This window comes from Erythrobacter sp. NE805 (genome assembly GCF_046452355.1).
In the GTDB taxonomy this organism is placed as follows: domain Bacteria; phylum Pseudomonadota; class Alphaproteobacteria; order Sphingomonadales; family Sphingomonadaceae; genus Erythrobacter.
The window spans coordinates 387,955-609,881 of sequence record NZ_JBKFDI010000002.1 but is presented as its reverse complement, the minus strand read 5'-3'; the positions used below and the strand labels follow the sequence as shown (position 1 = coordinate 609,881).

Here is a 221,927-nt window from a genome sequence, read left to right as displayed (position 1 = left end):
ACGTACTGGATCTGGTAATTGCACATCCCCCCGTTCTCGAAGACCGTGGCCGCGCCCGCGAGGTAGAAGGTCCACATCCGGAAGAAGCTCCCGTCGTAGAGCGCGACGATCGCGTCGCGGTGCGCCATGCAGTTGGCATACCAGGCGCGGATCGTCTTCGCGTAGTGGAGCCGCAGCGTCTCGACGTCGGAGGCGATGAGGCGCACCTTCTCGCTTGCCGCGAGCGTTTCGGACAGGGCGGGGATGTAGCCGCCGGGGAAGATGTATTTGCGGGTGAAGGCGTCGGTCGTCCCCGGCCCGCCGAAGCGGCCGATGGTGTGGAGCAGCATCACCCCGTCGTCGGCGAGCATCGTCGCGCAGGCGCGGAAGAAGGTCTCGAACTGCGCCCGGCCGACGTGCTCGAACATGCCGACCGAGACGATCCGGTCGAAGCGGCGGCCGCTCGCGGCGGTGTCGCGGTAGTCCTCGAGGAGGATCGTCACCCGGTCCGCCACCCCCGCATCGCGCACCCGCTGACGGGCGAGCGCGGCCTGCTCCTCGGAAAGGGTGATGCCGGTCACCCGCACATCGTGGTGCTTCGCCAGGTGGATCGCCATCCCGCCCCAGCCGCAGCCAATGTCGAGCACCTCGTTCCCCGGCTTCAGGGCAAGTTTCGCCGCGATATGCGCGAGCTTCGCGCCCTGCGCCTCGCCGAGCGTCGTCACACCCTCGGGCCAGTAGGCGCAGGAATACTGCCAGTGCTCGGGATCGAGCATCAGCGCGTAGAGGTCGTTGCCGATGTCATAGTGATGCGCGACGTTCTTCTTCGCGCCGACCCGGTTGTTGATCTGCTCGGCGGCGAAGCTCGCGCGGTTGACGAGGCGCTTGAGCGCGCTCGGCGGGCCGATGTCGCCGCCCTTGTCCCACGGGTTGTTGGCGCGCAGCAGGCTGACGAGGCCCATCACGTCGCCCTCCTCGATGACGAGGCGGCCCTCGATGAAGGCCTCCGCCGCACCGAGGCGCGGGTCGAGCACGATGTCGCGCGGGACCCGCTCGTCGGTGAAGCGGATCACGATCTCGGGGAAGCCCTCGGCCGCCTCGCCATAGGTGCGCGCGCTGCCGTCGGCGAAGACCACGCCGAGGCGGCCCTGCCGGACGCCGCGCGTGAGGAACCGGTCGAGGAGGGGTCTGCTCATGAAACGCCTTTCGTGGGGGAGCGATGAGGGATAAACTGCCGGCGCGGCTTCGCAAGGGGCAGCGAAGCGCGCGCCTCACGAGGGGAGGGCGACACATGGCCGAAGCCAAGACGACGATCACCGGGGTGTCGGTCGAGACGTTCCTCGCGGGCGTCGAACCGCCGCAGCGCCGTGCCGAGGCCGAGATCCTCGACGCGCTGTTCCGCAAGGTGACCGGCGCGGCGCCCAGGATGTGGGGGCCGAGCATCGTCGGCTACGGGGAGTATTCGACGACCTACGACAGTGGCCGCAAGGTCCACTCGCTCAAGATCGGCTTTTCCCCGCGCAAGCCCAGGCACGTGCTCTACCTCTCCTCGGGCTATGCCGACGAGGCCGAGGCGGCCGCACGCGCGGCGGCGCTGGGGCGGCTGGGAAAGCATGAGACCGGCAAGGGCTGTCTCTACGTGAAGAAGCTGGCGGATGTGGACATGGCGGTGCTCGAGGAGCTGATCGCGATCGGCTGGGGCACGATGCTGCGGGTCTTTCCCGAAGGCTAGACCCCCTGTCTCAGACCCCGGCGTACCACTGGTAGCCGGCGACATCTTCCCAGAAGCCGCCGCCGCCCTGGCCGATGTCCGCAAAGCTCGTGACCGCCTCGATCGCCTTCACGTATTTCGCCTGCTTGTAGCCGAGCTGCCGCTCGATCCGCATCCGCAGGGGCGCGCCGTTCTTCTCGGGGAGCGGCTCGCCGTTGAGGCTGTGGGCGATGATCGTCTGCGGGTGGTAGGCGTCGACCATGTCGATGCTCTCGTAATAGTCGCGCCCGTAGAGCGTGTCGGCACAGCGGAAGACGATGAACTTCGCCTCCTTCTTCACCTTCGCCGCATCGAGCAGGTGGGCGAGTTGCACCCCCTGCCATTCGCCGATCGCGCTCCAGCCCTCGACGCAGTCGTGGCGGGTGATCTGGGTGCGCTGGGGGAGGGCCTTCACCTCCGCGAGGCTGAGCGCGAGCGGCTGTTCGACCAGCCCCTTCACCTCGAGCTTCCAGTCGGGAAAGCCGCCCGCGAGCTGCTCGCGGTAGAAGGGGTCGGCGACCGTCACCGAGCCGTTGCCGCGGAAGGTCGGCGAGCGTTCGGCGCGGGTGTATTCGGGCGCGAGCCCCTGCTTGCCCGCGAGCGTGCGCTGCAACGCGCGGTGCCCGTCCTCGGCGGCGTCCCACAGGCTTTGCGAGGTCTCGCTCTCGTTGATCTTGGAGCACGCGGTCGCGCCGAGCGCGGCCATCCCGGCGAGGAGCGAGCGGCGCGGCAGGTCAACCATGGGCGGGCACTCCTTCGGGGGCGGGTTCGGGGGCCGGCGCCTCGGCGGGTGCCTCGGCGCTTTCGCGCCTCCCGCCAGTGAACATCTCGAGGATCAGCCGCCAGTCGGCGAGGGCAAGCACGATGTGGATGAGGAAGAAGCCGGCGATCGCGAAGGCGGTGATGAAGTGGAGCGAGCGCGCGCTCTGCCGCCCGCCGAGAAGCTCGAGCAGCCACGGCGCGACCGCTTGGAAGCCCGGGCTGATCGCGAGGCCGGTGAACAGCATCATCGGCAGCAGCACGCCGAACACCATGCCGTAGAGGATGCGCTGCACCGGGTTGTAGCCGTGCCCCGCAGGCACCGTGCCGCCGCTCTTCGAATGGGCCTTCAAGGAGGCGATCACCGCTCCCGGGGTCCAGTCCTTCGGCGTGGTGGTGAGGTCGCGCCGGAAGTGGCCGTTCGCCAGCATCGCCGCCCAGATGAACAGCACCCCGATCCCGAAGGGCCAGGCGGCGGTGATGTGCCAGTCGCGCGCGACGGCGAGGTTGTAGTGGCCGGGGATCGTCGCCCAGCCGGGGAAGCGGATCACGCTCAGCCAGGCGTCCTTGGAATCGAAGCCGTAGTCGCCCCAGTAGAGGTAGCGGTGGGCGTTCGAGATGTTGAGCCCGCTCATGAACAGCACGATGATCGCGACCGCGTTGATCCAGTGCCAGATCCGCGTGGTCAGAGCGTGCTTCGTCGTGGTCCCCATCCCGATCCCCTCGTCTATCCGGTGTCGCGTGCCAGCCAGATCACGTCGCGCGGCTGGTCGAGCAGGTGCTGGCCCGAATCCACGAACAGGCTCTGCCCGCTCGCCAGCGCGCCGCCCGCGAGGAACAGCGCGGCATCGGCGAGTTCGTCGGGGCCGGTCTTGCGGGCGAGCAGGTTCATGCGGTGCGAGACCTCGGTCTCCTCCTCGCGCTGGTCGTGGCTGGCGAGCACGGCGCCGGGCGCCAGGCCGTAGACCCTGACGCTCCTGTCGTCCGCGTATCCCTTGGCCAGCATTCCGATGGTCCCCGCCAGCGCGTGTTTGCTCATGGTGTAGGAGAAGAAATCGGGGTTGGTATTTTCAATTTTCATGTCCGTAACGTTGATCACGGTGCGCACCCCTGCGCCCTCGGCGGCGAGGGCGAGGAAGGTCTGGGCGAGCCGGGCCGGGGCGAGGGCGTTGACCTGCATCGCCGCCCGGTTCGTTGCCGGGTCGAGCGCGGTTACACTGTCGTAGTCGAAAATCGACGCCGAGTTGACGAGGCACCGCCAGCCCGGGAGCCGCGCGGCGAGTGCCATGACCGCCGCGACTGCCGCGTCATCGTCGGCGAGGTCGAACCGGATCGTTTCGGCGCTCGGGAGTGCGGCGGCGAGCGCCGCGGCGGCGTCGGCGGAGGCGCGGTGGTGGATCACCACGTGCCAATGGGCTTCGGCGAAGCGGCGCACGATCGCGGCGCCGATGCGCGTCGCCCCGCCGGTCACGAGAACGGCGGGGCGAGCGGTGGTGTCGGTGCTGTCGGGAGAGGGCATGACAGCACGGCTAACAGGGGGCGCGGCGCGCTTCAATCGGGGAGCGCTGTCGCGCCGCGCCCGCGCCTGTGCATGCCCTAGCGGCAGCGCAGCTCCCCGCGGTCGATCTCGCGGCCGAGGAGGCCGCCGCCGATCGCGCCGAGGATGGTGCCCGCCGAACGGTCGCCGCGGGTGTCGATGGTGCGGCCGAGCAGCGCGCCCACGCCCGCCCCGATCACGAGGCCCGTGGTCCCGTTGTCGCGGCGGCAGTAGTAGCGATCCCCGTCGCGCCAGATCCGGTCGCCGCGCGAGAGGCGGCGCGGTTCGTAGTAGCGGCCGCGCTCGTCATAGATGCGGTGCTCCTTGGCGCGCTTGCCCCAGGCCTTGGCGTGGCGCGGCGGGTCGGCCTGCACCGGCGCCGCCATCGGCAGTGTCATGGACCCTGCGGCGAGGATGAGAGCGAACTTCTTCATGGCAGGTCTCCTTTCGGTTGTGCTGCTTTCGCAATGCGTGACTGCCCGGCGGCAGTCGGCGGCAAAAGTCTGCGCGCGGTGGGGCGGGCCCGGCTCGCGCCGGATGCCCGCCCGCTCGCGCTTAGCGGCAGCGGCTGCCGCGATCGATTTCGCGGCCGAGGAGCCCGCCGCCGACGGCGCCGAGGATGGTGCCGAGGGTGCGGTCGCCGCGCTTGTCGATCTGGCGGCCGAGCAACGCGCCGGCGCCGGCACCGATCACCAAGCCCGTGGTGCCGTCCTTGCGGCGGCAATAGGTCCGGCCGTCCCGGCCGCGCCAGTAGCCGCGGTCGCCCTCGTAGTAGCGGCGGTCGTCATAGCGGCCGCGGTAGCCGTCGTAGCGGCGGTCGTCGCGCCAGCGGCGGCGGTCGTGGTTGGCTGTGTCGACGCCGTAATCGCTGGCGACGCCGTAGCTGGCGACGACCGGTGCCGGCGCAGCGTGGAATTCGAGCGCCTGCGCGGGAACGGCCGTAGCGGCGACCGATCCGGCGGCGATGAGGAGTGCGAGGTTCTTCATGGTCGTTATCCCTGATGTGGGCTCCCCGATGGAGCACGACCTCTATTTCGTTCAGATTGGAAGAACCTGAGCTGAACAATCTCGTCAGCCAGCAGCAGGATTTGTTCAGTTTGGGCGGGTTCGGGATAAACTGTGGCTCAGGCGAGCCTGGCTGCGGCCTTGGCGCGCAGATGGGGTGTGAGGGCGGGGAGTTCGGCGAGTTGGGCAAGCTCCTCGCGGCTCCCCTTGCCGGCGGTCAGCGCGCGGAACACCCGCGCGATGCTCCAGTCGGCCGAACCGATGGCGACGCGTTCGAGGCAATCGCCGGCCGCCACCTCGCCGGTCTCGATCACGCGGAAATACCAGCCGCAGCGCCCGGACTTGATGACCTGCGCGACCATGCCCTTGTGGCCGAAACGGTGCTCGATCTTCCAGCACGGGCTGCGCGGGCGGCTGACCTCGATCAGCGCCGAACCGCAGCGGAAGCGGTCGCCGATGTGAACGTGCTCCTCGGTGAGGCCGGTCACGCCAAGGTTCGAGCCGAACCCGCCCGGCTCGGCCAGCGCCGGGTGGTCGCCGATCACCCCGCGCCACCATGCATGGTGATCGAGCGGGTAAAGGTGCAGTGCCTGCTCGGGCCCGCCGTGGACGGTGCGATCGGCCTGCTCGTCGGGCGCGAGGCCCTCGGCATGGATTGGCACCGGGCCCTCCTGAGGGCGCTTGGCGAAGGCGCTGAGTTCAGCGCCGTGGAAGGGGCGGGCGGTGCCGGTGCAGACGGCCTCGATGGTCCAGCGGGTCATGCTTTCCTTGCGATCAGATCGATCCAGTCGCGCTGCGTCCCATCACTGGCCTTGCCGGCGTAGATGTCATGCGACTCGATGGTGAAATTAGCCCTCGCGTAGGCTGCCAAGAGCCATTCGGGCGAGGGAAAATTGTGCAAGCGGCCCAAGAGATCGCGGCCTTCCCCATCGCCGAGCTTGTAGCTCGAGAAGAACCACCCGCCCGGCACCAGCGCGCGGTGGATGCGGGCGAGGACATCGGGAAGCGCGGCGCGGGGGCTGTGGAGCAGGCTCGCATGGGCCCAGACCCCGGCATAGGCAGCTTCGGCCTCGAGTTCGTGGAAGGCCATCACCCGCGCACCGAGGGCGAAGGCCTCGTTGGCGCGCTTGACGAGGGCAGGCGTGCCATCGGTGGCATCAACGACAAACCCCCGCTTGCGGATGTGCTCGGCATCGCGCCCGCCGCCGCAGCCGAGTTCGAGCAAGGCGCTGCCCGGCGGCAGGCGATCGAGAAAGGCGTCGAGCTGGTGGCTGTGCGCCTCGCCCGAGTGGAACACCCAATAGGGCGCGCGCTCCTGGTAGAAGGCGATTGTTGCGGGGTCGGTGCTCAAGCGGCCCCGGCAGCGGCGGCCGCCGCCTCGCGGTCCCTTTGCGCGCGGCTCTTCTTCTCGGCCGCGGTCTTGAGCTGGCCGCAGGCCGCATCGATGTCGCGCCCGCGCGGCGTGCGCACCGGGGCCGAGAAACCGCCCTCGAAGACGATCTCGGAGAAGCGCCTGATGCGCTCAGGGCTGGAGGTCTCGTAGCCCGCGCCCGGCCAGGGGTTGAAGGGGATGAGGTTGACCTTGGCGGGAAGGTTGTAGGCCTTGAGCAGCCGGACCAGCTCGCGCGCGTCCTCGTCGCTGTCGTTCTTGTCCCGGATCATCACGTATTCGAAGGTGATGCGCCGCGCGTTCGAGGCGCCGGGGTAGTCGGCGCAGGCCTGGAGCAGGTCGTCGATCCCGTATTTCCTGTTCAGGGGCACCAGTTCGTCGCGCACCTCCTTGCGCACGCCGTGGAGCGACACCGCGAGGTTCACCCCGATCTCCTCGCCGCAGCGCTCCATCATCGGGATCACGCCGGAGGTCGAGAGCGTGATGCGCCGCTTGGAGAGGGCGAGGCCGTCGCCGTCCATCACCAGCTTCAGCGCATCGCGGACGTGGTCGAAATTGTAGAGCGGCTCGCCCATGCCCATCATCACGATGTTGGTGAGCAGGCGCCCGTCGGCGGTGTAGTGACCGGCTTCGTCGTCCTCGTCGATCGCGTCAGCGTCGCTCGCCATCGAGCCGCGCGGCCATTCGCCGAGCGCGTCGCGGGCGAGCATCACCTGCCCCACGATCTCGCCGGGGGTGAGGTTTCTCACCAGCTTCATCGTGCCGGTATGGCAGAAGGAGCAGGTGAGGGTGCAGCCGACCTGCGAGGAAACGCAGAGCGTGCCGCGCGTCTCGTCGGGGATGAACACCATCTCGAAATCGTGGCCGTCTGCGGTGCGCAGCAGCCACTTGCGGGTGCCGTCCACCGAGTGTTGCGCCTCGACCACGTCGGGGCGGCCGATCACGAAACGCTCAGCGAGCCACGGGCGCATCGGCTTGGCGATGTCGGTCATCGCTGCGAAGTCGGTGACCCCGCGGTGGTAGAGCCAGTGGAACACCTGCTTGGCGCGCAGCTTGGCCGCCTTCGCGTCGAGCCCGGCTTCCTCGAACAGCTCGCGGATGCGCGGGCGGGGGAGGCCGATCAGGTCGACGCGCCCGTCTGCGCGCGGCGTGATGTCGCGCGCGGCGGGCACCGGGTCGACGAGGCCCGGGATGGTCATGAGTGCGGTATCGGCCATGGGTGGCGGCCATATAGTGGCAGAAGGACGATTTGGCGAGTCGGCTATCGCCGCGCACACCCCACGATTGCGGCGTCGATCGCGGTCGCCGCCCCGGCGAGCGTGTAGCGGTCGGTGAAGGCGCCCTTGGGTCCCCGTCCCGAGACGCTCATCCGGGTGCCCGAGCGCAGCGCCGCAAGGATTGCGGCGTCGCCCTGCGCGTCCCGCGCCCAGGCGTTGCGGCTCTTGGCGACAAGGTCGAAGCGCTTCTCGCCCACCGCCAGCCGCACCGCGCTCTTGTCGGCGACCTCGCGGGAGAGCGCGAAATAGACCGCCCCGCGCACCTTCCTCTCGGGCCAGTTCGAGACGGTGGCATAGCCGCCTCCCGTGCCCTCCGCCCTGGCGATGGCATAGCAGCGCGGCGGCGACGCGTCCTTGAACGCGGCCCAGCTCTCATACACCCCAAGGCTCTCGCGCGCGGCCAGCGGGTGCGCGGCAAGGGCAAGGAGGGCGAGGGCGAGGAGCCTAGTCATAGTCGATCGCCAAGACTTCCCATTCGCGCGCTCCCGAGGGAAGGGCGACAACGCGCACATCCCCGATCATCGCGCCCCGCAAGGCACGGGCGAGCGGCGCGTTCCAGCCGATCCGGCCCCTTGCGGCGTCCTGCTCGTCATCGCCGACGAGCTGGACGGTCTGGTGGTTGTCGTCCTCGTCCGCGATGGTGACCCGCGCACCGAAGAACACGCGGCTGCGGTCCACCTGCGCGCCCGGATCGACCACCCGCAGCACCTTCATGCGGCGGGCGAGGTGGGCGAGCTCGCGGTCGATCTCGCGCATCTTCTTGCGGCCGTAGAGATAGTCGCCGTTCTCCGAGCGGTCGCCGTTGCCCGCCGCCCAGCTGACGATCTCGACGATCGCCGGCCGCTCGGTGCCGAGCAGGTGATCGTAGCGCGCCTTCAAGGCCGCCATCCCCTGCGGCGTGATCGGTGGCCCCTGCGGCTTCATGAGGCTCAGCGCAGGAAGCTCTCGACGGTGCGGGGGATGCCCGCCTTGTCGGGGTACATGTGCGAATAGGTCACCGCGTTGCCGATCACGCGCATGATGTAGTAGCGCGTCTCGAAGTTGGCGGGGATCTTCTCGACCCAGGTGACCCAGTCGATCGCCCCGGTGCGCGGGTCGCCGTTGAGCCTCAGCCATTCGTTCACCCGCCCCGGCCCCGCATTGTAGGCGCCGACCGCGAGCGGGTAGGAGCCGCCGTAATAGCTCATCATCCGCGCGAAATAGGCATCGCCGAGGCGGATGTTGTATTCGGGCGAAGCGGTGAGGTCGGCGGCGAGGTATTGCACCCCGATCTTGCCCGCCTGCTCGCGCGCGGTGCCGGGCATCAGCTGCATGATGCCGCGCGCCCCCGCATGGCTCTCGCGGGTGCGGTCGAACTCGCTCTCCTGCCGGGCGATGGCGTGGACCATCACCCAGTCGTTGACCACCGGCGGGGTGTTGACCGTCGGGAAGCCGATCCGCTCGAGGCCGGGAAGGCCGTTCTCGCCGGCCTTCATGCCGAGCACCACCGCCATCTCGTCGAGGCCCACTTCGCGCGCGAGCATCGCGGCCATGAGCATTTCGGTGGGCGTGTCGGCCTCGTCGCCGAGCGCCTCGAAGAAGCGGCGTTCGGTGCGCCAGTCGCGGCGGTTCTTCGCGAGCGCGCGGACCGCCTGGACGAGCGGGCGCGCCTCGAACTCGGCCCTGACACTCGCATCCATCGCCGGCTGCGGGAGCCCCGCGAAGGCCGGCATCGGGCGGCCGAGGGCCGAGAGGGCGAGCTGGCCGTAGTAGTAGTCGGGCCAGCGCGCGGCCATTTCGAAATAGCGCTGCGCCGCGGCCTGGTCGCCCGCCTGGCGCGCGGCGCGGCCCGCCCAGAAATAGCCCTTGGCCTTGGTCAGCGGGGTCTTGGCCGCATCGCCGTAGCGCTGGAACAGCGGCGCGGCGGCGCGCCCGTCGCCGAGCTCCCACAGCGCCCTCGTGCCGCCGAGCCACATCAGGTCGGTGTAGCGGTCGCGCAGGGTGAAGCTGGTCAGCGAGACGTCGGTGCCCGGAGCGAAAAGGTCGTCGGTGCGGCCCGCCACCAGCGCCGCATCGCGCGCGCCGCTTGCCCGGGCGAGGCTCAGGAGCTCGGTCACGAAACCCTCCGGATCGACGGCGGGCCGCGCGAAGGCGGGGCGATTGCCGAACACCCGCGCCGCCTCGCCGGCCTGGCCGCTCGCGCGCAGGAACTTGACGAGGTTGAAGACATAGCCCGGATCGGCCTCGGCACCTTCCGGCACCGCAAGGCCCGAGGCCTCGGGACGGCTGCCGCGCAGGAGCGAGAGGCGGGCGAGCGCGATCGGGCGCTGGTTCTCGGCGAGATACATCAGCTGGCGCGAGGCGGCGTCGGCCTTGCCCTGCCACAGCAGCGCGTCCATCCGCACCGCGTGGTCCTCGGGGGTGAGCTGGGAGCCGTAGAGCCCGGCGAGGGCGAGCTCGACCGCGTCGGCCATGGTCCCGCCGCGCCACGCCCGGCGCGCCTCGGTCAGGGCCTCGGGCCGCTGCGCGCTCGCGAGCGCAAGCGCATAGCGACCGCGCGCGGGGTTGGTCAGCGGCGGGTTGGCGTCGAAGAAGCGCAGCACGTCGGCGGGCGGCGGAGCCTCGCTGCCGAGCGTCGCCTCGGCGCGCTGGCGCAGGATGTCGCTGCGCGGAAAGCTGGGGAAAGCGAGCACGAAACCGGCGTAATCGGCGAAGGAGGCGGTGCGGCTCGCCTGGAGGTTCTCCCACCGCGCGATCGCCGCATCCATTGCCGCCGGCTGGCGGGCGACGAGGTCGCCGGCGCCGAAATCCTGTGCCGCGGCGGGCGCCGCCAGGGCCACACCCGTCCCGAGTCCCACAATCGCAGCATAAATCCGTGCGGAAATCATAAGCTTACGGACCATGCTGGACATAGTGCCAATCGGCTCCTTATCAGGCGCTGAACAGTGGAGGGGAGGCGGGGGAGTACCCGAGGACCCTTCGTCGATAACTAGCGATTCTGGCAGGACAAAGGCAATGTTCAGCGGTTCCATTCCCGCTCTTGTGACTCCTTTTCGCGGCGGGGCGTTCGACGAGGCGGCCTTCCGCCGGCTGGTCGACTGGCAGATCGAGAACGGCAGCGCCGCGCTCGTCCCCTGCGGCACGACCGGCGAGGCCTCGACGCTCTCCAATGCCGAGCATCACCGCGTGATCGAGGTGTGCATCGAGCAGGCGGCGGGCCGCGTGCCGGTGATCGCGGGCTGCGGCTCGAACGACACGAGGAACGCCGCGCTGCACATGACCTTCGCCAAGAAGGCGGGGGCGGCGGCGGGGTTGTGCGTCGCGCCCTATTACAACCGCCCGAGCCAGCGCGGGCTGATCGCGCATTTCAGCTACCTCGCCGAGAACTGCGAGCTGCCGATCGTGCTCTACAACGTGCCCGCGCGCACGGTGACCGACATCCTCGACGACACGGTGGTCGAGCTGGTGCGCAAGTATCCCGACCGGATCATCGCCATCAAGGACGCGAGCGGCGACCTCAGCCGCGTCGCCGACCACCGCATGGGGATCGGGCGCGAGTTCTGCCAGCTGTCGGGCAACGACGAGCTGTGGCTGCCCCACGCGGCGGCGGGCGGGCGCGGGTGCATCTCGGTGACGGCGAATGTCGCCCCGAAGCTGTGCGCCGAGTTCCACGAGGCGATCGCCGCGAACGAGCTCAAAAAGGCGCGGCAGCTCAATGACCGCCTCTTCCCGCTCCACTACGCGATGTTCTCCGACGCTTCCCCCGCGCCGGTGAAATATGCGCTGAGCCGCGTCCACGACTGGATCGAGCCCGAGGTGCGGTTGCCGCTTGTTGAGTGCAGCGAGGAGGCGAAGCGCGCGGTGGACGAGGCGCTGGTGAGCGCGGGGGTGCTGCCCGCCTAGACCACCTCGTCCTCGTCGAGCATCCCCTGCGCGCTCCCCTGTGGCTCGCTCGCGAGGATCGCCTCGGTGATCGAATCGATCTGCGCCCCCACGCGCTCGGGGTGGTCGATCGCGGCGATGTGGAACAGCGCGTCGCCCTGGTGGACCACCGGGAGCGTGGCGTGGCCGATGATGATGCCGTCGAGCGGGCTGACGATTTCCTCGGCCTCCTCCCCGAACAGGCCCGCGACGCAGGCGAGGACGTCGCCCTTGCGCACCGGGTCGCCCGAGGTGCGCACCATCTGCGCCACCCCGCCGCGCGGCGCGCGGACCCAGACGGTGCGGTTGGCGCGCGCCGGGATGCCGACCGAGGAGAGCCCGTCGTCGGCCTCGATCATCCCGAGATGCGCGAGCACCCGCGTCACCCCCTCGACTCCCGTCTCGATCGACAGCCGGTCGAAGCGCAGCGCCTCGCCCGCCTCCATCAGCAGCATGTCGACGCCGTGGCCCTGGGCGAGGTCGCGCAGGGAGCCGTCGCGCAAGGGGCTCTCGATGATGACCGGCGCGCCGAACGCCATCGCCAGCTCGACCAGCCGGCGATGGCCCGCGGCGATGCGGATCTGGGGAAGGTTGTAGCGGTTGATCGCCGCGGAATGGATGTCGATCCCGAGCTCGCAGCGCTTGACCACCTCCTGCGCGAAGATGTGCGCGAGCTGCCCCGCGAGCGATCCCCCGGCGCTCCCCGGGAAGCTCCGGTTGAGGTCGCGCCGGTCGGGCAGGTAGCGCGAATGGGTGATGAAGCCGAAGATGTTGGCGACCGGCACCAGCAGCACCGTTCCGCTCAGGGCCTCGGGCCGCAAGGTCTGCGCGAGGCGCTGGACGACCGCGGTGCCGATGATCTCGTCGCCGTGGATCGCCGCGCTGACGAAGACGCGGGGGCCCGGCCACGCGCCGTGGAGCACGCGCACCGCGAGCGATGAGGAGGCCCCGTTCGCCATCGTCGTGATCGGGAAGGCGACATCGGCCTGCGTGCCGGGCGCGACCGACTGTCCGGCGATCGCGAAAGGTTCGGCTGTCTCCATGGCGCTCTCCCGCTGGGCCCTCGCCACGGTAGCCGCGCCGCCGGAAAGCGCAAACCCGCGCCGCCCGCTTTCCCCCTCGCTTTTTCCTCCGCGCGCGCCTACATCGCCCCGCCTTATGGCCCGTCCCAAGCCCCTCACCTTCGACAAGCTCAAGATCGTCGCCGAGAACCGCCGGGCGCGCTTCGACTACCATGTCGAGGACACCTACGAGGCCGGGCTGATGCTCTCGGGCACCGAGGTCAAGGCGCTGCGCGCGGGCGAGGCCTCGATCGCGGAGTCCTATGCCGAGGTGAAGGATGGCGAGGTGTGGCTCGTCAACGCCAACATTCCCGAATACTCGCACGGCAACCGCCTCAACCACGAGCCGCGCCGCCCGCGCAAGCTGCTCCTCCACGAGCGCGAGATCGACAAGCTGTTCGGCGCGGTCGAGAGGAAGGGCATGACGCTCGTGCCGCTCTCGGTCTATTTCAACCGCACGGGTCGCGCGAAGGTGGAACTGGCGCTCGCCAGGGGCAAGCAGACCCACGACAAGCGCGCCAGCATCAAGGAGCGCGACTGGAAGCGCGACAAGGCGCGGGTGATGCGCGAGCGGGGATGAGCGGGCATCGACGCTCGTCGAATATCTGCTTGCGGCGCGATTCACCACCTAGTCAGCCTTGGCGTGTTACCCATATGGGCCTCGTCATGCCGACCCCCTCCCGCACCCCCGCGTCCGTCGCCGCCGCTGCGCGCATTCCTGCGCAGGGCCGCGCATGAGCGGGCCGTCTGCGACCCGGCCCGGCCTCGCCGCGCGGGCGAAGGCCTGGGCGTCGGGGGTCATCCGCAAGAACACCCCGACCCGCGAGGAGATGGCGCAGAACAAGTATCTCGCCCCCATCGCCCACCGCTTCCTAAGCCCGGAGCTGTGGCGCTTCACCCGCCGCTCGGTGCCGCGGGGGGTGGCGCTCGGGCTGTTCGCGGCCTTCATCATCCCCATCGGGCAGATCTTCCTTTCCGCCTTCCTCGCCCTGCCGACCCGCGCCAACGTCCCGCTCGCGGCGCTCGTGACCTTCGTCACCAACCCCTTCACGCTGCCCTTCTGGGCGGCGATCGCCTACAAGCTGGGCGAATTCCTGCTGCGCTGGGATGCGACCGCGCCGGCCATCGCCACCGCCAAGGCGGGGAGCGGGACCTGGGCATGGCTGGTCGAGGCCTACCAGGTCGCGGGCGCGACGGTGGTCGGCTACCTCGTGCTGTCGGTGGTCACCCCGATTCTCGGCTATGTCGTCTCGGTCTGGGTGTGGCGGGCCGTGGTGTCCCGTAAGCGCGCCAGACGGTTGAGGGCGATGGAAGCGCGGCTCGACCAGCGGCTCGCGAGCCAGTAGGAAGCGCTCTTCGTTCCGCCCCGCGCCGCACTGCGCGCGCGCCTGCCACAGGAGCCCTGCCGCTTGTCCCGCCGTTCCGGCCCGAAATCCGATACACCCGCCAGCCGCGACCTTGCCGAGGCCGGGAGCGAGGCGGCGCCGCTGCGGCTGGTGGGCGGGCTCGCCGCCGCGCTGGTGGCGAGCGCGGGGGTGCTGTGGCTTGCGACCGGGAGCGGCCTCGTCGCGCTCGCCTTCGTGCTCGCGACCGGCGTGATCCTCGGCGGGGTGGCGATGCTCGACCGGATGCGCGGCGCCCAGCCAAGCGAGGGACCGGTCGCGGCGGACTGGAGCGTCACCGTCGCCGCGATCGAGCGCGCGGGCGAGGCGATCGCGATCACCGACCGCGCCAACCGCATGGTCTGCGCCAACCACTTCTTCCTCGACAGCTTCGGCGCGGGCGCGGCCCCGCCGGCGCTGCCGCTGGGCCGCGAGGCGCTCGAGGCGGTGACCCTGCTCGCGCGCACCGCGTGGCGCGACGGGGCGGCCGCGCTCGAGGAGGTCGAGACCACCGACGAGACCCGCTGGCAGGTCAGCGCCACCCGCGCCGGGCGCGGCGAGGATCACCTGATCTGGCGCCTGCGCCCCCACGCCCGCGAGGCGGCGAGCAGCCTTTCGGCGCTCGACCTTGCCGGGGCCTTCGGCAAGATGCTGAGCCGCGCGGGGATCGAGACCGCGATCACCACCGCCGACGGCGTGATCCGCGCGGTCAGCGCCGGTTTCGCCGAGCGCGCGGCGGGAGACGAGCGGGCGAGCCTCGTCGGGCAGGACTTTGTCTCCTTCCTGCGCTCCGACGAGCGCGACCGCATCTTCTTCGCGCGCGAGGGGCGGGGCGGGACCCCGCAGACGCTCGTCGACGTGCCGCTGGTCGATCCGGCCGAGCGGGTCACCCCCGCGGGGCCCGACGAGGCGACCTCGCTGATGCTGCTGATCGATTCGGGCGTCGGCATCGGCGGCGGCTTCGAGGGCGCGGGGCAGGCGGGCGTCGCGCAATTGGACGCGCTGCTCGCCCAGCTGCCCTTGGGCCTCGCCATGACCGACCGCGACGGGCGCTTCCTGTTCGGCAACGACGCTTTCCTGCGCTCCGTCGGCCGCGAGGGGCGGGGGCTGCCTGCCTTTCCGACCGATCTCGTGGTGCGCGAGGACAAGGCCGCGCTCTCCGACGCGGTGCGCCGCCACGGGCGCGGACCCTCGACCAGCGGCGATGTCGCGGTGCGGCTGACCAACAGCCCCGAGGAGCCGGTCAGCCTCGGCCTCGCGGGCGTGCGCGGCCTCGGCGAGGCGGCGGTGCTCTTGAGCCTCGCCGACACCAGCCAGGAGAACCAGCTCCGCCGCCAGGTCGCGCAGGCGACCAAGATGCAGGCCGTGGGCCAGCTCGCCGGCGGGGTCGCGCACGATTTCAACAACGTGCTCACCGCGATCATCGGCACCTGCGATCTCATGCTGCTGCGCCATATCCCCGGCGACAGCGACTATGACGACATCCAGCAGATCCGCGCGAACTCCAACCGCGCCGCCTCGCTGACGCGCCAGCTGCTCGCCTTCTCGCGCCAGCAGACCCTGCGCCCCGAGATCATCCAGCTGCCGGATGTCGTGAGCGAGGTGAGCCCGCTCATCAAGCGGCTGCTGGGGGAGAAGATCACCTACTACGTCCAGCACGACCGCAACCTCGGCCCCGTCCGCGCCGATCCGCAGCAGCTCGAGCAGGTCATCATGAACCTTGCGGTCAACGCCCGCGACGCGATCCAGTCGCGCGGGAACGGGCAGGGCCGGATCTCGCTGTTCACGCGCTCGCTCCAGGCCAAGCAGGTGATCCAATTGGGCTCGGAGGTGCTGCCCGCGGCGGACTATACCGTGCTGATCGTGCAGGACACCGGCGGGGGCATCCCGCCCCACGTGCTGCCCAAGCTGTTCGAGCCCTTCTTCACCACCAAGGAGCAGGGCAAGGGCACCGGCCTCGGCCTCTCCACCGCCTACGGGATCGTCAAGCAGTCGGGCGGGTTCATCTTCGCCGACAACATCAAGGACAAGTCCGGGCACCCGACGGGCGCGCGTTTCACGGTCTACCTGCCGGTGCACCGCGGCGAGATGCCCAAGCGCCGCGAGCCTGCGCCGCTCGTCTCCTCGGACTGGTCGGCGGGGGGCAAGGTGCTCCTGGTCGAGGACGAGGACATGGTCCGCGCCGTCGCCGAGCGGGCGCTGACCCGCGCGGGCTACGACGTCACCGCCTGCGCCAACGGCGAGGAGGGGCTCGCCGCGATCGAGGAGGGCGGGGAGTTCGACCTCGTGGTCAGCGACGTGGTGATGCCGGGGATGGACGGCCCCGCGATGGTCCGCGCGATCCGCGCGCGCCTGCCGCACATGCCGGTGCTGTTCATGTCGGGCTATGCCGAGGAGCAGCTGCGGCGCGACATCGACATTCCCGACATGCACTTCATCGCCAAGCCCTTCAGCGTCGCGGCGATCGGCGACAAGGTCGGCGCGGTGCTCAGCGAGGCGCGCGCGGCGGCGGGGGCGTGAGGGCCGCGCCAATTCACCGGCGCAATCACTCCGTTCACCTTGGATAAAGCGGCAAAATCGTTCATCTCCTGCAAGACGAGACATCGGAGGGGACTGGAGATGATCAACCGCGCCGTGGCTGCCCGCATGGGCGCATCGCTGGCCGTGCTGCTCGCCACCGGAGCCGCCGCCCAGTCCGGCAGCGTCCCCGACCCCGACGCGAGCGCGCAGGGCGATGTCGCGCTCACCATCTACAACAACGACATCGCGCTGGTGCAGGACGTGCGCCGCCTCGACATCGCGGGCGGGCGCAGCCGCGTCGAGTTCCCCGACGTCTCGGCCGCGATCCAGCCGCAGACGCTGAGCTTCGCCGCGCCCGACACCACGATCATCGAGCAGAACTTCGACTATGACCTGCTCACCCCGGGCAAGCTGATGGAGAAGGTGGTCGGCCAGACCGTCACCCTGCTGCGCACCAACCCCGCGACCGGCGCCGAGACCCGCGAGCGCGCCAGGGTGCTCTCGGTCGCGGGCGGCGTGGTCATCCAGATCGGAGAGCGCATCGAGGTGCTGCGCGACGACGGGTTGCCGGTGCGCGTGATCTTCGACCGCGTGCCCCCGGGCCTGCGCGCGCGGCCCACCCTCTCGGTCAACCTCGATTCGAGCCGCGGCGGCGCGCGGCCGGTCAGCTTGCGCTACCTCACCGGCGGGCTCGGCTGGAGCGCGGACTATGTGGCGCTGTTCAACGAGGCGGCGGGCACCATCGACATGCAGGGCTGGGTGACGCTCACCAACAACACCGGCACCACCTTCCGCAATGCCGATACCGTGCTGGTCGCGGGCAATCCCTATGACAACAGCAGCGGCGGCGGCGGGTACAGCCAGCGCGGCATGACCCGCGCGGGCACCGAAGCGCCCGACCGCGAGCGCCTTGGCGACTTCTACCTCTACCCCATTTCCGGCCGCACCACCGTCGCCAATGCCCAGACCAAGCAGGTGAGCTTCCTCGACGTGCAGGGCGTGCCCGCGCGCAAGATCTACGCGACCAGCGTCTATTGGCAGCAGAACGACAGCGAGCCCCGCAACGTCGAGAGCCGCATCGCCTTCGCCACCGGCCGCGCGCAGGGCCTCGGCGATGCGCTCCCCGCCGGCACGGTGCGCTTCTACCAGCGCGACCGCGAGGGCACCCCGCAGTTCATCGGCGAGAAGGGCATTGATCACACCCCGATGGGCAGCGAGCTCTCGCTCCAGACCGGCGATGCCTTCGACGTCACGGTCAAGGCCGAGATCGAGAAGCGCGAGACGATCACATCGCAGGAGTGGGAGAAGTCCGCCCGCTACCGCATCACCCAGGGCGGCAAGACCACCACGGTCGAGGTCGAGCGGCCCAAGACCTTCTACCGCACCACGATGCGCTACACCCTCACCAACGCGCGCAGCACGCCGACCGAGGTTGAAGTCAGCCAGACCGGCCTCGCGCGCGGCTGGTGGGGCGACGACACCCGCGTCACCAGCGAGGACGTGCCGGGCGAGCAGCTCGACATCGACCGCCGCCGCTATAAGATCACCGTCCCCGCGAATGGCGAGCGGGTGGTGCGCGTGACCTTCGAAACCCGCTACTGAGGCGCGGGCCGATGCGACGCACGGTCCTCGATCCCCCCTCCCTTCAGGGAGGGGCCGGGGGTGGGGCGAGGCCGCGGGCCTCGCACGTGACCGCTGGTGTGGAGCCCCCACCCCCAGCCCCTCCCCGGGGGCAGGGGAGAAGGTGGGCGGCGCTCGCCGGAATCTTCGCCGCCCTTCTCGCGGCCCCGCTCGCCGCCCAGACCCTCCAGCAGACGGTCGCGCGCCCGGTGGTCGACGCCGCCGCGCCCTCGGACCTCTCGGTCACGATCTACCGCGATCCCGACCGCAGCGCCGACGCCGCGCTCAACCCGCGCTATCCGCGCGGGCTCGCGATGATCTCCGAGACGCGCCGCGTGACCCTTCCCAAAGGCGAATCGACGATCCGCTTCGAGGGCGTCGCCGAAGGCATGATCGGCGTCTCGGCGATCGTCACCGGGCTGCCCGGCGGCACGATCGAGAAGAACCGCAACGCGCAGCTCCTCAGCCCGGCCGCGCTGGTCGACGGGACGCTCGGCAACCGCGTCACCGTCACCCGCACCAATCCCGCGACCGGCGAGGCGAGTGCCGAAGAGGCGACGATCCGCACCCGCGCCGACGGCGGCCTCGTGCTCGAGACCGCGCAGGGCTTCGAGGCGGTGCGCTGCGCCGGGCTGCCGGAAAAGCTCACCTTCGCGCGCATCCCCGCCGGGCTCTCGGCACAGCCGGTGTTCTCGCTCGACACCGCCTCGCCCGAGGGCGGCACCTACGAGGTGACGCTCACCTACCTCGCCTGGGGCTTCGACTGGCAGGCGAACTATGTCGCGACGCTGGCCGAGAAGGGGGCGGGGGGCGAGGCGGCGATGCGGCTGCTCTCCTGGCTCACCCTCGTCAACGACAACGGGCAGGGGTTCGATCAGGCCAAGCTCCAGATCGTCGCGGGCAAGCTCAATGTCGAGAGCGACTACCGCCGCCTCGCCGACCCGCCGAGGGCCGCGCCGCTCAGGCTCACCTGCTACCCCTTCGGCAGCACCGCCGAGGGCTCGGAGATCCCGGCGCCGTGGTCGCCGCCCTACCCGATGGAGCCGATGATGGCGCCGCCGCCCCCGCCGCCCGCGCCGATCATGGTCACCGGCTCCCGGGTCGAGCGGATGGCGATGGACTCGGCGGTAGCGGTGATGACCGCGAGCGAGGAGAACCTCGGCGACTTGAAGCTGTTCCGCGTGCCCGGGCGGGTCGACGTCTCCGCCAAGGGGATGAAACAGGTCGCCTTCCTCGACAGGCAGGCGGTGCGCGGGCGCTATCTCTACGAGGCGTTCTGCGATCCCTACCGCCCGATCGACGCGCCGGGCGAGCCGGGCGCGGCGGCGCTGTTGCTGGTGACGAAGAACGAGGAGGCAAAGGGCCTCGGCATGGCGCTGCCGCAGGGGGCGCTGACGCTCTACGAGCCGAGTGCGCGGGGCGATCGGCTCGCCGCCCGCACCACCCTGCGCGACTATGCCAAGGGGCAGGAGATGGAGCTGCGGTTCGGCACAAGTCGCCAGGTGTTCGCGCGCTGCAATGCCGTTGGGCTGCCGGCGCAGGCGGGCTACCCGCGCGCCGGCTGGCTGGCGATGCGCGCCGAGCTCACCAACGCCAACCCGCACCCCGTGACCCTGCGGCTGGTGCTCGCCGGGCCGGGGGTGAAGGTGCGTGTGCCGGGGAGCAGGGTGTTGGTGAAGAACGGCAACCAGGTCGTCGAGGTGACGGTCCCGGCGAACCGGACGCGCACGCTCGACTGGCGGCTCGGCCCGGTCGGGCAGTAGGGCGCGCCCGCGTAGGGGTTATGCCGGATTGTGCGCCGTAAATTAATTTGCGTTCCCTACTTGTTCCCATAGAACAAAAGGTATACATAGCTCCTACAGGACAGCGGAAAACTGCTGCTGTGACCCTAGGCAAGCGAAGGAGCGCGTGCGATGGCAACCCAACTGAAACTGGTCGAAGAGGACAGGAAAGCCGTGGATCGTCAGAAGGCTCTCGAAGCCGCGCTCGCGCAGATCGACCGTGCGTTCGGCAAGGGTTCGGCGATGAAGCTGGGCTCGAAGGAGGCCATGCAGGTCGAGGCGATCTCGACCGGCTCGCTGGGTCTCGACATTGCATTGGGCATCGGCGGGTTGCCGCGCGGCCGGGTTATCGAGGTTTATGGCCCGGAAAGCTCGGGCAAGACCACGCTCGCGCTGCACGTCATTGCCGAGGCGCAGAAGATGGGCGGCACCGCCGCCTTCGTCGACGCGGAGCACGCGCTCGATCCCGTCTACGCGAAGAAGCTCGGGGTCGACATCGACGAGCTGATCGTCTCGCAGCCCGATACCGGCGAACAGGCGCTCGAGATCACCGACACGCTGGTGCGCTCGAACGCGATCGACGTGCTGGTGGTCGATTCGGTCGCGGCGCTGGTGCCGCGTGCGGAAATCGAGGGCGAGATGGGCGACAGCCACGTCGGCCTCCAGGCGCGCCTCATGTCGCAGTCGCTGCGCAAGCTGACGGGCTCGATCAGCCGCTCGCGCTGCATGGTGATCTTCATCAACCAGCTGCGCATGAAGATCGGGGTGATGTACGGCAACCCCGAGACCACCACCGGGGGCAATGCGCTCAAGTTCTACGCGAGCGTTCGCCTCGACATCCGCCGCACCGGCCAGATCAAGGAGCGCGACGAGATCACCGGCAACACCACGCGGGTGAAGGTCGTCAAGAACAAGGTCGCGCCGCCCTTCAAGCAGGTCGAGTTCGACATCATGTACGGCGAGGGCATCTCCAAGATCGGCGAGATCCTCGATCTCGGGGTCAAGGCGGGCCTCGTCGAGAAGTCGGGGAGCTGGTTCTCCTACGATTCGATCCGCATCGGGCAGGGCCGCGAGAACGCGAAGACCTACCTCAAGGAGAACCCGGAAGTTTGCGACCGGCTGGAAGCTGCGATCCGCAGCCGCACCGACCAGGTCGCCGGGGAGATGATGACCGGGCCGGACGCGGATTCGGACATGTGATTCCCAAGCGGGCGTGAGCCCGGGCCGGAGTGTCCCGCTCCTGTCCCGGCTGTCCCCACAACGCGCCCGGATACGCGGAACGCCGGCGTGTGCCTTCCCCAGGGCACGCGCCGGCCTTTCGCTTTTTGGGGGGCGGGTGCGCGCAAGGGTGCTTAACCCCCCGCCAAGTACCTGCAAGCCCCCGGTCACACCCTTGCAAGGCCCCTCCCGCACCCCGATCGGACCCGCGTTTTGCACGCTCCATTGCCTTGCGCGCCCGCATTGCCTAACTGCACGCCCATGACGTCGACCAACGAAATCCGCCGCTCCTTCCTCGACTACTTCGGTAGGAACGGGCACACGCCCACCCCGAGCGCGCCGCTCGTGCCCTACAACGATCCGACGCTGATGTTCGTCAACGCCGGGATGGTGCCCTTCAAGAACGTCTTCACCGGGCTCGAGACCCCGCCGTCCCCGCGTGCCGCTTCGGCCCAGAAATGCGTCCGCGCCGGCGGCAAGCACAACGACCTCGACAATGTCGGCTACACCGCGCGCCACCATACCTTCTTTGAAATGCTGGGGAATTTCTCCTTCGGCGACTATTTCAAGGAGCAGGCGATCGAGCACGCGTGGACGCTCCTGACCAAGGAATGGGGCATCCCGAAGGACAAGCTCACCGTCACCGTCTACCACACCGACGACGAGGCCGCGGGCCTGTGGAAGCGCATCGCGGGCCTTCCCGAAGATCGCATCATCCGCATCGCCACCAGCGACAATTTCTGGTCGATGGGTGACACCGGCCCCTGCGGGCCGTGCTCGGAGATCTTCTACGACCACGGCGAACACATCCCCGGCGGGCCCCCGGGCAGCCCCGACGAGGACGGCGACCGCTTCGTCGAGGTCTGGAACCTCGTCTTCATGCAGTACGAGCAGCAGGCGGACGGCACCCGCATCGATCTGCCCAAGCCCTCGATCGACACCGGCATGGGGCTCGAGCGCATCGCCGCGGTGCTCCAGGGCGTCCACGACAACTACGACACCGACACCTACAAGGCGCTGATCGCGGCCTCGGAAAGCCTCACCGGCGTCGCCGCAGCAGGCGACCACGCCGCCTCGCACCGGGTGATCGCCGACCACCTGCGGTCGACGAGCTTCCTGATGGCGGACGGCGTGCTCCCCTCGAACGAGGGCCGCGGCTATGTGCTGCGCCGCATCATGCGCCGCGCGATGCGCCACGCGCACCTGCTCGGAGCGAGCGAACCGCTCATGCACCGCCTCGTCCCGGCGCTCGTCGGCGAGATGGGCCAGGCCTATCCCGAGCTGACCCGCGGCCAGGCGCTGATCCAGGAAGTGCTCGAGCGCGAGGAGACCCAGTTCCGCCGCACGCTCGACAAGGGGTTGAGGCTCCTCGACGAGGCGACCGGCGACCTTTCGGCAGGCGGCGAGCTCGACGGCGAGGTCGCCTTCCGCCTCCACGACACCTACGGCTTCCCGCTCGACCTCACCGAGGACGCGCTGCGCCCGCGCGGGATCGGGGTCGACAAGGCCGGCTTCGACGCCGCGATGGCGCGCCAGAAGGCCGCCGCGCGCGCCGCGTGGAAGGGCTCGGGCGAGGCTGCCTCGGGCGAGGTGTGGTTCGACATCGCCGAGCGCGAGGGCGCGACCGAGTTCACCGGCTATGCCGCGACGAGCGGCGAGGGCCGGGTGGTCGCGATCGTCAGGGACGGCAAGGAAGTCGCCGGGGCGGGCGCGGGCGAGGCGGTGGTGATCCTCACCAACCAGACCCCCTTCTACGGCGAGAGCGGCGGTCAGACCGGCGATGCGGGCAGCATCACCAGCCTCGGCGGCCTCAAGGGTCACGTCACCGACACCTCCAAGCCATTGGGCCGCCTCCACGCGCACCACGTGCGCATCGATGAAGGCTCGGTCAGCACGGGCGACACGGTCGAGCTCAAGGTCGATGCCGAGCGCCGCGACCGCATCCGCGCCAACCACTCGGCGACGCACCTCGTCCACGCCGCGCTCAGGAACCGCCTCGGGCAGCACGTGACGCAGAAGGGCTCGCTGGTCGCCGAGGACCGGTTGCGCTTCGACTTCTCGCACCCGGTCGCCTTGACGCCGGAGGACATCGCCGCGATCGAGGCCGAGGTGAACGCCGAGATCCGCGCCAACGAGACCGTCGGCACGCGCCTCATGACCCCCGACGACGCGGTCGCGGCGGGCGCGCTCGCGCTGTTCGGCGAGAAATACGGCGACGAGGTCCGCGTGCTCGCGATGGGCCGCGCGGGCAAGGAGGGGCGCAACTACTCGGTCGAGCTGTGCGGCGGGACCCACGTCAACGCCACCGGCGACATCGGGGTATTCCGGATCGTTTCGGAAAGCGCGGTCTCCTCGGGCGTGCGCCGCATCGAGGCGATGACCGGCGAGGGCGCGCGCCAGTGGCTCGTCGCCCGCGAGGAGGCCCTGAAGGCCGCCGCGAGCGTGATCCGTGCGACGCCCGAGGAAGTGCCCGCGCGCCTCGCCGCGCTGCTCGAGGAACGCAAGCGGCTCGAGAAGGAGCTCGCCGAGGCGAAGCGCGCGCTGGCGCTCGGCGGCGGCGGCTCGGGCGGCGGCGCGGCGGCGGCCGACGAGACGGTCGCGGGCGTGACCTTCTCCGGTCAGGTGCTCGAGGGGCTCGATCCCAAGGAGCTGCGCCCGCTGCTCGATGCGGCCAAGCAGCGCATCGGATCGGGCGTGGCGGTGCTGGTCGCGGTGAACGAGGGCAAGGCGAGCATCGCCGCCGCCGTGACCGACGATCTCACGGCGCGGTTCAGCGCGGTCGACCTGGTGCGCGCGGGCGTCGAGGCCTTGGGCGGCAAGGGCGGCGGCGGGCGGCCCGACATGGCGCAGGGCGGCGGGCCCGACGGCAGCAAGGCGGGCGAAGCGCTCGCGGCGGTCAAGGCCGTGCTGGAAGCCCAGCCGGCGGTGTGATGCGGGCGGGGCGGCTCACCCGCGTCGCCCTCGCCGCGCTGCTCGCGGTCGGCGGAACGGCGAGTGCGAAGGACCGCCTCCCGCCCTTTCCGCAAGGCCTCTACGGCGACGTCGCGCTCGGCGAGGAGAGCGGCGACCTCGGCGGGTTCGAGGTGCGCTTCTTCGTCGATGAAGCCGGGCGCCGGATGGCCGAGTTCACCCTGTGCGAAGGCTGGTGCAACATCGCATACACCGCCGAGGTGACCCGCGAAGGCGAGGGCTTCGTCTTCGGCCATGTCGAGGTGCTGGAGAGCAGCAACGGCACGCGCGAGGAGCACCGGGTCGGCTACCGGGTCGTGCCCAGGGGCCGCGCGCTGCTGGTCACCTACATCTACGACGGCGAACCCTTCAACGCCGCGGCGCCGTGGCGGATCGCGCCGCGCAGGAAGCCCTTCGGCCTTACCGTGGCGCGCGGCGAGGAAGGGCAAGGGCGGCCATGACGAACGGTGAGGCCTGCGTGGTGATCGCCGGCACCCACAAGGGCAAGGCCGGGACGATCGAGGATCGCCATGTCAGCAAGGGCGGCAACGTCACCATCACCGTGCGGCAGGCCGACGGGAGTCGGTTCAAGACGCTCGAGCGCAGCGTGAGGCCGGTGAATTCCGGCTGAGGCGAGCAATCCCGGCCCATCCCGCAGGGATGGGGAGAGCCCGTCCTGAGCCTGCCGAAGGATGGCACCGCGAAGCGGTGACGGAGGATTCCCCATCCGTCAGCCGCCTTGCGGCGTCTGCCACCTCCCCATTGCTGCGCAACGGGGAGGGACTTCGCTTGCGCCTACCGCTGCCCTTGCGAGGCGCCGCGGGTCGAGGGTTCCGAGCCGCGCGGCAGGTCGGGGTCGGGGCGGCGGTTGCCTTCGCGCTGGCGGGTCCTGACGGTGCCCTCCTTCCCGTCGGTGCGGGTTTCGGGGCCGCGTTCGGCGGGGTTGTCGGGGGTCTGGGGCTTGCTCATGGGTGCGTCTCCTCCTCGGATGGAGGCCTACCCCACGCGCTCCTGCAATGTTTCGCGGCTCGTCGTGCCGGTGCGCAGCTTGGGCTTTTCGGCGAGGTTGCCGTCGCGTTCGAGCTGCTCGCGGAACTCGTCGCGCTTGGCGTGGATCGAGGCGATCACCGGGCCCATCGCGACGCCGATGTCGACCAGCACCGCCTCGGAGAGCTGGAGCGAGGCCTCGAGCGTCTCGGGGACGGCATGGCTCGCCCCGGCGCGGTACATCGCGGCGGCATGGTCGGGATCGCGCGCTCGGGCGACGATCAGGAGATCGGGGTGAGCCTGGCGCAGCTTGGCGACGAGGCGCTGGGCGAGCACCGGTTCGTCCATCGTCAGCACAACCGCCGGGGCGGTCGCGACCCCGAGCCGCGCGAGCGTGTCGCGGCGTGCGGCATCGCCGAAGGTCGCGCGGTAGCCGTCGCGCTTGGCGGCGTCGATGAGGTCGGGGTTGCTGTCGATCATCACGTAGGGCTTGGCATGGGTGCGCATCATGTCCGCGACCAGCCGCCCGACGCGCCCGCCGCCGACGATGATCGTGCGCCCCGTGTCGCCCTTGCCGTCGCCCTCGTCCTCGTGCGGGACGTGCGCCGCGCCGTCGACCCGCCGCGCGATCATCGCGCCGAGCTTCGCCAGGACGGGCGTGATGGTGAGCCCGATCGCGGTGACGGTCTGCCAGAAGCGCGCGGTCTCGGCATCGAGCACCAGCGCGCTGGTCGCGGCGGCGAGGACGATCAGGGTGGTCTCGGACGGCGAGGCCATCAGCAGCCCGGTCTCGGCCGCGGTGCTGCGCCGCGCGCCCATCAGCCGCAGCAGGATGCCGGTGACGATCGCCTTGAACACGACCACCCCGGTCACGGCGAGCGCGATGGTGCCGATCTCGCCGGCGATCTCGGCGAGGTTGATGCTCATGCCGACGGTGATGAGGAACACCCCGAGGGCGAGGCCCTTGAAGGGCTCCATGATCAGCTCGACCTCGGTGTGGTATTCGGTCTCAGCGATCAGGAGCCCCGCGATCAGCGCGCCGACGATCGGCGAGAGGCCGACCAGCGCGGTGGCAAGGCTCGCGCCGATGACGACGAGCAGCGAGGCGGAGAGGAACAGCTCGGGGCTCTTGGTGCGCGCGGCCTGCGCGAACAGGCGGGGGAGGGCGAGGCGGCCCGCCACCAGCAGCACCGCGACCACGAGCCCGCCCTGCCACAGGGTGCGGATCATCCCCGCCCAGCCGTCCTCCGCCGCATTGGGGGCGAGCGCGCCGAGGATGAAGATGATCGGCACGATCATGATGTCCTCGAACAGCAGCATCGAGAGCGCCGCGCGGCCTACCGGCGATTTGGTGCCGCTGATCGGCAACACGATCGCGGTCGATGAGAAGGCGAGCGCAAAGCCCAGCGCCAGCGCCGCGGCGGTGTTCATGCCGGCGGCCACCCCCACGAACAGCGCCAGCGCCCCGCCGCTGATAAGCACCTCGAGCGCGCCGAGGCCAAACACCAGCTTGCGCATGGCCCACAGGCGGTTGAACGACAGCTCGAGCCCGATCGCGAAGAGCAGCAGCACGATCCCGAAATCGGCGAAGGGGACCAGTCGCACCACGTTGGTGATCGTGACGTAGTAGAGCCAGGGGTGCTCATCGACCAGCGAGCCGAGACCGGAGGGGCCGACCAGCACCCCGATCAGGATGAAGCCGATGATCGGGGTGATGCGGAACCGCGCGAAGAGCGGAATGACGATGCCCGCCGAACCAAGGATCACCAGCGCGTCCGAGAGGACGGGGGAGAGGGTCATTTCGCCAGCCACGCGTCACGTGTAACGGCGCGCGGCGTGGCTGTCACGCTTGCGCCGGGCACGAAAAAGCCGGGCAGGCCGCGCAGGGCCGCCCGGCTTTCGCAGATCAGGCGTGACGCGCGATCAGGCCCAGCTGGCCATTTCCGTCTCGAGGTTCTGGACGATCGTCTCGAAGAACTGCTCGGTGGTCTGCCACGCCTGGCCCGGGCCGATCAGCAGCGCCAGATCCTTGGTCATGTAACCCTTCTCGACGGTCTGGATGCAGACCTTCTCGAGCGTCTCGGCGAAGCGGACGACGTCGGGGGTTCCGTCGAACTTGCCGCGGTACATGAGCCCGCGGGTCCAGGCGAAGATCGAGGCGATCGGGTTGGTCGAGGTCGCCTTGCCCTGCTGGTGCTGGCGGTAGTGGCGGGTGACGGTGCCGTGCGCGGCCTCGGCCTCGACGGTCTTGCCGTCCGGCGTCATCAGCACGCTGGTCATCAGGCCGAGCGAGCCGAACCCTTGCGCGACGGTGTCGGACTGCACGTCGCCGTCGTAGTTCTTGCAGGCCCACACGAACTTGCCCGACCACTTGAGCGCCGAGGCCACCATGTCGTCGATCAGGCGGTGTTCGTAGACGATGCCCTTGGCCTTGAACGCTTCCGCGAAGCCCTCGGTGTCGAACACCTCCTGGAAGAGGTCCTTGAAGCGCCCGTCATAGGCCTTCATGATCGTGTTCTTGGTCGAGAGGTAGACCGGCCAGCCGAGGTTCAAACCGTAGTTGAACGAGGCGCGGGCGAAGTCGCGGATCGAATCGTCGAGGTTGTACATCGCCATCGCGACGCCGGCGCTGGGGAAGTCGAAGACGTCGAGGTCGATTGTCGTGCCGTCCTCGCCGTCGAAGACGAGGCGCAGCTTGCCGGGGCCGGGGATGCGCGTGTCGGTCGCGCGATACTGGTCGCCGAAGGCGTGGCGGCCGACGACGATCGGATCGGTCCAGCCCGGCACGAGGCGCGGCACGTTGTCGATCACGATCGGCTCGCGGAAGACGACGCCGCCGAGGATGTTGCGGATCGTGCCGTTGGGCGACTTCCACATCTTCTTGAGGCCGAACTCCTCGACGCGCTGCTCGTCGGGGGTGATCGTCGCGCACTTCACGCCGACGCCGAATTGCTTGATCGCGTTGGCGCTGTCGACCGTCACCTGGTCGTCGGTCGCGTCGCGGTTCTCGATCGACAGGTCGTAATATTTGAGGTCGATGTCGAGATAGGGCAGGATCAGCCGCTCGCGGATCCACTGCCAGATGATGCGGGTCATCTCGTCGCCGTCGAGCTCGACGACGGGATTGGCGACTTTGATTTTCTGCATGGCCATTGCCCTATCCTTCTCGCCCCGTCGTGCGCGGGGCCGTTCATGATCGACAGGAAGCTGTTGAGGGCCCGTCCGAGGCCCGTAGATCCCGCGCGGGCTTTAGCAGAGGGCGTGGGGCTTGCAAGCGCGCGAGCCGCGAATGAAACGCAACATCGCATGCGGCGGGTGCAGGTGCGGGCGGGGGTCACAAAAAAGCCCGCCGGGGAGGGCGGGCTCGTCTGCTGTTCCGATGGTGGGCGTAGCAAGGATTGAACTTGCGACCCCTACGATGTCAACATAGTGCTCTACCACTGAGCTATACGCCCGCACCATCGGATCGGCGCCCTTTCGAGCGCGGAGCGGCCCTTTATCGCAGCACTTTCGAAGGTGCAAGCGATTCGAACCGGGCTTTGGCGGGGAGCGAGTTTGATTCACGCGGAGACGCGGAGACGCGGAGGGGAGCCGGTCGCTGCCTTGGTGTCGTCCGCCTTTCTGACGCACACAAGGACACAAGGGCACAAAGAGAGCGTGCGAGACTGCGAGAGCGCTCGCCGTGCGATCCTCTGTGTCTTTGTGGCTTAGTGTGAGACACTGCGGCGCAGCCGCGATCTCAAGCCTCCGCGTCTCCGCGTCTCCGCGTGAAACGAGGCCTGCGCGTAGAAGGAAGCGAGGCCCCGTGTCGAGCACGGGGCGACGAGCCTTTCACGAAGCGCCTGCTCTGCGCTCTCTGCGTCTCTGCGCGAAAAACCCTTAGGCCCCGGCTTCCTCGAACACCCGCTCCACCTCGAGCACGAGGTCGCGCAGGTGGAAGGGCTTGGAGAGCACCTTGGCGGTCGGCTGCTCGCGGCTCGCGCGCAGCGACACCGCGGCGAAGCCGGTGATGAACATCACCTTGGTGCGCGGCGAGATCGTCGCGCAGCGCTGGGCGAGCTCGATCCCGTCCATTTCGGGCATGACGATGTCGGAGAGCAGCAGGTCGTAGTCGCCGGTCTCGAGCAGCGGCAGGGCGTCGGTCCCGCGGTCCACCGCGCTGACCGCGTAGCCGGCATTGGTCAGCGCCCGCTCGAGATAGGCGCGCATGGCGTCCTCGTCCTCGGCGAGCAGGATGCGGGGGGTGCGGGAGGCTGTCATGCGGGCGGGTTAGCACAACCGGCTTAAGAAATCTTTGTGCCGGAGGGCGGTTTGCGCGGGGGACGGGGCGAAATGCCCCGGCGCCGGGGCGATGAGGCTTTGACAGGACTCGCCCGAGCCGTCAGCAAGGAGGGCGCATGACGCCGCCCGCCCGCCCCTCCCGGCCCGGTCCCGCCCCCGCCCGCATCTCGGTGAGCGGCGGACGCGTGCCGGGGCTCGGGCAGGCGGCGGCCTTCACCCTGACCCGTCCGCAGCGCCTGCGCCTGCCGGTGCTGATCGCGGTGCCCCACGCGGGGCGCGCCTATCCGGCGAGCGTCGCGGCGCGGATGCGCGAGCCGGAGCTGGCGCAATTGCGGCTCGAGGATCGCCATGTCGACCGGCTCGGCGTCGCGGTGGCGCGCGAGACCGGCGCGGGGCTGCTGGTCGCCCATGCGCCGCGCGCGCTGCTCGACTTGAACCGCGCCGAGGACGATGTCGACTGGGACATGGTCGAGGGCGGACGGCCCGAGGGGGTGGCGGCGGCGGAAGCGGGCCAGCGCGGCAATGCGCGGGCGAGGAGCGGCCTCGGGCTGGTGCCGCGCCGCCTGCCGGGATCGGGCGAGATCTGGAGGGGGCGGCTCGCTCCTGCGGAGCTCGCCGAGCGCGTCGAGCACATCCACCGCGCCTATCACGCGGCGCTGGCGGCGGAGCTCGCGGCGATCCGCGACGAGTGGGGGGCGGCGCTGCTCGTCGACCTGCACTCGATGCCGCCGCTGCGCGCCGCCGAGGGCGAGGCGCGCGCGCCGGTGCTGGTGCTGGGCGACCGCTTCGGCGCCTCGTGCCACCATGCGCTGATGGGGAGGGCGCTCGCCCACCTCGAGGCGCGCGGCGTTCCGGCGGCGCAGAACCGGCCCTATTCGGGCGGCTACGTGCTCGACCGCCACGGCGCGCCGCAGGGCGGGATGCACGCGTTGCAGATCGAGGTGTGCCGCGCGACCTATCTCGACCGCCAGCTCGCCGAGCCCGGGGCGGGGCTGCCCGCGGTCGCGGCGATGCTGGCGGGGCTGGTGCGCGAGCTCGGTGCGGAAGCCGCGCTGCTCGGCGGGCAGGAGGGGCTGCGGCAGGCGGCGGAGTAGCGGGAGCGAGGTGCCACGCGGCAGGGTTGGCCTTGCTGCGCGCCAGAGCCTGTCGAGCCGGCGCCAGACCCCCTCCAGACCCCTCCAGACCCCCTCCGGACCCCCCTTAGCCTCCCCCATCCGGCGTTGTTTCACGTGAAACATCGGCTCCGCCGGTCCCGGATGGCAGAACGGGCAGGCGGCCCTTCGGCCACCTGCCCGCTTGCATTTTCAGCTGTCGTCGGAACCCGGCGGCGCGATCAGTTGAGCGCCGGGGCCGGGGTCCCGTCGCTGTTCATCGGCACCTTGCCCTGGGCCATCTGGCGCTCGAAGATGTTGCGCATCAGATTGAGCGAGAAGAGGTGCGCGTAAATCAGCATGAGCATGCCGTTCTTCGCCAGTTCCTCGAGCGTGGCGGCCGGAAGCTCGCGCAGCTTGGCCTCGTCCACCATGCGGAAACCCCTGTAGACGAAGGGGGTTTCCGGCATGTCGTTGCGGGTGATGGCGATCTCGCCCTCCATCAGGATGTCGAGCTTGGCGAGTTCGTCCATGAACAGCTTGGTGCGCTGGCCGGCTTCCTCGAAGCGGCGGCAGAAGTCGAGCACGCCCTCGGTGTACTCGCTCGGCTTGCCGTCGGCGAAGAGGGGGAGGCCGTCCTTGTCCTTGCCGAGCATCCCCGCGGTCGGGTCGAAGCACAGCGACATGTCGTCACTGCCGGGCTGGAGCTTGGCGAGGATGAAGGGATAGCGGCGCGCATAGGCGGGCAGGTAGATCGGCTCGGCGATCATGTTGTCCTCGCCGATGAACACGTTGACGCCCTCGTTGAGGCCGAACAGCGCGATCGGCAGGGCGCCCTCGCCCGAGGTGAAGACAATCGGGAAATTGCGCTGCGCATCGACGAATTCGTCGCTGGTCAGCGGGATCGCGTGGGTCTGGGCGAGGTAGGACGCGTCAGCGAGCGAGCCAGCCTTCCAGTCGGCGTGGTCGTTGCTGTTGACGGGCAGGAGGTCCTTGTAAAACAGCGGAAGTTGCGGTTGCGGCGCGCTGGCCATGACGAATTCTCCGAAGCGGTAGTGTTGATCCCCTCAGCGGAAAAACCTCGTCGGCCCGCCGAAAGCGCGGGCCTTAAGCGTTTGCGACGAACCGCGCAAGCCGCGCGGATCACGCGCCCTGCGGCAGGGGCAAGAGTTTTCCCGGATTGAGCAGCCCGCGGGGGTCGAGCGCCGCCTTGACGCGCGCCATCACCGCCAGCGCGACCGGGTCGTGGAGCCGGGCGAGCTCGTCCACCTTCATCTGCCCGATCCCGTGCTCGGCACTGATCGAGCCGCCCCAAGCGGTGACGAGATCGTGGACCTGAGCGCTGACCGCCTTGCCCTCGGCCTCCTCCCAGACGCCCCGGACGGCGCCCTCGGGGGCGAGGACGTGGAAGTGGACATTGCCGTCGCCGAGGTGCCCGAACGCGACCGCGGTGGTGCCGGGGAAGGTGCTCTCGATCGCGGGGACGGCGGCGAGGATGAACTCGGGCATGGCCTCGACGGGCACCGAGATGTCGTGCTGCATGGCCGGCCCGCGCGCGCGCTCGGCGGCGGAAATGCCGTCGCGCAGGGCCCAGAAGGCCTCGGCCTGGGCGTCGCTCGCGGCGATCGCGGCGTCGGCGATGAGCCCCTCCTCGAGCGCCGCGCCGAGCGCCGCCGCGAGGCCCTCGCGCAGGGCCGCGCTGTCGGCGGCGGGCGAGACGCATTCGACGAGGGCGTTCCAGGCATGGCGCCCGGCGAGCGGTGCGCGCGCGCCGGGCTGGTGGGCGAGCACGGATCCAAGGCAATGGGCCGGCACCACCTCGAAGCCCTCGAGCGCCTCGCCGAGCGCGCGCTCGACGCGCCGCAGCAGCGTACGCGCCGCGACGATGTCGTCGAGCCCGACCCAGGCGGTCGCGCGGCCCCGCGCCGCCGGCAGCAGCCGCAGCCGCGCGGCGGTGACGATGCCGAGCGTGCCCTCCGATCCGATCAGCAGCTGCTTGAGGTCGAAGCCCCGATTGTCCTTCTTGAGCGGGGTCATGAGGTCCAGCACCTCGCCGCTCGCCAGCACCGCTTCGAGCCCGAGCACCTGGGCGCGCATCGTCCCGTGGCGCAGCACCTGCGTACCGCCCGCATTGGTCGCGATCAGCCCGCCGATCGTCGCCGAGCCCTTGCCGCCCAATGTCAGCGGGAAGCGCAGCCCCGCCGCGTCGGCCGCCTCGTGCAGGGACTGGAGGATCACGCCGGCCTCGCACACCGCCTGGCCACTCTCCGCCGAGAGGCTGCGGATGGCGTTCATCCGCCGCAGCGAGAGGAGGATAGCGCGGCCGCTCGCGTCGGGGGTCGCGCCGCCCGCCATGCCGCTGTTGCCGCCCTGGGGCACGATCGGCACGCCGTGCGCGGCGCAGAGGCTCACCAGCGCGGCGACCTCGGCGGTCGAGGCCGGGGAGGCGAGCGCCAGCGCCCGGCCGGTGTAGCGCCCGCGCCAGTCGGTGAGCCAGGCGTCCATCAGCGCCGGATCCTGCGTCAGCCCGCGCGGCCCGAGCAGGGCGGCAGCGGCGGCGAGGAAGCTCTCGGTTTCGGCTTGGGGGAGGGGGCGAGTCATTGTGGCCTCCATGCCACAGCCGGACGCAAAATTGCCATTCTTTTGGCGCGCCCCTGTGCGGACAGTTAAGCCACGGTTCAAGCGTCGCTGCTAGGGCCGGGGCAAGCCAAAGCGACCCGCCGGTCCGCCGAGCCGTTGATCCCGCCCGTTCCGACCATCTTGAGGAGAGCCTTCCCCGCCGATGCACAGCCTGCTCGCCCTCGCAGCGCCGCTTGCGCTGATGCTGCCGCTGGTGGCCGAGACGGCGCGCCTGCCGGCCGAGGGCGATGAGGGTGAAGGCGGCGCTCCGCAGTGCGATGCGGCTGGCGCGCCGGGTGTCGCTCCCGTTGCCGAGGTCCTGAACCCACTGGGCGCGATGCGCCAGTCCTCGGCGGCGCAGCAGATCCGCATCGAGCAGCGCGTCGTCGTGCGGATCACCCCGGCCCCGCTCGCCGCGCGCCAGAACCTCCTTGCCGAGCTTCCGCAGCGCCCCTCGGCCCCGCGCTTCGAGGAGCGGCGCAAGGAGAAGTGCGTGGGGCTCGGCGAGATCGCGGGGGTGCAGACCGGCAGCGGCAACCGCCTGGTGCTGTTCCTGCGCGATCGCCGGATGCTCTCGGTGAACCTCGAAAAGGCCTGCCGCGCCCGCGACTTCTACTCGGGCTTCTACGTCGAGAAGAGCAAGGACGGGCGGCTGTGCGTCTCGCGCGACAAGCTCCAGTCGCGCACCGGCGCGCGCTGCGAGGTCGAGGTGATGCGCCAGCTCGTCGCGGTGCCGGGCTGAGCCTCGGGGCCGACGCCCGCGATTCCTTGACTTTTGCGCCTGTTTGCGTGAAAGGCGCCGCAGCCTGACGGCGGCGTGAATTCGGGCTTTGCCCGGCCACGCGGCGGATCAGCAATCCCGGCAGCAACCCTGCCCGCTATTCTCGGACAACATAGACCTGATGACTTTCGCCGATCTCGGCCTCTCGCCCGAATTGCTCAAGGCCGTGGAAGACGCGGGCTACACCACGCCGACCGCGATCCAGGCGCAGGCGATCCCGACCGTGCTGATGATGAAGGACCTCATCGGCATCGCCCAGACCGGCACCGGCAAGACGGCGAGCTTCGTGCTGCCGATGATCGACGTGATGGCGGCAGGCCGCCGCCGCGCGCTGATGCCGCGCTCGCTGATCCTCGAGCCGACCCGCGAACTCGCCGCCCAGGTCGCCGAGAACTTCGAGAAATACGGCAAGAACCACGACCTCAAGATGGCGCTGCTGATCGGCGGCGTGCAGATGGGCGACCAGTTGAAGGCGCTCTCGGACGGGGTCGACGTGCTGATCGCGACGCCGGGCCGCCTGATGGACCTGTTCGAGCGCGGCAAGATCCTCTTGAACGGCTGCGAGCTGCTCGTCATCGACGAGGCCGACCGGATGCTCGACATGGGCTTCATCCCCGACATCGAGTTCATCTGCTCCAAGCTCCCCGAGACGCGCCAGACGATGCTCTTCTCGGCGACCATGCCGCCGCCGATCGAGAAGCTCGCCAAGAAATTCCTCACCAATCCCAAGCGGATCGAGGTGAGCCGCGCGGCCTCGACCAATGCCGACATCACCGCCTTCAAGGTGCCGGTGAAGTCGCGGAGCAAGCGCGAGACGCTGCGCTGGTTCCTCGAGAACGACCTCGTCGAGACCGCGATCATCTTCGCCAACCGCAAGACCACGGTGCGCGAATTGAACCAGAGCCTCAGGCGCCACGGCTTCCGGTCGAGCGAGATCCACGGCGACATGGACCAGACCTCGCGCCTCAAGGAATTGGAGCGCTTCAAGTCGGGTGACGTGAACATCCTCGTCGCCTCCGACGTCGCGGCGCGCGGCCTCGACATCAAGGGCGTCTCCCACGTCTTCAACTTCGACACGCCCTGGCACCCCGACGACTACGTGCACCGTATCGGCCGGACGGGCCGCGCCGGGGCTAAGGGCCGGGCCTTCACCTTCGTCTCGGAGGAGGACGCCGAGGCGATCGCCAATGTCGAGAAGCTGACCGGCAGCGCGATCAAGGTGTTCGGCAAGGCCGACGTGCGGGTCGACCTCACCGAGGTTCTCGCCCGCGCCGAGGCGGCCAAGGCCGATGCCCCCGAGGAGCGAGAGGAGCGCGAGGAGCGCCCGGCGAGAAAGCCGCGCCGCGCCCGCGAGGAGCGCGACGATCTTGAAGAGCGCAAGCCTCGTCGCGAGCGCGAGCGCGACCGCGATGCGCCGCGCGAGGAGCGCAAGCCCCGCGCCCGCCGCGAGCGCGAGGACGACGAGCCCGGCAAGCCCGGCGAGTGGAACGGCCCGGTTCCCGGCTTCCTGAGCCTCTCGGCACTCTGACGCGCCGCCCGCCCGGCGCGTGAAGTGCGGGAGGGTTAACGCTTCTTTGGCGGTTGCCGGTCTATGCCCCTGGCATGATCGAGACCGCGTTCCATTCCGTCACCTCCGACCTCGAGGAACTCGCGGCGCTCGGCCTGCTGTTCGGCTGCGTCGCCTACCTCACCAAGCGCGAGGCGATGTTGGCCGCCCTGCGCCGCGCGCGGCCCGAGATCGTCACCAATCTCGCCCTGTGGCTGACCAATGCCGCGGTGGTCGTGCCGCTGCTCGCGGTGCCGATCCTCACCGGCACCTCGCTGATCCCCCGCGCCGACGCGCTGGTCGCCTTCTGGGCGGGCCTGCCCGGATGGGTCGCGGTGATCGCGGCGATCCTGCTCATCGACCTCGCCGCCTACTGGCGCCACCGGGTCGAGCACGTCCGGCTGCTGTGGCCGGTCCACGCCGTCCACCACGCCGACGAGGCGATGAACTGGCTGAGCGTGCGCCGCAAGCATCCGCTCGGCGAGGCCTTCAGCATGGTCTGCGACAACCTCGTGGTCATCGCGCTCGGCCTGCCGTTCTGGGCGATCGCGGGCGCGCTGGTGCTGCGCGCCTGGTGGGGCTACTTCATCCATGCCGACGTGCCCTGGACCTTGGGCCCGCTCGGCAAGGTGCTGATCTCGCCCGCCGCGCACCGCCTCCACCACATCCGCGACGAGACGCTGATGGGCGCCAATTTCGGCAACACCGTGGTGCTGTGGGACTGGCTGTTCGGCACCTGGCTCGACCCCCGGCCCTACGCCAATTGCGATACCGGCATCGCCGAGGGCACGCGCGACTTCCTCGGCGAACTCGCGAGGCCTTTCGAGGCGCGTTATTGGAGAAAGCCCGAAGCGCCGGCGGTCGAACAGCCGGCGGCCTGAGTTTCATCCGTTCGCGTCGAGCCCTTCGGCAGGCTCAGGATGAACTGCCGACATTCTGTCGTCAGTCGAGACACCTGCGGCGGCGCCTCTCGACTTCGCTCGAGGCGAATGGTGACCCTGGTCAGCCCACCACCGTCACGAAGCTGTCGAGCACGCGCTTCTCGCCCGCCTCCTCGAACAGGATGGTGAGCTTGTTGCCCTCCTGGTCGATCACGCAGCCGGTGCCGAACTTGGCGTGGGTGACCATCGCGCCGATCGCGATGTCGCTGCGGGCGGGGGCGGCGAAGCTGGCCGCGGAGCGGGTGTTCTCGGGGATGCGGGCGGGGCGGCTGTCGTAGCCGCTCGCGACCGCGCGCTGCCAGCCGGGGCCGCGCTGCTGCGCCCGGTCGGGGCGGTCCCGCGCGACGTGGGCGAAGGGGTCCTCCTGCTCGCTCCAGTTCGCGCGCCACAGCGAGGCGCCGCCGGTGAGCGTCGTCTCGCTCTCGATGTGCTCGGCGGGCAGGTCCTCGATGAAGCGCGAGGGGATCGAGCTCGTCCACTGGCCGTAGATGCGGCGGTTGGCGGCGTGGAGGATCGTGCAGTGCCGCCGCGCGCGGGTGATCGCGACATAGGCGAGGCGGCGCTCCTCCTCGAGGCTCGCAAGGCCGCCCTCGTCGATCGCCCGCTGCGAGGGGAAGACGCCCTCCTCCCAGCCGGGCAGGAAGACGTTGTCGAACTCGAGGCCCTTGGCGGCGTGGATCGTCATGATCGTGACCGTCTCGCCCTCGTTCGCGCGGTCGTTGTCCATGACGAGGCTGACATGCTCGAGGAAGTCGCCGAGCGTCGTGTATTCCTCCATCGCGCGGGCAAGTTCGGAGAGGTTCTCCGCGCGGCCCGCGCTTTCGGGCGAGCGGTCGGCGGCGAGCATGGCGTTGTAGCCCGATTCCTCCATCACCAGCCTGAGGAGATCGGCGGGCGAGAGGGTCTCGGCCTGTTCGCGCCAGTGCAGGAACTGGCGCATCAGCCCGCCGATGGTGATCGCGGTGCGCTTGGGCAGCTCGTCGGAGTCGGCGAGCTGCAACGCGGCCGCCGCCAGCGGGAGCCCGGTGCGGCGGGCGTGGGAGTGCATCGCCTCGAGCGCCTTGGCGCCGAGCCCGCGCTTGGGGACGTTGTGGATGCGCTCGAAGGCGAGGTCGTCCTGCGGCTGGGCGATCAGGCGCAGGTAGGCGAGCGCGTCGCGAATCTCGGCGCGCTCGTAGAAGCGGAAACCCCCGATGATGCGGTAGGCGATGCCGATCTGGATGAAGCGGTCCTCGAACTCGCGCGTCTGGTACTGCGCGCGCACGAGTATGGCGACCTGGTCGAGCGCGGCGCCCTCGCGCTCGAGCCGCTCGATCGCCTCGCCGACGCGCCGCGCCTCCTCGGGGGCGTCCCACACGCCGATCACCCTGACCTTGTCGCCGCCGTTGACCTCGGTCCACAATGTCTTGTCGTGGCGCTGGCTGTTCGCGCGGATCAGCCCCGAGGCCGCGCCGAGAATGTGGGGTGTGGAGCGGTAATTCTGTTCGAGCCGGATCACCTCCGCGCCAGGAAAGTCCTTCTCGAACCTGAGGATATTCGCGACCTCGGCGCCGCGCCACGAGTAGATCGACTGGTCGTCGTCGCCGACCACGCAGATGTTCCTGTGCCCCTGCGCGAGGAGCCGCAGCCACAGGTACTGGACCGCGTTGGTGTCCTGGTACTCGTCGACCATGATGTAGCGGAAGCGGCGCTGGTAGTCGGCGAGGATGTCGGGGTGCTGCCTCAGCACGTTCAGCATGTGCAGCATGAGGTCGCCGAAGTCGCAGGCGTTCAATGCCTTCAGCCGCTCCTGGTAGCGGGCGTAGAGCGCCGCACCGCGGCCGTTGGCATAGGCCTCGTTCTCGACCGCATCGAGATTGGTGGGGTTCAGGCCGCGGTTCTTCCAGCGGTCGATCAGGCCGGCGAGCTGGCGCGCCGGCCAGCGCTTCTCGTCGAGATCGGCCTCGGTGATGAGCTGCTTGAGCAGCCGCAGCTGATCGTCGGTGTCGATGATCGTGTAATTGTGCTGGAGGCCGACGAGCTCGGCATGGCGGCGCAGCATCTTGGCGCAGATCGAATGGAAGGTGCCGAGCCACGGCAGCCCCTCCGCCTGGGGGCCGAGATGGTGCGCGACGCGCTCGCGCATCTCGCGGGCGGCCTTGTTCGTGAAGGTCACGCACAGGATCTGCGAGGGGTAGGCGCGGCCCGTCGCCACGAGGTGCGCGAGGCGGGCGGTGAGCGCGGCGGTCTTGCCGGTGCCCGCGCCCGCGAGCATCAGCACCGGCCCCTCGGTGGCGAGCACGGCGGCGCGCTGGGGCGGGTTGAGCCTCGCGGCATAGGCCGGGATCGACTCGCTCGGCGCGGGGGAGGGCAGGTTGGTGCTCATCGTCTCATGCGAACAGGTAGGGAACAATGGCGGCGGGAGCAAGCCGCACGAGGCCTTGCTGCGCGTGCCATGAGGCCGATCGCGCGAACGCCCTGCCGTCTTTGAGCCACAATTGCCGCCCGGCGGTGGCTGTGCCGGGTTGGCGACGGGCCGGCCCGATTGCCTCGCCGGGGTGCCTCCCCATAGTTGAAGCACGACCGGTCCGCAGGGGACAGCAGGCCGGTCGGACTTGCGTTCGTGATGCTTGGGTTCAGCAATGATGGAGTTACCCATGCAGAAGTTTTCGAAGACTCTCGCACTTGCCGGTGCCGCCATGGCTGTGGCGATGACCCCGGCGCTCGCCGGGGCGCAGGACGGGACCGGGTCGCAGCCGGGTCACGCGGGCCACACCGGCACGCCCTCGAGCATGCCGCAGACCGGGCCGGAGACGGTCCCGCCGACCGCGCCGACCACCCCGCCGACCTCGTCCGAGGGCCCGGAAGCGGGCGCGCCGGACGAGACGGCGCCCCCGGCCCCGACGGACGCGGCCGACCCGGCCACCGACACCCGCACCGGGGACCCTGCGCCGGACGGAACCGGAACCGATGATGCCGCCCCGGCCGCGCCTGCCCAGACCCTGAGCCCGGCCGAGCAGCAGGCCGCGATCCAGAAGTGGCCGGCCGAGACCCAGAGCTACTACCAGTCGCTCTCGGCCGAGCGTCAGAAGATGTTCTGGGCGCTCACCGACAGCGACAAGGTGCGCCTGAGCAAGCTGCCCGACGCGCAGAAGGAAATGGCCTGGAGCCAGATCGAGGCCCAGATCAAGGGCGAGGCGCCGGCCCCGACGCAGGGCTGAGCCTTCGCCTAGCCTCCCGACGCAGCCGGGTCGGCGGTGGCAAGCCTCAGGAGACTGAGCTTGCCCTTGCCGACCCGGCGTTCGGCTGCGATGGCGAGGCCCGCGACCGAGACGTCTTCCTTAGCTCCGGTCTCGAGTGCGATCCAGGTCTCCGGGCCAATCCAGCCGAGCCGCAGCAACCGGTCGAGCGCGACCTCGCCCGCTCCGGTGCCGTAGGGCGGATCGGCGAGGATCAGGTCGAGCGGCGCCGCTGCGGCGCGCAGGGCCATGACCGACCCCGCCTCGACCCGCGTCCTCGCTTGTGCGCTCAATGCCGCGATGTTGGCGCGGATCACCTCCACCGCCGCGCGGTCCTGCTCGACGAACAGGCATTGCGCCGCGCCGCGCGACAGGGCCTCGAGCCCGAGCGCGCCCGAGCCTGCGAAAAGGTCGGCGACCTGCAAGCCGTCGAAGTCGCCGAGGCGGCTGGTGAGCATCGCGAACAGCGTTTCGCGCGCGCGGTCCGCGGTCGGCCGCGTGGCGTCACCCTTGGGCGCGGCGAGCTTGCGCCCGCGCCATTCGCCCGCGACGATCCGCATCAGCGCGCGCCCCGCGGGGAGCGCGGCGGCGCCGGGCGGCCGCGCTTGGCCTCCGCACCGCGCGGACCCTTGCGGGGCGCGGGCGCGGGGACCTTGGGCGCGCGGCGGTCACCCGCCGGCTTGGGTGCGCGGCGGTCGCCAGCCGGGGCAGGCGCGTGCGGCGGCTTCAGGGCGGCGTTCACCGCCAGCTTCTCCGCCTTCTTCACGCCCCCGCGCGGGATCGGCTGGCCGGTCAGCTCCGAGATGAACTGCGCCACCGGCCGGCCGATCAGCTCGACCGCCTGCCCGCGCGGCAGGTCGCCCAAGTGGAAGGGGCCGTAGCCGACGCGGATCAGACGGTTCACCTGGAGCCCGAGAAATTCGAGCACCCGGCGCACCTCGCGGTTCTTGCCCTCGGTGATGGTCATCTCGATCCACAGGTTGCGGCCCGATGAGCGCTCGAGATTGGCGTCGATCGAGCCGTAGCGCACTCCGTCGATCTCGACCCCCTCGACGAGGGATTCGAGCTGCTCCTGCGACACGGCACCGAAGGCGCGCGCGCGGTAGGTGCGGGGGACCTTGGTGGCGGGCAGCTCCAGCGTGCGCTTCAGCCCGCCGTCGTTGGTGAGCAGCAGCAACCCTTCGGTGTTGAGGTCGAGGCGGCCCACCGGCATGAGGCGCGGCGTGCCCTTGGGGAGCGCGTTCCTCAGCGCGGTATAGATCGTCGGGCGGCCCGCCGGATCCCGCTCGGCGGTGATGAGGCCGGTCGGCTTGTGGAAGGCGAACAGCCGCGTGGCTTCGGCCGCGGCGACGGGGTTGCCGTCGACCGTCACGCCCCGGAGGTTCGCGAGGATCGTCGCGGGCGTGTCGAGCACCTTGCCGTCGAGCGCCACGCGCCCCTCGGCGATCATCCGCTCGATCTCGCGGCGGCTGGCGATCCCGGCGCGGGCGAGCAGCTTGGCGATACGCTCGCCTTCCGGGCGGGTCTCGGAACGGGGGGGCTGGGTGGGCATGGCCGCGCGCCTAGAGCATTTCGGCCGGAAAGGCGACCGGCCAAATCTCGGTTAGCCCGCTGCCCGCAAGGCTTCGCTCACGATCTGGTCGAACCTTGCGATCCCGCCTTCGAGCGTGCCGAGCGTGATGTGCTCGACCGCGCCCGAGGCAAGGCCCTGCTGCCCGAGCTCCGCAGCGCGGAAATCCTCCGAGGCGAAGACCCCGCCGTCGAGCAGGTTCCAGCTCTTCTCCCAATGCGCGAGCGCCTTTTCGCTCGCCGGCGGCTCGGGGATCAGCATGAAATCCTCGACCAGCGTGAGGTCCGCCGCCTGCGGCATCAGCACCATCACGTTGACGTAGTCGGGGCTCGGCACGATCACGGTCGCGGGGAGCAGCTGGTAGGCGAAGGTCACCACCCGCCGCAGCTGGGCCATGTCGGTGAGGTCGACCCTCTCCATCTCCTCGAGCCGCCCGACCGCCGAGCGCTGGTGCGGGCCGATCTGATCGCCCGCGGTGATCCCGTCCTTGAAGAAGGGGCCGATGGTGGCGGCGTGGAGGCGGGTGACGTGGTAGCTCTCGAGGAAGGCGTCCATGATGAGCTTCCAGTTGCCGCGAACCTTATGCAGCTTGCGGCGGAACAGGTGCGCGCCGCCGAGCCCGAAGGCGGCGAAGTCCTCGCCCAGCATCCGGGCATGGGTGAAGTCGGCCCCCGCCTGCGGGGCGAACCAGATCAGCCCGCCCGCCTCGACGCTGGGCAGCTCGACGAGGCCGAATTCCGCCTTGTCGAGCCCGGGGAAGGTCTCGGGGCGGGGCAAAGCCATCAACCCCCCGTCGAGCCGGTAGGTCCAGGCGTGATAGGGGCACACGAGGCGCTTGGTGCACTGGACCTCGCTCTCCTCGACGAGCCGCGTCCCGCGGTGGCGGCAGACGTTGAGGAAGACGTGCGCCTGTCCCTCGGCGTCGCGGGTGAGGAGCATCGGGCGGCCGGTCGCATCGTGCGGCACCGCCATGCCGGGCTCGGGGAGCAGCGCGGACGGGGCAAGCACCTGCGGCAGGCGGCCGAACAGCGCCGCCTTCTCGCGCGCGAAGTGCTCGGGGCAGGTGTAGTTCGACGCGGGCACGGTCTGGATTCCGCCCGCCTGCCGGCCCACGCCTCCGCGGATCGCCTCGGCGAGCGCGAGTTGGCCCGGCGTCGGCGACAATCTGGGCAAATCTGTTGTGGGCGCGTTCATCGCTCTTTTCTCATCCTCTCGTCCCTGCCTAGTGTGGCACGAAACCGGGCCGGAGCAAATCTCCGCCCGCCAGCATGGGATCCCCGATGGCCACAGCCGCTTCCCCCGCTCCATCGCGCCTGTCGCGCTGGCTGACGCTCGCCGCCTCGCTGCGGCACCCGAAGACCGGCTACGTCCTCCTGTTCGGCTTCGCGAGCGGGCTGCCCTATGCGCTGCTGCTGGGGACGCTCTACGCCTGGCTGTCCGATGCGAAGGTCGATGTCGAGACGATGGGCGTGTTCTCGCTGATCGGGCTCGCCTATGCCTTCAAGTTCCTGTGGTCGCCCGCGCTCGACCGGGTCGACCTGCCGGGGCTGCGGCGGCTGGGTAAGCGCAAGCAGTGGATCGTCACCGCGCAGCTGCTGCTCGGGGCGATCCTCGTGATCCTCTCGGCGCTCGACCCGCTGTCCTCGCTGGGATTGTTCTCGCTGCTCGCCGGGATCGGCGCCTTCGCGAGCGCGACGCAGGACGTGGTGATCGACGCCTGGCGCGTCGACGTCGCCGACGAGGTCGCGACCATCGACATCCTTTCGACCGTCTTCCAGATGGGCTACCGCATCGCCGCGCTGGTGGGCGGCGCGCTGGCGCTGTTCATGGCCGAGCGGATGGGCTGGCCGACGGTCTTCGCGAGCATGGGCGGCATCCTCCTGTTCGTGGGATTCCTCGGCCTCTTCGCCCCCGACGCCGAGCGCAGCGCCGCCGCGCTGGAGAGCGAGCGCGCCAATCTCGGCACGCTGCGGCAGGCGGGGCAGATCGCGCCGCGCATCCGGGCTTACGCGCTCGGCGCGGTCGCGGTGCTGTGGGGGTGGGCGCTGTTCATCGTGCTCGATTTCATGATCGCCTCGCTCACCGCGACGCCCGAGACCCGGCCGGATTCGACGGAATTCGTGAGCCGGATGGGCCCGCTGATCGTGATCGCCACGGTGGTGATCCCCGGCCTCATCGCCGGCTGGCTCGAGGCGATGAGGAAGCGCGGTCGCCATGTGCTTGCCGAGGACGCCCCTGCGAGCAGCGCGCTCGATACCGCGCTCGACCACGGCTACCGCGCGCTGATCCTGCCGCTCGCCGAGATCATCGGGCGATTGGGCTGGGCCGCGGTGCTGGTGATCGCGCTGGTGCTCTCCTACCGCATCACCGACGCGATCTGGGGGAGCTTTGCCTACCCCTTCTATCTGGGCGAATTGCAATACACCAAGGACGAGGTGGCGATTGCCTCCAAGTTCTTCGGCGTGGGCGCGCTGATCGTCGGGCTGGCGCTGGGCGGCACGCTGCTGACGGTGATCGGGCGCATGACCACGCTGACGCTGGGCGCGGTGATCGCCGCGCTCACCAACCTGCTCTACGCCGACCTCGCGGTGGGCGGGGCGCGGATGCAGGCGGCGAGCGACATGATCGGCTTTACCACGCTGATCGCCCAGTTCGGCGCCGAGGAGCGGATGGGCCGGCTGATGCTGGCGATCGGCGCGGAGAACATCGCGGTGGGGATCGCCGGGGCGGCCTTCGTTGCCTACCTCTCGAGCGTCGTCGCCAAGGGTTACAGCGCGGTGCAATACGCGCTGCTGTCTTCGCTGACGATGCTGGTGGGGACGCTCGGTCGCCCGGCGCTGGGCCAGATGATCGAGGAGCGCGGCTATTACGACGTGTTCCTGCTCACCACTGCGATCGGCGGCTTTGCCGTGGTGCTGTGCGTGATCGAGTGGGTGCGGCAGGCAAGGTCGGGCCGGGCCGAGAACGCGCCGCCGCCTGAGCCGGAGATCTAGTCCGGCAGCTCGTCGTTGAGCCGCAGCACCTCGCCCGCGAGGTAGAGCGAGCCGGCGATCAGCACCGGCAGGCCGTCATGCGGGATCATCGCGAGGGCGCTCGCCAAGTCCGGGGCGGGCTGAGCGGCCGGGCCGAAGGCGCTCGCCGGGTGCCAGTCGTGCCCCGGCACCGGCACCGCGGTGATGCTGGCGAGGGCGGGGCCGAGCGGGCCGATCAGCGATGCGGGGTCCTTGCCCTCGATCATGCCGATCACGAGGTGGAGGCGCTTGTCCCGAAAATGCGCGCCCAGCATGGCACCCGCCTGGGGGTTGTGCCCCCCGTCGAGCCACACCTCGCGCCGCCCGGTGAGCGGGCCGGGCGACAGGCGTTGCATCCGCGCGGGCCAGCGCGCGTTCTGAAGCCCCGCCGAGAAGGCCCGGTAGCCGACCTCGATCATGCTCTGGTGGCGCAGCATCGCGATCGCCAGGCCCGCGTTCTCGATCTGGTGCGCCCCTGGAAGGGCCGGAGGACCGAGGTTCATGCCCTGCTTGCCAGCCCCTCCCGCCTGATCGGAATAGGCCAGCCCGCCATCGAAGGCGAAGGCCTCCCAGTCCTCGCCCTGGACGAGAAGCGACGCGCCCTTCTCCCGGGCCACGGCGGCGATGCTTGCGGCTTCGAGGGGCGGGCGGGCGATGCTGACGAGCGGCACGCTCCGCTTCGCGATCCCCGCCTTCTCGAAGGCGATCCGCGCCATCGGCTCCTTTGGCACGCCCTCCTCGGGGGCGAGCAGGAAGCGTTCGTGATCGAGGCCCAACGCGGCGATCCCGCAGGCGGCCAGCACCTCGGGTCCCACCACATTGGTCGCATCGAAGCGCCCGCCCATGCCGACCTCGACCACGCAGGCGTCGGCGGGCGTGCGCGAGAAGGCGAGGAAGGCGGCGGCGATGGTGACCTCGAAGAAGCTCGGGCCGAGGTCCTCGCCCGCATCGAGCACCTCTTCGAGAACGTCCGCAAGCATGGCGTCGGAGATCAGCTCGCCCGCAAGGCGGATGCGTTCGTTGTAGCGCACAAGATGGGGCGAGGTGGTGACGTGGACCCTATAACCCTCGGCTTCCAGCATCGCCCTCAGGAAAGCGCAGGTCGATCCCTTGCCGTTGGTGCCCGCGACGTGGAACGTGGGCGGCAGCGCGCGGTGCGGGTTGCCGAGCCGCTCCATCAGGGCACGGATCGTGTCGAGCCCCAGTCGCCCTTGCGGCAGGCTCAGCGCCGCGAGGCGATCAAGCTGGGCCTGTACCGCCGGATTATCTGACCTTCCGAAATCTCTCATGGTCCACCTCGTCACCCCAGCGCAAGCTGGGGCCTAGGGCGGCTAGCGATGCGCTTTAGGCCCTGGGTCCCAGCTTTCGCTGGGATGACGTCGTTTGTTAAGCCGCCTTCACCGGCTCGAGGTAGCCGAGCACCTGCGCGAGCGTCGCCTTCAGCTCTCGCCGGTGCACGACCATGTCGACCATGCCGTGCTTGTGGAGATATTCGGCGCGCTGGAAGCCCTCGGGTAGCTGCTCGCGGATCGTGTCCTGGATGACGCGCTGGCCGGCGAAGCCGATGAGCGCGCCCGGCTCGGCGATGTGGATGTCGCCGAGCATCGCGTAGCTCGCGGTGACGCCGCCGGTGGTGGGATCGGTGAGGACGACGACATAGGGGAGCCCGGCGTTGCGCAGGCGCCGGGTCATCACGGTCGCGCGCGGCATCTGCATCAGGGAGAGGATCCCCTCCTGCATCCGCGCGCCGCCCGCGGCTGTGACGACCACGTAGGCGCACTTGCGGTCCAGCGCCTTCTGCGCGCCCTCGCAGAAGGCCTGGCCCACGGCCATGCCCATCGAGCCGCCCATGAAGCTGAAATCCTGCACGCCGACGACCGCAGGCCGCGTCTCGATGAAGCCCGATCCGACCACGAAGGCGTCCTCGTGCGGGTTCGCGGCGCGCGCGGCCTTCAACCGGTCGGTGTACTTCTTGGTGTCCTTGAACTGGAGCGGGTCCTCGGTCACCTTGGGCAGCGGCAGCACCTCGAAGCCCTGGTCGAGCAGCAGCGCGAGGCGCGCGTCGGCGCCGATGCGGCCGTGGTGCTCGCACTTCGGGCAGACCGAGAGGTTCGCCTCGTATTCCTGCACGAAGAGCATCTCCTGGCAGGACGGGCACTTGATCCACAGGTCCTTCTCGGTCGTCTTCTTGTCGGCCGAGAAGCCCAGCGAATTGCGGACGCGGGTGAACCAGTTCATGGGGCAAGTCCTTATTCGAATTCTTTCGTCATTGCGAGCCGCAGGCGAAGCAATCCATCGAACAACGCATCGGCGAGCCGCGACGTTCCGTAATGGATTGCCGCGTCGCCTTCGGCTCCTCGCAATGACGAGGTTATCGGGCGGTGTGGACCGCCTCGGCAAGCGCTGCGGTGAGCGCCTTGAGGTGTTTGGGAGCCTCCGCACCATACTGGCCGCAGATCTCCACCAGCGCCGAGCCGACCACCACGCCGTTGGCAACCCTGGCGATCGCGGCGGCCTGTTCGGGGGTGCGCACGCCGAAGCCGACCGCGACCGGAATGCCGGTCGATTGCTTGATGCGCGCGACATTCGCCTCGATGCTGGCGATCTGCGCCTGCTGCTTGCCGGTGATCCCGGCGACCGAGACGTAGTAGAGGAAGCCTTCCGAGCCTTCGAGCACCTGCGGCAGGCGCGCGGCGTCGGTTGTCGGGGTGGCAAGGCGGATCGGGGCGATACCCTTCGCGCGAAGGGCCGGGCCGAGCGCGTCGTCCTCCTCGGGCGGGATGTCGACGCATATCACCCCGTCAACGCCGGCCGCCGCAGCGGCCTCGGCGAACCACTCGGGGCCGCGGCGGACCATCGGATTGGCATAGCCCATCAGCACCAGCGGCACATCAGGGTGCCTGGCGCGGAAGTCGGTGGCGTAGCGCAGCACGTCCGCCGTGGTCGTGCCCCCGCGCAGCGAGCGCAGGTTCGCGCTCTGAATCGCGGGACCATCGGCCATCGGATCGGTGAAGGGCATGCCGAGCTCGATCACGTCCGCCCCGGCCTCGACCAAGGCATCGAGATTGGCCGCGGTGTCGCCGTCGCCTGCGGTGATGAAGCAGACGAGCGCGGGGCGCGGGGCGGCGAAGGTGGTGGTGAGGCGGGTCAATTCTTCGACTCTCGAAATGCTGTTCTCAGGATGCCATGCAAAATGGCGAGGAAAGAACCAATGAATAGAATTACCGACCAAGTAATTGTGCCGGTTGTATCAGAACTCTTCATTGCGGTCGCAGGCCCGAGATATATGAGCGAAATCCCTGAAGCGCGGATCAGGGAGCCTATTGGCTCTGTTCGCCAATCCCTTAAGATACGGGCCAGGGTTCGAGTGAATAACCCGGCTTCATGATTGTTCATCGGACGCAAAGTCTGGCGAGGCACAGAACGTTTGTTCATTTCAATCCTCGCTCCATCAGTTTCTCGTCATTGCGAGCGTAGCGAAGCAATCCACGGACCGGCGCCATGGATTGCCGCGTCGCCTTCGGCTCCTCGCAATGACGAGGAGTGGTCCTCAAAGCTCGACCCCCAGACGCTCCGCCACCGTAAAGATGTCCTTGTCCCCGCGCCCGCACAGGTTGGCGAGGATGATGCTGTCCCTGGGCATCGTCGGCGCGACCTTCTTCACGGCCGCGATGGCGTGCGAGGGTTCGAGGGCGGGGATGATCCCCTCGGTCGCGCACAGCAGCTGGAAGGCCTCCAATGCCTCCTCGTCGGTGACGGCGGTGTAGTCGACGCGGCCTGATTCCTTCAGCCACGCGTGCTCGGGGCCGATGCCGGGGTAGTCGAGCCCGGCGCTGATCGAGTGGCCTTCGGTGATCTGGCCGTCCGCGTCCTGAAGGAGGTAGGTGCGGTTGCCGTGGAGCACGCCGGGCGATCCGCCGAGGAGGCTCGCGGCGTGCTCGTCGCCGTCGAGGCCGTGGCCCGCCGCCTCGACGCCGAGCATCTTCACCGTCGGATCGTCGAGGAAGGGGTGGAACAGCCCCAGCGCATTCGACCCGCCGCCGATCGCCGCGACCAGCAGGTCGGGGAGGCGTCCGGTGCGGGCGAGCATCTGCGCGCGGGCTTCCTTGCCGATCACGCTCTGGAAGTTGCGGACCATCTCCGGGTAGGGGTGGGGGCCGGCCGCGGTGCCGATGATGTAGAAGGTGTCGTGGACGTTCGCGACCCAGTCCCTGAGGCCCTCGTTCATCGCATCCTTGAGCGTCGCCCCGCCGCTGGTGACGGGGATCACCTCGGCGCCCAAGAGCTTCATGCGGAAGACGTTGGGCGACTGGCGCTTCACGTCCTCGGCGCCCATGTAGATCACGCAAGGCAGGCCGAAGCGCGCGCAGACCGTCGCCGTTGCGACCCCGTGCTGGCCCGCGCCGGTCTCGGCGATGATGCGGGTCTTGCCCATGCGGATCGCGAGCAGGATCTGGCCGATGCAATTGTTGATCTTGTGCGCGCCGGTGTGATTCAATTCGTCGCGCTTGAACCACACCTGCGCGCCGCCGAGCTCTTCCGTGAGGCGCGGCGCGAAATAGAGCGGGCTCGGACGGCCGACGTAATGCTCCAGCAGGTCGTCAAACTCGGCCTGGAACGCCGGGTCCTGCTGCGCCTTGCGATATTCGCGCTCGAGATCGAGCACCAGCGGCATCAGCGTCTCGGCGACATAGCGCCCGCCAAACTGGCCGAAATGGCCGCGCGCGTCTGGCATTTGCCGAAAGCTGTTCGCTTTCGGCGGGGGGCTGGCGCTGAAGGAGTTGGGAGAGTTCATAAACTACCGTTCGGGCTGAGCCTGTCGAAGCCCCGTCCTTCACTTCGGGAAGAAGTGCGGCCCTTAGTTCCTTCGGCTGGCTCAGGACTCAGGGCGAACGGGGTCTTGCTTAAGCGTTTCGAGCCGCTTTGCAGAAGGCGGCGATCTTGTCCACGTCCTTGATGCCGGGCGCGCGCTCGACCCCGCTCGAGGTGTCGACCAGCCCAGCGCGGGTCCGGCGCACCGCCTCGGCGACGTTCGCGGGGGTGAGCCCTCCGGCAAGGCCCCAGGCGAGCGGCCCGCGATAGGCGGCGAGCAGGCTCCAGTCGAAGGCGAGGCCGATGCCGCCGGGGAGCTGGCCCTTGGGGGTCTTCGCGTCGAACAGCAGGAAATCGGCGACTTCGTGGTAGGCGGCCGCGCGCGCGACGTCTTCGGCGCCCGAGACCGAGAGCACCTTCCAGACCGGCAGGCCGAAGCGCCCGCGGACCTGCGCGGTGCGCTCGGGGCTCTCGTGGCCGTGGAGCTGGACCGCGTCGAGGCGCCCGGCGGCCACGGCCTTGGCGATGAAGGCGTCCTCGGCATCGACGAACACCCCCGCCCGGCGGATCGCGCCCTCGGCTTGCGCTGCGAGGCCCGCGGCCTTCTCGCTCGTCAGGAAGCGCGGGGAGGGGGGGAAGAAGTTGAAGCCGACCCACTCGGCGCGGGCCCCGATGCAGGCGGCAAGGGTCTCGGGCGTCGAGATGCCGCAGATCTTGATCGAAGCGGGGGACATGGCCGCCAGTTAGGCGCGCGCGAGCGGCTTTTCCAGCACCACGAAGGTCACCGGCGGATCGCGCAGCACCGGGAAGGGCCGCCGCTCGCCGGTGAAGGCATAGCCGCGCCGGACATACCAGGCGATGAGGCTCTCGCGGCTGTCGATGACGGTCATCTCCATCGCCGCGAGCCCGAGCGCGCGGCCGTGCTCCTCCGCCGCGTCGAGCAGCCTGCGGCCGAGCCCGCCGGACTGGAGCGTGGGCGCAACACACAGCATCCCGAGGTAGCCGAGCCGCGCGTCCTTGCGGGTCACGGCAACGCAGCCGATCAGATTCTCGTCGTCCCGCGCGGTGAGGATCGTCACCGCCGGATCGGCGAGCAGCGCGTCGAGCTCCGCGCGGGTGATCCGCTCGTCGTCGAGGATGTCGGCCTCGTGGTTCCACCCGGCCCGCGCCGAATCGCCGCGATAGGCCCCCTCGAGCAGCGCCTTCAACGCGGGCGCGTCGGCGGGTGTGGCGGGAGCGATGGTGAGGGTGTCGGTCATGGTCAGGGGTTCTGGATCAAGCGCAGGAGCGTGCCGTCATGGTCAACGAGATAGGCGATGGTGAGGCCGCTCTCCTCCAGCCGGGGCGGGTGGTAGCGCGGCATCCCGACCCTCGCGTCGGGGACGCCGCTCGCCTCGATCAAGGCCATCGTCCCGGCAAGATCGTCGAGCCGCAGGCAGCAGCTGAACCACGAGCTAAAGGGGTCGATATCGGGGTGATGGAAGAACTCGAGCTTGAGGCTCCCGCGCGACAGGATCATCCACCCGTCCGAGCGGTAGTCCTCGGTAAAGCCGAGCTTCGCATAGAACGCCGCCGTCGCGCCGAAATCGCGCGCGGGAAGGTTGGGGGTGGCGTGGTCGGCCATCGGCGCGGGGGGGGGGGCTACAGTGTCGCCTCGATCGCCCGCGCGGCCGCCGCCGGGTCCTCGGCGCGGCTGATCGGGCGGCCGATGACGAGCACGCTTGCGCCGTTGTCGCGCGCCTGCCGCGGGGTGACGGTGCGCTTCTGGTCGCCGGTACCGCTGCCCGCGGGGCGCAGGCCGGGGACGACGAAGAAGCCGTCCTTCCACGCCTTCCGCACCATCCCGACCTCCTGCCCCGAGCACACGATCCCGTCGAGCCCCGCGGCATGGGCGAGCTCGGCGAGGCGCATCACCTGCGTCTCGGCGCTGCCGTAGACGCCGGTGGCGGTGAGGTCGTTCGCATCGAGGCTGGTGAGCATCGTCACCGCGACCACCTTGGTGCCGTTGGCGGCGGCGGCCTTGGCGTCCTCCATCATCGCCCGTCCGCCGCTCGCATGGACGGTGACGATCGCCGGCTCATAGACATGGATCGCCTGCATCGCCGCGGCGACGGTGTTGGGGATGTCGTGGAACTTGAGGTCGAGGAAGATCGGCAGGCCGAGGTGCGCGATCTCGTGCACCCCGTGCGCGCCGTGGGCGCAGAAGAACTCGAGGCCGAGCTTCACCCCGCCGATATGCGCGCGGACCTTCTCGACCAGCGCCTTCGCGGGGTCGAGCTGGGGAATGTCGAGTGCGAGATAGACCGGATTGCTCATTCGCCCGCGCTCCCGCCGTCCGCGGCATCGGCCGGGCTGAAGGGGTCGGCGTGTTCTCCCGCACCTTTGCCGGACTTGTCCACAGGGGTGCCCACAGCGGCTGCACTCGCCGCGGTCGCCGTGTCGTCGGAGGCGCGCTGCGCCAGCGCGGTCGTCTTGAGCGAGCCCTCGAGCGCGCGAATGCGGCGCTGGAGCCCCCACACCACCGAGCGGTGCACCGCCCACATCGGCAGGAAGCCCGCGACGAAGGCGAGCAGCGCGAGCATCGGCACCTTGGTCTCGAGCACGAGGTTCTGCCACAGCCGCAGCTCGACCGGCTGCCAGTTGTAGGCCGCGAAGATGAGGAAGCCGAGCGCGGCCAGCACCCACAGGATCGTGCGAAGGATCTTCACTTGGCGCTCTTCTCCCTGGGGCTCCGGACACCCGCGAGCCTAAGCGATTTGCGCGATGAGTCCAGCATCCCCGCCGTCATGCGAAGACCCGCGCGAAGATCGTGTCGACGTGCTTGAAGTGGTAGCCGAGGTCGAACAGTGCCTCGAGCTGATCGTCGGAGAGCCGCGCGGTGACTTCGGCATCGGCCTTGAGGAGGTCGAGCAGCTGGAGCGCGCCGTCCGCCTCCCACACCTTCATCGCGTTCCTCTGGACGAGGCGGTAGCTCTCGTCGCGGGTCAGCCCCGCCTGGGTCAGCGCCAGCAGCACGCGCTGCGAGTGGATGAGCCCGCCCATGCGGTTCATGTTCTTCGCCATGCGCTCGGGGTAGACGAGCAGCTTCTCGATCACGCCGGTGAGACGGGCGAGGGCGAAGTCGAGGGTGATGGTCGCATCCGGCCCGATGAAGCGCTCGACCGAGGAGTGCGAGATGTCGCGCTCGTGCCACAGCGCCACGTTCTCGAGCGCGGGCGTCACCGCCGAGCGGACCACGCGGGCGAGGCCCGTGAGGTTCTCGGTCAGCACCGGATTGCGCTTGTGCGGCATGGCTGAGGAGCCCTTCTGGCCGGGGGAGAAATACTCCTCGGCTTCCAGAACCTCGGTGCGCTGCAAGTGGCGGACCTCGGTCGCGAGCCGCTCGATGGAACTGGCGATCACGCCCAAGGTGGCGAAGAACATCGCGTGCCGGTCGCGCGGGATGACCTGCGTCGAGACCGGCTCGATGGCGAGGCCGAGCTGCTCGGCGACATATTCCTCCACCGCCGGGTCGACATTGGCGAAGGTCCCGACCGCGCCCGAGATGGCGCAGGTCGCGATCTCGGCGCGCGCCGCCACCAGCCGGGTGCGGCAGCGGGCGAACTCGGCATAGGCTTCGGCGAGCTTCAGGCCGAAGGTCACCGGCTCGGCGTGGATGCCGTGGCTGCGGCCGATGGTCGGCGTGTACTTGTGCTCCTCCGCCCGCGTCCGCAGCGCGGCGAGCAGCGCGTCGAGGTCCGCGAGCAGGATGTCCGAGGCGCGGGCGAGCTGAACCGAGAGCGTCGTGTCGAGCACGTCGGAGGAGGTCATCCCCTGGTGCATGAAGCGCGCTTCCTCGCCCACCTGCTGCGCGACCCAGTCGAGGAAGGCGATCACGTCGTGCTTGGTCACCGCCTCGATCGCGTCGATCGCGGCGACGTCGATCGCGGGATTGGTCGCCCACCAGTCCCACAGCGCCTTGGCGGCGCTCTGCGGCACCACGCCGAGGTCCGCGAGCTTCTGGGTCGCGTGCGCCTCGATCTCGAACCAGATGCGATATTTCGCCTCCGGCTCCCACAGGGCGGTCATCGCGGGGCGGGCGTAGCGGGGGACCATCGGGCAGCTCCGGTTGCGGGGTCGAACTCGCCGGAGCGGCTAGGCGGCAAGGGCGCGGAAGGCAAGCCCCCGGGACGGCGGCTAGATCAGCCCTTTGGCGCGCAGGCTCGTGTGCCCCTCGCGGCCGATGATGACGTGGTCGTGGACGGTCACCCCCATGTGCCGTCCCGCCTCGGCGATGCGCTGGGTGATCTGGATGTCGGCGCGGCTCGGCTCGGGCGAGCCCGAGGGGTGGTTGTGGACGAGGATCATCGCGGATGCGCCCACGTCCATCGCCCGGCGGATCACCTCGCGCGGGTGGATCGCGGCCTCGTCGATCGAGCCGTCGCCGACGTGGTGGTCCTCGATCAGCCGGTTCTTGGTGTCGAGATACAGCACCCGCACCCGCTCGACGGTGAGGTGCGCCATGTCGGTGGTGAGGTAGTCGATCAGCGCCTGCCAGCTCCCGAGCACGGGCTTGCCCATGATCTCGCCCCGGGCCATGCGCCGCGCGGCGGTGGCGACGGCCTTCAAGGCGGCGGCGGAGTTCTCGCCCACGCCCTTCACGCGCTGGAGCGCGCGCGGGTCGGCGTTCATCACCCCCGCGAGGCTCCCGAACTGGGCGAGCAGCGCCTTCGCCAGCGGCTTGGTGTTGCCGCGCGGGATCGCGGCGAAGAGCAGGTATTCGAGCACCTCGTAATCCGCGAGCGCCTCCGCGCCGCCGGTGAGGAGCCGGTGCCTGAGGCGCGCGCGGTGCCCGTCGCCCGCGGCCTTGCCGGCGTCGAAATCGGGCACTGCCCCGTCGAGAAAATCGAACCCGTCTTCAGCTTCCGGCAAGGCGCCCCTCCGGAAAAAGGCATTGTTCCCCATGGCACATTGCCTTCAGGCGAGGATGCGCGCAAGGGTTGGAGGATGCCGGTGCCACAGCCTGAGACAGCCGAGGAGGGGCCGGACGGCGGCGGCGCGCGCGGGCGCTGGCCGCGGCGCCGTCGCAGCCGGATCGCGCTCGGGCTCGGGGTGGCGGGGCTGGCGATGCTCGGCGCCGCCTGGGCGAGCCGCGAGCGAATCGCGCAGGACGTGATCGACGACTACCTCGCCGCGCGGAACGTGCCCGCGACCTACCGGATCGTGCGCCTCTCTCCCGACGAGCAGGTGATCGAGAACCTCGTGATCGGCGACCCCGCCGCGCCCGACCTGACCGTGAAGCGCATGGTGATCGCCACCGGGTTCGGCTGGGCCGGGCCCGAGGTGCGGCGGGTGCGTGTCGAGGGGGCGCGGGTGTATGCCAGCTTCCGGAGCGGCAGCTTCTCGCTCGGCGCGCTCGACCCGCTGGTGTTCACCGGCAGCAAGGAGCCCCCGGCGCTCCCGGCGATCGACCTCGTGCTGAAGGACGCGCGCGCCCTCCTCGACAGCGACTTCGGGCGGGTGGGCGTGACGCTCGAGGGAGCGGGGCGGCTCGACGACGGTTTTGCCGGGACCCTCGCCGCGACCGCGCCGGGGATTGGCACGGAAGGCTGCCGGGCGGGGCGGGCGACGCTCTACGGCAGGTTGACCACCGACGAGGGCGCACCCGCCCTCGACGGACCGCTGCGGCTCGGCGAGCTGGCCTGCGCCGGCGCGCGGCTGGCGCGGGCGGATATCGGCACAAGGCTCGCGCTCGCCCCCGATTTCGCCGCCGCAAAGGCCGACCTCAGGATCGAGGGCAGCGGGGCGTCGGTCGCCGGGGCGAGCGCGGCGGGGCTCGGCGGCACCGGGCGCGCCGACTGGTCGCAGGGCCGCCTCGCGCTCGGCCACGATCTCGCCCTGACCGGCATCGCTGCGCCGCAGGGCCGCCTCGCCCGCCTCGCGCTCGAGGGGAGCTGGCGCGGCGCGGTGGACGGGTCGAGCGGGCAGTGGGAGGGCGCCCTCAGGGGCACCGGCCTCGCCCCCGCACCCGCCCTCGGCGCGAGCCTCGCCGCCGCCGAGCGCTCGGCCGAAGGAACGCTCCTCGCACCCCTCATCGGCAAGGCCCGCACCAGCCTCGCCCGCGCGCTCGCCGGAGGGAGCCTCGCGGCGGAGGCGACGGTGCGCCACAAGGGCGCCGAGGCGGCGCTGATCCTCCCTTCCGCGACCCTCGCCACACGTGACGGCACCCGGGTGCTCGCCCTGTCGCGCGCCGGGGCGAGCATCGGGGCGGGGGGGCTGAAGGGCCTGGCAGGAAGCCTCCTCGCAGGGGGAGCGGGACTGCCGAGCCTCAACGGGCGGATCGCGCAGGCGAAGAGCGGCGGCGGCTGGACGCTGCGCCTCGCGATGGCGGACTATGCTTCGGGAGCGAACCGCCTCGCCGTTCCGCGCCTTACGGTGCAGGCGAGCCCCGCGGGGACTTACACCTTCGACGGCCTCGTCACCGCCAGCGGGGCGCTTCCCGGCGGCGCGGTGAGCGACCTCACCCTGCCGCTCGAGGGGCGCTACGCCCCCGCGACCGGCCTTGCGCTCGGCACCCGCTGCACCCCGCTGCGCTTCGCCGGCCTCACGCTCTCGGGCCTTACGCTCAAGGCCCAGCGCCTCGACCTCTGCCCCGAGCGCGGTGCCCCGATCCTCGCTTACCGCGACAGCCTGAGGCTCGCCGCGCGCACCGGGGCGCTGAACCTTGCCGGGACCCTCGGCGAGAGCCCGGCGCGCATCTCCGCGAGCCGCGTCATGCTGCGCTACCCCCAGCCCTTCGCCGTCGACAACCTCGCCGCCACCATCGGCTCCGGCACCAGCGAAGTCCGCCTCTCCGCCGCGAGCCTCACCGGCAGTCTCTCGGGAACGCCGGGCGGCGGCTTCAGCGGAGGAACCGCGCGGCTTGCCGCAGTGCCCTTCGATCTCGATCGCGTAGCGGGCAAGTGGCGCTTCGCCGAGGGCACCCTCAGCCTCACCGACACCGGCTTCACCCTCTCCGACCGGCCCGCCGAGGGCGCGGCGGCGCGTTTCACGCCGCTCGCCGCCGAGGGCGCGCGCCTCACGCTCGCCGAAAACCGCATCGCCGCCGACGCGCTGCTGCGCCACGAGGCGAGCGGGCGCGGCGTCGTCGCGGTGGCGCTCACCCACGATCTCTCCGGCAACACCGGCAGCGCGCGGCTCGCCGTCCCCGGCCTCGTCTTCGACAAGCGCCTCCAGCCCGACGACCTCACCCCGCTCGCGCAAGGCGTGGTCGCGCTCGCCGACGGGACGGTGACCGGCTCGGGCCGGGTCGACTGGCAGGACGGCGCGGTGACCAGCGGCGGCACCTTCGCCACCGAGGGCTTCGACTTCGCCGCCGCCTTCGGCCCGGTGCGCGGGCTCAAGGGCAAGGTCACCTTCACCGACCTCCTGAACCTCACCACCGCCCCCGACCAGGTGGTGACCATCGCCGCGATCAACCCCGGCATCGAGGTGCTCGCAGGCCGCGTCCAGTTCGAGCTGACGGACGGCACCCGCCTCGCGCTCGAGGACGCGCGCTTCCCCTTCATGGGCGGCACGCTGCTGATGCGCCCGCTGGAGATGGACTTCTCCCGGCCCGAGGAGCGGCGCTATGTCTTCGAGATCGTCGGGCTCGACGCCGCCAAGTTCGTCGCGCAGATGGAATTGAAGAACATCAGCGCGACCGGGGTGTTCGACGGCACCGTGCCGATCGTCTTCGATGAGGGCGGCAACGGGCGGATCGCGCAGGGCCTGCTGATCGCGCGGCCCGGCGGGGGCAATGTCTCCTATATCGGCGAGCTCGCCTACGAGAACCTCGGCACGATGGGCAACTACGCCTTCTCGGCGCTGCGCTCGCTCGACTACCGGCAGATGAGCGTCGCGCTCGACGGGGCGCTGGCGGGCGAGATCATCACCAGTTTCAACTTCGACGGCGTGCGGCAGGGCGAGGGCGCGAGCCGCAACTTCATCACGAAGCGGCTGGCCAAGCTGCCGATCCAGTTCCGCATCAACGTGCGCTCGCAGAGCTTCACCCAGCTTGCGATCATCGCGCGGGGCTATGCCGACCCGACCGCCTGGGGCAACCCCTTCGACCGCGGCCTCCTCAGCGTCGAGGACGGGCGGATCATCCGCGGCCCGCGGCGCGGCGGCCCGCCGGTGACGGTCACGCCGGTCACCGTGAAAACCTCGGTCGTGCCGCCGCCCGGCGAGGACGAGACACCCGTTCAACCTCCAGAAAGCGACAAGCAGCCATGATGATGCCGAATTTGACCTCGCCGCGTCGCGGTGCCACTTCGGGGACCGTAACAGGGGCGAGGGGACAGGTGATGAGGGCGTTGGCCGTGTTGACGGGTCTCGCGGGGCTGTGCGGGGGGTGCATCAACATCACCGCGCCGGACAAGCCGATCGTGATCCAGCTCGACATCAACGTGCGCGCCGAGGTGCTCTACGCCCTCGCCGAGGACGCGGCCAACACCATCGAGGAGAACGGGGATATTTTCTAGGGAATGTCCTCAGGGAGTATGACAATGCGCTTTTCGATCCGTGCCACCCTTGCCGCTCTCGCCGTGACCGCCGCGGCGGCGGCCCCTGCGCTCGCCCAGCAGCGCGACCCGGCCTATGCCGCCGCGCGCGCCGAGGGCACCGTCGGCGAGCAGCCCGACGGCTATCTCGGGATCGTAGGCAGCGCGAGCCCCGCGCTCCAGCGGCTCGTCGACGACATCAACATCAAGCGCCGCGCGGTCTATGCCGACGGCGCGCAGAAGAACAACGCGACGCTCGAGGCCTATGCGGCCGCCGCCGGCTGCACCGCGATCATGCGCACCGTCGCGGGCGAGAAATACCGCGCGCCCGACGGCTCGTGGCAGACCCGCGGGGGCGGCGCGCCGGTGCTCTCCGACGCCTGCCAGAAGGCGCTGAAGGGCGGGTGAGGCGCGTCGCGCGGCATTGATTTCGCACTTGCGGCATATCGTGCCCCCTCACGGTTGACACATATCTGCCCCCCTTCTAAGGGGGCGGCGCCCTCGGCGGGCACCTTGTTGGACGTGGCTTGTTCTTGTTTCGAGGGAGCATGGCATGAGCGACGAGAAACCCGCCCGAGAACCCATTCAAGAGGATGCGCGGATCGACGCGCTCGAAGCGCGGCTCAGGGCCGCACGCGAGCGCGAAGAGCAGCGCAACCGGCCTCAGGTGAAGGGCGTCGATGCGAATTATCGCAAAGGCGACCGGGTCCTGGCCAATCTCCTGGGCGGGATCATCGGCGGCCTGGTGATCGGCTTTGCGGTGGACGCATTGCTGAACATCGCGCCCTGGGGTCTGCTGGCCGGTCTGTTCCTCGGAATGGCATCGGCCTTCAGAAGCATCATCCTGAGCGCGAACACGCGTCCCGCAGAGCCGGACGAGGGATCCGATAGCGGCCTCTAGACCCCCTTCAGGGTGCGTCCAGACCCCCGCTTGCCCCCTCCGAGGCCCCTGCATGGGCGCATGTTTCATGTAAAAACCATGGGGATCTTTCGATCGTGGCAGCCGAAGAAGGCAAGGTCGATCCGATGAAGCAGTTCACCATCGAGCCCATCGCGGGCTCGGACTGGCAACTGGCTGACGGGTTGGGCATCGCGTTCACCAATTCCGCGCTGTGGATGGCGATCACCGCCATCGTGGTGTGGATCTTCGTGGCGGGCGGGATGAAGCGCGCGCTGGTCCCGGGCCGGTGGCAGATGGCGGTGGAGACCATGACGGGCTTCATCGACAACCTGCTCGAGGCCAATGTCGGCAAGGCCGGGCGCAAGTATGTGCCTTACATCTTCACGCTTTTCATGTTCATCCTGGTCGGCAACCTGCTCGGTCTGGTGCCGCTCGGGCTGATCCCGCACATGCACGCCTTCACCTTCACGAGCCACTTCACGGCGACCGGCGTGCTCGCGATCATGAGCTTCTCGATCGTCCTGATCGTCGGCTTCTGGAAGCACGGCCTGCACTTCTTCTCGCTGTTCTGGCCCGCCAACACTCCGATTTTCCTCGCACTTCCGATCAGCCTGATCGAGCTCGTGTCCTTCATGGTGCGCCCCTTCAGCCTCGCGCTGCGGCTGTTCGTCGCGATGATGGCCGGCCACGTCCTCCTCAAGGTGCTGGCGAGCTTCGTGATCGCCGGCGGCAACGGCGGCCTCGGCATCGGCGTCGCGGTCGGCGTGCCGAGCTTCGTCCTGATGGTCGCGATTAGCGCGCTCGAGATCCTCGTCGCGGGCATTCAGGCCTACGTCTTCGCGCTGCTGACCTCGCTCTACATCAACGACGCGGAAAACCTTCACTGAGAGCGTCAGGCGCTCTCTTCGAAACCTTCACCAACTAACGAATTTTCCAAGGAGTTTACATCATGGACGCTACTGCTGCTGCTCTTCTCGGTGCCGGTCTCGCGGCGATCGGCGCCGGCCTCGCCGCGCTCGGCGTGGGCAATGTCTTCGCCTCGTTCCTTGAAGGCGCGCTGCGCAACCCGGGTGCCGCCGACGGCCAGCAGGGCCGCCTGTTCATCGGCTTCGCGGCCGCCGAACTTCTCGGCTTGCTCGCCTTCGTCATCGCCGTTCTGCTGATCTTCCGCTAAGATCGCGCGCGTCGGCGCCGGGCCGGGCGGGGCACGCCCCCGCCGGTCCGGCGCCGCCCCATCCGGCGTTCCTCGCGCTAAAGGTCTCAAATGCCTCAGATCGAACAAATCTCGGAAACCCTGACGAGCCAGGTCTTCTGGCTGCTGGTGTTCTTCGGCCTCACCTTCGTCGTCGTCGGCCTCGGGATGGTGCCCAAGATCCTCGGCACGGTCGAGATGCGTGACAATCAGATCGCCGGCGACCTCGCCGCGGCCCAGGCCGCGCGCGATGCGGCGACCGCCGAGGAAGAGGCCTGGCGGACCCGCGAGAATGCCAACCGCGCCGCGGCGCAGGGCGTGATCGGCGAGGCCAAGGCCGCCGCCGCCGCTGCCAATGCCGCAAAGCTCGCCGAGGCGCAGACCCGCCTCGACGCCCGTCTCGCCGAGGCCGAAACCGCGATCGACGCCGCGCGCACCAGCGCGATGGCCGAGATCGAGAGCGTCGCCGCCGAGGCCGCGCGCGAGATCGTCGCCCGCATCGCCGGGGCGAGCGTCGAACCCGCCGCCGCCGAGGCCGCGGTCAAGGAGGTGCTGGCGCATGTCTGATATCCTGATGCTGCTCGCCGCCGGCGCTGCCGAGGCGCACCATGCCGAGCCGAGCGTGCTGGGAATCGATTCCTATCAGTGGGTCGCGCTCGCGATGACCGTGCTGATCGGCGTGTTCCTGTGGAAGAAGGTCCCCGGCCTTATCACCGGCGGGCTCGACGCCAAGATCGCCGCGATCCGCGCCGCGCTCGACGAAGCCAAGACCCTGCGCGCCGAGGCCGAGGCGCTGCGCGCCGAGTACGCCGCCAAGATCGCCAGCGCCGAGAAGGACGCCGAGGCGATGCTCGCCGGCGCCCGCGAGGAAGCCGAGGCGATCCGCGCCCGCGCCGAGGCCGACAGCGAGGTGATGATCGCCCGCCGCCAGCGCATGGCCGAGGACAAGATCGCCGCCGCCGAGCGCGCCGCGGTCGCCGAGGTCAAGGCCCGTGCGGTCACCGCCGCCGCCGCCGCCTCGCGCAAGCTCATCGCCCAGGCGCATGACGGCGCGGCCGACAGGAAGCTCGCCGACGAGGTCATCGCCTCGCTCTGAGCCTTGCGGACATTCCGGTTACGGAGAGGGGGGCGGTCCAGCGAGGCCGCCCTTTTTCCTTGGCCGCGGAGAGGCTATGCGATGCCTTGGGGGACGAGCTGACGGAGGATGGGCATGGTGACGGCACGCTGGATGATCCCTCCCGCCCTGATGCTGGCGGCACCCCTCGCCGCCGCGAGTGATGCACCGGTGGTGCTCTGGGGCACCTTCTCCACCGCCACCCCCAAGAGCGAGGCCAAGTCCTTCATGGACAGCCTGCCGAAGCGGCAGATCGAGGTGATCCCCGGATGCCCCGCGCCCTTCGGCTACCGCAGCGGAAAGAGCGGGCTGGTCACGGTGACCTTCATGGGATCGCTCGCCCCGGCCGATTGTTTCGAGCGGCTGCTGACACGATTGACGGCCGAGTTCGGAGATCCCGAAAGGGGCGCCGCCAGCTTCGGCAGCGTCATCGGCTCCGGCACCGGCGCCGTGCTGGACACGACCTCGACCGGTGCGATGCTGGTCTGGCGGCAAGGCGAGAAGAAGATCAAGCTCATTAAGGCGCGGGGCAGCGGCTTCAATCTCATCTTCACGGTTCGCGAGGACAAGTACCTCTATTGAAGGCGCCTTCTCAGGCACCCGGCTCAAACACGACCTTCCCGACCAGTTCCCGCCGGGCCATTGCCGCGAAGCCCTCGCGCCAGCGGGCGAGGGGGAGGAGCCGGTCGATCGCCGGGCTGATCGCGCCCGCCTCGGCGAGCCTGGCGATCGCGCGTTGGATCGCCGCCCCGCGCTCGGGGAAGCGGCGGGCATGTTCGCCGGCGCGCAGGCCGACGATGCTGAAGCCCTTGATGAGCGGGATGTTGGTCGAAACCTCGGCGATCCGCCCGGAGGTGAAGCCGACCACCACCAGCTTCCCTCCGAAGGCGACGCAGCGGGTCGATTCGTCGAACACGTCGCCGCCCACGGGATCGAAGACGATGTCAGCGAGCGCCCCGCCGGTGAGCTCGGCGACCTGCTCGCGAAAGCGGCCCTCCGCGGTCAGGACCGCCTCGGGTCGGGAGAGGGCGGCGATCCGCTCGGCCTTCGCGGGGCTGCCGGTGGTGGCGATCACCCGCGCTCCGAGCGCCCGGGCAAGGTCGCAGGCGGCAAGGCCCACCCCGCCGCTCGCGCCGTGGACCAGCACCCAGTCGCCCTCCTGCAATCCGCCGAGTTCGACGAGCCCGGTGAAGGCGGTCGAATAGGCCGCGCCCATCGCGGCGGCGGCGGAGAAGTCGAGCCCCACGGGCATGGCCGAGAGCCTGTCGGCGGGCACGCTCGCGTGCTCGGCGAAGGCGCCGGTCTTGTTGCCACCCATGACCCTGTCACCGGGAGCGAAGCCGCTGCCGAGATCCGCCTCGAGCACTTCACCCGCGAATTCGAGGCCGCTGGTGAAGGGCACCTGCGGCTTGAACTGGTATTCGCCGCGGGTCATCAAGAGGTCGGGGAAATTGAGCGAGGCGGCGCGCACCCGGACCAGCACTTCGCCGGGCGCGCGGGTGGGGGTGGGGAGGTCGGCCAGCGCGACGCCCGACAGATCGGGTGACAGCTGCGTGACGCGCAGGGCCTGCATCAGGCGAAGATCGACAGGTCGAGCGGCTCGGAGGGGCCGAACCACACCACATGCGCCGTGTGGTCGGCGCGCTCGTCGCCCGAGAGGCCGTGGGCGAAGATCGTCAGGTCACCCCGCTCCTGGGCCGCCCACAGCGCGAACTGCGCGAAGGTCTCAGGGTTCATCGACAGCTGGCACGAGCCGCGCGGATGCGGGCCGATGGGAGCGAGGTGGAAGTGCCCCACCGCCAGCCGAAAGCGGGCCTTGGCCCGCCCGGCGAGCGCCTGCGCTTCGGCGAGCTGGTCGGGATCGAAGTAGATATGCGCGTGAAAGCCCCTGAGGGGCGGCGCGCCTGCGGCGCTCATCTCAGAAGCTGTCCTTGGCCGCCCTGAGCGCCGCGAAGGTCTCGTGCGGCGCGCTGCCGCCCCACTTCGCCATCATCGCCGGGTCGTCGGCGCGCAGGAAGGGGTTGGTGGCAAGCTCGCGGCGCAGCGTCGTGGGCACCGTCGGTTCCTGCCGGTCGCGCTTGGCGGCGATCTCGGCGGCGTAGTCCTGGAGCGCGGCGTTTTCGGGATCGGCATGGAGCGCGAACTTCGCGTTCGAGGCGGTGTATTCGTGCGCGCAGTAGAGCAGCGTCTCGGGCGGGAGCGCCTTGATGCGGCTGAGGCTCGACCAGAACTGCTTCGGCTCGCCCTCGAACATCCGCCCGCAGCCCAATGCGAAGACGGAATCGCCGACGAAGGCGATGCCGGCTTCCGCGAAGTAGTAGGCGATGTGGCCGTTGGTGTGGCCCGAGACGTCGATCACCTTGGCGCGCACCGCGCCGATCGTGGCGACGTCGCCGTGCGCGACCACGCGGTCGATCGGGAACCTGCCCTCGACCTCGTGGGGCCCGAGGATCGTGCAGCCGGTCTCCGCCTGGATTGCCGCGTTCCCGCCGGCGTGGTCGGGGTGCCAGTGGGTGTTCCAGATCTGGGTGATCCGCCAGCCCTTGAGCTCGGCCTGGAGGAGGTATTCCTTGCCGTCGGGCGTGTCGATGGCGATCGTCTCGTGACTGTCGGTGTCGTGGACGAGGAAGCCGTAATTGTCGCTGAGACAGGGGAACTGATGGACGTGGATCATGCGCGCGAGCTTACAGGCGCGGCGCGCAAAGGAAAAGGCCCGCCGGCTCGGCTGAGCGGGCGGGCCTTTCCTGATATCGGGGACGCCCGCCCGCAAGGGGCGAGCGCCACTCAGATACCTTACTCCTGGCCCTTCTTGAGCGCGGCGCCGAGGATGTCGCCGAGCGAAGCGCCCGAATCCGAGGAGCCGAACTGCGCCACGGCTTCCTTCTCTTCGGCGATCTGACGCGCCTTGATCGAGAAGTTCGGCTTCTTCGAACGGTCGAAGCCGATCACCATCGCGTCGACCTTGCTGCCGACCTGGAAGCGGTCGGGACGCTGCTCGTCGCGGTCGCGGCCGAGGTCCGAGCGCTTGATGAAGCCGGTCGCGCCGTCTTCGCCGACCTGCACCTCGAGGCCGCCGTCGCGCACTTCGAGGACGGTGACGGTGACGGTCTGGTTCTTGCGCAGCGAGCCCGCGGTCGAGGCGCCTTCAGCCGAGGGCGCGCCCTTTTCGAGCTGCTTCATGCCGAGGCTGATGCGCTCCTTCTCGACATCCACATCGAGGACGACGGCCTTGACCATCTCGCCCTTGCGGTGAAGCGCCAGCGCGTCCTCGCCCGAGATGCCCCAGGCGATGTCCGACATGTGCACCATGCCGTCGACGTCGCCGTCGAGGCCGACGAACAGGCCGAACTCGGTCGCGTTCTTGACTTCGCCCTCGACGACGCTGCCCACCGGGTGCTTCTCGGCGAACTCGTCCCACGGGTTGCGCTGGGCCTGCTTGAGGCCGAGGCTGATGCGGCGCTTGTCGCTGTCGACTTCGAGCACCATCACTTCGACTTCCTGCGAGGTCGAGACGATCTTGCCGGGGTGGACGTTCTTCTTGGTCCAGCTCATTTCCGAGACGTGGACGAGGCCTTCGATGCCCGGTTCGAGCTCGACGAAGGCGCCGTATTCGGTGATGTTCGTGACCTGGCCGGTGAGCTTCATGCCGACCGGGTACTTGGCCGAGACGCCATCCCACGGATCGCTCTCGAGCTGCTTCATGCCGAGGCTGATGCGCTGCGTCTCGGCGTTGATGCGCACGATCTGCACGGTCACGGTGTCGCCGATCGCGATCACTTCGCTCGGGTGGTTGACGCGCTTGTAGCTCATGTCGGTGACGTGGAGCAGGCCGTCGATGCCGCCGAGGTCGACGAAGGCGCCGTAGTCGGTGATGTTCTTGACGACGCCGTCGATGATCTGGCCTTCGACCAGGTCATTGATGAGCTCGCTGCGCTGTTCGGCGCGGGTTTCCTCGAGCACCGCGCGGCGCGAGACGACGATGTTGCCGCGGCGACGGTCCATCTTGAGGATCTGGAAGGGCTGCGGCACGTCCATGAGCGGGGTGACGTCGCGCACCGGGCGGATGTCGACCTGCGAGCCGGGGAGGAACGCGACGGCGCCGTCGAGGTCGACGGTGAAGCCGCCCTTGACGCGGCCGAAGATGCGGCCTTCGACGCGCTTGCCTTCGCCGAATTCGCTCTCGAGCTTGTCCCACGCGGCTTCGCGGCGGGCACGGTCACGCGAGAGCATGGCTTCGCCATCGGCGTTCTCGACGCGGTCGACGAAGACTTCGACTTCGCCGCCGACGGTCAGGCCATGGTCGTCCTCGCCGCGCGAGAATTCCTTGAGGGAGATGCGGCCTTCGCTCTTGAGGCCGACGTCGATCACGGCATAGCCGTTCTCGATCGCGGTGACGGTGCCCTTGACGACGCGGCCTTCGAAGCCTTCGTCGCCGGCGCCGCCGAGCTGTTCGTTGAGGAGCGCCTCGAAATCGGCGCGGGTGGGCATTTGACTTGCCATAGTGACGTAACGTCCTGTTTCGTTGTGCTACCGGCCGCCGGTTTCTCCGGGGTCTTTTGCCGCTTCCCAGGCACCATTGCCGGGGCTGGCGGGGCAAGAGGCAGACTTCCCCGCGCGGCCCCATGCCGATCGCGAGGGTTCCTTCGACCTTATGGGCTTTCCGAGAACGGCCGCGCGCCTAGGCGAAGGCGGGGCATAAAGCAAGGAAAACCGCCCTCAGCTGCGGTGGACCGCGACCGCCGCGATGGCCGCTGCGACCGCTGCGTCGCGGCCGAGCGTCGTGGTGTCGAGCACTAGCGCGCCGGGGGCAGCCATCAGGGGGGCGTCGGCGCGGTTCATGTCGCGCTCGTCGCGCAGCGCGATGTCGCGCTCGATCGCGGCGAGGTCGGCGGCGATGCCGCGCCCCGTCATCTCGAGCCAGCGACGCCGCGCGCGTTCGGCGACGCTGGCGGTGACGAACAGCTTCACCTGCGCCTCGGGGGCGATGACGGTGCCGATGTCGCGCCCGTCGAGCACCGCGCCGCCCGGCTGAAGCGCGAAGGCGCGCTGGCGGTCGAAGAGCGCGCGGCGCACCGCGGGGTGGACCGAGACGCGGCTCGCGAAGCCTCCCACCGCCTCGGAACGGAGGATCTCGTCCGCGAGCAGGTCGTCGGCGAAGCCGCAGGCGGCGAGCGCATCCACGGGGTTGTCCGGGTTTCCGCCGTTCAGCGCCACCTGCCGCCCGACCGCGCGATAAAGCAGGCCGGTGTCGAGATGCGGCAGGCCGAAATGCGCCGCGAGCGCCTTGGCGATGGTGCCCTTGCCCGAGGCGGTCGGGCCGTCGACGGCGATGATCATGAGAAGATGTCCTGCGCCTGCTCCGGCGAGATCGCGCGCTTCTCCCGCGACCGCCACCGGACGTGCAGGACCACCAGCGCGCCGAACGCCACCACCGTGTTCGCGACGAGGTCGAAGAGCAGCTGGGATCCCTTGCTGCGCAGCAGTGCGGTGACGATGGCCGCACCAATCAGCACCACCGCCGCCACGAGGCGCCGCGTCAGCGGCTTGCGGCCGAGGTTGGCGACCACACCCTTCATGCCTCGTCCCGCTCTCGCCTTGCGAGCCACGCCCGCACCAGGCCGACGAGCGCGATCGAGGCCCAGAAGAACTCGAGCACGAGGCTCGCCCAATTGGTGTGGTAGAGCAGCGAGACCGTCAGCAACGCCGCGCCCATCAGGTTGGTGCCGTGGAGGATGAAGGGATTCGTCGCCCTGGCCAGCGTCAGATAGGCATAGGCGCCGATGATGCAGGCCGTGCCGCACAGGCCGACGATGCTCGCCCAGTCGAGGGGAGTGGTCACGCGGTCGCCTCGGCGATGAGCCGCTGGAAGGTCGGGAAGCTGGTGTTGATCGGGGAGGTGTCGTCGATCTCCACCCCGCCGCTGCTGGCGAGACCGGCAACGGCCATGCTCATGGCGATGCGGTGATCGAGCAGCGACTTGACCCGTCCGTTCGCGGTGCCCCGCAGCGGCTCGCCGCCGGTGCCGTGGATGGTGAGGCCGTCCGCGTGCTCCTCGACGCGCGCGCCTGCGCTGGTCAGCGCCGCGGCCATCGCGGCGAGGCGGTCGCTCTCCTTGACGCGCAGCTCGTCGAGCCCGGTGGTGCGGGTGGTGCCCTTCGCCAGCGCGGCGGCGACGAACAGGACCGGGAATTCGTCGATCATGGCGGGCGCAATGGCCGGGTCGACATCGACACCCGAAAGCTGGGCATGGCGCACGCGCAGGTCGGCGACCGGCTCGCCGCCCACCTCGCGCGGGTTCAGCTCCGCGATGTCCGCGCCCATCTGGCGCAGCACCGCGAGAAGTCCGGCGCGGGTCGGATTGAGGCCGACGTTGAGGATGGTGAGATCGCTCCCCGGCACGATGCTCGCCGCGACCATGAAGAAGGCGGCCGAGGAGGGATCGCCCGGCACCACGACGTCCATCGGCGCAAGGTCCGCCTGGCCGTGGATCGCGATCACGGTCTCGCCGTTCTCCTTGGCCACCTCGAGCCGGGCGCCGAAGCCGGTCAGCATCCGCTCGGTGTGGTCGCGGGTCGGCACGGGCTCGATCACGCGCGTGATGCCGGGCGTGTTGAGCCCGGCGAGCAGCACCGCGCTCTTGACCTGCGCGCTCGCGACCGGAAGCCGGTAGGTGATCGGCACGGCCGGGCTGGCGCCGCGCAGCATCAGGGGGAGGGTGCCCCCGGCGCTCGCCTCGAAGCTCGCGCCCATCTGCGAGAGCGGGTCGATCACGCGCTTCATCGGCCGCCCGGACAGGCTCGCATCGCCGGTGAAGGTCGCGGTGATCGCATGGCTCGCGACCAGCCCCATGAGCAGCCGGGTTGAAGTGCCCGAATTGCCCATGTCGAGCGCCAGTTTCGGCTCTAGCAGGCTGCCGACCCCTACGCCCTCGACGCTCCAGGTGCCGTCGCCCTCGCGCTCGACGTGCGCGCCGAACTGGCGCATCGCCGCCGCGGTCGCGAGCACGTCCTCACCCTCGAGCAGCCCGGTGATCCGGCTGCGCCCGACCGCGAGCCCGGCGAACATCAGCGCGCGGTGGCTGATCGACTTGTCGCCCGGCACGCGGATTGCGCCCTTGAGCGGGCCGCGGGGCGAGAAGGTCTGGCGCATCGGGGGGCTGGTCATATGGCGGCGGTCTTTGACAGCGCCCCGCGCTTCTGGCAAGGCGCGCCGCGCCGACCGGCCGGGCTCTTGATAAAGGGCTTGCCGGAGCCCACCTTTTGCGATCAATCCACCCGCGATTTTCACGAAGCTGCCCGGCTCGCCCTTTCGCAAGGGCCGGCCCGATTTGAGGAATATAAATGGCAAAGCCTGAATGGGGTACCAAGCGTACCTGCCCGAAATGCGGCGAGCGTTTCTACGATCTCGGCAAGGATGATCCGGTCACCTGCATCGAATGCGGCGAGACCTGGAACCCCGAGCCGGTGCTCAAGTCCAAGCAGCCGATTCCCTTCGAGGAAGTCGAGAAAAAGGTCGATGTCGATGCCGACGCCGACCTCGGCGGCGATGACGACCTCGGCGATCTCGAGGACATCGAGGACATCGACGAGGACGGCGATTCGCCCGACAACGACGTCGATCTCGGCGGCGACGACGATCTCGGCGTGTCCACGGGCACGGGCGAGGACGATGACGACGAAAACTGATTTTTCGCTTGCAAGGGGGAGGTGGCCCTTATAATGGCCGCCTCCCGCGAGCAGGGCACCACGCTCCCGCTCGCATGATGACTGGCTCGGGGCCTTAGCTCAGCTGGGAGAGCGCAACACTGGCAGTGTTGAGGTCAGCGGTTCGATCCCGCTAGGCTCCACCAGTCACCACGGATCAAAGTCGGAGAGGCACGCCCCGGAGGGGCTCTTTTCGCAACGCTGGCCGACGAGGTTTCGTCCGCCGGCGTTTTTCGCATGATGCGCGCGCGATGAGCGGCGCGAGGAGAAGTGAGCGATGTTCGACACGCTGTCTGACCGTCTGGGAGGCGTATTCGACAAGCTGAAAGGCCGCGGCGCGCTGCGCGAGCAGGATGTGCGCGACGCCATGCGCGAGGTGCGCATCGCTCTGCTCGAGGCCGACGTCGCGCTCCCCGTCGCCCGCCGCTTCATCGACGCCGTCACCGACAAGGCGATCGGCCAGGATGTCCTGAAGTCGGTCACCCCCGGCCAAATGGTCATCAAGATCGTCCATGACGAGCTGGTCGCAACGCTGGGCGGCTTGGAGGTCGAGGGCCTCCGCCTCGACGCGCGCCCGCCGGTCGTCATCATGATGGTCGGTCTTCAGGGCTCGGGCAAGACCACCACCACCGCCAAGCTCGCCAAGCTGATCCGCGAGCGCCACGGCAAGAAGGCGCTGATGGCCTCGCTCGACGTCAATCGTCCGGCGGCGCAGGAACAGCTCGCGGTGCTGGGCACGCAGGTCGATGTCGCGACCCTGCCGATTATCGCCGGCCAGCAGCCTGTCGACATCGCGCGCCGGGCGATGGAAGCCGCGAAGCTCCAGAACTTCGACGTCCTCCTCCTCGACACCGCCGGCCGCCTCCACGTCGACGACGCGCTGATGGCCGAGATGAAGGCCGTCGCGAGCGTCTCGGCGCCCAACGAGGTGCTGCTGGTGGTCGATTCGCTGACCGGCCAGGACGCGGTCAACGTCGCCCAGTCCTTCAGCGGCGAGGTGCCGCTCACCGGCGTGGTGCTGACCCGCATGGACGGCGACGCCCGCGGCGGCGCGGCGCTCTCGATGCGCGCGGTCACCGGCAAGCCGATCAAGTTCGCGGGGACCGGCGAAAAGCTCGACGCGATCGAGCCCTTTCGCCCCGGCTCGGTCGCCGACCGCATCCTCGGCATGGGCGATGTCGTCAGCCTCGTCGAGAAGGCGGCGGCGACGATCAAGGAGGAAGAGGCCGAGAAGCTCGCCCGCAACTTCGAGAAGGGCAAATTCGACCTCGACGACCTCGCGATGCAGCTCAGGCAGATGCGCAACATGGGCGGCCTCGGGATGCTCGCCGGCATGATGCCGGGGATGAAGAAGGCCAAGCAGGCGATGGCCGCGAGCGGAATGGACGACAAGGTGCTCGTCCACCTCGAGGCGGTGATCTCCTCGATGACCCCCAAGGAGCGCGCGAACCCCGACCTCATGAACGCCAAGCGCAAGAAGCGCGTCGCGGCAGGCAGCGGGACCGACGTGCAGACGGTCAACAAGCTCCTGAAGATGCATCAGGAGATGGCCCGCGCGATGAAGCAGATCAGGAAGATGGGCGGCCTCAAGGGCCTGGCGGCGATGTTCGGCGGCGGCGGGGGCGGCCCGATGGGCGGCATCGGCGGCATGGGCGGCCTCGGCGGTCCCGGCGGCGGCCTGCCCGGTCTCGGCGGCGGCGGTCTCCCGCCCGGTCTCCCCGGCCTGCCGCGCGGCAAGAAGTAGTTTCAATCCAGCAGTATCAGTCTCTCCAACCCGAAAGGTAACTCCTCATGTCGATCTCCATCCGGCTCTCGCGCGGCGGTGCCAAGAAGCGCCCCTATTACCGCATCGTCGTCGCCAACAGCCGCTCGCCCCGTGACGGCAAGTATCTCGAGCAGATCGGGACCTACAACCCGCTGCTCGCCAAGGATTCGGGCGAGCGCGTGAAGCTCAACGACGAGCGCGCCCGCTACTGGCTCGGCGTCGGCGCGCAGCCGACCGACCGCGTCGCCCGCTTCCTCGACGCCGCCGGCATCAAGGAGCGCGCCGCCCGCGTGAACCCCAAGAAGGGTGAGCCGGGCGAGAAGGCCAAGGAGCGCGCCGAGGAGCGCGCCGCCAAGATCGCCGAGGCCGAGGAAGCCGCGCGCGCTGCCGAGGAAGAGGCCAAGGCCGCGGCCGCCGCTCCGGCTGAAGAGCCCGCCGCCGAGGAAGCCCCGGGCGCCGACGAGGCCGCCGCGGAAGCCACCGAAGAGCAGGCCGAAGGCTGATGCCCGATCTCCCCTCCCGCTCGCGGGAGGGGCCGGGGGTGGGCGCGTCAGGCAATGGCGCGCCCCGCCGAGCCCACCCCAAACCCCTCCGGCAAGCGGGAGGGGCTCGTGCCTGAGCGGTCAGCCGTCACCCTTGCCGCCATCGCCGGCGCGCACGGGGTGGCGGGCGAGGTGCGTCTCAAGCTGTTCGGCGAGGGCGTCGCGGCGCTCGCCCGGCACAAGACGTTCAATGACGGCGCGCTTACGCTCCTCAAGCTCCGCGAGGACGGCAAGGGCGGAGCGATCGCGCGCTTCGCCGAGTGCACCTCGCGCGGGGCGGCCGAGAAGCTTCGCGGCACGGCGCTGAGCGTCCCGCGCGAGGCGCTTCCCCCGCTCGCGGAGGGCGAGTTCTACCACGCCGACCTGATCGGCCTCCCCGTCCTCACCGACGCGGGCGCAGCGGTCGGCACCGTCCTCGCCATCGAGAATTTCGGCGCGACCGACCTCGTCGAGATCGCCCGCGATCCGGCCCCCGCCAAGGGCCCCAAGACCTTCATGGTGCCGATGATCCCCGCCGCCGTGCTCGGCTGGGACGAGGCGCGGCTGGTCATCGCCGCCGCTTTCGCCGAGGACTGAGCGCGCGCTTCCGGCCAAATCGCTGGAGCTGCGCTTGCTGCACGTTAACTTTTGACATGATAACCTGCTGCCGCCGGGTCGCGCTGGTGCCGGACCCGCCTGCCTTCGCGGCAGGCGCGCCCGCAGGAAGGGTGACGTGATGCAGCTGTTCTCGTCCTGGACGGGCAGCGATTTCCTGATTCTCTACACCGTGCTGCTCGCTGCGGGCTGTGCCGGCGCGTGGGTCATCCCGCAGCGCCTGCGCGCGCGCGGGCGGGCGGGCGACGCGCCCGATGTCGAGTCCGCCGCACTGCTCGCGGGCGGGCGGACGCGGCTGGCCGAGGCGGTGCTGACCGATCTCTACGTGCGCGGCGGGATCGTCGCGGCGAGCGACGGGCGGCTGGTGGTCGCCCGCCATGACATCGCGGCGAGCCCGGCGGGGCAGGCGCTGCTCGCGCTCGATCCGCCGCTCACCCTGCGCGCCGCCGGGCGGGCGCTCGGCGTCCATGCCGAGCGGCTCGCGGCGCGGCTGCGGCGCAGCGGGCTCATGATGTGGCCCGACGTCCACTGGCGCCTGCGCTGGCTCTCGCTCGCGCCCTTCGCGGCGCTGCTGGTCCTCGGCCTCTACCGCCAGCGCGCCGGGACCGCCGAGGGCGAGCCGACGGGGCCGCTGGTGGTGCTGCTCGGCGTGACGCTGGGGCTCGCCGTGATCCGCTTCGCCGTCAGCGATCCGCGCACGAGGGCGGGGATCGATGCGGTGCGCCGCCTGCGCGCGCGGACCGGGCGGGGCGCGGGCGCGATCCGCGCCGACACGGCGGCAATGGCCGTGGCGCTCCACGGCACTTCGGTGCTCGCCGGGACCCGCTGGGAGCCGCTCCACGCGCTGCGCCTCGCAGCCGCCGACAATGGCGGCTCGGGCGCGGACGGCGGCTCGGGCGACTGGGGCGATGCGAGCTGCGATTCGGGCGGCGGCGATGGCGGCAGTTGCGGCGACTGACGCACGCGCCTAAGCGGCGGGAATGGCCGCACCCACCCGCTCTTTGATCGTCGCCATCTGCCAGGCCGCGCCGATCCCGCTCGATGTCGGGGCCGGGATCGACAAGGCCGTGGCGCTCGCCCGCGCGGCGGTGGAGAGTGGCGCGAGGGTAGTCGCTTTCGGAGAAACCGTTCTGGGCGGCTATCCCCTGTGGCTCGACGAGGCGCCGGGCGCGGCGCTGTGGGATCATCCGGGCAGCAAGGCGCTGCACCGGATCATGCTCGAACAGGCGGTGGTGCCGGGTGACGCGCGGCTCTTGCCCTTGCAGGAACTGGCCGATTCGAGCGGCGCGATCATCTCCATCGGCGCGCACGAGCGGGTGCGGCGCAGCCTCGTCAACAACCAGTTGACCTTCCGCCCCGGCCTGCCGGTGCTCGACCACCGCAAGCTGGTGCCGACCCACGGCGAGCGCCTGATCTGGGCGCGCGGCGATGGTTCGACGCTAGGGGTGCATGAGGCGGAGTGGGGCCGCCTCGGCACGCTGATCTGCTGGGAGCACTGGATGCCGCTCGCCCGCGCGGCGATGCATAATCTCGGCGAGGATGTGCACATCGCCGCCTGGCCGACGGTGCGCGAAAGCCACCAGATCGCCTCGCGGCACTATGCGATGGAGGGCCGCTGCTTTGTGCTGGCGGCGGGGCTGGTGCAGATGAAGGCCGACTTGCTCGATGGGCTGGAGCGGGTGGGCGGAGATGGCGCGGCGCGTGAGTTGCTCGAAGCCATCCCCGGCGACGTCCTCAACCGCGGCGGCTCCCTGATCGCCGCTCCCGACACCCGCGTGATCGCGCAGGCGGGCGAGGGGGAGGAGACGCTGTTCGCCGAGCTCGATCTTGCCGAAGTGGCCGAGGGGCTGGCGAACCTCGATACCGATGGGCATTATTCAAGGCCGGATGTGTTCGAGCTGACGGTCGATACGCGGGCGAAGGAGGGGGTGCGCTGGAGCGGAGAGGCCGATGTCTGAGGTGATCGACATCATGATCGCCTCAAGCTTTGCGACTTTCGTGTCTCTGTTGGCCGGAACCCTGACAGCGTCTCGCAAGCTCCCCAATTGGTGGTGGGGTGTCGCCATCGTGCCGCTTCTGTCCCTTGGCATAGCTTTAAGCGTGCTTCTCTTGCCGCGCCCCATTCCCGACGGGTGGCAGGAAGGCGACTTCGACGCGGGCCGCGCTGACTTCATCGCATTGGTGTTCTTCGGTGCCATTGTGCCGATTGCATATCTTGCAGTCGCCTTGCCAGTCGCGTTCGTGGTGCGGCTCTGGAAGGCGCGACGGGCCAAACCATGACCTTCGCCGCCACCATCCTCACGCTTTACCCGGAAATGTTCCCCGGGCCGCTCGGGCACTCCCTCGCGGGGCGCGCACTGGTGGAGGGCAAGTGGTCCTGCGAGACGGTGCAGATCCGCGACTTCGCCACCGACAAGCACCGCACGGTCGACGATACGCCTGCGGGCGGCGGGGCGGGGATGGTGCTCAAGTGCGATGTGCTGGCGCGGGCGCTCGATAGCGCTCCGGCGGCCGGACGCGCGATCCTCGCCATGACGCCTCGGGGCAAACCCATTACCCAACAGCGCATCCGCGAGCTTGCGGCCGGCCCCGGCGTCATCGTCCTGTGCGGGCGGTTCGAGGGCTTCGACGAGCGCCTGTTCGAGGCGCGGCCCGAGATCGAGCAGGTCTCCCTCGCCGATATCGTGCTCTCGGGCGGCGAGATGGCCGCGCTCACCCTCCTTGACGCTTGCATTCGCCTGCTTCCCGGCGTAATGGGCGCGCCTTCAAGCGGGACCGAGGAAAGCTTCGAGACGGGGCTCCTCGAATATCCGCACTACACCCGACCTCAGGAATGGGAAGGGCGCACGATCCCCGAAGTGCTGCGATCGGGGGATCATGCGAAGATCGCGGCCTGGCGCAAGCTCAGGAGCGAGGAAGACACTCGGTCACGCAGGCCGGACTTGTGGGAGCGTCACGAGGGCGCTCGGGTCCAGCCTGCCTCTGGCGCGCAGCATGAAACGAAGGAACCGGACCAGTGAACCTGATCCAGCAGATTGAAGCCGAAGAAATCGCGAAGCTCGCCAAGGACATCCCCGAATTCCGCGCCGGTGACACCGTGCGCGTCGGCGTGAAGGTCAAGGAAGGCAACCGCGAGCGCGTCCAGAACTACGAAGGCGTGGTGATCGCCCGCTCGAACCGCGGCATGGGTTCGAACTTCACCGTGCGCAAGATGAGCTTCGGCGAGGGCGTCGAGCGCGTCTTCCCGCTCTATTCGCCGATCGTCGAGAGCATCACCGTGGTGCGTCGCGGCGTCGTGCGCCGGGCGAAGCTCTACTATCTGCGCGGCCGCACCGGCAAGAGCGCGCGCATCGTCGAGCGCAAGGTCAACGCGCCCAAGGCGTAAGGCCTCGCAGCCAGCCAATCACGAAGGGCGGTCCCGCGGGGCCGCCCTTTTGCTTTGGGGCACTTGCCAAGCCCCCGCGTCATTGCGAGGAGCATCGGTGCGCTGCCCTTGCGGCGGCTCGCAATGACGAGGTGAGCTTTGGATGCGTTCGGTTCTTGCTGCGGTTGCCTTGGGTCTCTCGACCTGTCTGATGACACCGGTGCTGGCGGAGACGACCGCCGTGCCTGAAGCTGCCCCGACGCTGACCTTCGAGCGCGTCTTTGCCTCGCCCTCGCTCGACGGGCCCGCGCCGCGGCAGGTGAGGCTCTCGCCAGACGGGCGCTACCTCACGCTGCTGCGCAACCGCCCTGAGGAGCGCGAGCGCTACGACCTGTGGGGCTACGATATCGAGACCGGCGAGTGGCGGATGCTGGTGGATTCGGCCAAGCTCGGCACCGGGCGCGAGCTCTCCGAGGACGAGAAGATGCAGCGCGAACGCGCCCGCGTCGGCAGCCTCAGGGGGATCATCTCCTACCAGTGGGCGAGCGACGGCAGCGGGGTGCTGGTCCCGCTAGACGGCGACCTGTTCCTCGCGAAGCTCGACGGGACGGTGACCCGCCTCACCGATACCGAGGGCACCGAGTTGAACCCCGGCCTCTCGAGCAAGGGCGGCTATGTTGCCTTCGTGCGCGACCGACGGCTGTGGGTCGGCCCGGTGGGTGGGGAGGCGAAGCCTATCACCCCCGAAGGCGAGGCCGAGACGATCCGGTGGGGCGAGGCGGAGTTCGTCGCGCAGGAGGAAATGGCGCGGCTGCAAGGCTATTGGTGGAGCCCGGACGACAAGCGCATCGTCGTCCAGCGCACCGACGAGGCGAGCGTCGGCGTCGTCACCCGCGCCGCGATCGGCGCCAAGGGGACCAAGGTGTTCGACCAGCGCTATCCGGCGGCGGGCACCGACAATGCCGTGGTCGACCTCTACGTGATCGCCCCTGACGGCGCGAACAAGGTCAAGGTCGACCTCGGGCTCAACGCCGACATCTACGTCGCCCGCGTCGACTGGGCGCCCGACGGCAGCGCGGTCTACGTCCAGCGGCAGGACCGTGCGCAGACGAAGATCGACATGCTGGCGGTCGATCCCGCGACCGGCGCCGCGCGCATCCTCTTCACCGAGACCGCCGCGCGGCCCGACTACTGGATCAACCTTTCCGACAACTACCGCTTCCTCGGGGACGGCAGCCTGCTTTGGTGGTCGGAGCGCGACGGCTTCGGACATTTCTACCGCTTTGCGAACGGGCAGTGGACGCAGCTTACCCGCGGCACCTTGCCCACGACGACGCTCGTCGGCGTCGACGAGGCGGCAGGCACCTTCACCTATCAGGCGACCACGGACGTTCTCACCCAGCAGATCTACCGCGCGCGGCTCGACGGCACGGGGGAGCCCGAGCTGCTCACCGATCCCGCCTTCACCAACGCCGCCTCGATGGACGCCAGCGGCCGGCTGCTCTACGTCAGCCGCTCGAACCCCAACCAGCCGCCGCAGTCCTACCTCGCCACGCCCGACGGCAAGCGCGTCGCATGGATCGAGGAGAACCGGGTCGAGGGCGAACACGCCTACGCGCCCTTCCTCGCCGGGCACGCCGTGCCCGAGTTCGGCACCATCGCCGCCGAGGACGGGACGCCGCTCCACTGGATGATGCTCAAGCCGAAGATGAAGCCGGGCAAGCGCTACCCGGTGTTCTTCAGCCACTATGGCGGGCCAGGGCCGCAGATGGTCACCAAGGGCTGGGGCGGGGCGCTCGCGCAGGCGGTGGTCGACCGGGGCTATATCTATTTCGTGCTCGACAACCGCGGCTCGGCCAACCGCGGCGTCGATTTCGAGCAGCCGATCTACCGCGCGATGGGCGGGGTCGAGGTGCGCGACCAGAAGACCGGGGCGCTGTTCCTCAAGAGCCTCGACTTCGTCGACCCCGGCAAGATCGCGACCTACGGCTGGTCCTACGGGGGCTACATGACGCTCAAGATGCTCGAAGCCGACCCCGGGCTTTATGCGGCGGGCATCGCGGGCGCGCCGGTGACGCGGTGGGAGCTCTACGACACCCATTACACCGAGCGTTACATGGGCGATCCGCGCGAGGTGCAGGAGGCATACGACAAGGCGAGCGCGATCCCCGAGGCGACCAAGATCGCCGATCCGCTGCTGCTGATCCACGGCATGGCCGACGACAACGTGATCTTCGAGAACGCGTCGGAGCTGATCTCGGTGCTCCAGGAGAACAACGTGCCCTTCGAGATGATGCTCTACCCCGGCTACACGCACCGCGTCTCGGGGCCGAAGATCGGGCCGCACGTCTGGAACAGCATCTTCCGCTTCCTCGAGAGCCATGGGGTGACGCCGCCCGAATAGGTCTGCGACCCGCGCCTTAGCGGTTGCGCTGCGGGCAAGGGTCGCTATTTCGCAGCTGCGAAACTGAGGAGAATGCCAAGTGGGTTACCGGGTGGCAGTGGTCGGCGCGACCGGCAATGTCGGGCGCGAGATGATGCAGGTCTTGGCCGAGCGCGAGTTTCCGTGCGACGAGGTCGCCGCGGTCGCCTCGCCGCGCTCGACCGGGACCGAGGTCGAGTTCGGCGACACCGGCAGGATGCTCAAGTGCAGGAACATCGAGCATTTCGACTTCGCCGGCTGGGACATCGCCCTCTTCGCCGCAGGCTCGGGCCCTGCCAAGGAATATGCCCCCAAGGCCGCTGCGGCCGGGTGCATCGTGATCGACAACTCGTCGCTTTACCGCATGGACCCCGACGTGCCGCTGGTCGTGCCCGAGGTGAACCCCGACGCGATCGACGGCTACACGGCGCGCAACATCATCGCCAACCCCAACTGCTCGACCGCGCAGCTCGTGGTGGCGCTGAAGCCGCTCCATGATTTTGCGAAGATCAAGCGGGTGGTGGTCGCCACCTACCAGTCGACCTCGGGCGCGGGGAAGGCCGGGATGGACGAGCTCTTCGCCCAGAGCCGCGCGATCTTCGTCGGCGATCCGGTGGAACCCGCCAAGTTCACCAAGCAGATCGCCTTCAACGTCATCCCGCACATCGACAGCTTCCTCGACGACGGCTCGACCAAGGAAGAGTGGAAGATGGTGGTCGAAACCAAGAAGATCCTCGACCCCAAGATCAAGCTCACCGCGACCTGCGTGCGTGTGCCGGTGTTCGTCGGCCACTCCGAGGCGGTCAACATCGAGTTCGAGGACGAGATCAGCGCGAGCCAAGCGATGGACATCCTGCGCGAGGCGCCGGGCGTCATGCTGATCGACAAGCGCGAGGACGGTGGATACGTCACCCCGATCGAATGCGTCGGCGATGCGGCGACCTTCGTCAGCCGCGTGCGCGAGGATCCGACGGTCGAGAACGGCCTCACCATGTGGGTGGTCTCGGACAACCTGCGCAAGGGCGCGGCATTGAACGCGGTGCAGATCGCCGAACTGCTCGGCCGCCGCCACCTCAAGAAGGGCTGAGGCGCTTGCGGCTCGTTCTGCTCGCGCTCGCCCCCGCGCTGGTCCTCGCCGGCTGCGACAGCGGCGGGGTGCCGAGTCCGGCCGAGAAGCTCGAGGGCAAGGCCGCGCAGGCACCGCTCGCCGCGAACGCGGTCGAGCTGCGCGGGGAGGGGCTCGTCGCGGGGAGCGAGGCCTTCTACTTCGCCGCCGGGCAGACCGAGGTCGAGGCGGCGCTCGCGCGGGCGCTCGGGCCGATGCTGCGCAGCGGCGAGAATGCCGAGTGCGGCGCGGGGCCGATCACCTTCACCGACTATGGGGGTGGGCTCACCGCGCATTTCCAGCAGGGCCGCCTCGTCGGCTGGAACTGGCACGCCCCGCAGGACGGCGACGCCGCGGCGAGCGGGACGGTGAAGCTCGCCGGCAGCGTCCAGCTCGGCAGCGCCCGCAGCGTCGTCGAGGCCGCGCCGGGCTTCGCCACGGTCGAGGACAGCACGCTCGGCGAGGAATTCGCGCTCGGCAAGGCGATCGGCGGCTTCGTCGAGGGCGACGTGGTGGAGATGCTCTACGCCGGCACCCAGTGCTTCTTCCGCTGAGGCAGGCTACTCCGACAGGGTGACAGGCCCGGCCGGCCCCTTGTTCTTGCGCATCAGGAAGGCGAAGGGCGCGGCGGCCAGCGTGATCCACATCATCAGCCAGAAGTCGTCGATATAGGCGATCATCGCCGCCTGGCGCGTGACCTCGGCATTGAGCGCCACCATCGCCGCGTCGCCGACGATCTGGAAGCGGTCGACGGTCGAGAAGTCGACGATGCTCCCCGTCGCCGCCGTCACGTTGGCGCCGAGGTCGGCGTGCGCGGTCTGGATGTTGCGGGCGAGCAGCACGGTCATCAGCGAAATGCCCGCCGAAGCGCCCAGCGAGCGGAACAGGTTGAGGAGGCTCGACCCGTCGGTGCGCAGCCGCGGGTTCAGCGTCGCGAAGGCGCTCACCTGGAGCGGGATGAAGACGAGCCCCATGCCGAGGCCCTGCAACAGGCCGCTGACGATCACGTGGAACTCGTCGACCGCAAGCGACCAGTGCGCCATTTGCCACAGCGAGGCGGCGCAGATCACGAAGCCGCTCGCCACCACCGGGCGCGCGTCGACGCCGCGCCGGATCAGCAGGCCCGAGAGCTGCATCGACACCAGAATGCCCACCCCGCGCGGCATCAGCACCATGCCGGTGTCGATCACCCCGTAGCCGAACAGGTTCTGGAGCATCGGCGGCAGCAGCGACATCACCGCGAACATAACGATCCCGATCACCACCATGAAGGTGAGCGAGATCGTGAAGTTGCGGTCGGCGAAGAGCGCGCGCTCGAACATCGGCTCGCGGGCGGTGGCGAAGTGGACCACCACCATCCAGGTCGCGGAAAGGGTGACGAGGAGGTAGATCCAGATCTCGGCCGAGGCGAGCCAGTCCTCCTGCGCGCCGCGGTCGAGCAGCAGCTGGAAGGCGGCGAGCGCGAGCGCCAGCAGCGTGAAGCCGAGGAGGTCGAAGCTCCGCCGACGCAAGGGGCGGTGCGGCAGGCAGGTGACAAGCAGCACCAGCGCGGCGATCCCGACGGGCAGGTTCACGTAGAACACCCAGCGCCAGTTCGCGGTCTCGGTCAGCCAGCCGCCGAGGATCGGACCGAGAATCGGGCCGATCATGATCCCCATGCCCCAGATCGCCATGACCTGCGGGTGGCGGCTGGGGCGGGTGGCGTCGAGCATGAAGGACTGGCTCAAGGGCGCGATGAAGGCGCCCGCGACGCCCTGAAGGGCGCGGAAGGCGACCATTTCCTCGAGGTTCTGCGCGAGGCCGCACATCATCGAGGCGAGGATGAAGCCCGCCACCGAGCCGATGAACAGGCGGCGCCCGCCGATCCGGTCGGAGAGCCAGCCGGTAAGCGGCAGCGCGACCGCCGAGGCGATGATGTAGCTGGTCAGGACCCAGGTGATCGTGTCGACCGTCGCGCCGAGCGAGGACTGCATATGCGGCAGGGCGACATTCGCGATGGTGGTGTCGAGGATCTGGAGCAGCGAGGCGGCCATCGCGCCGACGATCATCAGCGGGTAGTTGCGCGAGGCGAGCTGCGGCACGTCGCCCGGCGGCGCTCCGGCTCCGGCTCCCGCACCCGCCCCGGCGGCGGGCGGCGCGGCAGCCGGGGCGGGTGCGGGCGTGCTCGCCATGTCAGCGCTTGCCGGTGAAGACGGTGACCTCGCTCGAGAGCCCTGCGATCAGGCGCCGCGGGCTCTGGCCGAGGATCGCGATCCGCACCGGCACGCGCTGGGTGACCTTGACCCAGTTGCCGGTCGCGTTCTGCGCCGGGAGCACCGAGAACTCCGCGCCGGTGCCCGCGCCGATCGAGGCGACCCGGCCCTTCAGGACGAGGTCGGGATAGGCATCGAAGCGGATTTCGGCGCGCTGGCCGACCGCCATGTCGGCAAGGTCGGTCTCCTTGAAGTTCGCCTCGACATAGGTCGAGTTCTCGCGGACCAGCGTGAGCACCGGCAGGTTGGGCACGGCCTGCTGGCCGACCTGGAGGCGGTCGGCCTGGGCGATGCGCCCGGCTGCGGGGGCGCGCACCTCGGTGCGGCGCAGCGAGAGCTGGGCGGTGGCGCGGCGCGCCTCGGCGGCGGCGACCTGCGGGTTGACGCCGGGCACCGCGGGACCGGTGGCGAGCCGCGCGCGCGCCTCGCGCTGGCGGTCCTCGGCCTGGCGCACCGCCTCGCGGGCCTGCACGACCTGCTGCTCGGCGGCCTCGTAGTCGGCCTTCGTCGAGAAGCCCTTCTCGCGCAGCGCCCGCACCCGCTCGAAGCGCGCCTCGGCGAAGGCGACGTCGCTGCGGGCGGCCTCGATGTCGGTGCCGGTCAGTTCGGGCGCGTTCCTGAGAGCGATGACGTTGGCCTGCGCGCTGGCGATCGCGGCATTGGCCTCGCCGATCTGGAGGCGGAAAGGCTCGGGATCGATGCGGAACAAGAGCTGGCCCGCCTGCACCTCGGTGCCGTCCTTGACCAGCACCTCGACGATCGGCCCGCCGACCTCGGCGCTGACCGAGACCATGTCCTGCTTGAGATAGGCATTGTCGGTCGAGACCTTGCCCGCGAGGCTCTGCCAGTAGAGGAGGGCGGCGAGCGCCAGCGCCAGCGGGACGACCAGCATCAGCCCCCAGCGGAGCCATGGGCGGCGGGTGACGGCCGCCTCGGCCTCGGGCGAGGCAAGCGGTGTGGCGGTACCCGGATCGGCGCTGCGGCGGGGATCGGCGTCAGCCATGGACCACCTCCGGCTGGCGCGCGGCAAGAATGTTGGCGGCGATCCGGTCGAGCAGCTCCGCGAAGAGAGCGCGCTCGGCCGCGTCGAAGCCCCCCAGCATTTCCTCGAACAGAGCCTCGACGCTGGCATTGAGCCGCTCGACGATGCCGCGGCTCTTGTCGGTGAGATGGAGGATGCGCGCGCGCCGGTCGGCGGGGTCGGGCTGGCGTTCGATCCAGCCTGCGTCCTCGAGCCGGTCGACGATGCGGGTCAGCGTGATCGGTTCGATCTCGAGCCGCTCGGCATAGAAGGCCTGGTTCTCGTTCGGGTGACGGTCGAGCGAGAGCAGCAGCCGCGCCTGCTGGCCGGTGAGGCCGAGCCCGCGCACGCGCTCGTCGAAGAGGCGGCGCAGCTGGCGCGAGTTGTCGGCGAGTCGGTATCCGGTGGCGATAATCATACGCCTCCATATAATAAGCCTGCTTAATACTCTCAAGCGCGCGGTGACACTGGCCGGGCGCCGCAAGCCGCGCTAGCAGGCCCGCATGACGCACCACACCGACCATTTTGCCAGCTTCGACGGCACCGACCTCGCCTTCCATGTCGCAGGTGAGGGAACGCCGGTGATCCTGCTCCACGGGCTGTTCTCCTCGGCCGAGATGAACTGGATCAAGTGGGGCCACGGCGAGCGGCTCGCGGCGGCGGGCTTCCGGGCGATCATGCTCGACTTCCGGGTGCACGGGCAAAGCGCCGCGCCGCGCGATCCCGAAGCCTATCCGCCGCGCGTGCTGGTCCGCGATGTCGCGGCGCTCGCCGCGCACCTCGACCTTGCGCCGGGGGAGTTCGACCTCGTCGGCTTCTCGCTGGGCGCGCGGACCGCCATCCATGCGGTCGCGCATGGCGTGCTCGAGCCGCGGCGCCTCGCGATCTGCGGGATGGGGGTTGCGGGGCTCGCCCACTGGGCGCGCCGCGCGGACCACTTCAAGCGGGTGATCGACGAGTTCGACACGATCCGTCCCGGCGACCCCGCCTACACCGCGCGCACCTTCCTGAAGTCGCAAGGCGTCGACCGGGTGGCGGCGCGGCTGCTGCTGGGTGCGATGGACGATTTCGACCTCGCGATGCTCGCCAACATCACCATGCCGACCGCGGTGATCTGCGGCGCCGAGGACCACGACAACGGCTCGGCCGAGGAGCTCGCCGCGCTGCTCCCCGATGCGCACTATATCGAAGTGCCAGGCACCCACATGAACAGCGTCACCAAACCCGATCTCGGCGAGGCGATCGCGGCCTTCCTGGCGGGTTGAGCGGGGCCGGGTTGATTCCCCGCGCGCGAGCGTTCAAACCTCGCGCCATTGCTCCTCTGACGGACGGGAATCCGCATCCATGAAAAACGCCTTCCTGCTGCACGGCGCCGCTGCCGCGCTCGCCATCGCCCCCGCCATCGCCATCGCCGCGCCTGCCGCTGCCGAGACCGCCGCTCCCGCCAGCCAGGCGGCCGCCGACCTGCCCTATCCGCTCACCCCCGAGGGCGCGGCGCAGTTCGTCGCGGCGGCGGAGAAGGACTTCTACGACTACACGGTCGAGGCCTCCCAGGTGAACTGGGTCAACAGCACCTACATCACCGAGGACACCGATGCGATGGCCGCGCGGATCAACGCGGTCGGCACCGAGAAGAGCGTGCGTTACGCGCTGCTCTCGGCGCGCTATGCCGCGATCCCGGGCCTTTCGGCAGAACTGAAGCGCAAGCTCGACATCATGCGCAACGGCCTCGTCCTGCCCGCGCCCACCACGCCGGGCGCGGCGACCGAATTGAACGAGATCGCCACCCGCCTCAACAGCCAGTACGGCAAGGGCAAGGGGACCCTTGGCGGCAAGCCGATCAACGGCAGCGACATCGAGGCCGAGATGGGCAATCCGGACCGCACGCCGGACGAGCTCAAGGAGATGTGGGTCAGCTGGCACGACAATGTCGGCGCGCCGATGAAGGACGATTACGCCAAGCTGGTCGGCATCGCCAACGAGGGCGCCGAGGAGCTCGGCTTCGCCGATGTCGGCGCGATGTGGCGCTCGGGCTACGACATGAAGCCCGAGGAATTCACCGCCATGACCGAGCGGCTGTGGCAGGAGACCAAGCCGCTCTACATCGCGCTCCACACCTATGTGCGCCGCAAGCTGAACGAGAAGTACGGCGATGCCGTCCAGCCGCGCACCGGCCCGATCCGTGCGGACCTGCTCGGCAACATGTGGGCGCAGGAATGGGGCAATATCTACCCGCTCGTCGCCCCCGCGGGCGCCGGCGACGTCGGCTATGACATCGGCGAGCTGCTGACGGCGCAGGGCAAGGACCCCATCGCCATGGTCAAGTACGGCGAGGGCTTCTACTCCTCGTTGGGCTTCAAGCCGCTGCCCGAGACTTTCTGGCAGCGCTCGCAGTTCACCAAGCCCGCTGACCGCGAGGTCGTCTGCCACGCCAGCGCATGGGATGTCGACAACAAGGACGACATCCGCATCAAGATGTGCATCAAGGTGAATGCCGACGACTTCGTCACCATCCACCACGAGTTGGGGCACAACTACTACCAGCGCGCCTACAAGGAGCAGCCGTTCCTCTACCTCAACGGCGCGAATGACGGCTTCCACGAGGCGATCGGCGATTTCATCGCATTGTCGATCACGCCCGAATACCTCGTCCAGATCGGGCTGCTGGGTCGCGACAAGGTGCCCAGCGCCGACAAGGACACCGGGCTGCTGCTGCGCCAGGCGATGGACAAGGTCGCCTTCCTGCCCTTCGGCCTGCTCGTCGACAAGTGGCGCTGGGGGGTGTTCGACGGCTCGATCAAGCCCGCCGATTACAACACGGCATGGGTGGGACTGAAGCGCGACTACCAGGGCATCGTCCCGCCCGCCGAGCGTCCGGCGACCGCCTTCGATCCGGGCGGCAAGTACCACATCCCGGGCAACACGCCCTATGCGCGCTACTTCCTCGCGCGGATCCTCCAGTTCCAGTTCTACAAGGCCGCCTGCGACCAGGCCGGGTGGAAGGGGCCGCTCCACCGCTGCTCGTTCTACGGCAACAAGGAGGTGGGCGCGAAGCTCGGCAAGATGCTCGAGATGGGTGCGTCCAAGCCGTGGCCCGATGCGCTCGAGGCCTTCACCGGCACCCGCGAGATGAGTGCCAAGCCGATGCTCGAATATTTCGCGCCCTTGAAGAAGTGGCTCGACGAGCAGAACAAGGGCGAGAAGGCGGGCTGGTGATGCCGAGCGGGGGGCGCATCCTTGTGGGGCTGGGCGCGCTGGCGGTCTTGGCCGCCGGGGCGCCTGCCGTGGCTGAAACTCCGGCGGGGGTGCTGTTCGTCGCGGGCAAGCGCGGCAACACCTTGTCGAAGATCGACCTCGCCACCGGCGAGGAGCGGCTGCGGGTGCCGAGCTGCACCAACCCGCACGAGCTCGCCGCCGCGCCCGACGGCAATCACGTCGCGCTCGCCTGCTACGGGGGGACGAGCGTCGACATCTTTGCCGTCGACACGCTCGAGAAGGTCGCGAGCATCGACCTAGGCGCGAACGCGCGGCCGCACGGGATCGTCTGGCAGCAGGACGAGGGCACGGGGCGCGACACGATCTTCGTCACCGCGGAAGGGCGCGGGGCGATCTTCGCGATCGACTATCCCCTCGGCGGGGAGCCCGACCTCACCGAGATCCCGACCGGCAAGGTCGGCTCGCACATGCTTGCGGTCAGCCCCGACGGGGCCTTCGCCTGGACGATGGACATGGGCTCGGGCACGGTCACGCTGATCGAGGTCGGGGACGCGCGCGCGCTGCGCTCCGCCGCGGTCGGGACCGAGCCCGAGGGGATTGCGCTCAGCCCCGACGGCCAGACCCTGTGGGTCTCCGCGCGCGGCTCGAACCGGGCCTTCGCGCTCGATCCCATGACCCTCGCGATCCGCGAGGAGGTCGCGACCGGACGCTTCCCCCTGCGCATCGCGGTGCGTCCGCAGGGCGATGTCGCGGTGACCTCGGAGCTCCAGGACGGGAGCCTCGGCGTGATCGACACGGCCACCGCGAAGCTGGTCCGCACCATCCCCGTCTCCGGCCCCGCCGAGGCCGCCGCGCGCCAGCAGGTGACGATCCTGTGGTCGAAGGACGGGGCGCGCATCTACGTCGCCGAGACCGGCAGCGACACCGTCGCCGAGGTCGATTATGCGCGCGGCACCGTGACCCGCCGCCTCAGGGCCGGCGAGGGCGGGGACGGGATGGCGATCCTGCCTTGAGGGCGCCGCGCGAACCGATGCTGGTCGGCTGGCGCGAGCTCGTCAGCCTGCCCGACCTCGGCCTTTTCGGCATCCCCGCCAAGATCGACACCGGCGCGCGCACCTCCTCGCTCCATGCGCGGGTGGTCGAGGACTTCCTGAGGGACGGGGAGCGCTTCGTGCGCTTCGCGGTCGACTGGGACGGGGAGCGGCATTTCTGCGAGGCGGTGCACGTCGACGTGCGCGGCATCACCTCCTCGAACGGCGAGGCGCAGACGCGCTTTGTCATAAAGACGCCGCTAAGGATCGGTAGCCTTACCTTCCGGGCGGAAATCAGCCTGGCGGACCGATCCCAGATGCAGTTCCCGATGCTGATCGGGCGCACCGCGCTCCGGCGGCGGATGGTGGTGGATAGCGGCCATTCCTGGCTGCAATCACCTGCGATAGCGCATAAGGGGCGCGTCCGCCGGTAGTGCGCTTTCCAGCCGGGGTCATCCCGGCGGTTCGGAAAGCGCGCCAAACAAGGGTCCGGGCCGGTCTTGAAAGGGTCTCAATGAAAATCGCGATGCTGGCGCGCAACGCCAACCTCTATTCGCACCGGAGGCTGAAGGAGGCCGCCGAAGCACGGGGGCACACGCTCGACATCCTCAACACGCTGCGCTGCACCGTCCACATCGCGAGCCACCGGCCGCAGGTGTTCTACAACGGCGCGCCGATTGCCGCCTATGACGCGGTGATCCCGCGCATCGGCGCCTCGATCACCAATTACGGCCTCGCGATCCTCCGCCAGTTCGAGATGAGCGGGATCTGGTCGCTGAACGAGAGCGTCGCGATCGGGCGCAGCCGCGACAAGCTGCGCTCGCTCCAGATCCTCGCGAAACATGGCCTCGGCCTGCCGCTCACCGCCTATGCCAACGACCCCAAGCAGGCCGAGGAGATCATCCGCGCGGTCAAGGGCCCGCCGGTGGTCATCAAGCTGCTCGAGGGGACGCAGGGGATCGGCGTGGTGCTCGCCGAGACCATGTCGAGCGCCAAGTCGGTGATCGAGGCGTTCCGCGGCGCCAACGTCAACATCCTCGTGCAGGAGTTCATCAAGGAGGCGGGCGGCGAGGACATCCGGGTGCTGGTGATCGGCGGCAAGGCAGTCGCGGCGATGAAGCGCTCGGGCGCGCCGGACGAGTTCCGCTCGAACCTCCACCGCGGCGGCAGCGCCGAGGTCATCAAGATCACCCCCGAGGAACGCTCGACCGCGGTGCGGGCGGCGAAGCGCATGGGGCTGAACGTGTGCGGGGTCGACCTGCTGCGCTCCAATCACGGCCCGGTCATCATGGAGGTCAACTCCTCCCCCGGGCTCGAGGGAATCGAGAGCGCGACCGGCAAGGACATCGCCGGGCAGATCATCGACTTCATCGCGGCCACGGCGAAGGGCGGGTCGACCAAGACCAAGGGACGCGGCTGACATGGCCAAGCGGGCGGGGGTGCGCTAAAGGCCGGGGGATGGCCGCCTCCGCTTCCACGCCGCGCTCCGCCGACACCCGCACCCGCCTCATCGACGCGGCGCTGGCGGTGGTCGCGCGCGCCGGGCTCGGCGAGGCCAACGTCAAGGCGATCGCGCAGGAGGCCGGGGTGACCGCGGGGCTGCTCCACTACCACTTCGCGAGCAAAGACGAGCTGCTCTTCGCCGCGGTCGAGCGGGCGGGGGAGGAATATGTCGCCGCGCTCGACGCGCTGATCGCGGACAACCCGCCCGAGCGGCTGTTCGACGCCTACACCGCCTTCGCCCACGCGGCGCTCCACGACCACCGACCGCTCTTCGCGCTGCGCTTCGCGCTCGCGGTGCGGGCGATCAACGAGCCCGCGCTCGCGGCGCGGCTTGCCGGGGGCGACGCGGCGATCGCCGAGCGGCTCGGGCGCGTGCTCGCCCGCCACGCCGGCCGCGCCGAGCCGGGCGAGGAGGACCGCGTCGCCGCGCGGATGATCAAGGCCGCCTTCGAGGGCCTGATGCTCTCGTGGCTCTCGCGCCCGGGCTTCCCGATGGAAGCCGCCCTCGCGCGCTTCGCCGGACTGGTGCGCAGCTCCCTCGCCTAGCTTTTTTGCTGCCGGACCCCTTGCGAACCCGCGCGATCCGATTATTTGGTTGGTTGACCAAACAGAAAAGGGCAAGGCCATGCACATCGTGATGACCGGCGGAACCTCGGGCTTCGGACAGGAGGCGGCGCGGCGCATGGCCGCGGCGGGGCACAGCCTCACGATCGGCGCGCGCGGGCGCGGCGCGGACAACGCGACGACGCGCTTCGTGCGGCTCGATCTGGAAGACCTCGCCTCGATCGACGCCTTCGCCGAAGCCGTCAGGCGAGGCGCTCCGGTCGATGCGCTGGTGCTCAACGCCGGGCTCCAGCTCGCCGCGCCCGAGCGGATGGCGAACGGGATCGAGAAGACCTTCTTCGTCAACCACCTCGCCCATGTGCGCCTGCTCCACCGCCTGCTCGGCGACCTCGCGCCGGGCACGCGGGTGGTCCTCACCGGGAGCGGGACCCACGATCCGGCGGAGAAGACCCCCGTCACCCCGCCCGACCATGCCGACGCGCGGCGCCTGGCCTACCCCGACACCGACCCGACCCTCCCCCGAGCCCCCCGCAAGCAGGCGTTCCGGGCCTATTCCTCCTCGAAGCTCGCTTGCATCATGATCGCCCGGCATCTCGCCCGGCTGCGGCCGGACCTGTCGGTGATGGCCTTCGATCCCGGCTACGTGCCCTGGACCGGCCTCGGCCGCGCGAACCACCCGATCATCGCGGCGCTGGTCAGCATCATCCTGCCGCGCACCATGGCGCGCGACCGGTCGAGCACGGTGCCGCTCTCCGGAGGGTTCCTCGCCGACCTCGCGACCGCGCCCGTCTATGCCGAAGAGCGCGGCACCTACTGGTCGGTGCGCAAGCCGAATCTCGTCGCCATCGAGCCCTCCACGCTGGCGCGCGACGATGCCGCGGCAGCGAAGCTGTGGGAGGACAGCCTCGCGCTGCTGGGTCTCGCGTGAGGCGGTTCAGGCGTTGCGCGCCGTCAGCCCGCCGTCGACCGGGATCGCCGCGCCGGTGATGTAGCTTGCCGCGGGGAGCACCAGCGAGAGCGTGATGTGCGCGACCTCCTCGGGCTCGCCGTAGCGACGGAGCGCGGTGCGGCGCTTGGCGAAGAGCGTCTTGTGCTCCTCGGCGACGGCGTCGGTCATCGCGGTGCGGATCGGGCCGGGGCAGATGCAGTTGACCGTGATCCCCTCCGGCCCGAGATCGACCGCGAGGCCGCGCGTCAGGCCGATCACCCCGGTCTTGGCCGCCACGTAAGGCGTGTCGCCGGGGGTCGCGCCGAGCCCCTCGGTGGAGGCGATGTTGACGATCCGCGCGGCGTCGCTCCGCCGCAGGAAGGGCAGGGCGGCGCGCACCACGCGCTGGTGGGATGTGAGCATCACGCCGAGCGCGCGGTGCCAGACCTCCTCGTAGGCGGGATCGTCGAGGCCGCAGAAGCTCGAGACCCCGGCGTTGTTCACGAGCATGTCGATCCGCCCGAAGTCCGCCGCGATCCGCGCGACGGTGCGGGCGACGGCGTCGCCGTCCGAGACGTCGAGCGCATAAGCCCGCGCCCCATTCCCGCATTCCGCCGCCACCGCCTCGCAAGCCGCGAGGTCGAGGTCGGTGACCGCCACTGCCGCGCCTTCTGCCGCGAACAGGTGCGCGGTCGCCCGGCCCATGCCGCTCGCCGCCCCGGTGACGATCGCAACCCGGCCTGCGATGGAGCGCGAGAGGCTCACCGGAACGGCGGCTCGTTGCCACCGCCGTTCATCTGAACGGCGGCTCGTTGAAGGCGCGCAGTTTCCGCGAGTGCAGCCGGTCGCCCTCGTCCCGCAGCATCGCGCAGGCGACGAGGCCGATCTGGAGGTGCGCGGCAATCGCTTCCTCGTAGAACTTGTTGGCCTGCCCCGGCAGCTTGATCTCGCCGTGGAGCGGCTTGTCCGAGACGCACAGCAGCGTGCCGTAGGGCACCCGGAAGCGGTAGCCCTGCGTCGCGATGGTCGCGCTCTCCATGTCGATCGCGATGGCGCGGCTCTGCGAAAAGCGCTTGGCGCTCGAGGAGTAGCGCAGCTCCCAGTTGCGGTCGTCGGTGGTGACGACCGTGCCGGTCCGCATCCGCTGCTTGAGGTTCGCGCCCTGCACGCCCGCGACCTCCTCCGCCGCGGCGGCCATCGCCTGCTGGACCTCGGCGATGGGCGGGATCGGCACCTCCGGGGGGAGGACAGGATCGAGCACGTGATCGTCGCGCAGATAGGCGTGGGCGAGCACGAAGTCGCCGATCTTCTGGGTCGAGCGCAGGCCGCCGCAGTGGCCGATCATCAGCCAGGCATGGGGGCGCAGCACCGCGAGGTGGTCGCAGATCGTCTTGGCGTTCGACGGGCCGACGCCGATGTTGACGAGGGTGATCCCCGAGCCGTCCGCGCGGATCAGGTGGTAGGCGGGCATCTGGTGGCGGCGCCAGGCGGTGTCGTTCAATTGCCCCTGCGCGTGCGGCGTCGGCTCGCGGATGTCGAGCCCGGCGGCGCCCGTCAGCGCGACGAAGCCGTCCTTGCCGATCTGCTGCGCGCCCCAGTTGACGAACTCGTCGACGTAGCGGTGGTAGTTGGTGAAGAGGATGTAGTCCTGGAAGTCGCTGACCTCGCTCCCGGTGTAATGCTTGAGGCGGGCGAGCGAGTAGTCGGTGCGAAGGCCGTCGAACAGCGACAGCGGGATGTCCGATGTGCCGTCGATGTCGATCCCGTCGGCGAGCTCGTCGCCGATGAGCGCAAGGTCGGTCGAGGGGAAGTGGCAGGCGATGTCCTGCGGCGAGATCCCGACCATCGCCGCCCCGGCCTCGCCGTCGAGCACGTAGGGGAAGGGGATCTCCTGGCGCGAGCGGCTGACGGTGATGTCGACATCATAGGCGCCGGCGATCAGTTCGAGCTGTTCGGTGAGGTAGCGCGCGAAGAGATCCGGGCGGGTGATGGTGGTGACGTAGGTGCCTGGGCCCTCGAGCCGCCCGAAGGCGCGCGAGCGGTCGCGCGGGGTGCCGATGCCGTTGTAGCGCAGGGTGATCTGCGGATAGGCATAGGAGCCGTCGGCGCGGCGGGCCGGGGGAGGAACCGTGCCGTCGCGCCCGAAGGCGATCACGTCCTCGCGCAGGGTGCGCACCGCCTCGTCGTAGTGCTGCCGGAGCTCGGCGAGGATGCTGGAAATGTCGATCATGGCAGTTGTCTCTGCTCCTTTCTTGTTATCGTTGTGTGGCGGCACCTTGGCCCGCGCGAGGGCCGTTTACAAGAAGGGCGCGGGGACCTGTTCCGATCCCCGCGCCCTCCCGCGTGTTCATGTGGCCGTGAGGCCGAAGGATCAGGCGTCCTCGCCGCCCTCGAGCAGCTCGGCCGGAATCTCGCCGGGCTCGAGGCTGGTGTCGATGCGGGTCGCCTCGGCCTGTTCCTCGATCTCGCGCTGTTCGTCCTCGAACATCTGCGCGAGCACGTCGACGCCTTCGCTCTGCAGCTTGGCCTCGTCGTCCGAGCGGGCGACGTTGGCCTTGACCGTGACGCGCACTTCCGGGTGGAGGGCGATGGTCACGTCATGCATGCCGATGGTCTTGATCGGCGCGCCGAGGATGACCATGCGCTTGTCGACCGCGTGGCCCTGTTCGGCGAGCCCGGCGACGATGTCGCGCACGCTGACCGAGCCGTAGAGCTGGCCGGCGTTCGAGGCGGCGCGGATCAGCACGACCTCGGCCCCCGCGACCTTCTCGCCCTGGGCTTCGGCGGCGGTGCGACGCTCGGCGTTTTCCTTCTCGAGCCGCTCGCGGTTGGCCTCGAAGACCTTGCGGTTGGCGTCGTTGGCGCGCAGCGCCTTCTTCTGCGGCAGCAGGAAGTTGCGCGCATAGCCGTCCTTCACGGAGACGACGTCGCCGATCGAACCGAGCTTCTCGATGCGCTCGAGGAGAATGATGTCCATGTCCCGTTCTCCTCTTACTTCACGATGAACGGCAGCAGGCCGATCTGGCGGGCGCGCTTGATCGCCTGGGCCAGCTCACGCTGCTTCTTCGCCGAGACGGCGGTGATGCGCGAGGGCACGATCTTGCCACGCTCGGACATGAAGCCCTGGAGCAGGCGCACGTCCTTGTAGTCGATCTTGGGGGCGTCCTTGGCCGCGAAGGGGCAGGACTTGCGGCGGCGGAAAAACGGACGGGCCATCAGTCGCGCTCCTCACGGGTTTCGCGGCGCTTGCGCTCGCGTTCGTTCTTGCGCATCATCACGGAGGGGCCTTCCTCGTGGGCGTCCACGCGGATGGTCATGTAGCGGATGATGTCTTCGTTGATGCGGGTCTGGCGCTCGAGCTCGGCGACCACCGAGCCGGGGGCGTCGATGTTGAGCAGCACGAAGTGCGCCTTGCGGTTGCGCTCGATCTTGTAGGCGAGCGACTTGAGGCCCCAGGTCTCGGTCTTGGTGACCTTGCCGTTGCCGGCCTCGACGATTTCGGTGGCTTGCGCCGCCAGCGCGTCGACCTGAGCCTGGCTCAGGTCCTGACGCGCAAGAAAGACGTGCTCGTAGAGCGCCATCTTGCGTCCTTTCACTACCATGCCGATCGCTGGCTGATCCTCGCGCGTTCCGCGCTCGGGGCCCCTCCGGCTTTCTTCACATATCCGCAAGGGCGCATCCCAAGCGAAGCGCGGCCCCTTACAGCATCGCGGGGCAATTGCAAGTCTTGTCGCCAGGGAACCGGACGGGCAGGCGAGCGCTTTACCTGCTCGAATCGCAAAGGGGGAATGGAACGTGCCGTCAGGTCTGGTCGCGCTGCTCGACGATATTTCGGTGATCGCCAAGGCCGCCTCGGCCTCGATCGACGACGTGGCGGTGGCCGCGGGCCGGGCCGGGACCAAGACCGCCGGGGTGGTGATCGACGATGCCGCCGTAACCCCCTCCTACGTCACCGGCCTATCCCCGGCGCGCGAGCTGCCGATCATCTGGAAGATCACCAAGGGCTCCTTGCGGAACAAGCTCGTCTTCCTCCTGCCCGGCGCGCTGCTGCTTTCCGAGTTCCTGCCCCAGGCGATCGTCTGGCTGCTGCTCCTCGGTGGCTCCTTCCTCGCCTACGAGGGCGCCGAGAAGGTGCTCGAGAAGCTCGGCGCGGCCAAGCACGGCGCGACGCTCGAGGATGAGATCACCGATCCGGTCGCCTTCGAGAACGAGCGCGTCGGCGGGGCGATCCGCACCGACTTCATCCTTTCCGCCGAGATCATGGCGATCGCCTTGAACGAGGTCGCCGACGAGTCGCTGGTGATGCGCGGCGCGGTGCTCGCGCTGGTCGCGGTGGCGGTGACCGTCGGCGTCTATGGCGTGGTCGGCCTGATCGTGAAGCTCGACGACATCGGGCTCCACCTGACCAAGCAGGCGAGCAAGGGGGCGCAGGCCTTCGGGCGCTTCCTGCTGCGTTTCGTGCCCAAGCTGCTGGTGACGCTCTCGATCGTCGGCACGGTGGCGATGCTGTGGGTCGGCGGGCACATCGTCGTCGACAGCCTCCACAAGCTCGGCTGGGACGGGCTCTACGGCCCGATCCATGCCGCCGAGCACGCGGTGCACGAGGTGGCGGGCGGGGTGCTCGGCTGGCTGACCGCGACGGCGCTGTCGGCGGCGGTCGGCCTTGTCATCGGCGGCGTGATCGTCTTCGTCCTGCATAAAGTGCTGGGTGTCGGCGCGGGCGAGGGGCACTAAGTCCGCCAACCATGACCAAGCCCGTTCTCTACACCTGCGCCCGCTCGCGCGGCCTGCGCGCGACCTGGGCGGCCGAGGAAGCCGGTGTCGACATCGACCTGAGGGTGCTGCCCTTCCCCCCGCGCTATCTCGCGCCCGAATACCTCGCGATCAATCCGCTGGGCACCGTCCCCCTGCTGATCGACGGCGACAGCCGCATGACCGAGAGCTGCGCCATCGCGCATTACTTCGCCAGCAAGGACGGCCCCTCGCCCCTCGTCATCGCGCCGGGCGAGGCGGACTACGCCGAGTATTGCGACTTCACCTACCACGCCGACGCGACGATCACCTTCCCCCAGACCGTCTATATGCGCTTCGTCCTGTTCGAGAAGGACAAGGGGCTGGGCGAGGCCGGACACGCCTATGCCAAGTGGTATTGGAAGCGCCTCCTCAAGGTCGAGGAGCGACTGAGGGGCCGCGATTATCTGTGCGGCGAGCGCTTCACCGTCGCCGACATCTGCGTCGGCTACGCGCTGATCCTGTCGGAGAGCGTCGGGCTCGACGAGGGCGTGCCCGACAGCCTCAAGGCCTATCGCGAGCGCCTCACCGCGCGCCCCGCCTACCAGCGGGCATTCCAGCGCGAGGAGGAGGGGCGCAAGGCGCTCGAGACAAAGGCGGGCTGAGCATTGCCTGTGGCCTTCGGGGGTTGCGCGCACTAGGGCCGCGCTGCTTTCGAAACAAAGCCGTGCCACGCGGAGTATCGCCCCTGCCGCCCGCGACCCTCTCGCACGACCTCACGCCAACGGGACCACCGCCTTGCGCCTCCGGATCGACGTCCATCTCGACTACGCCCTCTCGCGCGTTTGCGACCTCCTGCTCCAGATCGAGGCCGCCGCGATCCCCGAGCAGCGGATCGAGGAGGCGCATCTCCAGCTCTCGCCCTGCCAGCACTTCGCCCGCGTGCCCGCACAGGACATGATCGGCGAGCGCATCTGGCTGCGGAAGGAGGGCGAGCTCAAGGTCGACTACCGCGCGGTCGTCAGCATCGAGCGGATCCTGCGCGACGTCGCCACGCTTCCCGCGCTGCCGCCGCACCGCCTGCCGGGGGAGACGGTGCAGTATCTCCTGCCCTCGCGCTACTGCCCCTCGCACCAGTTCACCGACTTCGTGAACGAGCGCTTCGGCCAGCTCGAGGGCGGCGCGAAGCTCGCCGCGATGCGCGACTGGGTGGCGGGGCACCTTACCTACACGCCCGGGTCGAGCAATTTCGAGACAACGGCGGTCGATACCTTCCATTCGGGCAAGGGCGTGTGCCGCGACTATGCGCACCTCCTCATCACCCTCGCGCGGGCGGGCGAGATCCCGGCGCGTTATGCGAGCGTCTATGCGCCGGGGGTGAAGCCGCCCGATTTCCATGCGGTCGCGGAAGTGTTCCTCGGCGGCGAATGGCACCTCGTCGATGCGACCGGGATGGCGCGGGAGGCCGAGATGGCGAAGATCGGCATCGGGCGCGACAGCGGCGACGTCGCCTTCCTCACCGCCTTCGGCCCGCTGTTCCTGCGCGGGCAGAGCGTGCGGGTGGAGGCGCTGGCGGACTGAGGGCGGGCGGAGGTTTCCTACATCTCCTCCCGGCGCTAGCCTCTTCGCCGGCTCTTTCGCATCGTCTGGTCCGCGGCCCGCAAGGCCGCTCGATCCGCAGCTTTCGCGCCGCACCCCGTGTCCGTCCGGTTTCGCGATCTGCAATTAACGCGTTGAGGTTGAGAGTGAATTTGGAAGCGCGCGAACCGGACAGGGTGTCCGCTTTGTCCGCTTTGTCCGCCTGGTCGTGCTATGCTGCCTGTTCGGGCGTCACCGGCCGGGCGGACAGCTCGCGGCGCAAGAGCTTGCCGATCGGGTCGCGCGGGAGCTGGTCGACGAACTCGATGTAGCGCGGGCGCTTGTAGCCCGCGATCCGGCCCTTGAAGCGCGCGGTGATGTCCTCGCGGGTCAGCGTGTGGCCGGGCTTCAGCACCACGAAGGCCTTGACCGCCTCGCCCCACTGCCTGTCCGGCACCCCGCAGCAGCCCGCGTCGGCGACCTCGGGCATGGCGGCGAAGATCGCATCGACTTCGGCCGGGTAGACGTTCTCGCCGCCGGTCTTGATGAGCTCCTTGGCGCGGCCGAGCAGGTAGCCGCGCCCGCGCTCGTCCATCGTGCCGAGGTCGCCGGTGCGCAGCCAGCCATGGCCGAGCGCGGCCTCGCTCGCTTCCGGGTTGCGCCAGTAGCCGAGCATCACCGAGGGGCCGCGCAGGCACAGCTCGCCTTCCTCGCCGGGGGGGAGGTGGTTGCCTTGCGCGTCGAGCACAGTCATCGTCACGTGCGGCAGCGTCCAGCCGATCGAGCGCGGGGCCTCGAGCATGTCGGGGTAGTCGATGAAGGTCGCAAAGCCGCAGATCTCGGTTTGGCCGTAGCCGCCGACGACGCGCGCGTCCCAGTCCCTCTCGATGAATTCGTACATCTGCGGGCGGCCCATGCCTGCCCCGCCGGTGTAGTTGGTGAGCGGCATCCGCCCATCGCGCACCGGGTTCATCACCTGCCACGGGAAACAGATCGTCGGGAAGGCGCTGGTGGTGGTGCAGCCCTCGCGGTGGAGGAGCTCGAGGATCGCGGCATTGTCGTCGTCGCGGCCCGCGAAGACGCTGGTCCCCCCGCAGGCGAGCATCGCGGCGACCTGCTGCATTCCCACGACATGGAACAGCGGGTTGACCGAGAGCAGCACCTCCTCGTGGGTGAAACGCCGGTGCTGCGCGAAGCCGAGCGCCGACGCGGCGACCGCGCTCCCGGCCTGGAGGCAGCCCTTGGGCCGCCCGGTCGTGCCGCTGGTGTACATCATGTAGAGCGGGCGATCGGGGCCCAAGTTGAGGCCAAGATCATAGGCGTGTTGGATCGGCCCGAGGGTGGTTCCTACAAGGCTCTCGAAAAACCCGTCCCCCGCATGACTTTCGTCAACTTGGCGCACTTCGCCCGCATCAGCCCCTTGTAAAAGCTGGAGAAAACGCGGGTTTGCAAAGGTCATGGCAGGCTCGGCATTGCCGCAGATCCAGGCGATCTCTTGCGGAGCGAGGCGCCAGTTGAGGAGCACCGATATGGCCCCGATCCGCGCCGAGGCAAGCAGGGTGGTGAGGTAGGGTGCCCCGTCTGTCATCAGGATCGCGATCCGGTCGCCGGGCGCGATCCCGCGCGCCAGCAGCCAGCGCGCGAGGTTGGTGACGCGGGCGTCGAGCTCGGCCCAGGTCAGGCGCTGGGCGCCGTCGACAGTGGCGAGGCGGTGGGCGTGACGCTGGGCGCAGTTCGCCAGCAGCGTGTCGAGGGAGAAATCGCGCGGGTGCAGCATGGGGGCCAGGCTATCCGCGCGCGGGTCCTTCAGCCATCCGCGATTTTAGGGATACACCCTGTCGAGTTGCTCGCCGCAGCGCCCGCAGACGCGGTTCGGCCAGAACACCGCGAACCGGCCGCGGAAAAAGGCGTTCTTGCCGCAGCGCGGGCAGTTGAATCCGAGGATCGGGCGGTTGACCAGGAACAGCCCCGCGATCGCCGCAGCGAAGGCGAGGGTCGAATGGCCGAACAGCCTGTCCGAGATCGCGATCAGCAGCATCGCGAGCACCAGCGCGCCGGCCATCCGCCACGCATGGCGCGCGGCGCGGGCATAGAGGCTCTTCGGGCGGCTCAGGGCAGGCGGGCGAGCAGCGATCGGGCGAACTCCGTCAGCGTGTCGTCGCGCGCGCCCATCACCGCGATCCGGTCCCCGGGCTGGGCGAGGGCGAGGATGCGCTCCCCGCAGGCGGCACGGTCGGGGATGTGCTCGGCGCGGCCGCCGGCGGCGTCGATGAGCGCGACGATCCGCTCGCTCCCCACACTGCGGTCGACCGTGCCGCCGAAATAGACCGGGTCGCACAGGATGGTGATGTCGTCCGGGCCGAGCTCGCGGGCGAAGGTCCGCGCCAGCTCCTCGCCCATCTGGCGCAAGGGGCCGTAGCCGTGGGGCTGGAAGAAGGCGATCACCCGGCCGGGAGAGGCCTTGAGGGTGCGCAGGGTCGCGGCGCATTTCTCGGGGTTGTGGCCGAAGTCGTCGATCACCGTGATCCCGCCCGGCGAGGTGCCGATCACGTCGAAGCGCCGCGCGAGGCCCGCGAAGCTCCTCAGCGCATAGGCCGCCTGGTCGAGCGCGACCCCCGCCGCGTGCGCCGCCGCGATCGCCGCGAGCGCATTGGCGAGGTTGTGCCGCCCCGGCATCGGCACCACCAGCGGGAAGGCCTCGCGCCGGCGGTTGTCGATCAGCACCGCCTCGATCGCCCGGGCACTCTCGACGATGGTTGCGGGATCGACCGTCAGGTCCGCCTCCTGCGAGCGGATGCCGAAGGTCACCGCCTCCGCCGCGCGCGGCAGGAGGTAGCCCGCCTCGGCGCTGTCGAGATTGACCACCGCCGTCCCGCACGCGGCGAGGTAGTTGCCGAACAGGACGCGCAGTTCCTCGATGCTCTTGTGGTCGAGGCTGACATTGAGCAGCACCCCGACGCTCGGCCGGTAGAGCGCGATGGAGCCGTCGCTCTCGTCGACCTCGCTGACGAACAGGCCCGGCGCGCCGATCCGGGCGCTGGCGAAGGGGTTTGCGGGCGTGGCGAAGTTCTTCATCACCGCCCCGTTCATGACCGTCGGATCGTGGCCTGCCTCGTAGAGGATCCAGGCGATCATGCCGGTGACCGTCGACTTGCCCGAGGTCCCGGCGACCGCGACCGAGAAATAGGCGGCGTTGAACAGCTCCGAGAGGAGCTCGGCGCGGCTCATCCGCTCGCAACCGAGCGCCTTGGCGCGCGCCACTTCGGGCACCGTGTCCTCGATCGCGGCCGAGGCGATCAGCACCTGGTCGGGCGAGGTGACCCCGCTGCCGTCCTGCGGGAAGAGCGCGAAGCCGTTCGCCTCGAGCCAGGCGAACTTTTCGGGGGAGCGGCCCTGGTCGCGGCTGCGGTCCGAGCCGGCGACGGGGTGGCCGAGGCCCCGTGCGATCTGCGCGAGCGGCAGCATCCCGGACCCGCCGATGCCGCAAAAGAACAGCGGCCGCTCCGAGAGCGGCCTGGCCTCGACCCTGTTATCCATATGTTGGCCACGGTTATTGGCTTGCGCGCCCCCTGACAAGCGCCATAGGCTCGGCCCCATGACGAGTATCGCGATTTGCGCACCGGCCACCCCGATAACCTCCGAGCACCAGGCCGCGCTCGAGGCGCTGGTCGCGGCCGAGTATCCGGGGCACCGCGTGACCTTCCACCCGCAATGCTTCGAGCGCGCCGGGCACTTCGCCGGCGACGACCTGAGGCGCCTCACGGCGCTGCTCGAATGCGCCAACGACCCGGCCTTCGACGTCGTGTGGTTCGCCAAGGGGGGCTACGGCTCGAACCGCATCGCCGAGGCTGCGGTCGCGCAGATGAACCGCGTCGCCCGGGCCAAGACCTATGTCGGCTTTTCCGACGCGGGATACCTCCTCGCCGCGCTCTACCGCGCCGGGATCGGCCAGTGCGTCCACGGTCACATGCCGGTGAGCGCAAGGTCGGAAGGAGGCAAGGAGGCGATCCGCCGGGTCCTGGACTGGCTCCAGGGCGACACGAGCGGGGTCGAGCCGAGCGTCGACGGCGTCACGCCGGTCGCGGCCTTCAACCTCATCACCCTCGCGATGACCACCGGCACCCCGCTGATGCCCGACCTCACCGGGCACGTGCTGATGGTCGAGGAGGTGTCGGAATACATGTACTCCATCGACCGCCTGTTCTTCCATCTCGCCGGGACCCTCCCGCGGCTCAAGGGCCTGAGGCTCGGCTTCGTCACCGACGTGCCGGAGAACTACGTCGAATTCGGCCAGGGCGAGGAGGACATCGCGCGCTTCTGGTGCGAGCGTGCAGGGGTCTCCTACCTCGGCCGCGCGCTGATCGGGCACACCTCTGCCAACAGGGTTGTGCCCTTCGGCCTTGCCAGCCCGCCTTCGCGGACGTAACGGCCCCCGCCAATTCACGGGACAATCGGGGTCATCGATGCGCGCGTTCATCTTTCCGGGACAGGGCAGTCAGAAGGTCGGCATGGGCGCCGAGCTCGCCGCAGCGAGCGAAGCGGCCCGCGACGTCTTCGGCGAGGTCGACGAGGCGCTGAAGCAGAAGCTCTCCGTGCTGATGCGCGAGGGCCCCGAGGAGGAGCTCACCCTCACCGAGAATGCGCAAGCGGCGATCATGGCCAACGCCATCGCGACGGTGCGGGTGCTCGAGCGCGACTTCGGGGTGAGCGTCTTCGAGGCCGCGAACTGCGTCGCGGGCCACTCGCTCGGCGAATACACCGCGCTCGCGAGCATCGGTGCCTTCAGCCTCGCCGACGCCGCCCGGCTCCTCAAGCTGCGGGGGCAGGCGATGCAGGCGGCGGTGCCGGTCGGCGAGGGGACGATGGCGGTGCTGCTCGGCGCGGACATCGATCAGGCCAGGGCACTCGCCGCGGCCGCCGCGCAAGGCGAGGTGTGCGAAGTCGCCAACGACAACGACCCCTCGCAGGTCGTGCTTTCGGGCCACACGGCCGCGATCGAGCGCGCCGTGGCGCTGACGAAGGAGCACGGGATCAAGCGCGGAATGATCCTCAACGTCTCCGCCCCGTTCCACTCCTCGCTGATGGCGCCCGCGGCCGAGCGCATGGCCGAGGCGCTCAGCCAGACTCCGCCGGCGGCGCTCGCCCTGCCGCTCTACGCCAACGTCACCGCCGCCCCCGTCACCGACGCGGAGGAGGAGCGCGCGCTGCTCGTCGAGCAGGTCACGGGCCGGGTGCGCTGGCGCGAAAGCGTCCTTGCCATGCGGGCGGGCGGCGTGGAACACTTCGTCGAGCTGGGCGGCAAGGTGGTCGGCCCGATGGTCGGCCGCATCGACCGAGAGGCGCAGGTCACCAGCCTCGTGACCATGCAGGACCTCGAGGCATTCGCGAAACAGGTACTTGGTTGATCGCGCAGAGACGCAAAGAGCGCGGAGGGTTCGGTGACCACGATCAACGATCTGAGCGCCCTCGTCGTCGGAGAAGCTATCCGCATCCATCGAGCGCTTGGGCCGGGTCTGCTCGAAAGTGTGTATGAAACGGTTCTGTTTTCTTCGCTGGGCAGGCAGGAGATCAAGATTGCCCGACAGGTGCCGGTCGACTTCGAGTTCGAAGGACTCCACTTCGCCGGTGCGTTCCGTATCGACCTACTGATCGATGACCGCCTCGTGGTCGAAGTGAAGTCAGTCGAGACCTTGAGCAAGGCGCACTTGAAGCAGCTATTGACCTATCTCCGGTTGACGCGGCGACCACTTGGCCTGCTGCTGAACTTCGGCGAAGCGACGATGAAGGACGGCATTCGCCGTCTGGTGAACAATCTGGACAAAGAGACCTGATCCTCTGCGCTCTCTGCGTCTCTGCGCGAAACAACAGGAGACTGCCATGTTTGCACTCAACGGCATGAACGCCCTCGTCACCGGCGCATCGGGAGGCATCGGCTCGGCGATCGCGCACGCGCTCGCCGCGCAGGGGGCGCGGCTCGCGCTGTCGGGGTCGAACGCGGCCAAGCTCCGCGCCTTCCGCGACGAGCTCAACGAGGCCTATGCCCACCACGACCACGACGGCCATGTCGAGATCACCTGCGATCTCGGCAACACCACGCAGGTCGAGGAGCTGATCCCGGCGATGCTCGATACGCTCGGCAGCGTCGACATCCTCGTCAACAACGCCGGGATCACGCGCGACAACCTCGGCATGCGGATGAAGGACGAGGAGTGGGACCAGGTGCTCCGCATCAACCTCGAGGCCGCCTTCCGCCTGATGCGCGCGGCCGCCAAGCCGATGATGAAGGCGCGCTTCGGGCGGATCGTCAACATCACCAGCGTGGTGGGCGCGACCGGCAACCCCGGGCAGATGAACTATTGCGCGGCCAAGGCGGGGCTGACCGGCATGACCAAGGCCTTCGCGCAGGAAGTGGCGAGCCGCGGGATCACCGCGAACTGCGTCGCCCCGGGCTTCATCCGCACCGCGATGACCGCCGCGCTCGACGAGAAGCAGCAGGGCGCCATCAACGCCCGCATCCCGATGGGCCGGATGGGCGAGGGCGCCGAGATCGGCGCCGCAGTCGCCTTCCTCGCCAGCCGCGAGGCGGCCTACGTCACCGGCGAGACGCTGCACGTCAACGGCGGGATGGCGATGCTCTGATGCGGGAGGGGCGCAGGCAGTGCCCCTTATCCCCAGCGGAAACGGCCTCCGCAAAGCCGCCAACTTGCCCGTATCCGCGCCTTCGCTAAGGTTTTGCGGAGTTTCCGGCGCTTGGGGGCGATTCCTGCGCCCCTTCGCCATATACGCAGAACGATAGGGACAAGCGATGAAGGCCACGATCGAACGCGCGACGCTGCTGCGGTGCCTTTCCCATGTTCAATCCGTCGTGGAACGCCGCAACACGATCCCGATCCTCTCGAACGTGCTGATCGACGCCGACGGCGGCGGCTCGGTGCGGGTGATGGCGACCGACCTCGATCTCCAGGTGGTCGAGACCATGAGCGCCGCCGCGGTCGACCAGCCGGGCGCGATCACCGTTTCGGCGCACCTCCTGTTCGACATCGCGAGGAAGCTGCCCGAGGGCAGCCAGGTCAGCCTCACCGCCAGCGACAACCGGCTCGAGGTCAAGGCGGGGCGCTCGAATTTCAAGCTGCCGACGCTGCCGCGCGACGATTTCCCGGTGATCGTCGAGGGCGACCTGCCGACCAGCTTCGAACTGCCCGCGCGCCTGCTCGCCGAGCTGATCGACCGCACCCGCTTCGCGATCTCGACCGAGGAGACGCGCTACTACCTCAACGGCATCTTCCTCCACGTGACGGACGAGGACGAGCCGCTGCTCAAGGCCGCCGCGACCGACGGCCACCGCCTGGCCCGCTTCACCCTGCCGCGCCCGGAAGGCGCCGCCGGGATGCCCGACGTGATCGTGCCCCGGAAGGCCGTGGGCGAACTGCGCAAGCTCCTCGAGGAGGCCCTGGACGGCAACGTGCTGATCGACCTCTCCGCGAGCAAGATCCGCTTCACCCTCGGGGGCGAGGGCGGGGTGGTGCTCACCTCCAAGCTGATCGACGGGACCTTCCCCGACTACAGCCGCGTGATCCCGACCGCCAACGACAAGCTCCTCAAGGTCGATCCCAAGCTGTTCTATTCGGGCGTGGACCGCGTCGCGACCATCGCCACCGAGAAGACCCGCGCGGTCAAGATCGGGCTCGACAACGACCGCGTGACGCTCTCGGTGACCTCGCCCGACAACGGCACCGCGGCCGAGGAGCTGGCGGCGGAATACCGCGCCGAAGGGCTCGAGATCGGCTTCAACGCCAATTACCTCAAGGACATCCTCGGCCAGATCGACGGCGACACGGTGGAACTCCACCTCGCCGACGCCGGCGCGCCGACGCTGATCCGCGAGGACGATTCCGCGCGCGCGCTCTACGTGCTGATGCCGATGCGGGTGTGATCCCCGCCGCTTGAGGAGGGGAATGCCATGAATGCCCAGCAGGTCCACGTCCGCAAGGGCGCGCTCACCGATGCCGTGTTGGCCGAGGTGCCGTTCCCGCCGCTGCCCGAGGGCGCGGTGCGGCTCCAGGTCGAGAGCTTCTCGGTCACCGCCAACAACGTCACCTATGCGGTGGTCGGCGACGGCTTCCGCTACTGGGACTTCTTCCCTGCGCCTGAAGGTCTCGGCATCGTGCCGATGTGGGGCCATGCGCGGGTGATCGAGAGCCGGCATCCGGAGATCGCGGTCGGCGAGCGCGTCTATGGCTACCTGCCGATGGCGAGCCACCTCGACGTCGTGCCGGGGCGGGTGAGCGCCGGCGGCTTCTCCGACACCTTGGAGCATCGCCAGCCGATGAGCCCGGTCTACAACAGCTACACGCGCCTCGCCGCCGATCCCGAGCATGACCCGGCGCGCGAGGCGGAGCGGATGATCTTCGGGCCGCTGTTCCGCACCGGTTTCCTCATCGAGTATTTCCTGCGCGGGCAGGACTGGTTCGGGGCCGAGCAGCTGGTCGTCACCAGCGCCTCGTCGAAGACCGCGATGGGGCTGGCGAGCGTGGCGCGGCAGACCTCGCCGGGGATCAGGCGCATCGGGCTCACCTCGAAGGGCAACGTCGCCTTCGTGGCGGCAAGCGGGCTCTACGACGAGGTGCTCGCCTATGACGACCTCGAGCGGCTCGCCGTGGTGCGCAGCGTGAGCGTTGATTTCGCGGGCAATGCCGACCTGCTGGCGCGCATCCACCGCCACTTCGAGGACGCGCTTGCCCAGTCGGTGCTGGTCGGTGCGACCCACATCGAGGCGCGCAGCGTGTTCGGCAAGGGCGAGCCGCTGCCGGGGCCCAAGCCGCAGATGTTCTTCGCGCCCGACCATGCGGTCGCCTTCTTCAAGGCGCATGGGGCCGAGGAGGGCGGCAGGCTGGTCGCCGCCGCCTGGCACGCGTTCCTCGAGGCGGCCGAGGGCACGATCGCCATCGAGCGCCTCGCCGGACTCGAGGCGGCGCGCAGCGTCTTCACCGCGATGGTTGCGGGGCAGATCAACCCCGCTAAGGGGATCGTGATCGAGCCCTGAGAGGCTACTCCGCCGCCTCGGCGAGTTCCACCCGTTGCGGCCCGCGGATCAGCCCGCCGGGGGTGGCGCCGGTCCACGCGCCCTCGCGGAAGGTGACGACGCCGCTCTTGATGGTGGCGACATAGCCTTTCGCCTTCTGCAGCAGCCGCTTGCCGCCCGCGGGGAGGTCGAAGGCGAGCCACGGCTTGCCGAGCGTCAGCCTGTCCAGGTCGATGACGTTGAGGTCGGCGAGGTAGCCGGGGGCGATCACGCCCCGGTCCTCGAGGCCGTAGAGCCTTGCGGTGTCGCGGCACTGGCGCCTGATCGCCTGTTCGAGCCCGATCCGCTCGCCGCGCCTGCGGCCCTTGACCCAGTGCTCGAGCATGAAGGTCGGCGAGGCGGCGTCGCAGATCGTGCCGCAATGCGCGCCGCCGTCGGAGAGCGAGTTGACCGTGTCCTCCGCGTGCTGGAGCGGCACGAGGAAGTCGAGATTGCCGTCGGCGTAATTGAGGATCGGCAGGTAGATGAACCCCTTGGCCCCGTCGCGGCAGAGCAGGTCATAGGCATATTCCTGCGGGCTCACCCCCGCCGCCGCGGCGCGGGCGTTGATGCTCGCCTCGGGTGCGGGCTCGTAGTCGAAGTCGGGGTCCATCTCGAACTGGACCTTCCAGCCCATCGCCACCGCCATCACCACGCCGCCGATGTCCTTGGGGGCGTCGGTGAAATCGTTGGGCTCGGCGAGGAGCTGCGCCTTGAACGCGGGGTCGAGGAGCCTTGCCTTCTGCTCCTCCCATGGCAGGTCCTTGATCGCCATCCAGCTCGGTCGGTAGCGGAAGGGGTGGACGGTGCCCTGCCAGGCCATCACGATCCCGTTCCCGCGCAGCGCGATCTGGGCGACGATGTTCGCGCCCTTGTCGTTCTCAGCGCGCATCGCGGCGATCTGTTCGGGAAGGGTCATCTCCTTGGCGACCGACTGGAGCGCGGCGAAGGTCACCGGGATGCCGGCCTCGCGCGAGAGCTGCCCCATCCAGTCGAATTCGTTCCACTCGCGCTTCAGGTCGCTGGCGATCTCGAACACCGCGTGGCCCCCTGCGGCGCTGGCGCGGCCCATCGCGCGGCCGATCGCGATCAGCTCCTCGGGCGTGGCGGTGGTGCCGGGGACGAGTTCGCCGTCGACCGACTTGTGAAGCACGGTGCGCGAGGTCGAGAAACCGAGCGCCCCGGCGCGCACGCCTTCCTCGACGATCCGGCTCATCGCGGCGATGTCCTCAGGCGTGGGCACGGCGCCGGGCTGTTCGCGCTCGCCCAGCACATAGGCGCGCACCGCGCCGTGGGGGACATGGGTGCCGATATCGACCGTGCGGGGAAGCTTCTCGAGCGCGTCCAAATACTCGGGGAAGGTCTCCCAATCCCAGGTGATCCCCTCGGCGAGCGCGGTGCCGGGGATGTCCTCGACCCCTTCCATGAGGCTGATGAGCCATTCGTGGCGGTCGGGACGGGCGGGGGCGAAGCCGACCCCGCAATTGCCCATGACGACCGTCGTCACCCCGTGCCAGCTCGAGGGCGCCATCTCCTGGTCCCAGGTTGCCTGCCCGTCATAGTGGGTGTGGATGTCGACGAAGCCCGGGGCGACGACCATGCCGGTCGCGTCGATCTCCTCCGCCGCGCTGCCCTCGATGCGGCCCACCGCCGCGATCAGGCCGCCCCGGATCGCGACGTCGCCGGTGAAGGCAGGGGCGCCGGTTCCGTCGACGATTGTGCCGCCGCGGATGATGAGGTCGTAGCGTGTCATGTTCTCTCTCCCGATCGGGAGAGGATGTCGCAAAGTGCGCGCCCCTACAAGGGGAGGGCGCGCAAGTTGACATAGTGCATGCAGGCACCCCTAGGCGCGAGGTGCGTCAACTTGCGCCGCGCGGCGGGGTCTTGTGTAGGACTTGTAGGATTTCGGCGCTAGACGCCGCCAGACAGGGCCCGGCAATCAAGGAGATCCGCGCGCATGGTCACGGCAACATGGAACGGCATCGTCATCGCCCAAAGCGAAGAGACCGTGGTGGTCGAGGGCAACCACTACTTCCCGAGAAGCGCGGTCAACGCCGAGCTCCTCACCGACAGCGCGACGACCACCGTCTGCCCGTGGAAGGGCACAGCGCATTACCACTCCATCACCGCGGGCGGCGCCACCAACCCCGACGCCGCATGGTACTACCCCGATCCCAAGCCGGCCGCCGCCGAGATCAGGGACAGGATCGCCTTCTGGCGCGGGGTGGTGGTCGGCTGAAGCCTCACGCCAGCGCGCGCTTCGCCTCGCGCGCGGTCTCGCGGTCGGTGTCGGGCGCGTCGAGGAAGTCGCGGATCGCCGCGACGCTCTCGTCGGCATGGGTCAGCAGGAACAGGTGCCCGCCGCCTGCGAAGGTCACCAGCCGCGCATTGGGGATCATCGCCTTGAGGATCCGCCCGTTGACGAGCGGCACGATCTGGTCGTCCTCGCCCATCATGATCAGCGTCTCCTTCTTGAGGAAGGGGAGCGCCGGCAGGCTCGTCCAGCCCATCATGCACATCAGCTGGTACATGTAGCCGCGCGGGGAGGGGGGCTTGAGGCGGCCGATGTGGCTGTCCTTCTGGTGCTGGGACCCGTCCTTGTCGACGCCGCCGTAGAGCGTCTGGAAGTGCTCGTTCATGAACGCGGGGTCGATGTAGCGGCGCGGGTCGGCCATCTTGGTGAAGGCGGCGGGGTTGCCCGGCACCATCAGCATCCCCGGCGTGGTCGCGATCAGGGTGAGCCGCCGCGTGCGCCCCGGGTGCTGGAGCGCGAAGTGCTGCGCCATCGCGCCGCCCCACGAGACGCCCATCACGTCGACTTCCTCGAGCCCGTGCTTCTCGAGCAGCTGCGCGGCGGTCCAGCTCATGGTGAAGGGGTTGTAGGGCACCAGCGGATCGGGCGATTCGCCGGTCCCGGGCATGTCGAACATGATGAAGCCGCGCTCGGGCATGGCAGCCGCGAGCGGGGCCACCGCCTCGATGTTCGCGCCGATGCCGTTGAAGAACAGGATCGGCAGGTGATCGGAGGGCATGTGGAGCCGCCAGGCCGCAGTCCGTAGCGTCCGCCCGCCCACTTGCTCCATCGTGACGACCGCGTCGTCCATGGGATTGCTCAAGGTAACACGTCCTTTCAGCGCCCTGCGAAGGGGCGGGTTGGGCGCGCACGCCGATCCCTTAGCGCGCGCGCCCACAAGCTGTGCGCAAGGGCCCGGAAGGCCTCTGCCGCGCTGGCGCTGTATCAGACTTCTTCGACGACGTAGAGTCCCGGCGCGGCTTCCAGCGGCTGGAACGTGGCGTTGCCGAGAGCGGCGGGCGCGGGCTTCTTGCTGCCCGAGCGCGCCTGCACCCACTCCATCCACAGCGGCCACCAGCTTCCCTTGACCTCCTCGACCCCCTGGAGCCACTCGTCGGTGGTGGCCGGAAGCTTGCCCTTCTTCTTCTGCACGAAGTACTTGGCCTTGGGATTGCCCGGCGGATTGAGGATCGCCTGCATGTGGCCCGACTGCGAGAGCACGTAGGTCACGTCCTTCGATCCGAACAACTGGGTCGAGCGGTAGGTCGCCTTCCACGGCGTGATGTGATCGGTCACCCCGCCGAGGATGAACAGGTCGGCGGTGACCTTGCTGAGATCGACCTTGTGGCCCGCCATCTCGACCTCGCCCTTCTTGGTGAAGGCGAGCGTCTCGAACAGCGTCAGGAAATCGCCCATCAGGCTCGAGGAGAGGTTGGTCGCGTCCGCGTTCCAGAACAGCACGTCGAAGGCGGGCGGGTCCTGCCCGAGCAGGTAGTTGTTGATGACGTAGTTCCAGATGAGGTCGTTGGGCCTCAGCCAGGCGAAGCCGCGGGCGAGGTCGTCGGCCTTGATCACGCCCTGCTTCATCGCGCGCTGCCGGGCGAGCTGCATCCCGTTCTCGCTGACCAGCGAGCCCGCCTCGATGTCGGTCGGCTTGGGGTGGAGCACGCAGACCATCAGCGTCAGCGTGCCGAGGATCGGGTTATTGGTCGCGGCGAGCTTCGAGGCGAGCACCGATGCGGTCTGCCCGCCCGAGCACCCGGCCGAGACGTTGACCTTCTTCGAGCCGGTGATCGAGGACACCACCTCCAGCGCCTTCTCGCAGGCCGCGATGTAGTCGGCCATGCCCCAGTGGCCCTGTTCCTTCGACGGGTTGCGCCACGAGATCACGAAGGTCTGGATGCCGTTGTCGACCTGCCACTTGATGACCGATTTGTCGGGGCTGAGGTCGTTGATGTACATCTTGTTGATCTGCGGCGGAATCGTCAGCTGCGGGATCGCGTAGACCTCCTCGGTGGTCGGCGCATATTGCAGCACCTCCATGATCTCGTCGCGGTAGACGACATTGCCCTTCGAGGTCGCGACGTTCTCGCCGATCTTGAAGGGGCGCTTGTCGACCTGGCTGACCATGCCCTTGTTGTGGACGAGGTCATTGTAGGCGTTCTGGAGCCCCTTGATGAGGCTGAGGCCGCCCGAGTTGATGATCTGCTTCTGCGCGGTCGGGTTGCCGACGAGGGTGTTGGTGGGGGCGAGGCCGTCGAGGATGATGTTGGCGATGAAGTTCGCGCGGTTCCTCTCGAGCTCGTCGAGTTCCAGTTCCTCGAGCCAGTTCTTCATCCCCTTCTGCACCGCGAGGTAATATTGCGCGCCGGCACGGAAGAAGGGGTTGTATTGCCACGCGGGATCCATGAACCGCTTGTCCTTGGGATCGGGGGCGAGCTCGCTCTTGCCGGTCATGATCTTGACCATGTCCTGCGCCATCGCCGTGGAGTGGCGGATGAACCGCGAGGGGTCCGAGGCGGTCTCGCGCAGCAGCAGCGCGACCGCGCTGACGAAATCCTCGCGGGCGACCCCGATCAGGGGCCCGAGGGCATTGGTGGACTGGGCTGCTTCGTTCTCGAGCTTGACTTCGCTGCGTGCCATTCGGATCCCCTTCTCCTGGCCCTGCGCCCGCTGCCTCGGGGAACAAGCGTTAACGCGGACCTCGGGGGCAGAATGCAGCCTCGCCTGCCAAGTTGCAAGCACGCCGCTGGCGGCACGCGGGACCGGAGGCGGGCCATCATGAAAGAATTAGGGATCGCGATTAACGCTTTTCTCAGCCCTCCTGAGGCATGGGGGAGGCATGGCTGGGGCACCAATAAGAAAATTTGCGACCGATAACCCGCGACCGCTCGGTTCGCGGCGCGATCTGCACGCCGCGGCCCTCGCCAAGGCCAATGCGGAAGGCGGGGATCTGCGCGGCCGGGGCGACCGGCGCGGGGCCGAGCGCACGCGGGTCGAGGCGGCGAGAGGCTTCAAGCCGGTGATCGACGAGCCGGCGAGCGAGCAGAACTTCTTCCTCCCGCGCCAGGCCGGCGGCATGACGCTGTTCCTGCTCGCCGCCTATGCGGTGGCGGGAATCGTCTTTCAGGGCATCCCCTCGACCTTCACCTGTTCGCTGGCGCTCGCCTCGGCGGCGCTGTTCGCCTGCGGGACGCTGTTCGCCGAGACCGAGCGCCGTCCCGAGACCGCCAATGCGGTGCGGCTCGGGATCGTGTTCGTCGGGATCGTCCTGCCGATGGCGCTCGCCGGGCTGGCGCTCGCGACCTGGGTCGGGCAGGGGCTGCCGTGGCAGTGGGCGATCGGCACGATGGTGTGCATCAACGCCGCCGCGGCCGCGCTGTTCGACATGCGCATCGTCTCGCTGTTCTGCGCCAAGATCGCGAGCTGGGCGGGCTTCGCCGTGCTCGTCCCGGCGCCGGTGACCTATGCCGCGGTCGTCGCCGCGGCGATCACCCTGCTGCTGATCGCGCGGCTCGAGTGGAAGGCCGCGGCCAACCGCCGCCTCGCCCGCGAGGCCCGCGAGCGGGTCGCGGCGCGCGCCGAGGACATCCTCAGGAGCTTCGAGGAGACCGGGCAGGGCTGGTTCTGGGAAACCGACCGCCGCGGGCTCATCACCTACATCTCGCCCAAGGCCGCGCTGGCGCTGGGCAAGACCACCGACGCGGTGGTCGGCCGCCCGCTCTCCGAGATCGTCGACCCCTCGCAAGGCGCCGCCGATGCCGAGCGCACGCTCGCCTTCCACCTCTCGGCGCGCTCGGCCTTCCACGATGTCGAGGTGCGCGCCGCGACCACCGGGGACGAGCGCTGGTGGGCGCTCGCCGGGCGCCCGGTCTACGACAGCTACAAGAACTTCTGCGGGTTCCGCGGCCATGGGACCGACCTCACCGAGAAGCGCCGCAGCGAGCAGCAGGTCTCGCGCCTCGCGCACTACGATTCGCTCACCGGCCTCGCCAACCGCGTGCAGATGAGCCAGGCATTGGAGCAGATCCTCGCCGCCCCGAGCGGTCGCGAGCGCGCCTGCGCGGTGCTGATGCTCGACCTCGACCGCTTCAAGCACGTCAACGATACGCTCGGCCACCCGGCGGGCGACGCGCTGCTCAAGCAGGTCGCCCAGCGGCTCGAGCGCGCGATCGGCGGGGCGGGGCGTTGCGGGCGGCTCGGCGGCGACGAGTTCCAGGTGATCGTCCCCGGCCACCAGGACCGCGGCACCCTCGGCCACATCGCGCAGGAGATCATCGCCTCGCTCTCGCAGCCCTATTCGATCCAGGGGCAGAGCGTGGTGATCGGCGCCTCGGTCGGCATCGCGCTCGCGCCCGAGCACGGCTCGAACAGCGACGAGCTGATCCGCAACGTCGACCTCGCGCTCTACGCTGCCAAGGACGCCGGGCGCGGGGTGTTCCGCTTCTACGCCGAGGACCTCCATGCCGCCGCAGAAGAGCGCGCCGAGCTCGAGCAGGACCTGCGCGAGGCGATCGCCAAGGGCGAGCTCGAGCTCTACTACCAGCCGGTCGTCTATGCCGCGAACGAGAAGATCGTCGGCTTCGAGGCGCTGATGCGCTGGAACCACCCGCGCAAGGGCTGGCTCAGCCCGGCCAAGTTCGTGCCGATCGCCGAGGACGCCGGCCTCATCGACCGCCTCGGCCAGTGGGCGCTGCGCACCGCCTGCGCGGACCTTGCGCGCTGGCCGCGCTCGATCCGCTGCGCGGTCAACGTCTCGGCGCTGCAATTCGCCAATCCCGAGCTCCCGACCATCGTCGCCAACGCGCTCGCGCACAGCGGGGTCGCACCCTCGCGGCTCGAGCTCGAGATCACCGAGAGCGTGTTCCTCAACGACAGCGCCGGCACCGACGCGATGTTCAAGGCGCTCAAGCGGGTCGGCGTGCGCCTCGCGCTCGACGATTTCGGCACGGGCTATTCCTCATTGGGCTATCTGAAGAAGGCGCCCTTCGACAAGATCAAGATCGACCGCAGCTTCGTTCAGGGCGCGACCGAGGAGGGCAGCCGCAACGGGGCGATCATCGCCTCGATCACGTCGCTGGCCGAGGCGCTGCACATGGACACGACGGCGGAAGGGGTCGAGACCCTCGACGAGCTCGAACTGGTGCGTCTGCTCGGGTGCAGCCACGTCCAGGGCTATATCTACTTCAAGCCGATGAACGCCTCGGACGCGACCGCGCTGGTTTCGGGCGATCTCGTCGCCGAGGCCGACGGCCCGCAGTCCGCCCGCGCGCCGCGCCAGAACCTGCTGCGCCGCGTGGTGGTGGTCCACAACGGCAACCGCCTCAACGCCACCTTGCGCAACGTCTCCGAGAGCGGGGCGATGATCGAGGGCCTTTGGAACATGCCCGCCGGCAGCGCGATCCGCATCGAGTTCTCGGCCGACAGGAGCGTCACCGCCCAGGTCCGCTGGTCGCGCGAGAACCGCGTCGGCATCGAGTTCCACGCGCCGCTCAAGCGCCGCGCCGACGGGTCCTTCTCGGTCCTCAAGGGCGCCCCGGGCACCGTCGGCGCCTGGTAGCCCCGCCCGCGCATGCCGGGCGCGACCCGGCGCGATAGGGACATGCGCTTTAGCGGAATAATAACCATCGGCCTTTACGCCTTGCGAACACGGCCCCGGCGCATCTGCGAGCATCGCCCGGGCCGAGCTACGGAGGCAGGTCTCACGAGATGTCCCTCAAGGGTCTCTTGTCGTCACGCAACGGCAGCGCCTCGCGCCGCGAGCCGCCGGCCGTCGCGCCGCGCCCTCTCGCGCCGCCCGCCACCTCCGCGCTTACCGACGGCGAACGCCTCGCGATGCTCGACGAGCTCGAGCAGTCGGGCCTCGGCTGGTTCTGGGCGAGCGATGCGCGCGGCAATCTCACCTACCTCTCGGGCGCGATCGCCAAGCGGCTCGACCTGCCGCTCGCCGACCTCCTCGGCCAGCCGCTGACCGCGATCTTCGCCGCCGCCGACCGCGAGGGGCGGGGCAAGTCGCTCCCGCTGATGCTCGGCGCGCACAAGGCCTTCACCGGGCTCGCGGTGCGCGCTGCCAGGAAGCCCGAGGGCGCGGTGCTGCGCCTCTCGGGCCAGCCGATCGCGACCGCCGAGGGCGCGTTCGCCGGCTTCCGCGGCACCGGGGTCGACATCACCGAGGAGTACACCCGCGAGGAGGAGACCGCGCGGCTCGCCCGTTACGATTCGCTGACCGGGCTCAGCAACCGCCACCGCATGGCGCACCACATCGATGCGACCCTCACCGCCTTCCGCGCCGCGCGCCGCAACTGCGCGGTGATGATGATCGACCTCGACCGCTTCAAGCACGTCAACGACACGCTCGGTCACGCGGCGGGCGACGAGCTGTTGAAGCAGGTCGCCGCGCGGCTGACGCGGGCGATCGACCGCGATTGCGAGATCGGGCGGCTGGGCGGCGACGAGTTCCAGGTGATGCTCCCCGACATCGACGACCGCGGGGTGCTCGGCGAGCTCGCGGCCAAGGTGATCGCGATGCTGCGCCAGCCCTACAGCCTCGAGGAAGGGCGCTGCGTGATCGGCGCCTCGGTCGGGATCGCCATCGCCCCGCACGACGGCGTGACCCGCGACGAGATCGTGCGCGCCGCCGACCTTGCGCTCTATGCCGCCAAGAACGGCGGCCGGGCGCAGTACCGCTTCTTCTCGGGCGAGCTCGAGAACGAGACGATCTTCCGCCGCCGCCTCGAGCAGGACCTCGGCACGGCGCTGCGCGAGGAGCAGCTGTTCCTGCGCTTCGAGCCGATCGTCGCCGCTGCCGCCGGCACGGTATGCGGGCTCGAGACGCACGTGTGCTGGAACCACGAGACCCGCGGCGTCATCGACGAGCACGAGTTCGCCCAGATCGTCGAGGGCTCGGCGCTGCTCGGCGATGTCGGGCGCTGGGCGATCGCGGCGGCCTGCCAGCGCGCCGCCGGCTGGCCCGACAGCGTGCGGGTCGCGGCCAGCGTGCCGGTCGCGCTGTTCCTCGCCGATGACTTCGTGACGCTCGTCTCCGAGGCGGTCGACGCCGCCGGGATCGCGCCCGCGAGGCTCACGCTGGCAATCAGCGAGGCGGTGTTCTTCGGCGAGGCGAGCGTCGTCGACCGCACGCTCGCGGCGCTGTTCAAGCTCGGGGTGCGGCTGACCCTCGACGAGTTCGGCTCGGGCTATTCCTCGCTCTCCTACCTGCGCCGCGCGCCCTTCGACGCGATCAAGATCGACCAGAAGCTGGTCGCCGAGGCCGAGCGGCAGGATGGCACCGAGCTCGGCCTCGTGCGCGCGATCGTCGCGCTCGCGGGCGCCTTGCAGATGGACACCGTGGCGGGCGGGATCGAGAGCGCGAGCCTGCTCGCCGCGCTCCAGGCCTGCGGGGTGCACTACCTCCAGGGACCGATCTTCTCCGAGCCGGTCGACACCGACACCCTCGCGCGCGAGATGGCGGGCGGCGCGTGGCGCATCGAGCCCGGCACCAGCCGCATGCGCCGCGCCCGGCGCCGTACCCTGCTGCGCAAGATCCAGGTGATCCACGACGACTATGCCTACATGGTCACCTTGCGGAACCTCTCGAAGACCGGCGCGCTGATCCAGGGCCTTGCCGACGTGCCGCGGGGGACGCAGTTCGTGGTCGACCTCGGCGGCGGACAGCTGGCGGTCGCGACCGTGATGCGCTCGAGCGGCGACGTCCAGGGGCTCGAGTTCGAGCAGTCGCTGATCGAGGACGGCTCGGGCGGGCTGTGCACCCGCAACCGCGTCTCTCCCTACGCTCTTGCCGCCGCCGGAACGCCTCTGGCAGCGCTGGCCCCGGGCAAGTTCCTCGGCATGGATCAGGGCGGGGCTGTCCCCAAGTTCGGCTACGCCAAGCCCGCCCGCACCGAACCCGCCTGACGGGCCCCTCAGCAGTTGCGTTTTTGGCGCATGACAATGCTGCGCCCTACCGCTAATCGGCGGGGGAAATGACCGACCTCTCTCACATCCGCAACTTCTCGATCATCGCGCATATCGATCACGGCAAGTCGACCCTCGCCGACCGGCTGATCCAGTTCACCGGCGGGCTCTCGGAGCGCGAGATGTCCGCGCAAGTCCTTGACAACATGGACATCGAGAAGGAGCGCGGCATCACCATCAAGGCGCAGACCGTGCGCCTTACCTACCAGGCCAAATCCGGCGAGACCTATCAGCTCAACCTGATGGACACCCCCGGCCACGTCGACTTCGCCTACGAGGTCTCGCGCAGCCTCGCCGCCTGCGAGGGCGCGCTCCTTGTCGTCGACGCCGCGCAGGGGGTCGAGGCCCAGACCCTCGCCAATGTCTACCAGTCGATCGAGCACGACCACGAGATCGTCCCCGTCATCAACAAGATCGACCTCCCCGCCGCCGAGCCCGACAAGGTCCGCGCCGAGATCGAGGAGATCATCGGCCTCGACGCTTCGGACGCCGTCCTCGCATCCGCCAAGTCGGGCATCGGCATCGAGGAGGTGCTCGAGGCGGTCGTCGCCCGCATCCCGCCGCCCAAGGGCACCGTCGACGCGCCGCTCAAGGCCAGCCTCGTGGACTCGTGGTACGACCCCTATCTGGGCGTCGTCATCCTCGTGCGCGTGATCGACGGCAAGCTCACCAAGGGCCTCAACATCCGCTTCATGCAGGGCGGCACCCAGCACCTCGTCGACCGCGTCGGCTGCTTCACCCCCAAGCGCGCCGACCTGGCTGAACTCGGCCCCGGTGAGATCGGCTTCATCACCGCGCAGATCAAGGAGGTCGAGCAGGCCCGCGTCGGCGACACCATCACCACGGTGAAGGGCGGGGCCGAGATCCCGCTGCCGGGCTACAAGGAAGTGCAGCCGGTGGTGTTCTGCGGCCTCTTCCCGGTCGACGCCGCCGACTTCGAGAAGCTGCGCGAGTCCATCGCCAAATTGCGCCTCAACGACGCGAGCTTCAGTTTCGAGATGGAGTCGAGCGCCGCCCTCGGCTTCGGCTTTCGCTGCGGGTTCCTCGGCCTCCTCCACCTCGAGATCATCCAGGAGCGGCTCAGCCGCGAATACGACCTCGACCTCATCACCACCGCGCCCTCGGTGGTCTACCGCATCCACCTCGGCCACTCGAAGACCGAGGACGCCAAGGTCATCGACATCCACAACCCCGCCGATTGGCCCGACACCAACCGCATCGAGATGATCGAGGAGCCGTGGATCAAGGCGGTGATCTACACCCCCGACGAATACCTCGGCGCGATCCTGAAACTGTGCCAGGACCGCCGCGGCATCCAGACCGAGCTCACCTATGTCGGCGGCCGCGCGCAGGTTTCGTATGAGCTGCCGCTCAACGAGGTGGTGTTCGACTTCTACGACAGGTTGAAGTCGATCTCGCGCGGCTACGCCAGCTTCGACTACGAACAGATCGGCACCCGCGAGGGCGACCTCGTGAAGATGAACATCCTCGTGAACAACGAGCCCGTGGACGCTTTGTCCCTGATCGTCCACCGCGCGAACGCCGAAGAACGCGGCCGCGGCATGTGCGAGCGGTTGAAGGACCTCATCCCCCGGCATCTTTTCAAGATCCCCATCCAGGCCGCCATCGGCGGCAAGGTGATCGCCCGCGAGACCATCGCGGCGCTGCGCAAGGACGTGACGGCGAAGTGCTACGGCGGGGACATCACCCGGAAGAAGAAGCTGCTCGAGAAGCAGAAAAAGGGGAAGGCGCGGATGCGGGAGTACGGCAATGTGTCGATCCCGCAGGAAGCCTTTATCGCCGCCTTGAGAATGGGTGAAGAGTGAAGCCCCGCGCCTAGCGCAGGCGGTCGCAACGCGGCCGGGAAGCTAGAAGCGAGAGGCTGCAACTCCGGCCGGCGGGTCTGCGCAGCAGAACCCGTTCGACGTCACGGCCGCGGCTTCGCCGCGGCTAACCTTCAATCCTCCCCTTCCGGGGAGAGCCTGTCCTGAGCCTGTCGAAGGAGGGACCACCGAAGGTGGTGGAGGGGCGAGCCGCATTTCGAGCAAGTTGTTTCACGCGGAGACGCAGAGACGCGGAGAGGCCGCTCTTCACCCTTCCCGCTCGCGGGAGGGGCAGGGGGTGGGCCTGCCTTAAAGTGGCTCGCTCCGCTCGCTCCCACCCCTGACCCCTCCCGCAGGCGGGAGGGGGACGGCAAGACCTTGACTCAGCAACCGTGAGGCCAGATCACACCCAGATGGGCTTCGGCGTATTCATGCACAAGGACGGGTCGATCTACGACGACATTCCCGAGGTGCATTATCAGTTCCCGAAGGCATACCTCAGCCGCGCCTAGAAAATGGTCGGCGACTGGATCGTTTATCGCGAGCCTGTCAAACTCCCGCAGTCAAAGGGCTTTTTCGCCGTCGCCAAGGTCGAGCGGATCATCCCCGATCCGGCGATTTCGGATCGCTATCGCGCGCTCATTGAGCCAGGAAGCTATCTGCCTTTCGAGCACTTCGTTCCGCATATCGTCGATGGCCAGCAAGTCGAGCGCGACCTAGCCAACGCGCAAGCAGCGGTGCGTCCGCTTTCATCTCCGACTTTGAGCGGCTCCTCGGTGCCGTTGAGCGCCCGGTCCCCAAAGAATCTACCGATTTGCTTCGCAAATCGGAAAGGGCGCGACGTCCTCGATGCGCTGGACGCCGAGCGCGAGGGCGGCCTGCCAGGCGGCGCGGAAGCCCTCGGCGCCGGGCTGGCGCCGGAGCTGGTAGGCACCCTCGGTGCTCATGTCGACGGCCCGGGCGGCGGCCTCGACCGAGCCCGTGTCGGCGAGCGCCTCGATGAAGCCGCGCTGGCGCTCCGGGGTCCAGCCGTCGTGGCGCGCGGATTTGCGGGGGACGGGGGCGAAGGCGGGGAGCTCGCCTTTGGCGGCGGGGAGGTCGGCAGTGCGGGGGTCTTTGCGGCGGGTCATGGGGCGGGCCTTTCGCGAGCGGGGCCGCGAAGGGATCACGAAACCGCGAGGTAGGAAATGCGCGGCGGCGTCGGGGCGTGGGGGCGGGGGATCAGGCCCCGGTGGTGCCCGGCTGCATCGCGTTGGTGATGTTCTCGAAGACGCCCGCGAGCGTCAGGCCGAGCGCCTGGAAGGCGATGATCGCCGCGACCGCGATCAGCGCGGCGATGAGGCCATATTCGATCGCCGTCGCCCCGGCCTCGTCGCTGGTCAGTTGCCCGAGCATTTTCTCGTTCCCCTTCCGATGGTTGGTGGAGCGTGACCGCGAAAGCCTGGCGGCGCGTATCGAGAGATGGTTGGCGCTCGTCCGGGAGGGGCCGCGCAGAAAGTTGCGCGCGAAGCGGGCGGGGGCGGAGGCGTGGCGCGGCGCGGCAAAGCCGCGCCGTCACGTCGAACGGGTCGGCTGACGCCGCCCGCATGCCGAGGCCGCTGCCTCTCCTGCGCAAGCCTGAAGACTTGCGCACGGGGCATCAGCCTTCACTTGGCGTTCAGCACGCGCCTCGCTATAGCCTCGCCCCATGCACTCGAAGCTCACCACCACGCTCGCGCGCGCGGCGCTCCTCGCTCTCGTCGTCACCCCGATCGCGGCCTGCTCGGGCAGCAAGGGCGGCAAGGACGTGGCCTACGTCGCGCGCGACGTCGAATCGCTCTATGCCGAGGCGCGGCGGCGGCTCGACCGGGGGAACACCCTCCAGGCCGCGGCGCTTTTCGACGAGGTCGAGCGCCAGCACCCCTATTCGCCCTGGGCCCGCCGCGCGCAGCTGATGAGCGCCTTCAGCTACTACGTCGCGCGCGACTACAACAAGGCGATCCAGAACGCCCAGCGCTTCCTGTCGATCCACCCCGGCAACAAGGACGCGCCTTACGCCTACTACCTGATCGCGCTCTCCTATTACGAGCAGATCAGCGACGTGAACCGCGACCAGAAGATCACCGAGCAGGCGCAGACCGCGCTGCGCGAGGTCAACCGCCGCTTCCCGCAGAGCGAATATGCCTCGGACGCGCGGCTCAAGCTCGACCTCGTCGCCGACCACCTCGCGGGCAAGGAGATGGAGATCGGCCGCCATTACCAGCGCATGGGCCTGTGGCTCGCCGCGGACATGCGCTTCCGCAACGTGGTCGAGAAGTTCGACACCACCAGCCACACGCCCGAGGCGCTCTACCGGCTGTGCGAGAGCAGCCTTGCCCTCGGCGTGCCGCAGGAGGCGGTGAAATACGCTGCGGTGCTCGGCGCCAACTATCCCGGCTCCGAGTGGTACGAGCGCGCCTTCAAGCTCGTGAACAAGCACGCCGAGGGCGTTACCGCGAGCTGAGCCCGCCCGCCCGCCCGCCAGGCGGGCCGCCGCGCAATCCCCCACCGGACGATCCCCCGCATTGCGCAGGCGCTTGCCTCGGGCGCTGATCTATATATGATTGGATATAGAAGAGGGGCCGCTCGGGGGGACACGTCTTGCGCAACATCGCCACAGCCGGGCTTGTCGCCGCCGCTGCTGCAACCCTGCCGTCGGCAGCGGTTGCGCAGGGCCGGGAGGCCGAGCCCGACCGGCCTGCGCTCGGAGCAATCATCGTCACCGCGCGCCAGCGGCCCGAGGCCGCGCAGGAGGTGCCCGCAGCGCTCTCGGTCATCGATGCGCGCTGGCTGGAGCAGTCCTACACGCTCAACACCCGCGACCTCGCGGTGCTCGTCCCGGCGCTCAACTACTCCTCGGCGAACCCGCGCAACACCGCCTTCACGATCCGCGGGCTGGGCTCGAGCGTGGTCGCGGTCAGCCAGGCGAACGACGGGCTCGAGCCGGGGGTCGGCTACTATGTCGACGGCGTCTACCACGCGAGGCCCGCGACCGCGGCCTTCGACTTCTCGGACATCGCCCGGATCGAGGTGCTGCGCGGGCCGCAGGGGACGCTGTTCGGCAAGAACACCACGGCAGGCGCGATCAACATCGTCTCGGCCGCGCCCGGCTTCGACCCGGCGCTCGATGTCGAGCTCAGCGCGGGCGAGCGGCGCTTCGTGCAGGCGCGGGTCGCGGCGACCGGGCCGCTCGCCGGGGACAGCCTCGCTTACCGCCTTTCGGGGACCCTGACGCGGCGCGACGGGGTGCTGCGCAACGTGCGGACCGGCGCGGACCAGAACACCCTCGGCGCGCAGGCGGTGCGCGGGCAGGTGCTGTGGCAGCCCTCTGGCGATGTCAGCCTGAGGGTGATCGCCGACTTCGCCAATTTCGACAGCGAATGCTGCACGCAGGTGTTCCTGCGGGTCGGCTCCAGCCTGCGTCCCGCCGCGCGGCAATATCCGGCGCTCGCGGCGACGGCGGGCTATGCGCCGCCGAGCACCGATCCCTACGACCGCCTGACCGACATCGACGCGCCGCTTGCCGTCAGGACGAGCGAGGGCGGCATCGCCGCGACCGCCGACTGGGACCTAGGCCGTGCAACGGTCACCTCGATCAGCGCGTGGCGGTTCTGGAACTGGGACGCGGCGAACGACCGCGACTACACAGGCCTGCCGATCCAGCTCGTCCAGCGCATCCCCTCGCGGCAGGACCAGTGGAGCCAGGAGCTGCGCATCGCCTCGAACGGCACGCGCGGGTTCAGCTATGTCGCGGGACTGTACTGGTTCCGGCAGGTGCTGACCGGGGAGCCCAACTCGGTCTACGGCCCCTACGGCGCGCCGTGGCTGATCGGGCCGACGACCGGCGCCAATGCCACCCCGGTTCCCGCGAACCTCCTCGACGGCTACGGCCAGACCGGGAGCACGCGTTTTGCCGCCGACAGCTATGCCACCTTCGCCGAGGTCAACTGGCGCCTCGTCCCGCGCCTCACCCTTACCGGGGGCCTGCGCTACACCCACGAGGACAAGCGGGGGGACTACGCCACGCGCGTCTTCGGCGGTCCGCCCGTGACCAGCCCCGCACTGATCGCCGCCCGGCTCGGCGTGCTGCGGCCGCAGAGCTACTCCGCGCGTGACAAGGACGGGAGCCTTTCGGGCCGCGCCAACCTCGCCTGGCAGCCCTCCGATCGCCTGCTCGTCTACACGAGCTTTGCGCGCGGGTTCAAATCGGGCGGGATCAACATGTCGGGCCTGCCGCTCGACGCGAACAACCAGCCGGTGCCGGCGACCGCGGTGGTGCGGCCCGAGCGGAACACGACGTGGGAGGCCGGGCTCAAGACGCAAGCGTGGGACGGGCGCCTCACCCTCGATCTCGCCGCCTACCGCACCACTGTTACCGACTTCCAGGCGACGGTGGTGGACTCGAGCCAGACCGTCGCGCTGCGCGGCTACCTGTCGAACATCCCCGCGGTGCGGGTGCAGGGGATCGAGGCCGATGCGCGGCTGCGGATCGGCCGCCTGACGCTGACCGGCGCGCTCGCCTATGCGCAGGGCACCTATACCGATTATCCGGCAGGGCCGTGCCCGCTCGAACGCCAGACCGCCGCGACCGCGGCCTGCGACCTCACCGGCCGGCGCCTCGCGGGCCTGCCGCGCTGGTCGCAGACGCTGAGTGCGGACTACGCCATCCCGGCGGGCCGCGGCGCGTGGTTCCTCCACGCCGACAGCAACTGGCGCAGCGGCTATTTCGGCGATCCGACGCTGTCGCGCTTCACCTGGATCGACGGCTACAACCTCACCAATGCGAGCCTCGGCTACCGGCGCGAGGATGCGGACGGCAAGGGCTGGGAGGTCGCGCTTTTCGCGCGCAACCTGCTCGACGCCGACTATATCCAGAACCTCACCATCCAGGCAGGCAATTCGGGGCTGATCCTCGGCAGCCCGAGCGATCCGCGCACCCTGGGGCTCACGCTCAGGGTGCGGCGCTGAGGTCGCTTTCGCCCGGCTCCTCCTGGCCCCTCGGGGCGAGCGGGGCAGCCAGCAGGTGCTCGGCGAGCACGGCCATGTCCTGCGCCGCACCTGCCGCCGCCGCCGTCTCCATGCGCCGGTAGGCCGCGCGCACGCGCTCGCCGAGAGCCGTGAGCTGCGCGCCCGCCTTGGGGTTGCCCGGCACCGTCGCCACCAGCGGCCCCTGCCAGCAGCGGTTCATCGCATCGACCAGCAGCCAGGCGCGGCGGTAGCTCATCCCCATCGCCCGCCCCGCCGCCGAGATCGAGCGCTGCGCGGCGATCGCCTCAAGCAGTTCGGCCTTGCCCGGACCCATCGCGATCTCGTCGCCGCACATGATCTGGATCTTGAGCCTGAGAGGGGAGCGCCGCGCCATTCCCGGGAGCCTAGCCGCGCTGCCGAGGAAGGCCAAGCCCGCGAGGCTCTCCCGCCTTGCTTCGCTATATCTTAAGATAGGCATCTCCCCCGAGGCCACGCGCCAGACCATCTTCAAATTCCCGTGGGAAATCGGTGCGATCGAAGGGTGTCGCATGGGGCGACGCGCCCGCTTTCGCGCAGGGTTGGCGAGGGTCAGCATGGCACGGCTTGGTATCGGGCGAGGGGCACCTGCCGCGGGCGTCATGCTCGCGGCCGCGCTGCTGGGCGCCGAGCCGGCGCTTGCCGAGGAGCGCGAGCCCGAGGCCGCCGAGGGCGCGCGCCCGGTGCTCGCGCTGTCGGGCGAATACATCCTCGATGCCGTCGCGGTGGTGCGCGGGGCCGATGCGGGAGTGCGCTATGTCGATCTCGCGACGCTCACCGCCGAGGTGGATCTCGAGGCCGCCGCGGGCTGGCGCGGGGGGAGCCTCGTCGCGGAAGTCATCGCAGGGACGGGGCAGCGGCCCAACGACCTCGCGGGCACCTTGCAGGGGATCAACAACTCGGAAGTTCCCGACAACCGGGTCAAGCTCTACCAGTTCTACCTTTCGCAGGCGCTCGCCGGGGGGGCAATGACATTGCGCGCCGGGTTCATCGATCTCAATGCGGAATTCTACAGCAACGAGGCCGCCGGGCTGCTGATCGCGCCCGCTTTCGGGATCGGCTCGGAGCTCGCCGCGACCGGGCCCAACGGCCCGGCGATCTTCCCCTCGACCGCGCTCACCGCCGCGGTGCGGGTCGCGCCCTCGCGCGATACCTATGCCGCCTTCGCTCTGGTCAATGCCGAGGCCGGGGTGCTGGGCGACGTCGGCGGGATGGCGCCGCTGCTGAAGGAAGGGGCGCTCCTGATCGGGGAGGGTGGCTGGACCGGCGGGGCGGGCAAGGTCGCGCTCGGCGCCTGGTCCTACACCCGCAGGCAGGACGACATCCGCCTCGTCGACGCAGCGGGCGACCCGCTGCGGCGGCGCGCGCACGGGGGATACCTGCTGCTCGAATGGCCGGTCGGCGGCGTCACCGGCCCCGAGCCCGACGCCCCGCGCAAGGCGAGCCTGTTCCTGCGTGCGGGGGTCTCCGACGGCGACACCACGCCCTATCGCGGCGGGTGGCAGGCCGGGGTGCTGGTCAACGCCGCGCTCCCCGGGCGGCCCGACAGCCAGCTCTCGTTCGGCGCCAACCAGGCGTTCCTGTCGGACAAGTTCCGGCTCAATCACGCGGAGGCGGGCAACCCGATGCGCGGCGCCGAGACCGGCGTCGAGCTGACCCTTGCCGACACGCTCGCCCCGTGGCTCACCGTCCAGGCCGACGCCCAATATGTGCGCAATCCCGGCCGCGCCGCCGGCACGCGCGACGCGGTGATCCTCGGCCTGCGCTTCATCTTCGCTTTCTCCCGGGAATGGTGAGCCCCGTGCGCTCGCCGGAAGGACTGTCCTGCCCATGACCATCAAACGGCGCGCGATCCTAATCGGTTCGATCTTCATCGCCCTCATCGTCATGCAGACGCTCTCGGCCGCGTGGAGCGACTGGCAGCGCGCCCGCACCGATGCCGAGGGCGAGGTGATCGTCAGCATGCTGCGCAACCACATGGTCGGCGACATGATGCACGACGCGGCGCGCGGCGCGGTCTTCGCCGGGCTCTACGGCGCGGCGAGCGGGCAGCCAGAAGTGGTGAAGCAGGCGAGCGACGACCTCGATTCCTACGCCAAAAGCTACCGCTCGATCATGGCCGAGAACATCAAGCTCGCGGTCGACCCGGCGCTGCACCAGCAGCTCGAGGCCGCGAACCGCGATGTCGATGTCTACCTCGCCACCGCCCGCCAGATGCTCGACGCCGCCGCGCGCGGCCGCTCGGATGCCGAGCGGCTTTTCCCGCGCTTCAACCAGAGCTTCGACCGGCTCGAGGAATCGATGGGCGATATCGGCGTGGCTTTCGAGGACCTGCTCACCGCGCGCAAGGCCGCGACCCGCGCCTCGAGCCTGTGGCTGCTGATCGGCATCGCGCTCGTCTCCTTCGTGCTGCTCGCGGTGCTGATGGGCCAGATCCAGAAGCAGCTGGTGCTGCGCCTCTATGCCCTCGGAGAGCGGTTCAAGGCGATGGGCGAGGGCGATTACACCAGCCCGGTCGAGGGCGCCGATGCCCCCGACGAGATCGGCGCGATCGCGCTCGCGGCGGAGAAGTTCCGCGAGGTGGCGCTCGCCAAGCAGGCCGCCGAGGCCGAGCAGAAAGTGGTCGTCGCCGCGCTCGCCGGGGGCTTGCAGGACCTCGCCGCGCGCGACCTCACCCGGCGGCTCGAGGCGCGCTGGGCGCCCGAATACGAGACCCTGCGCGAGAACTTCAACCGCACCGCCGCCGAGCTTGCCGCGGTGATGCAGCAGGTCGCGGTCGCGGCCGAGGGGGTCTCGACCGGGGCCGAGGAGATCCACAGCGCCTCCTCCGACCTTGCCCGGCGCAACGAGTTGCAGGCCGCGCGGGTCGACCAGACCTCCTCGACGCTCGGCGATGTCGCGCGCAACGTGCAGAGCACCGCGAGCAATGCGAAGGAGGTGCAGCGGGTCATCGCCGAGGCGCACCGCGAGGTCGTCGAGGGCGGCGAGGTGGTGCGCCAGGCGGTCGAGACGATGGCCTCGGTCGAGGCCTCCTCCGCCGAGGTCGGCAACATCATCACCCTGATCGAGGGGATCGCCTTCCAGACCAACCTGCTCGCGCTCAACGCGGGCGTCGAGGCGGCGCGCGCCGGGGAGGCAGGCAAGGGTTTCGCGGTTGTAGCGGGCGAGGTCCGCGCGCTCGCCCAGAAGAGCGCCGAGGCGGCGAACGAGATCACCGCGCTCATCAAGGCGAGCGCCGAGCAGGTCGGCCGCGGGGTCGCGCTGGTCGGCAAGACCGGGGAGAGCTTCTCCTCGATCACCACCACCTTCTCGAGCATCGACACCTATGTCCGCACCATCGCCGAGGGCTCGCAGGAGCAGGCGGACAACCTCCAGCAGGTCAGCGAGGCGGCGAGCGACATCGGGCGCACGACGCAACAGAACGCCGCGATGGTCGAACAGGCGACCGCCGCGGCGAGCAGCCTCGCGCGGCAATCGAGCGACCTGCGCGCGCTGGTGGCGGCGTTCCGGATCGAGGATGCGGCGGGCGTCTCCAGCCCCGCCGGGACCGCGACCCTCGACAGCTGGGCGGCCTGACCGCTGCGGCCTCTTGCCTTTTCTCCGAATCCGCACTAAAAGTAGTTAGAAAACTAACTATAGGAGTGTGGCATGGAGTTCAGCAGGCGCAAGGTGCTGGTCGCGGGCGGGGCGGCAGCCGTCGTCACCCTGGCAGGCGGATGGCGCGCGCTCACCACCCCCGCGCTCGCCGAGGCGGCAGGGCCGTGGCGGCGTGCGGGCAAGGGCTTCGCCGACCCCCGGCTCGACGCGCTCTCCTACGCGATCCTCGCGCCCAATCCGCACAACCGCCAGCCGTGGCGCTTCACGCTGGTGGGTGGCGACACCATCGACGTCGCCTGCGACCTCGCGCGCCGCCTGCCCGCCACCGACCCCTTCGACCGGCAGATCGTGATCGGCTTTGGCTGCATGCTCGAACTGCTGCGCATCGCCGCCGCCGAACGGGGCTACACCGCCACCATCACCCCTTTTCCCGACGGCGAGGACCAGCCGCGCCTCGCGGGCGGGCGCATCGCCCGGGTGCGGTTTGTGAAGGGCGCGGCGGTGCGCGACCCGCTGTTCGGCGCGGTGCTCGCCCGGCGCTCGACCAAGGAGCCGTTTCTCGAGCGGCCCGTCGCCGATGCCGAGGTGGCGGCGCTGGCATCCGCGCTCCCCGCCGGGGTCGCCCTCGGGCACTCGACCCCGGCGAACCACGCGGCGCTCTCGGCCAACGCCATCGGCGCGTGGGAGACCGAACAGGCGACCCCCGCCACCCGCCGCGAGAGCATCGCCCTGATGCGCATTGGCAATGCGGCGGTGGTCGCCCAGCCCGACGGCATCGACCTCGGCAGCCCCTTCATGACCGGCGCCGGCGCGCTCGGGATCGTCACGCCGACGAGCCTCGACACCCCCGGCAGCATGGCCTTCCAGTCGGGCATCGACATGTACCGCTCGCTTGTCGCCGCCACGCCGCGCTGGGTGTGGCTGACGACCCCCGGCAACACCCGCGCCGACCAGCTCGTCGCCGGCGCCGCCTGGGTGCGGCTCAACCTCGCCGCGAACGCGCGCGGGCTCGCCGTCCATCCCTGGAGCCAGGCCTTGCAGGAATTCCCGGAGATGCAGGAACGCTACCGCGAATTGCGCGGGCTTGCCGGTGCGGGCGAGAGGGGCCTACAGATGTTCGCGCGCCTCGGGTTCGGCCCCGCCGTCGATCCGAGCCCGCGCTGGCCACTGGAGACCAAGCTCGTCGATGTCTGATCCGCGTCCCGACCCGGTCACGTTCCGCATCTTCAACGAGATCGGGATCATCGACCAGCTCGCCAGCACCGCCTTCCGCCAGCACATGCCGCGCCCGCTCAACAACGCGATGTTCGGCGTGCTCAACCACTTCGTCCGGCTTGGCGATGGACGCACGCCGAGCGAGCTTGCTGCGGCATTTCAGGTCGCCCGCCCGAGCATGACCGCGACCCTCGACAAGCTCGCGCGGGCCGGGTTCGTGGACATCGTCCCCGATCCCGCCGACGGGCGCACCAAGCGGGTCTACATCACCGAGGCCGGGCGCGCCGCGCGCGCGCGGGCGGTGGAGGCGAGCGGCGCGCTGCTCGAAACGATCGCGCCCGCGCTGGAGGGGGTCGATCAGGAACGGCTGCTGGCCTTGCTCCAGGAAATGCGCAAGGTGCTCGACGCGGCGCGCTGAGGCGCGGCTCAATCGGCCGGCACGGTCCCGAGCGGCGTGGTGCGCCCGCCGAGCGCGAAGTGCACTGCAACGCCCACCACCATCAAGCCGAGCCCGAGCAGCGCCGCCTCGGTCCCCGTGCCATAGAGCACCGCCGCACTGAAGGCGATGCCGATCACGCACAGCATCGGTTTGGTGCGCGCCTTCAGTCCCGCAAGGCAGATCCCGGCGTAGAAGAAGATGTTGGTCGCCGCGCTCAGGCGCAGCAGGAAGTCGAGCACCTGTTCGCCGAGCGAGAAACGACTGACGATCACCAGCACCGCACCCAGCGTGATGCCGAGGATCAGCGCTCGGCGCCCGATCCCCCGCTCGTCCTCGGGCGCCATCCACGCCGGCAGCTGCCCGTCGCGCACCAGGCCGTAGGGAATTTCGCCAAAAAACAACACCCCGGGGTTGAGCGCGCCGATCGCCGAGATCGCCGCGAACAGCGCGATGCCCGAAGCCGCCCAGCCGCCGGCGTAGATCGCCGCGAAGGCGGCGAGCGGCGCGCCTTGCCGCGTCAGTACCGACGGCGGAACCGCGAGCACGATGCCCATGGTCACAAGCAGGTAGACGAGCAGCACGAAGGCGAGGCCGTAGTGCGTCGCGCGGGTGACGTTGCGCATGGGATCCCGCACGCGCTGGGTGACCATGCTGGCGGCCTCGAAACCGAGCAGCGCGAAGAAGCTCGCCCCGATCGCCGGCATCAGCCGGTCTGCCCGGAACGGCTCGCGGACGAGTGCGTGTAGGTGCCGGGCGCGGTCACCGCGAGCACCAGCACGATCACGATCACCAGCACGAGAGGCAGGAGCTTCAATATCGTCGTTATCACCTGGAAGTGCCCCGATCCCCTGATCCCCGCCAAATTGATCCACCCGACCGAGGCGAGGACCGCAAGGGCGATGATCGACGTTGCACTCTGCGGCACCGGGCCGGGCACGAGGTACAGCAGGTATTCGGCCGCGACGGTCGACAGCACCGCGGAGATGGGGACCAGCCCCACCCAGTAACTCCACGCCAACACGCGCCCGGCCCCCAGCCCGAGGATGTCACCGCAGATGGTGAGGATACTGGGTTCGTCGGGGAACCGCATCGACAGGACGGCGATGAGCTGACCGAGCGCCAGCACGCCGACGCCGCTGAGCAGCCAGGCTGCCAGCGCCGTCCAGCCGAACGGCGCGAGCGAGGCGGGCATGACGAAAATGCCGGCCCCGATCATCGTCCCCACGACCATCGCGGTGGCGGTCCACGGCCCGAATGCTCTCTGCATGATGATGTCCCCCAATTCCCCGCAGCCGGGCTAGCATCGCTTCACCGCACAAGGAAGGTGAGGGGCGGCCCGCTTGGGGATTGGGCCAAGTGCGCGGGTGACGCGCGGGCGCGCCTGCGCTATCCCTGCGCACGCCCATGCTCACCCGCCTCTCGATCCGCAACATCGTCCTCATTGAAGCGCTCGACCTCGACTTCGCGCGCGGGCTCGGCGTGCTGACCGGCGAGACGGGTGCGGGCAAGTCGATCCTTCTCGACGCGCTCGGCCTGGTGCTCGGGGACCGCGCCGAGACCTCGCTGGTGCGCGCCGGCGAGGACAAGGCGAGCGTCACCGCCAGCTTCGACTTCGCGCAGCTCCCGCCGGTGATCGCCGCGGCGCTCGACGATGCCGAGATCGCGATCGAGGCCGGCGAGCCGCTGATGATCCGCCGCCAGGTGCGCGCCGACGGGGGCTCGAAAGCCTTCATCAACGACCAGCCCGCGAGCGTCGCCCTGCTGCGCGAACTCGCGCCCGCGCTCGTCGAGCTCCACGGCCAGCACGACGACCGCGGGCTCGTCAACCCGCGCGGCCACCGCCAGCTGCTCGACCGCTATGCGGGGACCGACATCGCGGGCCTGGAGCGCGCCTTTGCGCAATGGGCGCGCAGCGAGGCGCAGCTCGCCGAGGCGCGCGCCGCGGTCGAGCAGGCCAAGGCCGACCAGGACCTGTTGATCGCGCACCTCGCCGAGCTTTCCGCGCTCGAACCCCAGGCGGGCGAGGAGGCGCGGCTCGCGCTCGCCCGGGCGGACATGCAGAAGGGCGAAAAGCTCTCGGGCGACCTCGAGGACCTGCGCCACCTCTGGGAGGGCTCGGATTCGCCCCTCGCGAGCTTGCGCGTCGCCGCGCGGCGGCTCGACCGGATCGCCGAGCAGCACCCGCTCCTCGCCGAAGCCTTGGCCGCGCTCGACCGCGCGGTGATCGAGGCGAGCGAGGCCGAGGACAAGCTGCGTGAGGCCGCCGAGGCGCTGGTCCATGATCCCATGGCGCTCGAACGCGCCGAGACGCGGCTGTTCGAGCTGCGCGCCGCGGCGAGGAAGCACCGCTGCGAGGTCGACGATCTCCCCGATCTCGCGCGCTCGATGCGCGCCCGGCTCGACGCGATCGAGGGCGGGGAGGCGCAGCTCGACGCGCTGGAGGCCGCCGCCAAGGAGGCGCGCAAGGCCTATGTCGCCGCCGCGGAGAAGGCTCACGCCGCGCGCGTGGCGGGGGCGGGGCGGCTCGACGCGGCGGTGGCCGCGGAGCTCGCGCCCCTGAAGCTCGACGCCGCGCGGTTCCGCACCAGCATCACCCCGCTCCCCGAAGAGCGCTGGAATGCCGCGGGCATGGACGCGGTCGAGTTCCTGATTGCGACCAATCCCGGCGCCGACTTCGCCCCGCTCGCCAAGATTGCGAGCGGCGGCGAGCTGTCGCGCTTCATCCTAGCGTTGAAGGTCGCGCTGGCGGAGAAGGGCGGGGCGGCGACGATCATCTTCGACGAGATCGACCGCGGCGTCGGCGGCGCGGTGGCCTCCGCGATCGGCGAGCGCCTCGCCCGGCTCGCCGCGGACGAGGGGCAATTGCTGGCGGTCACCCACTCCCCGCAGGTGGCCGCGCGCGGGGGGCAGCACTACCTCATCGCCAAGGCCTCGAGCGGCACGGTGACGCGGACCAGCGTGGTCCTGCTCGACGCCGCTGGCCGCCAGGAGGAGATCGCCCGGATGCTCTCCGGCGCCGAGGTGACGCCTGAGGCCCGGGCGCAGGCCGAGCGGCTGCTGGAGGGGGTGTGAGGCAGCACCTCATCCTGCCCCTCCTCCTCGCCGCCTGCACCCCCGCCACGCCCGCGCCGGAGAGAGCCGTGACGTCCGTCCAGCCCAACCACGCCGCCTACGGCACCGACGCCCACCTCGCGCCCTCGAAGCCCGATGCGATCCTGCGCTATGCCGACCACCCGCGCGGCTTCGCGGAGCTGCGCCTTCCCCCGGGCAAGGGCCCCTTCCCGCTGGCGGTGATCTATCATGGCGGGTGCTGGAAGACCGGGATCGCCTCGCAGGCCTACATGGCCCCGCTCGCGACGCGCTGGCAGGAGCAGGGCATCGCGACGCTCAACGTCGACTACCGCGAGGTCGGCGACGGCGGGGGCTGGCCGGGCTCCTTCGCCGACTGGGCGGCTTCGGCGGCGCTGGTCGAGGATGTGGCGAAACGCCATCCGATCGACCGCGCGCGGGTCACGCTGGTCGGCCATTCGGCGGGCGCGCTGCCGGCGCAGTGGCTGGCGCGCGGCGACGGTCCCGACGGCCCGCTCGGCGCGCGCGCGGCGACCCGAGTGCGCGCGAGCATCGTGCTCGACGGGCCGGGCGACGTCGGTGCGGAGCGCGTCGGCTTCGACGCCCTTTGCCAGTTCAGCGCGGTCGATCCCTTCATGGGCGGGGAGCCGCAGCGCTTCCCCGAGCGCTATGCGGCGATCTCGCCTGCGACGATCGCGCCGCGCCTCGCCGAATTGCTGTTCGTGCAGGCGAAGCTCCCCGTGCCCTCGGCGGCGACGCAGGCCGCGCTCGCGACGGGCGCGGCGCGGGTCACCGTGCGCGAGAACCCCGGAGCCAGCCACTTCGCGATCATCACCCCCGGCGACCCCGTTTACGCCGCGAACGAGCCGGCGATGCTCGCGGTGCTCGAAGGTGGCCAATGATCCGTTGCCCCCCGCCGCCGCGGCGCTAAGCTGCGGGGCGACGAGGGGAGAGAGGTTCATGACGCGACTGATTCCGGCCGCCGTCAACGCCGCGCTGCTGCTCGCCGCCTGCGCGCCCGCCGCGCCGGTCGGCGAGGCCGCGCGCGCCGACCACGTCACCATGCTCGTCCCCGGCACGGCGGATTTCGCCGCGATCGGCCCGGTGCTGCTGGACATCACGCGGGGGCGCTGAATAGAGCGGGCACCATGAGCAGCGAAGCAATGACCGAGGCCGAGGCCGCCAACACGCTGATGCGCCTCGCGCGCGAGATCGCCCGGCACGACCGCCTCTACCACGCCGAGGATTCGCCCGAGATCAGCGACGCCGAATATGATGCGCTGGTGCGCCGCAATGCCGCGATCGAGGCGGCCTTCCCGCACCTCGTCCGTCCGGATTCGCCCTCGCGCAAGGTCGGTCACCAGGTCGCGGCCTCGCCGCTCGGCAAGGTTCGCCACGAGGTCCGGATGATGAGCCTCGACAACGCCTTCTCGCCCGAGGAGGTCGCCGAGTGGCTCGCGCGGATGCGGCGCTTCCTCAATCTGCCGGAGGGCGAGCCGCTGGCGATCACCGCCGAGGACAAGATCGACGGCCTTTCGTGCAGCTTGCGCTACGAGAACGGGGTGCTGGTGCGGGCTGCCACCCGCGGCGACGGGCAGGTCGGCGAGGACGTGACGGCGAATGTGCAGTTCATCGACGACATTCCGAAAGTTCTCACTCCCCTCCCGCTTGCGGGAGGGGCTGGGGGTGGGGCTGACAACGGGAGTTCCCACCCCCCGACCCCCTCCCGCGAGCGGGAGGGTGAGATCCCCGCGATCTTCGAGGTGCGCGGCGAGGTCTATATGGAAAAACAGGCCTTTACCGCACTCAATGCTGCGCAGCATGAGGCGGGGGGCAAGATCTTCGCCAACCCCCGCAACGCCGCGGCGGGCTCGCTGCGGCAGAAGGATGCGAACGTTACGGCGAAGCGTCCCTTGCGGTTCTGGGCGCACGGCTGGGGGGCGGCCTCGGAGGTGCCGGGGGCGACCCAGACCGAGGTGGTGGAGGCCCTGCGCGCGTGGGGCTTCCCGGTCTCGCCGCTGTTCACCCGCATCGAGGGCGGGGCCGACGACCTCATCGCCCATTTCGACGCGATCGGCGCCGCGCGGCCCGCGCTGCCCTACGACATCGACGGCGTCGTCTACAAGCTCGACCGGCTCGACTGGCAGGAGCGCCTCGGCTTTGTCGCCAAGGCCCCGCGCTGGGCGCTCGCGCACAAGTTCCCGGCGGAGCGCGCCGAGACGGTGGTGCAGGGCATCGACATCCAGGTCGGCCGCACCGGCAAGCTCACCCCCGTCGGGCGGCTCGCCCCGGTGCTGGTCGGCGGGGTCACGGTCACCAACGTGACGCTCCACAACCGCGACGAGATCGCCCGGCTCGGCCTGCGCGTCGGGGACCGCGTGGTGATCCAGCGCGCCGGCGACGTGATCCCGCAGGTGGTGGAGAACCTCACCCGCGACGAGCCGCGCGTGCCCTTCGTCTTCCCCGACCATTGCCCCGAGTGTCAGTCCGAGGCGGTCGCCGAAGAGGGCGAGGTCGACGTGCGCTGCACCGGCGGCCTGATCTGCCCGGCGCAGCGCACCCAGCGGCTCGAGCACTTCGTCAGCAGGCGGGCGCTCGACATTGAGGGGCTGGGCGAGAAGACCATCGCGCAGTTCTTCGCCTTGGGCTGGCTCGAGAGCCCCGCCGACATCTACCGCCTGCGAAAGCGCCGCGCGGAGATCCTCGCGCTCGAGGGCTGGCAGGAGAAGTCGGTCGACAACCTCCTCGCCGCGATCGAGGCCAAGCGCACGCCCGACGCCGCGCGGCTGCTCTTCGCGCTCGGCATCCGCCATGTCGGCGAGGTGACCGCGCGCGACCTGATGAAGCATTTTCACGAGCTTCCGGTCCTGCGCGCGACAGCCCACCGCGCCCGGGCGGGCGACCTCGAGGCGGCGGGCGAACTCACCGCCATCGACGGCATCGGCCCCTCGGTGGTCGAGGCGCTCGGGGACTTCTTCCACGAGCCGCACAATGTCGCCGTCTGGGAGGACCTGCTCTCCGAGGTCAGCCCGCCGCGCTACGAGGTCAGGACGCTCGCCAGCCGGGTCGCGGGCAAGACGGTGGTGTTCACCGGCAAGCTCGAGACGATGAGCCGCGACGAGGCCAAGGCGCAGGCCGAGCGGCTCGGCGCCAAGGCGGCGGGCTCGGTCAGCGCCAAGACCGACCTGCTGGTGGCGGGGCCGGGGGCGGGCTCGAAGCTCAAGAAGGCGGCCGAGCTCGGCATCGAGGTGACCGACGAGGCCGGCTGGGCGGCGATCGTCGCCGAGGCGCTGGGGGGCGGCGCGTGAACTTCGACGCCTTCCATCATCTCGCCTCGCAGATCGCAAGTCGCTTGCGCGCGCGCGGCGAGAAGGTCGCGGTCGCCGACGGCGCCACGGGAGGCCTGATCGCGGCGAGCCTGCTCACCGTCCCCGGGGCGCTCGACTTCTTCGTGGGCGGCGGGGTGGTCTACTCGCTCCGCGCGCGCGACGTGCTCTTCGCCCTGCCGCGCGAGGCCTACAGGGGGATGCGCGGGGCGAGCGAGGATTACGCGCTCCTTCAGGCCCGCGCGATCCGCGACAATTTCGGGGCGGATTGGGGGCTGGCGGAGAGCGGTTCGGTGGGCGGTTCCAATCACCCGAGCGGCGCACCCGCGGGTCGCTCGGTGGCGGCGATCGTGGCGCCCGGCGGCATGAGCGTAACCCGCGTCATCGAAACCGGGTCGGATGACCGCATCCTCAACATGGAAGCCTTCACCCGCAATGCGCTCACGGCGTTCAGGGACGCGCTCGACGCGGCGGGGGTGCGCGAATAATCTTCTGCGAGCCTGTCGAATCCGGCTTGGCAGGCGCGTCTCCGTGTCAGAGCCTCGCCATTCCGGCGCGGCCCTGATGGGAGGACGTGACATGCAATACATCCTGATGATCCACGAAGACGGCAGCCCCTATGCCGGCCCCGACGGCGCCGCGCTGATCGAGGCGACGCTCGCCGGGCACATGAAGCTCGCCGAGGACCTCGTCGCCGCCGGCGTGCCCTTCTCGGGCGAGCGCCTCAAGCCCGCCGCGACCGCGACCACCGTGCGCAGCGACAACGGCACCGTGACGCTCCACGACGGCCCCTTCGCCGAGACCCACGAGGAGCTCGGCGGGTTCTACGTCATCGACGTCGCCAGCCTCGACGAGGCGCTCGCCTGGGCCAGGCGCATCCCGGTGCCCAAGGGCGCGGTCGAGGTGCGCCCGGTCTGGCAGAGGGAAGGCTGAGCCTGGAGGCGAAGCGCGCGTCCGCGATCATGGCGGCGCGGCCCCGGGTGGTGGCCGCGCTTGCCGCGCAATTGCGCGATCTCGATGCGGCGGAGGAGGCCTTCGCCGAGGCCGCCGCGCGCTGCGTCGCGCTGGCCGAGCCACCGCGCGACGTCGCCGCATGGCTGTTCGTCGCGGCCCGGCGCCGTGCGCTCGATGCCCTGCGCAAGGCGGCCGCCGAGGTGCGCAGCTCCGAGGCGCTCGGCATCCTCGCGTCCGCGGAGGTCACCGACATGGCCGAGATCCTGACGCTCCCCGACCCGATCCCTGACGAGCGGCTGCGGCTGTTGTTCATCTGCTGCCACCCCGCGCTCGGGCCGGAGGTGCGCGCGGCGCTCGCATTGAAGGTGATCTGCGGGCTGCCGGTCAACCGCATCGCGCAGCTCTTCCTCGTCAGCGAGCCCGCGATGTTCCAGCGCATCACCCGCGCCAAGGCCAAGGTGCGCGAGGCGGGGATCGCCTTCGAACTGCCGCCGCGGCGCGAGTGGCCCGAGCGGCTGGGGGCGGTGCTGCTCGCGCTCGAACTCGCCTTCACCGCCGCCTATGCCGATGCGGGGGGCGAGCTGTCAGCGGAGCTTGAGGACGACCTCGGCGCCGAGGTCGAGCGGCTCGCGCTGCTGGTCGCCGAGCTGCTGCCCGAGGAGCCCGAGGCGCTGGGGCTCGCCGCGCTGGTGCTGCTCGCCCGCTCGCGCGCGGCCGCGCGGGTCGACGGCGCGGGAGCGATGGTGCCGCTATCCCGGCAGGACGTGCGCCTGTGGGACTTTGCGCGGATCGAACGAGCGCGGGGCTTGATGGACCGGGCCGCCGAGGCGGGGCGCTCGGGGCCGTATCAGGTGATGGCGGCGATCCAGCTCACCCATGCGCGGCGCGCCTTCGACCAGGCGACGGACTGGCGCGCGGTGCTGCGGCTCTACGACGTGCTGCTTGCGCTGCGCCCCGGTCCGATGGTCGCGCTTTCGCGCGCCCTCGCGCTGGCGCAGGTCGAGGGGGCCGAGGCAGGGCTGGCCGCGCTCGCGGCGCTCCCGGCCGAGCGGCTCGCGCTGGCGCGCCCGTTCCATGCCACGCGCGCCGAGCTGCTGGCGCGCAGCGGGCGGGACACGGAGGCGCGCGCGGCGCTCGACGAAGCGCTCGCGCTCGGCCCGCCGCGCGCCGAGCGGCTGTGGCTCGAGGCGCGGCGCGCAGCCCTCGGCTGAGGCCTACTCGGCGGGCTCGGGCGTCAGTTCCGGTTCGCGCACCCGCGCCTTCACCGCGCGGAAGGTCTCGCGGTACTTGGGGTGCTCGGTGCCCATCCAGCGGTCCCACCAGGTGAAGTAGAGCCCGAAGTTCCAGGTGCCCGCCGAGTGGTGGAGGTCGTGGTGGGTGACGGTGTTCCACCACCCGGTCCAGCGGCTGTCGACCCAGCCCGCCGGGTAGATCTCGACCCCGCAATGCCCGATCACGTTGCGGAAGATCATGTGCCACAGGAAGGCGAGCATCGCCCAGCCGACATACTCGACCCCGAGCGAGGTCGCGAGGAGCAGGTAGAGCGGCACGAAGGCCGCCTCGGACACGCCCTCCCATGCCGAGAAGCTGTAGGCCGCCCAGGGCGTCGGCGTGCGCGACTTGTGGTGGTGCATGTGCCAGGCGCGGAACAGCCGCTTGTGGTGGATCGCGCGGTGCATCCAGTAGAAATAGGCATCGTGCGCGAGGATGATCGCGACAGTCTGCAACGCCAGCTCAACCCAGGTGAATTCGCCGAGCGAGAAGCGCACGAGGCCCACCTGCTTCATCGCAAGCGTGCTCAGCGTCGTCACCCCGAACACCACCGCGGTGCGCAGCGAGGAGAGCACTTCGCGGCGGTAGTCGGCAGGGCTCGCGCGGCGCCCCTGCTGGATGCGGTAGATCCCCAGCCAGCGCCCGCCCGCCCACAGCACGAGCGTCATGAAACCGGCGGCGATGAAATAGCGGCCGAGGTCGAAATACATGGCGTTGGCCATGTGCCGGGTGACCAGGTCGAGGACGGTGGGATCGTGCGGGGCGGCGGACATCGATAAACTCCATAGCGTTGATGGCGCCGTCTTGCACGTGGCTCGCTTGACCGTCTCCGCAGCGGCGAAGAATGCCGGTCGGATTCGAAATCGCAGCGCTTTTTTCAGTTCTGACCGATCATCGCGCGGCGGTAGTCGGTCGGCGTGCTGCCGGTCTGGCTGCGGAAGGCGCGGTTGAAGGTCGGCAGGCTCGTGTAGCCGAGGTCGAGTGCGATGGTCAGCACCGGCAGGTCGACCCGGGCGCGGTCGGCGAGCACCGCGCGCGCCTCGTCGATGCGGTAGCGGTTGAGGAAGGCCGAGAAGTTGCGGTGCCCGAGGCGCTGGTTGATGAGCGCGCGCAGGCGGTGCTCGGGCGCGCCGAGATGCGCCGCGAGCCCCGCGATGCCGAGGCCGGGGGTGCGGTAGAAGCCTGCCGCCATCGCGGCTTCGAGCTTATCCTTGAGCACTATTTCGCTGGGGCTGAGAGTCGCGAGAGGGAGCGCCTCGCCTTCGGCTTCGGCGGGAGCGGCGTCGGCGCTCCTCACCAGCAGTTCGGGCTCGGTGCGCAGCAGGGTCTTGCCCGCGAACAGGGTGAGCGCGAGGATCAGGACCGCGTTGACGAGGCTCACCGTCGGGTCGGCGGCGGTGTTGCTGCCGCGCCCAGTGACGAGCTCCCAGGCGAGGATGCCGCCGGTCTGCCCCGCGACCAGCAGCGGCAGCCAGAGGCGGAAGACGCGGCGCTGCTCGACGAGGTCGTCCTCGCGCTCGAGCAGGGCGACGCGGAACAGGTCGGCGACGAGCAGCAGGCCGACGACGTGGATGACGTAGAAGCCGACATTCATCCCCGGCAGGACGATGATCGCCACCAGCCAGGCGGCGGCGAGGAGGGCGGGGATGCCGAGCAAAGCCAGCCGCGGGGGCTCGCGCTCGAAGACGCGCATCGCGAAAAGCCAGGTGAAGTAGGGCGTGAAGATCGACAGGAAGTCGTTCACCGGCAGCGGCAGGCGTGCGCCGAGGATCGCGCTCGAGGAGTTGAGCAGATAGCCGATCGAGCCGACCAGCAGGCCCGCGAGCGGGAGCTTCAATCCGCGCCGCACGTCGCCGGTGAGCAGCAGGACGATGAGCAGCAGGCTCGCGCCGCAGGCGAGCAGCCGCACCGCGATGTCGATCCGCTCGATCATCGCTGGCGGCGCGCGGCTCCCCTCGCGGTGCGGCGCCGCAGCCACAGGATCGCCCAGTCGCCGCGCTGGAGGCGGGCGGCCATGCGGAAGCCGGCGAGATGCATCGCGCGCTTGACCGCCGCCTCCTGCTCGCCCGCCAGCAGCCCGGCGAGGAGGAGATTGCCGCCCGGGCTCACGGCTTTCGCGAAGTCGGGCGCGAGGCTCACGAGGGGTCCGGCGAGGATGTTGGCGATGAGGAGGTCGTAGGGCCCGCGCAATTGCAGGAGGGGATCGTTCATCCCGTCGGCGACGATCATCACCGCCTCGCCCGCGCCGCCGCCCATCGGGACGCCGTTGAGCCGCGCGTTCTCCTCGACCACGCCGGTGCAGACCGGGTCGATGTCGGTGAGGGTGATCGAAGCGCGCGGCCACAGGGCGAGGGCGGCGAAGCCGAGGAGGCCGGTGCCGGTGCCGATGTCGGCGACGTTGCGCGCGACCACGCCGCTCGCCTTCATCGCGCCGAGCATCTCGAGGCACCCGGCGGTGGTCTTGTGCTGGCCGGTGCCGAAGGCCTGCGAGGCGGGGATGGTGAAGTCGATCAGGTCGGGGTCGGCGGGGTAGTCGGGGGTGTGGACATGGAAGCGTCCCGCGCGGATCGGGGGTGCGTTGTGCTGGCTGAGGGTGACCCAGTCTTGCGGGGCGAGTTCCTCGACGCTGATGGGAGGAGCATCCCCCTCGAACAGCCCCGCGAGCGCGGCCTTCTCGGCCTTGCCGGGCTTGCGCGGATACCAGCCCTCGAGCACCCAGTCCTCGGGCCGGTCCTCGGCCTCCTCGCGGCCCGCGATGACGAGTTCGTGGTCCCAGTCGTCGACGAGGTCATGCGCGAGCAGCGCCGCCTGGACGACGGGCTTGGGGGCGTGGGCAGTGAGCTTCCAGGTGGTGGTCACTTGAATGCGGCTTCCTTGGCGAGGCGTTCGTCCAAGGCCTTGGTCTTGGCGTCGGCATATTGGGCGCAGGTCATGCCGCCGAGCATCGAGCCGGTGGCCGCGCGGGCGTACATGTCGCTCGCCGCGGGGTGGGGGGTGATGAGAATGTCGCACTTGAGCGCGCGCAGCTTCGCCAGCCCCGCGCGGAACGCTGCGACATATTCGGGGTGGTCGGAGAAGCGGTAGGTGTCGCTGCTGATCGGATTGAGGCTGTCGGCATAGACGATGGTCTTGCAGTCCGAGCCCTCGCAGCTTTGCCATGTCCACGTGAGCGCGCCGGGCGTGTGGCCGGGGGTCGAAATGGCAGTAAGGGTGTGTTCGATCTGCCCCTTGAACAGCGTCTGGATTGTCTCGCCGTTCGCGACGCGCAGTTGCACATTCGCGGGCTCCATCGGCTCGTGCATCCCGAATTGCGGATCGGCAGGGTCCGCCTCGCCGGTGCTGATCACTCCCTCGGCAGGGTAGGATGTGACCACCTCGGCGCCGGTCAGATCGGCAAGATAGCCGAGCCCACCGACGTGATCGAAGTGTTCATGGCTGTGGGTGATAGAGGCGATGTCGAACGGATCGACGCCCAGCTTGCGGATATTGGCAAGCACGAGGCGGGCACCTTCCTCAGTGCCCGTATCGATCAGGACATGCTGCTGCCCGCCCTTGATCAGCAGCGCGCTGATCCCGCAGGTGCCGACGTACCAGGTGTCGCCGTGGATGCGGAACGGCGGGCCGGGGGTGTCCCAGCCGTCCTTGCCCTTGCAGGCCTCGGCCCATGCCGCTTGGCCATTATCGGTGGCGGGCTTGGGCGGCTCCTTCGCACCCAACAGCGGCAGGGCGAGCAGCGTCGCGGCAAGAAATCTAGCGGACAAAGCTCGCTCCATTGGCGTCGATCACCGCGCCGGTCATGCTGGGGGGCGCATCGAGGGCGCAGAAGGCGATGATGCTTGCGATCTCGTCCGGGGTGGCGACGCGGCCGAGGGGGATGTCCGCCAGCAGCCCCGGCCCACCGCGGCTCGCGAGGTAGTCGCCTGCCATGCTTGTGTCGGTGAAGCCGGGGGTGACGGCGAAGCTCAGGATGCCGTCCTTCGCGTAGGCCCGCGCGATGGTCTTGTGCATGCCGACCATCCCGCTCTTGGCGGCCGCATAATGCCAGTGTGCGGGGCTGTCGCCGCGATAGGCGGCGCGGCTCGCGACGTGCACCAGCCGCCCCCCGAACCCCCGCTCCTGCCAGTGCAGCACCGCGAAGCGCGAGAGCTGCGCGGCGCTGGTGAGGTTGACCCGCAGGGTATCCTCCCAGGCGTCGAGCCACTCGATGTCCGAGCGCTCGAGCCGGTTCGCCTCGAAGCGCCCGGCGTTGTTGACGACGACGTCGATCGCGCCGTTGGCGAGGTCCATCGCCTCGTCCCACAGCGCCTCGACCGAGAGCGGGTCGCCGAAATCGGCGGCGATGATCGGCACGCCCGCCTCGCCCGGCACCGCGCGCGAGGCATGGCCGATCACCTTCGCCCCGCGCGCGGCGAGCGCCTCCACTGCGGCCCTGCCAATTCCGCGGCTTGATCCGGTTACGAGAATGTGTCCCATGCAATCGCCTATCCGAAACTTTGCAAGCCATGTCCACCGCTCGCGCTCTTGCCTCGCGCGGGGCAGGCGCTAAGGGATGGGGCCGAAAAGAGGGACAATCCGGGATCACCATGAGCCAAAGAGACCAACAGAACCCCGCGCGGCCACTGTCGCCGCACCTCCAGATCTGGCGCTGGGGACCGCATATGCTGGTGTCGATCCTCCACCGCGCGACGGGCGACGGCATGGCGCTGGTCGGCCTGCCGGTCCTGGTGTGGTGGCTGGCCGCCGCCGCGAGCGGCCCTGAGGCCTATGCGACCTTCCAGAGCGTGATGGGTCATCCGCTCGGGCTGTTCGTGCTGGTCGGCATCTCGTGGGCCTTCTTCAATCACATGACGAGCGGCCTCCGTCACCTCGTGCTCGACATCGGCGCGGGCTACGAGCTCGACACCAACCGCGCCTGGGCGACCGCCTCGCCGATCATCGGCATCGTTCTTACCGCCGCCTTCTGGGCGGTCATCCTGCTCAAGTAGAGGGATCACACATGGGCAACGGCACCCCCATCGGCCGCGTGCGCGGCCTCGGCACGGCGCACGAGGGCGCGCATCACTGGATCGTCCACCGGATGACCGCGATCGGCAACCTCGTGGTGATGAGCTACCTGATCGTCAGCCTCACGCTGCTCGGCGACTACGGCCATGCGAGCGTCGTCAAGTGGCTTGCGAGCCCGATGGCGGCGACCGCGATCATCCTCCTGGTGATCAGCGTCTTCTGGCACGCGCGCCTGGGCTTGCAGATCGTGATCGAGGACTACATGACCGACGCCGGAACCAAGCTCGCGATCCTCGCCGCGCTCAACATCGCAATCATCGGCGGCGGGGCCTTCGCCATCTTCAGTGTCGCCACGCTCGCATTCGGAAGGACCGCCTGATGGCTACCGCAGCACCCAAGGGAACCGCGAACGACGTCGGCGGTGCGCATCTGAAGGGCGCCTACACGATCGTAGATCACACCTATGATGTCGTCGTGGTCGGCGCGGGCGGTTCTGGCCTGCGTGCAACGATGGGCGCCGCCGAAGCGGGCCTTCGCACCGCGAACATCTCCAAGGTCTTTCCCACACGAAGCCACACCGTCGCGGCGCAGGGCGGGATCGCCGCCTCGCTCGGCAACAACTCGCCCGACCACTGGACCTGGCATATGTACGACACCGTCAAGGGGTCGGACTGGCTGGGTGACCAGGACGCGATCGAATACCTCGCGCGCGAGGCCCCGGCGGCGGTCTACGAGCTTGAGCACGCCGGCGTGCCCTTCAGCCGCAATGCCGACGGCACGATCTACCAGCGGCCCTTCGGCGGGCACATGCAGAACATGGGCGCCGGCCCGCCGGTGCAGCGCACCTGCGCCGCGGCCGACCGCACCGGGCACGCAATGCTCCACGCCCTGTATCAGCAGAGCCTCAAGTACGACGCGGACTTCTTCATCGAATACTTCGCGCTCGACCTCATCATGTCCGACCGCGACGGCGTGAAGCAATGCGTCGGCGTCATGGCGATGTGCCTCGACGACGGGAAGATCCACCGCTTCCGCGCGCAGAGCGTCGTGCTGGCGACCGGCGGCTACGGGCGCTGCTACTATACCGCGACCTCGGCCCACACCTGCACCGGCGACGGCGGCGGGATGGTGCTGCGCGCGGGGCTCCCCTTGCAGGACATGGAGTTCGTGCAGTTCCACCCGACCGGCATCTACGGCGCGGGCGTGCTCATCACCGAGGGCGCGCGCGGCGAGGGCGGCTACCTCACCAACTCGGAAGGCGAGCGCTTCATGGAGCGCTATGCGCCGTCCGCGAAGGACCTCGCCTCGCGCGACGTGGTGAGCCGCTCGATGGCGCTCGAAATGCGCGAGGGCCGCGGCGTCGGGCCGGAGGGCGATCACATCTACCTCCACCTCGACCACATCGACCCCAAGGTGCTCGCCGAGCGCCTGCCGGGGATCACCGAAAGCGGCAAGATCTTCGCCGGGGTCGACCTCACCAAGCAGCCGCTGCCCGTCACCCCGACGGTGCACTACAACATGGGCGGCATTCCCTGTAACTACCACGGGCAGGTCGTGACCCTCGGGCCGGACGGCAATCCGGACACCGTGATCCCCGGCCTCTATGCCGTGGGCGAGGCGGCGTGCGTCTCGGTGCACGGGGCGAACCGGCTGGGCTCGAACTCGCTGATCGATCTCGTGGTGTTCGGCCGCGCGACGGGGCACCACCTGCGCGACAACCTCAAGCCCGGTGCCTCGCAGCCCGAGCTTCCCGCCGACAGCGCCGACTTCGCGCTGACCCGGCTCGACCACTTCCGCTATGCCAGCGGCGGCTCGCCGACCGCGCAGATCCGCGCCGAGATGCAGAAGGCGATGCAGAAGCACTGCGCGGTGTTCCGCGACCAGAAGCTGATGGACGAGGGCGTCGCCAAGCTCGCCGAGCAGAACAAGCGGATGGAGGACATCCACGTCACCGACAAGTCGCTGATCTGGAACAGCGACCTGATCGAGACGCTGGAACTCGACAACCTCATGGCGCAGGCCAACGTGACCATGGCGTCCGCCGCCAACCGCAAGGAAAGCCGCGGCGCCCACGCCCACGAGGACTACCCCGAGCGCAACGACAAGGAATGGATGAAGCACACCATTTCCTGGTTCGACGGCTGGGGCGGCCGCGGCTCGAACATCCGCATCGATTACCGCCCGGTCCACGAATACACGCTGACCGACGATATCGCGTATATCGAGCCCAAGGCGCGCGTGTATTGAGGCGGCGCGTCAGCCAGGCGTTTCAGGAGGCCCGGTTTCGAGAGAGACCGGGCCTTTGTTCGTCAGGTGTCGAGTTCGTCGGGAACGTCCTCGCGTTCATGGATGATGCGGACCACGATGAGCTGTTGCTCCGCCGTCCGGTAGATGATCCGGTGCGACCCGGTCCTTACCTTCCGGTACCCTGTGAGTAGTCCCTCGAGCGGCGTTCCGATCTCCGGGAAGACAAGCAGCTTCTCCATCTGAGCCCCGATCTGCCCGACGTAGAAGTCTGCCTGTTCTATGCTCCAGGTGGTGGCCGTATACGACCAGATGTTCGCAAGATCCTGCCGCGCGGCCGGCCGGACGACCAGTTCGATCATGCCGACCGTTTGTGGCTTGCATGCATCTCGTCGAGGAACTTGGCGAGGTCGAACGGCTGCGGATCACCGCTCTGTTCGCCCTCGCGAAGAAGGGCTTGCAAGTGCTCGATCCGGAGATCCCGCTCCTCCGCGCGCCTGAGCGCGTCGCGGATCACCTCGCTGATGGTCGCGAACTCGCCCGACTCGACCTTGCGGCGGGCATAGGCTTCGTAGTGGTCGCCGAGCGAGACGGACGTGTTCTTTCCCATGCCTCGCCGATTACCAGATGTTGGTAACGGCGCCAATGCGGATTGTCGCGCAGCCGGTGCGGTTCCTCGCCTCGGGCGCGACAGCTTCGTTCCCGTTATGTACCAGAGAACCGGTCAGGCGAGGGCAAGGGGATCACGACATGGCCAAACGACAACCCGCAACCCCGCCCGATCCCAAGGCGATCGACTGGCGGCGCAAGGACGCCTATCGCAAGGACTTCGCTCGCCACGCCAATCTCGCCTTCCTCATCAAGAGCTTCGGGATCGGGGTGATCGCGCTCGCGGTGCCGATCGTGCTGCCGCTGGTGGGCGGCTACTCCGGGCATTACTCGATCAGCTATTTCTACCACGTGCCGGAAACGCGCGACCTGTTCGTCGGGCTGCTCTGGGCGCTGGGGCTGTTCCTCGTGCTGTTCCAGGGGCTCAGCCGCGCCGAGAACCTGCTGTTGACACTCGCGGGCGTCCTGCTGATCTGCGTGGCGATGGTGCCCACGGGCATCGCGCAATGCACCGACACCGCCTTCGACTGGCACGAGGGGTTCGCCTTCGCCTTCTTCGCCTGCCTGTTCGTGGTTGCGCTGGGCTTCTCGAAGCGGCGGCTGACCTACATCCTGTGGCCCCCGCTGAGGGCGCGCTTCGCGCGGGCCTATACGTTTGCCGGGGTGCTGATGATCGCCCTGCCGCTCGCCGCCTGGGGGATCGCGCAGTGGCAGGGGCCGGATTGCGGGCACGCGGTCTACTGGACAGAAGGCGCGGCGATCCTTGCCTTCGCGTTCTACTGGTTCGTCAAGACCATCGAGTACAAGCGCCTGCTCGGCCTCAGTTTGAAGGTGATCTGGCGGCGGCTGGTCGGCTGAGCGCGCTTGACGGGGCCCGGCGGCAAGGGCAGCTTGGCGGACGATGAACAGGGGCAGGATCATCCTCGCAGCGCTCGCGGCAGGCTTGCTGGCCGCGCCCGCGCTGCCGCAAGCCGCACCTGCTTCCGCCGTCCAGCCCCCGCCGCACACGCTGCCCTGGCCCGACCTCGCGAGCGGGCGCAACGAGGCCGAGCGGCGCCGCTCCTATGCACTCGGCCCCGAGCTCCAGCGCGGCGTCTCGCCCGCCGCGATGCGCGCGCAGGCGCGGCGGCTCGAGGCCGCGCTCGCCGCGCTTGCACCCCAGCGCCCGGGCACGGCCGACACCTATGTTCTCGCCATCGCGCTCGACAGCGACCCGGTCTTCGCCCGCGAGGCGCGCGAGGCGGGGCGCGTGCTCGCCGCGCGCTACGGAGCGACGGGGCGCACCGTGACGCTTGCGGGACCCGACGGCACCGCCGACGACCTGCCGCAAGGCTCGATCTCCGCGCTGCTGCTCGGCCTCGCCCGCATCGGCGAGCTGATCGACCCGCAAGAGGACGTGCTGGTGCTCTACACCACCAGCCACGGCGCCGACATCGGGCTCGCCTACCACTACGGCGACACCGGCTACGGCATCCTCTCGCCCGCGCGGCTCAAGGCGGCGCTCGCCGAGGCGGGGATCGCGCGGCGGGTGCTGATCCTCTCGGCGTGCTACTCGGGGGTCTTCGTGCCCGAGCTCGCCAGCCCCGACACCGCGATCCTCACCGCCGCGGCGAGCACCCGCAGCTCCTTCGGCTGCGTCGCCGAGAACGACTGGACCTATTACGGCGACGCGCTCGTCAACCGTGCGCTGCGCCAGCCGGTCGGGCTCGAGGAGGCGGCGCGGATCGCGGGGCGCTCGGTCGCCGAGTGGGAGGCGAAGTCGCGCTTCCTCGCCTCGCTCCCGCAGGTGAGCATCGGGGCGGGCGCGCGGGGCTGGCTGCCGGTGATCGAGGCGGGGATGCCGCAAACCCCGAGCAAGCCCGTGGGGCGCCCGGCGGCCGAGTAGGGCCCGTTTCGTTCAGCAAGTACACGCGAAGCGCGGGGGATTGACCTTGCGCGGCGATAATGTATCCACTGGATACATATCCACCCGAACGAGGATCCCCCACATGACCCCCTTCGACGCTCTCAAGGCCCAGCTCTCCGCGGTCGTTCCTTTCGCCTCCTACGTGGGGGTGGAGATCACCGAGATCGCCGCCGGCCGGGCGATAACGACGCTTGAGCAGAGCCGCGACACCAGCAACCACATCGCCACGATGCACGCCGGCGCGCTGTTCACCCTCGCCGAGGCCGCCTCGGGCGCGGCGATGGCGGGGCTGTTCCTCGAGCGCCTCGCGCAGCTTCGTCCCGTGGCGGCGAGCTCGACCATCGACTTCGTGAAGCCCGCCAAGGGAGCCATCACCGCGCAGGCGCAAGTCGATGCCGAGGCACCCACGCTCTTCGCCGCGCTCGATGCGACAAGCAAGGTGCGCTTTCCCGTGAAGGTCACCATGACCGACGCCGAAGGCCGCGAGGTCGCGCGCATGAGCGTCGACTGGCACGTCTCGGCCTTGGCGAAGGCGGCTTGAGCCGCTAGCCCGGCGCCATGACCCGGCGCGCGGCCTATCACCACGGAGACCTCGCCGCCGCCGCGGTCGAGGAGGCGCTGCGCCTGATCGCCGCCGAGCCCGCCGCGAGCTTCTCGCTGCGCTCGCTCGCCGAGCGGCTCGGGGTCGCCCACCGCGCGCTCTACAATCATTTCGCGACCCGCGACACGCTGCTGGCGAGCGTCGCGGCGCGCGGCTTCGACAGGCTCGCCGACACGCTCAGGCAAGCGCCCGATCCGGCGCGCTTCCTCGCGGCCTACGTCCGCTTCGCGCTCGCCGAGCCGGGGCTCTACGACGTGATGACCCAGCGCGACTATGCGCAGATCAACGCCCATCCGGGCCTGCGGAGCGCGGTCGACCGGGTGATCGCGGTTGCCCTCGCGGTGCTTGCGACGCCCGGCGCCGAAGAGGACACCCGCCGCCGCGAGGTCATGCGGGTGTGGATGCTCGCCCACGGCGGGATCGGGCTCCAGCGCGCCGGGATGCTGCGGCTGCGGAGCGGAGACGAATTCGCCGAGGAGATCCTGCGCATCGCGGGCCTCGGCTCCAAGGAGGAGACAAAGCGATGAACCCTGCCGATGCCATGCCCTTCTCCAAGCTCATGGGCGTGACCGTCACCGCCGCCAGCGCGCAGGGCGTCGAAGGCGAGATCACCGTGCGCGAGGACCTGTGCACGGCGGGCGGGATCATGCACGGCGGGGCGATCATGGCCTTCGCCGACGCGCTCGGCGCGGTGGGCGCGGTCGCCTCGCTGCCCGAGGGCGCGAAGGGCACGACGACGATCGAGAGCAAGACCAACTTCCTCGGCGCGGCGCCGGTCGGCAGCCTCGTCAGGGCCAAGTCGGTGCCGCTCAAGACCGGCAAGCGGATGTCGGTGTGGCAGACCACCATCGAGACCGCCGAGGGCAAACCGGTCGCGGTGGTGATCCAGACGCAGTTGGTGCTCTAGGGCTGCACCCGCCGGGCCGAGAGAATCTTCACCGGCTCTGCGAGGATCTGCCCCTTCATCACCCCGTCGCCCGCGTTCGGATCGCGTGGGCTCGCGAGGATCGCGGCGACGACGTCCATCCCGCTCGTGACATAGCCGAACACCGCATAGCCCGCCGCGAGCGCCGGGTCGCCCGAGGACGGGTCGGCGTCGAAGCCGGGCTGGTCCTCGACGATCACGAAGAAATCGCCGTCGGCATCGCCCGGAAAGTTCATCGCCATCGACACCGCGCCGTGGCTGTGGGTGAGCCCGGTCTTGCCTGTAGGCTCGTGGGCGATCTTGGGGAGCTCGCGCTTCGGGTCGTTGGCCGTGCCGCCCTGGACGATGCCCGCCGGCTGGCGCTCGCCGCCGAGCGCCATCGCGCGGTAGAAGGTGGTGCCGTCGAGCCGCTTGCCGTCGACATACTTGAGGAAGTTCCCCGCGGTGACCGGCGCGCGCTCGGTCTCGAGCGCGATGGTGACGGGGCCGAGGCTGGTCTCGAGCACCACGCTGACGCTCGCCGCCTCGGGGTGGGGGCGAACACCGGGCCGCCCGGTCGGCGCGACGGCGAAGGCGGCGGGCGCGATCGGCGCGGGCGCTACGCCGGGCGGGGGCGCGATCTCGAACTTGTAGAGGAGGTTGCGCTGGCAGCGCGGCCCCGGCTTCACTCCGCAGTTGTTGAGGTTGTCGTCCGAGGCGAGGTAGAGGAACGTCCGCCCCGGCTCTTCGCGCACCGCGATCCCCTCGAAATTATCGAGCGCGAGCGGCGGGGCGAGCACGCCGAGGGTGATCGCGGTGTTGTCGGGCGCGAGCGCCACCACGGCGGCGCGGTTGCCCTCCTTCGCGTTGTAGCTGCGGAACAGGACGTAGCAGGTGCCGTCCGCCTTGCAGGCCGCGTCGGTGGGCACGCCGCCGGCTGCGGCGATCCCCTCGGGCGCGGCGAGGTGGAAGGGGGTGGCCGCGCCCGCGTCGGCGATGCGCAGGCAGTTGGGGCGGGCGGGATCGGCCCATTCGCTGCAGGCCAGCACGCCGCCGGGATAGGCCGCGAGCGTCTCGATCCCCTCGTTGGGCGCGGCTCCGGCGGTGAGCGATGCGGCGCGGGTGTTGGTGCCGTTCGCATTGCCTTCGAGGTCGGCAAAGCGCCAGACGCGGTGGTCCTGCTCGAAGGCGACGAGCCACTCGCCCGAGGGGAGCCGGGTCAGCGCCTCGGCATCGCCGCGGACCTTGGCGTCGAGCGCCTTGCCCTGCGCGTCGCGCAAGGGGCCGAGCCGCACCCCCGAAACATCGACCAGCTTGCCCCCGATCTCGTCGATGGTGAGCTCCATCCAGCGCCCGTCGTCGGTCACCGCGACCAGCGCGCCCTCGTGCCACTCCAGCGAGGAGATGCCGCCGATGTCGGCCTTGTCGGGCGCGATCTCGACCCCGCCGCGAAAGATCAGTTCGCCGACGCGGGTGTCCTTCTCGCCCGGGGCGAGCTCGGCCGGGGCGGTGTCGGGGAGGAAGGCATCGGGCGCAGCGTCCTTCGCGAAGGCCGGGGCAGGGAGGAGGAGGGCGAGGGCGGCGAGAGCGCGGGTGCAAGTCATTCGTCCGGGTGTATCGCCCGCCCGTCGATACGCAACCCGTCGCAGGCGCCGTTCAGCCGGGCGCAAGGTTTACATCTGTAATCGGCTGTGACTACAGGTGTAAACATGAAGCGAGGGGAGTCGCAGCCGTGAGCCCGCCGACCGACAATGCCGGAGAACGCATCACCGAGGCCGAACACGCGGTCATGGAAGTGCTGTGGGATCGCCCGCGCCAGACCGCCGCCGAGGTGTGCAAGGTGGTCTGCGCGAACCGCGACTGGAGCCTCGCCACGGTCAAGACCCTGCTCTCGCGCCTCGTCCAGAAGGGCGCGCTCGAAGCCGAGCCCGACGGGCGGCGCTTCCTCTACACCCCGCTGATCGCGCGCGAGGCCTATGTCGGGGGCGAGAGCCGCCGGCTGGTCGACCGCCTGTTCGGCGGGCGCGCGGCCTCGCTGGTCGCGCACCTCGCCGAGACCGAGGCGCTCACCGATCGGGACTTCGACGAGATCGAGGCGCTCCTCAGGGAGCTGCGGCCATGAGCGCGGTGCTGACCGATACGCTGGTGTGGACCGGCGCGCTGATCGGCGGCGTGCTGCTGCTGCGCCGCCCGGTGTCGCGCCATTTCGGCCCCGAGGCGGCCTATGTGCTGTGGGCGCTGCCGTTGCTGCGTCTGGTGCTGCCGCCGGTGACGCTCCCGGCGTGGATGGCGCCCGAGGCCGCCGCGCCGGTCGCCGCCGCCGCGGCTCCGGCTGCCGAAACGCTGGTGGCGGCGCCCGTGACCGAGCCGGTGCTGCTCCACGCCGCCGCCGTGACCGCGCCCGCCGAGGCCGCCGCGCCGCAAGCGGGCTTCGACCTCCTCGCGAGCCTCGCCGCGCTGCTGTGGCTCGACCTGCTGCTGCTCGTCTGGCTGGCGGGCGCGGCGGTCACCCTGTGGCGGCGCTTCGCGGCCTATTTCGCGCTGCGCGACGCGCTCCTTGTCGAGGGCCGCGAGGTGGGGCGCGCGAAGGGACGGCTCGGCAGGATCCGTCTCGTCGAGACCCCCGCGACCCATGCCCCGCTGGCGATGGGCGTGCTCGACCCCGTCATCGCCCTGCCGCCCGGCTTCATGGCGCTCCACGACCGGGCCGCGCGCGACCTCGCGCTGGCGCACGAACTCGCCCACCACCGCGGCGGCGACCTCCTGGTCAACGTCCTCGTCCAGCCGCTCTTCGCGCTGCACTGGTGGAACCCGCTCGGGCGCTACGGCTGGCTCGCGCTGCGGCGCGACCAGGAGGCGGCCTGCGACGCGCGGGTCATGGCCCGCCGCCAGCCCGCCGAGCGCGCCGCCTATGCCGCGCTCATCGCCCGCTTCGCTGCCGCCTCGGGCGGCGCCGTCACCGATGCCGCCCTGACCGCGCCGATGGCCTGTCCGGTGCTCGGCGAGAAATCAATCATTCACCGCCTGAGGAGCCTGAAAATGTCCGACCTGTCTTCCCGCCGCCGCTGGGCCGGCCGCGCCCTGCTCGGGGCGGGTTTGCTGGCGCTGCCGCTCACCGCCTCGATCAGCTACGCCGCGCAGGACGAGGACGTGCTCGAGGCCCCCGAGCCGCCCGCGCCGCCCGCCCCGCCGGCCGCTCCCGACGCGCCGCCCGCGCCCCCGGCTCCGCCCAGCGTCGTGATCGTCGAGAAGACCCTCGGCGAGGGCAGCGCCGATGGCGAGGGCGAGGTCGTCGAGCACGTCTGGCGCGATGCCGATGGCAAGGAGAAGCGCGTGCGCTTGGTGATGCGCGGTGCGCCCAACGGCGCCGAGCGCGAGGCGATGGAGAAGCACTTCGACGCGCTTCGCAGCGCCGACAAGGCCGAGCGCGAGGCGGCGATCGCCGCGCTGCGCGCCGACATGGAGGCCCGCCGCGCCAAGGGCGAGGTGATGATGCTGCGCCGCCCCCTCCCGCCGGGCACGCCGCTGTCGCCCCCCGGCCCCAACGGCGAGCTGATGCTGCTCCCGCCGATGCCGCCGGTGATGGTGATGAGCGGCTGCAAGCCGGGCTCGTCCGAGATGGTCGACACCGTCGAGGAGAAGGACGGCCGCCAGAAGATCATGATCTGCCACAAGCGCATCGCCGAAGCCTCGCGCGTCCAGCAGGATGAAGTGAAGGCCGGGCTTGCCGAGGCGCGCGCCGGGCTCGAAGAGGCCCGCGCCGAGATCGCGGCCGAGAAGGACATCCCCGAAGGGGTCCGCAAGCAGGTCCTCGCGACGCTCGACGCGCAGATCGAGGCGCTCAAGTCGAAGTAACGCCGACCGGGAACCCGGCAGAGGTGCGGCGGGCGGGAGGTTCTACTTCCCGCCCGTCGTCGCTTTCGGGCGCGCCGGATAGGCGCAGCCGCGGCCCTGGCCCCAGCCCTTGAGGAAGGAGCGCCGCGCCATCCCGGCGGTGTAGGCCGCCCGCAGCGCCCGGTCGTTCGCCGCCGCGCCCGTCACCTCGCGCAGGATGCCGCGGAAGGGGATAATCGAGCCGACCACGCTCTGCCCGATCCGCCCCTCGCTGATCCGGTCGCGCTTTGCGCCGTCTTCGGCGATGTCGTAATCCGCGCCCAGCACCCCATCGAGCGCGGCGATCTCGCTGACGAGCGCGCTGCACTTCTTCATCCCCGCGGTCGCATAGGGGTCCGCGGCGGCGCGCACCAGCACCTCCGGGATGTCGCGGCCGTCGATGTTGAGGTCGCGCAAGGGGGTCTTGGCGACCTCCTTCGCATCGGGCTCGGGCACCACCTGCCCCCCGGCGGGGGCGGCGAGGGCGGCGAGAAGCAGGGCAAGGGCAGCAAGGCGCATCGGGTCACATCCCTTCGAAGAAAACATTGCACGCCGCATCGTCGCGGCTCTCGAGCCCCAGCCGGAGCGCTGCCATGCGCTGGCGGCTGGTGCCGTGGGTGAAGCTCTCGGGGCTGACCTGCTGGCCGGCGTTGCGCTGCAAGGTGTCGTCGCCGATCGCGCTCGCCGCCTGGAGCCCCTCCTCGAGATCGCCGGGCTCGACCGCGTCGCGGTTCTTGCCCGCCCACATCCCGGCATAGCAATCGGCCTGGAGCTCCATCGCCACCTGAAGGCGGTTGGCGGCGGCGGGGTTGCGCTGCTGCGCGGCGCGGACCTGCGATGCGAGGCCGGTGATGTTCTGGATGTGGTGCCCGTATTCATGGGCGATCACGTAGAGCCGCGCGAAGTCGCCCCCGGTGCCGCTCATCCGGGCGAGCTCGTCGTAGAAACTGGTGTCGATGTAGATGTGGCGATCCGCCGGGCAGTAGAAAGGCCCCGCCGCCGAGGTCGCGCTGCCGCAGCCGCCGGTGTCGACCCGGCCATTGCGGAACAGGTTGAGCCCCGGCTCCTCGAAGGCGACGCGGCTGTTGGCGAAGCTCGCGCGCCAGGTGCGGTTCAAGTTGGCGAGCGCGGCGCAGGCCTCCTGCGCATAGGCGTTCTGCGCGCAGACCTGTTCCTCGGTCAGTTCCTCGCCGCCTTCCGCCCGGCTCGGCGCGGTCTGCTGCTGGACGCTCTCGACCATCCCGATCGTCTGGCGCGGGTCGATCCCGAACACCAGCGCGCCGATCAGCGCGATGAGGATCGTCCCGCAGCCGATCCCGCCCGCGCCGATCCCGCCGCCGCCGCCGCTCGAGCGGACATTGATCTCGGAGGTGTCGAAGGGGCCCAAACGCATCAGTCTTCGTCCTTTTCTCGGGCCCTCCAGCAATTTGCTGGACAGGCGCGAAAGCGGAGGCAAAAGCGATTGCCGTTAGCCCGAACGTGCAGGAGATGCGGCGAATGCTCAAGGACAAGCGCGCGCTGGTCACCGGCTCGACCTCGGGCATCGGGCTCGCCATCGCCCGCGCGCTCGCGGCCGAGGGTGCCGCAGTGATTCTCAACGGTTTCGGCGAGGAGGCGCAGATCGCGCAGCTCTGCGACGAGCTCGGCGCGAGCTACAACGGCGCGAACCTCATGGACCCCGCCGCCATCGCCGCGATGATGGAGGCGGTCGGCCCGGTCGACATCCTCGTCAACAATGCCGGGATGCAGCACGTCGCACCGGTCGAGGATTTCCCGCCCGAGAAATGGGACGCGATTCTGGCGCTCAACCTCACCGCCGCCTTCCACACCACGCGCCTCGCAGTGCCGGGGATGAAGGCGCGAGGATGGGGGCGGATCATCAACACCGCGAGCGCGCACTCGCTCGCCGCCTCGCCCTTCAAGAGCGCCTATGTCGCGGCCAAGCACGGGCTGGCGGGCTTCACCAAGACCATCGCGCTCGAGCTGGCCACCCACGGCATCACCGCCAACTGCATCTCGCCCGGCTATGTCTGGACGCCGCTCGTGGAGAACCAGATCCCCGACACGATGGCGGCGCGAGGGATGACCCGCGAGCAGGTGGTGAACGACGTGCTCCTCGCCAAGCAGCCGACCAAGCGCTTCGTCCAGCCTGAGGATGTCGCCGCGCTCGCGCTGTTCCTGTGCGGCGAGGCGGCGGGCGGGATCACCGGCGCGAACTACGCGATCGACGGGGGCTGGACGGCGGAATGAGGCGGCTCGCGCGCGTTCCCCTGCTGGCGGCGCTGCTGGCGAGCCTCGCGCTCGCCGCCTGCGCCCCGCGCGCGCCGGTCGCGACGGTCACGCCCGCGATGCGCGCCGAGATCGCCGAGCGGATGCGCGCCGATGTCGCGGTGCTCGCCAGCGACGAGCGCGGCGGCCGTCGGCCCGGCACCCCGGGCGCGCGGGCGACCTTCCCGTGGATCGAGAGCCGCATGACCGAGATCGGCCTCGTCTCGGGCACCGACGATCCGGGCTCCTACTGGCGCCAGCCGGTCGACCTTCTCGCCACCGAGCCCGATGGCGGGCAGCTCACGCTCGGGCAGGGGCGGAGCCGCGTCGCCGTGACGCAGGACGACGCGGCGGTCTACACTTCGCGCCGCCGCGCGCTCGCGATCGGCGGGCCGGGAACGGGCGCGCCGGTGGTGTTCGTCGGCTATGGCGACGGCTCGGTGCTCGGCGACGCGCTCGCAGGGGCCGTGGCGGTGATGCTCGCCGACCCGGGGCGCGACACCGCGCGGCGCGAGGCGCTGTTCGCCCAGAACGCGACCGCGGTGCTGACCGTGCTGCCCGACCGCGCGGCGCTCGAGGCGGTGCGCGCGCGCGAGGAGCGCCCGCGGCTGATCCTCGCCAGCGACGAGCAGGACCACCTCGGCGCCTACATCACCGACAAGGCCTTCGCGCAGGTGATCGGCGCGCGGCGCTGGCAGAAGCTCAGGGCCGATGCCGAGGCCGCCGCCGCCGCCTTCGAGCCCTTCGAATTGAATCTCTCGGTGAGCATCGACGCGACCTCGGACCGCCGCGAATTCGCGAGCCAGAACGTGATCGGCCGCCTCGTCGGAACCGACCCGGCGGCGGGAGCGGTGCTGGTGCTGGCGCATTGGGACCATCTCGGCGAATGCGGCGCGCCGGAGGATGCGGACCGGATCTGCAACGGCGCGGTCGACAATGCGAGCGGGGTGGCGATGCTGCTCGAACTGGCGCGGCGATTGAAGGCCGGGCCGCCGCTGGCGCGCGACGTCTATTTCCTCGCCACCACCGCCGAGGAGCCGGGCCTGCTCGGCATCCGCGCCTTCGTGAGGAAGCCGCCGACCCCGCTCGCCCGCTTCGTCGCCGCCTTCAACCTCGACATGATGGCGCTCGCTCCCGAGGGGAGCCCGGTCGGCGTGATCGGGCGCGGGCGCGATGCGGCGCTCGATGCGGTGATCGAGGCCGCGGTGGCGAAGAGCGGTCGCACCATCGGCGACCAGGCGCTCGCCGACAGCTTCCTCCAGCGCCAGGACGGCTGGGTGCTGCTCCAGGCGGGGGTGCCGACGGTGCTGATGAGCGGCACCTACGGCTCGCGCGGCATTCTCGATCCCTTCATCGCGGAGCGCTACCACCAGCCCTCCGACGAGGCGGCGGCGGTCGAGTATGGCGGGGCGGTCGACGACCTCCTGCTCCACGAGGCGGTGATCCGCGAGGTCGCCGATCCCGCGCGCTATCCGCCGCCGGACAAGACCCGCCCCTAGCGCAACGCCCCGGCTGTCGTTACATGGGCCGCCACGAATCTCCCGCCAGAGGAGATGCCCTCCCACCGCAAGAAAGTGGCGCTCATGGATATCCCGCTCGGCCTGACCTTCGACGACGTGCTGCTCCGCCCGGCGGAGAGTAGCGTGCTGCCGAGCATGGCGGACACCACGACGCGCCTGACCCGCGACATCGCGCTCAACATCCCGGTGCTGTCCTCGGCGATGGATACCGTCACCGAGGCCGACATGGCGATTGCGATGGCGCAGCTGGGCGGGATCGGCGTGCTCCACCGCAACCTCGACATCGCCGCGCAATGCGCTGCGGTGCGCGCGGTGAAGCGCTACGAAAGCGGCATGGTGGTGAACCCGATCACCATCCAGCCCGATGCGACGCTCGGGCAAGCGCAGGCGCTGATGCAGGCGAACCGGATCAGCGGCATCCCGGTCGTCGACGCGGGCGGGCGGCTGGTCGGCATCCTCACCAACCGCGACGTGCGCTTCGCCGAAAATCCCGCGCAGCCGGTGCGCGAGCTGATGACCACCGAGAACCTCGCCACCGTGCCGCTCGGCACCTCGCAGGAGGATGCGCGGCGCCTGCTCCACGCCCGCCGCATCGAGAAGCTGCTGGTGGTCGACGATGCCTATCACTGCATCGGCCTCATCACGGTCAAGGACATCGAGAAGGCGGTGAACTACCCCAACGCGACCAAGGATGGCGCGGGCCGCCTGCGGGTCGCCGCCGCGACCACCGTCGGCGACGCGGGCTTCGCGCGCACCGAGGCGCTGGTCGATGCCGAGGTCGACGTGATCGTCATCGACACCGCCCACGGCCACAATGTCGAGGTCGCCCGCGCGGTCGAGCGGGTGAAGAAGCTCTCGAACGCCGTGCAGGTCGTCGCCGGCAACGTCGCCACCGCAGAGGCCACGCGCGCGCTGGTCGATGCCGGGGCGGACGCGGTCAAGGTCGGGATCGGCCCGGGCTCGATCTGCACCACCCGCGTCGTCGCGGGCGTCGGCGTGCCGCAGCTCACCGCGATCATGGAAAGCGCCGCCGAGGCCGCCAAGTCGGGCGTGCCGGTGATCGCTGACGGGGGGCTGCGCACTTCGGGCGATGCGGCCAAGGCGCTGGCGGCAGGCGCTTCGAGCGTGATGATCGGTTCGATGCTCGCGGGCACCACCGAAAGCCCGGGCGAGGTGTTCCTCTATCAGGGCCGCTCCTACAAGGCCTACCGCGGCATGGGCAGCGTCGGCGCGATGGCGCGCGGCTCGGCCGACCGCTATTTCCAGCAGGACGTCTCGGCGATGAAGCTGGTGCCCGAGGGGATCGAGGGGCAGGTGCCCTTCAAGGGCCCGGCGGCGGACGTGATCCACCAGCTCGTCGGCGGGATCAAGGCGGCGATGGGCTATACCGGCTCGGCAACGATTGCCGACCTCCAGAACCGCGCCCAGTTCGTGCGGATCACCAATGCGGGGCTCTCGGAGAGCCACGTCCACGACGTCGCGATCACCCGCGAGGCGCCGAATTATCCCACACGCTGAGGCCTCGATATGACCCCCGCCGCTAGAGTACAGGCGGCGATCGAGCTGCTCGATACCGTCATCACGTCCGCGCGTTCCAAGGGCGCGCCGGCGGACCGGATCATCGCCGACTATTTCCGCACCCGCCGCTATGCCGGTTCCAAGGACCGCCGTGCGGTGCGCGATCTCGTCTACCGCGCGATCCGGCTGTGCGGCCCGGTCCCGGCGAGCGGGCGGGCGGCGATGCTCGCGGTCGCGGCGCAGGACGAGGCGGTGGCGGCGCTGTTCGACGGTTCCCCCCACGGCCCGGCCCCCCGCGCCGAGGGCGAGGGGGCGGCCAGCACCGGCCTTGCGCCCAAGTGGCTCGCCGCCGCCTTGCGCGCCTCGGACCTTGGCGGGCGCGAGATCGCCGCCTTGCTGGACCGCGCCCCGCTCGACATCCGGGTCAATGCGCTGAAGGCCGACCGCGCGAGCCTCGACCTGCCCGAGCCCGGCGAGCCGCTCGCCAGCGCGCAGGGCCTGCGCTTCGGTTCGGGCACCCCGGTCGAGAGCTGGACCGCCTACCTCGAGGGCCTCGTCGAGGTGCAGGACTTGGGCTCCCAGCTGATCGTCGAGGCGCTCCCGGTCGCCCCCGGCGACACGATCATTGACCTGTGCGCCGGCGGCGGGGGCAAGACCCTCGCGCTCTCCGCGCGGCTCGGCAATGCCGCGAGCCTCGTCGCCGCCGACACCGACAAGCGGCGCCTGGGCAACCTCGCCCCCCGTGCCGCGCGTGCCGGGGCGGCGGTGGATCACATCGTGCTTCTCGATCCGGGCCGCGAGATGGCCGCACTGGCGCCGTGGCAGGGCAAGGCCGATCACGTGCTGGTCGACGCGCCCTGCTCGGGAAGCGGCACCTGGCGCCGGAGCCCCGAGGGGCGGTGGCGACTCGACCCTGCCGAGCTGAAGCGGCTGAACGCGCTTCAGGACCACGTCCTCGATGTCGCCGCGCAGCTTGCCCGCCCGGGCGGGACGGTCGCCTTCGTCACCTGCTCGGTGCTCGATGCCGAAGGGCCGGACCGCATCGCCGCCTTCCTCGCGCGCCATCCGGGCTGGGCCGCCGCGCCGCTCGCGCTCCCGTTGGGCACCCCGCGCGGGGGCGGCATCCGCCTCGATCCGCTCCATCACGGCACCGACGGATTTTTCGTCGCATGCCTGGCCCACGCATGATAGTCTTGCGGGCATGACCCAGCCGTCCGGTTCCCGGTCTCACACCCTGAAGGAGCTCCTGATGCGTTTCGCAGCCCCTGCCGCCGCTCTCTCGCTGTGCCTCGCGATGACGGCGAGCATCACGATTGCGCGCGACAAGGCCGCGCCCGATCCGCGCGCGGCGGCGCTGATCGCTGAGGGGCAGGCGGCGCTCAACGCGGGCGAGAGCGAGGCGGCGATCGACGCCTTCGAGGCGGCGCTGGCGGTCGACCCGGCCTATACCCCGATCTTCATCGACCTCGCCGAGGCGGTGCGCGCTCAGGGGCTCCAGGGCAAGGCGATCGGCTACTACCGCGAGGCGCTGGCCCGCGACCCCGGCAATTTCGCGGCGATCTCGGGCGAGGGCGCGGCGCTGGTCGAGAAGGGCGCGCTCGAGAAGGCGAGGGCGAACCTCGCGCAGCTGCAATCGCTGTGCGGCGAGGATTGTCCCGAGACCCGGGCGCTCCAGGGCACCATCGCCCGCGGCGTCCCCCAGGCGCGCCTCGCGGTCGAGGCCGCCAAGGACGCGCCGGCCTCGAACTGAGGCTTCCTTCCCGCGCGCCTCAGATGAAGTCCCGGAACTCCTGCAGCACTTCTTCGTAGGTGGCGCGCTTGAAGGGGATGATGAGCTCGGGCAGCAGCGCGGGCTCGACCCAGCGCCATGCGTTGAATTCGGGCGGATCGTGCGCCTCGAGGTCGATGTCGGCGTTCTCTCCGAGGAACCGCCCGAGGAACCAGTATTGCTCCTGCCCGCGGTACTTGCCCTTCCACACCTTGCCGACGAGCTCGTCGGGGAGGTCGTAGCGCAGCGGGCGCGAGGGGCCGGCGATCAGCTCGACCTTGTCGGGGCCGACGCCGATCTCCTCGTGGAGCTCGCGCAGCGCCGCCGCGCGCAGGTCCTCGCCGGGGTCGATCCCGCCCTGCGGCATCTGCCAGTAGCCGTGCGCGGTCGGGTCGATGCGCTGGCCGACGAAGACGTGGCCCGCGGCGTTCACGAGCATGAAGCCCGCGCACGGACGGTAGGGGAGGTCCTCGCGGCTCATGCCGGGCTGCCCAGCATAAACGTCATCGCCGCGACGACGCGCTCGAGGTCGCGTTGGGTGGAGGGGACCATTTGCCTCAGGTTGGTGAAGGAGTGGGTAACGCCGCGCATCTCGAGGAACACCACGTCGCGGCCTGCGTCGACGAGCGCCTTGGCATAGGCGCGGCCCGAATCGCGGATCGGGTCGAGGCTGGCCGTGACGACGATCGTGGGGGGCGCATCGGTGTGGTCGGCAAGGATCGGGAAGCCGCGCGGGTCCGAGCGATCAGCGGCGTATGCGGCGTCGAAGAAGGTCATGGTCTCGGCGGTGAGGAGGAAGCCGTCGGAGAAGGCCGCCATGCTCGCCGAGCCGATCGCGTCGGCGACAAGGGGGAAGATCGGCACCTGGAGGAGGACGGGGACAGCAGCCGGGTTCGCCCCGAGGAGCTGGCTCACCACGACGGTGGCGTTGCCCCCCGCCGAATCGCCGATGGTGACGATGCCGTTGGCGGTGAGGCCGAGTTCGGGCGGCGAGGCGGCGACCCAGCGCGTTGCCGCCTCGCAGTCGAGGATCGCGGCGGGGAAGGGCGCCTCGGGCGCGCGGGCGTAGTGCACCGCGACGAGCGGCAGGTCGAGGAGCGCGGCAAGCTCGGTGCACAGCGCGTGGTGGGTCTCGAGGTCGCCGATCACGAAGCCGCCGCCGTGATAGAAGACGACGACCGGGGTGGGCTCGGAGCGGCCTTCGCGCGCGTCGTAGAGCCTGAGCGGGATCTCGCCCGCAGGCCCGGGGCAGGCGAGGTCGCGGATCACCGGCAGCGCGCGCGCCGGGCGGTCGGCGAGGGCGTGCATCGCGACATAGGACTGGCGCGCTTCTTCAAGCGTCATGTCGGCGAGCTTGGGCCCGTTCACCTGTGCCATCATGTCGAGGAAGGCCTTCATGTCGGGCCGGATATAGGGGGTTTCGGTCATGCTCTCTCCCGGGTCTCTTGCCCCGAGCGATAGGCGCTGGGGCTGCGCATTTCCACTCGCTTGATCGTGCGCGCCGCGCTAGCCAGCGAAGTCATGGACAATCTGACACATAGCCTCGTCGGCGCGGTGCTGGGGCAGGCGGGGCTGAAGCGCAAGACCGGCCTTGCCATGCCCGCGCTGATCATCGGCGCGAACCTGCCGGACGTGGACGTGGGCTGTTTTTTCTGGCTGCACGGCACCGAGCACCTCGCCTTCCGCCGCGGCATCACGCATGGGCCGCCCGCGCTGGTGCTGCTGCCTTTGGTGCTGGCGGGGCTGCTGTGGGGCTGGGACCGCTGGCAGACCAAGCGCGGCACGCGGCCCGAGGGGCGGCTGCCGGTGCACTTCGGCCGGCTCTATGCGATGGCCTTCGTCGGGTGCCTGAGCCACCCCTTCTTCGACTGGCTCAACGTCTACGGCATCCGCCTGCTGGAGCCGTTCTCCTCGCAATGGTTCTACGGCGATACGCTGTTCATCGTCGACCCGTGGCTGTGGACGCTGCTGATCGCGAGCCTGTGGTGGTCGCTGCGGCGGGAGAAGGCGGGAGCCGAGTGGGCGCGGGCAGGGCAGGTCGGGGTGGTGGCGGCGCTCGCCTATGTCGGACTGAACGCGGCGATCAGTGGGGGCAAGCTCGCCCGTGACGACGACGTGACCGGCCGCACGGTGATTGCCAGCCCCGTGCCCCTCGCATTCTGGAACCGCGAGATGATCCTCGGCAGTAGAGGCCATTATGCAATCGTCGATCCGGCTATCGAAGGCCGCGATCCAGCGACGGTCAGCCCCGCAGAGGAAGCGGCGTTGATCGCCGAATTGGGCGACTGCGCGCTGGAGCCGGCCATCCGCGGAGCGCAGGGCAACTCGCAGGCCGAAGCCTTCCTGTTCTGGTCGCGCGCGCCCTTTCTCACCCGCGCGCCCGACGGCTCCGTGGTGCTGCGCGACGCGCGCTTCACCGACCCGCGGGTGGTGGACCGCTTCAGCCTCGCGCTGCCGGATGTGCGGTGCGAGCCGCTGGGCGAGGAACATCCAAAGCCCTAATTCGTCATTGCGAGGAGCCGAAAGGCGACGAAGCAATCCATGGCCGAACGGTTCCGCCGTGGATTGCCGCGGCGACTGCGTCGCCTCGCAATGACGAGAGAAATACCGGAACACTCATGCCCAACACCCAACTCGTCTGGCTGCGCCGGGACCTGCGCCTGGCCGACAATCCCGCTCTCCATCATGCCGCGCAGCAAGGCCCCGTCGTCGCGGTCTATGTCCTCGACGACGAGAGCCCGAGGCACCACGCCTATGGCGGCGCCTCGCGCTGGTGGCTGCATCACTCGCTTGCCAGCCTTGCGGAGAGCTTCGCCGCCAAGGGCAGCAGGCTGATCCTCCGCCGCGGCGAGTCGGTCGCGGTGCTGACGAAGCTCGCCGAGGAAGTCGGCGCGACCACCGTGCATTGCAACCGTCACTACGAGCCGTGGTGGCGCAAGGTGCAGGGCAAGCTTGCGGACCGGCTCGACCTGCAATGCCACGATGGCAATTACCTGATGCCCCCGGGCTCGATCACCACCGGCACGGGCGGACAGTACAAGATCTACACGCCCTTCTCCCGCGCTCTCCGCGCCGAACTGCCGCCGCGGGACGAGCTGCCCGTCCCCGAGACGCTGGAGGCCCCGGCAAGCTGGCCCGCCTCCGACGATCTCGCCTCCTGGAACCTCCTCCCCACCAAGCCCGACTGGGCGGGCGGCCTCAGGGACTTCTGGGAGGTCGGCGAGGCGGCGGCGCACAGGCGGATGCGCTGGTGGGCCGATCACGTCGACGACTATGCCGACAAGCGCAACAACCCCAGCGAGGACAAGGTCTCGCGCCTCTCGCCCTACCTGCATTTCGGCGAGATCTCGCCGATCCAGGTGTGGCACGCGCACCATGCGCTCAAGCAGCGAAGCGGCAGCGCAGACAACGCCCGCACCTCGAAGGGATGGGAGACCTACGAAGGCGAGCTGATCTGGCGCGACTTCGCCACCAACACGATCTGCCAGTTCCCCGACTACGCCACCGCCAACCATCGCAAGGAGTTCGACCGCTTCCCGTGGCGCGATCCCGCGACCGACGAGCACGCCGCGCGTGACCTCGAAGCCTGGAAGCGGGGCCGCACCGGATATCCGATCGTCGATGCCGGGATGCGCCAGCTGTGGCAGACCGGCTGGATGCACAACCGGGTTCGGATGATCGCGGCGAGCTTCCTCATCAAGCACCTCCTCATCGACTGGCGCGTGGGCGAGCAGTGGTTCTGGGACACGCTGGTCGATGCCGACTACGCCTCCAACGCGACCAACTGGCAGTGGGTCGCGGGGACGGGCGGGGATTCGAACATGTTCAGCCGGATCATGGCGCCGCTCGGCCAGTCGGAGAAGTTCGACGCCGCGCGCTATATCCGCGAATACGTGCCCGAGCTGAAGCACGTGAAGGAGCCCGCGATCCACGATCCCGAGGAGCACGGCGCCCGGCCCTCGGGCTATCCGCGCAAGATCGTCCCCCACAAGGCCGCGCGCGAGCGGGCGCTGGCGGCATTGAAGTCGATCAAGGTCGCCGAATAGCGGAAGACTTGCCGCCGGGGTTCTTCCGCGCCTATGCCTCTCCCGACAAGAACAGGGGGAGAGGGACATGAGGATCACGCGTGCGGCATCGGGCGTGGTGCTGGCGGCTTTGCTGGCGAGCGCGGGCGCAGGGGCCGAGGAGCCGCAGGCGGCGCCCGCTCCCGAGGTGCGGCTCACCCAGCCGCGGCCACGCGATCCGTCCGAGCTCCAGGTGCTGTTCTGGACCGATGCCCAGCGCAGCCAGCGCTTCCGCGCGTGGGAGACGTGGTTCGCCGGCCACGAGGTCTCCGCCGCCGCCACCCCGCGCGCGCTGCCGAAGGGCGCGCCGCTCTCCCCCGAATTGCAGACCGAACTTGGCAAGCTGATGGCCGAAACCAACACCGCCGGGCTCATGGTGCTGCACAAGGGCAAGGTCCGCTACGAGGCCTATGGGCTGGGCCTCAAGCCCGAGGATCGCTGGACGAGCTTCTCGGTCGCCAAGAGCTTCACCTCGACCCTGCTCGGCGCGGCGGTGAAGGACGGCTTCATCGCCAGCCTCGATGACCCGGTGGTGAAGTATATCCCCAAGCTCGCAGGCTCGGCCTACGAGGGGGTGAGCGTCAGGCAGCTCGCCACGATGACGAGCGGGGTCAGCTGGAACGAGGACTATACCGACCCCAAGTCGGACGTCGCGCAGATGAACCGCTTCCTCCTCGAATATGGCCCCGAGGCGATCGTCGAGCAGATGAAGCGCCTGCCCCGCGAGGCCGAGCCGGGAACGAAGTGGGTCTACAAGACCGGCGAGACCAACCTCATCGGGGTGCTGGTCGAGAACGCGGTCGGCAAGCCGCTCGCGGTCTATGCCAAGGCGAAGATCGTCGACCCGGCGGGGTTCGCGGGCGGGCTGTTCTGGATGGTCGACCCGCGCGGCGGGAATATCGGCGGGTGCTGCCTCTCGCTGCGGCTCGCCGACTATGCGCGCATGGGACAATTCGCGCTCGAGGGCGGGAAGGGCGTGGTGCCCGAGGGCTGGTTCGCCGAAGCGGGCAAGGCGCAGGTCGCGCTCCCGGACGAGCCGGGGTTCGGCTACGGCTACCAGTGGTGGGCCTATCCGGGCGGCGCCTACGGGGCGCAGGGAATCTTCGGGCAGGGGATCACGCTGGTGCCGGCCAAGGGGCTGGTGTTCGCCTTTGTCGGCAATTGGCGGCAGGCGAGCGGCGGGCCGGAGCGGGAGCGGATGCTCGAAGCGGCGGCGAAGGTCGCGGCGAGCCTCGAATAGGGCGGGCCTTGCGCGACTTTGCGCGAGGTTAGACCCGTCTAGGCCCCCTCTACACCCCCTCCAGACCCCTCCTTTTGCGCGATGTTTCACGTGAAACATCGTCCGGGGAGCGGCGCGCGGGTCAGATCACCTGGCGGAAGGTCCCGACCGCGCTGTAGCGTTGCAGGATGTTGTCGTGGACGATCGGGCTCAACAGCTCCGAGAAGGCGCAGCCGACGATGCAGTTGTCCCACCACACCACCTCGGCCTGGAGGCTCTCGAGCCCAGGCAGGGTCAGCCAGCACATCTGCCCTTCGTGCATCCGGTTGATCGAGGCCGCCGAGAAGCCCGAGATCGAGAGGTCGTGGACGACGCTCTGGAAGGCGCGGCCGCCCGAGGCGCGCAGGGTGGCCGGAATAGTCAGCCGCGTGCGCGGGGCGCAGCGGTCTTCCTGCGAGGCAAGGCGGTAGGGATCGGAACTGATCGGCATCGCTATTGACCTTGTTTCGAAGCCAGCGGTCTCTCGGGGCGAAGTGGTCCACCCGGGACTGTGACCGGAGAGCCCTAAGGGAAAGTGACCAGGCTTGCTTAACTGCGCGGTAAGAAGACGCCGCGGGGCGCGAGTGCGATCAGCCGATGCGCTCGCGGTGGAGGCCCTCGAAACCCCCGGCGAGGAGGGCGACGAGGCGCTCGGCGACGACCTCGGGGCCCTTGAGGCTCGCCGGGTCCTCGCCCGGATAGGCGCGGGCGCGCATCTCGGTGCGGGTCGCGCCCGGATCGACGATCGCGACGCGCAAGGGGGCGAGCTTCTCGACCTCGGCGGCATAGGTCGCGAGGAGGTTCTCGAAAGCCGCCTTGGTCGCCCCGTAGGCCCCCCAGTAGGGCCGCGGCGCGGCGGCAACCGAGCTGGTGAGGCCGACGATCTTCCCCGCCTCGGCGCGGCGCAGCAGCGGGTCGAAGCCGGCGATGAGCGCCTGAGTCGCCACGACATTGGTGAGCAGCGCCTGGTTGAACTGCTTGGGCTCGACCTGCGAGGCCGGGGTCAGCTCGGGGAGGTAGGCGGCGGCGAGCACCATGATGTCGAGCGCCTGCCAGCGCCCCGCGATGGCATTGGCGAGGCGGGTGATCGCGTCGGGCTCGGTGAGGTCCACCGGGGCGATGGTCGAGGTGCCGCCGCCCGCGTGGATCGCGTCCTCGACCTCCTCCAGTGCCTTCACCTTGCGCGCGACGAGAATGACGTGCGCCCCCGCGGCGGCGAGCGCCTTCGCGGTGGCGGCGCCGATCCCGCGGCTGGCACCGGTGACGAGCGCAATCTGTCCGGCGAGCGGCTTGGCTTGGGTGTCGGTCATGGGGTCTCAGGCGGCTTTCGGATCGGCGAAGGGAAGCTGCGCCGCCTTCTGTTCGGCGAGCGCGAGGTCGGTCAGCGCGGTCGGGTAGTCGCCGGTAAAGCAGGCGTCGCAGAACTGCGGGCAGCCGGCGTTGCGCTTCTCGTGGCCGACGGCGCGGTAGAGGCCGTCGATCGAGATGAAGGCGAGACTGTCGGCCTGGATGAATTCGCGCATCGGCTCGAGGTCCATGCGCGCGGCGAGGAGCTTCGAGCGCTCGGGCGTGTCGACGCCGTAGAAGCAGGAATGCGCGGTCGGCGGGCTGGCGACGCGGAAATGGACTTCGGCGGCGCCCGCCTCGCGCATCATCTCGACGATCTTGAGGCTGGTGGTGCCGCGCACGATGGAGTCGTCGATCAGCACGATGCGCTTGCCTTCGACCAGCGCGCGGTTGGCGTTGTGCTTGCGCTTGACCGAGGAGTGCCGCGCCCCGTCGCCCGGCTGGATGAAGGTGCGCCCGACATAGTGCGAGCGGATGATCCCGAGCTCGAAGGGCAGGCCCGATTGCTGCGCAAAGCCCAGCGCGGCGGGCACCCCGCTATCGGGCACCGGCACCACGAGATCGGCCTCGCAGGGCGCCTCGATGGCGAGTTGCATTCCGATCGCCTTCCTCGCCTCGTAGACGGAGCGGCCGGCGAAGACCGAGTCCGGCCGGCTGAAATAGACGTGCTCGAAGATGCAGGGCCGCGCCGGGGGGCTGCCGAAGGGGCGCACCGAGCGGACTTCGCCCGCGAAGTCGACCAGCACGAGCTCGCCCGGCTCGATCTCGCGGATCACCTCGGCGCCGACCACGTCGAAGGCGACGGTCTCGGAGGCGAACAGGATCGCGTCACCCATCCGGCCCATCACCAGCGGGCGGATACCTAGCGGGTCGCGGCAGGCGATCATGCCCTCGGGCGTCATGACGATGAGGGCATAGGCCCCCTCGACCAGCCGCAGCGCGTCGACAAGGCGATCGGCGATGGTCGGGTAGCGCGAGGTCGCGACGAGGTGGATGATGACCTCGGTGTCGGAGGTCGACTGGAAGATCGAGCCCTTGTTGACGAGGTCGGCGCGCAGCGCACCCGCATTGGAGATGTTGCCATTGTGCGCGACCGCGAAGCCGCCGCTCGCAAGGTCGGCATAGAGCGGCTGGACGTTCCTCAGCCCCGCGCCCCCGGTCGTCGAATAGCGCACGTGGCCCGCCGCCATCGAGCCGGGCAGCGCGGCGATCGCCTCGGAAGAGGAGAAGTTCTCGGCGACGTGCCCGAGGCCGCGGCGGGCGAAGAACTCGGTGCCGTCGTAGCTGACGATCCCCGCCGCCTCCTGCCCGCGGTGCTGGAGCGCGTGGAGCCCCAGCGCGGTGGTCGCGGCGGCATCGTTCGCGCGGATCGCGCCGAAGATCCCGCACTCCTCGCGCAGCTTGTCGCCATCGGAGTCGAGGAAGGGATGGGTCACGTTGAGGAGTGTCATCGGCATCACCAGACTGTCCGCGCGCGAAGGCTTCCGAAAAGCGCACCGCCCCAATGGCGATGTGACAGGGCAATTACAAGGGAAAGGCGAAGCCCCGTGCCCGGCTTTTTGCTGACCGCAGTGCGACAGGCGAGGTCCTCAAGTAGCGAAGCGGTAGGACAACAAGGACTCCATTGCCGGGGCCGCCAGCCCGCACTACAGGCAGCGTTCAGCAATCACCGGGCACCCCTCGACACCCATGCTCTCCCCCTTCGAATGGATGATCGCCAAGCGTTACCTCTGGCCGGGCAAGGCCGAGGCCTTCATCGCGCTCGTCGCCGCGATCTCGGTGGGGGTGGTGATGCTCTCGGTCGCGATGCTGGTGATCGTGATGAGCGTCATGAACGGCTTTCGCGGCGAGCTGCTCGACAAGATCACCGGGGTGAACGGCCATGCGGTGGTGCAGGCCTATGGCGGGCGGCTCGAGAACTGGCAGAGCGTGCTCGCCAATGTCGAGCGCACGCCGGGGGTGGTCGAGGCCTCGCCGATGATCGAGCAGCCGCTGCTCATCAGCTACGGCGGGCGGGTCGAGGCGATCTTCCTGCGCGGCCAGAGCGACCGCGATATCGCGCGGATGGGCGACAAGGTGCTGCTCGGCGACATGAAGAGCCTCTACGCGCCGCCCGGCGAGGACGGACTCGGGCGGGTCGCGATCGGCAGCCAGCTCGCGCAGAACCTCGGCGTGCGGGTCGGCGACGTCGTCACCATCATCAACCCCTCGGGCCGCCCGACACCCTTCGGCACCTCGATCCGCCAGGTCGGCTACGAGGTCGGCGCGATCTACGAGGTGGGCATCTATACCTTCGACGAGAAGTTCGTGATGATGCCGCTGAAGGAGGCGCAGTCGCTGCTCCTGATGGGGGACGAGGTCGCGCAGATCGAGATCACCGTCACCGATCCCGACCGGGTCGGCGAAATCCTCGCCCCGGTGTCGCGCCGGCTCACCGGCAAGGCGGTGATCGCCGATTGGAAGACGATGAACTCGGCGCTGTTCGAGGCGCTTCAGGTCGAGCGCGCGGCGATGTTCTTCGCGCTGTCCTTCATGGTGGTGGTCGCGGCCTTCAACATCCTTTCGAGCCTCGTCATGCTGGTGCGCGCCAAGACCCGCGATATCGCGATCATGCGCACGATGGGCGCGACGCGCCGCTCGCTGCTCAAGATCTTCGTGACGACCGGGACCACGGTGGGCGCGATCGGGACGGCGGCGGGCCTGCTGCTCGGCGCGGTCGTGCTGTTCTTCCGCGAGCCGATCGTCGATTTCATCGCCTTCGCCACCGGCCAGCAGATCTGGGACCCCGAGGTGCGCTTCCTCACCACGCTGCCCTCGCGCACCGATCCCTGGGAGATCCTCGGCATCGTCGCGCTGGCGCTGACGATGAGCTTCCTCGCGACGCTCTACCCCGCGCTCAAGGCGGCGAACACCGACCCGGTGCAGGTGCTGCGCTATGAGTAGCGGCGCCCCCATCGTCAGCCTGCGCGGCCTGAGGCGCGCCTTCGAGCAGGGCGGACAGCGCATCGACGTGCTGCGCGGGGTCGATCTCGACATCATGCCGGGCGAGATCGTCGCGCTGCTCGGCCCCTCGGGCTCGGGCAAGTCGACGCTGCTCCAAGCGGTTGGCCTGCTCGAGGGCGGCTTCGAGGGCTCGATCGCGATCGGCGGCACCCGCGCCGAAGACCTCGCCGGGGACGCGCGCACGGCGCTGCGCCGCGAGCACCTCGGCTTCGTCTACCAGTTCCACCACCTCCTCCCCGATTTCGACGCGCGCGAGAACGTGGTGATGCCGCAGATGATCCGCGCCGTCCCGCGCGCCGATGCGGAGGCGCGGGCCGACAGCCTGCTGACCAGCCTCGGCCTCGGCGCAAGGCTCACCCACCGCCCGAGCCAGCTCTCGGGCGGCGAGCAGCAGCGCGTCGCGGTCGCCCGCGCGCTCGCCAACCGGCCGACGCTGGTGCTCGCCGACGAGCCCACCGGCAATCTCGACGAGCACACCTCCGACGCCGTGCTTGCCCAGTTCCTCGCGCTGGTGCGGGGCGAGGGGAGTGCGGCGCTGGTCGCGACCCACAACGAACGGCTCGCCGCGCGAATGGACCGCGTCGTCCGCCTGCGCGAGGGCGTGCTCATCTAGGTTGTCCGCCGCGCCCGCCGGTTCTCGCAGTCGGCGCGCGAAGGAGAACCCCCCTCATGACCGACCATCCCAGCATCTTCGGCGGCACCACCACCCCCTCGGACGAGCAGGCCTGGGACGACCGCGCCGCGATCGTCCCGGCGGGGCAGGGTGCGCTTCTCCCGGACGGCGCCACGCCGCTCGCCAGCGGCACCTTCGCCGCGATGATCCGCCGCCTCGCGCAGCTCCCCGAGGCCGAGCGGGAGGGCTACGCGATCGCGAAGGCCGGGGACCGCACCTACAGCGCCGCCGAAGCGATGGCGCTTGCCAGCGCGCCCGGTTTTCCCGCAGAAGGCTCGGGCTAGATCATCCAGCAGGGGGCCCCATGACGACCATCGCCGACTTCACCGTCACCACCAACCGGGGCGAGCCGCTCGACCTCAAGGACAAGCTCGGGACGGTGTTGCTGGTGGTCAACACCGCGTCGAAGTGCGGCTTCACCCCGCAATACGACGGGCTCGAGAAGCTCTACCAGACCTACAAGGACCGCGGCTTCGAGGTGCTGGGCTTCCCCTGCAACCAGTTCGGCGCGCAGGAACCCGGCAGCGCGGACGAGATCGCCGAGTTCTGCAAGGTCAATTTCGGCGTGACCTTCCCGCTGATGGCCAAGATCGACGTCAACGGCGCGGATGCCTCGCCGCTCTACGACTGGCTGAAGTCGGAGAAGAAGGGTCTGATGGGCACCACGGCGATCAAGTGGAACTTCACCAAGTTCCTGATCGACCGCCAGGGCCGGGTGGTGAAGCGCTATGCCCCCACCGACAAGCCCGAGGCGATCGCCAAGGACATCCAGAAGCTGCTCTGATGGGTGAGCCCGAATCGCTCGCCGAAGTCGAGCCGCTCGAGGAGCACATCCGCCGTCACAGCTATGACCGGCTGATCATGCTCTCCGACGGTGTCTACGCCATCGCCACGACCCTTGCGGCCATCGAGGTCAAACTGCCGCATGGCGAGACGCTGAGCGCGATGCTGCGAGCGGGGCAGGGCCAGCTCGGGGCCTATGCGCTGAGTTTCCTGCTGACGGCGGTGTACTGGCTGCAGCATCGCGACCTGTTTGCGCGGTTGCAGCGGGCCGATCAGGCGATCACCCTGCTGACGCTCGCCCAGCTTTGCCTGGTGGCGCTGATCCCGGCGGCGATCCACGCCGTCTATTCAGGGGGAATCTCGGGGGGCGCGTTCCAGGTCTATCTGGTGCTGGTGGCCGTCATCGGGTTGGTCAATTTCGGCATGTGGGCCTATGCCGAAGCGCGCGGCACGCTGTTCCATCCGGCGGTGCCTCGGCTCTATCGGTGGCAGCGCCTTGTCACCACGGGTTCGGCGCCTGTGCTTCTGCTCCCTGCCCTCTTGCTGCCGCTTGATGAGGCGGGCTACGTCATCCTCCCCGGCGCGCTTGCCTTGCTGGCGTTGCGCAGCGGGCTGTTGCCGCGGATTGTCGATCGCCATCCACAGCATATGGCGTGAGCGTGGTTCCCTAGGCGCAGGCCTCACCCCATATTCCCGCCCATGCCCTTCGCCCCGTTCGTTCCCTTGCGCGTGCTGTCGTCCTATTCGATGCTCGAAGGGGCGATCGATCCGAAGGACATCGCCAAGCTGGCGAAGGAGCGCAAGTTCCCGGCGATCGCGATCTGCGATCGCAACGGGCTCTACGGCATCATGGCCTTCGCAGGGGCGTGCAAGGACGCGGGCGTGCAGCCGATCATCGGCACGCTGCTCGGGGTCGCTCGGGGGGAGGATCGCAGCGTCGTCGACTACCTGCCGCTCTATGCGCAGGACGATGCGGGCTACGACAACCTCTGCCACCTCGTCTCCGCCGCGCACCTCGAGCGCCCGCTGGAGCGCGATCCGCACGTCACTCTCGCCGACCTCGAGGGGCGCACCGACGGGCTGATCGCGCTGACCGGGGCGGGCGAGGGCGGGCTGACGCGCCTGCTCGCCGAGGGCCAGCACGAGGCCGCCGCGAAGCTCGCCGACCGCTTGGAGGCGCTGTTCCCCGGAAGGCTCTATGTCGAGATCGCCCGCGCCGGCGATCCGGTCTGCGAGCGCGCCGAGGAAGCGCTGATCGACCTCGCCTATGCCAAGGGCCTGCCGCTGGTCGCGACCAACCCCGCGAACTTCGCCGAACCGCACATGCACAAGGCGCATGACGCCATGCTGTGCATCGCCGCCTCGACCCAGATCGAGGCCGAGGAGCGCGTGCGCTCGAACCCGCAGGCCTTCGTCAAGACGGCGGGGCTGATGGAGGAGGCCTTCGCCGACCTTCCCGAGGGGATCGCCAACACCCTCGTCATCGCCCAGCGCTGCGCCTTCGCGCCGCCCTACAGGAAGCCGATCCTCCCCAGCCTCGCAGGCGACCTTGCGGGCGAGGCGCGGATGCTGGCGGAGGATTCGAGGCTGGGCCTCGAGGCGCGGCTCGCCGCCTATCCCGACCTCACCGAGGAAGAGCGCAAGGTCTATTTCGACCGCCTCGAATTCGAGATCGACGTGATCGTGAAGATGGGCTTCCCCGGCTACTTCCTGATCGTCGCCGACTTCATCAAGTGGGCGAAGGAGCAGGGCATTCCGGTGGGGCCGGGGCGCGGTTCGGGGGCGGGTTCGGCGGTCGCCTGGGCGCTGACCATCACCGACCTGGACCCGATCCGCCTCGGCCTGCTGTTCGAGCGCTTCCTCAACCCCGAGCGCGTCTCGATGCCCGACTTCGACATCGACTTCTGCGAAACGCGGCGGGGCGAGGTGATCCGCTACGTCCAGCGCAAGTATGGCGGCGACCATGTCGCGCAGATCATCACCTTCGGCAAGCTGAAGGCCCGCGCGGTGCTGCGCGACTGCGGGCGCATCCTTCAGATGAGCTACGGGCAGGTCGATCGCCTCTGCAAGATGGTGCCCAACCACCCGACCGACCCCTGGACCCTGCCGCGTGCGCTCAACGGCGCGGCCGACTTCAGGCGCGAATACGACAACGACAACGAGGTGAAGCGCCTCGTCGACCTCGCGATGCAACTGGAGGGCCTGCCGCGCAACTCCTCGACCCACGCGGCGGGGGTGGTGATCGGCGACCGGCCGCTCGCCAAGCTGGTGCCGCTCTACCGCGATCCGCGCTCGGATATGCCGGTGACGCAGTTCGACATGAAATATGTCGAGAGCTCGGGGCTGGTGAAGTTCGACTTCCTCGGGCTCAAGACGCTTTCGGTGCTGAGGAAGGCCGTCGACCTGCTCGAGAAGCGCGGCATCGCCATCGACCTCGGCGCGCTGCCATTGGACGACGCCGAGGTCTATCGCCTCATGCAGGCGGGCAACACCGTGGGGGTGTTCCAGCTCGAATCCGAGGGGATGCGCCGCACGCTCAAGGCGGTGAAGCCGACCAATTTCGGCGACATCATCGCGCTCGTCTCGCTCTATCGCCCCGGCCCGATGGACAACATCCCGCTGTTCGGCCAGCGCAAGGCGGGGCAGGTGCCGATCGAATACCCGCACCCCAAGCTCGAGGGGATCCTTGCCGAGACCTACGGGATTTTCGTCTACCAGGAACAGGTGATGCAGGCCGCGCAGGTGCTCGCGGGCTATTCGCTCGGGGACGCGGACCTGCTGCGCCGCGCGATGGGCAAGAAGGTGCAGGCCGAGATGGACGCCCAGCGCGGCCGCTTCGTCGAGGGCTGCAAGGCGGTTTCGGACATCGAGCCCAAGCGCGCCAACGAGCTGTTCGACCTGATCGACAAGTTCGCGGGCTACGGCTTCAACAAGTCGCACGCCGCCGCCTATGCCCTCCTCGCCTACCAGACCGCGTGGATGAAGGCGCATTACCCGGAGGAATTCTACGCCGCCTCGATGTGCTTCGACATGCACCAGTCGGAGAAATTGAACGTCTTCGTCGACGATGCGCGGCGCTATCCGAACGGCCACGGCGGGGTCGAGGTGCTGCCGCCCGACATCAACGCCTCCGAGGCCGAGTTCACGGTCGAGCAGACCGACCACGGCTACGCGGTGCGCTATGCGCTCGCAGGGATTCGCAACGTCGGCGAGAAGGCGATGGAGGCGATCGTCGCCGAGCGACAGGCGAACGGGGCTTTCGCAAGCCTCAAGGACCTGTTCGAGCGGCTGCCGCAGGGCACGATGAACCGCCGCCAGTTGGAAGGCCTGATCTGCGCCGGGGCCTTCGACGGCCTCGAGCCCGACCGCGCGCTGCTCTTCGCCAATGCCGAGCATCTCATGGCAGTCGCCGACGCCGCGATCCGCGAGCGCAGCAGCGGGCAGGCCGGCCTGTTCGGCGGCGATGCGGGCCCCGCGGAGGACCTTCGCCTCCAGCCCTGCGCGCCGTGGTCGCGGCCCGAGAAGATGGCCAAGGAGCGCGAGAATTTCGGCTTCTACTTCTCCGCGCACCCCGTGGCGCAATATCGCGAGGCGGCCTCGGCGAACGGCGCGCGCACCTACCAGAGCCTGATGGAGGCGGGCGCGCCGCCGGGCGGACGCGGGACGGCGGTGATGGCGGCGCTGGTCGAGGGGATCACCAAGGCGCGCACCCGCAAGGGCGGCACGTTCGTGCGCGCCGATTTCTCCGATGCCTCGGGCCAGTTCGCCGCCGCCTGCTTCGAGGAGGCGCTGGTGCCCGATTTCGAGCGCTGGGCCGCCGCGGGCGAGTGCCTGCTGCTGACCGTCGAGCTCGATGCGCCCAATCCCGACGAGCCCCCGCGCCTCACCGTGCGCGGCGCGCGTCCCCTCGCGGCGGTGAGCGGGACCACCGCGATGGAGCTGAGCTGCGCGGTCGCGAGCGTGGCGGCGCTGCGTGAGCTCCAGATCGAGCTCGAGGCGGCGCGGGCCGAGCGCAATTCCGGGGCGGGCGAAGTCGTCGTCACTCTCGCGCTGGCCGATGGCGGCGAGGTGCGCCTGCGGCTCGGGCGCGATTTCGTGCTGACCGGCGAACTCGCCGAGCGGCTCGGCGCGGTCGAGGCCATCGCCCGCGTGAACCTCGCGCCCCTCAAGCGGCGCGGCAACCTGCGGCTCGTCGCCTGATACGAAAAGGGGCCGGATCGCTCCGGCCCCTTCCGATTGCCTGGCCTACATCCCCGAGCCGGGGCCGTAGGTGATCTCGACCCGGCGGTTCTGCGCCTCGCGCACCCCGTCGGCGGTCGGCACGCGCGGCTGACTCTCGCCGAAGGCCTGGCTCGTGATCGACTGGCCCGGCACCCCGCGCGAGGCGAGGTAGCTCTGCACCGCGCTGTTGCGGCGCTCGGCGAGGCCCGCGTTGTATTGCGTGCTCCCCGCACGGTCGGTGTGCCCGGCGAGCATCACCCGCGCATTGCCGCAATTGGCATAGGCGGTCGCGGCATTGTTGAGGATGCTCGCGGCCTCGGGGGTGATGTCCGACCGGTCGAAGTCGAAGAACACGATGTAGGGCCCGGTGTTGCAGACCGCTTGCGGGGGCGGCGGAGGTGCCTGGACGGGCGGCGGGGGCGGCGGCGGGGTGTAGGTCTGGACCGGGGCCGGAGCTGGGGCGGGCGCGGGTTCGGGCTCGGAGCGGCCGCCGAAGTTGAAGATCAGGCTCGCCAGCACCGAATGCGCCGAATAGTCCGCGCTCACGTCCGCGCCGTTGGTCGCCTGGAGTCGGAAGTCGTCGACGTTGAAGTAGCGGTACTTCACCCCGAGATCGAGGTTCCGGGTCACGGGCAAGCGCACCCCGCCGATCAGCTGCCAGGCGAAGTCGGACTTGCTGTCGTCGATCAGCGTGCCGACCCCTGTCACCTCGACCGGGAGCTTGAGCTTGGCATAGCCCGCCCCGCCGCCGCCGTAGATCTGGAAGCCGTCGTCCGGCCCGATCTCGAACAGGGCATTGACCATGCCGCTCCAGATCTCGAGATCGCGCTCGTTCTCGACCACGGTGCCGCTCGGCACGGTGGTGCCGGTCGGCAGGAGCGCGTTGTTGAAGACGGCGAGGCCGCGATACTTGTTGTTCTTGTAGCCGCCCTCGGCCTCGAGCCGGAACGGGCCGAAGTCGTAGCCGAGGATGATGTCCCCATCGACGCCCACCTTGGTGCGGCCCGTGGCGGTGCGGGTGAAGGCGTCGTCGCCGGTGCTCTCGGCGGGCCGGGCGGCGATCTTCACCTGGTCCTTGAGGCTGACGCCGCCCTCGATGCCGATATAGGGCCCGTCGGCCTGCGCCGGCGCGGCGATGGCGATGGCGGCAGCCCCGGCCATCAGGATGGTGGTGTTTCTCATTGTCCTTGTCCCTCGCAAATGGATGGTCCGCCGGCTCTCGGAGAGGAGCCCCTGACCGGGTCTCGCGACCTGGCTGTTCAACCGGCGGTGGAAGGAAAGCCCCGCGCGATAAGAAATGTTTCATCGCGCATCGACGGGTCGTGCCGATGATTGGGCGAAGCGATTGCCAAGGCCTGCAGGCGAAGGCATGAAGCTTTCCGAGCCGCCCCGGCCGAGGGCGGCCGGGGACCAACGGAACACAACGGAGAGAGAGCGGACAATGGCGACGGCACGGCTCGGGGCGATGCAGGACTGGACGATGCGGGTGACCGCGGTAATCGATCATGCCGCGCGCGAGGCGCCGACGCGCGAGATCGTCAGCCGCTGGGCGGACGGGAGCGAGACTCGCACCGACTGGGCCGGGATCCGCCGCGATGCGCTCAAGATGGCGCAGGCGCTCCAGCGGCTCGGGCTGAAGCCCGGCGACAAGGTCGCGAGCCTCGCGATGAACCACGCGCGCCACCTCGTCAGCTGGTACGGCGTCGCCGGGATGGGCGGGGTGCTCCACACCGTGAACCCGCGCCTGTTCGACGACCAGCTCGAATACATCGTCAACCACGCCGAGGACCGGGTGCTGTGCTACGACGCGGCCTTCCAGCCGATCGTCGATCGCATGAAGAGCCGCTGGCCGACTGTCGAGCACTACATCTGCTACGATTCCGGCGAGCACGCGCCGGCCTTCGAGGACTGGATCGCCGCCGAGGACGGCAACTTCGAGTGGGTGACCGGCGCCGAGACCGACCCCTGCATGATCTGCTACACCTCCGGCACCACCGGCAATCCCAAGGGCGTGCAGTACGAGCACCGCTCGACGGTGATGCACGCGATGGCCGGCTTGCAGCCGGCCGCCTTCAACTTCTCGAGCGCCTCGGTGATGCTCCCGGTGGTGCCGATGTTCCACGCGGCGAGCTGGGGCCTGCCCTATGCGGGCGCGATGGCGGGGATCAAGTTCGTCTTCTCGGCGGTCAACGACCCGGCCGTGCTGCACGATCTGATGATCCGCGAGGGCGTGACCGATTCCGCGGGCGTGCCGACGGTGTGGCTCGCGCATTTCCAATATTGCGACGCCAACGGCCTCGATCTGCCGCCGCTGAAAGCGGCAACGATCGGGGGCTCCGCCGCGCCAAAATTCATGATCGAGCGGCTGCTCAGGAACGGCACCCGCGTCCAGCACGCCTGGGGCATGACCGAGACCTCGCCGATCGGCACGGTCGGCGGGCCGACCTGGGACTGGGACCGCCTCACCCTCGAGGAGAAGGTCGAGAAGGTCGCGATGCAGGGCCGCCCGATTTTCGGCGTGCAGCTGCGCACCGTCGACCTTGCCGACATGACCACCGAGCTGCCGCGCGACGGCAAGACCTCCGGTGCGCTCCAGATCCGTGGGCCTTGGGTGATCCGCCGCTATTTCAAGGCCGAGACCGACGCGACCAACAACGAAGGCTGGTTCGACACCGGCGACGTCGGCATCCTCCACCCCGACGGCACGCTCCAGCTCACCGACCGCACCAAGGACGTGATCAAGTCGGGCGGCGAGTGGATCAGCTCGGTCGAGCTTGAGAACGCCGCCTGCGGGCACCCGGCCGTCGCCGAGGCGGCGTGCATCGGCATTCCGCACCCCAAGTGGGACGAGCGCCCGGTGCTGTTCGTGGTGAAGAAGCCGGGTGCGGAGTGCTGCTCGGACGACATCCTCGAGCACCTCAAGCCACAGATCGCCAAGTGGTGGCTCCCCGACGCGGTCGAATTCGTCGACGACATCCCGCACACCGCCACCGGCAAGATCAGCAAGAAGGACCTGCGCGACCGTTTCGCGGATTACCGGCTTGGCTGACTGCGCGATCCGGCCTGCGTCTGCAGACGATGCGCAGGCCATCGCCGCGATCTATGCCTGGCACGTCGCGAACGGCACCGGGACCTTCGACATCGAGGCTCCCAAGGCCGCGGCGTGGGCGGGCAAGATCGCCGACTTCGCCGCGAAAGGCTGGCCGTTCCTCGTCGCCGAAGGTGAGGGCGCGGTGCTCGGCTATGCCTATGCCGCGCGCTTCCGCGACCGGGCGGCCTATGCGCGGACCTGCGAGGACAGCATTTACATCGCCCACGAAGCGCGCGGGCAAGGGATCGGGACGGTGCTGCTCGCCGCGCTGATCACCGCGGCGCGCACCGCCGGGTTCGAGCAGATGATCGCGGTGGTCGGCGGCGGCGAGCCCGCCTCGGTGGCGCTCCACGCCAAGTGCGGGTTCGCCCATGCCGGGCGCCTTGCCCGCGTCGGACACAAGTTCGGTCGGGTGCTCGACACGGTCTACATGCAATGCGACCTCACCCTCGGAAGGGACGACCCATGACCTGCGAAACCTATATCGACCCCTCGCCGGCGAACTTCCAGGCCTTCAAGGACTTAGCCCGCGACACGCCGATCAATATGCTCAACCTGCTGCTCTACCGCGACCTCGCGGAATATCCCGAGGGTCACGAGCACGCCGGCAAGGGCTGGAGCGGGAGGCGCGCCTACCAGGAATACGGTCGCACCTCGGGGCCGATCTTCCAGCGGGTCGGCGGCACGATCCTGTGGCGCGGGCGGTTCGAGACGATGGTCACCGGCCCCGGGGGCGAGCGCTGGCATGACGGCTTCATCGCGCAATACCCGAACGCCGGGGCCTTCTTCGCGATGCTCAAGGACCCCGACTACCAGCAGGCGGTGGTCAACCGCACCGCCGCACTGGTCGACAGCCGCCTCGTGCGCTTTGCCCCGGGCGAGGCGGGCGATGCCTTCGGCTGAGCGGGCTCAGGAGGCCTTCGTGTCTTCTGCGGAGGCCTCTTCGTCGGTGTAGAGGTAGCCGAAGAAGTCGAGCACCGAGTTGAACCACAGCCCGATCTGGCGCGCGTAGTTCTCGCGGGTGATGCCGCCATCGGCGATGATGTACATCCTGACCGAGATCGTGCCCTCGGGATCGAGATAGGCGCGGCCGAAATTCTCGCGGTAATTGTAGGTGTTGATCGCGTCCTGGATCTGCTCGGGGGTGGCGCCGTCCTGCGGGCTGAAGGTCGCGAGGAGCGAGGAGCCGAGGCAGTTCTTCTGGGTCGCTTCGTCCTCGCAGGCGAGCAGCAAGCCGTCGGCGATCACCCCGTCCTCGAAGGTGAAGTCGATGTGCTCGCTCGGCTCCTCGGGGGTCTTGATGGTCGCCCCGGCCTCGGTCAGGGCGCGCTCGAAATCGGCGCGGGTGAACTTCTGGAGCGCGCCCTTGTTCTGCGCCCCGGCGGCGGAGCCGAGTGCGAGCATGGCGATGGCCGCGGCGGCGGCGAGTCTGGTCGAGCGCAAGTGATGTCCCCTCTGTCGATGCCCGACTCCTCCTTATCACAGCAGCGCGAGTTGGCCATCGCTTCGCGGCGGGCGGAAGCGCGAGGCATCGAGATCGAAGCGCGCCTTCGCGATCCCTGCCTTGCGGCACGCCACCCGGAAGCGCGCGCGGATCAGGTCGGCCCACACGCCTTGCGGGTTGAAGCGGCTGTGGAAGTTGGGATCGTTGTCCCGCCCGCCGCGCATTTCGCGCACGATCCCCATCACCTTGCCCGCGCGCTCGGGGAAGTGGACCGCAAGCCACTCGCGGAACAGCGGGGCGACCTCGTGGGGGAGGCGCAGCGGGATCCAGCCGACGCTGGGGACCCCGATTGCGCCGACGCGGGCGACGATGCTCTCGAGGAACTCGTCGGTGATCGCCGGGATGATCGGCGAGATCGAGCAGTGCACCGGCACCCCGAACTTCACCAGTTTCTCCAGCGCCGCCAGACGCTTGACGGGCGCGGCGCAGCGCGGTTCGAGCTTCGCGGAGAGCCCCGGATCGAGGGTCGTGACCGAGATCGCGACCGCCACCAGCTTCTCGCGCGCCATTTCGGCAAGGAGGTCGGCATCGACAAGCACGCGGTCGGACTTGGTGGTGATGGTGACCGGGTGGCGGGTCTCGAGACAAACCTCGAGGACCGCCCGCGTGAGCCGGTAGTCGCGCTCGATCGGCTGGTAGGGGTCGGTGTTGGTCCCGAGCGCTATGGGCTTGGGATCGTAGCCCTTTTTCGCCAGTGTCGAACGCAGCAGACGGGCCGCGTCGGGCTTGGCGAAGAGCTTCGTCTCGAAGTCCAGCCCGGGGGAGAGATCGTGATAGGCGTGGGTCGGCCGGGCGAAGCAGTAGATGCAGCCGTGCTCGCAGCCGCGGTAGGCATTGACCGAGCGGTCGAAGGGCACGTCGGGTGACTGGTTGAAGGTGAGGATCGACTTCGCCCGCTCCTCGGTGACGGTGGTGCGCAGCTTCACCGGGGGGCCGTCGAGGCTCTCGACATAGTCCCGCCAGTCGCCGTCGAGGGCGCGTGTCGCCAGCCCGAAGCGGGTGGGGACCGCCCCCGATTGCGCGCCGCGACCTTTGACCGGGGAATGTTTCACGTGAAACATTTAGGGAACAAAACCGCGCGCGCCAAGCGAAAACGCTGTTCGGGGCGGGGTGTGGAGGGGGTGTAAGGGGGGTCTGGATGGGGTCTAGCGCGCGCTAAACGCGGTTTCGCGCCGAGCTGGCGCGGGCAGGCGTCAGACCTCTTTCAGCCGCGGCATCAGTTCGACGAAGTTGCAGGGGCGGTTGCGGCTGTCGAGCTGCTCGGCGAGGATCCCGTCCCAGCCGTCCTTGACCGCCCCGTTCGAGCCCGGGAGCGCGAAGATGTAGGTCCCGCGCGCCACCACGGCCATCGCGCGCGACTGGACGGTGCTGGTGCCGATGCTCTTGAAAGAGAGCCAGCGGAACAGCTCGCCGAAGCCGGGGATCTCGCGCGCGCCTGCGATCCTCGCGAGGGCTTCGGGAGTCACGTCGCGCCCGGTGAGGCCGGTGCCGCCGGTGCTGACCACCGCATCGACGCTCGGATCGTCGATCCACGCCTCGAACTGCGCGGCGAGCAGCGCGGCGTCGTCCTTCACGATGGCCCGTGCCGCCAGCACGTGCCCGGCGGCTTCGACCCGCCCCGCGAGGATATCGCCCGAGGTGTCGGTCTCGGGCGTGCGGGTGTCCGAGACGGTGAGGACAGCGATGGCGATCGGCTTGAAGGGCCGGCTCGTGTCGATCGCCATCAGCGCTCGAGGCTCGCCGAACGGGTGGAGACGGCGCGCGGGAACTCGGGCCAGCGGCCCTGTGCGAGCGCCCGGCGGCTCGGCGAGGCGACGCCCGCGGCGCGCTCGTACATCCAGTAGTTCCGCATCACGATCGCGACATAGCCGCGCGTCTCCCAATAGGGAATGGACTCCATCCACAGGAGCGGATCGCCCTGGTCGTTGATCTCGGCGTTCCAGCGCGCGACGGGCACGAGCCCGGCATTGTAGGCGGCCATGATCTTGGGCAGCGTCCCGCCGGTCGCCGGGCTGTCGCGCAGCATCGCGAGGTGGCGCTGGCCATAGGCGAGGTTGACCTGCGGGTCGGAGAGGTCCTCGTAGCTCATTCCGAGGTTGAGGCGCCCCGAATGATCCCTGGCGGCGGCCGGCATGATCTGCATCAGCCCGCGCGCATTGGCGGGGCTCACCGCATTGGCGCGGAAGGCGCTCTCCTGGAGCGCATGGGCGAAGGCGAGCGCGGGATCGACCTGCCAGCCGCCGACCGGCTGCCAATAGGCGAGCGGGAAGCGCAGGGACGGGTCGCTCGCCATGCCGTAGGGCGCGTTGTGCGCCATGAACAGCTGCGTGGCGGGCAGGCCCAGCTCGCGCGCGAGGCGGGCGAGCGCGCCGTATTGCTGGGCCGGGCCGATGCGCGCTTCCTGGCGCAGCACCTCGTCGGCCAGCGTCGGCCGCCCGATCTCCATCAGCGCCACCGCGACGCGGACATTGCTGCGCCCGGCGAGCTGGTTCCAGTCGTCCTTGCCGAGCGGCTGGGGCGGGGCATGGGCGGGCAGCTCGATGCCGAGCTGGTCGGCGGCGAGCATCCCGTAGAGCGTCTCGTCCATCCGCGCCGCGGCGGCGAGGTGCTGCTGCGCCTGCCCCGGCTCGCGGCAGCGGACCGCGGCGCGCGCGGCCCAGTAGTGCCCGGCGGCGACCAGCTCGACATTCGAGGCGCGGCCCGCGACCCGCCCGAAGGCCTCCCCGGCGAGCGCGCAATAGCCCAGCCGCCACGCCGCCAGCCCCTCGACCCACGCGCCCTCGGCGACCCACTCGCCCGTGCCTTCCGCGACGGTGCGCGCGAGTTCGAGCGCGGCGTTGTCGTTGTTCTCGATGTAGTAGCTCCACGCGACCCGCTGGCGCCACTCGGCGCGGGCGTCGCTGGAGAGCAGGGGATCGGCCTCGGCGAGCAGGCGCTGCGCCTCGACCGGATTGTCGGCCTTGATCGCGGCGAGGATCGCGCTCGCGGCCTCGGGCGGCATGGTACCGTCATTGACCGGGCGCGGCAGGATGCGCTTGGGCGCATAGGGCTGGCGGGCGAAGGCCTGCTCGCGCGGCAGGACGGGCAGCGCGGAGAGGCCGCGCTTGGCGCCCATCCGCGCGAGCTGTTCGGCCTGCGGCAGCTCGACCCCGGCGCCGAACCACTCGGCGATCCGCTCGGGCGCGACCTTGGGGCTCTCGGCATGGGTGTAGTATTCGGCGCGGGCGAGCTGGGTCAGCACGCCATCGGGCCTCTGGGCGAGAAGGCGCTCGACCGTCTCCCATTGCTTCGCGTCGATTGCGGCGAAGAGCTGGCGGTAGAGGTCGCGCTCGTCCGCCTTGAGCACGGCGCCCAGCGCGCGGTCGCTCGGGGTCGCGCCGTTCCAGCGCGCGACCAGATCGATCGTCTCGGCGCGCGCGGCGGCGGGCAGGGCGAGGCCGGCGAGCACGGCGCCTGCGAGCATCATCCCCTTTCGCTTCGCGCGGACCGTCAAACCGTGGGCGACCATTCCATCCATCTCCGCCAGAACCGGGCCTTGAGCGGCGCCATGTGCATCATCGCGTCGAGCGTCTCGCCGACGAGAACAGGGGTATTGCGCATGCTCTGGTTGATTTCGCGTAAAGCATCATCCGGTGTGCCGAGCAGGGATGCAAGTCCGGTGCCGAAGGCGACGAGGCGCTGCGGGCGCGCGAGGCTCACGTGATGCGCGGTGACCGCATCGAGCCCGCCCGCGGCGAGCGCTGCGAGGTCGGCCATCGGGGTGTGGCAGGGGAGCGCGGCGGCGATGTAGACCTCGCCCTCGCCGAGGCCCATCGCGGCGAGGATCGCGCCCAGCAGGCGCCCCTGCGGGCCGGAGAGGAGCCGCTCTGCGTCCTCCGCCTCGGGCTGGGGGACGAGCACCATCAGCGCCGCGCCGGCATCCCCGCGCGGCGGCACGCGGGGGAAGCCGGTCGCCGGGGCGAGGCCGGGGGCCTCCATCCAGAAGCGGCGGAAAGCGGCAAGGTCGGCCGGGGGCGAATCGCCGAGGAGGTTCGGGCGCGGCGCGGCGGCGGGTTCGGCTTGCAGGGCCGATGGCGTGGCGGCGCGGCGGGGCTGGGGCTCTCCCGGACGGGGCGCCGTCTGGGCCTGTCCTGAACGGGGCTGCGGCTGGCCCATCGGGGCATCGAGCGGCGCTTCTGCCAACCACGCCGTAGCGTCATCGTTGAAGTCGCAGTCCACCCCGGCTGCCTGCCACCAGGCAAGCGCCGCCTCGAATTCGCGCGCGAGGGTGAGATCAAGGCGGCTCATCGGGGGGTCATCTATCCAAAGCGGCTCTTGACTGTCCCTGCCCCGGTTAGCAAGTGAGCGGGCAAGGCATATCGCCAGGCTGTGCGGCTCGCGCGGCAAAAACCAACAAGGATCAGGAAAAGCGCGATGAGCGAACGTGAATCAATGCCCTGCGACGTCGTGATCGTCGGCGGCGGTCCGGCGGGGCTCGCGGCGGCGATCAGGCTCAAGCAGATCAACGACGGGCTCGAGGTGATCGTCCTCGAGAAGGGTTCCGAGATCGGCGCGCACATCCTGTCGGGCGCGGTGGTCGATCCCAGGGCCCTCGACGAGCTGCTCCCCGAGTGGCGGACGATGGGCTGCCCGATGGCCGAGACCCCGGTGACCGACAACTGGCACTGGGTGCTCTCGAAGACCGGCAAGTCCTCGATCCCCCACGCGATCATGCCCCCGCTGATGAGCAATGACGGCTGCTACACCGGCTCGCTCGGCAACCTCACCCGCTGGCTCGCCGAACAGGCCGAGGGGCTCGGCGTGATGGTCTTCCCCGGCTTCCCGGCGGCCGAAGTGATGTTCGACGAAGAGGGCCGCGTCGCCGGCGTCATCACGCAGGACATGGGCGTGGCGGCGGATGGCTCGCACAAGCCCGACTACCAGCCCGGCATGGAGATCCACGCCAAGTATACCCTCTTCGCAGAGGGCGCGCGCGGGAACCTCACCAAGCTCATGAAGGCGCGCTTCGACCTCGAGGCGAACTGCCAGCCGCAGGTCTATGGCCTCGGGATCAAGGAGCTGTGGGACATCGATCCCAGGAAGCACAAGCCGGGCCGGGTGATCCACACGCAGGGCTGGCCTCTGTCGGAGAGCGACAGCTGGGGCGGGGGCTTCCTCTACCACCAGGCGAACGGTCAGGTCGCCTTGGGCTTCGTCACCGCGCTCGACTACAAGAACCCGTGGGTCTCGCCCTATCAGGAATTCCAGCGCTGGAAGCAGCACCCGGCGATCCGCGAATATCTCGAGGGCGGCAAGCGCGTCAGCTACGGCGCGCGCGCGATCAACGAGGGCGGCTGGCAGAGCGTGCCGAAGCTCGCCTTCCCCGGCGGGGCGCTGATCGGCTGTGCAGCTGGCTTCGTCAACGTGCCGCGCATCAAGGGCAGCCACACCGCGATGAAGAGCGGGATGCTGGCGGCCGAGAGCATCGCCGCGGCTATTGCGTCGGGCGCGGAAAAGACCGAGCTTGCCGACTATGACGCCGCCGTGCGCTCGAGCTGGATCGCGGCCGAGCTGAAGGTTGTCCAGAACGCCGAGCCCGCCGTCGCCAAGTTCGGCGGCGATATCGGCACGCTCGTTGCCGGGATCGACATGTGGATGCGCACGCTCAAGATCGGCCTGCCGATCAGCATGAAGCACCACCGCGACTACCAGATGACCGGCCGCGCCGATCTCTATCCCAAGATCGACTACCCCAAGCCCGACGGCGTCATCACCTTCGACCGCCTCACCAACGTCGCCTACAGCTACACCAACCACGCCGAGGACCAGCCCTGCCACCTCAAGGTGAAGGATCTGGAACTCCAGAAGGTGAGCGAGCTCGGCGTCTTCGGCGGCCCCTCGGCGCGGTACTGCCCGGCGGGGGTCTACGAATGGCTGACCGACGCCAACGGCGAGCCGCGCTTCCAGATCAACTCGCAGAACTGCGTCCACTGCAAGACCTGCGACATCAAGGATCCCAACCAGAACATCACCTGGGTGACGCCCGAAGGCGGCGGCGGGCCGAACTATCCGAATATGTGAGGTTCGCGCGTGGACTGGTGGCTTGCCGCTTCTGCGATCCTCGCCGTGAATTCGCTCCTGATATATCGGTGGGGCCGAGGAGGTGTGCTGACTTCCTTCGCGCTCACGCTCGTCTTCCTTCAGGGAAGCTCGTTCCTGTTCCTCATACCGTGGTACAAGGATGGTGGAGACGGGGCCCTGATCGGAGGCTGGTGGGTATGGACCGTTTATTCGCTGGTGTCGGTCGGTCTATGCTTGCTTGTCGTCCAGTTGCTTAGGCGGCTGGTTCGTTGACCCTCACCGATACCGCCTACGCCAAGATCAACCTCGCGCTGCATGTCCGCAGGCGGCGGGAGGACGGGTATCACGCGCTCGAAACCCTGTTCGCCTTCGTCGATGCGGGCGATGTGCTGACGGCGACGCCCGCCGCGCAGGACAGCGTCACCACGCTGGGCGAGTTCGCGGGCGGGCTCGACAACCCTCTCGACAACCTCGTCGCCCGCGCGCTGAACGCTCTCCCGCGCCCCCTGGGCCTCGCGGTGACGCTGGAGAAGAACTTGCCGATAGCAGCGGGCCTCGGCGGCGGGTCGGCGGATGCGGGGGCGGTGTTCCGGATCGTCAAGGCGCTCCACGGCCTGCCGGAGGACTGGCAGGCGCGCGCCGCAAAACTCGGCGCGGATGTGCCCGCCTGCGTCCTCAGCCGCACCCATATCGGCCTCGGCACCGGCACCGAGCAGCTTGAGGTGGAGGACGACCTCGCCGGAACCCCCGTCCTGCTGGTCAATCCGCGCGTGCCGCTTTCCACCGGGCCGGTGTTCAAGGCGTGGGACGGCGAGGACAGGGGTGCCCTGCCCCAGGGCCCCGCCAGCCGGATCGCGCGGGAAGGGCGCAACGACCTCGAAGCTCCCGCGATCTCGCTCTGCCCCGAGATCGCCGAGGTGCTGAAGGCTCTCCGCAAGACCAACCCGTCGCTCGCCCGCATGTCCGGCTCGGGCGCAACCTGTTTTGCGCTCTACGACACGCCCGAGGCCCGCGATGCGGCGGCGGCGGCGATGCCAAGGGAGTGGTGGGCGATGGCAGGGCGGTTGCGTTAGCTACCCACCCACCGTTCGCCCTGAGCTTGTCGATGGGCCGCTTTTCTTTTCAAGCTAGGTCAAAGAGTAAGTACAGTGCTTCGACAAGCTCAGCACGAACGGGGTTTGGGTTCATGAGCGAAGTCTACCGCCAACTCGGCACGCCTGCCCCCGGCGGCATCGTGCTTGTCGCCGACCATGCCTCCAACGCCGTGCCTGCCGACATCACCCTCGGCATCCCCGAGCGCCTGATGCACGAACACATCGCACTCGATATCGGCACCGAGGCGATCGCCGACCTTCTGGCACAGGAACACGCCATCCCCGCACATATCGCCGCCGTCAGCCGCCTCGTGTGCGACCTCAACCGCGAGGAGGAGGCCCCAGGGCTCGTCCCCGAAGCGAGCGACGGCCACCCCATCCCCGGCAACATCGGCGCCGACCGCGAGGCGCGGCTGAACCGCTTCCACCGCCCCTACCACACCGCCCTCGCGAATTGGCTGGCGACAGCGCAGCCGGCGCTGATCCTCTCGCTCCACTCCTTCACCCCGCGGCTCGCAACCTCGGACGCGGCGCGGCCGTGGGAGGTCGGGGTGCTCTACAACGCCGACGACCGCGCCGCCCGCATCGCGATCCCCCTGCTCGCCGCCGAGGGGCTGAATGTCGGCGACAACCTCCCCTATTCGGGGCGCGATCTCAACTACACCATGAACCGCCACGCGGAAGGCGAGGGCCGCGCCTATCTCGGCATCGAGCTGCGCCAGGACCTCGTCGCCACACCCGGGAGCGACGCCCGCTGGGCCGCGCTGTTGGCGCGGATCGCGCAAAGGGTTGCGTCGGCGCTCGCCTGAAGGCAGGGGCGTTTCGCGAAACCGCTGGATCGGGAAATCTTATGTCTCACACCTTTGACAAGTCGAAGCTCCCCAGCCGCCACGTCTCGGTCGGCCCGGAGCGCGCGCCGCACCGCTCCTACTACTACGCGATGGGCATGACCGAGGAGGACATCGCCCGGCCCTTCGTCGGCGTGGTCAGCGCAGGCAACGACTCGGCACCGTGCAACACCACCTTGAACGCCCAGGCCGACATCTGCCGCGAGGGCGTGATCGCGGGCGGCGGCACCCCGCGGCGGTTCAACACCATCACCGTCACCGACGGCATCGCGATGGGCCACCAGGGCATGAAGTCCTCGCTGATCAGCCGCGAGATCATCGCGGATTCGATCGAGGTTTCGGTCCGAGGCCATTGTTATGACGCGCTTGTCGGCTTTGCGGGCTGCGACAAGAGCCTGCCGGGCATGATGATGGCGATGCTGCGGCTGAACGTCCCCTCGATCTTCGTCTATGGCGGCTCGATCCTCCCCGGCACGCACCGCGGCAACGACGTGACCGTGGTCGACGTCTTCGAGGCGGTCGGCCAGTTCGCCGCCGGCAATTGCCCGCTGACCGAGCTGATCGCGCTCGAAAAGGTCGCCTGCCCCGGCCACGGCGCCTGCGGCGGCCAGTTCACCGCCAACACCATGGCCTGCGTCGGCGAAGCGATTGGCCTCAGCCTGCCGAACAGCAACATGGCGCCCGCTCCTTACAGGTCGCGTGACGATATTGCAGTCGCCGCGGGCAAGCAGGTCATGGAGCTCGTCGCCCGAAATCTGCGCCCGCGCGACATCTGTACCCGCGAGGCCTTCATGAACGCCGCGCGCGTTGTCGCCGCGACCGGAGGCTCGACCAACGCCGCGCTCCACCTCCCCGCCATGGCCAGCGAATGCGGCATCGACTTCGACCTTTTCGACGTCGCCGAAGTCTTCAAATCAACGCCTTACATCGCGGACCTGAAGCCCGGCGGGAAGTATGTCGCCAAGGACATGCACGAGGCAGGCGGGGTCTACATGGCGATGAAGACCCTGCTCGACGGCGGGTTCATCGACCCCAATCCGATCACCGTCACCGGCAAGACCATCGGCGAGAACCTCGAGGAAATCACCTGGAACCCCGACCAGAAGGTGTTCTATGACGTGAAGACCCCGATCACCCCGACCGGCGGCGTGGTCGGCCTCAAGGGCTCGCTCGCCCCCGACGGGGCGATCGTGAAGGTCGCCGGGATGGCGCGCCTCCAGTTCTCCGGCCCCGCGCGGGTGTTCGATTGCGAGGAGGATGCCTTCGCCGCCGTCGAAAGCCGCGACATTGCCGAGGGTTGCGTGATCGTCATCCGCTATGAAGGCCCCCGCGGCGGCCCCGGGATGCGCGAGATGCTCTCGACCACCGCGGCGCTCTACGGGCAGGGGATGGGCGAGAAGGTCGCGCTGATCACCGACGGGCGCTTCTCGGGCGCGACGCGCGGCTTCTGCATCGGCCATGTCGGCCCCGAAGCCGCTGATGGCGGCCCCATCGCGCTGGTCGAGGACGGCGACGTCATTGCCATCGATGCAGTTGCGGGGACCATCGACCTCGAAGTGGCCGAAGATATGCTCGCCGAACGCCGCGCCAAGTGGCAGCCGCGCACCAACGACTACCAGTCGGGCGCGCTGTGGCGCTACAGCCAAGTCGTCGGCAAGGCCCGCTACGGGGCGATCACCCATCCCGGCGCGAAGGCGGAAACCCATGTCTTTGCGGATATCTAGCGCGCTCGCGGCGCTCGTGCTCCTTGCAGCTTGCGGGGCCGAGAGCCCCCCGCCGCCGGGCGAGACCATCGCCTGCGCGATCGGTGCGGGGTCCGATTTCGCCGAGGCCTGCACCCTGGAACGGGTCGCGGGGACGCGCGAGATCGTCATCCACCACCCCGACGGCGGCTTCCGGCGGCTGACCTTCGACCCCGCCACCGGCACGCTCGCCCCTCTCGACGGGGCCGAGCCGCTGGTGCTCGAACAGGGGCAGGGCGTGATCCAGTTCGCCCTCGGCGCCGACCGCTACCGCATCCCGCGCGAGCCCGCGGCAAGCCCGGCCTCGTGAGCCCCGACCAGGTCCTCACCGCCCAGCAGATGCGCGCCGCCGAGCAGGCGCTATTCGATGCGGGGCTGCCGGTGATCGACCTGATGGAAACCGCCGCGGGGGGTGCCGCCGAGTGGATCCGCCGCGTCGCTGCCGGGCGTGCGGTCACGGTTCTGTGCGGCCCCGGCAACAATGGCGGCGACGGCTACGTCATCGCTCGGCGGCTGCGCGAGGCGGGCAATGCCGTCACCGTGATCGCCCCGCTCGCGCCTGCCACTGCGGCCGCGCAGGAGGCACGCCGCCGCTGGGCCGGGGCGGTCGCCGCGATGGGCGAGGGCGCCGCGGGCGACGTCTTCGTCGACTGCCTGTTCGGCTCGGGCCTCACTCGGCCCTTGTCGGACGCCCACGCTGCGCTGCTCGGCGACCTCGCCGCCCGCCATCGCATCCGGATCGCCATCGACCTGCCCTCCGGCATCGCCACCGACAGCGGCGCGGTGCTGAATGACGGCCTGCCGCGGTTCGACCTGACGCTGGCGCTCGGCGCGTGGAAGTTCGCGCATTGGAGCCTGCCCGGCCGCGCCATGATGGGGCAGCTGCGGCTCGTCCCCATCGGCATCGCGGAGGTCGCAGGCGCGGCGCGGCTCGCCGCGCGGCCGCGGATCGCCCCGCCGGCCGCCGACAGCCACAAGTACCGCCGCGGCCTCCTTGCGATCCTTGCGGGCGCGATGCCTGGCGCGAGCCTCCTCGCCGGCGCCGCCGCGCAAGCCGCGGGAGCGGGCTACGTGAAGCTCCTCGCTTCCCTGCCCGACCCGCGCACCCCGCCCGACATCGTCACCGAGACCGCGCCCCCCGCCGAGGCGCTCGCCGACAGCCGCATCGCCGCGGTGCTGGTCGGTCCGGGGCTGGGGCGCGACGATTTCGCCCGCACGAGGCTTGCGGCAGCGCTGGCCCAGGCCCCCGCGCTCGTGCTCGACGCCGACGCGCTGGTGCTCCTTGCTCCCGCGATGCTCACCCGCGAGATCCCGATCCTCGCCACCCCGCACGACGGCGAGCTCGAGGCCTTGTGCCGCAGCTTCGCCGTTACCGGCGAGACCCGCCGCGAGCGCGCGCTCGCCCTCGCGCGGGCGAGCGGCATGGTGGTGCTCGCCAAGGGGCCCGACTCGCTTATCGCCGCGTCCGACGGCCGTCTCGCGCTCGGCATCCCGGCGCCGAGCTGGCTTTCGGTCGCGGGGACGGGCGACGTCCTCGCCGGGATCGCCGCGAGCCGCATGGCGGCGGGGGCCGATCCCGTTACCGCCGCCTGCGAGGCGCTGTGGCTCCACGGCGAGGCGGCGCGGCGCGCAGGCCCCGCTTTCACGCCATCACAGCTTGCCGGGAGGGTGCAGGAGGCGCTAGCGGCGGCGCTGTGACCGCTCCCGACCTCGAACCCGTCATCCGCCTCGCCGCCAAGGGCGACGGCGTGACCGCCTCCGGCCGCCACGTCGCGGGGGCGGTGCCCGGCGATCTTGTCGACGCGAACGGCGCCATCACCCCCGGTGCGCACCATGTCGCGCCCCCCTGCCGCCATTTCGGGGTCTGTGGCGGGTGCCAGCTCCAGCACGCCGACGAGGCGGCGCTCGCCGACTTCGTGACGGGCCGCGTGGTCTTCGCCGCGCGCGGGCAGGGGCTCGAGGCGGGCGCGGTGCTCCCCGTCCACCTCTCGCCGCCGCACACCCGCCGCCGCGCGGGACTCCATGGCTTGCGCACCGCGAAGGGCGCGGTGCTCGGCTACCGCGAGGGCGGGTCGCACCGCATCGTCGACCTTGCCGAGTGCACGGTGCTCGCGCCCGCGCTCGCCGCGCTGATCGGCCCCTTGCGGAGCTTCGTTGCCGCATACGGTCCCAAGGCGATGGTCGGCATCGACCTGACGCTCGCCGACCAGGGGGTCGAGGCGAACTTCTCGCACTTCCCGCTCGAGGGGCTGGGGCCGACCGAGGCGGCGCTGGACTTCGCGCGCGATCAGGGGCTTGCACGGCTCACTGTCGACCAGGGCTATGGTCCCGAGACCGTCTGGGAGCCCGAGCCGGTGACGGTCACGCTCGGCGGGGTGCCGGTCGGCCTCCCCCCCGGCGCCTTCCTCCAGGCGACCCGCGACGCCGAGGCGCGGATGGCCGCCGACGCCGCCGACTGGTTGGCGGGCGCGCGGGTGGTGGCGGACCTCTTCGCCGGGCTCGGGACCTTCGCCTTCGGGCTGAGAGAGGGCCGCAAGGTGCTCGCCGTCGAGGCCGAGCGCGCGGCGCATCTCGCCTGCAAGGCCGCGGGGACGAGGGCCGGGGGACAGGTGCTGGCGCTCCACCGCGATCTGTTCCGCTCGCCCCTCCAGCCCGAGGAGCTCAACCGCTTCGATGCCGTGCTGCTCGACCCGCCGCGGGCCGGCGCGCGCGCGCAAGTCGCTGGAATCGCGCGGAGCACCCTCTCGCGGGTGGTCTATGTCAGCTGCAACCCCTCGAGCTGGGCGCGCGACGCGGCGGTGCTCGCCGAGGCCGGATTCGGTCTCGCGAAGCTGCGTGCCGTGGGCCAGTTCCGCTGGTCGACCCATGTCGAGCTGGTGAGCCTGTTCGAGCGCTAGGCGCGCAGGATCTCAAGCAGTTGCGCCTCGAGCCAGGCGCGGTGTTCGGGCGCGACATAGGCATGGGTCCCGCCCTCGCAGCGGCGAATCCGTGGGTCGCCCTTGTCCCACGCCTGTTCGAAGACCTGCGCGGTGCGGTCGGCGGTCGCGAGGAGGATCCGCACCGCGCCGGGGAAGCCTGCCAGCCCCGCGGCCATTGCCTGCGCGAGGCTCGAGGGCGGCGGGCTTGGCCGCAGCGCCTGGACGAGGCCCCGCGCGAGCTTGCCGAGGTTCACCCCGCCGCTCGCCAAGCGCATGATTTCGCGTGGGTTTGCGAGCTTCTCGGCATAGCGCGCGCGGATCGCCGCGGGGGGCGGGGTGGCGCCGGCGTCATCCTCTTCGATGGTCCAGGGGTTCGACAGCACCAGCGCGTCGCACCCCGCGCCGCGGGTCAGCATCAGCGCCGAGGCGGCGTCGCAATTGCCGAAGCCGACCACGCAGGCGACCTGCGGCGCGATCGCCCGGAAGGCGTCGAGCGCCGCGCTCAAGTCCTTCGCGGAATGGCGGAATCCGCGGTTCTCCCCCTCGCTGTCGCCGACCCCGCGGCGGTCGAAGCGGAACACCGGGAAGCCCGCGGCGGCGATCCGGGCGGCGAGTGCGGCCTGCCCGCCGAAGGCCCCGGCGCGAACCTCGTTGCCGCCGCTGACGATCAGCAGCCCGGTGGTGCCCGGCGCGGTGTCGAGCGTGCCCGCAAGGCTCAGGCTGCCGCAGGGAAAGGTCAGCGAATGGCGGCTCATCGTGCTGAGTCCGCGAGGTTTTCGGCGATGAGCGCGGCGAGGCGGTCGGCCTGCGCGGGGTCCTCGCCGGGCTCCGCGCGCAGCCACAGGCCGGGCGCTCGAAGCGCGCTTTGGGGGATCGCGGACTGGCCGGGGGCGAGCACCGGCTCGGCGGTCTCGAGCGCCGCGACCATCGCCGCCCCGAGGTGCCAGCCGGCGAGGACCAGGCCCTCGTTCCGGCCGAGCGTTGCAAGTGCCTCGGAAGTCTCGGCTTTTCCTGCCTCGCGCGCGGCGATGGTGCGGGCGCGGAGCATGGCGCGCAGCAGCGCCGGGCCGCCCTGCGCGGCATAATGCCACCCCGGCAGCCCCTCGGGCGCCAGCAGCGCCCCGGCGCGGATCGCGAGCACGTGGGTCGCGCCGAGCGCCTGCGCTGCCGCTTCGGCCGCCGCGCGCCATCCGGCAAGTGTCTGATCGCGAAGGGGAACCAAGCTCTCGTTGCACCCCGGCAGATCGGGCAGCAGGCTGTCGATCCCCGCCGCGTCGAGCCGCCGCATCACCTCCACCGTGAAGCGCCGCAGCTTGTTCGCCTCGTCGAACCAGGCGGGCAGGACGAGCAACCGCACCGCCCGGCCATGGTCGAAGCCGACGCACAGCTCCTCCCCGCCATCGGGAATGTTCCACGTGAAACACAGATTCATGGCACCCTCTGGAGGGGGCTGGAGGGGGTCTGGAGGGGGTCTAGCGGGGGGCTAGCTTCGACTTCGCGAAGGCTAGCAGGGCCCCATAGGTCTCGAGCATTTCGCCATCGACCTCGTCGTCCTCGATGACGATGCCGAGGCGGTCCTCCATCTCGGTCAGGAGACCCGCGACCGCCATCGAATCCAGCTCCGGCAGGTGGCCGAACAGCCCCGATTCCGGACCGAAGGCCGCCGCCTGCTCCGGGGCGAGCCCCAGCACGTCGGCGATCAAGCCCTTGAGTTCGCGGTCGAGCGCGGCCTCGCCGGCGGCATCGCCCATGTTCGGCATGATGGTCATCGGCCCTCGAAATATCCCTGTTGTCGCCGTGGCGGCGGGGCTTAGCCATGCGGGCGGGGCAGCGCAAGCACTCCGCACGGGGGCAGGGCGCGGCCATGGCCTAGCGCCGCAGCGCGCGCCGGGCGAGGGCGGGCCAGCCGCGCGGGGAGGCCGGATCGAGACAGTCGATGCGGTAGCGCGGGCGCACCGCCTCCATCCAGTCGGCCTTGTAGCTCTGGTCGCCGGTGCCGAAGTCGACGAGGCTTACCCGGTCGACGTCGATCACGTGGGCGAACAGCGCGGCGGAGAGCGTGGTGCCCGCCGAGAGCTGGCGATGGCTCTCAAGATGCGCGAGCTTGTGGATATAGGCGATTGAATTCTCGACGGTCCAGCACTGCGCGGCGACCGCCCGCCCGTCCGCCCGCGCGATCCCGAGCCTGAGCCTGCCCGCCGCCCCCTCGGCTTCGGCGAAGGCGCGCAGCATCGCCGGGAAGTCCTCGGCGGGCTTCCAGCTCGCGGCGTAGATCGCCTCGTATTCGGCCCAGGCCTGCGGATCGAAGCGGGTGAGCACTTCGCATTCGACCTTCCCGCCCTTGCGCTTCAGCGTCGAGCGCAAGGCACCCGGGCGGCCCGCCCAGTATTCCGCGAAACTCCGGCCGCTTACGGGGAGCACGTGATTGATGTCGCAGGGTTCGATGGCGACCGCCCACCCCGCCGCGCGGAAGGCGCGGGCGAGGCGCTCGGCCGAACCGTCCTCGCCGGGGACGGGCTCGAGCGTCACCCGCCACCCGCGCTGCCGGAGCTGCCGGGCGATGGCCGTGAGCAGGCGGTCGCCCTGCGCTCCTGCCGGGGCGAGCTCGCGCCAGGTGAAGCTGTACCAGTTGCGAAGCGGCGTGATTCGCCCAGCCTTCTCGGTGAGGGCAAGCGCCGCGACCGCGCCCGCATCCTCGGCGAGCGCGATCAGCGGGACGAGGCCGGTGTCGGCGAGCAGGGCATACCACTCCGCCCGGTCGAAGGGCGCGCGCGCCGCCGAGCCCGTCAGGGCTTGCAAGACGTTAACGCTGTCGTGATACCGCGCTTCGATCACTTGCCAGGTCCATATCCTCGATGCCGTCGCCCGATCCGCTCCCCCGTCCGCTCGACCACCTCGCCGAACTGGCGGGGCCGGCGGGGCATGGGGAGCGCCCGGCGCTGGTGCTTCGCGAGGGCACGCTTAACCACAATACGTTAAGGGAGCGTGTTGCCCTGCTCGCCGGGTGGCTGGCGGCCCGCGTGCCCGAGCGCGGCGCGCGGGTGGCGAGCTGGGCGGCGAAGGGCGAGCTCACCTGCCTGATGCCGCTCGCCGCGGCGCGGGCCGGGTTGGTGCACGTTCCCGTCAACCCGCTGCTCAAGCGCGCGCAGGTGGCGCATATCCTCGCCGACAGCGGCGCGCGGCTCTTGCTGGGGACGCCCTCGCGGCTCGCCGCGCTGGAGCCGGGCGATGTGCCGGAAGGTTGCGCGGTGCTCGGGGAGGGCGAGGCGCTGGCGGCGGCGCGCGAGGCGGGGGTGGCGCTCGGGCCCTCGGCGGCCGATCCGGGGGCGCTGGCGGCGATCCTCTACACCAGCGGCTCGACCGGGCGGCCCAAGGGGGTGATGCTGAGCCATGCCAACATGTGGCTCGGCGCGGTGAGCGTCGCGCATTACCTGGGGCTCGCCGAGGACGACGTGACCCTCGCGGTGCTGCCCTTGAGCTTCGACTACGGGCAGAACCAGTTGCTCTCCACCTGGCTCGCGGGCGGGAGCGTGGTGCCGCTCGATTTCCTCTTCCCGAAGGACGTGGCGAAGGCCTGCGCGGCGCACGGCGTGACGACGCTCGCCGCGGTGCCGCCCCTGTGGGTGCAGCTCACCGAGGTCGAATGGCCCGCGGAAGCGCGCGGTCCGCTGAGGCGCCTGACCAACAGCGGCGGGGCGCTGACGGTGGAGCTGGTGCGCTCGCTCAGGGGCCTGTTCCCCGCGGCGCGGCTCTTCCCGATGTACGGCCTCACCGAGGCTTTTCGTTCAACCTATCTCGATCCGGCGCTGGTGGATTCGCATCCGACTTCAATGGGTAAGGCGATACCCTTCGCAGAGGTTCTCGTCATCGACGAGGCGGGCGCGGTCGCGGCGGATGGCGCGGAAGGCGAGCTCGTCCACTGCGGGCCGCTGGTCGCGCAGGGCTATTGGCAGGACCCCGAGCGCACCGCCGAGCGCTTCCGCCCCGCGCCCGCCGCGTCCCGGTATGGGGGCACGGCGGTATGGTCGGGCGACCGTGTCAGGCGCGAGACGGACGGGCTGCTCTACTTCGCCGGGCGGCGCGACGCGATGATCAAGAGCGCGGGCAACCGCATTTCCCCGCAGGAGATCGAGGAGGCGGCGCTCGCCTCCGGCCTCGCGGTCGAGGCCGTGGCGCTCGGCGTCCCGCACCCGCGCCTCGGGCAGGCGGTGCATCTCGTGGTGCGAGGGGACGCGGGCCATGCGGAAGCGCTGGCGAAAAGGCTCAAGGCTGACCTTCCCAATTTCATGCAGCCCCAGCATATCCACTGGCGCGCGGCGCTGCCCTTGAACCCCAACGGCAAGATCGACCGCACCGCCTTGCAGGCGCAGTTGACGGAGGAATACGGCGCATGAAGCCTGTCGGGCCGATCCCTTCCGGATACGCGACCGTCGACGGCGAACTCGCCATCGGCGGGCGCACCGCGCGCGCGCTGGTCGCCGAGGCGGGGGGGACGCCGCTGTTCGTGTACTCCCGCGCGCACCTCGACGCCCGCATGGCCGAGCTGCGCGCGGCGCTCCCGGCGCGGGTGGGGGTGAACTATGCGGTGAAGGCCAACCCGCACCCCGCGGTGATCGCCCACATGGCGCCCCTCGTCGACGGTTTCGACATCGCCTCGGCGGGGGAATTGCGGCTGTGCGAGGCGGCGGGGATCGACGCAGGCCGCATCTCCTTCGCCGGCCCGGGCAAGCGCGACGCGGAACTCGAGGCCGCCATCGCCGCAGGGGTGACGCTCAATTGCGAGAGCGAGGGCGAGGGAGCGCGGGCGCTCGCCATCGGGGAGCGGCTCGGGATCGCCCCGCGCATTGCCGTGCGGGTCAACCCCTCCTTCGCGATGACCGGTTCGGGGATGAAGATGGGCGGCGGACCCAAGCAATTCGGCGTCGATGCCGAGCGGGTGCCGGCGCTCGCCCGTCACCTGATCGCGCATGGGGCGGAGTGGCGGGGCCTCCACATTTTCACCGGCAGCCAGACGCTCTCGGCCGAGGCGATCATCGAGGCGCAGGCCAATGTGCTAAACCTCGCGACGGAGCTTGCCGAGGCGATCGGCGGCCCCCTGCCGAAGCTCAACATGGGCGGGGGGCTCGGCATCCCCTACTTCCCCGGCGACACCCCGGTCGACCTCGCGAAGGTCGGCGCGGCGCTGGCGGAACGGGTCGCGGACCTGCCGGAGGTGCTGGCCGGGACCGAGCTGTGCATGGAGCTCGGCCGCTACCTCGTCGGCGAGGCGGGGGTGTATCTGTGCCGGGTGATCGACCGCAAGGAGAGCCACGGCACCACCTTTCTCGTCACCGATGGCGGGCTGCACCACCAGCTCGCCGCCTCGGGGAACTTCGGCACCGTCGTCAGGCGCAACTATCCTTCCGCGATCGCAACGCGTTACGGCGCGCAAGGCGAGGAGGAGGTCAACATCGTCGGCTGCCTGTGCACCCCGCTCGACCGGCTCGCCGACAATGCCCTGATGCCGCGCGCCGAGGTCGGCGATCTGGTCGCGGTGTTCTGCGCCGGGGCCTATGGCGCGACCGCCTCGCCCAGCGCCTTCCTCGGCCACGGCCCGGCGGCCGAAATCCTCGTATAGTCCAGCGCGTTAACCGCGTCCTTTAAGCCTCAGCGCGGCGCTGTCCCGATGCGGGATGGGGCCGCATTGGGCGCTGTATCACTAACGCAATGTTCACCAATTGAGGCCACAAGACACCCGATATCCGGGCGCGTCTCGTGGTGCAGGTCGCTCCTGCACGGCTGCGGGGAGCCCCTTATTGGCCAAGGATCGATACGCACATGCTCCACCACCTGTCCGGCCTGCGCCTCGCGGCTGTCGCGCTCCTTGCCGGGCTGCTCGCGGCCTGCGCGGGGGGCGGCACCCAGCTTCCCCCGGCGAGCTACGGCGACGGCAGCATCGCCCCGTCCGAGGAATACACCATCGGGCCATTGGACGAGATCACCATCCACGTCTGGCGCAACCCCGAACTCTCCGCCGAGAAGGTCCGCGTGCGCCCCGACGGGCGCCTGACCATCCCGCTGGTGCAGGACATCCCGGCGGTCGGCAAGACCGCGACCCAGCTCCAGGACTACATCGCCAAGGAGCTCTCCAAGTACATCGAGCAGCCGATCGTCTCGGTGATCGTCAACACGCCCGAGGGCAACTTCACCCAGCAGGTGCGGATCATCGGCGCAACCCCGCAGCCCGCCTCGCTGCCGTTCCGCGCCAACATGACGGCGCTCGACGCGATGATCGCGGTCGGCGGGCTCGGCGAGTTCGCGGCGGGCAACCGGGCGAAGCTGATCCGGCTCGACCATGCCACCGGCACCCAGGTCGAATACCGGCTGCGCCTTTCGGACCTGATCCGCAAGGGCGATTCGAGCGCCAACGTCATGCTCAAGCCCGGCGACACGATCATCATTCCCGAGAGCCGGTTCTGAGGCGGCGGGAGAGCGGGGGATGAGCGAGATCTTCGACGAGCTGCGCGCGGCGCTGTGGTCGGTCTGGCACCGGCGCTGGATCGCGCTGGCGCTCGCCTGGGGGGTGTGCCTGCTCGGGTGGCTGGTGGTCAGCATGATCCCCAACACCTACGAGAGCAAGGCGCGCGTCTATGTCGACGTCGAGGACGTGCTCTCCAAGCAGCTCGGCATCGCGGGTGACGGCAAGGACCAGATCATGCGCGTGCGCCAGACCCTCTCGAGCGCCAAGAACCTCGAGAAGGTCATCACCTCGACCCGGCTCGGCGAGGGCATCACCGAGCGCGGCGCGCTCGATGCGGCGATTGCCGACCTCGAGAAGAAGGTGAAGGTCACGAGCGAGCAGGACAACCTCTTCGAGATCACCGCCGCGATCGGCCGCCGCGACCTCGACGATGCGCAGAACGCGGTGCTGGCGCGCGATGTCGTGCAGAAGCTGCTCGACATCCTGCGCGAGGAATACGTGATCGGCAGCCGCACCGGGATCAGCACCGCGATCGGCGATCTCGACCGCCAGCTCGAGGAGCGGAAAGCCGAGCTCGAACAGGCCGAGCAGCGCCGCCTCGCCTTCGAAGCGCAGTATCCCGACCTCGCCGGCGGCTCGGAGAGCCTGTCGAGCAAGGTCCAGCAGGCGCGCGACGAGCTGCGCGATGTCGATGCCGATCTCGCCGCGGCGCAGAGCGGGCTCGCGGCGATCTCGGGCCAGATCGCGGGCACGCCGCGCACCGTGACCGGGGGGCGCGATGCGACCGGGCCCAAGGCGGCGCTGCTCGTCGCCCAGACCCAGCTCGCCGAGCTGCGCGCGCGCGGGCTCACCGACAGGCACCCCGACGTCGTCGCGACGAGCAAGCAGGTCGCACTGCTGACCCGCCAGGCCGCGGCGGCGGGCGAGGACGCGGGCGGGGCGCCCAATCCCGCCTATGCCTCGCTGGTCGCGATCCGCAGCGAGCGCCAGGCCGCGGTCGAGGCGCTCCAGGCCAAGCGCGCCGCGCTCCAGAGCAATGCCGCCGCGCTGATGGCGAGCCAGGCGAGCGAGCCCGCCGCCGCGGCCGAGGCGAACCGCATCAGCCGCGACTACGACGTGCTGCGGAAGAACTACGAGAAGCTGCTCGAGGACCGCGAGGCGCTGCGCACCCGCGGCAAGGTCGAGGACAAGGCGAGCCAGTTCCGCTTCGACATCATCCAGCAGCCCGGCGTGCCGCAGAAGCCCGCCTCGCCGCACCGCCCGCTGCTGCTGTTCGGCGTGCTGATCGCCGGGATCGGCGCGGGGGCGGCGGGGGCCTATGCGCTGGGGCAATTGAAGGGCGGCTTCGCGACCGAGCAGAAGCTCGAGCGGGCCTTCGACCTGCCGGTGATCGGCGCGATCTCGCTGACCGTTTCGGAGGCCGCGCGCGCGGTCGAGCGCCAGCGCTTGAAGCAGTTCGCGGCCGCCTCGGCGGGGCTGGTCGCGATGTTCGTCATCCTGCTCGCGATCGAGGTCGTCTCGGTCGTGACGGTGGCATGAGGCGGGGGAGAGCGACATGACCGAACAGGGCAAGATCGACCGCGAGGGCGCCAGGCCCGCCTCGCTGTTCGAGCGCGCCGACGCCGTCTTCGGCCTCGGCGTGCGGCCTGCCGCGCCCAAGGTTCCCCCCGTCGCGCCCAACCTTCCGCCGGTGCCCCAGGCGCTGCGCCGCCCGGTGCCGCAGCCGCAAGCCCAGCCGCAGCCCGTCGCCCCGGTCCCGCCGGTTGCCGCGCCTGCGCCCGAACCGCAGGCGCCGCGCAAGGTCGAATTCTGCGGGCCCTTCGCCGCGGTCGACCGCAAGACCCTGCGCGAGGAAGGCCTGATCGTGCCCGAGGACCCGGTGACCGGCCTCCTCGAGGAGTTCCGGATCGTCAAGCGCGAGCTGCTCGCCGATGCCCGCACCGCCCGTTCGGGCCTCGCGCGGCGGATCCTCGTCTGCTCGCCGCATCCGGGCGAGGGCAAGACCTATTGCGCGACCAACCTCGCGATCGCGCTCGCCGCCGAAAGGGGCCTCGAGGTGCTGCTGGTCGATGCCGACGTCGTCCGCCCGAGCGTCACCCGCCGCCTCGGGATCGAGGCCGAGCGGGGCCTGATGGACGCGCTCGAGAACCCCGCGCTGTGCCCTGAGAGCCTCGTGATCGAAACCGACATCGAGGGCCTCTTCGTCCTGCCCGCCGGCACCCCGAGCGCGCGCGATGCCGAATATCTCGCCAGCAGCCGCACCGCCGAGGTGCTCGACCGGCTGACCGCGGGCGCGCCCGACCGGATCGTGATATTCGACACGCCGCCCGCGCTCGCCGCCTCGCCCGCCGCCGAGCTCGCCGGGCACGTCGGGCAGGCGCTGCTGGTGGTGCGCGCCGACGAGACGGGCCGCGCGGCGCTCGAGGATGCGCGGCAGCTGCTCTCGGCCTGCGCCGACATCAAGCTGCTGCTCAACGCGGCACGCTACAGCCCCTCGGGTCGCCGTTTCGGCTCCTACGGGGGGAGGGGGTCATGATGAAGTTCGCCATCGCTTTCGCCGCCGCCTTGATGGCAGGCGCCGCGCCCGCTCTCGCGCAGGACCAGGGACAGGGCCAGGGCGGCGGCGAGGCGCCCCCCGCGCGCGGCCGCGTCGTCCAGCCCTATATCGAGGTCAGCCAGATCGTCTCGGCCGAGATCACGCCGGGCAGCGACGTGGTGACCTTCACCCAGGTCGCGGCCGGCGCGGACGTCAATATCCAGGGCCGCAACTCGGGCGCCTCGGTCTCGGTCCGCTACGAGCGCAACATCGCCTATGGCGACGACAGCGTCGACAGCAACACGCTGAGCGGGATCGCGCGCGGGACGCTTGCGGTGGTGCCGGGCGCGCTCAGCCTCGAGGCCGGCGCGCTCGCCTCGCGGACCCGCGTCGATGCGGGCGGGGGCACGAGCGTCAACCCGCTGGTGCGCGAGGACAATGAGAGCCGCGTCTACAGCGCCTATGCCGGGCCGAGTCTGCGCACGCAGGTCGGCGATGTCGGGATCGAGGGCGTGGCGCGGGTCGGCTACAACCGCTTCGAGGCCGAGGACGCGCTGGTCACCCAGCAAGGCCAGACCGTCGACGTCTTCGACGACAGCGTCACCTATCTCGGGCAGGTCCGCGCCGGGGTGCGGCCCGATACGGTGATCCCCGGCGTCGGCCTCGCGGTCACCGCGGGGGGCTTCCAGGAGGACATTGCCAACCTCGACCAGCGGGTGCGCGATCTCTACGTGCGCGGCGACGTGACGATCCCGGTCAGCCCGACGCTCGCGCTGGTCGGCGGGGCGGGCTACGAGGACGTCGAGATCTCGAGCCGCGACGCGGTGCGCGATGCCAACGGCGTGCCGGTGCGCGGCGCCGACGGGCGGCTGGTGACCGACAAGACCGCCCCGCGCCGGATCGCCTTCGCGGTCGACGGCCTCTTGTGGGACGTCGGCGTGCTGTGGCGCCCCTCGTCGCGCACCAGCCTCCAGGCCGCGGTCGGGCGGCGCTACGATTCGACGACCTATTACGGCACCTTCACCTACGCCCCGAGCGACCGGAGCAATCTCGCGATCAACGTCTATGACGGGGTGAGCGGCCTCGGCGGGGCGCTGAACAATGCGCTCGCCGGGATTGGCACCGATTTCGAGGCGATCCGCAACCCGGTCACCGGCGATTTCGGCGGGCTGGTCGGCGGGTCGCAGGGGCAGTCGCTGGTCGGCGTCGCGGGCTCGGTGCGCTCGGCGGCGTTCCGCGGGCGGGGGGTGCGCGCTTCCTACCAGCGCCAGGTGGGCCGCACCACGGCGGCGATCGGCGCGGGCTACGACCGGCGCACCTTCATCGCCGCGGCGGGCACCGCGCTTGCGCCCCTCGATGGGCTGAGGGACGAGAGCTACTACCTCACCGCCGGCCTCTCGCGTCAGGTGGGGGCGGGCTCGGCGATCACCACCAATGCCTATGTCAACTGGTTCGACGGCGCCGGGTCCAACGACGTGACCGCGATCGGCGGCTCGGCGGCCTACAACCAGACGATCACCCGCCGCCTCGAGGGCCGCGCGGCGATCGGGGTCGACTATGTCGACAGCCAGTTCACCGACCAGGATTTCGCCGTCGCCACGGCGCTCGTCGGCCTCAGGTACAATTTCTGACGGGAGTGCACGCACCCATGTACGAACAGTTCTACGGCTTCAGCGGGCGCCCCTTCCAGCTCACCCCCGATCCGCAATTCTACTTCGAGAGCACCAGCCACAAGAAGGCGATGAGCTATCTCGGCTATGGCCTCAGCCAGGGCGAGGGCTTCATCGTCATCACCGGCGAGGTCGGGGCGGGCAAGTCGACGCTGGTCGCGCACCTCATGGAACGGATCGACCCGGCGGCGCTCACCGTCGCGCAGGTGGTCACCACCGCACTCGACGGCGAGGAGCTGGTGCACGTCGTCGCCCAGGCTTTCGGCCTGCCCGTCGAGGGTCACGACAAGGCGAGCGCGCTCGGCACGATCGAGCGCTTCCTCCAGGACGAGGCGCGCGCCGGGCGGCGCTGCCTGCTGGTGGTTGACGAGTGCCAGAACCTCGCGCTGACCGCGCTGGAGGAGCTGCGGATGCTCTCCAACTTCCAGCTCGGCTCGCACCCGCTGCTGCAATCGCTGCTGCTCGGCCAGCCCGAGTTCCGGCGCACGGTCGCGCATCACCCGGGGCTCGAACAGCTGCGCCAGCGGATCATCGCCTCGCACCATCTCGAAGCGCTCGATGAGGGCGAGGTCGGGCACTATGTCCGCCACCGCCTCGCCCATGTCGGATGGAACGGGCGCCCGGCCTTCGAGGCGGGGCTGCTCGAGGCGCTTTGTCGCCACACCGACGGCATTCCGCGGCGGGTCAACCAGGTGATGAACCGGTTGCTGCTGCTCGCCGCGATCGAGGAGAGCGACCGGCTCTCGCTGAGGATGCTCGACGCGGTGGTCGCCGAGATGAGCGCCGACCAGACCCGCGGCGCGCGCGCGGGCGGGGGCGATCTCCACACCGCGCCGGTCGCGCCCGAAGTCTCCGCTCCGGCTCCCGCTCCCGCCGCGCCCGGCAGCCTGCCCGCGACCGAGGTCGCCGCGCTGCTCGCCACCCGCGACGCGCGCACCGCCGAGCTCGAGGCGGCGATCAGCGAGTTGCAGGCCGCCGGCATGAGCCGCATCGGCGGCGCGGCTGCCGGCACCCCTGAGGAGGTGCACCTCGCCGAAGCGCGCCTCGCCGCGGCGCTCGACCGGATCGAGGCGCGGCTCGAGGAGCAGGAACAGTCCTTCCGCCACGTGCTCACGATGCTGATCGAATGGCTCGAGGAAGACCCGTCGCGCAGGGCCGCGTGACGATGAACGCTGGCTTCCCCCCGCCCGCGCAAGGCCCGCTCGTCAACGGGTTGTCGGTCGACGTCGAGGACTGGTTCCAGGTCGGCGCCTTCGAGAAGGTCATCGCGCGCGGCGAGTGGGATGCGATCAAGACCCGCGTCGAAGACAATGTCGCGCGCGTCATCGACCTCTTCGCCGAGGCCGAGGTGCGCGCGACCTTCTTCACGCTGGGCTGGGTGGCGAAGCGCCATCCGGCCATGATCCGCCGCATCGCCGAGGCCGGGCACGAGCTCGCCAGCCACGGCTACGATCATGCGCGGGTGTTCACCTTCAGTCCCCGCGAGTTCGCCGAGGACATCCGCAAGGCGCGCGCGATCATCGAGGACTGCGGGGGCCAGGCCGTCACCGGCTACCGTGCGCCGAGCTTCTCGATCGACCACCGCACCCCCTGGGCCTTCGAGGTCCTCGCCGAGCACGGCTACGCCTATTCCTCGAGCGTCGCGCCGGTGGTCCACGACCACTACGGCTGGCCCGAGGCACCGCGCTTCGCCTTCCGTCCGCTCGCCGCTTCGCCGCTGATCGAGATCCCGGTGACCACCGCGATGCTCGGGAGCAGGCGCGTGGCGGCAGGCGGCGGGGGTTTCTTCCGGGTGCTGCCCTATGCCTTCTCGCGCTGGGCGATCCGCCAGGTGAACCGCGTCGAAGGGCGGCCCGCGGTGTTCTATTTCCACCCCTGGGAGGTCGATCCCGATCAGCCGCGCGTGGCCCACGCGCCGATGCGCTCGCGCCTCAGGCACTACACGGGCCTCTCCAAGATGGCGGGCAAGCTGCGCGAGCTCGTCCACGAGTTCCGCTGGGGCCGGATGGACGAGCTCGCCGCGCGCGAGGCGGCGCAGCTCGCGCTCGCCGAGGACGTGCTGGCATGAACGCGCCGGTCCGGGCGGGCACCGCGGTGCGACTGGCCGACTTCCGCGAGCCGGACGAGGTCGAGCGGATCGAAGGCTTTTGCGCGGAGAACGGCGCGAGCCTGTTCCACCGCCCGGCGTGGCTCAAGGCGGTCGAGGCCGGGACCGGCCAGCGCGCGGCGGGGCTTCTCGCCGAGCGGCTCGGCACGATCACCGGCTGGCTGCCGCTGACCGAGGTGCGCTCGGCCCTCTTCGGCAAGGCGCTGGTCTCGAGCGGCTTCGGCGTGGGTGGCGGGATCCTCGCCGAGGACGAGCGCACCGCGCGCGGCCTCGTCGAGGTTGCGCAGGGCCACGCGCTCGCCGGGAGCTTCGCGAGCATCGAACTGCGCGGCGGCGCGATCCCCGAGGGCTGGGAGAGCTGGTCCGACAGGCATTGCGGCTTCGAACGCGAACTTGCCGCCGACGACGAGGCCGAGCTCCTCGCGATCCCGCGCAAGGCGCGCGCCGAGGTGAGGAAAGGCCTCGGCTTCGGGCACCGGGTGACGGTCGGGCGATCGCCGAGCGACCTCGCCGCGCACTACGCCTGCTACAGCGCGAGCGTTCGCAACCTCGGCACCCCGGTCTTCCCGCGCGCGCTGTTCCGCGCCATGCTCGAGGCCTTCCCGGAGACGAGCGACATCCTCACCGTCTGGCAGGACGAGATCCCGCTGGCGAGCGTGCTCAGCTTCTACCACGACGGGGCGGTGATGCCCTTCTGGGGCGGCGGCGTTCACGCCGCGCGCGCCGCGCGGGCGAACGAGGTGATGTATTACGAGCTGATGCGCCACGCGCGCCGCCAGGGCATGACCCGCTTCGACTTCGGGCGCTCGAAGACCGGGAGCGGGCCCTACAGCTTCAAGAAGAACTGGGGCTTCGCGCCGCAGCCGCTCACCTACGCGGCCTGGACCGCCCCGGGCGCGCGGGAGCGCAACATCGACCCCACCGACGCGGGCTACAGCCGCAAGATCGAGCTGTGGAAGAAGCTCCCGCTGCCGGTCGCCAACGCCATCGGGCCGTGGATCGCCCGCGGGCTCGCCTAGAGCCGACGATGGGCGGCATCCTGTTTCTCGCGCACCGCGTGCCGTTCCCGCCCGACCGCGGCGACCGCATCCGCGCGCATCACCTGCTGAAGGCGCTCGCGCGGCTCGGGCCGGTGCATGTCGGCTGCCTCGAGGACGGCGACAGCGCCGCGGAAGGGGAGCGGGCGCTCGCCGCTGTCGCGGCCTCGCGCTGCGTCGTGCGGCGCGTGAAGCCGTTGCCGCTCGCGGGGGTCGAGGCGGTGCTCGCGGGCAAGCCGGTGAGCCTCACCGCCTTCCATTCGCGCCGGCTCGAGGCATGGGTGCGCGAGACCATCCGCAGGGAGGACATCGCAGCGATCGTCGTCTTCTCCGGGCAGATGGGACAATATGTCCCCGCCGACTTCGCCGGCCCGGTGGTGATCGACCTGTGCGACGTCGACAGCGCCAAGTTCGCCTCCTACGCCGCCGCGGGCGAGCGCGTGTGGCTTAACGCCCGCGAGGCGCGGCTGCTCGCGCGCGAGGAGGAGCGCCTCGGGCGGCGCGCCGATGCGACGATCCTCGTCTCCGAGGCCGAGGCGGCGCTCTACCGCGCGCGGCTGACCGAACCCGCCAAGGTCCGCGTCGAGGTGATCGGCAACGGCATCGACGCCGCTTTCTTCGACCCCGCCGCCGCCGTGCCGCACCCCGCGCTCGCCGCCCCGCCGGGGCCGCAGCTCGTCTTCACCGGGCAGATGGACTATCGCCCCAACGAGCAGGCCTGCCTGTGGGTGATCGAGGACCTGCTCCCGGTCCTGCGCGCGCGCCTGCCGGACGCGACCTTCCACGTCGTCGGGCGCAATCCGACGGCGCGGCTCCTCGCGCATCATGGTGCGCCGGGCGTGCGCGTGTGGGGCGAGGTGCCCGACGTGCGCCCCTTCCTTGCCGCCGCCGACGCCGTGCTCGCCCCTCTGCTGATCGCGCGCGGGGTGCAGAACAAGGTTTTGGAGGCGATGGCGATGGCGAAGCCGGTCGTGCTGACCCTCGAGGTGGCCACCGGCATCGCCGCCGACGACGGGGCGCAGTGGCTGGTCTGTCCGCCCGATCCGGTGGTGATGGCGGCGCGGATCGAGTTCCTGCTTGCCCACCCCGAGCTTGCCGCCCGCATCGGCGCGGCGGCGCGGCGCTTCGTGCTCGAACGCCACGGTTGGGAGGGGATGCTGAGCCCCCTCGCTGGTCTGCTCGGACTGGAAGCGACAGGAGAGCGCCATGCCGCCTGAGGCCGTGCTGCCCGCTCCCGCGCCCGCGCGCCTCCCCGCCGCGTGGCGCGCACCGCTCGTGTCGCTCGCGGTCGGGCTGCTGGTGCTTGTCGCGGTGACCGCGAGGGCCTGGGGCGCGATGGTCCACCAGTGGTGGAACATCGACACCTACAGCCACCTGCTGCTGGTGCCCTTCATCATCGCCTGGCTGGTGGTGCTCAAGCAGCGCGACCTCGCGCAGCTCGCGCCGCAGCCCTTCTGGCCCGGGCTCGTCGCGCTCGCCGGAGCGCTCGCTCTGTGGCGCGCCGGCGAGGCGCTCGGCATCAACCTCGTCGCGCAAGCGGGCGCGGTCGGCGCGGTGCAGGCGGCGGTCGTCACCCTCCTCGGCGTGCGCGCGAGCCTCGTCCTCGCGCTGCCGCTCGCCTTCGCCGCCTTCCTCGTGCCCTTCGGCGACGAGATCATCCCCCCGCTGCAACTTGTCACCGCCGAGATCGCCATCGCGCTCACCCATGCGAGCGGCGTGGCGGCGGGGATCGAGGGCATCCACATCCAGACCCCCGCCGGGCTGTTCATCGTCGCCGAGGCGTGCTCCGGCGTCAAGTTCCTGATCGCGATGGTCACGCTCGGCGTCCTCGTCTGCGCGACCCGCTTCCGCCGCTGGACCACCCGCGCCGCCTTCATGGCCGCCTGCATCCTCGTCCCCATCCTCGCCAACGGGGTGCGCGCCTGGGCGACGATCTACGTCGCGCAGTTCGTCGGCGCGGAAAAGGCGACCGGGTTCGACCACATCGTCTACGGCTGGGTGTTCTTCGCGATCGTGCTCGCCGTCCTGCTCGGCGTGGCATGGCGCTTCGTCGAGCGCGAGCCCGAGAGCCACGGCTGGCCCTTGCAAGCGATCGACCGCTGGCGCTGGGTCGCGCGCGCCGAGGCCCTGCGCCTCGCGCCGACCGGAGCGCTGCTCGCGGTCGTCGCCCTCGCGGGCGTTGCCGCCGTCTCGACGCTGGTCTAGGCCTCGATCCCAGAATGTGCGGGATTGCCGGGATCTTCCACGCCGAGACGCCCAAGCCTGTCGACCCCGCGCGGGTCGTCAGGATGTGCGACGCGCTCGCGCATCGCGGGCCTGACGGGTCCGGGGTATGGACCGACCACGGGGTCGGGCTCGGCCACCGCCGCCTGTCGATCATCGACATCGCGGGCTCGCCCCAGCCGATGCATTCCGCCGACGGCCGCGCGGTGATCGTCTTCAACGGCGAGATCTACAATTTTCGCGAGCTGCGCCGGGAGCTCGAGCAGGCGGGCCACACCTTCCGCACGAGCGGCGATACCGAGGTGATCCTCGCGGCATGGCAGAAATGGGGCCCCGATTGCCTCGCGCGGCTCGACGGGATGTTCGCCTTCGCGATCTTCGACCTGGCGAGCCGCCGCCTGTTCCTCGCCCGCGACCGTTTCGGGGTGAAGCCGCTGTTCATCGCGCACCTCAGCGACGGGAGCATTGCCTTCGCCTCGGAGCTCAAGGGCCTGCTCGCGCACCCGCTGCTGCGCCGGCGGGTGAACCCCCAGGCGATCGAGGCCTACATGGCCTGGGGCTATGTGCCCGACACGCATTCGATCCTCGCCGGGGTCGAGAAGCTCCCCGCCGGGCACTTCTGGCTGCTGGAGCAGGGCAAGGCGCCGGGCCGCCCGCAGCGCTGGTGGGACATCGACTTCAGCCAGCGCGAGCGGGGAAGCGAGGCGGACCTCTCCGCCCAGCTCGTCCACCTGCTGCGCGAGGGCGTGCGCTCGCGGATGGTCGCCGACGTGCCGCTCGGGGCGTTCCTCTCGGGCGGGGTCGATAGCTCGGGCGTGGTCGCGCTGATGGCCGAGGCCTCGCCCAACCCGGTGCAGACCTGCTCGATCGGCTTCGACGTCGCGGCCTATGACGAGACTTCCTACGCGCGGCAGGTCGCGGCGAAGTTCGGCGCGGACCACCGCGAACGGATTGTCGCGACCGACGACTTCGCTGCCATCGACGCCCTCGCGGCGATGTTCGACGAGCCCTTCGCCGATGCCTCGGCGCTGCCCACGTGGCGGGTGTGCCAGCTGGCGCGCGAGCGGGTGACGGTGGCGCTGTCGGGCGACGGGGCGGACGAGGCCTTCGCGGGCTACCGGCGGCAGGTCTTCCACCATCACGAGGAGCGCGCCCGCGGCATCCTGCCTGCTGCCTTGCGCGCGCCGCTGTTCGGAACGCTCGGCCGCGCCTGGCCCAAGGCCGACTGGGCCCCGCGTCCCCTGCGCGCCAAAGCGACCCTGCTCGCGCTCGCAGAGAGCGGGGAGGAGGGCTATGCGCGCGGCCTTTCGGTGACGCTGCCCGGGTCGCGCCGGTCGCTCTACTCGGACAGCTTCGCCGCGAGCCTCGAGGGCTTCCGCGCCGAGGACGAGCTCATCGCCCTGATGCGCGCCGCGCCGGGGCGCTCCGGCCTCGACCGCGCGCAGTATGCCGATCTCGCTTTCTGGATGCCGGGCGATATCCTTACCAAGGTCGACCGCACCAGCATGGCCGTCAGCCTCGAGGCCCGCGAGCCGCTGCTCGATCACCGCCTCGTGGAGTTCGCCGCGCGCCTGCCCGAGGGGATGCGGGTGCGCGGCTCGGTCGGCAAGCATCTGCTCAAGAAGAGCCTCGAGCGCTACCTCCCCCCCGACATCCTTTACCGCCCCAAGCAGGGCTTCGTGACGCCCATCGCCGAATGGCTGAGGGGGCCGCTTGCGGGCGCTTCGCGGGGGATCGCGACGGGAGCGCTCGCGCAGACCGGGTTCTTCGATGCGAAGGCCATCGCGGGTCTGGCGGAGGCGCACATCGGGGGCCGCGTCGATCACTCGCGGACGCTGTGGCAGCTCTTGATGCTGGAGAAGTCGCTGGGCCAGCTGGGGGTGAGTGGGTAAGTCCGAATCCCGTTTGCCCTGAGCCTGTCGAAGGGCTGTCCTTCACTTGTGGCTTCGAGCTGTCAGAAGAAAAGTGCAGTCCTTCGACAAGCTCAGGACGAACGGAGATCTACGGGTCTCCGAGATCTAATCCTCCGTCCCGTGCCCGAGCGCCATGTAGTCCTCGCTCTGCATCTCGTTGAGCCGGCTCACCGTGCGCTCGAACTCGAAGGCGCCGTCGCCGGCCTGGTAGAGCTCCTCCGGCGCCGCGGCGGCGGTGACGAACAGCTTCACGCGGTGCTCGTAGAGCGCGTCGATCAGCTTGGTGAAGCGGATCGCCTCGTTGCGGCTCTCCGGGCCCATCCTCGGGATGCCGACGAGGATCACGGTGTGGAACGCGCGCGCGATGGTGAGGTAGTCGGCGGCGCCGCGGTTCTCGGCGCAGAGCTTCTTGAACGAGAACACGCCGACGCCCTTCAAACACTTGGGCACATGCAGGGTTCGCCCGCCGCCGAGGTCGAGCTCGCCCGAGGGCACATTGGCGGCATCCTCGGGGGCAAAGTCGGTGAGGCGGAAGAAGGCCTCGCGCACCTGTTCGGTCGCCTCGTCGCCCAGCGGCGCGTGCCAGGTGCCGAGCCCGCCGATCCGGTCGAGGCGGTAGTCGGTCGGGCCGTTCAGCGAGAGCACGTCCATGCGCGCCTCGACGAGGTCGATGAAGGGCAGGAACAGCGAGCGGTTCAATCCGTCCTTGTAGAGGTCGCGCGGGGGGCGGTTCGAGGTGGTGACGATCACCGTGCCGGCCTCCATCAGCGCGGTGAAGAAGCGGCCCATGATCGCAGCGTCGGCGGTGTTGGTGACGACCATCTCGTCGAAGGCAAGGCACGTCAGCTCCTCGCCCATGTCGCGGGCGACGGCGATCAGCGGGTCGGCGCGCTCCGCCTTGCGGGCCTCGGACACCCGCCGGTCGAGTTCGAGCATGAAGGCGTGGAAGTGGACCCGGCGCTTCTTCGTCACGGCGAGCGTGTCGACAAACAGGTCCATCAGCATCGACTTGCCGCGCCCGACGCCGCCCCACAGGTAAAGGCCGCGGGGGGGCTCGGGCTTCTTGCCGAACAGCTTGCCGAGGATGCCGCCAGAGGGCGCATCGGCCTCCAAGGCGTCCTGCAAGCACGCCAGCCGCTCGGCCGCGGCGCGCTGGTCGGGGTCGGCGCGCAGTTCGCCGCTGGCGATCAGCGCGTCGTAGCGGGCGAGGAGACCGGGCACTGCGTCAGGTTTGGCCGCGCGGCTGCATCTTGCGCACGATCCCCGAGAAGCTCGCGACGGTGTCCTCGTCCTGCACCACCATCCCGCGGATGAAGACGAGCTTGCCGGTCTCGCGCACGATCTCGGTGACGGCGTCGAGCGGCCGCCGCGGATCGCCGCCGCCCACGAACTGGGTCGACAGCTCGAGCGTCACCGAGGGGCCGGCATTGCCGGTGCCGATCCGGTGCATCGTCACGAACAGCGCAATGTCGATCAGGGAGAGCGTCACCGCGCCGTGGATCACGCCCTGAAGGTTCATGTGCCGCCGCTCGGGAAACATCCTGAGGCGCGCCTTGCCGTCCGGATCGACGCGGGTGATGAGCTTGCCCATCACAGCGCCGTTGAACAGGCTCGCGTCCTTGAGGTTCCAGTGATGCCAGCCGGGGTTTGCCGGGTCGGGCCCGTGCTCGAAGACGTTGTCCTTGAAGCTCACCGGATCAGATCGCCCGCTCGGCGAGCATCTTCTTGGTCTCGGCGATCGCCTTGGCCGGGCTGAGGCCCTTGGGGCACACGTTCGCGCAATTCATGATCGTGTGGCAGCGGTAGAGGCGGAACGGGTCCTCGAGATCGTCGAGCCGCTCGCCGGTCATCTCGTCGCGGCTGTCGGCGAGCCAGCGATAGGCCTGGAGCAGGATCGCGGGGCCGAGGAACTTGTCCGAGTTCCACCAATAGGACGGGCACGAGGTCGAGCAGCAGGCGCACAGGATGCACTCATAGAGGCCATCGAGCTTCTCGCGCTGTTCGGGCGATTGCAGGCGCTCCTTGCCCGAAGGCGTGGTGCTGACGGTCTGGAGCCACGGGCGGATCGAGGCGTATTGCGCGTAGAAATGGGTGAAGTCCGGCACCAGGTCCTTGATCACGTCCATGTGCGGCAGCGGGGTGATGCGGATCTCGCCCTTCAGATCCTCGATCGCGGTGGTGCAGGCGAGCGCGTTCTTGCCGTTGATGTTCATCGAGCACGACCCGCAGATCCCCTCGCGGCACGAGCGGCGGAAGGTGAGGGTGGGATCGACCTCGTTCTTGATCTTGAAGAGGGCGTCCAGAACCATCGGGCCGCACTGGTCGAGGTCGATCTCGAACTTGTCGTAGCGCGGGTTCTGGCCGCTGTCGGGATCGTAGCGATAGATCTTGAACGACTTGACCCGGCCCCCTTGCGCCTTGTGCAGCTTGCCGTCGTTCCTGATCTTCGAATTCTTGGGGAGAGTGAAGGTCGCCATTGCCAGATCCCGGTTGCAATTTGGCACCCTACTTAGCGGCATTGCCGGTGGGCGCAAGCGGGGCGGGCCTCGCAATTGTTGCAGGGTTTCGCACAGAGGTTGAGCGCGCGTCACCGCCGGGAACGAAGCGCAGGCGGGGGCCGTTCTGCGCGTCATGAGGGAAAGCGACGGGAATGCGGGCTGGCCGCGCAGCGCGGCTGTGTTCGGGGCGAGCGGCGGGATCGGGCAGGCCTTGTGCGAGGGGCTCGCGGCGCGCGGGTGCGCGCGCATCCATGCGGGATCGCGTTCGGGCGAGGGGCCGGAGGTCGCGGGCGTCGGCTCCTTCGCCTTCGACCTCGACGACGAGCCGAGCATCGCTGCCGCCGCCGCGGCGATGCGGGACGACCCGCCCGAGTGGGTGATTGTCGCCACCGGGGTGCTGACGCTCGCCGACGGCCGGGGGCCGGAGCGGAGCTACAGGCGGATCGAGGCCGCGACGATGGCCGAGGTCCTCGCGCTCAACACCATCGGCCCGGCGCTGGTCGCCAAGCATATGCTCGCGATCATGCCGCGCGGGCGGCCTTTCACCTTCGCCGCGCTCTCCGCGCGGGTCGGGTCGATCAGTGACAACCGGCTCGGCGGGTGGCATTCCTACCGTGCCTCGAAGGCCGCGCTCAACATGCTGCTGAAGAACTTCGCGCTCGAGATGGCGCGCACCCATCCCGAAGGGGTGGTGGTCGGGCTCCACCCGGGGACGGTGGACAGCGCGCTCTCCCGGCCCTTCCAGTCGGGGCTGGCCGAGGGGCAGCTCTCCCGGCCAGAGGATGCCGCGGCGAACCTGCTCGGCGTGCTCGCCCGCCTTACCCCCGCACAGTCGGGGCGGGTGTTCGACTTTCGGGGGGAGGAGGTCCCGGCCTGAGGCTTTCCTTCGCGCCCGGCGCCGCTAGACTGCGCCGGGCGAACGAGGGGAGGGACGGCATGGGGCTTACGGGCTGGTACGAGGCGAAGGTCATGCCGCGCCTGATCACCTGCGCCTGCTCGCAGGGCCAGGTGATGAAGCGCCGCGCCGCGGTGGTGCCGCACGCGCGCGGCGACGTCTTCGAACTGGGCTGCGGGGGCGGGATCAACCATGAATTCTATGACCCCCGCGCGATCACCTCCTATGCCGGGATCGACCCGCACGAGGGGCTGCTCGACGCCGCTCGCGCCGCCGCGCGGGAGAAGGGCTGGGCGGCGGACCTCAGGCAAGGGCGGGGCGAGGCGATCCCCTTCGATGACGCGAGCTTCGACTGCGTGGTGTGCACCTTCACCCTGTGCTCGGTAGACGACCCCGCGCAGGTGATGCGCGAGATGCGCCGCATCCTGCGCCCGGGCGGCACGGCGCTGTTCCTCGAGCACGGCCGCGCGCCCGACGCGCCGGTGCGGCGCTGGCAGGAGCGGATCGAGCCCGTCTGGAAGCGCCTCGCGGGCGGCTGCCACCTGACCCGCCCGATCGCGGGCGCGCTCGCGCAGGCAGGTTTCGCGGTCGAGCCGCTGGGCGAGGGCTACACCCCCAAGACGCCGCGCTTCGCGGGTTGGATGGAGTGGGGCAGGGCCGTCAAGGCAGGCTGATCAGAAGCTGCGCACTTCGCCGACCTGCATGATCCATGCATTGGCTTCGCCATACTGCTGCTCCAGCGCAGCCCGGCGAAACCGGATCGGCGCCTCGAACGGGTCCTCGGGGGTGAGCATGATGCTGCCCCAGTGCATCCCGACCGCAGCCCGCGCACCGATGTCGCGGGCGATCGTCACGGCTTCTTCGGGCGTGGCGTGGCTCGCTTCCATGATGATCCGCGGCTCGTAGGCCCCGATCCCGACGAGGGCGAGGTCGAACGGGCCGGCACGCTCGCCGATCTCGCGGAAGACCGCGCCGTAACCCGTGTCACCGCCGAACCAGACCCTGCGCTCGGATGATGCGATTGCCATGCTCGCCCACAAGGTCCGGTTGCGATCGAAGAGTCCGCGCCCTGAGAAATGGACCGCGGGAAGCGCGGTGACGCTGATGGGTCCGAAGTGGTGCCGCTCCCACCAGTCGAGTTCGACCACCTCGGCAAACCCCTGACGTCGCAACAGCGGCCCGACGCCCAGCGGACAGACCACGGGCGTCTCGGCCCGCCAGCGGTAGGCCGTGAGGGCCGCGGTATCGAGGTGGTCGTAGTGGTTGTGGCTGATGACGATGAGGTCGAGCCGCGGCAGCTCGCCCGCCTTGACCGTCGCCGGCAGAAATCGCTTCGGGCCCAGCCCGAAGGGACCAGCGTTCCGGCTGAGGTATGGGTCGGTGAGAACGAGCTTCCCGCCGATCCGCATCGCGAAGCAGGCATGGCCGAGCCAGGCGATCTGGTTGTCCGCGAGCGCAGCGAGATCCGGCCTCGTGCTCGCGACATGACCGTCCGGGATCGGCGGCAGCTTGGCGCGGCGCATGTCCCACAGCAGGAACCGGAGGAAATCGCGAAGCCCCGCGCGATAGGCCGGGCTGCCCGGCGGATTGCGGTAACCGCCACCCGGCTTGTGGTGAGAGGGTTGCTGCGGGGCGCCTGCGCGATCGTTCATCGCTTAGCGAGGTAGGAGTGCGGGCGCGACCTTTCCAGATCGCGCCCGCTTCTCCCGATCATTCCCCGAAGGTTCGCTGCCACCAACCACGGCGCGGCTTGGCCTCGGCCTCGGGCGCAGCTTCGGTCCGGGCCTCTTGCTGGGCGGCCTCACCGGCCATCGCCTCGGCGGTCTGCGGCGCGTCCTCTGGCCCGGCGATCACCGCCATGTCCTCGGCGACCTGCTGCGAGAGCGCCTCGGCGGCATCCTCGGCGGCCACCTTGGCCTTGCGCGGGGCGCGCTTGCGCTTGGGCTTCTCGGCCGGAGCTACCGCCTCGGCCGGAGCCGCATCGGCAGAAGCGGCGGCGAGTTCGGGGGCGAGTTCGGCCGGAGCCTCCTCGGCGACCACGGGCTCGGCGTCCTTCTTCTTGCGCGGCGCGCGGACGCGCTTGGGCTTGGCAGGCGGCGCTTCCTCGGCGGCGGGCTCGGCGTCGGGAGCGGGCGCTTCTGCCTCGACCTCGGCAGGCGCGTCGGGTTCGGCCTCGTCGCCGGTCAGCGCGTCGACATCGGCCTCGCCCTCGGCGCCCTGCTGGCCTTCCTCGGTGCCCTCGTCGGAGCGGCGCTTGCGCCCGCGGCCACCGCGGCGGCGGCGCTTCTTGGGGCGGCCCTCGCCGTCACCGGTCTCGCTGTCGTCGCGCAGCGTGGCCTCGCCGGCCTCGCCCGCCTCGTCACCGTCGCTGTCGGTATCGGCGCCGTCCTCGGCATATTCGCCCTCGGCGCCTTCGCCGCCCTCTTCGCGGTCACGGTTGCGACCACGACCACCGCGCCGACGCCGGCGCTTCTTCTTGCGGCCGCCGTCTTCGTCGCCGTCGGACCGCTCGCGATCGCGATCGCGGCCGCGCTGGCGCCGTTCGCGCTCCTCGGCCTCGTCCTCGGCGTATTCGTCCTCTTCCTCCGGGAGGTCGGCATCGTCCTCATCGTCGATGATCGGCTCGAACCTGGGCGCCTGGAGCGGGCGCGGGCCAGAGCTCGAGACGCTCATCTTTGCGCCTTCCTGCTCGCCTTCCGGCACCACCTCGACGCTGACGCCGTAGCGCTGCTCGATCTCGACGAGGTCGGCGCGCTTCTCGTTGAGGAGGTAGATCGCCGCCTCGGTGCTCGCGCCGAGGCGGATGAGCGTGCCCTTGCCCTTGGCCGCCTCGTCCTCGATCAGGCGCAGCGCCGAAAGCCCCGCGGACGACGCGGTGCGCACGAGGCCGGTGCCGTCGCAATGCGGGCAGGCGCGGGTGGTCGCCTCGAGCACGCCGGTGCGCAGGCGCTGGCGGCTCATTTCCATCAGGCCGAAGGAACTGATGCGGCCCACCTGGATGCGCGCGCGGTCGTTCTTCAGCGCCTCCTTCATCGCCTTCTCGACCTTGCGGACGTTGGAGGGGTACTCCATGTCGATGAAGTCGATGACGACGAGGCCGGCCATGTCGCGCAGGCGCAGCTGGCGGGCGATCTCGCGCGCCGCCTCGAGGTTGGTATGGAGCGCGGTCGCCTCGATCCCGTGCTCCTTGGTGGAGCGCCCGGAGTTGATGTCGATCGACACCAGCGCCTCGGTCGGGTTGATGATGAGGTAGCCGCCCGATTTGAGCTGGACCATCGGGTCGTACATCGCGCGCAGCTGGTCCTCGGCGCCGTAGCGCTGGAACAGCGGCACCGGGTCCGAATAGGCCTTCACCCGCCGCGCGTGGCTCGGCATGAGGAGCTTCATGAAGGCCTTGGCCGACTTGTAGCCCTCCTCGCCCTCGACGACGACTTCCTCGATCTCCTTGTTGTAGATGTCGCGGATCGCGCGCTTGATGAGGTCGCTGTCCGAGTGGATCAGCGCCGGCGCGACCGAGGCGAGGGTCTTCTCGCGAATCTCGTCCCAGACGCGGGCGAGGTAGTCGAAGTCGCGCTTGATCTCGGGCTTGGTGCGGCTCATGCCCGCGGTGCGGACGATCAGGCCCATGGTCTTCGGAAGCTTGAGGTCCGAGACCATCTCCTTCAGCCGCTTGCGATCGCTCGTCGAGCTGATCTTGCGGCTGATCCCGCCGCCGTGCGACGAGTTGGGCATGAGCACGGTGTAGCGCCCGGCGAGGCTCAGGTAGGTGGTCAGCGCCGCGCCCTTGTTGCCGCGCTCTTCCTTGACGACCTGGACGAGCAGCACCTGGCGGCGCTGGATCACGTCCTGGATCTTGTAGCGGCGGCGCAGCGCCATGCGCTTGGCGCGCACCTCGTCGACCTGCTTGGCGCGGCTGCGGCCGTTGCCCTTGTCGGTCTTGTCGCCGCGGTCGCCCTTGCCCTGGCGGCGGCGGCCACGCCCGCGTCCGCGACGCTCCTCGCCGTTTTCCTCGCCGGTCTCTTCTTCGGAGGAGTCTTCGTCCGAGGCCTCGTCCTCGTCAGAGGCGCCGCCCTCGATGGTGGCGACCTCGTCCTTGTCGGAGGTGTCGACTTCCTCGACCCCGTTCTCGGCGAAGTCCTCGGCGAGCGCCTCGCCGCTTTCGTCCTCGGCGTCGTATTCGGCGCCTGGCGCGATGCCTTCCGCCTCTTCCTCGGCGCGCAGGCGCTCCTCTTCCTCGGCGGCCTCGGCCTCCTCGGCCAGAAGGGCGTCGCGGTCGGCCTTGGGAATCTGATAATAGTCGGGATGGATTTCGCTGAAGGCAAGGAAGCCGTGGCGGTTGCCGCCGAAGTCGACGAAGGCCGCCTGCAGCGAGGGTTCGACCCGGGTTACCTTGGCGAGATAGATGTTGCCCTTGATCTGCTTGTGTTCGGCAGATTCAAAGTCGAATTCCTCAATCCGGTTGCCTTGCAGGACCGCCACCCGGGTTTCTTCCGGGTGGCGCGCATCGATGAGCATGCGCGTTGCCATTGAATAGTCTCCATGCGCCCGGCCTTGCCCGCGTGGCGGGGTGAAGGGGGCGCGCATATTGTGGGAAACCGGCGCGCCCGGGGGAGGCGCCGGAAGGGGGTATCGCGCCTGGGGCCGTGACGGCGGTCAGCGCGAAGCTCGTGTCTGCAAGGACAGATGTGCGGCAGGCTGCCGCGCCTTGACCCGCAACGCCGAGCACGCGTTGGTCACGCGTTGTGCTCGATCGGCGGGGAGAACATACTGTCACTGCATCAACCTGTACTGGGCCGGGGAGCGGAAGAAAGAGTGTGCCCCGGCGCAAGAGGCGGGCAAGTGGGGCGCGCATCGCGCCTACCGGCAACCTCCATGACCCATCGCTAGCACTGTGGGGCAAACCCCGCAACTCTCTTGCGTTTCCTTCGGGCAAGAACGTAAGCGGCACACGCAATGAGTTTTCGCGCCCTGCTGCTCGTCCTTGTTCTGCTGCTCGTGCCGGCGGGCGTGCTGGGCGGCGCGCGGGTGCTGGGGCGCGAGGTGCCGATGGCCTATTGGGGCCGCGACTACGTGCTGCGCTTCCCGCTCGCCGATGCGGGCGAGGGCGGGGGCGGGGCCGCCGCGCCGCTCGAGTTGCCGCAGGTCGCCGGCCCCGACGATCCCTCGCGCCCGCTGGTGGTGATCGATGCCGGCCACGGCGGGCGCGATCCGGGGGCGATCGGCACGGACCCCGAAGGCCGCCGCGTCGAGGAGAAGGCGATCACCCTCGCGCTCGCGCTGGCGCTGCGCGACGAGCTGCTGCGGCAGGGCGGGGTGAGGGTCGCGCTGACCCGCTCGGACGACCGCATCCTCCCGCTCCCCTACCGCCCCGAGATCGCGCGGCGGCTCGAGGCCGACCTGTTCGTCTCGATCCATGCGGACTCCGCCGGCGAGCGGGAGGAGGTCAGCGGGGCGAGCATCTACACGCTCTCGAACGAGGCCTCGAACGAGGCGGCGGCCCGCTTCGCCGCGCGCGAGAACGACGCCGACCGGCTTAACGGCATCACGGTGAAGGGCCAGAGCGCGGCGGTGAGCGCGATCCTCGTCGACCTCTCGCAGCAGCGCACCCAGGAGGAGGCGCTGGCCTTTGCCGGCCTCGTGCTGCGCGAGGGCGAGGGGACGCTGCCCTTCATCCCGCAGCCCCGCCGTGCCGCCGCGCTCGCGGTGCTGCGCGCGCCCGACGTGCCCTCGGTGCTGTTCGAGAGCGGCTTCGTCACCAACCTCACCGACCGCGCGCGGCTCACCACGCCCGAGGGGCGGGCGCAGTATGCCGCCGTGCTCGGGCGCGCGATCCGGGTCTATCTCGCACGCCGAGCGGGGGCCGCGGCGAGCGGGGAATAGGCGCGCGAAGTCGCTAGCTTTCGCGCACGCCCGCGTGCTAGTTGCGCCCCGTTCATGACCGAGACGCTCCCGCCTCCCGAAGACCGGCAGACCACCTGGGCCTATCTGCGCTACCGCGTGAACCGCGATGTCGGCGGGGCGCTGGCGTGGTTCCGCGCGCGCTGGCGGGCGAGCCGGCTGTTCCGCATCCTCGCGATCGGCTTCGGCCTCGCGCTCGCGCTGTGGATCGCGCTGTTCGTGTGGCTGGCGAGCGACCTGCCCGAGGCTGAGGCGCTTCTCACCTACGAGACCCCGCTGCCGACGGTGGTGCGCGGGATCGACGGCGAGATCGTCCACTCCTACGCCCGCGAGCGGCGCGTCCAGCTGCAATATGCCGACTTCCCGCAGAAGCTCATCGAGGCCTATCTCGCGGCCGAGGACAAGACCTTCTTCAGCCACGGCGGGGTCGACTTCCTCGGCACCGCCAACGCGGTGTTCGATTACGCGCGCAAGGCCGGGACGGGCGAGCGTGCGGTGGGCGGCTCGACGATCACCCAGCAGGTCGCCAAGAACCTGCTCCTGGGTGACGAATACTCGGTCACGCGCAAGCTCAAGGAGATGATCCTCGCCGGGCGCATCGAACAGGTGCTGACCAAGCAGGAGATCCTCGAGCTCTACTTGAACGAGATCCCGCTCGGCCGCCGCTCCTTCGGGGTGCAGGCGGCGGCGCGCGCCTATTTCGACAAGGACGTCGACCAGCTCCAGCTCCACGAGATGGCCTTCCTTGCGATTCTCCCCAAGGCGCCCGAGCGCTACGGGCGCAAGGGGCAGGAGCAGGCGGCGCTCGAGCGGCGCAACTTCGTGCTGAACCAGATGGAGGCGAACGGCTTCATCACCGGTTCGCAGCGGCGCGCGGCGGCGGCCAAGCCCCTGGGTCTCGTCACCCAGCGCCGCGAACGTTCTGTCGATGCCGGATACTTCCTCGAGGAGGTCCGCCGCGAGCTGATCGAGCGCTTCGGCGAGACCGCCGAGGACGGGCCGAACTCGGTCTATGCGGGCGGGCTGTGGGTGCGCACCAGCCTCGACCCGCAGATGCAGCTCGCCGCGCGCGACGCGCTGCGCGAAGGGCTGCTGCGCTATCAGGGCGGGCGGGCCTGGGCGGGTCCGATCGCGACGCTCGAGGTGGAGGACGGCCAGTGGGCGAGCCGTCTGCAATCCTCGCCGCTCGGGATCAGCTACAAGGACTGGCGCGTCGGCGTCGTCACCCGCCGCAGCGGTCCCAATGCGCGGATCGGCTTCGCGAACGGCGACGAGGCCCCGCTGATCGGCCTGCCCGACCGGCTCAAGGCCGGCGACGTGATCGCCGCCGCTCCGGTCGGCAATGCCTGGGCCGTGCGCACCATCCCCGAGGCGCAGGGCGCGCTCGTCGTCGAGCAGGCGCAGTCGGGCCGGGTGATGGCGATGCAGGGCGGCTTCGACCACCGCCTCTCGGACTTCAATCGCGCGACCCAGGCGATGCGCCAGCCGGGCTCGACCATCAAGCCCTTCGTCTATGCAGCCGGGCTCGACAGCGGGATGACCCCCTCGACCCAGATCGACAACTCGCGCTTCTGCTTCTTTCAGGGCGCAGGGCTCGGCGAGAAGTGCATCCGCGGCGGGCGCGGTGCGGGCGGGCAGCACCCGATGCGCTATGGCCTCGAGCAGTCGCAGAACATCATGACCGTGCAGATCGGCATGACCGCGGGAATGAACAACGTCGTGCGCGAGATCGAGCGGGTCGGGATCGGCAAGTTCCCGGCCTATCCCTCGACCGCATTGGGCGCCGGGGAGACGACGCTCATCAAGATGGTCGCGGCTTACGGCGCGCTCGCCAACCACGGGCGGCTCAATCCGCCGACCGTGATCGACTACGTCCAGGACCGCCGCGGCAAGGTGGTGTGGCGCGCCGACCAGCGCGAGTGCCGCGGGTGCAACATGGCCGCGTGGGACGGCAAGCCGATGCCGCGCTTCGGGGTGCGCGGCACCCAGGCGATGGACCCGCGCACCGCCTTCCAGGTGATGCACATGCTGCGCGGCGCGGTGAGCCGCGGGACCGCGACCGTGCTCAACTCGCTGAACCTGCCGCTGTTCGGCAAGACCGGGACGACCACCGGCCCCAAGGACGTGTGGTTCATCGGCGGCACGCAAGCGATGATCGCGGGCGCCTATTTGGGCTTCGACCAGCCGCGCGACATGGGCGGCTATGCCTATGGCGGCACGATCTCGGCGCCCATCGTCAAGAGCCTGATCGAGAAGACCCGCGCCAAGTGGTCCGATCTCCCGCCCGTCGCGCCCACCGGCGTCCGGATGGTGCGGGTCGACCGCCGCTCGGGCAAGCGCGTCTTCGAGGGCTGGCCGACCGAGGATCCCAAGTCGGCGATCATCTGGGAGGCCTTCAAGCCCGACACCGAGCCCGAGCGCTACACCCGCCAGGACGCGATCGCCGCCAAGCGCAACGAGATCCTCGCGCTGATCCGCGCCGGACGCCAGAGCGCCGAGAGCGCGGTAGTGAAGGAGCCCGAGTTCCTCGAGGAAGGCGGCATCGACTGACGCCGGTCCGGAAACCATCTCAGGCCATGACGGTTGGAGAGCACATGAAACAGCTTCGCACCATTGCCCTTGCGGCTTTCGCCCTCGCCGGTCTCGCCGGTGTGACCTCCGCTTCCGCAGAGCTTCCCACGGGCACCAAGGCCCCGGCCTTCTCGACCAAGGCCGCGCTCGCCGGCAAGGAGTTCGGCTTCGCGCTGAAGAGCGCCCTCGCCAAGGGGCCGGTGGTGCTCTACTTCTACCCCAAGGCCTTCACGCAAGGCTGCACGCTCGAGGCCAATGCCTTCGCCGAGGCGATGCCGCAGTTCAAGGCGGCGGGCGCGAGCGTGATCGGCATGTCCGCCGACGACATCGCCACGCTCAAGGAGTTCAGCCGCAAGGAATGCCGCGACGCTTTTCCGGTCGGGATCGCGAGCCCCGCGGTCGCCAAGGCCTACGACGTGGCGATGGGCCAGTCGGGCCTCACCACCCGCACTTCCTACGTGATCGCGAAGGACGGGACGATCGTCGCGGTGCACTCGAACCCCGACTACCGCGGCCATGTCGCACAGACCCTCGCGGCGGTGAAGGCGCTCCGGACGAAGTGAGGGGCCTCGCGGCTTTACAATCGCGCCGCCGACGCTAAGCGGCGTGCCTCATCACGTTTGCTCGTCGCGAAGGATTGACCCATGCGGGCCGAGGCCCAGGCTTACATCAACCGGATCGAGGCGGCGCTGGCGCTGGTGCGCCTGTCGCTCGACTGGGAGCGCGCGCTGCGCCGTTTGGACGAGCTCAACGCGCGCGTGCAGGACCCGAAGCTCTGGGACAATCCCAAGCAGGCCCAGGCGATCAGCCGCGAGCAGAAGACGCTCGAGACGGCGGTGAACACCGTCCGCGAGATCGAGGCCGAGATGGCCGACGCGGTCGAGTTCATCGAGATGGGCGAGGCCGAGGGCGAGGATTCGATCGTCGAGGACGGCCTTGCGACCCTCGCCCGGCTCGCCGACCGCGCCGATGCCGACAAGGTGCAAGCGCTGCTTTCGGGCGAGGCGGACGGCAACGACACCTATCTCGAAATCCACGCCGGCGCAGGCGGGACCGAGAGCCAGGACTGGGCCGAGATGCTCTTCCGCATGTACGGCCGCTGGGCCGAACGCCGCGGCTTCAAGGTCGAGACGGTCGAATACCAGGCGGGCGAACAGGCCGGGATCAAGTCGGCGACCCTGCTCATCAAGGGCGACGGGGCCTATGGCTATGCCAAGACCGAGAGCGGCGTCCACCGCCTCGTCCGCATCAGCCCCTATGACAGCTCGGCGCGCCGTCACACCAGTTTCTCCAGCGTGTGGGTCTATCCGGTGATCGACGACAGCTTCGAGATCGAGATCAACCCCGCCGACCTCAAGATCGACACCTACCGCGCGTCCGGGGCGGGCGGACAGCACGTCAACACCACGGACTCGGCGGTGCGCATCACCCACCAGCCCACCGGGATCGTCGTCGCCAGCCAGCAGGACCGCAGCCAGCACAAGAACCGCGAGATCGCGATGAACATGCTCAAGGCCCGGCTCTACGAGGCCGAGATGCGCGCCCGCGAGGAAGCCGCCAGCGCCGAGCATTCGGCCAAGAGCGACATCGGCTGGGGCCACCAGATCCGCTCCTACGTTTTGCAGCCCTACCAGATGGTCAAGGACCTGCGCACCGGCATCGTCTCGAACACCCCCGACGCGGTGCTCGACGGGGCGATCGACCCCTTCATCTCGGCCGCGCTCGCGCAGCGCGTGACCGGCGAGAAGGTCGAGATCGAGGACGTCGAGTAGGCCCGATGCGAGGCGGGCGCGCGCTCCTTGCGGCAGTGGCGGCGGCGCTCGCTGCCAGCGTCCTTGCCGGATGCGACGGTCTCGCGCCCGCGACCACGAAGCGTCCCGAGAGCGCGCTGGCCTTCCCCGCGCCCGACCGCCCGGTCGCCGCGGTCGTCTCCAACGAGTTTTCGAACGAGGACGCCCGCGACGAGCGCGGCGAGGCGCAGGTCGTGATGGACCTCGCCCGGCTGCGCCCCGGCATGACCGTCGCCGATCTCGGGGCGGGGGAGGGCTACTACACCGTGCGCCTCGCCGAGCGGGTCGGGGCCGAGGGTCGGGTGCTCGCCCAGGACATCAGTCGCGAGGCCCTGGACCGGCTCGGCCGCCGGGTCGAGCGCGAGCGGCTCGAGAACATCTCGATCAAATTGGGCGATGCCGACAATCCGCAGCTGCCCCCCGACAGCTTCGA

216 protein-coding genes and 2 tRNA genes (2 of these 218 only partly in view) are annotated in these 221,927 nt (G+C 70.0%); 125 read left to right on the top strand and 93 right to left on the bottom strand.

Annotated features, from left to right (window positions below):
- Positions 1-1,175 carry the 5' portion of a class I SAM-dependent methyltransferase gene (locus ACLBKU_RS10930; protein WP_410179579.1) on the bottom strand. The gene continues 52 nt to the left of window position 1, outside the view, so the window shows 1,175 of its 1,227 coding nt (coding positions 1-1,175); its start codon is at positions 1,173-1,175; the stop codon falls past the left edge of the window.
- A gap of 95 nt (positions 1,176-1,270) precedes the next feature.
- On the opposite strand from ACLBKU_RS10930, the gene ACLBKU_RS10925 reads away from it, so the two are divergent.
- Complete coding sequence (locus ACLBKU_RS10925; RefSeq protein WP_410179578.1) at positions 1,271-1,711, top strand: DUF1801 domain-containing protein; 441 nt, start codon at positions 1,271-1,273, stop codon at positions 1,709-1,711.
- Positions 1,712-1,721: 10 nt separating this feature from the next.
- Here ACLBKU_RS10925 and ACLBKU_RS10920 read toward each other — a convergent pair whose 3' ends face one another.
- The 11 genes from ACLBKU_RS10920 to ACLBKU_RS10870 form a co-directional block, all read right to left on the bottom strand.
- Entirely contained in the window at positions 1,722-2,471 is a 750-nt protein-coding gene (locus tag ACLBKU_RS10920) for a molybdopterin-dependent oxidoreductase (RefSeq protein WP_410179577.1), read from the bottom strand.
- The gene (locus tag ACLBKU_RS10915; RefSeq protein ID WP_410179576.1) at positions 2,464-3,201 is read right to left on the bottom strand and encodes a cytochrome b/b6 domain-containing protein; all 738 of its coding nucleotides are present in this window, start codon (positions 3,199-3,201) and stop codon (positions 2,464-2,466) included. Before ACLBKU_RS10915 ends, ACLBKU_RS10920 begins: the two co-directional genes overlap by 8 nt.
- A 14-nt stretch (positions 3,202-3,215) precedes the next feature.
- Positions 3,216-4,007, bottom strand: coding sequence for an SDR family oxidoreductase (locus tag ACLBKU_RS10910; RefSeq protein WP_410179575.1), 792 nt, complete (start codon positions 4,005-4,007; stop codon positions 3,216-3,218).
- A 77-nt stretch (positions 4,008-4,084) separates the two neighbouring features.
- Complete coding sequence (locus ACLBKU_RS10905; protein WP_410179574.1) at positions 4,085-4,459, bottom strand: glycine zipper 2TM domain-containing protein; 375 nt, start codon at positions 4,457-4,459, stop codon at positions 4,085-4,087.
- A gap of 121 nt (positions 4,460-4,580) precedes the next feature.
- Complete coding sequence (locus ACLBKU_RS10900; RefSeq protein WP_410179573.1) at positions 4,581-5,012, bottom strand: glycine zipper 2TM domain-containing protein; 432 nt, start codon at positions 5,010-5,012, stop codon at positions 4,581-4,583.
- A gap of 137 nt (positions 5,013-5,149) precedes the next feature.
- Entirely contained in the window at positions 5,150-5,791 is a 642-nt protein-coding gene (locus tag ACLBKU_RS10895; protein ID WP_410179572.1) for an MOSC domain-containing protein, read from the bottom strand.
- Positions 5,788-6,381: a class I SAM-dependent DNA methyltransferase gene (locus ACLBKU_RS10890; RefSeq protein ID WP_410179571.1), complete on the bottom strand. Its 594-nt coding sequence runs from the start codon at positions 6,379-6,381 to the stop codon at positions 5,788-5,790. The genes ACLBKU_RS10895 and ACLBKU_RS10890 overlap by 4 nt, the downstream gene beginning before the upstream one ends.
- Complete coding sequence (gene rlmN / locus ACLBKU_RS10885; protein ID WP_410179570.1) at positions 6,378-7,637, bottom strand: 23S rRNA (adenine(2503)-C(2))-methyltransferase RlmN; 1,260 nt, start codon at positions 7,635-7,637, stop codon at positions 6,378-6,380. Before rlmN ends, ACLBKU_RS10890 begins: the two co-directional genes overlap by 4 nt.
- A 44-nt stretch (positions 7,638-7,681) precedes the next feature.
- Positions 7,682-8,149, bottom strand: coding sequence for a hypothetical protein (locus ACLBKU_RS10880; protein WP_410179569.1), 468 nt, complete (start codon positions 8,147-8,149; stop codon positions 7,682-7,684).
- Positions 8,142-8,621: a GreA/GreB family elongation factor gene (locus ACLBKU_RS10875; RefSeq protein WP_410179568.1), complete on the bottom strand. Its 480-nt coding sequence runs from the start codon at positions 8,619-8,621 to the stop codon at positions 8,142-8,144. The genes ACLBKU_RS10880 and ACLBKU_RS10875 overlap by 8 nt, the downstream gene beginning before the upstream one ends.
- Positions 8,622-8,626: 5 nt before the next feature.
- Positions 8,627-10,516, bottom strand: coding sequence for a transglycosylase SLT domain-containing protein (locus ACLBKU_RS10870; protein WP_410179567.1), 1,890 nt, complete (start codon positions 10,514-10,516; stop codon positions 8,627-8,629).
- Between the two features lie 175 nt (positions 10,517-10,691).
- Between ACLBKU_RS10870 and dapA the strand changes: the two genes are divergently transcribed.
- Positions 10,692-11,579 (top strand): 4-hydroxy-tetrahydrodipicolinate synthase, encoded by an 888-nt coding sequence (gene dapA / locus ACLBKU_RS10865; RefSeq protein ID WP_410179566.1) that lies wholly within the window; start codon positions 10,692-10,694, stop codon positions 11,577-11,579.
- On the opposite strand, the gene ACLBKU_RS10860 is transcribed toward dapA, so the two are convergent.
- Positions 11,576-12,640, bottom strand: coding sequence for a succinylglutamate desuccinylase/aspartoacylase family protein (locus ACLBKU_RS10860; protein ID WP_410179565.1), 1,065 nt, complete (start codon positions 12,638-12,640; stop codon positions 11,576-11,578). The two genes, dapA and ACLBKU_RS10860, sit on opposite strands and share 4 nt — an antisense overlap.
- Positions 12,641-12,755: 115 nt before the next feature.
- Between ACLBKU_RS10860 and smpB the strand changes: the two genes are divergently transcribed.
- The 9 genes from smpB to ACLBKU_RS10815 all read left to right on the top strand — a co-directional run bounded on the left by smpB (position 12,756) and on the right by ACLBKU_RS10815 (position 24,759).
- Entirely contained in the window at positions 12,756-13,238 is a 483-nt protein-coding gene (smpB, locus tag ACLBKU_RS10855; RefSeq protein WP_410179564.1) for an SsrA-binding protein SmpB, read from the top strand.
- 250 nt (positions 13,239-13,488) lie between these two features.
- Complete coding sequence (locus tag ACLBKU_RS10850) at positions 13,489-14,004, top strand: DUF2062 domain-containing protein (protein WP_410179669.1); 516 nt, start codon at positions 13,489-13,491, stop codon at positions 14,002-14,004.
- A 63-nt stretch (positions 14,005-14,067) separates the two neighbouring features.
- Complete coding sequence (locus ACLBKU_RS10845) at positions 14,068-16,560, top strand: response regulator (protein ID WP_410179563.1); 2,493 nt, start codon at positions 14,068-14,070, stop codon at positions 16,558-16,560.
- Positions 16,561-16,659: 99 nt separating this feature from the next.
- A complete protein-coding gene (locus ACLBKU_RS10840; protein ID WP_410179562.1) occupies positions 16,660-18,162 on the top strand; it encodes a DUF4139 domain-containing protein in 1,503 nt (500 codons plus the stop codon).
- Positions 18,163-18,248: 86 nt separating this feature from the next.
- Positions 18,249-19,943 carry a DUF4139 domain-containing protein gene (locus ACLBKU_RS10835; RefSeq protein WP_410179561.1) on the top strand — a complete coding sequence of 565 codons (1,695 nt, stop codon included), beginning with the start codon at positions 18,249-18,251 and terminating at the stop codon, positions 19,941-19,943.
- Positions 19,944-20,093: 150 nt separating this feature from the next.
- A complete protein-coding gene (gene recA / locus ACLBKU_RS10830; RefSeq protein ID WP_410179560.1) occupies positions 20,094-21,161 on the top strand; it encodes a recombinase RecA in 1,068 nt (355 codons plus the stop codon).
- Positions 21,162-21,440: 279 nt separating this feature from the next.
- On the top strand, positions 21,441-24,110 hold the full coding sequence (gene alaS, locus ACLBKU_RS10825; protein ID WP_410179559.1) for an alanine--tRNA ligase: 2,670 nt from the start codon (positions 21,441-21,443) through the stop codon (positions 24,108-24,110).
- Positions 24,110-24,589, top strand: a complete 480-nt coding sequence (locus ACLBKU_RS10820) for a hypothetical protein (RefSeq protein ID WP_410179558.1) — start codon at positions 24,110-24,112, stop codon at positions 24,587-24,589. The genes alaS and ACLBKU_RS10820 overlap by 1 nt, the downstream gene beginning before the upstream one ends.
- On the top strand, positions 24,586-24,759 hold the full coding sequence (locus tag ACLBKU_RS10815) for a KOW motif-containing protein (protein ID WP_410179557.1): 174 nt from the start codon (positions 24,586-24,588) through the stop codon (positions 24,757-24,759). The genes ACLBKU_RS10820 and ACLBKU_RS10815 overlap by 4 nt, the downstream gene beginning before the upstream one ends.
- 164 nt (positions 24,760-24,923) lie before the next feature.
- On the opposite strand, the gene ACLBKU_RS10810 is transcribed toward ACLBKU_RS10815, so the two are convergent.
- The 5 genes from ACLBKU_RS10810 to cpdR form a co-directional block, all read right to left on the bottom strand.
- The gene (locus ACLBKU_RS10810; protein WP_410179556.1) at positions 24,924-25,097 is read right to left on the bottom strand and encodes a hypothetical protein; all 174 of its coding nucleotides are present in this window, start codon (positions 25,095-25,097) and stop codon (positions 24,924-24,926) included.
- 27 nt (positions 25,098-25,124) lie between these two features.
- The gene (locus ACLBKU_RS10805) at positions 25,125-26,927 is read right to left on the bottom strand and encodes a cation:proton antiporter (RefSeq protein ID WP_410179555.1); all 1,803 of its coding nucleotides are present in this window, start codon (positions 26,925-26,927) and stop codon (positions 25,125-25,127) included.
- A 111-nt stretch (positions 26,928-27,038) separates the two neighbouring features.
- The gene (locus ACLBKU_RS10800) at positions 27,039-28,262 is read right to left on the bottom strand and encodes an NADP-dependent isocitrate dehydrogenase (RefSeq protein ID WP_410179554.1); all 1,224 of its coding nucleotides are present in this window, start codon (positions 28,260-28,262) and stop codon (positions 27,039-27,041) included.
- A gap of 233 nt (positions 28,263-28,495) precedes the next feature.
- Positions 28,496-28,570: transfer RNA gene (locus ACLBKU_RS10795), tRNA-Val, on the bottom strand.
- A gap of 424 nt (positions 28,571-28,994) precedes the next feature.
- Positions 28,995-29,375 (bottom strand): cell cycle two-component system response regulator CpdR, encoded by a 381-nt coding sequence (cpdR, locus tag ACLBKU_RS10790; RefSeq protein WP_410179553.1) that lies wholly within the window; start codon positions 29,373-29,375, stop codon positions 28,995-28,997.
- A gap of 137 nt (positions 29,376-29,512) precedes the next feature.
- Between cpdR and ACLBKU_RS10785 the strand changes: the two genes are divergently transcribed.
- Positions 29,513-30,490: an N-formylglutamate amidohydrolase gene (locus ACLBKU_RS10785; RefSeq protein WP_410179552.1), complete on the top strand. Its 978-nt coding sequence runs from the start codon at positions 29,513-29,515 to the stop codon at positions 30,488-30,490.
- Between the two features lie 239 nt (positions 30,491-30,729).
- On the opposite strand, the gene ACLBKU_RS10780 is transcribed toward ACLBKU_RS10785, so the two are convergent.
- Positions 30,730-31,521 carry a SapC family protein gene (locus ACLBKU_RS10780; RefSeq protein WP_410179551.1) on the bottom strand — a complete coding sequence of 264 codons (792 nt, stop codon included), beginning with the start codon at positions 31,519-31,521 and terminating at the stop codon, positions 30,730-30,732.
- 109 nt (positions 31,522-31,630) lie between these two features.
- Positions 31,631-33,088: an FAD-binding oxidoreductase gene (locus ACLBKU_RS10775; RefSeq protein WP_410179550.1), complete on the bottom strand. Its 1,458-nt coding sequence runs from the start codon at positions 33,086-33,088 to the stop codon at positions 31,631-31,633.
- A 181-nt stretch (positions 33,089-33,269) separates the two neighbouring features.
- Between ACLBKU_RS10775 and ACLBKU_RS10770 the strand changes: the two genes are divergently transcribed.
- The 3 genes from ACLBKU_RS10770 to ACLBKU_RS10760 all read left to right on the top strand — a co-directional run bounded on the left by ACLBKU_RS10770 (position 33,270) and on the right by ACLBKU_RS10760 (position 36,314).
- Positions 33,270-33,848 carry a hypothetical protein gene (locus ACLBKU_RS10770; RefSeq protein WP_410179549.1) on the top strand — a complete coding sequence of 193 codons (579 nt, stop codon included), beginning with the start codon at positions 33,270-33,272 and terminating at the stop codon, positions 33,846-33,848.
- A gap of 160 nt (positions 33,849-34,008) precedes the next feature.
- Entirely contained in the window at positions 34,009-35,415 is a 1,407-nt protein-coding gene (locus ACLBKU_RS10765) for a DEAD/DEAH box helicase (protein WP_410179548.1), read from the top strand.
- 74 nt (positions 35,416-35,489) lie between these two features.
- Complete coding sequence (locus tag ACLBKU_RS10760) at positions 35,490-36,314, top strand: sterol desaturase family protein (RefSeq protein WP_410179547.1); 825 nt, start codon at positions 35,490-35,492, stop codon at positions 36,312-36,314.
- Positions 36,315-36,435: 121 nt separating this feature from the next.
- On the opposite strand, the gene ACLBKU_RS10755 is transcribed toward ACLBKU_RS10760, so the two are convergent.
- Positions 36,436-38,739, bottom strand: coding sequence for an ATP-dependent helicase (locus tag ACLBKU_RS10755; RefSeq protein ID WP_410179546.1), 2,304 nt, complete (start codon positions 38,737-38,739; stop codon positions 36,436-36,438).
- Between the two features lie 271 nt (positions 38,740-39,010).
- Between ACLBKU_RS10755 and ACLBKU_RS10750 the strand changes: the two genes are divergently transcribed.
- Entirely contained in the window at positions 39,011-39,574 is a 564-nt protein-coding gene (locus tag ACLBKU_RS10750) for a hypothetical protein (RefSeq protein ID WP_410179545.1), read from the top strand.
- Positions 39,575-39,582: 8 nt separating this feature from the next.
- On the opposite strand, the gene rsmD is transcribed toward ACLBKU_RS10750, so the two are convergent.
- The 3 genes from rsmD to ACLBKU_RS10735 are packed head-to-tail and all read right to left on the bottom strand — an operon-like array spanning position 39,583 to position 42,326.
- Positions 39,583-40,152 carry a 16S rRNA (guanine(966)-N(2))-methyltransferase RsmD gene (gene rsmD, locus ACLBKU_RS10745; RefSeq protein WP_410179544.1) on the bottom strand — a complete coding sequence of 190 codons (570 nt, stop codon included), beginning with the start codon at positions 40,150-40,152 and terminating at the stop codon, positions 39,583-39,585.
- Positions 40,152-41,144 (bottom strand): pseudouridine synthase, encoded by a 993-nt coding sequence (locus ACLBKU_RS10740; RefSeq protein WP_410179543.1) that lies wholly within the window; start codon positions 41,142-41,144, stop codon positions 40,152-40,154. Before ACLBKU_RS10740 ends, rsmD begins: the two co-directional genes overlap by 1 nt.
- A 51-nt stretch (positions 41,145-41,195) precedes the next feature.
- On the bottom strand, positions 41,196-42,326 hold the full coding sequence (locus tag ACLBKU_RS10735) for an aromatic ring-hydroxylating oxygenase subunit alpha (RefSeq protein ID WP_410179542.1): 1,131 nt from the start codon (positions 42,324-42,326) through the stop codon (positions 41,196-41,198).
- Positions 42,327-42,442: 116 nt separating this feature from the next.
- Here ACLBKU_RS10735 and ACLBKU_RS10730 point away from each other — a divergent pair, with 116 nt between their 5' ends.
- On the top strand, positions 42,443-44,155 hold the full coding sequence (locus ACLBKU_RS10730) for an AmpG family muropeptide MFS transporter (RefSeq protein ID WP_410179541.1): 1,713 nt from the start codon (positions 42,443-42,445) through the stop codon (positions 44,153-44,155).
- Here the strand turns inward: ACLBKU_RS10730 and ACLBKU_RS10725 are convergent.
- The 11 genes from ACLBKU_RS10725 to radC form a co-directional block, all read right to left on the bottom strand.
- Positions 44,152-45,462, bottom strand: a complete 1,311-nt coding sequence (locus tag ACLBKU_RS10725) for a bifunctional folylpolyglutamate synthase/dihydrofolate synthase (RefSeq protein ID WP_410179540.1) — start codon at positions 45,460-45,462, stop codon at positions 44,152-44,154. The genes ACLBKU_RS10730 and ACLBKU_RS10725 overlap by 4 nt on opposite strands.
- A gap of 97 nt (positions 45,463-45,559) precedes the next feature.
- Complete coding sequence (gene accD, locus ACLBKU_RS10720; protein ID WP_410179539.1) at positions 45,560-46,411, bottom strand: acetyl-CoA carboxylase, carboxyltransferase subunit beta; 852 nt, start codon at positions 46,409-46,411, stop codon at positions 45,560-45,562.
- Positions 46,412-46,544: 133 nt separating this feature from the next.
- The gene (trpA, locus tag ACLBKU_RS10715) at positions 46,545-47,324 is read right to left on the bottom strand and encodes a tryptophan synthase subunit alpha (RefSeq protein ID WP_410179538.1); all 780 of its coding nucleotides are present in this window, start codon (positions 47,322-47,324) and stop codon (positions 46,545-46,547) included.
- Between the two features lie 399 nt (positions 47,325-47,723).
- The gene (gene trpB / locus ACLBKU_RS10710) at positions 47,724-48,908 is read right to left on the bottom strand and encodes a tryptophan synthase subunit beta (RefSeq protein ID WP_410179537.1); all 1,185 of its coding nucleotides are present in this window, start codon (positions 48,906-48,908) and stop codon (positions 47,724-47,726) included.
- A 169-nt stretch (positions 48,909-49,077) separates the two neighbouring features.
- A complete protein-coding gene (locus tag ACLBKU_RS10705; RefSeq protein WP_410179536.1) occupies positions 49,078-49,719 on the bottom strand; it encodes a phosphoribosylanthranilate isomerase in 642 nt (213 codons plus the stop codon).
- Positions 49,720-49,728: 9 nt separating this feature from the next.
- Complete coding sequence (locus ACLBKU_RS10700) at positions 49,729-50,244, bottom strand: GNAT family N-acetyltransferase (protein WP_410179535.1); 516 nt, start codon at positions 50,242-50,244, stop codon at positions 49,729-49,731.
- 2 nt (positions 50,245-50,246) lie between these two features.
- Positions 50,247-50,609, bottom strand: a complete 363-nt coding sequence (locus tag ACLBKU_RS10695) for a bleomycin resistance protein (RefSeq protein ID WP_410179534.1) — start codon at positions 50,607-50,609, stop codon at positions 50,247-50,249.
- 17 nt (positions 50,610-50,626) lie between these two features.
- Positions 50,627-51,301: an orotidine-5'-phosphate decarboxylase gene (gene pyrF, locus ACLBKU_RS10690; RefSeq protein WP_410179533.1), complete on the bottom strand. Its 675-nt coding sequence runs from the start codon at positions 51,299-51,301 to the stop codon at positions 50,627-50,629.
- Positions 51,298-51,693 carry a DUF1049 domain-containing protein gene (locus ACLBKU_RS10685; protein ID WP_410179532.1) on the bottom strand — a complete coding sequence of 132 codons (396 nt, stop codon included), beginning with the start codon at positions 51,691-51,693 and terminating at the stop codon, positions 51,298-51,300. Before ACLBKU_RS10685 ends, pyrF begins: the two co-directional genes overlap by 4 nt.
- Positions 51,694-51,769: 76 nt before the next feature.
- The gene (purB, locus tag ACLBKU_RS10680; RefSeq protein WP_410179531.1) at positions 51,770-53,080 is read right to left on the bottom strand and encodes an adenylosuccinate lyase; all 1,311 of its coding nucleotides are present in this window, start codon (positions 53,078-53,080) and stop codon (positions 51,770-51,772) included.
- 81 nt (positions 53,081-53,161) lie between these two features.
- Complete coding sequence (gene radC / locus ACLBKU_RS10675) at positions 53,162-53,896, bottom strand: RadC family protein (protein ID WP_410179530.1); 735 nt, start codon at positions 53,894-53,896, stop codon at positions 53,162-53,164.
- 75 nt (positions 53,897-53,971) lie between these two features.
- Between radC and ACLBKU_RS10670 the strand changes: the two genes are divergently transcribed.
- The 9 genes from ACLBKU_RS10670 to ACLBKU_RS10630 all read left to right on the top strand — a co-directional run bounded on the left by ACLBKU_RS10670 (position 53,972) and on the right by ACLBKU_RS10630 (position 61,293).
- The gene (locus ACLBKU_RS10670; RefSeq protein ID WP_410179529.1) at positions 53,972-57,238 is read left to right on the top strand and encodes a YdbH domain-containing protein; all 3,267 of its coding nucleotides are present in this window, start codon (positions 53,972-53,974) and stop codon (positions 57,236-57,238) included.
- Positions 57,239-57,324: 86 nt separating this feature from the next.
- Positions 57,325-57,486: a YnbE family lipoprotein gene (locus ACLBKU_RS10665; protein ID WP_410179528.1), complete on the top strand. Its 162-nt coding sequence runs from the start codon at positions 57,325-57,327 to the stop codon at positions 57,484-57,486.
- Between the two features lie 24 nt (positions 57,487-57,510).
- The gene (locus ACLBKU_RS10660) at positions 57,511-57,912 is read left to right on the top strand and encodes a YdbL family protein (RefSeq protein WP_410179527.1); all 402 of its coding nucleotides are present in this window, start codon (positions 57,511-57,513) and stop codon (positions 57,910-57,912) included.
- A gap of 145 nt (positions 57,913-58,057) precedes the next feature.
- The gene (locus ACLBKU_RS10655; RefSeq protein WP_410179526.1) at positions 58,058-58,405 is read left to right on the top strand and encodes an AtpZ/AtpI family protein; all 348 of its coding nucleotides are present in this window, start codon (positions 58,058-58,060) and stop codon (positions 58,403-58,405) included.
- A gap of 125 nt (positions 58,406-58,530) precedes the next feature.
- Positions 58,531-59,292, top strand: coding sequence for a F0F1 ATP synthase subunit A (locus tag ACLBKU_RS10650; RefSeq protein ID WP_410179668.1), 762 nt, complete (start codon positions 58,531-58,533; stop codon positions 59,290-59,292).
- Between the two features lie 62 nt (positions 59,293-59,354).
- Positions 59,355-59,579, top strand: a complete 225-nt coding sequence (locus tag ACLBKU_RS10645; protein ID WP_054118254.1) for a F0F1 ATP synthase subunit C — start codon at positions 59,355-59,357, stop codon at positions 59,577-59,579.
- A 90-nt stretch (positions 59,580-59,669) separates the two neighbouring features.
- Positions 59,670-60,164, top strand: coding sequence for an ATPase (locus ACLBKU_RS10640; protein ID WP_410179525.1), 495 nt, complete (start codon positions 59,670-59,672; stop codon positions 60,162-60,164).
- Entirely contained in the window at positions 60,157-60,693 is a 537-nt protein-coding gene (locus ACLBKU_RS10635) for a hypothetical protein (RefSeq protein ID WP_410179524.1), read from the top strand. Before ACLBKU_RS10640 ends, ACLBKU_RS10635 begins: the two co-directional genes overlap by 8 nt.
- A gap of 114 nt (positions 60,694-60,807) precedes the next feature.
- On the top strand, positions 60,808-61,293 hold the full coding sequence (locus ACLBKU_RS10630; protein WP_410179523.1) for a hypothetical protein: 486 nt from the start codon (positions 60,808-60,810) through the stop codon (positions 61,291-61,293).
- A 10-nt stretch (positions 61,294-61,303) separates the two neighbouring features.
- On the opposite strand, the gene ACLBKU_RS10625 is transcribed toward ACLBKU_RS10630, so the two are convergent.
- From ACLBKU_RS10625 to aroA, 8 genes are all read right to left on the bottom strand, one after another.
- Complete coding sequence (locus ACLBKU_RS10625; RefSeq protein WP_410179522.1) at positions 61,304-62,284, bottom strand: NADPH:quinone oxidoreductase family protein; 981 nt, start codon at positions 62,282-62,284, stop codon at positions 61,304-61,306.
- Positions 62,284-62,628: a DOPA 4,5-dioxygenase family protein gene (locus tag ACLBKU_RS10620; RefSeq protein ID WP_410179521.1), complete on the bottom strand. Its 345-nt coding sequence runs from the start codon at positions 62,626-62,628 to the stop codon at positions 62,284-62,286. The genes ACLBKU_RS10625 and ACLBKU_RS10620 overlap by 1 nt, the downstream gene beginning before the upstream one ends.
- Before the next feature lies 1 nt (position 62,629).
- A complete protein-coding gene (gloB, locus tag ACLBKU_RS10615) occupies positions 62,630-63,385 on the bottom strand; it encodes a hydroxyacylglutathione hydrolase (protein ID WP_410179520.1) in 756 nt (251 codons plus the stop codon).
- A gap of 119 nt (positions 63,386-63,504) precedes the next feature.
- Positions 63,505-65,199 carry a 30S ribosomal protein S1 gene (gene rpsA / locus ACLBKU_RS10610; RefSeq protein WP_410179519.1) on the bottom strand — a complete coding sequence of 565 codons (1,695 nt, stop codon included), beginning with the start codon at positions 65,197-65,199 and terminating at the stop codon, positions 63,505-63,507.
- 228 nt (positions 65,200-65,427) lie between these two features.
- The gene (locus ACLBKU_RS10605; RefSeq protein WP_410179518.1) at positions 65,428-66,048 is read right to left on the bottom strand and encodes a (d)CMP kinase; all 621 of its coding nucleotides are present in this window, start codon (positions 66,046-66,048) and stop codon (positions 65,428-65,430) included.
- A complete protein-coding gene (locus tag ACLBKU_RS10600; protein WP_410179517.1) occupies positions 66,045-66,287 on the bottom strand; it encodes a hypothetical protein in 243 nt (80 codons plus the stop codon). The genes ACLBKU_RS10605 and ACLBKU_RS10600 overlap by 4 nt, the downstream gene beginning before the upstream one ends.
- A complete protein-coding gene (locus tag ACLBKU_RS10595) occupies positions 66,284-66,550 on the bottom strand; it encodes a CBU_0592 family membrane protein (protein ID WP_410179516.1) in 267 nt (88 codons plus the stop codon). The genes ACLBKU_RS10600 and ACLBKU_RS10595 overlap by 4 nt, the downstream gene beginning before the upstream one ends.
- Positions 66,547-67,875 (bottom strand): 3-phosphoshikimate 1-carboxyvinyltransferase, encoded by a 1,329-nt coding sequence (aroA, locus tag ACLBKU_RS10590; RefSeq protein ID WP_410179515.1) that lies wholly within the window; start codon positions 67,873-67,875, stop codon positions 66,547-66,549. The genes ACLBKU_RS10595 and aroA overlap by 4 nt, the downstream gene beginning before the upstream one ends.
- 176 nt (positions 67,876-68,051) lie before the next feature.
- Here aroA and ACLBKU_RS10585 point away from each other — a divergent pair, with 176 nt between their 5' ends.
- From ACLBKU_RS10585 to ACLBKU_RS10525, 13 genes are all read left to right on the top strand, one after another.
- Positions 68,052-68,396 (top strand): TIGR02300 family protein, encoded by a 345-nt coding sequence (locus ACLBKU_RS10585; protein WP_410179514.1) that lies wholly within the window; start codon positions 68,052-68,054, stop codon positions 68,394-68,396.
- Positions 68,397-68,484: 88 nt separating this feature from the next.
- Positions 68,485-68,560, top strand: a tRNA-Ala gene (locus ACLBKU_RS10580).
- 131 nt (positions 68,561-68,691) lie between these two features.
- A complete protein-coding gene (gene ffh / locus ACLBKU_RS10575; protein ID WP_410179513.1) occupies positions 68,692-70,158 on the top strand; it encodes a signal recognition particle protein in 1,467 nt (488 codons plus the stop codon).
- 47 nt (positions 70,159-70,205) lie between these two features.
- Entirely contained in the window at positions 70,206-70,682 is a 477-nt protein-coding gene (gene rpsP, locus ACLBKU_RS10570) for a 30S ribosomal protein S16 (RefSeq protein WP_410179512.1), read from the top strand.
- 108 nt (positions 70,683-70,790) lie between these two features.
- Entirely contained in the window at positions 70,791-71,297 is a 507-nt protein-coding gene (gene rimM, locus ACLBKU_RS10565) for a ribosome maturation factor RimM (protein ID WP_410179511.1), read from the top strand.
- Between the two features lie 139 nt (positions 71,298-71,436).
- Positions 71,437-72,273, top strand: coding sequence for a TIGR04222 domain-containing membrane protein (locus ACLBKU_RS10560; RefSeq protein ID WP_410179667.1), 837 nt, complete (start codon positions 71,437-71,439; stop codon positions 72,271-72,273).
- Between the two features lie 22 nt (positions 72,274-72,295).
- On the top strand, positions 72,296-73,273 hold the full coding sequence (locus ACLBKU_RS10555; RefSeq protein ID WP_410179510.1) for a carbon-nitrogen hydrolase family protein: 978 nt from the start codon (positions 72,296-72,298) through the stop codon (positions 73,271-73,273).
- On the top strand, positions 73,266-73,595 hold the full coding sequence (locus tag ACLBKU_RS10550; RefSeq protein ID WP_410179509.1) for a hypothetical protein: 330 nt from the start codon (positions 73,266-73,268) through the stop codon (positions 73,593-73,595). Before ACLBKU_RS10555 ends, ACLBKU_RS10550 begins: the two co-directional genes overlap by 8 nt.
- The gene (gene trmD, locus ACLBKU_RS10545; RefSeq protein WP_410179508.1) at positions 73,592-74,335 is read left to right on the top strand and encodes a tRNA (guanosine(37)-N1)-methyltransferase TrmD; all 744 of its coding nucleotides are present in this window, start codon (positions 73,592-73,594) and stop codon (positions 74,333-74,335) included. The genes ACLBKU_RS10550 and trmD overlap by 4 nt, the downstream gene beginning before the upstream one ends.
- On the top strand, positions 74,332-74,700 hold the full coding sequence (gene rplS, locus ACLBKU_RS10540; RefSeq protein ID WP_410179507.1) for a 50S ribosomal protein L19: 369 nt from the start codon (positions 74,332-74,334) through the stop codon (positions 74,698-74,700). Before trmD ends, rplS begins: the two co-directional genes overlap by 4 nt.
- 142 nt (positions 74,701-74,842) lie before the next feature.
- Positions 74,843-77,083, top strand: coding sequence for a DPP IV N-terminal domain-containing protein (locus tag ACLBKU_RS10535; protein WP_410179506.1), 2,241 nt, complete (start codon positions 74,843-74,845; stop codon positions 77,081-77,083).
- Positions 77,084-77,162: 79 nt separating this feature from the next.
- Entirely contained in the window at positions 77,163-78,188 is a 1,026-nt protein-coding gene (locus ACLBKU_RS10530; RefSeq protein ID WP_410179505.1) for an aspartate-semialdehyde dehydrogenase, read from the top strand.
- Positions 78,189-78,193: 5 nt separating this feature from the next.
- Positions 78,194-78,760 carry an aspartate-semialdehyde dehydrogenase gene (locus ACLBKU_RS10525; RefSeq protein ID WP_410179504.1) on the top strand — a complete coding sequence of 189 codons (567 nt, stop codon included), beginning with the start codon at positions 78,194-78,196 and terminating at the stop codon, positions 78,758-78,760.
- Positions 78,761-78,766: 6 nt separating this feature from the next.
- Here the strand turns inward: ACLBKU_RS10525 and ACLBKU_RS10520 are convergent, their stop codons facing one another.
- Genes ACLBKU_RS10520 through ACLBKU_RS10510 form a run of 3 tightly spaced genes read right to left on the bottom strand, consistent with a single transcriptional unit; the run spans position 78,767 to position 81,897 of the window.
- Entirely contained in the window at positions 78,767-80,377 is a 1,611-nt protein-coding gene (locus ACLBKU_RS10520) for an MDR family MFS transporter (protein WP_410179503.1), read from the bottom strand.
- Position 80,378: 1 nt separating this feature from the next.
- Positions 80,379-81,461, bottom strand: coding sequence for an HlyD family secretion protein (locus tag ACLBKU_RS10515; RefSeq protein WP_410179502.1), 1,083 nt, complete (start codon positions 81,459-81,461; stop codon positions 80,379-80,381).
- Positions 81,454-81,897 carry a MarR family winged helix-turn-helix transcriptional regulator gene (locus tag ACLBKU_RS10510; protein WP_410179501.1) on the bottom strand — a complete coding sequence of 148 codons (444 nt, stop codon included), beginning with the start codon at positions 81,895-81,897 and terminating at the stop codon, positions 81,454-81,456. The genes ACLBKU_RS10515 and ACLBKU_RS10510 overlap by 8 nt, the downstream gene beginning before the upstream one ends.
- 85 nt (positions 81,898-81,982) lie before the next feature.
- On the opposite strand from ACLBKU_RS10510, the gene ACLBKU_RS10505 reads away from it, so the two are divergent.
- The 7 genes from ACLBKU_RS10505 (at position 81,983) to ACLBKU_RS10475 (ending at position 88,721) form a co-directional block, all read left to right on the top strand.
- Positions 81,983-82,744 carry an alpha/beta fold hydrolase gene (locus tag ACLBKU_RS10505; RefSeq protein ID WP_410179500.1) on the top strand — a complete coding sequence of 254 codons (762 nt, stop codon included), beginning with the start codon at positions 81,983-81,985 and terminating at the stop codon, positions 82,742-82,744.
- A gap of 79 nt (positions 82,745-82,823) precedes the next feature.
- A complete protein-coding gene (locus ACLBKU_RS10500) occupies positions 82,824-84,695 on the top strand; it encodes a M2 family metallopeptidase (RefSeq protein WP_410179499.1) in 1,872 nt (623 codons plus the stop codon).
- A complete protein-coding gene (locus tag ACLBKU_RS10495; protein WP_410179498.1) occupies positions 84,695-85,708 on the top strand; it encodes a YncE family protein in 1,014 nt (337 codons plus the stop codon). Before ACLBKU_RS10500 ends, ACLBKU_RS10495 begins: the two co-directional genes overlap by 1 nt.
- A gap of 17 nt (positions 85,709-85,725) precedes the next feature.
- On the top strand, positions 85,726-86,160 hold the full coding sequence (locus ACLBKU_RS10490) for an ATP-dependent zinc protease (protein ID WP_410179666.1): 435 nt from the start codon (positions 85,726-85,728) through the stop codon (positions 86,158-86,160).
- 80 nt (positions 86,161-86,240) lie between these two features.
- Positions 86,241-87,146, top strand: a complete 906-nt coding sequence (gene rimK / locus ACLBKU_RS10485; RefSeq protein WP_410179497.1) for a 30S ribosomal protein S6--L-glutamate ligase — start codon at positions 86,241-86,243, stop codon at positions 87,144-87,146.
- A 38-nt stretch (positions 87,147-87,184) separates the two neighbouring features.
- Complete coding sequence (locus ACLBKU_RS10480) at positions 87,185-87,775, top strand: TetR/AcrR family transcriptional regulator (protein WP_410179496.1); 591 nt, start codon at positions 87,185-87,187, stop codon at positions 87,773-87,775.
- 79 nt (positions 87,776-87,854) lie between these two features.
- Positions 87,855-88,721: an SDR family NAD(P)-dependent oxidoreductase gene (locus ACLBKU_RS10475; RefSeq protein ID WP_410179495.1), complete on the top strand. Its 867-nt coding sequence runs from the start codon at positions 87,855-87,857 to the stop codon at positions 88,719-88,721.
- Positions 88,722-88,727: 6 nt separating this feature from the next.
- On the opposite strand, the gene ACLBKU_RS10470 is transcribed toward ACLBKU_RS10475, so the two are convergent.
- From ACLBKU_RS10470 to rpsF, 5 genes are all read right to left on the bottom strand, one after another.
- Positions 88,728-89,486 carry an SDR family NAD(P)-dependent oxidoreductase gene (locus ACLBKU_RS10470; RefSeq protein ID WP_410179494.1) on the bottom strand — a complete coding sequence of 253 codons (759 nt, stop codon included), beginning with the start codon at positions 89,484-89,486 and terminating at the stop codon, positions 88,728-88,730.
- Positions 89,487-89,514: 28 nt separating this feature from the next.
- Positions 89,515-90,996 carry an AMP nucleosidase gene (locus ACLBKU_RS10465; RefSeq protein ID WP_410179493.1) on the bottom strand — a complete coding sequence of 494 codons (1,482 nt, stop codon included), beginning with the start codon at positions 90,994-90,996 and terminating at the stop codon, positions 89,515-89,517.
- A gap of 96 nt (positions 90,997-91,092) precedes the next feature.
- On the bottom strand, positions 91,093-91,698 hold the full coding sequence (gene rplI / locus ACLBKU_RS10460; protein ID WP_410179492.1) for a 50S ribosomal protein L9: 606 nt from the start codon (positions 91,696-91,698) through the stop codon (positions 91,093-91,095).
- Between the two features lie 14 nt (positions 91,699-91,712).
- Entirely contained in the window at positions 91,713-91,937 is a 225-nt protein-coding gene (rpsR, locus tag ACLBKU_RS10455; protein WP_017665523.1) for a 30S ribosomal protein S18, read from the bottom strand.
- The gene (gene rpsF / locus ACLBKU_RS10450; protein ID WP_104943415.1) at positions 91,937-92,302 is read right to left on the bottom strand and encodes a 30S ribosomal protein S6; all 366 of its coding nucleotides are present in this window, start codon (positions 92,300-92,302) and stop codon (positions 91,937-91,939) included. Before rpsF ends, rpsR begins: the two co-directional genes overlap by 1 nt.
- Positions 92,303-92,516: 214 nt before the next feature.
- Here rpsF and ACLBKU_RS10445 point away from each other — a divergent pair, with 214 nt between their 5' ends.
- From ACLBKU_RS10445 to ACLBKU_RS10435, 3 genes are all read left to right on the top strand, one after another.
- Positions 92,517-93,455: a DUF808 domain-containing protein gene (locus ACLBKU_RS10445; protein ID WP_410179491.1), complete on the top strand. Its 939-nt coding sequence runs from the start codon at positions 92,517-92,519 to the stop codon at positions 93,453-93,455.
- A gap of 11 nt (positions 93,456-93,466) precedes the next feature.
- The gene (locus ACLBKU_RS10440) at positions 93,467-94,117 is read left to right on the top strand and encodes a glutathione S-transferase family protein (RefSeq protein ID WP_410179490.1); all 651 of its coding nucleotides are present in this window, start codon (positions 93,467-93,469) and stop codon (positions 94,115-94,117) included.
- Between the two features lie 133 nt (positions 94,118-94,250).
- Positions 94,251-95,033 (top strand): transglutaminase-like domain-containing protein, encoded by a 783-nt coding sequence (locus ACLBKU_RS10435; protein ID WP_410179489.1) that lies wholly within the window; start codon positions 94,251-94,253, stop codon positions 95,031-95,033.
- 229 nt (positions 95,034-95,262) lie between these two features.
- On the opposite strand, the gene ACLBKU_RS10430 is transcribed toward ACLBKU_RS10435, so the two are convergent.
- Genes ACLBKU_RS10430 through ACLBKU_RS10420 form a run of 3 tightly spaced genes read right to left on the bottom strand, consistent with a single transcriptional unit; the run spans position 95,263 to position 98,567 of the window.
- Entirely contained in the window at positions 95,263-96,807 is a 1,545-nt protein-coding gene (locus ACLBKU_RS10430) for a class I adenylate-forming enzyme family protein (protein ID WP_410179488.1), read from the bottom strand.
- 45 nt (positions 96,808-96,852) lie between these two features.
- On the bottom strand, positions 96,853-97,092 hold the full coding sequence (locus ACLBKU_RS10425) for a hypothetical protein (protein WP_410179487.1): 240 nt from the start codon (positions 97,090-97,092) through the stop codon (positions 96,853-96,855).
- Positions 97,093-97,139: 47 nt separating this feature from the next.
- Positions 97,140-98,567 (bottom strand): glutamate ligase domain-containing protein, encoded by a 1,428-nt coding sequence (locus ACLBKU_RS10420; protein WP_410179486.1) that lies wholly within the window; start codon positions 98,565-98,567, stop codon positions 97,140-97,142.
- 58 nt (positions 98,568-98,625) lie between these two features.
- Between ACLBKU_RS10420 and ACLBKU_RS10415 the strand changes: the two genes are divergently transcribed.
- The 6 genes from ACLBKU_RS10415 to ACLBKU_RS10390 all read left to right on the top strand — a co-directional run bounded on the left by ACLBKU_RS10415 (position 98,626) and on the right by ACLBKU_RS10390 (position 104,073).
- A complete protein-coding gene (locus ACLBKU_RS10415; protein WP_410179485.1) occupies positions 98,626-99,456 on the top strand; it encodes an LD-carboxypeptidase in 831 nt (276 codons plus the stop codon).
- Between the two features lie 37 nt (positions 99,457-99,493).
- Positions 99,494-100,435, top strand: a complete 942-nt coding sequence (gene fabD, locus ACLBKU_RS10410) for an ACP S-malonyltransferase (RefSeq protein WP_410179484.1) — start codon at positions 99,494-99,496, stop codon at positions 100,433-100,435.
- Positions 100,436-100,468: 33 nt separating this feature from the next.
- Positions 100,469-100,861, top strand: a complete 393-nt coding sequence (locus ACLBKU_RS10405; RefSeq protein ID WP_410179483.1) for a GxxExxY protein — start codon at positions 100,469-100,471, stop codon at positions 100,859-100,861.
- Positions 100,862-100,907: 46 nt separating this feature from the next.
- Entirely contained in the window at positions 100,908-101,669 is a 762-nt protein-coding gene (fabG, locus tag ACLBKU_RS10400; RefSeq protein WP_410179482.1) for a 3-oxoacyl-[acyl-carrier-protein] reductase, read from the top strand.
- Positions 101,670-101,835: 166 nt separating this feature from the next.
- Positions 101,836-102,963 (top strand): DNA polymerase III subunit beta, encoded by a 1,128-nt coding sequence (gene dnaN, locus ACLBKU_RS10395; protein WP_410179481.1) that lies wholly within the window; start codon positions 101,836-101,838, stop codon positions 102,961-102,963.
- A gap of 27 nt (positions 102,964-102,990) precedes the next feature.
- Complete coding sequence (locus tag ACLBKU_RS10390; RefSeq protein ID WP_410179480.1) at positions 102,991-104,073, top strand: DUF2855 family protein; 1,083 nt, start codon at positions 102,991-102,993, stop codon at positions 104,071-104,073.
- 4 nt (positions 104,074-104,077) lie between these two features.
- On the opposite strand, the gene ACLBKU_RS10385 is transcribed toward ACLBKU_RS10390, so the two are convergent.
- Positions 104,078-105,844 (bottom strand): N-acyl-D-amino-acid deacylase family protein, encoded by a 1,767-nt coding sequence (locus ACLBKU_RS10385; RefSeq protein ID WP_410179479.1) that lies wholly within the window; start codon positions 105,842-105,844, stop codon positions 104,078-104,080.
- Between the two features lie 204 nt (positions 105,845-106,048).
- Here ACLBKU_RS10385 and ACLBKU_RS10380 point away from each other — a divergent pair, with 204 nt between their 5' ends.
- Positions 106,049-106,330 carry a DUF427 domain-containing protein gene (locus ACLBKU_RS10380; protein ID WP_410179478.1) on the top strand — a complete coding sequence of 94 codons (282 nt, stop codon included), beginning with the start codon at positions 106,049-106,051 and terminating at the stop codon, positions 106,328-106,330.
- A gap of 4 nt (positions 106,331-106,334) precedes the next feature.
- Here ACLBKU_RS10380 and ACLBKU_RS10375 read toward each other — a convergent pair whose 3' ends face one another.
- Complete coding sequence (locus ACLBKU_RS10375; protein WP_410179477.1) at positions 106,335-107,207, bottom strand: alpha/beta fold hydrolase; 873 nt, start codon at positions 107,205-107,207, stop codon at positions 106,335-106,337.
- A gap of 122 nt (positions 107,208-107,329) precedes the next feature.
- Positions 107,330-109,027, bottom strand: a complete 1,698-nt coding sequence (locus ACLBKU_RS10370) for a PHA/PHB synthase family protein (protein WP_410179476.1) — start codon at positions 109,025-109,027, stop codon at positions 107,330-107,332.
- Positions 109,028-109,226: 199 nt separating this feature from the next.
- Between ACLBKU_RS10370 and ACLBKU_RS10365 the strand changes: the two genes are divergently transcribed.
- The 3 genes from ACLBKU_RS10365 to lepA all read left to right on the top strand — a co-directional run bounded on the left by ACLBKU_RS10365 (position 109,227) and on the right by lepA (position 116,184).
- Positions 109,227-111,944, top strand: coding sequence for an EAL domain-containing protein (locus ACLBKU_RS10365; protein WP_410179475.1), 2,718 nt, complete (start codon positions 109,227-109,229; stop codon positions 111,942-111,944).
- 149 nt (positions 111,945-112,093) lie between these two features.
- The gene (locus tag ACLBKU_RS10360) at positions 112,094-114,298 is read left to right on the top strand and encodes a putative bifunctional diguanylate cyclase/phosphodiesterase (protein ID WP_410179474.1); all 2,205 of its coding nucleotides are present in this window, start codon (positions 112,094-112,096) and stop codon (positions 114,296-114,298) included.
- A gap of 68 nt (positions 114,299-114,366) precedes the next feature.
- Complete coding sequence (gene lepA / locus ACLBKU_RS10355; RefSeq protein ID WP_410179473.1) at positions 114,367-116,184, top strand: translation elongation factor 4; 1,818 nt, start codon at positions 114,367-114,369, stop codon at positions 116,182-116,184.
- A 560-nt stretch (positions 116,185-116,744) separates the two neighbouring features.
- On the opposite strand, the gene ACLBKU_RS10350 is transcribed toward lepA, so the two are convergent.
- The 3 genes from ACLBKU_RS10350 to ACLBKU_RS10340 all read right to left on the bottom strand — a co-directional run bounded on the left by ACLBKU_RS10350 (position 116,745) and on the right by ACLBKU_RS10340 (position 117,576).
- Positions 116,745-116,885, bottom strand: a complete 141-nt coding sequence (locus ACLBKU_RS10350) for a hypothetical protein (RefSeq protein WP_410179472.1) — start codon at positions 116,883-116,885, stop codon at positions 116,745-116,747.
- 102 nt (positions 116,886-116,987) lie between these two features.
- The gene (locus ACLBKU_RS10345; protein ID WP_410179471.1) at positions 116,988-117,311 is read right to left on the bottom strand and encodes a hypothetical protein; all 324 of its coding nucleotides are present in this window, start codon (positions 117,309-117,311) and stop codon (positions 116,988-116,990) included.
- A gap of 91 nt (positions 117,312-117,402) precedes the next feature.
- A complete protein-coding gene (locus tag ACLBKU_RS10340; protein WP_410179470.1) occupies positions 117,403-117,576 on the bottom strand; it encodes a Flp family type IVb pilin in 174 nt (57 codons plus the stop codon).
- 292 nt (positions 117,577-117,868) lie between these two features.
- Here ACLBKU_RS10340 and ACLBKU_RS10335 point away from each other — a divergent pair, with 292 nt between their 5' ends.
- Complete coding sequence (locus ACLBKU_RS10335; RefSeq protein WP_410179469.1) at positions 117,869-118,663, top strand: outer membrane protein assembly factor BamD; 795 nt, start codon at positions 117,869-117,871, stop codon at positions 118,661-118,663.
- A 137-nt stretch (positions 118,664-118,800) separates the two neighbouring features.
- Positions 118,801-121,167, top strand: coding sequence for a TonB-dependent receptor (locus tag ACLBKU_RS10330; protein ID WP_410179468.1), 2,367 nt, complete (start codon positions 118,801-118,803; stop codon positions 121,165-121,167).
- On the opposite strand, the gene ACLBKU_RS10325 is transcribed toward ACLBKU_RS10330, so the two are convergent.
- A complete protein-coding gene (locus ACLBKU_RS10325; RefSeq protein ID WP_410179467.1) occupies positions 121,151-121,561 on the bottom strand; it encodes a winged helix-turn-helix domain-containing protein in 411 nt (136 codons plus the stop codon). The two genes, ACLBKU_RS10330 and ACLBKU_RS10325, sit on opposite strands and share 17 nt — an antisense overlap.
- Positions 121,562-121,760: 199 nt before the next feature.
- On the opposite strand from ACLBKU_RS10325, the gene ACLBKU_RS10320 reads away from it, so the two are divergent.
- The 4 genes from ACLBKU_RS10320 to ACLBKU_RS10305 all read left to right on the top strand — a co-directional run bounded on the left by ACLBKU_RS10320 (position 121,761) and on the right by ACLBKU_RS10305 (position 126,433).
- Entirely contained in the window at positions 121,761-122,999 is a 1,239-nt protein-coding gene (locus tag ACLBKU_RS10320; RefSeq protein ID WP_410179466.1) for a carbohydrate porin, read from the top strand.
- A 34-nt stretch (positions 123,000-123,033) separates the two neighbouring features.
- On the top strand, positions 123,034-124,779 hold the full coding sequence (locus ACLBKU_RS10315) for a methyl-accepting chemotaxis protein (protein ID WP_410179465.1): 1,746 nt from the start codon (positions 123,034-123,036) through the stop codon (positions 124,777-124,779).
- A 72-nt stretch (positions 124,780-124,851) separates the two neighbouring features.
- Positions 124,852-125,994, top strand: coding sequence for an Acg family FMN-binding oxidoreductase (locus ACLBKU_RS10310; protein WP_410179464.1), 1,143 nt, complete (start codon positions 124,852-124,854; stop codon positions 125,992-125,994).
- Positions 125,987-126,433: a MarR family winged helix-turn-helix transcriptional regulator gene (locus ACLBKU_RS10305; protein ID WP_410179463.1), complete on the top strand. Its 447-nt coding sequence runs from the start codon at positions 125,987-125,989 to the stop codon at positions 126,431-126,433. Before ACLBKU_RS10310 ends, ACLBKU_RS10305 begins: the two co-directional genes overlap by 8 nt.
- Before the next feature lie 8 nt (positions 126,434-126,441).
- Here the strand turns inward: ACLBKU_RS10305 and ACLBKU_RS10300 are convergent, their stop codons facing one another.
- Together ACLBKU_RS10300 and ACLBKU_RS10295 are read right to left on the bottom strand one after the other, a co-directional pair.
- Positions 126,442-127,158: an APC family permease gene (locus tag ACLBKU_RS10300; protein ID WP_410179462.1), complete on the bottom strand. Its 717-nt coding sequence runs from the start codon at positions 127,156-127,158 to the stop codon at positions 126,442-126,444.
- The gene (locus ACLBKU_RS10295) at positions 127,158-127,721 is read right to left on the bottom strand and encodes an amino acid permease (protein ID WP_410179461.1); all 564 of its coding nucleotides are present in this window, start codon (positions 127,719-127,721) and stop codon (positions 127,158-127,160) included. Before ACLBKU_RS10295 ends, ACLBKU_RS10300 begins: the two co-directional genes overlap by 1 nt.
- Positions 127,722-127,858: 137 nt before the next feature.
- Here ACLBKU_RS10295 and recN point away from each other — a divergent pair, with 137 nt between their 5' ends.
- The 7 genes from recN to ACLBKU_RS10260 all read left to right on the top strand — a co-directional run bounded on the left by recN (position 127,859) and on the right by ACLBKU_RS10260 (position 135,014).
- Positions 127,859-129,526 carry a DNA repair protein RecN gene (gene recN, locus ACLBKU_RS10290; protein ID WP_410179460.1) on the top strand — a complete coding sequence of 556 codons (1,668 nt, stop codon included), beginning with the start codon at positions 127,859-127,861 and terminating at the stop codon, positions 129,524-129,526.
- Positions 129,523-130,425, top strand: coding sequence for an alpha/beta hydrolase family protein (locus ACLBKU_RS10285; protein ID WP_410179459.1), 903 nt, complete (start codon positions 129,523-129,525; stop codon positions 130,423-130,425). The genes recN and ACLBKU_RS10285 overlap by 4 nt, the downstream gene beginning before the upstream one ends.
- Before the next feature lie 58 nt (positions 130,426-130,483).
- Positions 130,484-130,657, top strand: coding sequence for a hypothetical protein (locus ACLBKU_RS10280; protein WP_410179458.1), 174 nt, complete (start codon positions 130,484-130,486; stop codon positions 130,655-130,657).
- A 14-nt stretch (positions 130,658-130,671) separates the two neighbouring features.
- Positions 130,672-132,831 (top strand): NAD-dependent DNA ligase LigA, encoded by a 2,160-nt coding sequence (ligA, locus tag ACLBKU_RS10275; RefSeq protein ID WP_410179457.1) that lies wholly within the window; start codon positions 130,672-130,674, stop codon positions 132,829-132,831.
- Positions 132,828-133,337, top strand: a complete 510-nt coding sequence (locus tag ACLBKU_RS10270) for a CinA family protein (RefSeq protein ID WP_410179456.1) — start codon at positions 132,828-132,830, stop codon at positions 133,335-133,337. The genes ligA and ACLBKU_RS10270 overlap by 4 nt, the downstream gene beginning before the upstream one ends.
- A 91-nt stretch (positions 133,338-133,428) precedes the next feature.
- On the top strand, positions 133,429-133,782 hold the full coding sequence (locus ACLBKU_RS10265) for a YciI family protein (RefSeq protein WP_410179455.1): 354 nt from the start codon (positions 133,429-133,431) through the stop codon (positions 133,780-133,782).
- Positions 133,783-133,811: 29 nt separating this feature from the next.
- Positions 133,812-135,014, top strand: a complete 1,203-nt coding sequence (locus ACLBKU_RS10260) for an RNA polymerase sigma factor (RefSeq protein ID WP_410179454.1) — start codon at positions 133,812-133,814, stop codon at positions 135,012-135,014.
- A 3-nt stretch (positions 135,015-135,017) separates the two neighbouring features.
- On the opposite strand, the gene ACLBKU_RS10255 is transcribed toward ACLBKU_RS10260, so the two are convergent.
- The 5 genes from ACLBKU_RS10255 to ACLBKU_RS10235 form a co-directional block, all read right to left on the bottom strand.
- Complete coding sequence (locus ACLBKU_RS10255) at positions 135,018-135,848, bottom strand: sterol desaturase family protein (protein WP_410179453.1); 831 nt, start codon at positions 135,846-135,848, stop codon at positions 135,018-135,020.
- A gap of 104 nt (positions 135,849-135,952) precedes the next feature.
- On the bottom strand, positions 135,953-137,053 hold the full coding sequence (locus ACLBKU_RS10250; RefSeq protein WP_410179452.1) for a helix-turn-helix domain-containing protein: 1,101 nt from the start codon (positions 137,051-137,053) through the stop codon (positions 135,953-135,955).
- Positions 137,005-137,934, bottom strand: a complete 930-nt coding sequence (locus tag ACLBKU_RS10245; protein WP_410179451.1) for a 50S ribosomal protein L11 methyltransferase — start codon at positions 137,932-137,934, stop codon at positions 137,005-137,007. The genes ACLBKU_RS10250 and ACLBKU_RS10245 overlap by 49 nt, the downstream gene beginning before the upstream one ends.
- Positions 137,931-138,836: a subclass B3 metallo-beta-lactamase gene (bla, locus tag ACLBKU_RS10240; protein WP_410179450.1), complete on the bottom strand. Its 906-nt coding sequence runs from the start codon at positions 138,834-138,836 to the stop codon at positions 137,931-137,933. Before bla ends, ACLBKU_RS10245 begins: the two co-directional genes overlap by 4 nt.
- Positions 138,826-139,548: an SDR family NAD(P)-dependent oxidoreductase gene (locus ACLBKU_RS10235; RefSeq protein WP_410179449.1), complete on the bottom strand. Its 723-nt coding sequence runs from the start codon at positions 139,546-139,548 to the stop codon at positions 138,826-138,828. Before ACLBKU_RS10235 ends, bla begins: the two co-directional genes overlap by 11 nt.
- A 110-nt stretch (positions 139,549-139,658) precedes the next feature.
- On the opposite strand from ACLBKU_RS10235, the gene sdhC reads away from it, so the two are divergent.
- Genes sdhC through sdhA form a run of 3 tightly spaced genes read left to right on the top strand, consistent with a single transcriptional unit; the run spans position 139,659 to position 142,326 of the window.
- On the top strand, positions 139,659-140,060 hold the full coding sequence (gene sdhC / locus ACLBKU_RS10230) for a succinate dehydrogenase, cytochrome b556 subunit (protein WP_410179448.1): 402 nt from the start codon (positions 139,659-139,661) through the stop codon (positions 140,058-140,060).
- An 11-nt stretch (positions 140,061-140,071) separates the two neighbouring features.
- On the top strand, positions 140,072-140,458 hold the full coding sequence (gene sdhD / locus ACLBKU_RS10225) for a succinate dehydrogenase, hydrophobic membrane anchor protein (RefSeq protein WP_410179447.1): 387 nt from the start codon (positions 140,072-140,074) through the stop codon (positions 140,456-140,458).
- A complete protein-coding gene (gene sdhA / locus ACLBKU_RS10220; RefSeq protein WP_410179446.1) occupies positions 140,458-142,326 on the top strand; it encodes a succinate dehydrogenase flavoprotein subunit in 1,869 nt (622 codons plus the stop codon). The genes sdhD and sdhA overlap by 1 nt, the downstream gene beginning before the upstream one ends.
- 62 nt (positions 142,327-142,388) lie before the next feature.
- Here sdhA and ACLBKU_RS10215 read toward each other — a convergent pair whose 3' ends face one another.
- Together ACLBKU_RS10215 and ACLBKU_RS10210 are read right to left on the bottom strand one after the other, a co-directional pair.
- On the bottom strand, positions 142,389-142,685 hold the full coding sequence (locus ACLBKU_RS10215; RefSeq protein WP_410179445.1) for a type II toxin-antitoxin system RelE/ParE family toxin: 297 nt from the start codon (positions 142,683-142,685) through the stop codon (positions 142,389-142,391).
- On the bottom strand, positions 142,682-142,933 hold the full coding sequence (locus ACLBKU_RS10210) for a type II toxin-antitoxin system ParD family antitoxin (protein WP_410179444.1): 252 nt from the start codon (positions 142,931-142,933) through the stop codon (positions 142,682-142,684). The genes ACLBKU_RS10215 and ACLBKU_RS10210 overlap by 4 nt, the downstream gene beginning before the upstream one ends.
- Before the next feature lie 140 nt (positions 142,934-143,073).
- On the opposite strand from ACLBKU_RS10210, the gene ACLBKU_RS10205 reads away from it, so the two are divergent.
- From ACLBKU_RS10205 to ACLBKU_RS10185, 5 genes are all read left to right on the top strand, one after another.
- The gene (locus ACLBKU_RS10205) at positions 143,074-143,790 is read left to right on the top strand and encodes a hypothetical protein (RefSeq protein ID WP_410179443.1); all 717 of its coding nucleotides are present in this window, start codon (positions 143,074-143,076) and stop codon (positions 143,788-143,790) included.
- Positions 143,791-143,833: 43 nt separating this feature from the next.
- Complete coding sequence (locus ACLBKU_RS10200) at positions 143,834-144,817, top strand: C13 family peptidase (protein WP_410179442.1); 984 nt, start codon at positions 143,834-143,836, stop codon at positions 144,815-144,817.
- Positions 144,818-144,920: 103 nt separating this feature from the next.
- A complete protein-coding gene (locus ACLBKU_RS10195; RefSeq protein ID WP_410179441.1) occupies positions 144,921-145,379 on the top strand; it encodes a YiiD C-terminal domain-containing protein in 459 nt (152 codons plus the stop codon).
- Positions 145,380-145,396: 17 nt separating this feature from the next.
- A complete protein-coding gene (locus ACLBKU_RS10190; protein WP_410179440.1) occupies positions 145,397-145,966 on the top strand; it encodes a TetR/AcrR family transcriptional regulator in 570 nt (189 codons plus the stop codon).
- On the top strand, positions 145,963-146,346 hold the full coding sequence (locus tag ACLBKU_RS10185) for a PaaI family thioesterase (RefSeq protein ID WP_410179439.1): 384 nt from the start codon (positions 145,963-145,965) through the stop codon (positions 146,344-146,346). The genes ACLBKU_RS10190 and ACLBKU_RS10185 overlap by 4 nt, the downstream gene beginning before the upstream one ends.
- Here ACLBKU_RS10185 and ACLBKU_RS10180 read toward each other — a convergent pair.
- Positions 146,343-147,947: an esterase-like activity of phytase family protein gene (locus tag ACLBKU_RS10180; protein ID WP_410179438.1), complete on the bottom strand. Its 1,605-nt coding sequence runs from the start codon at positions 147,945-147,947 to the stop codon at positions 146,343-146,345. The genes ACLBKU_RS10185 and ACLBKU_RS10180 overlap by 4 nt on opposite strands.
- 128 nt (positions 147,948-148,075) lie before the next feature.
- Between ACLBKU_RS10180 and ACLBKU_RS10175 the strand changes: the two genes are divergently transcribed.
- The gene (locus ACLBKU_RS10175; RefSeq protein ID WP_410179437.1) at positions 148,076-148,465 is read left to right on the top strand and encodes a BlaI/MecI/CopY family transcriptional regulator; all 390 of its coding nucleotides are present in this window, start codon (positions 148,076-148,078) and stop codon (positions 148,463-148,465) included.
- Entirely contained in the window at positions 148,462-150,198 is a 1,737-nt protein-coding gene (locus ACLBKU_RS10170) for a M56 family metallopeptidase (RefSeq protein WP_410179436.1), read from the top strand. The genes ACLBKU_RS10175 and ACLBKU_RS10170 overlap by 4 nt, the downstream gene beginning before the upstream one ends.
- Before the next feature lie 42 nt (positions 150,199-150,240).
- Here the strand turns inward: ACLBKU_RS10170 and ACLBKU_RS10165 are convergent, their stop codons facing one another.
- Positions 150,241-150,735 (bottom strand): hypothetical protein, encoded by a 495-nt coding sequence (locus ACLBKU_RS10165; RefSeq protein ID WP_410179435.1) that lies wholly within the window; start codon positions 150,733-150,735, stop codon positions 150,241-150,243.
- A gap of 4 nt (positions 150,736-150,739) precedes the next feature.
- Positions 150,740-151,609, bottom strand: a complete 870-nt coding sequence (locus tag ACLBKU_RS10160) for a neutral zinc metallopeptidase (RefSeq protein WP_410179434.1) — start codon at positions 151,607-151,609, stop codon at positions 150,740-150,742.
- Between the two features lie 104 nt (positions 151,610-151,713).
- On the opposite strand from ACLBKU_RS10160, the gene ACLBKU_RS10155 reads away from it, so the two are divergent.
- From ACLBKU_RS10155 to ACLBKU_RS10135, 5 genes are all read left to right on the top strand, one after another.
- Entirely contained in the window at positions 151,714-152,466 is a 753-nt protein-coding gene (locus ACLBKU_RS10155; protein ID WP_410179433.1) for a 3-hydroxybutyrate dehydrogenase, read from the top strand.
- Entirely contained in the window at positions 152,463-153,983 is a 1,521-nt protein-coding gene (locus tag ACLBKU_RS10150) for a M28 family peptidase (protein ID WP_410179432.1), read from the top strand. The genes ACLBKU_RS10155 and ACLBKU_RS10150 overlap by 4 nt, the downstream gene beginning before the upstream one ends.
- Before the next feature lie 84 nt (positions 153,984-154,067).
- On the top strand, positions 154,068-155,522 hold the full coding sequence (guaB, locus tag ACLBKU_RS10145) for an IMP dehydrogenase (protein WP_410179665.1): 1,455 nt from the start codon (positions 154,068-154,070) through the stop codon (positions 155,520-155,522).
- Between the two features lie 9 nt (positions 155,523-155,531).
- Positions 155,532-156,710, top strand: coding sequence for an RsmB/NOP family class I SAM-dependent RNA methyltransferase (locus ACLBKU_RS10140; RefSeq protein ID WP_410179431.1), 1,179 nt, complete (start codon positions 155,532-155,534; stop codon positions 156,708-156,710).
- Between the two features lie 61 nt (positions 156,711-156,771).
- A complete protein-coding gene (locus ACLBKU_RS10135) occupies positions 156,772-157,272 on the top strand; it encodes a tetratricopeptide repeat protein (RefSeq protein ID WP_410179430.1) in 501 nt (166 codons plus the stop codon).
- 19 nt (positions 157,273-157,291) lie between these two features.
- Here the strand turns inward: ACLBKU_RS10135 and ACLBKU_RS10130 are convergent, their stop codons facing one another.
- The gene (locus tag ACLBKU_RS10130) at positions 157,292-157,771 is read right to left on the bottom strand and encodes an RNA pyrophosphohydrolase (RefSeq protein WP_410179429.1); all 480 of its coding nucleotides are present in this window, start codon (positions 157,769-157,771) and stop codon (positions 157,292-157,294) included.
- On the bottom strand, positions 157,768-158,718 hold the full coding sequence (locus ACLBKU_RS10125; RefSeq protein WP_410179428.1) for an alpha/beta hydrolase: 951 nt from the start codon (positions 158,716-158,718) through the stop codon (positions 157,768-157,770). Before ACLBKU_RS10125 ends, ACLBKU_RS10130 begins: the two co-directional genes overlap by 4 nt.
- Positions 158,719-158,811: 93 nt before the next feature.
- Here ACLBKU_RS10125 and ACLBKU_RS10120 point away from each other — a divergent pair, with 93 nt between their 5' ends.
- The 3 genes from ACLBKU_RS10120 to ACLBKU_RS10110 all read left to right on the top strand — a co-directional run bounded on the left by ACLBKU_RS10120 (position 158,812) and on the right by ACLBKU_RS10110 (position 162,594).
- The gene (locus tag ACLBKU_RS10120; RefSeq protein WP_410179427.1) at positions 158,812-159,792 is read left to right on the top strand and encodes a metal-dependent hydrolase; all 981 of its coding nucleotides are present in this window, start codon (positions 158,812-158,814) and stop codon (positions 159,790-159,792) included.
- Between the two features lie 116 nt (positions 159,793-159,908).
- Complete coding sequence (locus ACLBKU_RS10115; RefSeq protein WP_410179426.1) at positions 159,909-161,336, top strand: cryptochrome/photolyase family protein; 1,428 nt, start codon at positions 159,909-159,911, stop codon at positions 161,334-161,336.
- Between the two features lie 67 nt (positions 161,337-161,403).
- Positions 161,404-162,594, top strand: a complete 1,191-nt coding sequence (locus ACLBKU_RS10110; RefSeq protein WP_410179425.1) for a serine hydrolase domain-containing protein — start codon at positions 161,404-161,406, stop codon at positions 162,592-162,594.
- Between the two features lie 121 nt (positions 162,595-162,715).
- Here the strand turns inward: ACLBKU_RS10110 and ACLBKU_RS10105 are convergent, their stop codons facing one another.
- From ACLBKU_RS10105 to purF, 3 genes are all read right to left on the bottom strand, one after another.
- Positions 162,716-163,063 carry a PilZ domain-containing protein gene (locus tag ACLBKU_RS10105; RefSeq protein WP_410179424.1) on the bottom strand — a complete coding sequence of 116 codons (348 nt, stop codon included), beginning with the start codon at positions 163,061-163,063 and terminating at the stop codon, positions 162,716-162,718.
- A gap of 139 nt (positions 163,064-163,202) precedes the next feature.
- Entirely contained in the window at positions 163,203-163,922 is a 720-nt protein-coding gene (locus tag ACLBKU_RS10100) for an SDR family NAD(P)-dependent oxidoreductase (RefSeq protein WP_410179423.1), read from the bottom strand.
- A 6-nt stretch (positions 163,923-163,928) separates the two neighbouring features.
- Complete coding sequence (purF, locus tag ACLBKU_RS10095; protein ID WP_410179422.1) at positions 163,929-165,416, bottom strand: amidophosphoribosyltransferase; 1,488 nt, start codon at positions 165,414-165,416, stop codon at positions 163,929-163,931.
- A 232-nt stretch (positions 165,417-165,648) separates the two neighbouring features.
- Between purF and ACLBKU_RS10090 the strand changes: the two genes are divergently transcribed.
- From ACLBKU_RS10090 to dnaE, 6 genes are read left to right on the top strand one after another with little or no spacing between them, the layout of a single operon-like run.
- Positions 165,649-166,902, top strand: a complete 1,254-nt coding sequence (locus ACLBKU_RS10090) for a lipoprotein-releasing ABC transporter permease subunit (protein WP_410179421.1) — start codon at positions 165,649-165,651, stop codon at positions 166,900-166,902.
- Positions 166,895-167,575: an ABC transporter ATP-binding protein gene (locus tag ACLBKU_RS10085; protein WP_410179420.1), complete on the top strand. Its 681-nt coding sequence runs from the start codon at positions 166,895-166,897 to the stop codon at positions 167,573-167,575. Before ACLBKU_RS10090 ends, ACLBKU_RS10085 begins: the two co-directional genes overlap by 8 nt.
- A 56-nt stretch (positions 167,576-167,631) precedes the next feature.
- Positions 167,632-167,919: a hypothetical protein gene (locus ACLBKU_RS10080; protein ID WP_410179419.1), complete on the top strand. Its 288-nt coding sequence runs from the start codon at positions 167,632-167,634 to the stop codon at positions 167,917-167,919.
- Positions 167,920-167,939: 20 nt separating this feature from the next.
- The gene (locus ACLBKU_RS10075) at positions 167,940-168,419 is read left to right on the top strand and encodes a glutathione peroxidase (RefSeq protein ID WP_410179418.1); all 480 of its coding nucleotides are present in this window, start codon (positions 167,940-167,942) and stop codon (positions 168,417-168,419) included.
- A complete protein-coding gene (locus ACLBKU_RS10070) occupies positions 168,419-169,075 on the top strand; it encodes a TMEM175 family protein (protein WP_410179417.1) in 657 nt (218 codons plus the stop codon). The genes ACLBKU_RS10075 and ACLBKU_RS10070 overlap by 1 nt, the downstream gene beginning before the upstream one ends.
- 42 nt (positions 169,076-169,117) lie before the next feature.
- Positions 169,118-172,618 carry a DNA polymerase III subunit alpha gene (gene dnaE / locus ACLBKU_RS10065; RefSeq protein WP_410179416.1) on the top strand — a complete coding sequence of 1,167 codons (3,501 nt, stop codon included), beginning with the start codon at positions 169,118-169,120 and terminating at the stop codon, positions 172,616-172,618.
- A gap of 45 nt (positions 172,619-172,663) precedes the next feature.
- Here dnaE and ACLBKU_RS10060 read toward each other — a convergent pair whose 3' ends face one another.
- Positions 172,664-173,821, bottom strand: a complete 1,158-nt coding sequence (locus ACLBKU_RS10060; RefSeq protein WP_410179415.1) for an OmpA family protein — start codon at positions 173,819-173,821, stop codon at positions 172,664-172,666.
- Positions 173,822-174,080: 259 nt separating this feature from the next.
- Between ACLBKU_RS10060 and ACLBKU_RS10055 the strand changes: the two genes are divergently transcribed.
- From ACLBKU_RS10055 to ACLBKU_RS10045, 3 genes are read left to right on the top strand one after another with little or no spacing between them, the layout of a single operon-like run.
- A complete protein-coding gene (locus ACLBKU_RS10055) occupies positions 174,081-175,688 on the top strand; it encodes a long-chain fatty acid--CoA ligase (protein ID WP_410179414.1) in 1,608 nt (535 codons plus the stop codon).
- Positions 175,681-176,199 (top strand): N-acetyltransferase family protein, encoded by a 519-nt coding sequence (locus tag ACLBKU_RS10050; protein WP_410179413.1) that lies wholly within the window; start codon positions 175,681-175,683, stop codon positions 176,197-176,199. Before ACLBKU_RS10055 ends, ACLBKU_RS10050 begins: the two co-directional genes overlap by 8 nt.
- Positions 176,196-176,633, top strand: a complete 438-nt coding sequence (locus tag ACLBKU_RS10045; RefSeq protein ID WP_410179412.1) for a DUF1330 domain-containing protein — start codon at positions 176,196-176,198, stop codon at positions 176,631-176,633. The genes ACLBKU_RS10050 and ACLBKU_RS10045 overlap by 4 nt, the downstream gene beginning before the upstream one ends.
- 6 nt (positions 176,634-176,639) lie before the next feature.
- Here ACLBKU_RS10045 and ACLBKU_RS10040 read toward each other — a convergent pair whose 3' ends face one another.
- From ACLBKU_RS10040 to ACLBKU_RS10020, 5 genes are all read right to left on the bottom strand, one after another.
- On the bottom strand, positions 176,640-177,173 hold the full coding sequence (locus ACLBKU_RS10040; RefSeq protein WP_410179411.1) for a YbjN domain-containing protein: 534 nt from the start codon (positions 177,171-177,173) through the stop codon (positions 176,640-176,642).
- 36 nt (positions 177,174-177,209) lie between these two features.
- Complete coding sequence (locus ACLBKU_RS10035) at positions 177,210-178,295, bottom strand: PA0069 family radical SAM protein (protein WP_410179410.1); 1,086 nt, start codon at positions 178,293-178,295, stop codon at positions 177,210-177,212.
- A 132-nt stretch (positions 178,296-178,427) separates the two neighbouring features.
- Entirely contained in the window at positions 178,428-178,958 is a 531-nt protein-coding gene (gene moaB, locus ACLBKU_RS10030) for a molybdenum cofactor biosynthesis protein B (RefSeq protein WP_410179409.1), read from the bottom strand.
- Complete coding sequence (locus ACLBKU_RS10025; protein WP_410179408.1) at positions 178,958-180,700, bottom strand: transglycosylase SLT domain-containing protein; 1,743 nt, start codon at positions 180,698-180,700, stop codon at positions 178,958-178,960. Before ACLBKU_RS10025 ends, moaB begins: the two co-directional genes overlap by 1 nt.
- 23 nt (positions 180,701-180,723) lie before the next feature.
- The gene (locus tag ACLBKU_RS10020) at positions 180,724-181,521 is read right to left on the bottom strand and encodes a hypothetical protein (RefSeq protein WP_410179407.1); all 798 of its coding nucleotides are present in this window, start codon (positions 181,519-181,521) and stop codon (positions 180,724-180,726) included.
- 126 nt (positions 181,522-181,647) lie between these two features.
- On the opposite strand from ACLBKU_RS10020, the gene ACLBKU_RS10015 reads away from it, so the two are divergent.
- From ACLBKU_RS10015 to ACLBKU_RS09985, 7 genes are all read left to right on the top strand, one after another.
- Positions 181,648-183,294 carry an electron transfer flavoprotein-ubiquinone oxidoreductase gene (locus ACLBKU_RS10015; RefSeq protein ID WP_410179406.1) on the top strand — a complete coding sequence of 549 codons (1,647 nt, stop codon included), beginning with the start codon at positions 181,648-181,650 and terminating at the stop codon, positions 183,292-183,294.
- A gap of 269 nt (positions 183,295-183,563) precedes the next feature.
- A complete protein-coding gene (locus tag ACLBKU_RS10010) occupies positions 183,564-184,367 on the top strand; it encodes a 4-(cytidine 5'-diphospho)-2-C-methyl-D-erythritol kinase (RefSeq protein WP_410179405.1) in 804 nt (267 codons plus the stop codon).
- Between the two features lie 113 nt (positions 184,368-184,480).
- Positions 184,481-185,197, top strand: a complete 717-nt coding sequence (locus ACLBKU_RS10005; protein WP_410179404.1) for an N-formylglutamate amidohydrolase — start codon at positions 184,481-184,483, stop codon at positions 185,195-185,197.
- 41 nt (positions 185,198-185,238) lie between these two features.
- Positions 185,239-186,960 (top strand): dihydroxy-acid dehydratase, encoded by a 1,722-nt coding sequence (ilvD, locus tag ACLBKU_RS10000; protein ID WP_410179403.1) that lies wholly within the window; start codon positions 185,239-185,241, stop codon positions 186,958-186,960.
- 16 nt (positions 186,961-186,976) lie between these two features.
- Positions 186,977-187,288, top strand: a complete 312-nt coding sequence (locus tag ACLBKU_RS09995) for a hypothetical protein (RefSeq protein WP_410179402.1) — start codon at positions 186,977-186,979, stop codon at positions 187,286-187,288.
- Positions 187,285-188,676, top strand: coding sequence for an NAD(P)H-hydrate epimerase (locus ACLBKU_RS09990; protein ID WP_410179401.1), 1,392 nt, complete (start codon positions 187,285-187,287; stop codon positions 188,674-188,676). Before ACLBKU_RS09995 ends, ACLBKU_RS09990 begins: the two co-directional genes overlap by 4 nt.
- Positions 188,673-189,875: a class I SAM-dependent RNA methyltransferase gene (locus tag ACLBKU_RS09985; protein ID WP_410179400.1), complete on the top strand. Its 1,203-nt coding sequence runs from the start codon at positions 188,673-188,675 to the stop codon at positions 189,873-189,875. Before ACLBKU_RS09990 ends, ACLBKU_RS09985 begins: the two co-directional genes overlap by 4 nt.
- Here ACLBKU_RS09985 and ACLBKU_RS09980 read toward each other — a convergent pair.
- The 4 genes from ACLBKU_RS09980 to ACLBKU_RS09965 form a co-directional block, all read right to left on the bottom strand.
- On the bottom strand, positions 189,872-190,651 hold the full coding sequence (locus tag ACLBKU_RS09980) for a hydrolase 1, exosortase A system-associated (protein ID WP_410179399.1): 780 nt from the start codon (positions 190,649-190,651) through the stop codon (positions 189,872-189,874). The two genes, ACLBKU_RS09985 and ACLBKU_RS09980, sit on opposite strands and share 4 nt — an antisense overlap.
- Complete coding sequence (locus ACLBKU_RS09975) at positions 190,648-191,328, bottom strand: hypothetical protein (RefSeq protein ID WP_410179398.1); 681 nt, start codon at positions 191,326-191,328, stop codon at positions 190,648-190,650. The genes ACLBKU_RS09980 and ACLBKU_RS09975 overlap by 4 nt, the downstream gene beginning before the upstream one ends.
- Positions 191,329-191,368: 40 nt before the next feature.
- Entirely contained in the window at positions 191,369-191,647 is a 279-nt protein-coding gene (locus ACLBKU_RS09970) for an acyl carrier protein (protein ID WP_410179664.1), read from the bottom strand.
- 118 nt (positions 191,648-191,765) lie between these two features.
- Positions 191,766-192,731 (bottom strand): GNAT family N-acetyltransferase, encoded by a 966-nt coding sequence (locus tag ACLBKU_RS09965; protein WP_410179397.1) that lies wholly within the window; start codon positions 192,729-192,731, stop codon positions 191,766-191,768.
- Between the two features lie 20 nt (positions 192,732-192,751).
- Here ACLBKU_RS09965 and ACLBKU_RS09960 point away from each other — a divergent pair, with 20 nt between their 5' ends.
- The 12 genes from ACLBKU_RS09960 (at position 192,752) to ACLBKU_RS09905 (ending at position 207,821) form a co-directional block, all read left to right on the top strand.
- Complete coding sequence (locus tag ACLBKU_RS09960; RefSeq protein WP_410179396.1) at positions 192,752-194,290, top strand: acyl-CoA ligase (AMP-forming), exosortase A system-associated; 1,539 nt, start codon at positions 192,752-192,754, stop codon at positions 194,288-194,290.
- Positions 194,287-195,513, top strand: a complete 1,227-nt coding sequence (locus ACLBKU_RS09955; protein ID WP_410179395.1) for a pyridoxal-dependent decarboxylase, exosortase A system-associated — start codon at positions 194,287-194,289, stop codon at positions 195,511-195,513. Before ACLBKU_RS09960 ends, ACLBKU_RS09955 begins: the two co-directional genes overlap by 4 nt.
- 200 nt (positions 195,514-195,713) lie before the next feature.
- Positions 195,714-196,355, top strand: coding sequence for an XrtA/PEP-CTERM system exopolysaccharide export protein (locus ACLBKU_RS09950; protein ID WP_410179394.1), 642 nt, complete (start codon positions 195,714-195,716; stop codon positions 196,353-196,355).
- 19 nt (positions 196,356-196,374) lie between these two features.
- On the top strand, positions 196,375-197,895 hold the full coding sequence (locus ACLBKU_RS09945; protein WP_410179393.1) for an XrtA system polysaccharide chain length determinant: 1,521 nt from the start codon (positions 196,375-196,377) through the stop codon (positions 197,893-197,895).
- 16 nt (positions 197,896-197,911) lie between these two features.
- Positions 197,912-198,892: a P-loop NTPase gene (locus ACLBKU_RS09940; RefSeq protein ID WP_410179392.1), complete on the top strand. Its 981-nt coding sequence runs from the start codon at positions 197,912-197,914 to the stop codon at positions 198,890-198,892.
- Positions 198,889-200,523, top strand: coding sequence for a preprotein translocase subunit YajC (locus ACLBKU_RS09935; protein ID WP_410179391.1), 1,635 nt, complete (start codon positions 198,889-198,891; stop codon positions 200,521-200,523). Before ACLBKU_RS09940 ends, ACLBKU_RS09935 begins: the two co-directional genes overlap by 4 nt.
- A 17-nt stretch (positions 200,524-200,540) precedes the next feature.
- Positions 200,541-201,725: an XrtA/PEP-CTERM system-associated ATPase gene (locus ACLBKU_RS09930; RefSeq protein WP_410179390.1), complete on the top strand. Its 1,185-nt coding sequence runs from the start codon at positions 200,541-200,543 to the stop codon at positions 201,723-201,725.
- 2 nt (positions 201,726-201,727) lie between these two features.
- On the top strand, positions 201,728-202,630 hold the full coding sequence (locus ACLBKU_RS09925; RefSeq protein WP_410179663.1) for an XrtA system polysaccharide deacetylase: 903 nt from the start codon (positions 201,728-201,730) through the stop codon (positions 202,628-202,630).
- Entirely contained in the window at positions 202,627-203,688 is a 1,062-nt protein-coding gene (locus ACLBKU_RS09920) for a FemAB family XrtA/PEP-CTERM system-associated protein (protein ID WP_410179389.1), read from the top strand. Before ACLBKU_RS09925 ends, ACLBKU_RS09920 begins: the two co-directional genes overlap by 4 nt.
- Before the next feature lie 8 nt (positions 203,689-203,696).
- Positions 203,697-204,923: a TIGR03087 family PEP-CTERM/XrtA system glycosyltransferase gene (locus tag ACLBKU_RS09915; RefSeq protein WP_410179388.1), complete on the top strand. Its 1,227-nt coding sequence runs from the start codon at positions 203,697-203,699 to the stop codon at positions 204,921-204,923.
- Positions 204,913-205,911, top strand: a complete 999-nt coding sequence (gene xrtA / locus ACLBKU_RS09910; RefSeq protein WP_410179387.1) for an exosortase A — start codon at positions 204,913-204,915, stop codon at positions 205,909-205,911. The genes ACLBKU_RS09915 and xrtA overlap by 11 nt, the downstream gene beginning before the upstream one ends.
- A gap of 14 nt (positions 205,912-205,925) precedes the next feature.
- Positions 205,926-207,821, top strand: a complete 1,896-nt coding sequence (locus tag ACLBKU_RS09905; protein ID WP_410179386.1) for an XrtA/PEP-CTERM system amidotransferase — start codon at positions 205,926-205,928, stop codon at positions 207,819-207,821.
- 126 nt (positions 207,822-207,947) lie between these two features.
- Here ACLBKU_RS09905 and zapE read toward each other — a convergent pair whose 3' ends face one another.
- The 3 genes from zapE to ACLBKU_RS09890 are packed head-to-tail and all read right to left on the bottom strand — an operon-like array spanning position 207,948 to position 210,319.
- Positions 207,948-209,063 carry a cell division protein ZapE gene (gene zapE / locus ACLBKU_RS09900; protein ID WP_410179385.1) on the bottom strand — a complete coding sequence of 372 codons (1,116 nt, stop codon included), beginning with the start codon at positions 209,061-209,063 and terminating at the stop codon, positions 207,948-207,950.
- 4 nt (positions 209,064-209,067) lie between these two features.
- A complete protein-coding gene (locus ACLBKU_RS09895; protein ID WP_410179384.1) occupies positions 209,068-209,535 on the bottom strand; it encodes a PaaI family thioesterase in 468 nt (155 codons plus the stop codon).
- Between the two features lie 4 nt (positions 209,536-209,539).
- Positions 209,540-210,319 (bottom strand): succinate dehydrogenase iron-sulfur subunit, encoded by a 780-nt coding sequence (locus ACLBKU_RS09890; RefSeq protein WP_410179383.1) that lies wholly within the window; start codon positions 210,317-210,319, stop codon positions 209,540-209,542.
- Between the two features lie 154 nt (positions 210,320-210,473).
- Here ACLBKU_RS09890 and ACLBKU_RS09885 point away from each other — a divergent pair, with 154 nt between their 5' ends.
- Both ACLBKU_RS09885 and ACLBKU_RS09880 read left to right on the top strand, forming a co-directional pair.
- Positions 210,474-211,217, top strand: a complete 744-nt coding sequence (locus ACLBKU_RS09885; RefSeq protein WP_410179382.1) for an SDR family NAD(P)-dependent oxidoreductase — start codon at positions 210,474-210,476, stop codon at positions 211,215-211,217.
- 59 nt (positions 211,218-211,276) lie between these two features.
- Complete coding sequence (locus ACLBKU_RS09880; RefSeq protein ID WP_410179381.1) at positions 211,277-211,909, top strand: class I SAM-dependent methyltransferase; 633 nt, start codon at positions 211,277-211,279, stop codon at positions 211,907-211,909.
- On the opposite strand, the gene ACLBKU_RS09875 is transcribed toward ACLBKU_RS09880, so the two are convergent.
- Together ACLBKU_RS09875 and ACLBKU_RS09870 are read right to left on the bottom strand one after the other, a co-directional pair.
- Positions 211,910-212,887, bottom strand: coding sequence for an MBL fold metallo-hydrolase (locus ACLBKU_RS09875; RefSeq protein ID WP_410179380.1), 978 nt, complete (start codon positions 212,885-212,887; stop codon positions 211,910-211,912).
- 58 nt (positions 212,888-212,945) lie between these two features.
- Positions 212,946-215,762 (bottom strand): Rne/Rng family ribonuclease, encoded by a 2,817-nt coding sequence (locus ACLBKU_RS09870; RefSeq protein ID WP_410179379.1) that lies wholly within the window; start codon positions 215,760-215,762, stop codon positions 212,946-212,948.
- A gap of 426 nt (positions 215,763-216,188) precedes the next feature.
- Here ACLBKU_RS09870 and ACLBKU_RS09865 point away from each other — a divergent pair, with 426 nt between their 5' ends.
- The 5 genes from ACLBKU_RS09865 to ACLBKU_RS09845 all read left to right on the top strand — a co-directional run.
- Positions 216,189-217,115: an N-acetylmuramoyl-L-alanine amidase gene (locus ACLBKU_RS09865; protein WP_410179378.1), complete on the top strand. Its 927-nt coding sequence runs from the start codon at positions 216,189-216,191 to the stop codon at positions 217,113-217,115.
- Between the two features lie 54 nt (positions 217,116-217,169).
- Positions 217,170-219,683: a penicillin-binding protein 1A gene (locus ACLBKU_RS09860; RefSeq protein ID WP_410179377.1), complete on the top strand. Its 2,514-nt coding sequence runs from the start codon at positions 217,170-217,172 to the stop codon at positions 219,681-219,683.
- Positions 219,684-219,727: 44 nt separating this feature from the next.
- Complete coding sequence (locus ACLBKU_RS09855) at positions 219,728-220,267, top strand: peroxiredoxin (protein ID WP_410179376.1); 540 nt, start codon at positions 219,728-219,730, stop codon at positions 220,265-220,267.
- A gap of 81 nt (positions 220,268-220,348) precedes the next feature.
- On the top strand, positions 220,349-221,476 hold the full coding sequence (prfB, locus tag ACLBKU_RS09850) for a peptide chain release factor 2 (RefSeq protein ID WP_410179375.1): 1,128 nt from the start codon (positions 220,349-220,351) through the stop codon (positions 221,474-221,476).
- A 5-nt stretch (positions 221,477-221,481) separates the two neighbouring features.
- A protein-coding gene (locus ACLBKU_RS09845; RefSeq protein WP_410179374.1) for a class I SAM-dependent methyltransferase crosses the window boundary here: on the top strand, positions 221,482-221,927 show its 5' portion. Its footprint extends 289 nt past the window's final position; the window shows 446 of its 735 coding nt (coding positions 1-446); it begins with the start codon at positions 221,482-221,484; its stop codon lies off the right edge, out of view.

Bases quoted from the DNA above. Each gene is read 5' to 3' on its own strand.
- ACLBKU_RS10760 (WP_410179547.1), top strand. From the start codon at position 35,490: ATGATCGAGACCGCGTTCCATTCCGTCACCTCCGACCTCGAGGAACTC.
- ACLBKU_RS10295 (WP_410179461.1), bottom strand. From the start codon at position 127,721: ATGCAGAGAGCATTCGGGCCGTGGACCGCCACCGCGATGGTCGTGGGG.
- rsmD (WP_410179544.1), bottom strand. From the start codon at position 40,152: ATGCGGATCGTCGCGGGCGAATGGCGCGGGCGCAAGCTCGCCGCGCCC.
- ACLBKU_RS10490 (WP_410179666.1), top strand. From the start codon at position 85,726: ATGCTGGTCGGCTGGCGCGAGCTCGTCAGCCTGCCCGACCTCGGCCTT.
- ACLBKU_RS10630 (WP_410179523.1), top strand. From the start codon at position 60,808: ATGGTGACGGCACGCTGGATGATCCCTCCCGCCCTGATGCTGGCGGCA.
- ACLBKU_RS09915 (WP_410179388.1), top strand. From the start codon at position 203,697: ATGGGCGGCATCCTGTTTCTCGCGCACCGCGTGCCGTTCCCGCCCGAC.
- ACLBKU_RS10265 (WP_410179455.1), top strand. From the start codon at position 133,429: ATGCAATACATCCTGATGATCCACGAAGACGGCAGCCCCTATGCCGGC.
- ACLBKU_RS09970 (WP_410179664.1), bottom strand. From the start codon at position 191,647: ATGGGCGATGCCGCCGGCGAGGCCGCGCTCGACCGCGAACTCAAGGGC.
- ACLBKU_RS10560 (WP_410179667.1), top strand. From the start codon at position 71,437: ATGCAGCTGTTCTCGTCCTGGACGGGCAGCGATTTCCTGATTCTCTAC.
- ACLBKU_RS10110 (WP_410179425.1), top strand. From the start codon at position 161,404: ATGAGGATCACGCGTGCGGCATCGGGCGTGGTGCTGGCGGCTTTGCTG.
- ACLBKU_RS10300 (WP_410179462.1), bottom strand. From the start codon at position 127,158: ATGCCGGCGATCGGGGCGAGCTTCTTCGCGCTGCTCGGTTTCGAGGCC.
- ACLBKU_RS10510 (WP_410179501.1), bottom strand. From the start codon at position 81,897: ATGATTATCGCCACCGGATACCGACTCGCCGACAACTCGCGCCAGCTG.
- ACLBKU_RS09960 (WP_410179396.1), top strand. From the start codon at position 192,752: ATGCCGTCGCCCGATCCGCTCCCCCGTCCGCTCGACCACCTCGCCGAA.
- ACLBKU_RS10820 (WP_410179558.1), top strand. From the start codon at position 24,110: ATGCGGGCGGGGCGGCTCACCCGCGTCGCCCTCGCCGCGCTGCTCGCG.
- ACLBKU_RS10305 (WP_410179463.1), top strand. From the start codon at position 125,987: ATGTCTGATCCGCGTCCCGACCCGGTCACGTTCCGCATCTTCAACGAG.
- ilvD (WP_410179403.1), top strand. From the start codon at position 185,239: ATGTCTCACACCTTTGACAAGTCGAAGCTCCCCAGCCGCCACGTCTCG.
- ACLBKU_RS10195 (WP_410179441.1), top strand. From the start codon at position 144,921: ATGACCCCCTTCGACGCTCTCAAGGCCCAGCTCTCCGCGGTCGTTCCT.
- ACLBKU_RS10360 (WP_410179474.1), top strand. From the start codon at position 112,094: ATGTCCCTCAAGGGTCTCTTGTCGTCACGCAACGGCAGCGCCTCGCGC.
- sdhC (WP_410179448.1), top strand. From the start codon at position 139,659: ATGAGCCAAAGAGACCAACAGAACCCCGCGCGGCCACTGTCGCCGCAC.
- ACLBKU_RS10785 (WP_410179552.1), top strand. From the start codon at position 29,513: ATGACGCCGCCCGCCCGCCCCTCCCGGCCCGGTCCCGCCCCCGCCCGC.
- ACLBKU_RS10620 (WP_410179521.1), bottom strand. From the start codon at position 62,628: ATGAGCGCCGCAGGCGCGCCGCCCCTCAGGGGCTTTCACGCGCATATC.
- ACLBKU_RS10780 (WP_410179551.1), bottom strand. From the start codon at position 31,521: ATGGCCAGCGCGCCGCAACCGCAACTTCCGCTGTTTTACAAGGACCTC.
- ACLBKU_RS10585 (WP_410179514.1), top strand. From the start codon at position 68,052: ATGGCAAAGCCTGAATGGGGTACCAAGCGTACCTGCCCGAAATGCGGC.
- ACLBKU_RS10090 (WP_410179421.1), top strand. From the start codon at position 165,649: ATGCTCTCCCCCTTCGAATGGATGATCGCCAAGCGTTACCTCTGGCCG.
- rplI (WP_410179492.1), bottom strand. From the start codon at position 91,698: ATGGACATCATTCTCCTCGAGCGCATCGAGAAGCTCGGTTCGATCGGC.
- ACLBKU_RS10645 (WP_054118254.1), top strand. From the start codon at position 59,355: ATGGACGCTACTGCTGCTGCTCTTCTCGGTGCCGGTCTCGCGGCGATC.
- ACLBKU_RS09945 (WP_410179393.1), top strand. From the start codon at position 196,375: ATGAGCGAGATCTTCGACGAGCTGCGCGCGGCGCTGTGGTCGGTCTGG.
- ACLBKU_RS10180 (WP_410179438.1), bottom strand. From the start codon at position 147,947: ATGACTTGCACCCGCGCTCTCGCCGCCCTCGCCCTCCTCCTCCCTGCC.
- xrtA (WP_410179387.1), top strand. From the start codon at position 204,913: ATGCCGCCTGAGGCCGTGCTGCCCGCTCCCGCGCCCGCGCGCCTCCCC.
- ACLBKU_RS10515 (WP_410179502.1), bottom strand. From the start codon at position 81,461: ATGGCTGACGCCGATCCCCGCCGCAGCGCCGATCCGGGTACCGCCACA.
- ACLBKU_RS10425 (WP_410179487.1), bottom strand. From the start codon at position 97,092: ATGGCCGGCGCGCTGGTGCTCGCGATGCTGCTGATCGCGATCTCGGAC.
- ACLBKU_RS10800 (WP_410179554.1), bottom strand. From the start codon at position 28,262: ATGCAGAAAATCAAAGTCGCCAATCCCGTCGTCGAGCTCGACGGCGAC.
- ACLBKU_RS09905 (WP_410179386.1), top strand. From the start codon at position 205,926: ATGTGCGGGATTGCCGGGATCTTCCACGCCGAGACGCCCAAGCCTGTC.
- ACLBKU_RS09955 (WP_410179395.1), top strand. From the start codon at position 194,287: ATGAAGCCTGTCGGGCCGATCCCTTCCGGATACGCGACCGTCGACGGC.
- ACLBKU_RS10660 (WP_410179527.1), top strand. From the start codon at position 57,511: ATGCGCTTTTCGATCCGTGCCACCCTTGCCGCTCTCGCCGTGACCGCC.
- sdhD (WP_410179447.1), top strand. From the start codon at position 140,072: ATGGGCAACGGCACCCCCATCGGCCGCGTGCGCGGCCTCGGCACGGCG.
- ACLBKU_RS10415 (WP_410179485.1), top strand. From the start codon at position 98,626: ATGACGAGTATCGCGATTTGCGCACCGGCCACCCCGATAACCTCCGAG.
- ACLBKU_RS09935 (WP_410179391.1), top strand. From the start codon at position 198,889: ATGATGAAGTTCGCCATCGCTTTCGCCGCCGCCTTGATGGCAGGCGCC.
- ACLBKU_RS10840 (WP_410179562.1), top strand. From the start codon at position 16,660: ATGATCAACCGCGCCGTGGCTGCCCGCATGGGCGCATCGCTGGCCGTG.
- fabG (WP_410179482.1), top strand. From the start codon at position 100,908: ATGTTTGCACTCAACGGCATGAACGCCCTCGTCACCGGCGCATCGGGA.
- ACLBKU_RS10550 (WP_410179509.1), top strand. From the start codon at position 73,266: ATGTCTGAGGTGATCGACATCATGATCGCCTCAAGCTTTGCGACTTTC.
- ACLBKU_RS10725 (WP_410179540.1), bottom strand. From the start codon at position 45,462: ATGAGAGATTTCGGAAGGTCAGATAATCCGGCGGTACAGGCCCAGCTT.
- dapA (WP_410179566.1), top strand. From the start codon at position 10,692: ATGTTCAGCGGTTCCATTCCCGCTCTTGTGACTCCTTTTCGCGGCGGG.
- ACLBKU_RS10915 (WP_410179576.1), bottom strand. From the start codon at position 3,201: ATGGGGACCACGACGAAGCACGCTCTGACCACGCGGATCTGGCACTGG.
- ACLBKU_RS10170 (WP_410179436.1), top strand. From the start codon at position 148,462: ATGAGCGCGGTGCTGACCGATACGCTGGTGTGGACCGGCGCGCTGATC.
- ACLBKU_RS10755 (WP_410179546.1), bottom strand. From the start codon at position 38,739: ATGAGCACCAACCTGCCCTCCCCCGCGCCGAGCGAGTCGATCCCGGCC.
- fabD (WP_410179484.1), top strand. From the start codon at position 99,494: ATGCGCGCGTTCATCTTTCCGGGACAGGGCAGTCAGAAGGTCGGCATG.
- ACLBKU_RS10085 (WP_410179420.1), top strand. From the start codon at position 166,895: ATGAGTAGCGGCGCCCCCATCGTCAGCCTGCGCGGCCTGAGGCGCGCC.
- smpB (WP_410179564.1), top strand. From the start codon at position 12,756: ATGGCCCGTCCCAAGCCCCTCACCTTCGACAAGCTCAAGATCGTCGCC.
- purF (WP_410179422.1), bottom strand. From the start codon at position 165,416: ATGCCGATGACACTCCTCAACGTGACCCATCCCTTCCTCGACTCCGAT.
- accD (WP_410179539.1), bottom strand. From the start codon at position 46,411: ATGAACTGGTTCACCCGCGTCCGCAATTCGCTGGGCTTCTCGGCCGAC.
- ACLBKU_RS09855 (WP_410179376.1), top strand. From the start codon at position 219,728: ATGAAACAGCTTCGCACCATTGCCCTTGCGGCTTTCGCCCTCGCCGGT.
- ACLBKU_RS10480 (WP_410179496.1), top strand. From the start codon at position 87,185: ATGGCCGCCTCCGCTTCCACGCCGCGCTCCGCCGACACCCGCACCCGC.
- ACLBKU_RS10365 (WP_410179475.1), top strand. From the start codon at position 109,227: ATGGCTGGGGCACCAATAAGAAAATTTGCGACCGATAACCCGCGACCG.
- ACLBKU_RS10380 (WP_410179478.1), top strand. From the start codon at position 106,049: ATGGTCACGGCAACATGGAACGGCATCGTCATCGCCCAAAGCGAAGAG.
- ACLBKU_RS10345 (WP_410179471.1), bottom strand. From the start codon at position 117,311: ATGACCCGCCGCAAAGACCCCCGCACTGCCGACCTCCCCGCCGCCAAA.
- trmD (WP_410179508.1), top strand. From the start codon at position 73,592: ATGACCTTCGCCGCCACCATCCTCACGCTTTACCCGGAAATGTTCCCC.
- ACLBKU_RS09920 (WP_410179389.1), top strand. From the start codon at position 202,627: ATGAACGCGCCGGTCCGGGCGGGCACCGCGGTGCGACTGGCCGACTTC.
- ACLBKU_RS10880 (WP_410179569.1), bottom strand. From the start codon at position 8,149: ATGACTAGGCTCCTCGCCCTCGCCCTCCTTGCCCTTGCCGCGCACCCG.
- ACLBKU_RS10520 (WP_410179503.1), bottom strand. From the start codon at position 80,377: ATGGCGAGCACGCCCGCACCCGCCCCGGCTGCCGCGCCGCCCGCCGCC.
- ACLBKU_RS10850 (WP_410179669.1), top strand. From the start codon at position 13,489: ATGGCGCAGAACAAGTATCTCGCCCCCATCGCCCACCGCTTCCTAAGC.
- ACLBKU_RS09860 (WP_410179377.1), top strand. From the start codon at position 217,170: ATGACCGAGACGCTCCCGCCTCCCGAAGACCGGCAGACCACCTGGGCC.
- ACLBKU_RS10235 (WP_410179449.1), bottom strand. From the start codon at position 139,548: ATGGGACACATTCTCGTAACCGGATCAAGCCGCGGAATTGGCAGGGCC.
- ACLBKU_RS10635 (WP_410179524.1), top strand. From the start codon at position 60,157: ATGTCTGATATCCTGATGCTGCTCGCCGCCGGCGCTGCCGAGGCGCAC.
- ACLBKU_RS10740 (WP_410179543.1), bottom strand. From the start codon at position 41,144: ATGCCCACCCAGCCCCCCCGTTCCGAGACCCGCCCGGAAGGCGAGCGT.
- ACLBKU_RS10045 (WP_410179412.1), top strand. From the start codon at position 176,196: ATGACCTGCGAAACCTATATCGACCCCTCGCCGGCGAACTTCCAGGCC.
- recA (WP_410179560.1), top strand. From the start codon at position 20,094: ATGGCAACCCAACTGAAACTGGTCGAAGAGGACAGGAAAGCCGTGGAT.
- ACLBKU_RS10020 (WP_410179407.1), bottom strand. From the start codon at position 181,521: ATGAGCCGCCTTGATCTCACCCTCGCGCGCGAATTCGAGGCGGCGCTT.
- rpsA (WP_410179519.1), bottom strand. From the start codon at position 65,199: ATGCCCACCCGCGCCGATTTCGAGGCGCTCCTCAACGAACAGCTCGGC.
- ACLBKU_RS09950 (WP_410179394.1), top strand. From the start codon at position 195,714: ATGCTCCACCACCTGTCCGGCCTGCGCCTCGCGGCTGTCGCGCTCCTT.
- ACLBKU_RS10035 (WP_410179410.1), bottom strand. From the start codon at position 178,295: ATGTTTCACGTGAAACATTCCCCGGTCAAAGGTCGCGGCGCGCAATCG.
- ACLBKU_RS10700 (WP_410179535.1), bottom strand. From the start codon at position 50,244: ATGACCGACACCCTCACCATCGCTCCCGCCACACCCGCCGACGCGCCC.
- recN (WP_410179460.1), top strand. From the start codon at position 127,859: ATGCTCACCCGCCTCTCGATCCGCAACATCGTCCTCATTGAAGCGCTC.
- ACLBKU_RS09875 (WP_410179380.1), bottom strand. From the start codon at position 212,887: ATGAACGATCGCGCAGGCGCCCCGCAGCAACCCTCTCACCACAAGCCG.
- ACLBKU_RS10475 (WP_410179495.1), top strand. From the start codon at position 87,855: ATGCACATCGTGATGACCGGCGGAACCTCGGGCTTCGGACAGGAGGCG.
- ACLBKU_RS10100 (WP_410179423.1), bottom strand. From the start codon at position 163,922: ATGACCGACACCCAAGCCAAGCCGCTCGCCGGACAGATTGCGCTCGTC.
- moaB (WP_410179409.1), bottom strand. From the start codon at position 178,958: ATGGCGATCGACACGAGCCGGCCCTTCAAGCCGATCGCCATCGCTGTC.
- ACLBKU_RS10125 (WP_410179428.1), bottom strand. From the start codon at position 158,718: ATGACCGAAACCCCCTATATCCGGCCCGACATGAAGGCCTTCCTCGAC.
- ACLBKU_RS10900 (WP_410179573.1), bottom strand. From the start codon at position 5,012: ATGAAGAACCTCGCACTCCTCATCGCCGCCGGATCGGTCGCCGCTACG.
- ACLBKU_RS09940 (WP_410179392.1), top strand. From the start codon at position 197,912: ATGACCGAACAGGGCAAGATCGACCGCGAGGGCGCCAGGCCCGCCTCG.
- ACLBKU_RS09975 (WP_410179398.1), bottom strand. From the start codon at position 191,328: ATGAATCTGTGTTTCACGTGGAACATTCCCGATGGCGGGGAGGAGCTG.
- ACLBKU_RS10340 (WP_410179470.1), bottom strand. From the start codon at position 117,576: ATGCTCGGGCAACTGACCAGCGACGAGGCCGGGGCGACGGCGATCGAA.
- ACLBKU_RS10440 (WP_410179490.1), top strand. From the start codon at position 93,467: ATGACCAAGCCCGTTCTCTACACCTGCGCCCGCTCGCGCGGCCTGCGC.
- dnaE (WP_410179416.1), top strand. From the start codon at position 169,118: ATGCCCTTCGCCCCGTTCGTTCCCTTGCGCGTGCTGTCGTCCTATTCG.
- ACLBKU_RS10325 (WP_410179467.1), bottom strand. From the start codon at position 121,561: ATGGCGCGGCGCTCCCCTCTCAGGCTCAAGATCCAGATCATGTGCGGC.
- ACLBKU_RS10895 (WP_410179572.1), bottom strand. From the start codon at position 5,791: ATGACCCGCTGGACCATCGAGGCCGTCTGCACCGGCACCGCCCGCCCC.
- ACLBKU_RS10280 (WP_410179458.1), top strand. From the start codon at position 130,484: ATGACGCGACTGATTCCGGCCGCCGTCAACGCCGCGCTGCTGCTCGCC.
- rlmN (WP_410179570.1), bottom strand. From the start codon at position 7,637: ATGGCCGATACCGCACTCATGACCATCCCGGGCCTCGTCGACCCGGTG.
- ACLBKU_RS10775 (WP_410179550.1), bottom strand. From the start codon at position 33,088: ATGACTCGCCCCCTCCCCCAAGCCGAAACCGAGAGCTTCCTCGCCGCC.
- ACLBKU_RS10005 (WP_410179404.1), top strand. From the start codon at position 184,481: ATGAGCGAAGTCTACCGCCAACTCGGCACGCCTGCCCCCGGCGGCATC.
- ACLBKU_RS10370 (WP_410179476.1), bottom strand. From the start codon at position 109,027: ATGGCACGCAGCGAAGTCAAGCTCGAGAACGAAGCAGCCCAGTCCACC.
- ACLBKU_RS10185 (WP_410179439.1), top strand. From the start codon at position 145,963: ATGAACCCTGCCGATGCCATGCCCTTCTCCAAGCTCATGGGCGTGACC.
- alaS (WP_410179559.1), top strand. From the start codon at position 21,441: ATGACGTCGACCAACGAAATCCGCCGCTCCTTCCTCGACTACTTCGGT.
- ACLBKU_RS10155 (WP_410179433.1), top strand. From the start codon at position 151,714: ATGCTCAAGGACAAGCGCGCGCTGGTCACCGGCTCGACCTCGGGCATC.
- ACLBKU_RS09930 (WP_410179390.1), top strand. From the start codon at position 200,541: ATGTACGAACAGTTCTACGGCTTCAGCGGGCGCCCCTTCCAGCTCACC.
- ACLBKU_RS10255 (WP_410179453.1), bottom strand. From the start codon at position 135,848: ATGTCCGCCGCCCCGCACGATCCCACCGTCCTCGACCTGGTCACCCGG.
- ACLBKU_RS10770 (WP_410179549.1), top strand. From the start codon at position 33,270: ATGCACAGCCTGCTCGCCCTCGCAGCGCCGCTTGCGCTGATGCTGCCG.
- ffh (WP_410179513.1), top strand. From the start codon at position 68,692: ATGTTCGACACGCTGTCTGACCGTCTGGGAGGCGTATTCGACAAGCTG.
- ACLBKU_RS09865 (WP_410179378.1), top strand. From the start codon at position 216,189: ATGAGTTTTCGCGCCCTGCTGCTCGTCCTTGTTCTGCTGCTCGTGCCG.
- ACLBKU_RS10430 (WP_410179488.1), bottom strand. From the start codon at position 96,807: ATGCTGCACCCGCGCGATTTCTCCCTCGACACGCTGCTGGCGAACTGC.
- rpsP (WP_410179512.1), top strand. From the start codon at position 70,206: ATGTCGATCTCCATCCGGCTCTCGCGCGGCGGTGCCAAGAAGCGCCCC.
- ACLBKU_RS10810 (WP_410179556.1), bottom strand. From the start codon at position 25,097: ATGAGCAAGCCCCAGACCCCCGACAACCCCGCCGAACGCGGCCCCGAA.
- ACLBKU_RS10605 (WP_410179518.1), bottom strand. From the start codon at position 66,048: ATGATCATCGCCGTCGACGGCCCGACCGCCTCGGGCAAGGGCACCATC.
- ACLBKU_RS10670 (WP_410179529.1), top strand. From the start codon at position 53,972: ATGCCGGTGCCACAGCCTGAGACAGCCGAGGAGGGGCCGGACGGCGGC.
- ACLBKU_RS10060 (WP_410179415.1), bottom strand. From the start codon at position 173,821: ATGAGAAACACCACCATCCTGATGGCCGGGGCTGCCGCCATCGCCATC.
- ACLBKU_RS10130 (WP_410179429.1), bottom strand. From the start codon at position 157,771: ATGAGCCGCGAGGACCTCCCCTACCGTCCGTGCGCGGGCTTCATGCTC.
- ACLBKU_RS09925 (WP_410179663.1), top strand. From the start codon at position 201,728: ATGAACGCTGGCTTCCCCCCGCCCGCGCAAGGCCCGCTCGTCAACGGG.
- ACLBKU_RS10420 (WP_410179486.1), bottom strand. From the start codon at position 98,567: ATGGATAACAGGGTCGAGGCCAGGCCGCTCTCGGAGCGGCCGCTGTTC.
- ACLBKU_RS10165 (WP_410179435.1), bottom strand. From the start codon at position 150,735: ATGCGCCTTGCTGCCCTTGCCCTGCTTCTCGCCGCCCTCGCCGCCCCC.
- ACLBKU_RS10205 (WP_410179443.1), top strand. From the start codon at position 143,074: ATGGCCAAACGACAACCCGCAACCCCGCCCGATCCCAAGGCGATCGAC.
- rpsF (WP_104943415.1), bottom strand. From the start codon at position 92,302: ATGGCGCTCTACGAGCACGTCTTTCTTGCGCGTCAGGACCTGAGCCAG.
- ACLBKU_RS09885 (WP_410179382.1), top strand. From the start codon at position 210,474: ATGAGGGAAAGCGACGGGAATGCGGGCTGGCCGCGCAGCGCGGCTGTG.
- ACLBKU_RS10190 (WP_410179440.1), top strand. From the start codon at position 145,397: ATGACCCGGCGCGCGGCCTATCACCACGGAGACCTCGCCGCCGCCGCG.
- ACLBKU_RS10070 (WP_410179417.1), top strand. From the start codon at position 168,419: ATGGGTGAGCCCGAATCGCTCGCCGAAGTCGAGCCGCTCGAGGAGCAC.
- ACLBKU_RS10260 (WP_410179454.1), top strand. From the start codon at position 133,812: ATGGCGGCGCGGCCCCGGGTGGTGGCCGCGCTTGCCGCGCAATTGCGC.
- ACLBKU_RS10140 (WP_410179431.1), top strand. From the start codon at position 155,532: ATGACCCCCGCCGCTAGAGTACAGGCGGCGATCGAGCTGCTCGATACC.
- ACLBKU_RS10315 (WP_410179465.1), top strand. From the start codon at position 123,034: ATGACCATCAAACGGCGCGCGATCCTAATCGGTTCGATCTTCATCGCC.
- rimK (WP_410179497.1), top strand. From the start codon at position 86,241: ATGAAAATCGCGATGCTGGCGCGCAACGCCAACCTCTATTCGCACCGG.
- ACLBKU_RS10705 (WP_410179536.1), bottom strand. From the start codon at position 49,719: ATGTCCCCCGCTTCGATCAAGATCTGCGGCATCTCGACGCCCGAGACC.
- trpB (WP_410179537.1), bottom strand. From the start codon at position 48,908: ATGCCAGACGCGCGCGGCCATTTCGGCCAGTTTGGCGGGCGCTATGTC.
- ACLBKU_RS09880 (WP_410179381.1), top strand. From the start codon at position 211,277: ATGGGGCTTACGGGCTGGTACGAGGCGAAGGTCATGCCGCGCCTGATC.
- ACLBKU_RS10600 (WP_410179517.1), bottom strand. From the start codon at position 66,287: ATGAAGGGTGTGGTCGCCAACCTCGGCCGCAAGCCGCTGACGCGGCGC.
- dnaN (WP_410179481.1), top strand. From the start codon at position 101,836: ATGAAGGCCACGATCGAACGCGCGACGCTGCTGCGGTGCCTTTCCCAT.
- ACLBKU_RS10150 (WP_410179432.1), top strand. From the start codon at position 152,463: ATGAGGCGGCTCGCGCGCGTTCCCCTGCTGGCGGCGCTGCTGGCGAGC.
- gloB (WP_410179520.1), bottom strand. From the start codon at position 63,385: ATGATCCACGTCCATCAGTTCCCCTGTCTCAGCGACAATTACGGCTTC.
- ACLBKU_RS09870 (WP_410179379.1), bottom strand. From the start codon at position 215,762: ATGGCAACGCGCATGCTCATCGATGCGCGCCACCCGGAAGAAACCCGG.
- ACLBKU_RS10385 (WP_410179479.1), bottom strand. From the start codon at position 105,844: ATGACACGCTACGACCTCATCATCCGCGGCGGCACAATCGTCGACGGA.
- ACLBKU_RS10555 (WP_410179510.1), top strand. From the start codon at position 72,296: ATGGCCGCACCCACCCGCTCTTTGATCGTCGCCATCTGCCAGGCCGCG.
- ACLBKU_RS10160 (WP_410179434.1), bottom strand. From the start codon at position 151,609: ATGCGTTTGGGCCCCTTCGACACCTCCGAGATCAATGTCCGCTCGAGC.
- ACLBKU_RS10695 (WP_410179534.1), bottom strand. From the start codon at position 50,609: ATGGCCGACCACGCCACCCCCAACCTTCCCGCGCGCGATTTCGGCGCG.
- ACLBKU_RS10875 (WP_410179568.1), bottom strand. From the start codon at position 8,621: ATGAAGCCGCAGGGGCCACCGATCACGCCGCAGGGGATGGCGGCCTTG.
- ACLBKU_RS10505 (WP_410179500.1), top strand. From the start codon at position 81,983: ATGACGCACCACACCGACCATTTTGCCAGCTTCGACGGCACCGACCTC.
- ACLBKU_RS10210 (WP_410179444.1), bottom strand. From the start codon at position 142,933: ATGGGAAAGAACACGTCCGTCTCGCTCGGCGACCACTACGAAGCCTAT.
- cpdR (WP_410179553.1), bottom strand. From the start codon at position 29,375: ATGACAGCCTCCCGCACCCCCCGCATCCTGCTCGCCGAGGACGAGGAC.
- ACLBKU_RS10055 (WP_410179414.1), top strand. From the start codon at position 174,081: ATGGCGACGGCACGGCTCGGGGCGATGCAGGACTGGACGATGCGGGTG.
- ACLBKU_RS10765 (WP_410179548.1), top strand. From the start codon at position 34,009: ATGACTTTCGCCGATCTCGGCCTCTCGCCCGAATTGCTCAAGGCCGTG.
- ACLBKU_RS10500 (WP_410179499.1), top strand. From the start codon at position 82,824: ATGAAAAACGCCTTCCTGCTGCACGGCGCCGCTGCCGCGCTCGCCATC.
- aroA (WP_410179515.1), bottom strand. From the start codon at position 67,875: ATGACCAGCCCCCCGATGCGCCAGACCTTCTCGCCCCGCGGCCCGCTC.
- ACLBKU_RS10080 (WP_410179419.1), top strand. From the start codon at position 167,632: ATGACCGACCATCCCAGCATCTTCGGCGGCACCACCACCCCCTCGGAC.
- ACLBKU_RS10495 (WP_410179498.1), top strand. From the start codon at position 84,695: ATGCCGAGCGGGGGGCGCATCCTTGTGGGGCTGGGCGCGCTGGCGGTC.
- ACLBKU_RS10015 (WP_410179406.1), top strand. From the start codon at position 181,648: ATGAGCGAACGTGAATCAATGCCCTGCGACGTCGTGATCGTCGGCGGC.
- ACLBKU_RS10920 (WP_410179577.1), bottom strand. From the start codon at position 2,471: ATGGTTGACCTGCCGCGCCGCTCGCTCCTCGCCGGGATGGCCGCGCTC.
- rpsR (WP_017665523.1), bottom strand. From the start codon at position 91,937: ATGGCCCGTCCGTTTTTCCGCCGCCGCAAGTCCTGCCCCTTCGCGGCC.
- ACLBKU_RS09890 (WP_410179383.1), bottom strand. From the start codon at position 210,319: ATGGCGACCTTCACTCTCCCCAAGAATTCGAAGATCAGGAACGACGGC.
- ACLBKU_RS10815 (WP_410179557.1), top strand. From the start codon at position 24,586: ATGACGAACGGTGAGGCCTGCGTGGTGATCGCCGGCACCCACAAGGGC.
- ACLBKU_RS10320 (WP_410179466.1), top strand. From the start codon at position 121,761: ATGGCACGGCTTGGTATCGGGCGAGGGGCACCTGCCGCGGGCGTCATG.
- ACLBKU_RS10115 (WP_410179426.1), top strand. From the start codon at position 159,909: ATGCCCAACACCCAACTCGTCTGGCTGCGCCGGGACCTGCGCCTGGCC.
- ACLBKU_RS10075 (WP_410179418.1), top strand. From the start codon at position 167,940: ATGACGACCATCGCCGACTTCACCGTCACCACCAACCGGGGCGAGCCG.
- ACLBKU_RS10215 (WP_410179445.1), bottom strand. From the start codon at position 142,685: ATGATCGAACTGGTCGTCCGGCCGGCCGCGCGGCAGGATCTTGCGAAC.
- ACLBKU_RS10335 (WP_410179469.1), top strand. From the start codon at position 117,869: ATGCACTCGAAGCTCACCACCACGCTCGCGCGCGCGGCGCTCCTCGCT.
- ACLBKU_RS10655 (WP_410179526.1), top strand. From the start codon at position 58,058: ATGAGCGACGAGAAACCCGCCCGAGAACCCATTCAAGAGGATGCGCGG.
- ACLBKU_RS10640 (WP_410179525.1), top strand. From the start codon at position 59,670: ATGCCTCAGATCGAACAAATCTCGGAAACCCTGACGAGCCAGGTCTTC.
- ACLBKU_RS10860 (WP_410179565.1), bottom strand. From the start codon at position 12,640: ATGGAGACAGCCGAACCTTTCGCGATCGCCGGACAGTCGGTCGCGCCC.
- ACLBKU_RS10310 (WP_410179464.1), top strand. From the start codon at position 124,852: ATGGAGTTCAGCAGGCGCAAGGTGCTGGTCGCGGGCGGGGCGGCAGCC.
- ACLBKU_RS10200 (WP_410179442.1), top strand. From the start codon at position 143,834: ATGAACAGGGGCAGGATCATCCTCGCAGCGCTCGCGGCAGGCTTGCTG.
- sdhA (WP_410179446.1), top strand. From the start codon at position 140,458: ATGGCTACCGCAGCACCCAAGGGAACCGCGAACGACGTCGGCGGTGCG.
- ACLBKU_RS09980 (WP_410179399.1), bottom strand. From the start codon at position 190,651: ATGAGCCGCCATTCGCTGACCTTTCCCTGCGGCAGCCTGAGCCTTGCG.
- ACLBKU_RS10905 (WP_410179574.1), bottom strand. From the start codon at position 4,459: ATGAAGAAGTTCGCTCTCATCCTCGCCGCAGGGTCCATGACACTGCCG.
- ACLBKU_RS10105 (WP_410179424.1), bottom strand. From the start codon at position 163,063: ATGCCGATCAGTTCCGATCCCTACCGCCTTGCCTCGCAGGAAGACCGC.
- ACLBKU_RS10025 (WP_410179408.1), bottom strand. From the start codon at position 180,700: ATGATGCTCGCAGGCGCCGTGCTCGCCGGCCTCGCCCTGCCCGCCGCC.
- ACLBKU_RS10535 (WP_410179506.1), top strand. From the start codon at position 74,843: ATGCGTTCGGTTCTTGCTGCGGTTGCCTTGGGTCTCTCGACCTGTCTG.
- lepA (WP_410179473.1), top strand. From the start codon at position 114,367: ATGACCGACCTCTCTCACATCCGCAACTTCTCGATCATCGCGCATATC.
- ACLBKU_RS10750 (WP_410179545.1), top strand. From the start codon at position 39,011: ATGCAGAAGTTTTCGAAGACTCTCGCACTTGCCGGTGCCGCCATGGCT.
- guaB (WP_410179665.1), top strand. From the start codon at position 154,068: ATGGATATCCCGCTCGGCCTGACCTTCGACGACGTGCTGCTCCGCCCG.
- ACLBKU_RS10925 (WP_410179578.1), top strand. From the start codon at position 1,271: ATGGCCGAAGCCAAGACGACGATCACCGGGGTGTCGGTCGAGACGTTC.
- pyrF (WP_410179533.1), bottom strand. From the start codon at position 51,301: ATGAGCAATCCGGTCTATCTCGCACTCGACATTCCCCAGCTCGACCCC.
- ACLBKU_RS10135 (WP_410179430.1), top strand. From the start codon at position 156,772: ATGCGTTTCGCAGCCCCTGCCGCCGCTCTCTCGCTGTGCCTCGCGATG.
- ligA (WP_410179457.1), top strand. From the start codon at position 130,672: ATGAGCAGCGAAGCAATGACCGAGGCCGAGGCCGCCAACACGCTGATG.
- ACLBKU_RS10650 (WP_410179668.1), top strand. From the start codon at position 58,531: ATGAAGCAGTTCACCATCGAGCCCATCGCGGGCTCGGACTGGCAACTG.
- ACLBKU_RS10120 (WP_410179427.1), top strand. From the start codon at position 158,812: ATGGACAATCTGACACATAGCCTCGTCGGCGCGGTGCTGGGGCAGGCG.
- ACLBKU_RS10910 (WP_410179575.1), bottom strand. From the start codon at position 4,007: ATGCCCTCTCCCGACAGCACCGACACCACCGCTCGCCCCGCCGTTCTC.
- purB (WP_410179531.1), bottom strand. From the start codon at position 53,080: ATGGTCCCCCGCTACGCCCGCCCCGCGATGACCGCCCTGTGGGAGCCG.
- prfB (WP_410179375.1), top strand. From the start codon at position 220,349: ATGCGGGCCGAGGCCCAGGCTTACATCAACCGGATCGAGGCGGCGCTG.
- ACLBKU_RS10730 (WP_410179541.1), top strand. From the start codon at position 42,443: ATGGCCACAGCCGCTTCCCCCGCTCCATCGCGCCTGTCGCGCTGGCTG.
- ACLBKU_RS10625 (WP_410179522.1), bottom strand. From the start codon at position 62,284: ATGCAGGCCCTGCGCGTCACGCAGCTGTCACCCGATCTGTCGGGCGTC.
- ACLBKU_RS10390 (WP_410179480.1), top strand. From the start codon at position 102,991: ATGAATGCCCAGCAGGTCCACGTCCGCAAGGGCGCGCTCACCGATGCC.